Origin of the sequence: Neorhizobium vignae (assembly GCF_000732195.1) — a bacterium.
GTDB classification, from domain to species: Bacteria; Pseudomonadota; Alphaproteobacteria; order Rhizobiales; family Rhizobiaceae; genus Neorhizobium; species Neorhizobium vignae.
In genome coordinates, this window is the sequence record NZ_JNNU01000007.1 from 112,933 (window position 1) to 337,590 (window position 224,658).

220 protein-coding genes, 3 tRNA genes, 4 pseudogenes and 2 riboswitches (2 of these 229 cut by a window edge) are annotated in these 224,658 nt (G+C 62.1%); of the genes and pseudogenes, 122 read left to right on the forward strand and 105 right to left on the reverse strand.

The genetic code is table 11. The features are described from left to right. From GQ59_RS13570 to purC, 6 genes are all read right to left on the reverse strand, one after another. Window positions 1-97, reverse strand: partial view of an acyloxyacyl hydrolase gene (locus GQ59_RS13570; RefSeq protein ID WP_037082006.1) — the beginning only. Its footprint begins 458 nt before the window's first position; only the first 97 of its 555 coding nucleotides appear in the window; it begins with the start codon at window positions 95-97; its stop codon lies beyond the left edge, outside the window. Window positions 98-317: 220 nt separating this feature from the next. After that, window positions 318-716: a hypothetical protein gene (locus GQ59_RS13575; RefSeq protein ID WP_037082008.1), complete on the reverse strand. Its 399-nt coding sequence runs from the start codon at window positions 714-716 to the stop codon at window positions 318-320. A gap of 56 nt (window positions 717-772) precedes the next feature. Next, a complete protein-coding gene (gene purQ / locus GQ59_RS13580; protein WP_037082010.1) occupies window positions 773-1,453 on the reverse strand; it encodes a phosphoribosylformylglycinamidine synthase subunit PurQ in 681 nt (226 codons plus the stop codon). Further along, the gene (locus GQ59_RS13585; RefSeq protein ID WP_037082011.1) at window positions 1,450-1,707 is read right to left on the reverse strand and encodes a hypothetical protein; all 258 of its coding nucleotides are present in this window, start codon (window positions 1,705-1,707) and stop codon (window positions 1,450-1,452) included. The genes purQ and GQ59_RS13585 overlap by 4 nt, the downstream gene beginning before the upstream one ends. 17 nt (window positions 1,708-1,724) lie before the next feature. Then, window positions 1,725-1,967: a phosphoribosylformylglycinamidine synthase subunit PurS gene (gene purS, locus GQ59_RS13590; protein ID WP_037082013.1), complete on the reverse strand. Its 243-nt coding sequence runs from the start codon at window positions 1,965-1,967 to the stop codon at window positions 1,725-1,727. Window positions 1,968-1,983: 16 nt separating this feature from the next. Further along, window positions 1,984-2,748: a phosphoribosylaminoimidazolesuccinocarboxamide synthase gene (gene purC / locus GQ59_RS13595; RefSeq protein WP_007770061.1), complete on the reverse strand. Its 765-nt coding sequence runs from the start codon at window positions 2,746-2,748 to the stop codon at window positions 1,984-1,986. Window positions 2,749-3,454: 706 nt separating this feature from the next. Here purC and GQ59_RS13600 point away from each other — a divergent pair. Further along, window positions 3,455-3,769 carry a DUF1476 domain-containing protein gene (locus GQ59_RS13600; protein WP_037082016.1) on the forward strand — a complete coding sequence of 105 codons (315 nt, stop codon included), beginning with the start codon at window positions 3,455-3,457 and terminating at the stop codon, window positions 3,767-3,769. Window positions 3,770-3,844: 75 nt separating this feature from the next. Here GQ59_RS13600 and GQ59_RS13605 read toward each other — a convergent pair whose 3' ends face one another. The 6 genes from GQ59_RS13605 to GQ59_RS13630 all read right to left on the reverse strand — a co-directional run bounded on the left by GQ59_RS13605 (window position 3,845) and on the right by GQ59_RS13630 (window position 11,101). Then, window positions 3,845-6,436, reverse strand: coding sequence for a sensor domain-containing protein (locus GQ59_RS13605; protein WP_051903940.1), 2,592 nt, complete (start codon window positions 6,434-6,436; stop codon window positions 3,845-3,847). A gap of 126 nt (window positions 6,437-6,562) precedes the next feature. Then, a complete protein-coding gene (locus GQ59_RS13610) occupies window positions 6,563-7,117 on the reverse strand; it encodes an RBBP9/YdeN family alpha/beta hydrolase (RefSeq protein ID WP_037082018.1) in 555 nt (184 codons plus the stop codon). A 31-nt stretch (window positions 7,118-7,148) separates the two neighbouring features. Further along, on the reverse strand, window positions 7,149-8,456 hold the full coding sequence (gene purB, locus GQ59_RS13615; protein ID WP_037082020.1) for an adenylosuccinate lyase: 1,308 nt from the start codon (window positions 8,454-8,456) through the stop codon (window positions 7,149-7,151). 86 nt (window positions 8,457-8,542) lie between these two features. Continuing rightward, complete coding sequence (locus GQ59_RS13620; RefSeq protein ID WP_051903941.1) at window positions 8,543-9,280, reverse strand: DUF2259 domain-containing protein; 738 nt, start codon at window positions 9,278-9,280, stop codon at window positions 8,543-8,545. Beyond that, the gene (gene rpe / locus GQ59_RS13625; protein ID WP_037082022.1) at window positions 9,277-9,966 is read right to left on the reverse strand and encodes a ribulose-phosphate 3-epimerase; all 690 of its coding nucleotides are present in this window, start codon (window positions 9,964-9,966) and stop codon (window positions 9,277-9,279) included. Before rpe ends, GQ59_RS13620 begins: the two co-directional genes overlap by 4 nt. Window positions 9,967-10,027: 61 nt before the next feature. Continuing rightward, window positions 10,028-11,101 (reverse strand): ABC transporter substrate-binding protein, encoded by a 1,074-nt coding sequence (locus GQ59_RS13630; protein WP_037082025.1) that lies wholly within the window; start codon window positions 11,099-11,101, stop codon window positions 10,028-10,030. Between the two features lie 174 nt (window positions 11,102-11,275). Here GQ59_RS13630 and GQ59_RS13635 point away from each other — a divergent pair, with 174 nt between their 5' ends. Genes GQ59_RS13635 through GQ59_RS13665 form a run of 7 tightly spaced genes read left to right on the forward strand, consistent with a single transcriptional unit; the run spans window position 11,276 to window position 17,013 of the window. Beyond that, window positions 11,276-11,776, forward strand: a complete 501-nt coding sequence (locus tag GQ59_RS13635; RefSeq protein WP_037082027.1) for a flavin reductase — start codon at window positions 11,276-11,278, stop codon at window positions 11,774-11,776. A gap of 24 nt (window positions 11,777-11,800) precedes the next feature. After that, entirely contained in the window at window positions 11,801-12,730 is a 930-nt protein-coding gene (locus tag GQ59_RS13640) for an AAA family ATPase (RefSeq protein WP_037082427.1), read from the forward strand. Window positions 12,731-12,759: 29 nt separating this feature from the next. Next, complete coding sequence (locus GQ59_RS13645) at window positions 12,760-14,025, forward strand: vWA domain-containing protein (RefSeq protein WP_037082429.1); 1,266 nt, start codon at window positions 12,760-12,762, stop codon at window positions 14,023-14,025. Then, window positions 14,022-14,348 carry an XdhC family protein gene (locus GQ59_RS13650; RefSeq protein ID WP_037082029.1) on the forward strand — a complete coding sequence of 109 codons (327 nt, stop codon included), beginning with the start codon at window positions 14,022-14,024 and terminating at the stop codon, window positions 14,346-14,348. The genes GQ59_RS13645 and GQ59_RS13650 overlap by 4 nt, the downstream gene beginning before the upstream one ends. Continuing rightward, complete coding sequence (locus GQ59_RS13655; RefSeq protein ID WP_037082032.1) at window positions 14,348-15,043, forward strand: XdhC family protein; 696 nt, start codon at window positions 14,348-14,350, stop codon at window positions 15,041-15,043. Before GQ59_RS13650 ends, GQ59_RS13655 begins: the two co-directional genes overlap by 1 nt. Before the next feature lie 4 nt (window positions 15,044-15,047). Then, window positions 15,048-16,682: an NTP transferase domain-containing protein gene (locus tag GQ59_RS13660; RefSeq protein WP_037082034.1), complete on the forward strand. Its 1,635-nt coding sequence runs from the start codon at window positions 15,048-15,050 to the stop codon at window positions 16,680-16,682. A gap of 4 nt (window positions 16,683-16,686) precedes the next feature. Beyond that, on the forward strand, window positions 16,687-17,013 hold the full coding sequence (locus tag GQ59_RS13665) for a TfoX/Sxy family protein (RefSeq protein ID WP_037082037.1): 327 nt from the start codon (window positions 16,687-16,689) through the stop codon (window positions 17,011-17,013). A gap of 180 nt (window positions 17,014-17,193) precedes the next feature. Here GQ59_RS13665 and GQ59_RS13670 read toward each other — a convergent pair whose 3' ends face one another. From GQ59_RS13670 to GQ59_RS13690, 5 genes are all read right to left on the reverse strand, one after another. Continuing rightward, window positions 17,194-17,607, reverse strand: coding sequence for an NUDIX domain-containing protein (locus GQ59_RS13670; RefSeq protein ID WP_037082039.1), 414 nt, complete (start codon window positions 17,605-17,607; stop codon window positions 17,194-17,196). A 7-nt stretch (window positions 17,608-17,614) separates the two neighbouring features. Further along, window positions 17,615-19,168 (reverse strand): DEAD/DEAH box helicase, encoded by a 1,554-nt coding sequence (locus GQ59_RS13675; RefSeq protein WP_037082042.1) that lies wholly within the window; start codon window positions 19,166-19,168, stop codon window positions 17,615-17,617. 209 nt (window positions 19,169-19,377) lie between these two features. After that, complete coding sequence (locus tag GQ59_RS13680; protein ID WP_037082044.1) at window positions 19,378-20,688, reverse strand: M23 family metallopeptidase; 1,311 nt, start codon at window positions 20,686-20,688, stop codon at window positions 19,378-19,380. A gap of 92 nt (window positions 20,689-20,780) precedes the next feature. Next, entirely contained in the window at window positions 20,781-21,608 is an 828-nt protein-coding gene (locus GQ59_RS13685; protein WP_037082047.1) for a ferritin-like domain-containing protein, read from the reverse strand. A 13-nt stretch (window positions 21,609-21,621) separates the two neighbouring features. Then, complete coding sequence (locus GQ59_RS13690) at window positions 21,622-22,089, reverse strand: peroxiredoxin (protein ID WP_037082049.1); 468 nt, start codon at window positions 22,087-22,089, stop codon at window positions 21,622-21,624. A gap of 128 nt (window positions 22,090-22,217) precedes the next feature. Between GQ59_RS13690 and GQ59_RS13695 the strand changes: the two genes are divergently transcribed. Next, complete coding sequence (locus tag GQ59_RS13695) at window positions 22,218-25,619, forward strand: YhdP family protein (protein ID WP_037082052.1); 3,402 nt, start codon at window positions 22,218-22,220, stop codon at window positions 25,617-25,619. Between the two features lie 49 nt (window positions 25,620-25,668). Here the strand turns inward: GQ59_RS13695 and tyrS are convergent, their stop codons facing one another. Further along, window positions 25,669-26,922, reverse strand: coding sequence for a tyrosine--tRNA ligase (gene tyrS / locus GQ59_RS13700; RefSeq protein WP_037082055.1), 1,254 nt, complete (start codon window positions 26,920-26,922; stop codon window positions 25,669-25,671). 333 nt (window positions 26,923-27,255) lie between these two features. Here tyrS and GQ59_RS13705 point away from each other — a divergent pair, with 333 nt between their 5' ends. Beyond that, window positions 27,256-28,374: a GGDEF domain-containing protein gene (locus GQ59_RS13705; RefSeq protein ID WP_244447960.1), complete on the forward strand. Its 1,119-nt coding sequence runs from the start codon at window positions 27,256-27,258 to the stop codon at window positions 28,372-28,374. A 57-nt stretch (window positions 28,375-28,431) separates the two neighbouring features. Here the strand turns inward: GQ59_RS13705 and GQ59_RS13710 are convergent, their stop codons facing one another. Next, entirely contained in the window at window positions 28,432-29,109 is a 678-nt protein-coding gene (locus GQ59_RS13710; RefSeq protein WP_037082057.1) for an alpha/beta hydrolase, read from the reverse strand. 242 nt (window positions 29,110-29,351) lie between these two features. Between GQ59_RS13710 and GQ59_RS13715 the strand changes: the two genes are divergently transcribed. From GQ59_RS13715 to sufA, 7 genes are all read left to right on the forward strand, one after another. After that, window positions 29,352-30,518, forward strand: coding sequence for a cysteine desulfurase family protein (locus GQ59_RS13715; protein WP_037082059.1), 1,167 nt, complete (start codon window positions 29,352-29,354; stop codon window positions 30,516-30,518). Between the two features lie 148 nt (window positions 30,519-30,666). Then, on the forward strand, window positions 30,667-32,136 hold the full coding sequence (gene sufB, locus GQ59_RS13720; RefSeq protein WP_037082062.1) for a Fe-S cluster assembly protein SufB: 1,470 nt from the start codon (window positions 30,667-30,669) through the stop codon (window positions 32,134-32,136). Between the two features lie 64 nt (window positions 32,137-32,200). Beyond that, window positions 32,201-32,956 (forward strand): Fe-S cluster assembly ATPase SufC, encoded by a 756-nt coding sequence (sufC, locus tag GQ59_RS13725; protein ID WP_037082064.1) that lies wholly within the window; start codon window positions 32,201-32,203, stop codon window positions 32,954-32,956. 24 nt (window positions 32,957-32,980) lie between these two features. Further along, window positions 32,981-34,255 carry a Fe-S cluster assembly protein SufD gene (sufD, locus tag GQ59_RS13730; RefSeq protein WP_037082067.1) on the forward strand — a complete coding sequence of 425 codons (1,275 nt, stop codon included), beginning with the start codon at window positions 32,981-32,983 and terminating at the stop codon, window positions 34,253-34,255. Between the two features lie 13 nt (window positions 34,256-34,268). Then, window positions 34,269-35,510 carry a cysteine desulfurase gene (locus tag GQ59_RS13735; RefSeq protein ID WP_037082070.1) on the forward strand — a complete coding sequence of 414 codons (1,242 nt, stop codon included), beginning with the start codon at window positions 34,269-34,271 and terminating at the stop codon, window positions 35,508-35,510. A gap of 11 nt (window positions 35,511-35,521) precedes the next feature. Further along, window positions 35,522-35,902, forward strand: a complete 381-nt coding sequence (locus tag GQ59_RS13740) for an SUF system Fe-S cluster assembly protein (protein WP_037082072.1) — start codon at window positions 35,522-35,524, stop codon at window positions 35,900-35,902. 77 nt (window positions 35,903-35,979) lie between these two features. Continuing rightward, window positions 35,980-36,369: a Fe-S cluster assembly scaffold SufA gene (gene sufA, locus GQ59_RS13745; RefSeq protein ID WP_037082074.1), complete on the forward strand. Its 390-nt coding sequence runs from the start codon at window positions 35,980-35,982 to the stop codon at window positions 36,367-36,369. Between the two features lie 5 nt (window positions 36,370-36,374). Here sufA and GQ59_RS13750 read toward each other — a convergent pair whose 3' ends face one another. The 4 genes from GQ59_RS13750 to GQ59_RS13765 all read right to left on the reverse strand — a co-directional run bounded on the left by GQ59_RS13750 (window position 36,375) and on the right by GQ59_RS13765 (window position 40,330). Continuing rightward, a complete protein-coding gene (locus GQ59_RS13750) occupies window positions 36,375-36,998 on the reverse strand; it encodes a GntR family transcriptional regulator (RefSeq protein WP_037082077.1) in 624 nt (207 codons plus the stop codon). 125 nt (window positions 36,999-37,123) lie between these two features. Continuing rightward, window positions 37,124-38,329 (reverse strand): ABC transporter permease, encoded by a 1,206-nt coding sequence (locus tag GQ59_RS13755; RefSeq protein ID WP_037082080.1) that lies wholly within the window; start codon window positions 38,327-38,329, stop codon window positions 37,124-37,126. Next, a complete protein-coding gene (locus tag GQ59_RS13760) occupies window positions 38,319-39,035 on the reverse strand; it encodes an ABC transporter ATP-binding protein (protein WP_037082083.1) in 717 nt (238 codons plus the stop codon). The genes GQ59_RS13755 and GQ59_RS13760 overlap by 11 nt, the downstream gene beginning before the upstream one ends. Window positions 39,036-39,046: 11 nt before the next feature. Then, complete coding sequence (locus GQ59_RS13765) at window positions 39,047-40,330, reverse strand: efflux RND transporter periplasmic adaptor subunit (protein WP_037082085.1); 1,284 nt, start codon at window positions 40,328-40,330, stop codon at window positions 39,047-39,049. Between the two features lie 490 nt (window positions 40,331-40,820). On the opposite strand from GQ59_RS13765, the gene GQ59_RS13770 reads away from it, so the two are divergent. Further along, window positions 40,821-41,081 carry a DUF2171 domain-containing protein gene (locus GQ59_RS13770; protein ID WP_037082088.1) on the forward strand — a complete coding sequence of 87 codons (261 nt, stop codon included), beginning with the start codon at window positions 40,821-40,823 and terminating at the stop codon, window positions 41,079-41,081. Between the two features lie 86 nt (window positions 41,082-41,167). On the opposite strand, the gene GQ59_RS13775 is transcribed toward GQ59_RS13770, so the two are convergent. From GQ59_RS13775 to GQ59_RS13800, 5 genes are all read right to left on the reverse strand, one after another. Next, window positions 41,168-41,347 carry a hypothetical protein gene (locus GQ59_RS13775; RefSeq protein ID WP_037082091.1) on the reverse strand — a complete coding sequence of 60 codons (180 nt, stop codon included), beginning with the start codon at window positions 41,345-41,347 and terminating at the stop codon, window positions 41,168-41,170. 93 nt (window positions 41,348-41,440) lie between these two features. After that, window positions 41,441-42,019, reverse strand: coding sequence for an NADPH-dependent FMN reductase (locus GQ59_RS13780; RefSeq protein ID WP_037082093.1), 579 nt, complete (start codon window positions 42,017-42,019; stop codon window positions 41,441-41,443). A gap of 119 nt (window positions 42,020-42,138) precedes the next feature. Further along, window positions 42,139-42,264: a hypothetical protein gene (locus GQ59_RS33320; protein ID WP_280114044.1), complete on the reverse strand. Its 126-nt coding sequence runs from the start codon at window positions 42,262-42,264 to the stop codon at window positions 42,139-42,141. A 476-nt stretch (window positions 42,265-42,740) separates the two neighbouring features. Beyond that, the gene (locus GQ59_RS13790) at window positions 42,741-44,282 is read right to left on the reverse strand and encodes a DegQ family serine endoprotease (protein ID WP_037082095.1); all 1,542 of its coding nucleotides are present in this window, start codon (window positions 44,280-44,282) and stop codon (window positions 42,741-42,743) included. Between the two features lie 936 nt (window positions 44,283-45,218). Then, window positions 45,219-45,294 (reverse strand) — tRNA-Lys (locus GQ59_RS13800). Window positions 45,295-45,499: 205 nt separating this feature from the next. On the opposite strand from GQ59_RS13800, the gene GQ59_RS13805 reads away from it, so the two are divergent. Further along, complete coding sequence (locus tag GQ59_RS13805) at window positions 45,500-46,258, forward strand: cytochrome c biogenesis CcdA family protein (RefSeq protein ID WP_037082099.1); 759 nt, start codon at window positions 45,500-45,502, stop codon at window positions 46,256-46,258. Between the two features lie 46 nt (window positions 46,259-46,304). After that, window positions 46,305-47,267, forward strand: a complete 963-nt coding sequence (locus GQ59_RS13810) for an AEC family transporter (RefSeq protein WP_037082100.1) — start codon at window positions 46,305-46,307, stop codon at window positions 47,265-47,267. On the opposite strand, the gene GQ59_RS13815 is transcribed toward GQ59_RS13810, so the two are convergent. Then, window positions 47,244-48,446, reverse strand: coding sequence for a UbiH/UbiF family hydroxylase (locus GQ59_RS13815; protein ID WP_037082102.1), 1,203 nt, complete (start codon window positions 48,444-48,446; stop codon window positions 47,244-47,246). The genes GQ59_RS13810 and GQ59_RS13815 overlap by 24 nt on opposite strands. 187 nt (window positions 48,447-48,633) lie before the next feature. Between GQ59_RS13815 and pcsA the strand changes: the two genes are divergently transcribed. From pcsA to GQ59_RS13840, 5 genes are all read left to right on the forward strand, one after another. Continuing rightward, window positions 48,634-49,362 (forward strand): phosphatidylcholine synthase, encoded by a 729-nt coding sequence (gene pcsA / locus GQ59_RS13820; protein ID WP_084683147.1) that lies wholly within the window; start codon window positions 48,634-48,636, stop codon window positions 49,360-49,362. Between the two features lie 168 nt (window positions 49,363-49,530). After that, on the forward strand, window positions 49,531-51,105 hold the full coding sequence (locus GQ59_RS13825) for an ABC transporter ATP-binding protein (RefSeq protein WP_037082103.1): 1,575 nt from the start codon (window positions 49,531-49,533) through the stop codon (window positions 51,103-51,105). Beyond that, window positions 51,095-52,183 carry an ABC transporter permease gene (locus GQ59_RS13830; RefSeq protein ID WP_037082104.1) on the forward strand — a complete coding sequence of 363 codons (1,089 nt, stop codon included), beginning with the start codon at window positions 51,095-51,097 and terminating at the stop codon, window positions 52,181-52,183. The genes GQ59_RS13825 and GQ59_RS13830 overlap by 11 nt, the downstream gene beginning before the upstream one ends. Then, entirely contained in the window at window positions 52,183-53,109 is a 927-nt protein-coding gene (locus GQ59_RS13835; RefSeq protein WP_037082105.1) for an ABC transporter permease, read from the forward strand. Before GQ59_RS13830 ends, GQ59_RS13835 begins: the two co-directional genes overlap by 1 nt. A 46-nt stretch (window positions 53,110-53,155) precedes the next feature. Continuing rightward, window positions 53,156-54,229, forward strand: coding sequence for a BMP family ABC transporter substrate-binding protein (locus tag GQ59_RS13840; RefSeq protein ID WP_037082106.1), 1,074 nt, complete (start codon window positions 53,156-53,158; stop codon window positions 54,227-54,229). A 127-nt stretch (window positions 54,230-54,356) separates the two neighbouring features. Here GQ59_RS13840 and GQ59_RS13845 read toward each other — a convergent pair whose 3' ends face one another. Then, window positions 54,357-55,403 carry an NAD(P)-dependent alcohol dehydrogenase gene (locus GQ59_RS13845; RefSeq protein ID WP_037082107.1) on the reverse strand — a complete coding sequence of 349 codons (1,047 nt, stop codon included), beginning with the start codon at window positions 55,401-55,403 and terminating at the stop codon, window positions 54,357-54,359. Window positions 55,404-55,589: 186 nt separating this feature from the next. Between GQ59_RS13845 and GQ59_RS13850 the strand changes: the two genes are divergently transcribed. Then, window positions 55,590-56,492, forward strand: a complete 903-nt coding sequence (locus tag GQ59_RS13850) for an AraC family transcriptional regulator (protein WP_037082108.1) — start codon at window positions 55,590-55,592, stop codon at window positions 56,490-56,492. A 21-nt stretch (window positions 56,493-56,513) separates the two neighbouring features. Here GQ59_RS13850 and GQ59_RS13855 read toward each other — a convergent pair whose 3' ends face one another. Next, the gene (locus GQ59_RS13855; protein WP_037082109.1) at window positions 56,514-56,876 is read right to left on the reverse strand and encodes a DUF4087 domain-containing protein; all 363 of its coding nucleotides are present in this window, start codon (window positions 56,874-56,876) and stop codon (window positions 56,514-56,516) included. A 186-nt stretch (window positions 56,877-57,062) separates the two neighbouring features. Between GQ59_RS13855 and GQ59_RS13860 the strand changes: the two genes are divergently transcribed. Both GQ59_RS13860 and ilvC read left to right on the forward strand, forming a co-directional pair. Continuing rightward, on the forward strand, window positions 57,063-57,701 hold the full coding sequence (locus GQ59_RS13860) for a TetR/AcrR family transcriptional regulator (protein WP_037082436.1): 639 nt from the start codon (window positions 57,063-57,065) through the stop codon (window positions 57,699-57,701). 40 nt (window positions 57,702-57,741) lie between these two features. Continuing rightward, a complete protein-coding gene (gene ilvC / locus GQ59_RS13865) occupies window positions 57,742-58,761 on the forward strand; it encodes a ketol-acid reductoisomerase (RefSeq protein WP_037082110.1) in 1,020 nt (339 codons plus the stop codon). A 163-nt stretch (window positions 58,762-58,924) separates the two neighbouring features. Here ilvC and GQ59_RS13870 read toward each other — a convergent pair whose 3' ends face one another. Further along, a complete protein-coding gene (locus GQ59_RS13870) occupies window positions 58,925-59,386 on the reverse strand; it encodes an RbsD/FucU family protein (RefSeq protein WP_037082111.1) in 462 nt (153 codons plus the stop codon). A 185-nt stretch (window positions 59,387-59,571) separates the two neighbouring features. Here GQ59_RS13870 and GQ59_RS13875 point away from each other — a divergent pair, with 185 nt between their 5' ends. Next, the gene (locus tag GQ59_RS13875; RefSeq protein WP_037082112.1) at window positions 59,572-60,798 is read left to right on the forward strand and encodes an aminotransferase-like domain-containing protein; all 1,227 of its coding nucleotides are present in this window, start codon (window positions 59,572-59,574) and stop codon (window positions 60,796-60,798) included. An 83-nt stretch (window positions 60,799-60,881) separates the two neighbouring features. Here GQ59_RS13875 and GQ59_RS13880 read toward each other — a convergent pair whose 3' ends face one another. After that, a complete protein-coding gene (locus tag GQ59_RS13880; protein WP_037082113.1) occupies window positions 60,882-62,783 on the reverse strand; it encodes a CASTOR/POLLUX-related putative ion channel in 1,902 nt (633 codons plus the stop codon). Between the two features lie 243 nt (window positions 62,784-63,026). Here GQ59_RS13880 and GQ59_RS13885 point away from each other — a divergent pair, with 243 nt between their 5' ends. Genes GQ59_RS13885 through GQ59_RS13895 form a run of 3 tightly spaced genes read left to right on the forward strand, consistent with a single transcriptional unit; the run spans window position 63,027 to window position 66,733 of the window. Further along, window positions 63,027-64,010, forward strand: coding sequence for an ABC transporter substrate-binding protein (locus tag GQ59_RS13885; protein ID WP_037082114.1), 984 nt, complete (start codon window positions 63,027-63,029; stop codon window positions 64,008-64,010). A 12-nt stretch (window positions 64,011-64,022) separates the two neighbouring features. Next, the gene (locus GQ59_RS13890) at window positions 64,023-65,717 is read left to right on the forward strand and encodes an ABC transporter permease (protein WP_037082115.1); all 1,695 of its coding nucleotides are present in this window, start codon (window positions 64,023-64,025) and stop codon (window positions 65,715-65,717) included. Beyond that, window positions 65,705-66,733, forward strand: a complete 1,029-nt coding sequence (locus tag GQ59_RS13895) for an ABC transporter ATP-binding protein (RefSeq protein WP_037082116.1) — start codon at window positions 65,705-65,707, stop codon at window positions 66,731-66,733. Before GQ59_RS13890 ends, GQ59_RS13895 begins: the two co-directional genes overlap by 13 nt. 4 nt (window positions 66,734-66,737) lie before the next feature. Here GQ59_RS13895 and GQ59_RS13900 read toward each other — a convergent pair whose 3' ends face one another. Further along, window positions 66,738-67,100, reverse strand: coding sequence for a DUF4189 domain-containing protein (locus tag GQ59_RS13900; RefSeq protein WP_037082117.1), 363 nt, complete (start codon window positions 67,098-67,100; stop codon window positions 66,738-66,740). A 192-nt stretch (window positions 67,101-67,292) separates the two neighbouring features. Between GQ59_RS13900 and GQ59_RS13905 the strand changes: the two genes are divergently transcribed. The 5 genes from GQ59_RS13905 to GQ59_RS33020 all read left to right on the forward strand — a co-directional run bounded on the left by GQ59_RS13905 (window position 67,293) and on the right by GQ59_RS33020 (window position 71,345). Next, a complete protein-coding gene (locus tag GQ59_RS13905; protein ID WP_037082438.1) occupies window positions 67,293-68,402 on the forward strand; it encodes an endonuclease/exonuclease/phosphatase family protein in 1,110 nt (369 codons plus the stop codon). After that, window positions 68,399-69,133, forward strand: a complete 735-nt coding sequence (locus GQ59_RS13910) for a DNA mismatch repair protein MutT (RefSeq protein ID WP_037082119.1) — start codon at window positions 68,399-68,401, stop codon at window positions 69,131-69,133. The genes GQ59_RS13905 and GQ59_RS13910 overlap by 4 nt, the downstream gene beginning before the upstream one ends. Before the next feature lie 64 nt (window positions 69,134-69,197). Then, window positions 69,198-70,133 carry a PhzF family phenazine biosynthesis protein gene (locus tag GQ59_RS13915; RefSeq protein ID WP_037082121.1) on the forward strand — a complete coding sequence of 312 codons (936 nt, stop codon included), beginning with the start codon at window positions 69,198-69,200 and terminating at the stop codon, window positions 70,131-70,133. 234 nt (window positions 70,134-70,367) lie between these two features. After that, window positions 70,368-70,443 (forward strand) — tRNA-Lys (locus GQ59_RS13920). 146 nt (window positions 70,444-70,589) lie between these two features. After that, the gene (locus GQ59_RS33020) at window positions 70,590-71,345 is read left to right on the forward strand and encodes a BA14K family protein (RefSeq protein ID WP_037082123.1); all 756 of its coding nucleotides are present in this window, start codon (window positions 70,590-70,592) and stop codon (window positions 71,343-71,345) included. Between the two features lie 8 nt (window positions 71,346-71,353). On the opposite strand, the gene GQ59_RS13930 is transcribed toward GQ59_RS33020, so the two are convergent. From GQ59_RS13930 to GQ59_RS13940, 3 genes are all read right to left on the reverse strand, one after another. Continuing rightward, on the reverse strand, window positions 71,354-72,295 hold the full coding sequence (locus GQ59_RS13930; RefSeq protein ID WP_037082126.1) for an acetamidase/formamidase family protein: 942 nt from the start codon (window positions 72,293-72,295) through the stop codon (window positions 71,354-71,356). A 139-nt stretch (window positions 72,296-72,434) separates the two neighbouring features. Further along, a complete protein-coding gene (locus GQ59_RS13935; RefSeq protein ID WP_152564324.1) occupies window positions 72,435-73,640 on the reverse strand; it encodes an MFS transporter in 1,206 nt (401 codons plus the stop codon). Between the two features lie 199 nt (window positions 73,641-73,839). After that, a complete protein-coding gene (locus tag GQ59_RS13940) occupies window positions 73,840-74,775 on the reverse strand; it encodes a LysR family transcriptional regulator (RefSeq protein ID WP_037082129.1) in 936 nt (311 codons plus the stop codon). A gap of 157 nt (window positions 74,776-74,932) precedes the next feature. On the opposite strand from GQ59_RS13940, the gene GQ59_RS13945 reads away from it, so the two are divergent. From GQ59_RS13945 to GQ59_RS13955, 3 genes are all read left to right on the forward strand, one after another. After that, window positions 74,933-75,727, forward strand: a complete 795-nt coding sequence (locus GQ59_RS13945; RefSeq protein WP_037082132.1) for an alpha/beta hydrolase fold domain-containing protein — start codon at window positions 74,933-74,935, stop codon at window positions 75,725-75,727. Between the two features lie 61 nt (window positions 75,728-75,788). Then, window positions 75,789-76,973, forward strand: coding sequence for an efflux RND transporter periplasmic adaptor subunit (locus GQ59_RS13950; RefSeq protein ID WP_037082133.1), 1,185 nt, complete (start codon window positions 75,789-75,791; stop codon window positions 76,971-76,973). A gap of 130 nt (window positions 76,974-77,103) precedes the next feature. Continuing rightward, on the forward strand, window positions 77,104-80,289 hold the full coding sequence (locus tag GQ59_RS13955; protein ID WP_037082134.1) for an efflux RND transporter permease subunit: 3,186 nt from the start codon (window positions 77,104-77,106) through the stop codon (window positions 80,287-80,289). A 60-nt stretch (window positions 80,290-80,349) separates the two neighbouring features. Here GQ59_RS13955 and GQ59_RS13960 read toward each other — a convergent pair whose 3' ends face one another. Continuing rightward, window positions 80,350-81,120, reverse strand: a complete 771-nt coding sequence (locus tag GQ59_RS13960) for an SDR family NAD(P)-dependent oxidoreductase (protein ID WP_037082444.1) — start codon at window positions 81,118-81,120, stop codon at window positions 80,350-80,352. 44 nt (window positions 81,121-81,164) lie between these two features. Here GQ59_RS13960 and GQ59_RS13965 point away from each other — a divergent pair, with 44 nt between their 5' ends. Beyond that, window positions 81,165-81,371, forward strand: coding sequence for a glycine zipper domain-containing protein (locus GQ59_RS13965; protein WP_037082135.1), 207 nt, complete (start codon window positions 81,165-81,167; stop codon window positions 81,369-81,371). 103 nt (window positions 81,372-81,474) lie between these two features. Further along, window positions 81,475-82,173 (forward strand): HAD family hydrolase, encoded by a 699-nt coding sequence (locus GQ59_RS13970; protein WP_037082138.1) that lies wholly within the window; start codon window positions 81,475-81,477, stop codon window positions 82,171-82,173. A gap of 3 nt (window positions 82,174-82,176) precedes the next feature. On the opposite strand, the gene GQ59_RS13975 is transcribed toward GQ59_RS13970, so the two are convergent. Then, window positions 82,177-83,538, reverse strand: coding sequence for an APC family permease (locus GQ59_RS13975; protein ID WP_037082140.1), 1,362 nt, complete (start codon window positions 83,536-83,538; stop codon window positions 82,177-82,179). Window positions 83,539-83,849: 311 nt separating this feature from the next. Between GQ59_RS13975 and GQ59_RS13980 the strand changes: the two genes are divergently transcribed. Then, entirely contained in the window at window positions 83,850-84,515 is a 666-nt protein-coding gene (locus GQ59_RS13980) for a class I SAM-dependent methyltransferase (protein ID WP_037082445.1), read from the forward strand. A gap of 15 nt (window positions 84,516-84,530) precedes the next feature. Then, window positions 84,531-85,157, forward strand: a complete 627-nt coding sequence (locus GQ59_RS13985) for a TetR family transcriptional regulator (protein WP_037082142.1) — start codon at window positions 84,531-84,533, stop codon at window positions 85,155-85,157. Here GQ59_RS13985 and GQ59_RS13990 read toward each other — a convergent pair whose 3' ends face one another. From GQ59_RS13990 to GQ59_RS14010, 5 genes are all read right to left on the reverse strand, one after another. Next, window positions 85,158-85,595, reverse strand: coding sequence for a YqaA family protein (locus tag GQ59_RS13990; protein WP_037082143.1), 438 nt, complete (start codon window positions 85,593-85,595; stop codon window positions 85,158-85,160). It lies immediately after the preceding gene. 72 nt (window positions 85,596-85,667) lie between these two features. Further along, entirely contained in the window at window positions 85,668-88,205 is a 2,538-nt protein-coding gene (gene secD / locus GQ59_RS13995; RefSeq protein ID WP_037082145.1) for a protein translocase subunit SecD, read from the reverse strand. A gap of 88 nt (window positions 88,206-88,293) precedes the next feature. Then, complete coding sequence (locus GQ59_RS14000; protein ID WP_037082146.1) at window positions 88,294-88,701, reverse strand: hypothetical protein; 408 nt, start codon at window positions 88,699-88,701, stop codon at window positions 88,294-88,296. A gap of 208 nt (window positions 88,702-88,909) precedes the next feature. Then, entirely contained in the window at window positions 88,910-89,419 is a 510-nt protein-coding gene (locus tag GQ59_RS14005; protein ID WP_244447961.1) for a cupin domain-containing protein, read from the reverse strand. A gap of 305 nt (window positions 89,420-89,724) precedes the next feature. Further along, window positions 89,725-90,345 (reverse strand): YjbE family putative metal transport protein, encoded by a 621-nt coding sequence (locus GQ59_RS14010; protein WP_037082149.1) that lies wholly within the window; start codon window positions 90,343-90,345, stop codon window positions 89,725-89,727. 341 nt (window positions 90,346-90,686) lie between these two features. On the opposite strand from GQ59_RS14010, the gene GQ59_RS14015 reads away from it, so the two are divergent. From GQ59_RS14015 to GQ59_RS14040, 6 genes and pseudogenes are all read left to right on the forward strand, one after another. Then, entirely contained in the window at window positions 90,687-91,052 is a 366-nt protein-coding gene (locus GQ59_RS14015; protein WP_037082151.1) for a response regulator, read from the forward strand. Window positions 91,053-91,139: 87 nt separating this feature from the next. Continuing rightward, the gene (locus GQ59_RS14020) at window positions 91,140-91,433 is read left to right on the forward strand and encodes a hypothetical protein (protein ID WP_037082152.1); all 294 of its coding nucleotides are present in this window, start codon (window positions 91,140-91,142) and stop codon (window positions 91,431-91,433) included. A 146-nt stretch (window positions 91,434-91,579) separates the two neighbouring features. Beyond that, window positions 91,580-92,965, forward strand: a complete 1,386-nt coding sequence (locus GQ59_RS14025; RefSeq protein ID WP_037082153.1) for an FAD/NAD(P)-binding protein — start codon at window positions 91,580-91,582, stop codon at window positions 92,963-92,965. Window positions 92,966-93,082: 117 nt separating this feature from the next. Next, a complete protein-coding gene (msuE, locus tag GQ59_RS14030; protein WP_037082155.1) occupies window positions 93,083-93,634 on the forward strand; it encodes an FMN reductase in 552 nt (183 codons plus the stop codon). 59 nt (window positions 93,635-93,693) lie between these two features. After that, window positions 93,694-94,185, forward strand: coding sequence for a heme-degrading domain-containing protein (locus tag GQ59_RS14035; RefSeq protein ID WP_037082157.1), 492 nt, complete (start codon window positions 93,694-93,696; stop codon window positions 94,183-94,185). 11 nt (window positions 94,186-94,196) lie between these two features. Further along, window positions 94,197-94,755: pseudogene (locus tag GQ59_RS14040) on the forward strand (DUF924 family protein). An 11-nt stretch (window positions 94,756-94,766) separates the two neighbouring features. Here the strand turns inward: GQ59_RS14040 and GQ59_RS14045 are convergent. Then, window positions 94,767-95,018 carry a GlsB/YeaQ/YmgE family stress response membrane protein gene (locus GQ59_RS14045; RefSeq protein WP_037082159.1) on the reverse strand — a complete coding sequence of 84 codons (252 nt, stop codon included), beginning with the start codon at window positions 95,016-95,018 and terminating at the stop codon, window positions 94,767-94,769. 215 nt (window positions 95,019-95,233) lie between these two features. Here GQ59_RS14045 and GQ59_RS14050 point away from each other — a divergent pair, with 215 nt between their 5' ends. The 4 genes from GQ59_RS14050 to GQ59_RS14065 all read left to right on the forward strand — a co-directional run bounded on the left by GQ59_RS14050 (window position 95,234) and on the right by GQ59_RS14065 (window position 101,961). Next, window positions 95,234-97,663, forward strand: coding sequence for a mechanosensitive ion channel family protein (locus GQ59_RS14050; RefSeq protein ID WP_244447962.1), 2,430 nt, complete (start codon window positions 95,234-95,236; stop codon window positions 97,661-97,663). Window positions 97,664-97,814: 151 nt separating this feature from the next. After that, window positions 97,815-100,328: a GcvT family protein gene (locus GQ59_RS14055; protein WP_037082161.1), complete on the forward strand. Its 2,514-nt coding sequence runs from the start codon at window positions 97,815-97,817 to the stop codon at window positions 100,326-100,328. 158 nt (window positions 100,329-100,486) lie between these two features. Next, a complete protein-coding gene (locus GQ59_RS14060) occupies window positions 100,487-101,335 on the forward strand; it encodes a response regulator (protein ID WP_037082162.1) in 849 nt (282 codons plus the stop codon). Window positions 101,336-101,352: 17 nt separating this feature from the next. Beyond that, window positions 101,353-101,961: a GGDEF domain-containing protein gene (locus GQ59_RS14065; protein WP_051903947.1), complete on the forward strand. Its 609-nt coding sequence runs from the start codon at window positions 101,353-101,355 to the stop codon at window positions 101,959-101,961. 19 nt (window positions 101,962-101,980) lie between these two features. Here GQ59_RS14065 and GQ59_RS14070 read toward each other — a convergent pair whose 3' ends face one another. Both GQ59_RS14070 and GQ59_RS14075 read right to left on the reverse strand, forming a co-directional pair. Continuing rightward, window positions 101,981-103,000, reverse strand: coding sequence for a GlxA family transcriptional regulator (locus tag GQ59_RS14070; protein ID WP_037082450.1), 1,020 nt, complete (start codon window positions 102,998-103,000; stop codon window positions 101,981-101,983). 236 nt (window positions 103,001-103,236) lie between these two features. Then, window positions 103,237-103,443 carry a hypothetical protein gene (locus GQ59_RS14075; RefSeq protein ID WP_084683148.1) on the reverse strand — a complete coding sequence of 69 codons (207 nt, stop codon included), beginning with the start codon at window positions 103,441-103,443 and terminating at the stop codon, window positions 103,237-103,239. Window positions 103,444-103,614: 171 nt separating this feature from the next. Between GQ59_RS14075 and GQ59_RS14080 the strand changes: the two genes are divergently transcribed. Beyond that, window positions 103,615-104,553, forward strand: coding sequence for a LysR family transcriptional regulator (locus GQ59_RS14080; protein ID WP_174459618.1), 939 nt, complete (start codon window positions 103,615-103,617; stop codon window positions 104,551-104,553). A 2-nt stretch (window positions 104,554-104,555) separates the two neighbouring features. Here GQ59_RS14080 and GQ59_RS14085 read toward each other — a convergent pair whose 3' ends face one another. The 7 genes from GQ59_RS14085 to GQ59_RS14115 form a co-directional block, all read right to left on the reverse strand. Next, the gene (locus GQ59_RS14085) at window positions 104,556-106,583 is read right to left on the reverse strand and encodes an ASKHA domain-containing protein (protein ID WP_037082166.1); all 2,028 of its coding nucleotides are present in this window, start codon (window positions 106,581-106,583) and stop codon (window positions 104,556-104,558) included. A gap of 34 nt (window positions 106,584-106,617) precedes the next feature. Further along, window positions 106,618-106,878: a CopG family antitoxin gene (locus tag GQ59_RS14090; RefSeq protein WP_037082168.1), complete on the reverse strand. Its 261-nt coding sequence runs from the start codon at window positions 106,876-106,878 to the stop codon at window positions 106,618-106,620. After that, complete coding sequence (locus tag GQ59_RS14095; protein WP_037082171.1) at window positions 106,865-107,149, reverse strand: BrnT family toxin; 285 nt, start codon at window positions 107,147-107,149, stop codon at window positions 106,865-106,867. The genes GQ59_RS14090 and GQ59_RS14095 overlap by 14 nt, the downstream gene beginning before the upstream one ends. Window positions 107,150-107,206: 57 nt before the next feature. Continuing rightward, complete coding sequence (locus tag GQ59_RS14100) at window positions 107,207-108,169, reverse strand: methyltetrahydrofolate cobalamin methyltransferase (protein WP_037082173.1); 963 nt, start codon at window positions 108,167-108,169, stop codon at window positions 107,207-107,209. A 55-nt stretch (window positions 108,170-108,224) separates the two neighbouring features. Then, on the reverse strand, window positions 108,225-108,527 hold the full coding sequence (locus GQ59_RS14105) for a virulence factor (RefSeq protein ID WP_037082451.1): 303 nt from the start codon (window positions 108,525-108,527) through the stop codon (window positions 108,225-108,227). A 119-nt stretch (window positions 108,528-108,646) separates the two neighbouring features. After that, entirely contained in the window at window positions 108,647-109,420 is a 774-nt protein-coding gene (locus GQ59_RS14110; RefSeq protein ID WP_037082176.1) for a formyl transferase, read from the reverse strand. Window positions 109,421-109,478: 58 nt separating this feature from the next. Further along, entirely contained in the window at window positions 109,479-110,120 is a 642-nt protein-coding gene (locus GQ59_RS14115; RefSeq protein ID WP_244447963.1) for a DUF1638 domain-containing protein, read from the reverse strand. Window positions 110,121-110,134: 14 nt separating this feature from the next. Here GQ59_RS14115 and GQ59_RS14120 point away from each other — a divergent pair, with 14 nt between their 5' ends. Next, complete coding sequence (locus tag GQ59_RS14120) at window positions 110,135-110,293, forward strand: entericidin domain-containing protein (protein ID WP_037082178.1); 159 nt, start codon at window positions 110,135-110,137, stop codon at window positions 110,291-110,293. Window positions 110,294-110,323: 30 nt separating this feature from the next. Here the strand turns inward: GQ59_RS14120 and GQ59_RS14125 are convergent, their stop codons facing one another. Further along, window positions 110,324-111,025 (reverse strand): corrinoid protein, encoded by a 702-nt coding sequence (locus GQ59_RS14125; protein ID WP_037082180.1) that lies wholly within the window; start codon window positions 111,023-111,025, stop codon window positions 110,324-110,326. Between the two features lie 263 nt (window positions 111,026-111,288). On the opposite strand from GQ59_RS14125, the gene GQ59_RS14130 reads away from it, so the two are divergent. The 4 genes from GQ59_RS14130 to GQ59_RS14145 all read left to right on the forward strand — a co-directional run bounded on the left by GQ59_RS14130 (window position 111,289) and on the right by GQ59_RS14145 (window position 116,332). Further along, window positions 111,289-112,863 (forward strand): trimethylamine methyltransferase family protein, encoded by a 1,575-nt coding sequence (locus GQ59_RS14130; protein ID WP_037082457.1) that lies wholly within the window; start codon window positions 111,289-111,291, stop codon window positions 112,861-112,863. 101 nt (window positions 112,864-112,964) lie between these two features. Beyond that, window positions 112,965-113,642, forward strand: a complete 678-nt coding sequence (locus GQ59_RS14135; RefSeq protein ID WP_037082182.1) for a ferredoxin — start codon at window positions 112,965-112,967, stop codon at window positions 113,640-113,642. 84 nt (window positions 113,643-113,726) lie between these two features. Next, window positions 113,727-114,254, forward strand: a complete 528-nt coding sequence (locus GQ59_RS14140; RefSeq protein WP_037082184.1) for an RNA polymerase sigma factor — start codon at window positions 113,727-113,729, stop codon at window positions 114,252-114,254. After that, window positions 114,251-116,332 carry a vWA domain-containing protein gene (locus tag GQ59_RS14145; protein ID WP_037082186.1) on the forward strand — a complete coding sequence of 694 codons (2,082 nt, stop codon included), beginning with the start codon at window positions 114,251-114,253 and terminating at the stop codon, window positions 116,330-116,332. The genes GQ59_RS14140 and GQ59_RS14145 overlap by 4 nt, the downstream gene beginning before the upstream one ends. 1 nt (window position 116,333) lies before the next feature. Here GQ59_RS14145 and GQ59_RS14150 read toward each other — a convergent pair whose 3' ends face one another. From GQ59_RS14150 to GQ59_RS14160, 3 genes are all read right to left on the reverse strand, one after another. Next, window positions 116,334-116,678, reverse strand: a complete 345-nt coding sequence (locus GQ59_RS14150; RefSeq protein ID WP_037082188.1) for a hypothetical protein — start codon at window positions 116,676-116,678, stop codon at window positions 116,334-116,336. A 24-nt stretch (window positions 116,679-116,702) separates the two neighbouring features. Then, window positions 116,703-117,716: a betaine--homocysteine S-methyltransferase gene (gene bmt / locus GQ59_RS14155; RefSeq protein WP_037082189.1), complete on the reverse strand. Its 1,014-nt coding sequence runs from the start codon at window positions 117,714-117,716 to the stop codon at window positions 116,703-116,705. Window positions 117,717-117,834: 118 nt separating this feature from the next. Continuing rightward, complete coding sequence (locus tag GQ59_RS14160) at window positions 117,835-118,830, reverse strand: ABC transporter substrate-binding protein (protein WP_037082191.1); 996 nt, start codon at window positions 118,828-118,830, stop codon at window positions 117,835-117,837. An 802-nt stretch (window positions 118,831-119,632) separates the two neighbouring features. Here GQ59_RS14160 and cobU point away from each other — a divergent pair. Beyond that, a complete protein-coding gene (gene cobU / locus GQ59_RS14165) occupies window positions 119,633-120,154 on the forward strand; it encodes a bifunctional adenosylcobinamide kinase/adenosylcobinamide-phosphate guanylyltransferase (RefSeq protein WP_037082194.1) in 522 nt (173 codons plus the stop codon). On the opposite strand, the gene GQ59_RS14170 is transcribed toward cobU, so the two are convergent. After that, on the reverse strand, window positions 120,151-120,936 hold the full coding sequence (locus GQ59_RS14170) for a TSUP family transporter (protein ID WP_167336299.1): 786 nt from the start codon (window positions 120,934-120,936) through the stop codon (window positions 120,151-120,153). The two genes, cobU and GQ59_RS14170, sit on opposite strands and share 4 nt — an antisense overlap. A 178-nt stretch (window positions 120,937-121,114) precedes the next feature. Here GQ59_RS14170 and GQ59_RS14175 point away from each other — a divergent pair, with 178 nt between their 5' ends. The 8 genes from GQ59_RS14175 (at window position 121,115) to GQ59_RS14210 (ending at window position 128,434) form a co-directional block, all read left to right on the forward strand. Next, entirely contained in the window at window positions 121,115-122,086 is a 972-nt protein-coding gene (locus tag GQ59_RS14175; protein WP_037082197.1) for a nucleoside hydrolase, read from the forward strand. Window positions 122,087-122,203: 117 nt separating this feature from the next. After that, on the forward strand, window positions 122,204-122,488 hold the full coding sequence (locus GQ59_RS14180) for an acyl carrier protein (RefSeq protein WP_092662234.1): 285 nt from the start codon (window positions 122,204-122,206) through the stop codon (window positions 122,486-122,488). A 29-nt stretch (window positions 122,489-122,517) separates the two neighbouring features. Next, on the forward strand, window positions 122,518-122,991 hold the full coding sequence (locus tag GQ59_RS14185) for a 3-hydroxyacyl-ACP dehydratase FabZ family protein (protein ID WP_037082199.1): 474 nt from the start codon (window positions 122,518-122,520) through the stop codon (window positions 122,989-122,991). Window positions 122,992-123,030: 39 nt separating this feature from the next. Then, window positions 123,031-124,230 (forward strand): beta-ketoacyl-ACP synthase, encoded by a 1,200-nt coding sequence (locus GQ59_RS14190; protein WP_037082202.1) that lies wholly within the window; start codon window positions 123,031-123,033, stop codon window positions 124,228-124,230. 10 nt (window positions 124,231-124,240) lie between these two features. Further along, a complete protein-coding gene (locus tag GQ59_RS14195; protein WP_037082205.1) occupies window positions 124,241-125,527 on the forward strand; it encodes a beta-ketoacyl-ACP synthase in 1,287 nt (428 codons plus the stop codon). Between the two features lie 59 nt (window positions 125,528-125,586). Next, window positions 125,587-126,615 (forward strand): zinc-binding dehydrogenase, encoded by a 1,029-nt coding sequence (locus GQ59_RS14200; protein ID WP_037082207.1) that lies wholly within the window; start codon window positions 125,587-125,589, stop codon window positions 126,613-126,615. Between the two features lie 10 nt (window positions 126,616-126,625). Beyond that, complete coding sequence (locus GQ59_RS14205; RefSeq protein WP_037082209.1) at window positions 126,626-127,555, forward strand: lipid A biosynthesis lauroyl acyltransferase; 930 nt, start codon at window positions 126,626-126,628, stop codon at window positions 127,553-127,555. 165 nt (window positions 127,556-127,720) lie between these two features. Then, window positions 127,721-128,434, forward strand: a complete 714-nt coding sequence (locus tag GQ59_RS14210) for a PAS domain-containing protein (protein ID WP_037082212.1) — start codon at window positions 127,721-127,723, stop codon at window positions 128,432-128,434. 4 nt (window positions 128,435-128,438) lie between these two features. Here the strand turns inward: GQ59_RS14210 and GQ59_RS14215 are convergent, their stop codons facing one another. From GQ59_RS14215 to GQ59_RS14225, 3 genes are all read right to left on the reverse strand, one after another. Further along, window positions 128,439-128,795: a VOC family protein gene (locus GQ59_RS14215; RefSeq protein WP_037082214.1), complete on the reverse strand. Its 357-nt coding sequence runs from the start codon at window positions 128,793-128,795 to the stop codon at window positions 128,439-128,441. A gap of 9 nt (window positions 128,796-128,804) precedes the next feature. After that, the gene (locus GQ59_RS14220; protein ID WP_037082465.1) at window positions 128,805-129,212 is read right to left on the reverse strand and encodes a polyketide cyclase; all 408 of its coding nucleotides are present in this window, start codon (window positions 129,210-129,212) and stop codon (window positions 128,805-128,807) included. 67 nt (window positions 129,213-129,279) lie between these two features. Then, window positions 129,280-130,050 (reverse strand): helix-turn-helix domain-containing protein, encoded by a 771-nt coding sequence (locus GQ59_RS14225; protein ID WP_051903949.1) that lies wholly within the window; start codon window positions 130,048-130,050, stop codon window positions 129,280-129,282. A 185-nt stretch (window positions 130,051-130,235) separates the two neighbouring features. On the opposite strand from GQ59_RS14225, the gene gnd reads away from it, so the two are divergent. Then, window positions 130,236-131,669, forward strand: a complete 1,434-nt coding sequence (gnd, locus tag GQ59_RS14230; protein ID WP_037082216.1) for an NADP-dependent phosphogluconate dehydrogenase — start codon at window positions 130,236-130,238, stop codon at window positions 131,667-131,669. Window positions 131,670-131,721: 52 nt separating this feature from the next. Here the strand turns inward: gnd and GQ59_RS14235 are convergent, their stop codons facing one another. Continuing rightward, on the reverse strand, window positions 131,722-132,774 hold the full coding sequence (locus tag GQ59_RS14235) for a LacI family transcriptional regulator (protein WP_037082218.1): 1,053 nt from the start codon (window positions 132,772-132,774) through the stop codon (window positions 131,722-131,724). Window positions 132,775-133,189: 415 nt separating this feature from the next. Between GQ59_RS14235 and GQ59_RS14240 the strand changes: the two genes are divergently transcribed. The 10 genes from GQ59_RS14240 to GQ59_RS14285 all read left to right on the forward strand — a co-directional run bounded on the left by GQ59_RS14240 (window position 133,190) and on the right by GQ59_RS14285 (window position 145,519). Beyond that, window positions 133,190-134,425 carry an ABC transporter substrate-binding protein gene (locus GQ59_RS14240; RefSeq protein ID WP_037082220.1) on the forward strand — a complete coding sequence of 412 codons (1,236 nt, stop codon included), beginning with the start codon at window positions 133,190-133,192 and terminating at the stop codon, window positions 134,423-134,425. Window positions 134,426-134,524: 99 nt separating this feature from the next. Then, window positions 134,525-135,427, forward strand: coding sequence for a carbohydrate ABC transporter permease (locus tag GQ59_RS14245; RefSeq protein ID WP_037082222.1), 903 nt, complete (start codon window positions 134,525-134,527; stop codon window positions 135,425-135,427). A gap of 10 nt (window positions 135,428-135,437) precedes the next feature. Next, complete coding sequence (locus GQ59_RS14250; protein WP_037082469.1) at window positions 135,438-136,367, forward strand: carbohydrate ABC transporter permease; 930 nt, start codon at window positions 135,438-135,440, stop codon at window positions 136,365-136,367. Between the two features lie 5 nt (window positions 136,368-136,372). Continuing rightward, window positions 136,373-137,485, forward strand: coding sequence for an ABC transporter ATP-binding protein (locus GQ59_RS14255; RefSeq protein WP_037082224.1), 1,113 nt, complete (start codon window positions 136,373-136,375; stop codon window positions 137,483-137,485). A 277-nt stretch (window positions 137,486-137,762) separates the two neighbouring features. Beyond that, window positions 137,763-140,195, forward strand: a complete 2,433-nt coding sequence (locus GQ59_RS14260; RefSeq protein WP_051903950.1) for a beta-mannosidase — start codon at window positions 137,763-137,765, stop codon at window positions 140,193-140,195. Between the two features lie 24 nt (window positions 140,196-140,219). Further along, window positions 140,220-140,981 (forward strand): sugar phosphate isomerase/epimerase family protein, encoded by a 762-nt coding sequence (locus tag GQ59_RS14265; RefSeq protein WP_037082228.1) that lies wholly within the window; start codon window positions 140,220-140,222, stop codon window positions 140,979-140,981. Window positions 140,982-141,004: 23 nt separating this feature from the next. Further along, the gene (locus tag GQ59_RS14270; RefSeq protein WP_037082230.1) at window positions 141,005-142,138 is read left to right on the forward strand and encodes a Gfo/Idh/MocA family protein; all 1,134 of its coding nucleotides are present in this window, start codon (window positions 141,005-141,007) and stop codon (window positions 142,136-142,138) included. A gap of 66 nt (window positions 142,139-142,204) precedes the next feature. After that, window positions 142,205-143,248: an L-glyceraldehyde 3-phosphate reductase gene (gene mgrA, locus GQ59_RS14275; protein ID WP_037082231.1), complete on the forward strand. Its 1,044-nt coding sequence runs from the start codon at window positions 142,205-142,207 to the stop codon at window positions 143,246-143,248. Window positions 143,249-143,448: 200 nt separating this feature from the next. Then, the gene (locus tag GQ59_RS14280) at window positions 143,449-145,062 is read left to right on the forward strand and encodes a glycoside hydrolase family 43 protein (protein WP_037082233.1); all 1,614 of its coding nucleotides are present in this window, start codon (window positions 143,449-143,451) and stop codon (window positions 145,060-145,062) included. Between the two features lie 124 nt (window positions 145,063-145,186). Then, window positions 145,187-145,519, forward strand: a complete 333-nt coding sequence (locus GQ59_RS14285) for an RcnB family protein (RefSeq protein ID WP_037082235.1) — start codon at window positions 145,187-145,189, stop codon at window positions 145,517-145,519. A 96-nt stretch (window positions 145,520-145,615) separates the two neighbouring features. Here GQ59_RS14285 and GQ59_RS14290 read toward each other — a convergent pair whose 3' ends face one another. Next, complete coding sequence (locus GQ59_RS14290) at window positions 145,616-146,623, reverse strand: zinc ABC transporter substrate-binding protein (protein WP_037082236.1); 1,008 nt, start codon at window positions 146,621-146,623, stop codon at window positions 145,616-145,618. A gap of 95 nt (window positions 146,624-146,718) precedes the next feature. Here GQ59_RS14290 and GQ59_RS14295 point away from each other — a divergent pair, with 95 nt between their 5' ends. From GQ59_RS14295 to GQ59_RS14305, 3 genes are read left to right on the forward strand one after another with little or no spacing between them, the layout of a single operon-like run. Continuing rightward, the gene (locus GQ59_RS14295; protein WP_084683150.1) at window positions 146,719-147,627 is read left to right on the forward strand and encodes an ATP-binding cassette domain-containing protein; all 909 of its coding nucleotides are present in this window, start codon (window positions 146,719-146,721) and stop codon (window positions 147,625-147,627) included. Beyond that, window positions 147,620-148,444 (forward strand): zinc ABC transporter permease subunit ZnuB, encoded by an 825-nt coding sequence (znuB, locus tag GQ59_RS14300; protein ID WP_037082238.1) that lies wholly within the window; start codon window positions 147,620-147,622, stop codon window positions 148,442-148,444. Before GQ59_RS14295 ends, znuB begins: the two co-directional genes overlap by 8 nt. Beyond that, the gene (locus GQ59_RS14305; protein WP_201772424.1) at window positions 148,444-148,884 is read left to right on the forward strand and encodes a Fur family transcriptional regulator; all 441 of its coding nucleotides are present in this window, start codon (window positions 148,444-148,446) and stop codon (window positions 148,882-148,884) included. The genes znuB and GQ59_RS14305 overlap by 1 nt, the downstream gene beginning before the upstream one ends. Here the strand turns inward: GQ59_RS14305 and GQ59_RS14310 are convergent. Then, entirely contained in the window at window positions 148,881-149,408 is a 528-nt protein-coding gene (locus GQ59_RS14310; protein ID WP_037082240.1) for a gamma carbonic anhydrase family protein, read from the reverse strand. The two genes, GQ59_RS14305 and GQ59_RS14310, sit on opposite strands and share 4 nt — an antisense overlap. A 24-nt stretch (window positions 149,409-149,432) precedes the next feature. After that, window positions 149,433-150,119, reverse strand: a complete 687-nt coding sequence (locus GQ59_RS14315; protein ID WP_037082241.1) for a fumarylacetoacetate hydrolase family protein — start codon at window positions 150,117-150,119, stop codon at window positions 149,433-149,435. A 1,465-nt stretch (window positions 150,120-151,584) separates the two neighbouring features. On the opposite strand from GQ59_RS14315, the gene GQ59_RS14320 reads away from it, so the two are divergent. After that, window positions 151,585-154,380 (forward strand): ATP-binding protein, encoded by a 2,796-nt coding sequence (locus GQ59_RS14320; protein WP_432762587.1) that lies wholly within the window; start codon window positions 151,585-151,587, stop codon window positions 154,378-154,380. Beyond that, window positions 154,374-154,817 (forward strand): annotated as a pseudogene (locus GQ59_RS14325) (SDR family NAD(P)-dependent oxidoreductase); the annotation flags it as partial. The gene GQ59_RS14320 and the pseudogene GQ59_RS14325, both read left to right, overlap by 7 nt. 85 nt (window positions 154,818-154,902) lie before the next feature. Here GQ59_RS14325 and GQ59_RS14330 read toward each other — a convergent pair. Beyond that, window positions 154,903-155,907, reverse strand: coding sequence for an inorganic phosphate transporter (locus GQ59_RS14330; RefSeq protein WP_037082243.1), 1,005 nt, complete (start codon window positions 155,905-155,907; stop codon window positions 154,903-154,905). Further along, entirely contained in the window at window positions 155,907-156,551 is a 645-nt protein-coding gene (locus GQ59_RS14335) for a DUF47 domain-containing protein (protein WP_037082244.1), read from the reverse strand. The genes GQ59_RS14330 and GQ59_RS14335 overlap by 1 nt, the downstream gene beginning before the upstream one ends. 94 nt (window positions 156,552-156,645) lie before the next feature. On the opposite strand from GQ59_RS14335, the gene GQ59_RS14340 reads away from it, so the two are divergent. Continuing rightward, window positions 156,646-157,179, forward strand: a complete 534-nt coding sequence (locus tag GQ59_RS14340) for an NUDIX hydrolase (RefSeq protein WP_037082245.1) — start codon at window positions 156,646-156,648, stop codon at window positions 157,177-157,179. Here GQ59_RS14340 and GQ59_RS14345 read toward each other — a convergent pair. Next, the gene (locus GQ59_RS14345; RefSeq protein WP_037082246.1) at window positions 157,176-158,855 is read right to left on the reverse strand and encodes a Na/Pi cotransporter family protein; all 1,680 of its coding nucleotides are present in this window, start codon (window positions 158,853-158,855) and stop codon (window positions 157,176-157,178) included. The two genes, GQ59_RS14340 and GQ59_RS14345, sit on opposite strands and share 4 nt — an antisense overlap. A 250-nt stretch (window positions 158,856-159,105) precedes the next feature. Between GQ59_RS14345 and GQ59_RS14350 the strand changes: the two genes are divergently transcribed. The 3 genes from GQ59_RS14350 to GQ59_RS14365 all read left to right on the forward strand — a co-directional run bounded on the left by GQ59_RS14350 (window position 159,106) and on the right by GQ59_RS14365 (window position 163,217). After that, window positions 159,106-159,549, forward strand: a complete 444-nt coding sequence (locus GQ59_RS14350) for an SRPBCC family protein (protein WP_037082247.1) — start codon at window positions 159,106-159,108, stop codon at window positions 159,547-159,549. A gap of 475 nt (window positions 159,550-160,024) precedes the next feature. Next, on the forward strand, window positions 160,025-161,089 hold the full coding sequence (dusA, locus tag GQ59_RS14355; protein WP_084683152.1) for a tRNA dihydrouridine(20/20a) synthase DusA: 1,065 nt from the start codon (window positions 160,025-160,027) through the stop codon (window positions 161,087-161,089). A gap of 838 nt (window positions 161,090-161,927) precedes the next feature. After that, entirely contained in the window at window positions 161,928-163,217 is a 1,290-nt protein-coding gene (locus GQ59_RS14365) for an MFS transporter (RefSeq protein WP_037082249.1), read from the forward strand. Between the two features lie 102 nt (window positions 163,218-163,319). Here the strand turns inward: GQ59_RS14365 and GQ59_RS14370 are convergent, their stop codons facing one another. From GQ59_RS14370 to gcvT, 4 genes are all read right to left on the reverse strand, one after another. Then, window positions 163,320-163,649, reverse strand: coding sequence for a flagellar basal body protein (locus tag GQ59_RS14370; protein WP_037082251.1), 330 nt, complete (start codon window positions 163,647-163,649; stop codon window positions 163,320-163,322). Window positions 163,650-164,000: 351 nt separating this feature from the next. Next, window positions 164,001-166,868 (reverse strand): aminomethyl-transferring glycine dehydrogenase, encoded by a 2,868-nt coding sequence (gcvP, locus tag GQ59_RS14375; protein WP_037082252.1) that lies wholly within the window; start codon window positions 166,866-166,868, stop codon window positions 164,001-164,003. Continuing rightward, complete coding sequence (gene gcvH / locus GQ59_RS14380) at window positions 166,865-167,227, reverse strand: glycine cleavage system protein GcvH (RefSeq protein WP_037082253.1); 363 nt, start codon at window positions 167,225-167,227, stop codon at window positions 166,865-166,867. The genes gcvP and gcvH overlap by 4 nt, the downstream gene beginning before the upstream one ends. 16 nt (window positions 167,228-167,243) lie before the next feature. Next, a complete protein-coding gene (gcvT, locus tag GQ59_RS14385) occupies window positions 167,244-168,380 on the reverse strand; it encodes a glycine cleavage system aminomethyltransferase GcvT (protein WP_037082255.1) in 1,137 nt (378 codons plus the stop codon). A 67-nt stretch (window positions 168,381-168,447) separates the two neighbouring features. Beyond that, window positions 168,448-168,527, reverse strand: a riboswitch (glycine riboswitch). Then, window positions 168,528-168,615, reverse strand: a riboswitch (glycine riboswitch). A gap of 195 nt (window positions 168,616-168,810) precedes the next feature. On the opposite strand from gcvT, the gene GQ59_RS14390 reads away from it, so the two are divergent. Both GQ59_RS14390 and GQ59_RS14395 read left to right on the forward strand, forming a co-directional pair. After that, window positions 168,811-169,188, forward strand: coding sequence for a hypothetical protein (locus GQ59_RS14390; protein WP_037082256.1), 378 nt, complete (start codon window positions 168,811-168,813; stop codon window positions 169,186-169,188). 67 nt (window positions 169,189-169,255) lie between these two features. Beyond that, entirely contained in the window at window positions 169,256-169,744 is a 489-nt protein-coding gene (locus tag GQ59_RS14395) for a copper chaperone PCu(A)C (protein ID WP_037082258.1), read from the forward strand. 40 nt (window positions 169,745-169,784) lie between these two features. On the opposite strand, the pseudogene GQ59_RS14400 reads toward GQ59_RS14395, so the two are convergent. Then, a pseudogene (locus GQ59_RS14400) lies at window positions 169,785-170,069 on the reverse strand (DUF2000 family protein); the annotation flags it as partial. Here GQ59_RS14400 and GQ59_RS14405 point away from each other — a divergent pair. Beyond that, window positions 170,061-170,282 (forward strand): annotated as a pseudogene (locus GQ59_RS14405) (Lrp/AsnC ligand binding domain-containing protein); the annotation flags it as partial. The pseudogenes GQ59_RS14400 and GQ59_RS14405 sit on opposite strands and share 9 nt — an antisense overlap. Window positions 170,283-170,425: 143 nt before the next feature. Beyond that, complete coding sequence (locus tag GQ59_RS14410) at window positions 170,426-172,021, forward strand: EAL domain-containing protein (RefSeq protein WP_037082261.1); 1,596 nt, start codon at window positions 170,426-170,428, stop codon at window positions 172,019-172,021. A gap of 17 nt (window positions 172,022-172,038) precedes the next feature. Here GQ59_RS14410 and GQ59_RS14415 read toward each other — a convergent pair whose 3' ends face one another. Continuing rightward, window positions 172,039-172,317 (reverse strand): hypothetical protein, encoded by a 279-nt coding sequence (locus GQ59_RS14415; RefSeq protein WP_051903951.1) that lies wholly within the window; start codon window positions 172,315-172,317, stop codon window positions 172,039-172,041. Between the two features lie 124 nt (window positions 172,318-172,441). Between GQ59_RS14415 and crcB the strand changes: the two genes are divergently transcribed. Genes crcB through GQ59_RS14440 form a run of 5 tightly spaced genes read left to right on the forward strand, consistent with a single transcriptional unit; the run spans window position 172,442 to window position 175,861 of the window. Next, window positions 172,442-172,819: a fluoride efflux transporter CrcB gene (crcB, locus tag GQ59_RS14420; protein ID WP_037082263.1), complete on the forward strand. Its 378-nt coding sequence runs from the start codon at window positions 172,442-172,444 to the stop codon at window positions 172,817-172,819. Window positions 172,820-172,868: 49 nt separating this feature from the next. After that, complete coding sequence (locus tag GQ59_RS14425) at window positions 172,869-173,861, forward strand: RluA family pseudouridine synthase (RefSeq protein WP_037082266.1); 993 nt, start codon at window positions 172,869-172,871, stop codon at window positions 173,859-173,861. Continuing rightward, window positions 173,858-174,511, forward strand: a complete 654-nt coding sequence (locus GQ59_RS14430) for an HAD family hydrolase (protein WP_037082269.1) — start codon at window positions 173,858-173,860, stop codon at window positions 174,509-174,511. The genes GQ59_RS14425 and GQ59_RS14430 overlap by 4 nt, the downstream gene beginning before the upstream one ends. 12 nt (window positions 174,512-174,523) lie before the next feature. Next, the gene (locus GQ59_RS14435) at window positions 174,524-175,315 is read left to right on the forward strand and encodes an ATP12 family chaperone protein (protein ID WP_037082272.1); all 792 of its coding nucleotides are present in this window, start codon (window positions 174,524-174,526) and stop codon (window positions 175,313-175,315) included. Window positions 175,316-175,372: 57 nt separating this feature from the next. After that, a complete protein-coding gene (locus GQ59_RS14440) occupies window positions 175,373-175,861 on the forward strand; it encodes a hypothetical protein (protein ID WP_037082274.1) in 489 nt (162 codons plus the stop codon). A gap of 3 nt (window positions 175,862-175,864) precedes the next feature. On the opposite strand, the gene fghA is transcribed toward GQ59_RS14440, so the two are convergent. The 10 genes from fghA to lipB form a co-directional block, all read right to left on the reverse strand. Beyond that, a complete protein-coding gene (gene fghA, locus GQ59_RS14445; RefSeq protein ID WP_037082277.1) occupies window positions 175,865-176,698 on the reverse strand; it encodes an S-formylglutathione hydrolase in 834 nt (277 codons plus the stop codon). 18 nt (window positions 176,699-176,716) lie between these two features. After that, complete coding sequence (locus tag GQ59_RS14450) at window positions 176,717-177,379, reverse strand: DUF1345 domain-containing protein (protein ID WP_037082279.1); 663 nt, start codon at window positions 177,377-177,379, stop codon at window positions 176,717-176,719. Between the two features lie 17 nt (window positions 177,380-177,396). Next, a complete protein-coding gene (locus tag GQ59_RS14455) occupies window positions 177,397-177,843 on the reverse strand; it encodes a YaiI/YqxD family protein (protein ID WP_037082281.1) in 447 nt (148 codons plus the stop codon). Between the two features lie 87 nt (window positions 177,844-177,930). After that, window positions 177,931-178,119 carry a YegP family protein gene (locus GQ59_RS14460; RefSeq protein WP_037082283.1) on the reverse strand — a complete coding sequence of 63 codons (189 nt, stop codon included), beginning with the start codon at window positions 178,117-178,119 and terminating at the stop codon, window positions 177,931-177,933. A gap of 86 nt (window positions 178,120-178,205) precedes the next feature. Beyond that, on the reverse strand, window positions 178,206-179,333 hold the full coding sequence (locus GQ59_RS14465) for an S-(hydroxymethyl)glutathione dehydrogenase/class III alcohol dehydrogenase (RefSeq protein ID WP_037082284.1): 1,128 nt from the start codon (window positions 179,331-179,333) through the stop codon (window positions 178,206-178,208). A 104-nt stretch (window positions 179,334-179,437) separates the two neighbouring features. Then, window positions 179,438-180,052, reverse strand: coding sequence for a GNAT family N-acetyltransferase (locus tag GQ59_RS14470; RefSeq protein WP_037082286.1), 615 nt, complete (start codon window positions 180,050-180,052; stop codon window positions 179,438-179,440). Between the two features lie 77 nt (window positions 180,053-180,129). Then, window positions 180,130-181,398, reverse strand: a complete 1,269-nt coding sequence (locus GQ59_RS14475) for a zinc metalloprotease (RefSeq protein WP_037082287.1) — start codon at window positions 181,396-181,398, stop codon at window positions 180,130-180,132. A gap of 136 nt (window positions 181,399-181,534) precedes the next feature. Beyond that, window positions 181,535-182,170 carry a hypothetical protein gene (locus GQ59_RS14480; protein ID WP_152564326.1) on the reverse strand — a complete coding sequence of 212 codons (636 nt, stop codon included), beginning with the start codon at window positions 182,168-182,170 and terminating at the stop codon, window positions 181,535-181,537. 175 nt (window positions 182,171-182,345) lie between these two features. Further along, a complete protein-coding gene (locus tag GQ59_RS14485; protein WP_037082290.1) occupies window positions 182,346-183,266 on the reverse strand; it encodes a DMT family transporter in 921 nt (306 codons plus the stop codon). A gap of 62 nt (window positions 183,267-183,328) precedes the next feature. Next, window positions 183,329-184,057: a lipoyl(octanoyl) transferase LipB gene (gene lipB, locus GQ59_RS14490; protein ID WP_037082291.1), complete on the reverse strand. Its 729-nt coding sequence runs from the start codon at window positions 184,055-184,057 to the stop codon at window positions 183,329-183,331. Between the two features lie 177 nt (window positions 184,058-184,234). Between lipB and GQ59_RS14495 the strand changes: the two genes are divergently transcribed. The 3 genes from GQ59_RS14495 to GQ59_RS14505 all read left to right on the forward strand — a co-directional run bounded on the left by GQ59_RS14495 (window position 184,235) and on the right by GQ59_RS14505 (window position 185,842). Continuing rightward, a tRNA-Leu gene (locus tag GQ59_RS14495) sits at window positions 184,235-184,319 on the forward strand. A gap of 141 nt (window positions 184,320-184,460) precedes the next feature. Further along, window positions 184,461-185,384, forward strand: a complete 924-nt coding sequence (locus GQ59_RS14500; RefSeq protein WP_037082293.1) for a hypothetical protein — start codon at window positions 184,461-184,463, stop codon at window positions 185,382-185,384. Between the two features lie 35 nt (window positions 185,385-185,419). Next, on the forward strand, window positions 185,420-185,842 hold the full coding sequence (locus tag GQ59_RS14505; RefSeq protein ID WP_037082296.1) for an OsmC family protein: 423 nt from the start codon (window positions 185,420-185,422) through the stop codon (window positions 185,840-185,842). 9 nt (window positions 185,843-185,851) lie between these two features. Here GQ59_RS14505 and GQ59_RS14510 read toward each other — a convergent pair whose 3' ends face one another. From GQ59_RS14510 to GQ59_RS14520, 3 genes are all read right to left on the reverse strand, one after another. Continuing rightward, window positions 185,852-186,343, reverse strand: coding sequence for a BON domain-containing protein (locus tag GQ59_RS14510; RefSeq protein WP_051903953.1), 492 nt, complete (start codon window positions 186,341-186,343; stop codon window positions 185,852-185,854). 76 nt (window positions 186,344-186,419) lie between these two features. Continuing rightward, a complete protein-coding gene (locus GQ59_RS14515; protein ID WP_051903954.1) occupies window positions 186,420-186,677 on the reverse strand; it encodes a BON domain-containing protein in 258 nt (85 codons plus the stop codon). A 69-nt stretch (window positions 186,678-186,746) separates the two neighbouring features. Next, window positions 186,747-187,238 carry a peptide deformylase gene (locus GQ59_RS14520; protein ID WP_037082301.1) on the reverse strand — a complete coding sequence of 164 codons (492 nt, stop codon included), beginning with the start codon at window positions 187,236-187,238 and terminating at the stop codon, window positions 186,747-186,749. Window positions 187,239-187,433: 195 nt separating this feature from the next. On the opposite strand from GQ59_RS14520, the gene mgtE reads away from it, so the two are divergent. Together mgtE and GQ59_RS14530 are read left to right on the forward strand one after the other, a co-directional pair. Next, on the forward strand, window positions 187,434-188,852 hold the full coding sequence (gene mgtE, locus GQ59_RS14525; protein WP_037082303.1) for a magnesium transporter: 1,419 nt from the start codon (window positions 187,434-187,436) through the stop codon (window positions 188,850-188,852). A gap of 57 nt (window positions 188,853-188,909) precedes the next feature. After that, complete coding sequence (locus tag GQ59_RS14530; RefSeq protein WP_037082306.1) at window positions 188,910-189,302, forward strand: MerR family transcriptional regulator; 393 nt, start codon at window positions 188,910-188,912, stop codon at window positions 189,300-189,302. 16 nt (window positions 189,303-189,318) lie between these two features. Here the strand turns inward: GQ59_RS14530 and GQ59_RS14535 are convergent, their stop codons facing one another. Both GQ59_RS14535 and GQ59_RS14540 read right to left on the reverse strand, forming a co-directional pair. After that, window positions 189,319-190,305: a heparan-alpha-glucosaminide N-acetyltransferase gene (locus tag GQ59_RS14535; protein WP_037082308.1), complete on the reverse strand. Its 987-nt coding sequence runs from the start codon at window positions 190,303-190,305 to the stop codon at window positions 189,319-189,321. Window positions 190,306-190,328: 23 nt separating this feature from the next. Beyond that, on the reverse strand, window positions 190,329-191,027 hold the full coding sequence (locus GQ59_RS14540) for a DUF599 domain-containing protein (protein ID WP_037082310.1): 699 nt from the start codon (window positions 191,025-191,027) through the stop codon (window positions 190,329-190,331). A 512-nt stretch (window positions 191,028-191,539) separates the two neighbouring features. Between GQ59_RS14540 and GQ59_RS14545 the strand changes: the two genes are divergently transcribed. Both GQ59_RS14545 and GQ59_RS14550 read left to right on the forward strand, forming a co-directional pair. After that, entirely contained in the window at window positions 191,540-192,940 is a 1,401-nt protein-coding gene (locus GQ59_RS14545) for an L-serine ammonia-lyase (protein ID WP_037082312.1), read from the forward strand. A 69-nt stretch (window positions 192,941-193,009) separates the two neighbouring features. Then, a complete protein-coding gene (locus GQ59_RS14550; RefSeq protein WP_037082314.1) occupies window positions 193,010-193,447 on the forward strand; it encodes a DUF1489 family protein in 438 nt (145 codons plus the stop codon). A 37-nt stretch (window positions 193,448-193,484) separates the two neighbouring features. On the opposite strand, the gene GQ59_RS14555 is transcribed toward GQ59_RS14550, so the two are convergent. The 6 genes from GQ59_RS14555 to GQ59_RS14580 all read right to left on the reverse strand — a co-directional run bounded on the left by GQ59_RS14555 (window position 193,485) and on the right by GQ59_RS14580 (window position 198,953). After that, window positions 193,485-193,754: a hypothetical protein gene (locus tag GQ59_RS14555; RefSeq protein WP_037082317.1), complete on the reverse strand. Its 270-nt coding sequence runs from the start codon at window positions 193,752-193,754 to the stop codon at window positions 193,485-193,487. 86 nt (window positions 193,755-193,840) lie between these two features. Beyond that, window positions 193,841-195,349, reverse strand: a complete 1,509-nt coding sequence (locus GQ59_RS14560) for an SPOR domain-containing protein (RefSeq protein ID WP_432762585.1) — start codon at window positions 195,347-195,349, stop codon at window positions 193,841-193,843. 188 nt (window positions 195,350-195,537) lie between these two features. Beyond that, a complete protein-coding gene (locus tag GQ59_RS14565) occupies window positions 195,538-196,272 on the reverse strand; it encodes a hypothetical protein (protein WP_037082322.1) in 735 nt (244 codons plus the stop codon). Between the two features lie 224 nt (window positions 196,273-196,496). After that, entirely contained in the window at window positions 196,497-197,108 is a 612-nt protein-coding gene (locus GQ59_RS14570; RefSeq protein WP_037082325.1) for a transglutaminase-like cysteine peptidase, read from the reverse strand. Window positions 197,109-197,651: 543 nt separating this feature from the next. Further along, window positions 197,652-198,263 carry a PilZ domain-containing protein gene (locus GQ59_RS14575; protein ID WP_037082326.1) on the reverse strand — a complete coding sequence of 204 codons (612 nt, stop codon included), beginning with the start codon at window positions 198,261-198,263 and terminating at the stop codon, window positions 197,652-197,654. Between the two features lie 108 nt (window positions 198,264-198,371). Then, complete coding sequence (locus tag GQ59_RS14580; RefSeq protein ID WP_037082329.1) at window positions 198,372-198,953, reverse strand: PAS domain-containing protein; 582 nt, start codon at window positions 198,951-198,953, stop codon at window positions 198,372-198,374. 219 nt (window positions 198,954-199,172) lie between these two features. On the opposite strand from GQ59_RS14580, the gene GQ59_RS14585 reads away from it, so the two are divergent. Continuing rightward, the gene (locus GQ59_RS14585) at window positions 199,173-199,931 is read left to right on the forward strand and encodes a rhomboid family intramembrane serine protease (RefSeq protein WP_037082330.1); all 759 of its coding nucleotides are present in this window, start codon (window positions 199,173-199,175) and stop codon (window positions 199,929-199,931) included. Window positions 199,932-200,049: 118 nt separating this feature from the next. Beyond that, window positions 200,050-200,484 carry a CBS domain-containing protein gene (locus GQ59_RS14590; protein ID WP_037082333.1) on the forward strand — a complete coding sequence of 145 codons (435 nt, stop codon included), beginning with the start codon at window positions 200,050-200,052 and terminating at the stop codon, window positions 200,482-200,484. Between the two features lie 59 nt (window positions 200,485-200,543). On the opposite strand, the gene GQ59_RS14595 is transcribed toward GQ59_RS14590, so the two are convergent. The 3 genes from GQ59_RS14595 to folE all read right to left on the reverse strand — a co-directional run bounded on the left by GQ59_RS14595 (window position 200,544) and on the right by folE (window position 202,715). Continuing rightward, window positions 200,544-201,503, reverse strand: coding sequence for a patatin-like phospholipase family protein (locus GQ59_RS14595; RefSeq protein WP_037082336.1), 960 nt, complete (start codon window positions 201,501-201,503; stop codon window positions 200,544-200,546). 108 nt (window positions 201,504-201,611) lie between these two features. Next, a complete protein-coding gene (gene hisI, locus GQ59_RS14600; protein WP_037082339.1) occupies window positions 201,612-202,073 on the reverse strand; it encodes a phosphoribosyl-AMP cyclohydrolase in 462 nt (153 codons plus the stop codon). A 27-nt stretch (window positions 202,074-202,100) separates the two neighbouring features. Then, the gene (folE, locus tag GQ59_RS14605) at window positions 202,101-202,715 is read right to left on the reverse strand and encodes a GTP cyclohydrolase I FolE (protein WP_007760073.1); all 615 of its coding nucleotides are present in this window, start codon (window positions 202,713-202,715) and stop codon (window positions 202,101-202,103) included. A gap of 284 nt (window positions 202,716-202,999) precedes the next feature. Between folE and GQ59_RS14610 the strand changes: the two genes are divergently transcribed. The 4 genes from GQ59_RS14610 to thrS all read left to right on the forward strand — a co-directional run bounded on the left by GQ59_RS14610 (window position 203,000) and on the right by thrS (window position 206,502). Further along, window positions 203,000-203,449 carry an iron-sulfur cluster assembly scaffold protein gene (locus tag GQ59_RS14610; RefSeq protein ID WP_037082343.1) on the forward strand — a complete coding sequence of 150 codons (450 nt, stop codon included), beginning with the start codon at window positions 203,000-203,002 and terminating at the stop codon, window positions 203,447-203,449. 4 nt (window positions 203,450-203,453) lie between these two features. Further along, window positions 203,454-203,831, forward strand: coding sequence for a membrane protein insertion efficiency factor YidD (gene yidD, locus GQ59_RS14615; protein WP_037082345.1), 378 nt, complete (start codon window positions 203,454-203,456; stop codon window positions 203,829-203,831). A gap of 7 nt (window positions 203,832-203,838) precedes the next feature. After that, window positions 203,839-204,363, forward strand: a complete 525-nt coding sequence (locus GQ59_RS14620) for a DUF1697 domain-containing protein (protein ID WP_037082494.1) — start codon at window positions 203,839-203,841, stop codon at window positions 204,361-204,363. Between the two features lie 126 nt (window positions 204,364-204,489). After that, the gene (gene thrS, locus GQ59_RS14625) at window positions 204,490-206,502 is read left to right on the forward strand and encodes a threonine--tRNA ligase (protein WP_037082347.1); all 2,013 of its coding nucleotides are present in this window, start codon (window positions 204,490-204,492) and stop codon (window positions 206,500-206,502) included. A 100-nt stretch (window positions 206,503-206,602) separates the two neighbouring features. Here thrS and GQ59_RS14630 read toward each other — a convergent pair whose 3' ends face one another. Next, complete coding sequence (locus GQ59_RS14630; RefSeq protein ID WP_037082349.1) at window positions 206,603-207,589, reverse strand: RgsD C-terminal domain-containing protein; 987 nt, start codon at window positions 207,587-207,589, stop codon at window positions 206,603-206,605. A 105-nt stretch (window positions 207,590-207,694) separates the two neighbouring features. On the opposite strand from GQ59_RS14630, the gene GQ59_RS14635 reads away from it, so the two are divergent. Together GQ59_RS14635 and GQ59_RS14640 are read left to right on the forward strand one after the other, a co-directional pair. Then, window positions 207,695-208,273: a nitroreductase family protein gene (locus GQ59_RS14635; RefSeq protein ID WP_037082351.1), complete on the forward strand. Its 579-nt coding sequence runs from the start codon at window positions 207,695-207,697 to the stop codon at window positions 208,271-208,273. A gap of 8 nt (window positions 208,274-208,281) precedes the next feature. Then, window positions 208,282-208,902 (forward strand): flavin reductase family protein, encoded by a 621-nt coding sequence (locus GQ59_RS14640; RefSeq protein WP_037082352.1) that lies wholly within the window; start codon window positions 208,282-208,284, stop codon window positions 208,900-208,902. Here the strand turns inward: GQ59_RS14640 and GQ59_RS14645 are convergent. Then, window positions 208,892-209,617 carry a hypothetical protein gene (locus tag GQ59_RS14645; RefSeq protein WP_152564328.1) on the reverse strand — a complete coding sequence of 242 codons (726 nt, stop codon included), beginning with the start codon at window positions 209,615-209,617 and terminating at the stop codon, window positions 208,892-208,894. The two genes, GQ59_RS14640 and GQ59_RS14645, sit on opposite strands and share 11 nt — an antisense overlap. A 41-nt stretch (window positions 209,618-209,658) precedes the next feature. Here GQ59_RS14645 and GQ59_RS14650 point away from each other — a divergent pair, with 41 nt between their 5' ends. Then, the gene (locus tag GQ59_RS14650) at window positions 209,659-210,786 is read left to right on the forward strand and encodes a DUF2336 domain-containing protein (RefSeq protein ID WP_037082356.1); all 1,128 of its coding nucleotides are present in this window, start codon (window positions 209,659-209,661) and stop codon (window positions 210,784-210,786) included. An 8-nt stretch (window positions 210,787-210,794) separates the two neighbouring features. Here the strand turns inward: GQ59_RS14650 and GQ59_RS14655 are convergent, their stop codons facing one another. Beyond that, window positions 210,795-211,235 carry a hypothetical protein gene (locus GQ59_RS14655; RefSeq protein WP_037082358.1) on the reverse strand — a complete coding sequence of 147 codons (441 nt, stop codon included), beginning with the start codon at window positions 211,233-211,235 and terminating at the stop codon, window positions 210,795-210,797. A gap of 122 nt (window positions 211,236-211,357) precedes the next feature. Here GQ59_RS14655 and GQ59_RS14660 point away from each other — a divergent pair, with 122 nt between their 5' ends. After that, a complete protein-coding gene (locus GQ59_RS14660) occupies window positions 211,358-211,816 on the forward strand; it encodes a GNAT family N-acetyltransferase (protein ID WP_037082361.1) in 459 nt (152 codons plus the stop codon). Here the strand turns inward: GQ59_RS14660 and GQ59_RS14665 are convergent. Continuing rightward, window positions 211,794-213,002, reverse strand: coding sequence for an AI-2E family transporter (locus GQ59_RS14665; protein ID WP_037082496.1), 1,209 nt, complete (start codon window positions 213,000-213,002; stop codon window positions 211,794-211,796). The genes GQ59_RS14660 and GQ59_RS14665 overlap by 23 nt on opposite strands. Before the next feature lie 251 nt (window positions 213,003-213,253). Here GQ59_RS14665 and GQ59_RS14670 point away from each other — a divergent pair, with 251 nt between their 5' ends. Next, on the forward strand, window positions 213,254-215,803 hold the full coding sequence (locus tag GQ59_RS14670; RefSeq protein ID WP_037082364.1) for an HWE histidine kinase domain-containing protein: 2,550 nt from the start codon (window positions 213,254-213,256) through the stop codon (window positions 215,801-215,803). 42 nt (window positions 215,804-215,845) lie between these two features. Here GQ59_RS14670 and parE read toward each other — a convergent pair whose 3' ends face one another. After that, a complete protein-coding gene (gene parE, locus GQ59_RS14675) occupies window positions 215,846-217,897 on the reverse strand; it encodes a DNA topoisomerase IV subunit B (RefSeq protein WP_037082366.1) in 2,052 nt (683 codons plus the stop codon). Between the two features lie 195 nt (window positions 217,898-218,092). On the opposite strand from parE, the gene GQ59_RS14680 reads away from it, so the two are divergent. The 5 genes from GQ59_RS14680 to GQ59_RS14700 all read left to right on the forward strand — a co-directional run bounded on the left by GQ59_RS14680 (window position 218,093) and on the right by GQ59_RS14700 (window position 223,126). Continuing rightward, complete coding sequence (locus GQ59_RS14680; RefSeq protein WP_037082369.1) at window positions 218,093-218,977, forward strand: alpha/beta hydrolase; 885 nt, start codon at window positions 218,093-218,095, stop codon at window positions 218,975-218,977. 143 nt (window positions 218,978-219,120) lie between these two features. Next, entirely contained in the window at window positions 219,121-219,891 is a 771-nt protein-coding gene (gene tpiA / locus GQ59_RS14685) for a triose-phosphate isomerase (protein ID WP_037082371.1), read from the forward strand. Window positions 219,892-219,986: 95 nt separating this feature from the next. Beyond that, window positions 219,987-220,454, forward strand: coding sequence for a preprotein translocase subunit SecG (gene secG, locus GQ59_RS14690; protein WP_037082372.1), 468 nt, complete (start codon window positions 219,987-219,989; stop codon window positions 220,452-220,454). A gap of 136 nt (window positions 220,455-220,590) precedes the next feature. Continuing rightward, window positions 220,591-222,219, forward strand: a complete 1,629-nt coding sequence (gene pyrG / locus GQ59_RS14695) for a CTP synthase (RefSeq protein WP_037082498.1) — start codon at window positions 220,591-220,593, stop codon at window positions 222,217-222,219. Between the two features lie 136 nt (window positions 222,220-222,355). Next, complete coding sequence (locus tag GQ59_RS14700; RefSeq protein ID WP_037082374.1) at window positions 222,356-223,126, forward strand: SDR family oxidoreductase; 771 nt, start codon at window positions 222,356-222,358, stop codon at window positions 223,124-223,126. A 6-nt stretch (window positions 223,127-223,132) separates the two neighbouring features. Here GQ59_RS14700 and GQ59_RS14705 read toward each other — a convergent pair whose 3' ends face one another. Then, window positions 223,133-224,224 carry a citrate synthase/methylcitrate synthase gene (locus GQ59_RS14705; RefSeq protein WP_037082377.1) on the reverse strand — a complete coding sequence of 364 codons (1,092 nt, stop codon included), beginning with the start codon at window positions 224,222-224,224 and terminating at the stop codon, window positions 223,133-223,135. Window positions 224,225-224,282: 58 nt separating this feature from the next. Between GQ59_RS14705 and GQ59_RS14710 the strand changes: the two genes are divergently transcribed. Next, a protein-coding gene (locus GQ59_RS14710; protein WP_244447964.1) for a citrate synthase crosses the window boundary here: on the forward strand, window positions 224,283-224,658 show its 5' portion. Its footprint extends 788 nt past the window's final position; 376 of the gene's 1,164 nt are visible here — the first part of the coding sequence; its start codon is at window positions 224,283-224,285; the stop codon falls past the right edge of the window.

Consider the following 224,658-nt stretch of genomic DNA (forward strand, 5'->3'; position numbering starts at 1 on the left):
CTTCGTCGAACAGCCGCTCCTGCGCAACGGCGGTAGAGGACAGCGCCGACGCCGCCAGGACTGCACCGACCACGGTTCCGAAAAATGCCTTGTTCATTCCATCGCCCTCATACGCACCGCGATTTTGCGGCTGGCGCGATCCCGCGATACGGGTCGCCCGCTTCTCGATGACGAAAGTGGTACAATGACGGGTAGCGCCCGTCCAGCGCCGGTTCACGGACCGTTATGACTTGTGGCGAAAAAACGCAAAGATTCGGGCGAGCCGGTGCAGAGCTGCAACAGATTGTTTACAGAGATGTAAATTCAAATGGTTAATATCAGCAGCCGCTCGCACCGCCGGCCCAGCGGAGCACGTCGCGCTTGATTCTCTCGCCTTCCGGGCCGCCCATCATCGGACCGAATGCGTCGAGACGGGCGGGGTTGCCCTCCGCCTGCACCACCAGCATCGGGCGCGACTCGGGACTGTTGCGCGGCACGGCGAGAATGCGCGGCCGGCCGGAGAATGAGTTGAGTTCCGGTGCGAGTCGATAGGGCTTGAAGGCCGCGTCGCCCGACTTGAACCAGCAGCTATTGGCGGCGAGCGCCACGCGCTCCATCGTCGGCAGCGCCGCACGGTTCGCCGTCACCGCCGCCGGGCGTTCCGATTGGCAGGCGGAAAGCGCGATGCCAAGGGCGGCGAGAGGAAATGCACAGAGCAGGCGATAAGTGAACGGCATCAAGCGTCCTGACGTGGTTTCGATCGTTCTGGGATCGATCCGGATAAGATGAAGGTTCAGGCGGTCGCGGCGATCACATCGAGCGCCGAGGCGAAAATCCCGCGCCCGTCATTGCCGCCATGGGCGGCTTCGATCAGGTTTTCCGGATGCGGCATCATGCCGAGCACGTTGCCGCGGCTGTTCATGACGCCGGCGATATCGTTCAGCGAGCCGTTCGGGTTGGTGCCTTCGGCATAACGGAAGACGATCTCGCCGCGATCTTCCATGCCGGACAAGGTCTCCGCATCGACGAAATAGTTGCCGTCGTGATGGGCGACCGGGCAGCGAAGCACCTGGCCCTTTTCATAGGCCCGGGTGAAATCCGTGTCGGCGTTGACCACTTCGAGCTTCACTTCCTTGCAGACGAATTTCAGCGAGGAATTGCGCATCAATGCGCCAGGCAGCATGCCCGCTTCGACGAGGATCTGGAAACCGTTGCAGACGCCGAGCACCTTGACGCCCTTGTCGGCCTTGTCCCGGATCGCCTGCATGACCGGCATACGGGCTGCAATCGCTCCGCAGCGCAGGTAATCACCATAGGAGAACCCGCCCGGAATGACGATGAGGTCGACATCATCCGGAATGTCGGTCTCGGTCTGCCAGATGGTGATTGGCGCCTTGCCGGAGATCTTGGTGAGGGCGGCGATCATGTCGCGATCGCGATTGAGACCGGGAAGCTGAACGACGGCGGATTTCATGGGTGCGGTTCAAACCTTGCCTGGGCCTCGGCGAGCTCGCGCAGTTCGAGGCGGTTTTCGATACGGTCGAGTCGATTTTCAATATGCCCAATCGTGACGCGAAGATTGTTCATATCCCCTTGGAGAACGTGAAGTTGTCCTCTTAAGGTCATGTGGTCGGCTCGCAACTCACCAATTGATAGTTCGACTTTATCAAATCGCTGATGAATCTTCTTGAGAAGCTCATACATCAATTCACTTGTGATCTCGGCCATCACATACTCCGCAACCTTCAGTCGAGTGCGATAGTATAATTCTCAATCACAGTGTTTGCCAACAGCTTCTCGCACATGGCTTTCAGGTCCGCCTCCGCCTTGGCCTTGTCCGCGCCCTCGAGTTCGAGGTCGAAGACCTTGCCCTGGCGCACATGGCCGACGCCGGAAAAACCGAGACTGCCGAGCGCGCCTTCGATGGCCTTGCCCTGCGGATCGAGAACGCCGTTCTTGAGCGTGACTGTCACGTGTGCCTTGATCACTGATCCAACCCCCAGATTACTTGACGAGAACCGGCCCGGTCCCGCGGATCGGTTCGTTTTCATTGATGATTCCGAGACGCCGAGCGACTTCCGAATAGGCTTCAACGAGCCCGCCGAGATCGCGCCGGAAGCGGTCCTTGTCCATCTTTTCGCGGGTCTCGATATCCCAGAGCCGGCAGCTGTCCGGCGAGATTTCGTCGGCAAGGATGATGCGCATCATGTCGCCTTCGAACAGGCGGCCGCATTCGATCTTGAAATCGACGAGTTGGATGCCGACGCCGAGGAAAAGCCCGGAGAGGAAGTCGTTGACGCGGATGGCGAGCGCCATGATGTCGTCGAGTTCGGCAGGGTTCGCCCAGCCGAAAGCGGTGATGTGCTCCTCGGAGACCATCGGATCGGCGAGCGCGTCGGACTTGTAATAGAACTCGATGATCGAGCGCGGCAGGACCATGCCTTCTTCGATGCCGAGGCGGGTCGAAAGCGATCCGGCGGCAACGTTGCGCACCACGATCTCGAGCGGAATCATCTCCACTTCCTTGATCAACTGCTCGCGCATGTTCAGCCGGCGGATGAAATGCGTCGGGATGCCGATCTTGTTCAGATGGGTGAAGAGGTATTCCGAGATGCGGTTGTTGAGTACTCCCTTGCCGTCGATGACGTCATGTTTCTTCTTGTTGAAGGCAGTGGCGTCGTCCTTGAAAAACTGGATCAACGTGCCGGGCTCGGGGCCTTCATAAAGGATTTTGGCCTTGCCTTCGTAGATACGGCGGCGACGGTTCATGATTCTTGTCTCATTGTTGGCGCCCCTAACGGACGCAATGGATGATGTTGAGCGGTCCCTTATCGGAAAAGAACGGGTTTCACAATGCGGGCCTCCAAACCTTTGTGGGCGAGGGGTGGGCGAAGCCCAACCAGGAATCAGTGAGCTTCAGATTACACGGGTTCTCGAAGGTTTTGCTCTAGCAACTGAGGTGTCCGGGCCGAAAGGGCGGTAATAAACAGGAAAAGGAGGGACCCATGACATATATGCTCTTTGTGAACGGGCCAAAGCCGTTAACGACCAATTTACCTGTGACCAAAGCGTGCGGTTTCGCGCGGGAAGTCGTCGCAAGGGCTGATGGGCCTCCGGGTCGCATGGCTGCTCCCTCTGCCGATGCAGGCGCCTGTGCCGTGATCTGGGATTTCAATCCTCGACGGCAAGGCTCCGCAGGACTTAGCCACCAAATTGCGTCATGATTTCGACGCGGCCGGTATCTCAATTCCAGGCGAGGAGCTGTGATTGGCGATGCCAGCCCTGTCACCAGACCCGGCAAAAAGGCTGTGGGCAAAGACAGCGGGGCGCGGGTTTCCCCGCGGCGGAATTCGCATTCGTCAACTGCCGGCCACGATTCCGCTTCCGTCAGTGTCGGAATCGACGTCCCGCCGATTGCGCTCGCCTCGTCTTTTGATTATGGGGTCCCATATAAGTTCACTTTGGGAGACCCGAGATGAGTGGCCTCAGCGATCGCGAAAAAGCCTTTGAAAACAAGTTTGCCCTGGACCAGGAGTTGAAGTTCAAGGCGCTCGCCCGCCGCAACAAGCTCGCCGGCCTCTGGGCAGCGGGCCTGCTCGGCAAGGCGGATGCCGACGCTTACGCAAAGGAAGTCGTTGTTGCCGACTTCGAGGAAGCGGGCGACGAGGATGTGTTCCGCAAACTGCGCAGCGATCTCGATGCCGCCGGGGTATCCATCTCCGACCAGGATATCCGCACCAAGATGGTGGAGCTTCTGGCTCAGGCAATCGATCAGATCGAGAACCAATAAGCCGTATTCAGGCGGTCTGATGTGAAAGCTGCGTCCGGCCGGGCGCGGCTTTTCTTTCTTGCATAAATCGGGATCTCAGTCGCCGGTGGGGTGCCGCTTGCGATTGTCGGGCTGCGGATTTTCGCTTGGACGCCACCGGGCGGAAAGTATGAAATCCGGAATGCTGCCGCGCGGCATCGGTCTTGCGAGCGCATAACCCTGCAGCACGTCGCAGCCGAGATCACGCAGGATGCGGATCTGTTCCGTGGTCTCGACGCCTTCCGCGACAACCTCGATATTCAGCGATTTGCCGATCTCGATGATCGATCCGACCATCTTCCGTTGCTTTTGCGACTGCGAGACCAGGCGGACGAGTTCGCGATCGATTTTCAGCGCGCGCGGATTGAGCCGCAGGAGACTGATGATCGAGGCATGACCGGTGCCGAAATCGTCGATCTCGATCTCGATGCCGAGCTTCCTGATCCGCGCCAGGTTCTTCAGCACATCGTCGTCGCAATTGTCCAGGAAGATCGATTCCAGCAGTTCGAAGGACACCGTGCCCGGCTCGATCTTGAGCTTCTTGAGTTTGCGCGACAGCGAGGCGTCGTGCAGCCGCCGGTAGGAAACGTTGACCGAAAGTTTTGGAATCGAAAGGCCACGCGCGCGCCAGTCCCGGAAATCGGCAAGCGCCTTGTCGAGGATGGTGCCGTCGATCACCGAGACGACATCGAGTTCCTCGGCCATATCGAGGAATTTGTCGGGAGACAGCATGCCGCGTTCCGGGTGCATCCACCGCGCCAGCGTTTCCACGCCGGCGATCTCCAGCGTCCGCGCATCGAACTGCAGCTGATAATACGGAATGAACTCGTCGCGCTCGAGAGCAAGAAGGATCTCGTCGGAAATACGCTTGGTGCTGATGATCTCGTTCTGGGTCTCGGCAGAGAAGAATTCATGCCGGTTGCGGCCGCGGTTCTTGGCCCGGTAGAGCGCGATATCGGCGTTCAGGAGAAGCTGTCTCGCGTCCACATCCGCTCCCGTGTGGCAGGCGATGCCGATGCTGGCGCCGAAACGGCAGTCGTGGCCCTCATAGGATACCGGCTTGCGCAACTCTTTGATGATGCGGTCGGCCAGATGCGAGAGCTTGCGCGGCGATCCTTCGAATTTCGACAGGATGACGAACTCATCGCCGCCGATACGGGCGACGAAATCGCCCTTGCGGATCGTGCCCTTGAGGACTTTCGCCGCATGCTTCAGCATCATGTCGCCGGCACTGTGGCCGAGCGTGTCGTTGATCTGCTTGAAGCGGTCGAGGTCGATATGGAGGATTGCGATGCCGTGTCGGTCGCGGGCGCATTCCGCCGCCATGCGATCCAGCATCTCGTCGAGATAACGCCGATTGGGGAGATCGGTCAGGTAGTCGTGCATCGCGTTGTGCTCGATGCTGCTGCGGGCGGCTTCGAGTTCGCGGTTGCGCGCCTCGGCAAGGGTCTTTGCCCGTTCCAGTTCCCGGTGAAGCGTCACATCGGCCGTGACGTCCCAGTTGGCGCCGACCATCTTCTGGTGACCGTTACCGTCGATGAAAGACATGGTGCGGGTGCGCACGACGCGTTCGGAGCCGTCCCGCAGTATCACGCGGTATTGGTCCGAGAAACGTTTGCCCTCTTCGATATGGGCAGAGACGTTTGCCTGGACGCGTGCCGCATCGTCCGGGTGCAGGAAGCTCTCCCAGAGCCCGCCGATCTTCACTTCCTCGGTCTTTTCCAGTCCGTAGATCCGGAACATCCGTTCGTCCCATTCAACCTGGCCGGTGGAGAAGTCGGATTCGTAGACGCCAATGCCGGATATTTCGAGCGCCATGTCGAGCCGCCTCGACATCTGCGCCGTCCTCTCTTCAGCGGCTTTGCGGGCGCTGATGTCCGTGTCCGTGCCGACCACGCGGGTCGCCTTGCCGCTCGCGTCCCATTCGACACAGGCGCCCCGGCATTCGATCCAGACCCAATGCCCCTGCTTGTGGCGTTCGCGATAGTCGAAGACGGCGTAGGCGGGATCCCCGGCGATCTGTCGCTCCATGGCGTGGATGACGCGCGCATGGTCGTCCGGATGGACAAGCTCGAGCCATTCCTCCGTGCTGGCGGCCAGCGGATCCTCCGCCGACATTCCCCGGATCTGCCGCCACACCGGCGAATAGTACTTCTGGCCTGTCGCGTAGTTATGATCCCAGACGCCTGAGACCGAGCTGACCAGCGCGTTGTCCCAGCGGCTTTCGCGTTCGGCAAGTTCTTCGAACTGCCCTCTTTGATCCGTGATGTCGCTCAGATGGACGGCAAACAGAAACTGCCCTTTGAGGTTTTTGCCGAGCGGCGCGAACGTGGCCAGCGCCCATCGCTGCGAACCGGTTGGGTGCATGACGCGCAGCTCCAGGCGTTTTGCCGGGGAAACGATGTTCAGGCCCTGGATCGCCTGATGGAAGTCGGCTTCGTCATCGGAATGCAGGAGGGTCGAAAAGACCGCCGGCTTCTGGCTCTCGCCAATCCACTCGCGTTTGAATGCGCCATTTGCGAACAAGAGCGCCGCGGCATGGTCGATAATGGCAATCGGGAAGGGGGCGGCTTCGAATACCGTCTCAAGAACGCCGATTTCGTCTCCTGGGTCGGAGACCAAAGGGCGTGGGAGAACATTTGACGGCATCGGCACAGCCTGGCTCGCAACAAAACGAGCGGGCACTTTAGCAAGTGTCAATTAAATCCAGCTTAAAATTGCTGTTCGAATTGATGCACGCGGAAATTAGTGGCAAACGCCAATTCCCCCGTGTTTTCAAGGCTTCAGGCGGCTGATGAACTGGGCAAAAACCATCGTGCCTTCCGGCCACGGTCCATGGCCGGAATCCTGGTTGATGTGGCCGGCTTCCCCTGCATCGACCAGCATCGAACCCCAGGCGGAAGCGATGTCGTCTGCATGTTCGTAGGAGCCGAACGGATCATTGCGGCTTGCAACCGTTAGCGACGGGAAGGGAAGCGGATCCCGCGGGTAGGGGCCGAAGGTCTGCAGGTGCTTGGGCCGGATGGACGGATTGTCCACTTCCGGCGGGGCCACGAAAAAGGCGCCGGCCACCGGTTTCGTGAACAGCGGAACGGCATGAATGACGGTCGGGATGCCGAGCGAATGGGCGACGAGGACGACCGGCCGCGTCGCACGGTTCACTTCTTCGGCGACACGTGCGACCCAGTCCTCGCGCACGGGCTTCGACCATTCCTCCTGCTCGACCCGCCGGGCCGTCGTCAGCTTCTGCTCCCAACGGGTCTGCCAGTGATGCGGCCCGGAATTGGTGTAGCCGGGGACGATCAATATATCTGCTTCGGATGCCTTCATGGCGCCTATCTGTGTTCGCAGAGGGTCAAGATCAAGCCTCGCCGAAGACCCGGCGGAAGATCGTGTCCACGTGTTTGGTGTGATAGCCGAGGTCGAATTTTTCGCGTAGGTCCTCTTCGGAGAGAGCGGCGCGGACTTCCTGGTCCGCCAGCAGTTCCTCGAGGAAATCCTTGCCTTCTTCCCAGACCCTCATCGCGTTGCGCTGCACGAGGCGATAGGCGTCCTCGCGGGAGACCCCGGCTTGCGTAAGGGCAAGCAGAACCCGCTGCGAGTGAACAAGCCCACGGAACTTGTTCATGTTCTTCATCATGTTGTCGGGGTAGACGAGCAGCTTGTCGATCACGCTGGTCATCCGCGCCAGGGCGAAATCGAGCGTTACCGTCGCGTCCGGGCCGATCATGCGCTCGACCGAGGAATGGGAAATGTCCCGCTCGTGCCAGAGCGCCACATTCTCCATGGCCGGCAACGCATAGGAGCGCACCATGCGGGCGAGGCCCGTCAGGTTTTCGGTCAGCACCGGATTGCGCTTGTGCGGCATGGCCGACGAGCCCTTCTGGCCCGGCGAGAAAAACTCTTCCGCTTCGAGGACTTCGGTGCGCTGCAGGTGGCGGACCTCGATCGACAGCCGCTCGATCGACGAGGCGATGACGCCGAGGATCGCGAAATACATGGCGTGACGGTCGCGCGGGATGACCTGGGTCGAGACCGGCTCCGGCTTCAGGCCAAGCGCTGCGGCGACATGTTCTTCGACGCGCGGATCGATATTGGCAAAGGTGCCGACCGCGCCGGAAATTGCGCAGGTGGCGATCTCTTCACGGGCTTCGAGCAGGCGGGTCTTGTTGCGGTCGAATTCCGCATAGGCCTGGGCGAGCTTGACGCCGAACGTTGTCGGCTCTGCGTGGATGCCGTGGCTGCGGCCGATCGTAACCGTGTCCTTGTGCTCGAAGGCGCGGCGCTTCAGCGCTTCGAGCAGCTTGTCGATATCGGCCAGCAGGAGGTCGGTGGCGCGCACCAGCTGGACGCTGAAGCATGTGTCGAGCACGTCGGAGGACGTCATGCCCTGATGGATGAAGCGGCTGTCCGGCCCGACGAATTCTGCAAGATGGGTGAGGAACGCGATGACGTCATGCTTGGTGACGGCTTCGATCTCGTCGATGCGGGCAACGTCGAACGTGGCCGACCCACCCTTTGCCCAGATCGTCTCCGCTGCCGACTTCGGGATCACGCCGATTGCCGCAAGCGCATCGCAGGCATGAGCCTCGATCTCGAACCAGATGCGGAACTTGGTTTCGGGCGACCAGATGGCGACCATTTCGGGCCGCGAGTAACGGGGGATCATGGGCTTGTCGTTTCCTTCACGAGTGTCGGCTGCGCTGTAGCAAGAAGCGCGGCGAAGCTCAAGTTTTTGAGGCGATCAAACAGGAGTTAGGGCGCTGTCTTGACCGGAACGGCGATCCAGCGGCCGTTCTGGCCCTCGAAACCGGCGCTGAGGACCATGATCAGCGCGACTTCGACCGCAGCGCCTTCGAGCGACGAGCCGGCGACGACACCAGCGAGCCGGTAGCCGGTGACGCAGCCGCGTGACGCTGGGATGCGCTGGTCTTCGTGGACCACGTCGTTGACAGGTTTCCCGTTCCGTTCAGTAAAGCGAAGGCGCAACGAGACCGTCTTTTCGACTATGCCTTCACATTGCGGGCCGAGCGGCTGCGGGACCTCGTCGAGGACGAGCGTATTGGCTTCTCCGACCGGCGGTACGGCCGCAACGCTGAGATATCGCAGCTGATGGGGATCGTTGCCGATCTCGGTGATCGGATTGAAAGCGACGACCTCGCCTGGATGATTGGCGAGCTCGTGGGTCTCGATCATTCCATCCGCGTCATTGTGCACCTGCCAGCGGGCCTTGGCGATCGTCGCTCCATCCTGTTCCAGCCGGACCCGGTACGGCGTCCCGGGCAGGTAGGTATCCTTGTTGAGGTCGAGCGCGTAGATATTGGCATAGGGAAAACCGGATCCGTCCTGGATGCCGTATTCCTCGAAGGCGAAAACGGCGCCGTCGGAGGAAAAGCCGATCGGGCGGACGCTTGCGATATCGGCAGCGGCCGTGGCACCGGCGAACAACATCGCCGCAAATGCCGGAACCGAAGATCGCAAGGCTGATATCATCTGCGTCCGTCCTCCGCCGCAGCTTTCAGCCGCGCGATGTTCTCACGATAGGCCGCGATTCCTTCGCCTTTGTAAACCGCAGATCCGGCAACAAAGACATTGGCGCCCGCAGCGGTTGCCGCGCCGATCGTCTCGGCGGTGATGCCGCCATCGACTTCCAGCTCGATCGGCCGGCTGCCGATCATGGCCTTGGCAGCGCGGATCTTGTCGGTCATCGCGGGAATGAACTTCTGACCGCCGAAGCCGGGATTGACGCTCATGATCAGGATCAGGTCGATATCGTCCAGCACGTTTTCGATCGCCGAGAGCGGCGTCGCCGGGTTGAGCGTGACGCCGACCTTCTTGCCGAGCGAGCGGATCGTCTGAAGCGAGCGGTGCAGGTGCGGCCCGGCCTCGACATGCACGGTAATGCCGTCGCATCCGGCCTTGGCGAAGGCTTCGAGGTAAGGATCGGCAGGCGAGATCATCAGGTGGCAGTCGAAAAAGGCGGTGGTGTAGGGTCGCAGCGACTTGATGACGTCAGGACCGAACGAGATGTTTGGCACGAAATGCCCGTCCATCACGTCGAGATGGACCCACTCGGCTCCCGCTTCGACGGCGTCGCGCACTTCCTGGCCGAGTTTTGAAAAGTCGGCCGCGAGAATGGACGGGGCGATGCGGATCGGCAGGGCAGTGGCGAGCGTCATGGGTCGAAAGTCTCCGGTTGTCGACGGTCCCTCTAACATCGCGCTGCGGGCGGAACAATCGTTAGTCCGTCGCCGGACGCGAGAGGACGAACGTGGATCCCCGCCATTCGAGCAGGCGGAACGGATTGTCCTTCAGCTCATGACTGCGATCGAAGGCGATCGGGCCGATGACGGTACTGAAGGAGCGGCTGCCGATCGTCTGTGCCAGGGGCTGGCCTGCGGCTGCGGTCACCGCCTGGTGAACAAGTTCGGTCGCGGCATAGGCAGGCAGCAGATAACCGTCCGCGTCGATATTTTTCGCGCGCAGGGCCGCGACGGCCGCCGCCGCGGAGGGCAGGGTGGCATATTCCGGGAGGGCGACGGCCAGGACGCCCTCGCGCAGCGGCACCGGACGGTTGGCCGCACGCAAGTTGTCGCCGCCGAGCAAGGTGAGGGGAAAGTTTTCGGAAGCGCCGTCGCGGGCGATGATCGCCATGTCGTTGCGGTCGCCGCCGACGAACACATGGCTTGCCCCCGCCTTGGCGAGACGACGCACCAGTGCCACCTGCTGTTCCTGGCCAGGTCGGAACGTGTCGGTGAAGATCGGCGTGATGCCCATCGGTTCGAGGCGCTGACGGATGGCGCTGGCGAGCTCGCGGCCGTAGATCGTGCCGTCCTCGACCAGCGCGATCGGCTCCGCCTTCCAGATGCTGAGGATGGTTTCGGACAGTTTCTCCGCCTCGTCGCCTTCGGCTGGCGCCATGCGGAAGAAGGGCCAGCCGTTCCGCAGCGTGTCCTCCATCAGGATTTTCGAGCGCACCGAGACGGTAATGGCCGGAATCTGTGCGGCCTTCAGCAGCGGCAATGCGGTGGAGAGCGTCTCGACGCAGAGGAAACCGACGGCGGCGGACACTTTCGCGTTGGCGAGGCTTCTGGCGGCGGCAGCGCCACCGTTTTCATCGCAGCTTTCGTCGATCTCGACGACGGTGTCGCCGCCCGCGTCCGCTGCTGCGCGTGCGCCCTGAAAGACCTGATTGCCGAGCGGTGCGTATGGGCCGGAGCGCGGCGCGACCACCCCGATCACTGCCGCCGGTGCCGATCCGCATCCGAGAAACGAAGCCAGCAGTCCGGCGATGATGAAACGTCGTGCTGTCATGTTTTTCCTGGGATTCTTTCTCGAAGCGACATTTAGCTTTCTCATCGCAGCCGTCAAAGAGAATCGGCTTGTCGAAGTAAAAAGCCGCAACTCCGGTAGACATCAAGGGTTTTTGCCACCATATCTCGAAGAGTAATGCGGGACTGACGGCGGTCCCCCGATGCCTTTCAAGAGATGCCTTTGACGGACCAGCCTCTCCTCGACCCCGTCCACTACCGCAACGGCATGGCACGATACGCGGGCCACGTCCAGGTTGTGACGACAGAATTCGAAGGCGTGCGGCGCGGCGTGACGGTGACGGCAGCCTGCTCAGTCTCGGACAACCCGCCGACCGTGCTCGTCTGCCTGAACGGCAGCAATGCAAGCAATGCCATCTTCGAGAGGAGCGGCGTCTTTGCTTTGAATTCGCTGGCGGCGCATCATCAGGCGCTGGCGACGGGGTTTGCGGGCCTGAGCGGCATTCCCGCCGGGGAGCGGTTTGCGCTCGGAGTTTGGAAGACGCTGGTGACCGGCGCTCCGGTGCTGGCCGATGCCGTCGTCAGCTTCGATTGCCGGCTGACCGACATAAAACGGGTTTCGACCCATTTCGTCATGTTCGGCGAGGTGAGGGCCATGCATTTCGGCGAGGCGAACCCCTCGCTCATCTATCTGGATCGCGGCTTTCGTAGCTTATAGGATGCCGTTTGAAAGGGTGTGATCATGCCTGAAGGAAAAACGAGCTCTCTACCGACCTCGATCGACGAGACGATCGCGCTTTTGGGCGCCGAGGATTATCTTGCCGGACGCTCGCTCGGCACGGTGATCTTCCTGGCGCTGAAGATGAAACGCCCGCTCTTCCTCGAAGGCGAAGCCGGCGTCGGCAAGACCGAGATCGCCAAGACGCTGGCCAAGGCCTTGAACCGGCCGCTGATCCGGCTGCAGTGTTACGAAGGCCTCGATATCTCCTCGGCAGTCTACGAATGGAATTATCCGGCCCAGATGCTGGACATCCGGCTTTCGGAGGCGTCGGGCGTCAAGGATCGCTCGCGCATCGAGGCGGACCTCTTTTCCGAGCGTCACCTGATCCGCCGGCCGGTGCTGCAGGCGCTCGGCCAGCCGGGTGGTCCGGCGCCGGTCTTCCTGATCGACGAGCTCGACCGCACGGACGAGGCCTTCGAAGCCTTCCTGCTGGAGGTCCTTTCGGACTTCCAGGTGACCATCCCGGAACTTGGGACGATCAAGGCCGCAGAGCCGCCGATCGTCATCATCACCACCAACCGCACCCGCGAAATCCACGATGCGCTGAAGCGGCGCTGCCTGTATCATTGGGTCGATTATCCGGATGCGGCACAGGAACTGGAGATCATCCGCCGCAAAGTGCCGCAATGCTCCGAAACCCTGTCGCGGCAGGTGGTCGCCTATGTGCAGAGGCTGCGGACAGTCGACCTCTTCAAGAACCCGGGCGTGGCCGAAACCATCGACTGGGCGACGGCGCTGACCGAGCTCGACCGGATCGCCCTCGATCCGGAAACGATCGCCGACACGCTCGGCACGCTCTTGAAATATCAGGACGATATCGCCCGCATCAAAGGCGGAGAAGGCGAACGGGTGCTTTCCGAAGTGAAGGCCGAATTGCTGGCAGCGGGATAGGGGCCATGGCAGGCTTGAGCGACGACGGAATGATCGTGCCCCCGGTTTCGGCCGGCGTTACAGGGTTCGGTCCGGGGAGGTCTGGCGATGATGGCCGGCTCGCCGACAACCTCGTCTATTTCTCCCGCGTATTGCGCCGTGCCGGGCTGAAGACCGGGCCGGCCGCTGCTGCCGACGCGATTGCCGCGGTCGATGCGATCGGCATCGGTTCGCGCGAGGAGTTCCACGCGGCGCTGTCTGCCGTCTTCGTCAGGCGCCACGAGGACCAGCCTGTCTTCGACGAGGCCTTTCGCCTGTTCTGGCGTTCCCGCGATCTGGTCGGCAAGATGATCGCGATGATGTCGCCGAAGGCAGCCGACAATCGCGAAAGGGAAAAGCAGAAGGCCGGCGCCACCCGCGTCAGCGAGGCGCTGACGGCGGACCAGCCGGAGACCCCAAACCGCAAGAAACCGCCGGAGATCGAAGTGGACTCCCGCTTCACGACCTCTGCCGGCGAGATCCTCAAGCGCATGGATTTCGCCCAGATGAGCGCGGCCGAGCTGGTTGAGGCCCGGCGCGAACTGGTCAAGCTCGCTCTGCCGCTGGACAAGGTGGCAACGCGGCGGTTCCGGCCGTCCGGCCGCCCGCCGAGGATCGACCCGCGCGCCACCATGCGCCAGGCGATGAAGAGCGGCGGCGATCTCATTTTGCCGCGGTTCCGCGAACGCAAGACCGCGCCGCCGCCGCTGGTCGTGCTTGCCGATATTTCCGGCTCAATGAGCCAGTACACCCGCATCTTCCTGCATTTCCTGCACGCGCTGACCGAAAAGCGCACCCGGGTGCATACCTTCCTTTTCGGCACTCGGCTGACCAACGTCACCCGTCAGATGCGCCGCCGCGATCCGGACGAAGCGCTGGCCGGCTGCACCGATGCGGTGCGCGACTGGTCCGGTGGAACGAGGATCGGCGCGACGCTTGCCGAATTCAACCGGCTCTGGTCCCGCCGCGTGCTGGGGCAGGGCGCCGTCGTGCTGTTGATCACCGACGGTCTTGAGCGCGAGGGCGTCGAGGAGCTGGCACGGGAAATGGACAGGCTGCACCGGTCCTGCCGCCGTCTGATCTGGTTGAACCCGCTGTTGCGCTTCGATGGTTTCGAGGCGCGGGCGCGTGGCGTGCGGGCCATGCTGCCGCATGTGGACGAGTTTCGTGCCGTCCATAACCTGCGCTCGCTTGCCGATTTGGCGATTGCATTGTCGGATGATCGGACAAAGGCCGCGGACCCGCGGCGTTATTTGGATGTGAGGAGGGTCGCATGACTGTTTCCGAAATTCTGGACCCGTTGCAGACCGCCGAGAGCTGGAAGCAGGCCGGCCGCAACGTGGCGATTGCAACCGTGATCGAGACCTGGGGCTCGGCTCCCAGGCCGACCGGCAGCCATCTCGTCATCGATAGCGAAGGCAATTTCGAAGGCTCCGTCTCCGGCGGCTGCGTCGAGGGTGCTGTGATCACGGAGGCGCTCGACGTCATCGAGAGCGGCGCTCCGAAGATGCTCGAATTCGGGGTTGCCGACGAGACCGCCTGGCGGGTCGGTCTGTCCTGCGGCGGCCGGATTCGGGTTTATGTGGAAAGGCTCGGCTGATGGAGCTCGACGCACTGACGAAGCTCAACGCCGCCCGGCGTTCCCGCAGGGCTGCCGTTGTTGTAACCGATCTCGCCAACGATCAGGTGGAGGTCATCCTGGAGGGCGAACCCGTATCGGGTTTGCTTGGGGAGGAAACCGCAAAAGCGTTTCGCAGCGGCAAGGCGGGAACGGTGGAACTCGAAGGACAGTCGCTGTTCCTCAATGTTCATCTGCCGCCGCCGCGCATCGTGGTGATCGGTGCCGTCCATATCAGCCAGGCGCTGGCCCGGCTGGCCCCGGTCGCCGGATATGACCTGACGATCATCGATCCGCGCACGGCTTTTGCGACCGAAGAACGTTTCGAGGGCGTCGAGCTGATCGCCGACTGGCCAGAAGACGTGTTGAAGGATCACCCGCTCGACGCCTATACGGCACTGGCGGCCGTCACCCACGATCCGAAGATCGACGATTTCCCGCTCTCGGAAGCGCTGCGGGTCGGGTGCTTCTACGTCGGAGCGCTTGGCAGCCGGAAGACCCATGCGAAGCGTGTGGAGCGGCTGAAGGAATTGGGCCGCACCGACAACGAGATCGGCCGCATCGCCGCGCCGATCGGCCTCGACATAGGCGCCGCGAGCCCCGCCGAGATCGCGCTCGCCACGCTTGCCCAGATCGTCCAGGCTTTTCGCCGGCGCGATCTCGTCACCGTAGGGTGACCCTATGAGATACGGGACGTTCGTGCTCGGTGAAGCGGAAGGCGTAGTGCTGGCGCATAGCATCAGACTGCCCGCCGGCCGCATGTCGAAGGGGCAGATACTGTCGCGGGAGGATATCGCCCGGCTTTCGGAAGAAGGCGTCGCATCGGTCGTCGCGGTCCGGCTCGATCCCGGCGACATGCTGGAGGATGATGCGGCCCAGGCGATTGCCGATGCGATCACGCCGGACAATCTGCGGTTCTCGGAGGCGACGACTGGCCGCGTCAACATCTATGCCAGGGTGGATGGTCTTTTTGTCGCCGACAAGAGGGTGGTCGACGCGCTGAACCGCATCGATCCGGCGATCACGCTTGCCTGTCTTGCCGACCATGTGGCGGTGCGCGCCGGCGACATGGTGGCGACGGTCAAGATCATCCCGCTTGCCGTCGGCGGCGTGAAGGTCGCTGAAGCCGTCGCACTGCTGGCAGAATCGGTCGCCTTCGAGGTAAAAGCCTTCAGTCCCCGTGCGGTGACGCTGGTCGCAACCGAGCTTCCTTCGCTGAAAGTGTCGGTCATGGATCGGACCGCGAAGCTGCTGGAGCAGAGGCTCGCACCATCCGGTAGCCGGCTAATAAAAGAAATCCGCATTCCCCATTCCACCGAACGCCTTGCCGAGGTTCTTCAACAGCTTCGACCCGAGGAAATTAATGAGCCGGCTATGATTATCGTCTTCGGCGCTTCGGCGGTGGCCGATCCGGACGATGTCATTCCCGCGGCCATCCGACGCGCGGGCGGTAAGGTGGACCAGGTCGGCATGCCCGTCGACCCCGGAAATCTTCTGGTTCTCGGGCGGATCGGCAAGGTCCCGGTGCTGGGTGCCCCGGGCTGTGCCCGTTCGCCGAAGGAAAACGGTTTCGACTGGGTGCTGAACCGGCTGATGGCCGGCGAGACGCCGACCTCCTTCGATATCACCGGCATGGGCGTAGGCGGACTGCTGATGGAAATCCCGACCCGCCCGCGCCCGCGCGATGCCACGGCCGAAAAGGCGGCGACATTGTCGGTCGGTGCCCTGATTCTTGCCGCCGGCCAGGCGCGGCGCATGGGCAAGGACGGGCCGCACAAGCTGCTCGCCGAGTTCGACGGCATCCCACTTGTCCGCCGCACCGCCGGGATACTGCTGGCGTCGCAGGCTTCGCCTGTCATCGCCGTAACCGGTCATCGGCGCGACGAGATCGAGATGGCGCTGGCCGGCCTCGATATCGGTTCTCACTTCAATCCGGACTACGCCTCCGGCATGGCAAGTTCGCTGGTTGCCGGTTTCTCCAGTCCGGAACTGGTCCAGAAGGACGGCATCCTCGTCATGTTGGCCGACATGCCGGGCGTCACCACGGAGCATCTGAACCTGCTGATCGCCGCCTTCCGGCAGGCCGGCGGCGGGGTCGTGGTCCGTTCGGTCTCGGACGGAAAACGCGGCAACCCGATCATTCTTCCGCGGATAGCCTATGATGCCGTATTGCGGTTGGAAGGCGATGTCGGAGCCCGCGCGATCATCGAAAACTCCGGGCTTTCGGTGATCGACGTGGATATAGGCGCCGCCGCGCATCTGGACGTGGATACGCCGGAAGCGGTGACCGCCGCCGGCGGGATTTTGAGAAGGTAAGGAAATGGACAATTCCGATATCGAGGACATGTTCGAGGGGCTCGGTCCGGTTTCCATCCGCCGCATGTTCGGCGGCAAGGGCATCTATCACGACGGTTTGATCGTCGCGATCGATCTGCGCGGCGAGATCATGCTGAAGGTGGATGCTGTCAGCGCACCGGAATTCGAAGCGGCCGGCGCCAGGCAATGGTTCTATGAAGGAAAGAAGGGAAAACCGGTGCTGATGCCCTATTGGTCGGTGCCGGAAGACGCTTTTGACGATCCAGACGAGATGCGCAAATGGGTCCGGCTCGCATTCGACGCGGCCGTGCGTGCCAACGCGAAATCCTGAACCCGACCCCGAGTGCTAGATTTCGCATCTTGCTGGACAGAATGTGAAGCGCGTAGGTTCGTCTTGTACTGAGGGGCGTGGGCTGCCGAATCTCTCGACCAGGGTCGCGTCCGGAAATTCTGTCGAAATGATTTCATCAAGTCGGCCGCTTCGGTTTTCCGGAGCGGCTTTCGTTCGAGTTCATTCTGGAAGATGTGCGAACGCCTTGGCAGAAAACGGTGAAAGCGGGAGAGGCGGATCTTTCGGATCGAACCAGCCGATGTCAGACAGCTTGTCGGGCTCGGTGAGCGAAGGTTCGCCGGTGAAATCCCTGGTGACGTAGATCAGCGAGACCCAGTGCTGCCGGTCGGCCTCGATGATCTCTTCGGCGACGCAGAGAAAATCGACCTTGCCGATGGTGAGGCCGGTCTCTTCTTCCGCCTCGCGGCGGGCGGCTTCCGAGGAGGGCTCCATCGGATCGACCTTGCCGCCGACGATGTTCCAGAAGCCCGCTTCCGGCGCCTTCAGGCGACGGCAAAGCAGAACCTTGCCGTCGTCGCGCAGAATCACCAGCCCGGCACCGACGCCAGGGAAATCAACGCCGGGCGTGAACACGGAAGTGTTAGGCCTTGCCGCCGTTTGCGACGATCAGCATGAAAGCCGGAATGTCGTCGCCGAAGCCGATCGGTGTCGGGCCGTCGTCGTGGTCGCGGTGGTAACGCTGGCGACGCTCGCGATTGTCGTCGTTCGCGGGTGCCGGGGCAGGCGTCGGCCGCGAATTGCGGTTGCCGCCGTTGTTCTGCGGCTTCCTGTCTGCCTTGCGTTCCGGTTTCACGGTTTCCACCCTAGCTTCCACAAATACCTCTTCGACTGCTTCAATCGGATTATCTTCGATCTTCGTGTCAACCTTGTGACTCGAAGCGCTGCGCCCGGTATCGACACGTCCCGAATCACTTCGTCTGCCGCGGCCGCGCTCCTTATCACGATCCCGGCCCTTGCGGCCACCACGTTCGCTCTCATGGCTTTCCATCGGCGCCGGAAGGGCGGAGATGTCGCCGTTCAGCCATTCGATCTTCTCGTTGATGAGCTTCTCGATGGCGTCGAGATATTTGGTGTCGGAGCGGGTGACGAGGGTAAAGGCGCGGCCCGAACGGCCGGCGCGGCCTGTCCGGCCGATGCGGTGGACATAGTCCTCCGCATGGATCGGTACGTCGAAGTTGAAGACGTGGCCGACATCGGGCAAGTCGAGGCCGCGTGCGGCAACGTCGGAGGCGACCAGCAGCTGGATATTGCCGTCGCGGAAATTCTGCAGCATCGTGGTGCGCGAACGCTGGTCCATGTCGCCATGCAGCGCGCCGACCGAGAAGCCATGCCGCTCGAGCGAACGGAAAAGATCGGCGACGTCGACCTTGCGATTGCAAAAGATGATCGCGTTCTTCAGATCGTCCTGGGCCTTGATGAGATCGCGCAGCACGGCGCGCTTCTCGTAGTCCTTGTTGTGCGACGCGACGAGGCGCTGCGTCACGGTCTTGGCGGTCGAAGAGGGCTTGGCGACTTCGATCCGTTCCGGGTTCTGCAGGAAGCGGTCGGCGAGCTTCTGGATCTCCGGCGGCATGGTGGCCGAGAAGAACAGCGTCTGCCGGGTAAAGGGGATCATCTTGGCGATCCGCTCGATATCCGGGATGAAGCCCATGTCGAGCATGCGGTCGGCCTCGTCGATGACCAGGATCTCGACGCCGGTCATCAAAAGCTTGCCGCGCTCGCAGTGGTCGAGCAGGCGGCCGGGGGTGCAGATCAGCACGTCGGCGCCACGTTCCAGCTTGCGGTCCTGATCGTCGAAGGACACGCCACCGATCAAAAGCGCGACGTTGAGCTTGTGGTTCTTGCCGTATTTTTCAAAATTTTCGGCGACCTGGGCTGCGAGTTCGCGGGTCGGCTCGAGGATCAGCGTACGCGGCATGCGTGCGCGGGCGCGGCCCTTTTCCAGAAGCGTCAGCATCGGCAGAACGAAGGATGCCGTCTTGCCCGTGCCTGTCTGCGCGATGCCGCAGATATCGCGGCGCTGCAGCGCATGCGGGATTGCCCCTTCCTGGATCGGCGTGGGGATCGTGTAACCCGCGTCTGTGACAGCGGAGAGGACTTTCTGGCTCAGGCCAAGATCAGCAAATGTGGTCAAAGGGAATTCTGTTTCCGTTCCGGTTCTGTACGAACACTATGGGAGTCGATGCATGGCTGCTCGACACTGGCCCGCGACATAGGACCAAAATGTCCAAAAGTCAAGGAAAGCAAGGCGATTGGCCGCCGGATTGGTGAATGAAGATGCTCACGGGGCAAGCCGGCTATCGTTCTGCCGGCAAAGGATTGCCTTTTGACCGACGGCTTACCTCAATTGAGGTAGGTGGTGAGCTTCATGCCGGCATTGAGGAAGTGGACGGGATCGACGGGATTGCCGTCGCGGCGGACCTCGTAGTGGACGTGCGGACCGGTGGAGCGGCCGGTCGAGCCCGCTTTGCCGATCACGTCCGCGGCAGCCACTTCGTCACCTTCCTTCACCAGTATCTTCGACATATGGCCGTAGCGTGTGGTGATGCCCTGGCCATGGTCGATCTCGACCATGTTGCCGTAACCGCTGGCGAAGCCCGCCGAAACCACCTTGCCGGCGCCGGTGCTTTTCACGTCGTCGCCGGTCGAGGCCTGAAAATCGATGCCCGCATGCAGCGCAAGCCGGCCGAGGAAGGGATCGATGCGGTTGCCGTAGCGGCTGGTGACCGGACGGCCGGGCGCGGGATTGCCGAAGGGCAGGTCGCGCGCCGTCTCGCGCACGGCTTCCAGTCGGCTGAGTGCGGCGTCGAGTTCGTCCAGCGAGGCGTCGAAGGCGCCGATATGGGTTTGTGGCGCGACATAGGGGCCGCCAACGCCGTTCGCGGTTTCGTCCGTCGCCTTATCCGCGGATGCCACCTCGACGCCGGTCCGTTTCAGGATCGCGGCGATCGCGTCCGCGGTCTCGGAAGCGCCGGTCGTCAGGTTCGCGATCCTGGCAAGCTGTTCCTTCTCGATGTTCTTCAGTGACAGCGTCACCTTGGAGAAGACCCGGTCGGCGCGGTCGGCAATGTTTTCGCGCAACGGCGCATAACCGAGTGCCGTCGGCGTCTGGAGGGGAGTCGCGGAGGTTTCGCCGGAGAGAAGCTTCTCGATCGCCTGGATGCCGCCGCCGCCGGAAAGCGCAGCCTGGCGTTCCTTGGCTGGCGGCTGAAGCAGGGTCGGTGCCGGTATTTCCGGCGTCGTAAGGCCGGACTCCTCGGCGCGGTTCAGAAGAGAACCAAGTTTGCCGTGGCGCGAAAAGAGGGCGTTCTGCTGTTCCAGCAGCTTCTCGACTTTCTGCTCGACCACCTGCTGGTCGAGAAGCTGGCGCGAGGTGATACGGTCGAGCTGCGCGCGCAGCGCGGCGATCCGATCCTCGTAATCGTGCTGCATGCGAGCTTGCCGCGCCATGGTCGCGCCGATCAGGTCGTCGCGGATCACGAGATAGGAGGTGGCTCCGAGATAGCCGATTGCGAAAACGCCGAGAAAACAGAAGGTCAACGCGGCCATCCAGGGCCGGATCGTCATGTGGCGGATCTTTTCACCGCTGGCGAAAATGAGAACGTGCTGGGGCGCCCGCTTCCCAAACACCCGGTTTTCGGTTCCCTTCGCCACGCGGATCTCCCGGAGATGCGACTCGTCCGGCCGCTGTTCCCATTGTCGGGATTACACATGGATATGGTTAACGAACGCTTTAATCGAGGCGTTCAGGCGTAGCTGGTGGAGGTCAGCGACCTGTAGAATGACGGCGTCAGGCCCGCCTCGGCACGGGCGATATCATTGAAGGGCGCCTTCAGCGAACCGCGGAAATTGGCGCGCACAAGTTGCTGGAACGTCGCTGCCGGATCCTTGCGTTCACGGGCGCACAGAAAGCGGAACCATTTCGCGCCGATCGCCACATGGCCTTTTTCGTCATTGTAGATCACGTCGAGAACGGCTGCACTTTCGAGATCGCCGGTCTCGCGCATCTTCGCCTGCAGCGATGGCGTTACGTCGAGCCCGCGGGCTTCGAGAATGAGCGGCACGACGGCGAGGCGGGCGGTAAGGTCGTTGCGAGTGGAGTGGGCCGCCTGCCAGAGGCCGTCATGTGCGGGCATGTCGCCATAGTCGGCGCCCATGTCGTTCAGCCGGGCCCGCACCATGCGGAAATGTTTAGCTTCCTCGAAGGCCACCTGCATCCATCCGTCGAAGAAGGAGTTCGGCACCGGCTCGGTCGCAAACCGGGCGACGATGTCGAGCGCAAGGTCCACCGCATTGAGCTCGATATGGGCGATCGCATGCAGCGTGGCGATGCGGCCGTTGACGGTGTGCAGCGAACGCTTGCCAACTGCCTTCGGCGGTACCAGTTCGGGCTTTGCCGGCCGGCCGGGCCGCTCGGGCAGGGGCGGATCGAGCGGCGAGCGCAGGGACAGCCGCCGCTCGAACCACCGGGTTGCAGTCTCCTGCGCCAGCCGCGTCTTGATATCGAGATCGGCCGACAGGATTGCCGCCGTTGCGCCGCCCCTCAGCGACGTAATCGAAAACTCGCCCGCCATCGATATCTCCTGCCTACAACGCCTTGAGGCTTTCAAGCACCTCCTCGGCATGCCCATTTACCTTCACCTTCGGCCAGATCCGGGCGATGCGCCCATCGGCGCCGATCAGGAAGGTCGTGCGTTCCACACCCATATAGGTGCGGCCATACATGCTCTTCTCCTTCCAGACGCCGTAGAGATTGGCAAGGGAGGTGTCCTCGTCAGCGGCGAGAATGACCGAAAGTGCGTGTTTCTTGACGAACTTGTCATGTTTCTTGACGTTGTCGGGCGATACGCCGATGACCGGCGCACCGGCCTTTTCGAATTCGCCCAAAAGGCCGGTAAACGAGATTGCTTCCTTGGTGCAGGCCTCAGTGTCGTCCTTGGGATAGAAGTAGAGGACGACGGGTTTTCCCGAAAACGCCTTGAGAGACACGGTGCCGCCGCCGTCGCGGGGAAGCTCGAAGTCCGGTGCGATGTCGCCAATGGTCAGGTCGGCCATGGATTTCCTTTCTTTCGCCGGTATCGTGAGTGATATTCGCCGCAATCGGTATATAGTAGCCCGCGCGACGTCCAGATCGGTCGCACCCGGATTTATTGCGAAAAGCAGAAAGATGAGTTCTCAACCTGATGTCGGAAATTCGCGGAGAAAGGGTCAGTTTCAGCCGGAAAGAACTCGTTCCGCTGCATGAATTGCCCTCCGCGCAGGTCGAGGATCCGCTTATCGTGCACTGCCCGCTGCCAAGCCGGCGGGGCAGGCGATTCGGCAAGACCGTGCTGGTTTTCCTTCTGTTGGTGTGTTTTGCGATCGGCAGCGCCGTCTTCGCGATCGAGGGCGGCATGGTGGACGGCGCGCTTTCATCGCGTGCCCAGAGCGCAATCAACGATGCGATCGGTCCGCGTTACGTCGCAACCGTCGGCTCGACGGCCATCCGTTTCGATTCCGGGTTGCGCCTTGCCCTGGAGGCGCGCGACGTCGATATCGTCGAACAGGCGACCGGCCAACATCTGAGCCGCGCCGGTGCCATGCGCATGGCGGTCGATCCGCTGGCGCTTCTCGGCGGCCGGGTGTCGATCAAGCATATGGAGGCGGAACATATCCGTCTCGACACCGCCCAATTGCCCTCCGGCGATCCGTTGCCGATCTCGGAAGTCCGCATCGACGCCATGCCGGCGCTGCTGGAAGAAATTTTCCAGCGCCTCGACGAAGCTCGCGCGCTCATCGAGCGAACCGGGACGGGCTCCGTCAGCATCGCCGGCATCGAAATCCTGCTGCCGGCGGCCCCTGGACGCAAGCCGATCGTGCTGGTCGTCGACGATCTCGAGCTGACGCGCAGCGCCGAAGGAGAGGTCGAGATCAACGGTGCGATCAGCCTCAACGGCCGCAAGGCTGTTCTCGTCGCAGCGTCGAAGACCGTCGAAGGGGTCACCTCGTCACTCTCGGCCAAGCTGACGGGCCTCGAGGTGACATCTTTCATGCTGCAGCGAACCGATGATGGTCAGCCGCGCGAGGGTATCGAAGGCTCTCTCGATCTCGATCTCTCGGCGGTTCGCTCCCGCGAGGCCGTAAAGCCGGCGATCACCGCGACGCTTCGCCAGTCACCCGGCCATTTCTATTTCGACGGCATCCAGCAGACCTTGAGCGGCGCCAATATCAACGTGGCCTACGACTTTTCGAAGAATTCGATCGAGCTGCTGAAATCCGAAGCCCGTTTCGGACCAACCGTCCTGCCGTTCACGGGCGCGGTGATCGATCTCGACAGGCTCAACCCGGACGACAAGCGCCCCGGCTTCGGCCTCGACGTTCTGATCAGCGGGGCGACGGCGGTCGGCGCCACGACAAGCGAGCAGCCGGCGCGCTTCGATCTCAAGGCAAACGGGCGTTACCTGTCGGCGGATCGCGAGCTTCAATTCGATGAAATGGGGGTTTCCAGCCCTCTCGGCCGCATGGCCGGTTCCCTGAAGGTACGGTTCGGCAACCAGTCTCCCGAGATCAGTTTCGGGGCGCAACTGCCGCATATGGAAGTGACCGGGGTCAAGCAGCTCTGGCCGTTCTGGATGGCGCGGAAACCGCGCGACTGGGTGATGGACAATATGTTCGGCGGCACCATTACCAACGGTTCGATCGCCGTCTTCATTCCGGCCGGCCGGATGAAGGGGCCCGGCATTCCGATGGAGCTCGACAAGAACGAGCTGCAGATCGGTTTCGATCTCGCCGATGCCCGGATCAACCTGCCCGGTGACGTGCCCCCGCTGCGCGATATCGACGGCCGATTCGACTTGAAGGGGGAGGTGATGCAGGTCGATGTCGCTCGCGCATCCTCCTTCTTCCCATCCGGTCGGTTCGTCGCCGTCGAAGGCGGCCGGTTCTCGATCCCGTCCACCTATGCCAAGCCTTTGATGGCGGACCTTTCGCTCAAGATTACGGGACCCGCAGACGCGCTGACCGAGCTTGCGAATTTCCGGCCGATCAATGCGTTGAAGGGGACCGAGTTCAAGCCGGAGGATTTTACCGGCCATGCGCGCGTCGATCTCAAGGCCCATATGGGATTGATTCTGGCGCACAACCCGCCGAAACCTACCTGGAGCGCCCATGTCGCTCTTGAAGACATCAATCTCGGCCCGCAGTTTTCCGGTCGCAAGATCGGCGATCTGGATGGCACGCTCGACATCGACAACCTCACGGCACGGCTCAGCGCCAAAGGGAAGATCGATGATGTGCCGGCCGATATCACGCTGGTCGAACCCGTCGGTCCGGCCTCTCCGACAAAGCGCGAGCGGATCATCAAGACCGTTCTCAACAACGATCAGCGAGAAAAACTCGCTCCCGGTCTCTCCGACGTCATCGATGGGACGGTGACGGCTCAGTTGACGCGGATCGACGAAACCCGTCAGACGGTCTCGCTCGATCTAAGCCGAGCGACGCTTTCCATCCCGTGGCTCGGCTGGACCAAGGGCGGCGGCATTCCGGCCAAGGCGCAATTCGAGCTGTCTGACACGGGAGAGCGTTCCGATATCCGCAATTTCGAACTCTCCGGCGACGGTTTTGGTGCGCGCGGCAGCTTCGTGCTCAATGGCGGGAGCCTGACGTCGGCGGACTTTTCGCACATGCAGCTCTCGCCGTCCGACAACTATGCGGTGAGCGTCAAGCGTGCCAAGGGTAACTTCGACGTCTCGATCAGCGGCTCCGTCGTCGATATGCGACCTGTCGTCACCAAGATACGCGGAGGCGGAAAGAGCGGCAGCGCCGCCAAGCGCGGTGACGACGATACGAGCAACGCCACCGTGCGCGGCAAGCTCGACCGCATGATCGGCTTCAACGACCAGACCCTCTCGAACGTGTCGTTCCTGTTTTCAAGCCGCGGCGGCAATATCTCGACGGCCGATTTTTCCGGCTCGACGGAAAGCGGGCAGGCGGTCGTCAGCGAGATGAATGCAGGCGACACGATCTCGATCACCAGCGGCGACGCGGGCGCCATCATCCGCTTCATGAACCTCTACGACAACATGCGCGGCGGGCTCCTGAACCTGCGCCTGAAGGCGCAGGGCGATGCCTGGACCGGTGCCATCGACCTGCGCAATTTCGCGCTGGTCAACGAAGCCAAGCTCCAGTCTCTCGTCGCGACGCCCGACCAGGAAGGCCGCACCCTGAGCACGGCCACGAAAAAGAACATCGACGTCAATTCGGCAAAATTCCAGCGCGGTTTTGCAAGCCTGCTTTATCGGAATGGCGGGTTCGCCATAGAAAACGGCGTGGTGCGCGGCGAACAGATCGGTGCGACCTTCCAGGGCATGGTGCGCGATTCCAAGGGCAATATGGACATGACCGGGACGTTCATGCCGGCTTACGGCCTGAACCGTCTTTTCGGCGAGCTGCCGCTGATCGGCGCCATTCTCGGCAATGGCCGCGATCGCGGCCTGCTCGGCATCACCTTCAAGCTCGAAGGCCCGTTCGAAAAACCGAGGCTGACCGTCAACCCGCTGTCGCTGATCGCGCCCGGCATTTTCCGCCAGATCTTCGAGTTCCAATAAAAAGGGCCGCGAAAGCGGCCCGTTTCAATTCATCGTCGACGAGAGCGGTTCAAGCCGGACGCACCAGGATGTGCTTCTTCTTGCCGAGCGAGAGCTTGATCACGCCGTCGCCGGTGATTTCGCCGGTGCCGATGGTCAGGCGTTCGTCGCTGACGGCCTGGTCGTTGATGCGCACCGCGCCGCCCTGGACGTGACGGCGCGCTTCACCGTTCGAACCGGCAAGGCCGGCGCGCACGATCAGCGACAGGAGGCCGATCCCGGCTTCGAGATCGGCGGTGGGAACCTCGACAGACGGCAGGTTATCGGAAAGACCGCCTTCCTCGAACGTCTTGCGGGCGGTCTCTGCCGCTTGTTCCGCCGCGGGGCGACCGTGCAGCATGGCCGTGACCTCGGTTGCGAGTATCTTCTTGACCTCGTTGATTTCCGAACCGCCGAGCGCCGAAAGCCTTGCGATCTCGTCCATCGGCAGGGTCGTGTAGAGCTTCAGGAAGCGCGGGACGTCGGCATCCTCGGTGTTGCGCCAGTACTGCCAGAAATCATAGGCCGACAGCATGTCCGGGTTGAGCCAGATGGCGCCCGTCGCCGACTTGCCCATCTTGGCGCCGGAGGACGTGGTCAGGAGCGGCGAAGTCAGCGCGAAAAGCTGCTGCGTCCCCATGCGGTGACCGAGGTCGATGCCGTTGACGATATTGCCCCACTGGTCCGAGCCGCCCATCTGCAGCCGGCAGCCGGTCCGCTTGGCCAGTTCCACGAAGTCATAGGCCTGGAGGATCATGTAGTTGAATTCCAGGAAGGACAGCGACTGCTCGCGATCGAGGCGCGTCTTGACGCTCTCGAACGACAGCATCCGGTTGACCGAGAAGTGCCGGCCGACGTCGCGCAGGAACTCGAGGTAGTTGAGGTTGCGCAGCCAGTCGGCGTTGTTGATCATCAGCGCTTGCCTCGGACCTTCGCCGTAGGCGAGGTAGTTCGAGAAGACGCGCTTGATCGAAGCGATATTGTCTTCGATCGTGTCGATGGTCATCAGCTGGCGGGCTTCGTCCTTGAACGAGGGGTCGCCGACCATGCCGGTGCCGCCGCCCATCAGCGAGATCGGCCGGTGGCCGGTCTTCTGCATCCAGTGCAGCATCATGATCTGGATCAGGCTGCCGGCGTGCAGGCTCGGCGCCGTTGGGTCGAAGCCGATATAGCCGGTGACGATTTCCTTCGAAAACAGTTCGTCGAGACCGGTCTCGTCGGAGACCTGGTGGATGAAACCGCGCTCGTCGAGCGTACGGAGGAAATCGGACTTGAACCTGGACATGATCTAACTCTGGCAGGGTGGGGTTTGGGATATGTGGCCGCGCCTCTAGCACTGTTTTTGCCGGTAATCACTTCAAAAGTGATGTTGGGTGCGATCAGTGCTCCGAATGGACGGCGGCCAGCAAGGGACCAAGCATTGCCCGGGACGCGATAATGCGTGCGAAAAGGCAGTTTATGCATTAACGGATTCTTGTTCCATGCGCTTTTAACATCCGGCCCGGACACGGTAACCGGGTGTGTGCAGATCTCCTGCATTGATGGGCTGATGAACGGGGCTGCCTTTTTCCTCGCGGTGAACTTTATCATCGCAATATGCTTCGGCGCGGTTTTCGTTGTGGTTTCCACGCGCAGCCGCTCGCGGACGGCTGCACTCTGGTTTGCCGCCGGTTTTACCGTCGCCTCGCTCTCGGCAGTCTGCGAACTGCTGGTCGCCTATGCGTATCTCACGAAATTCTGGGCAATCTGCGCCTTCGCGTCGGTGCTTAGCGGGATGACCCTGATCAGGGTCGGTGTCGGCGCTCTTTACGGTCGGAAGGTCGCGCCCGTCTGGGCAGGCTGTTTCCTGGTAGCGAGCATCGGCCTCGACCTGCTGATCTACGACCTGCCGCGCGGAACGGTCGCGCATGCCTTTTCCTACCAGGCACCGTTTGCACTGGTGCTCCTTTCGAGTGCGGCGGCCGTCCTTTCGTCGACCCGCCGGCTGACGATCGACCGGGCGCTTGGCTATCTGCTGCTGGCGACCGGCCTGCATTTCTTCGCCAAGGCGAGCCTTGCAGTGATTGCGGGGGCGGGCACGACCGCCAAGGATTATATCGGCACCAATTACGCGCTGATCTCGCAAAGCTCGACGGCCGTGCTCATGGTCGCGGTCGGATTGACGCTGCTCTCGGTTCTCGTCCTGGAGATCATGGCAGACGAGCGCAGCAATTCGGAAAAGGATGCGCTTTCCGGTCTCGCCAATCGCCGCGGTTTCGAGAATGGCGTCAAGGCTGCGATGGCGCTGGCGCCGAAGGCCGGGCACGCGGTTATCATCTGCGATCTCGATCACTTCAAGCGGATCAACGACACCTATGGCCACCACGTGGGCGACCTCGTGATCCAGGCCTTCGGCGATCTGTTGCAGACAAACGCTGCCAAGAATGCCGTGATCGGCCGTATCGGCGGTGAAGAATTCGCGATCTTCCTGCCGAGCACGACGCTCGACATGGCGACACTGTCTGCGCAGGCGCTCAGGGGCGGGACGATGGAGATAGCTGTCGGTGGGCTTGCGCCCTCCTTCGCGGTGACCGCGAGTTTCGGCGTGGCGGAGCTTGCGCCGGGCGGCGATCTTGCAGGGGCGATGCGGGACGCCGATGCCGCTCTCTACGAAGCCAAGCGCTCCGGCCGCAACCGCGTCAGGCAGGCGCGGCATATCGGCTCTCCCCAGCCGAAATCGATCAAAGCCGTCAAATGAAAATGGCCGCCGAAGCGGCCATTCCTGAAGTTTTTTGGCGACAGTCCTGGAAACCGATCAGCGAATGCGCTTGGCCGCCGGTTCCGGCACCAGTTCGCCGTTGAGGCGGCGATCGAGATAATCCTCGCATTCGGCCATCAGCGTATCCACCTGACCGTTGAAGAAGTGATTGGCGCCCTCGACTATCCGGTGCGTGATCAGGATGCCCTTCTGCGTCTTCAGTTTTTCCACGAGCCCGTTGACGTCCTTTTCGGGCGCGACCTTGTCGCTGTCGCCGTTGATGATCAGGCCGGACGACGGACATGGCGCGAGGAACGAGAAATCGTAGGTGTTCGGCTGCGGCGCGATCGACATGAACCCTTCGATTTCGGGCCGGCGCATCAGGAGCTGCATGCCGATCCAGGCGCCGAAGGAATAACCGGCGACCCAACAGCTCTTCGAATCGGGATGCAGGCTCTGCACCCAGTCGAGCGCGGAGGCCGCATCCGAAAGTTCGCCGGCGCCATGGTCGAATTCGCCCTGGCTGCGACCGATACCGCGGAAATTGAACCGCAGCGTCGTGAACCCGCGCTTCTGGAACATGTAAAAGAGCTGGTAGACGATCTGGTTGTTCATCGTGCCGCCGAACTGCGGATGCGGGTGCAGGATGATGGCGATCGGGGCGCTCTTTTCCTTGGATGGCTGGTAACGACCTTCAAGGCGGCCGGCTGGGCCGTTGAAAATGACTTCGGGCATCGGTACTCCGGTCAATATGTTCAGGTTCCAAACGAGGATCACGTCGAGTTGGACTTGACGAAGTCGCTCAGCTTTTCTAAAACTCAGTTTAGAACCATTCGAAACTTTGGGCGGCATGCTGGATGCGCGCCCGATGCGATGTCTCTTAAGGCAAGGCTGACGGAAATTTCAAGGAAAATGCGGGTCCCCCGTCCGCCCATCTATATTTCAACATCTATCTAGCAACGGAAGCCGATCAGGCAATGGCGCTGAACCGTACATATCTGGACTGGAACGCGACCGCGCCCTTAAGCGCGCCGGCCCGCGCCGCCATGCTGGATGCGCTGCAGCTGCCCGGCAATGCCTCGTCGGTTCACGGCGAGGGCAGGGCGGCCCGCGCCGCAATCGACAAGGCGCGCCGGCAGGTGGCGGCGCTGGTCGGTGCAGAGCCTGCGCATGTCACGTTCGTCAGCGGCGCGACGGAAGCTGCCAATCACGTGCTGACACCCGATTTCCGGATGGGCCGGGCGCCTTTGGGGATGAGCCGCGTCTATGTCTCTGCGATCGAGCATCCGGCGATCCGCGAGGGCGGCCGCTTTGATCCGGCTCGGGTGACCGAAGTGCCGGTGACACCGGCCGGCATCGTCGATCTTTCAGCACTCGAAGCGCTGCTGGCCGAACACGACCAAAGCGTCGGCATGCCGATGGTCGCCGTCATGCTGGTCAACAACGAGACCGGAATCGTTCAGCCGGTGGCGAAAGCGGCCGCCATCGCCCACGCCCATGGCGGGTTGATGGTGGTGGACGTCGTTCAGGCTGTCGGCCGTATTCCTGTGGACATCAATGCGCTGGATGCGGATTTCCTGATCCTGTCGTCGCACAAGATCGGTGGTCCGAAGGGCGTCGGCGCGCTCGTCTCGCGCGGCGAGGTGCTGATGCCGAAACCGCTGATCCGCGGCGGCGGCCAGGAAAAGGGCCATCGCTCCGGCACGGAGAATTTCCACGCCATCGTCGGGTTCGGCGCGGCGGCCCAGGCGATGCGCGAAAACCTTCATGAGCGCAATGGCGCGATCGAAGGCTTGCGCAACCGGCTGGAGGCGGGAATGCGCCAGGCTGCCCCGGATGCCATCATTCACGGCGAAACAGTTCTGCGCGTGGCGAATACCTGCTTTTTCACTTTGCCGGGGCTGAAGTCGGAAACGGGCCAGATCGCTTTCGATCTCGAAGGTATCGCACTGTCGGCGGGCTCTGCCTGCTCGGCGGGAAAAGTCGGCGAAAGCCATGTTTTGACGGCCATGGGACATGATCCGAAGCTCGGCGCACTCAGGATTTCGCTTGGGGTCGACACGACGGAAGACGATATCGCGCGGGCGCTTGCCGCCTTCGCCAAGATTGCCGGCCGGCGAAAACCGGCGGGCGAGGCGGCCTGACCGCGTCCAAAATTGCGCATGCGCAAATTTCCGCTTGCCAAAAGGTGTGAAAACCGCCTTCTGGCGCCTACATAAGGGAGGCAATTGTCCCCCCGGATTGATGACAAGAATTGCCGGAATTTGAACCGGCAAGATTTGGAGTACGAACATGGCAGCCGTGCAGGAAACAATCGATCAGGTTCGCCAGATCGATGTGGACCAGTACAAATACGGTTTCGAAACCGTCATCGAAGTGGACAAGGCGCCAAAGGGTCTTTCGGAAGATATCATCCGTTTCATCTCCGCCAAGAAGCAGGAGCCGGAATGGATGCTGGAATGGCGTCTCGACGCCTATCGTCGCTGGCTGACCATGGAGGAGCCCACCTGGGCGCGCGTCGAATATCCGAAGATCGATTTCAACGACCTCTATTATTACGCCGCGCCGAAAAGCACCGCCGGCCCGAAGTCGCTCGAAGAGGTCGACCCGGAACTGTTGAGGGTCTACGAGAAGCTCGGCATTCCGCTGCGCGAACAGGAGATTCTGGCTGGCGTCGAGACGCCCCGGGTTGCTGTCGACGCGGTCTTCGACTCCGTTTCGGTCGTCACCACCTTCAAGAAGGAACTGCAGAAGGCCGGCGTGATCTTCATGTCGATCTCCGAAGCGATCCGCGAACATCCTGATCTCATCAAGAAGTATCTGGGCTCGGTCGTTCCGACCTCGGACAATTTCTATGCGACCCTGAACGCCGCCGTGTTCACCGATGGTTCCTTCGTCTTCGTGCCGAAGGGCGTGCGGTGCCCGATGGAGTTGTCCACCTATTTCCGTATCAACGAAAAGAACACCGGCCAGTTCGAGCGCACGCTGATCATTGCCGAGGAAGGCGCTTATGTCTCCTACCTCGAAGGCTGCACGGCCCCGCAGCGCGACGAGAACCAGCTGCACGCCGCCGTGGTCGAACTGATCGCCCTCGACGACGCCGAGATCAAGTATTCGACGGTGCAGAACTGGTATCCGGGCGATGCGCAAGGCAAAGGCGGCATCTACAACTTCGTCACCAAGCGTGGCGATTGCCGCGGTGCCCGTTCGAAGATCTCCTGGACCCAGGTCGAGACCGGTTCGGCGATCACCTGGAAATATCCGAGCTGCATTCTTCGCGGCGACGACTCGCGCGGCGAATTTTATTCGATCGCCGTTTCCAACGGTTATCAGCAGATCGACAGCGGCACCAAGATGATCCATCTCGGCAAGAACACCTCGAGCCGCATCATCTCTAAGGGCATTTCCGCCGGCAATTCGAACAACACCTATCGCGGTCAGGTGTCGATCAACCGCCGGGCCTCGAATGCCCGCAACTTCACCAATTGCGACTCGCTCCTGATCGGCGACCAGTGCGGTGCCCATACCGTGCCCTATATCGACGTGAAGAACGCATCGGCACAGATCGAGCACGAGGCGACGACCTCGAAGATTTCCGAGGACCAGAAGTTCTACGTCATGCAGCGCGGCATTCCCGAAGAGGAAGCCATCGCCCTGATCGTCAACGGCTTCGTCAAGGACGTCATCCAGCAATTGCCGATGGAATTCGCCGTCGAGGCCCAGAAGCTGATCGGCATCTCGCTCGAAGGCTCCGTGGGCTGATGGCCTGCTGTCCGAATATCGCGCACTGACGCGTCACCGAATAAATCCGGAAGGATAAGAAAACATGCTTGAAATCAAGAACCTGCACGCCCGCATCGCCGAAGACGGCACCGAGATCATCCGCGGCCTGAACCTCACCGTGAAGGCCGGCGAAATCGCCGCCATCATGGGCCCGAACGGTTCCGGCAAGTCGACGCTCTCCTACATCCTGTCGGGCCGCCAGGATTACGAAGTCACCGAGGGCGATATCCTCTATAACGGCGAGAGCATTCTGGAACTCGACCCGGCCGAGCGTGCTTCCAAGGGAATCTTCCTCGCCTTCCAGTATCCGCTCGAAATTCCGGGCGTTGCGACCATGCAGTTCCTCAAGGTCGCGATGAACGAGCAGCGCAAGGCGCGCGGCGAAGCGGAACTGACGACGCCGGACTTCATCCGCCGCGTCAAGGAGGCCGCAGAAAAGCTGAAGATCGACCAGGCCATGCTGCGCCGTCCGCTCAACGTCGGTTTCTCCGGCGGCGAGAAGAAGCGCGCCGAAATTCTCCAGATGGCGCTGCTCGAGCCGAAGCTTTGCATCCTCGACGAAACCGACAGCGGCCTCGACATCGATGCGTTGAAGATCGTCGCCGACGGCGTCAACGCGCTGAAGTCGCCGGATCGCGCCACGATCGTCATCACCCACTACCAGCGCCTGCTCGACTACATCGTGCCGGACACGGTCCATGTCCTCTACAAGGGCCAGATCATCCGTTCCGGCGACAAGGCGCTTGCGCTTGAGCTGGAAGAGAACGGCTATGCCGATATCATCGGAGAAGCGGCTTAAGCGGCCCAAGGGAAGGATGTTGTCATGAACATGCAGACGACAAGCCGTCTCACGGCTGCCGAAACCGCGTTGGTCGAAGCCTTCGGCGCCCAGATCGGCGAACTGCCGGGCAATGGCGCCGTCATCGGCACGCGTGATCGGCTTCTGGACGAGCTCAAGAAGGCCGGCCTGCCGACCCGCCGCATCGAGGCCTGGCATTATACCGACCTCAAGAACCTGCTGCGCAGCGTCCCCGACGTGACGCTGGTGTCCGCCATCGATGCGATCGCGCCGCTGGTCGAGGGCTCGAAGGTCCTTTCGATCCTGCAGGGGACAGCCGACGCGAAGGCCGCCGTGGACGGCATCGATATCGCGCTCTTCAAGGACAGGCTCGCCGACGGTTCGGCCGCTGCCGGCCTGACGGCGCTCGACAAGGACGACGCGATCGGCCGCATCAACGGCAGCTTCGTGCGCGATGGTTATGCGATCACGGTTCCGGCCAATACCGAACTCGAAGCGCCGATCGAACTGCAGGCCCTGCATGCCGCGGGCCAGGTCCATACGCGCTTCCCGGTTTCGTTCGGTGCCGCATCCAAGGCGACGATCATTGAACGTCACCGGTCGGTGACGGAGGACGCCGCACTCGTGTCTTCGATCAGTGACATTACGCTGGAAGACGGCGCCGACATCACCTGGATCATCCTGCAGACACAGGGTGCGGCGGACACCCATCTTGGCCAGATCCGCGTCCAGCTCGGCACTGACGCCAAGCTGCGCCTGTTTGTCATCAATGCCGGTGGAAAGCTGGTGCGCCAGGAACTGCGGATCGACGTGGCAGGCGAGGGCGCCGAACTGACGCTGCGCGGCGTCAACCTGCTCGGTGCCGAAAGCCATACCGACGTCACGCTGGTTCTAGGCCACAACGTGCCGAACACCAATTCGACGGAAATCATCCGCAACGTCGTGTTCGACCGCGCCAACGGCGTCTTCCAGGGCATGATCCGGGTCGCTCCCGATGCCCAGAAGACCGATGCCAAGATGTCCTGCAACACGTTGCTTCTGACCGACGATGGCGGGTTCTCGGCCAAGCCCGAGCTCGAAATCTTCGCCGACGACGTGGTCTGCGGCCATGGCGCGACGGTTGCCGATATCGAGAGCAGCCATCTCTTCTACCTGATGGCGCGTGGTGTTCCGGAAAACAAGGCGCGGGCCATGCTGGTCAACGCTTTCGTCGCCGAAATCGTCGAGGAACTCGAGGAAGAAAAGCTGGTCGAGGCGCTGGAAGGCGTCATCTCGGCCTGGCTTGAAAAACACGCCTGAGAAGGGGCCTGATATGGACCAGAGTGCACCCTCGCCGATCTACGATGTGGAAGCGATGCGCCGGGATTTTCCGATCCTGTCGACGATGGTGCACGGCAAGCCGCTGGTCTATCTCGACAACGGCGCCTCTGCCCAGAAACCGCAGGTGGTGATCGATGCGATCAGCCACGCCTATTCCAGCGAATATGCGAACGTCCATCGCGGCCTGCATTTTCTCTCGAATGCGGCGACCGAAGCCTATGAGGCATCGCGCGAAAAGGTGCGCCGGTTCCTGAATGCCGGTTCGGTGGACGAGATCGTCTTCACCAAGAATTCGACCGAGGCGATCAACACGGTCGCCTACGGCTGGGGCATGCCGAATATCGGTGCCGACGACGAGATCGTCGTGACGATCATGGAGCACCATTCCAACATCGTGCCCTGGCATTTCATCCGCGAGCGGCAGGGCGCCAAGCTCGTCTGGGTGCCGGTCGACGACGAGGGTGCCTTCCATATCGAGGATTTCGAAAAGTCTCTCACCGAAAAGACCAAGCTCGTCGCCATCACCCATATGTCGAACGCGCTCGGCACGGTGGTTCCGGTCAAGGAAGTCTGCCGCATCGCCCATGAGCGCGGCATCCCGGTTCTGATCGACGGCAGCCAAGGCGCCGTTCACATGCCGGTCGATGTGCGCGACATCGACTGCGACTGGTACGTGATGACCGGCCACAAGCTCTATGGCCCGTCCGGCATCGGCGTGCTTTACGGCAAATCGGATCGCCTGAGGCAGATGCGGCCGTTCCAGGGCGGCGGCGAGATGATCGTCGACGTTACCGAGGACATCGTCACCTACAACGACCCGCCGCACCGTTTCGAAGCCGGCACACCGCCGATCGTCCAGGCGATCGGGCTCGGTTACGCGCTCGACTATATGGACAAGATCGGCCGCGCCGCGATCGCCCGCCACGAGGCGGATCTCGCCGCTTATGCCTCGGAACGCCTGCGCGCCATCAACTCGCTGCGGATCATCGGCAATGCGCCGGGCAAAGGCGGCATCTTCTCCTTCGAGCTTGCCGGCATCCATGCCCATGACGTGTCGATGGTGATCGACCGCAAGGGTGTGGCGGTCCGCGCCGGTACCCATTGTGCCATGCCGCTCTTGAAGCGGTTCGGCGTCACCTCCACATGCAGGGCATCGTTCGGCATGTATAATACCCGTGCCGAAGTGGATGCGCTGGCCGATGCGCTCGACTATGCGCGAAATTTCTTTGCTTGAGGACTATTGCCATGGCCGCCGATGACACGGAATTGAAGTGGGACGCCCGCGAAGGACTGATCCAATCCGCTATTCCGGCCGATGAGTTGGCGCGACTCAGCGACGACGTGATCGGAGCTCTGAAAACGGTCTATGATCCTGAAATCCCCGCCGACATCTTCGAACTCGGCCTGATCTACAAGATCGACATCGAGGACGATCGGATGGTGAAGATCATGATGACGCTGACTGCACCGGGCTGCCCGGTCGCCGGCGAAATGCCGGGCTGGGTGGAAAACGCCGTCGGCGCCGTCGAAGGCGTGTCCGGCGTCGAAGTCGAGATGACCTTCGATCCGCCGTGGACGCCGGAGCGCATGTCCGAAGAAGCCCAGGTGGCTGTCGGCTGGTATTGATCGATTAATCGGTCGGTACTACATTTGAATCGTGAAACACCGGACCTTGAATCCGTGTGCGGAAGGAGAATGAGCCCATGGGCTTCGCCATTATGACCATGACCGATACTGCCGCGAACCGCGTCAAGCAGCTCGTCGCCAATTCCGGACCGGAGGCCAAGGGCCTGCGTGTCGGGATCAAGAAGGGCGGCTGCGCCGGCATGGAATACACGGTCGATCTCGTCACCGAACCCAATGCCAAGGACGACATGATCGAACACGACGGCGCGAACGTCTGGATCGAACCTTCCGCCGTGCTTTATCTCCTCGGCACCCAGATGGATTTCGAAGTCACGCAGATGCGCTCAGGCTTCATCTTCGTCAATCCGAACCAGACGTCTGCCTGCGGTTGCGGCGAGTCGGTCGAGCTGAAGCCTGCGGATCTCGCTGCGCTCGCAAAGCAGCGCGAATCCGAAGTCCACGCCTGAATACCTCATGAATTGGTCAGATAGGCGAGGAGCGTCTCCATCGCTCTTCGCGCCGTGTCGACGTCGCCCGTCCGGATGGCGCGGATGACGGCCACATGCTGGGTCACCGCCTGATCCAGCCGTTCGATTGAGGCCGTCGAAAACCACCGCCGCCGCGTATGGGTCTGAAGCGGTGCCAGCGCCGAGGTGAGAAACCGGTTGGGGCAGGCCTCCTCGAGGACCTCGTCGAAACGCTTGTCGGCATCCAGGAAGCCTTGAATGTCGCCGGTGGCCGCTGCGACGCCCATCGCCTTGGCGCAGTCGAGCAGGGCGCTACGTTGCTCATCGCTGGCATGTTCCGCCACCAGGGCTGCTGCAACCGGTTCAAGCTGGCGCCGTACCTGCATAATGCTGTCGTGGTCGCTTTCGACGATCTCAGTGACCTGCAGCCCGACGCGCGGGCGCACCCGCATCAATCCCTGCCATTCGAGTTTCTGGATCGCTTCGCGCACTGGCGTGCGGCCTTGGCCCGCAAGGCCGATGAGCTGCTTTTCCGTAACCAGCGCGCCGGGCGGCAGCTTCATGGTGACGATCAGGGTTTCAAGCCGACGGTAGGCCTGTCGGCTGAGCGATTCCGCCTCGGTTGCCATGCGCCTCATCCTCCCTCTGATATATCACAGAGTGCCATGTCGCATTCGGAATAGCAAGGGTGACTGATATATCAGGCGGATGGATACAGTTGCCAGCGCCCGGTGGAAGCGCCGGACAGCGCCGCTTATTCGTGACGAAGCGCTTCGATCGGGTTGAGCTGAGCGGCACGCCGGGCCGGGAAATAGCCGAACACCATGCCGATCGCCGCCGAGAAGGCGAAGGCAAGCAGGATGATCGTCGGGCTTGCGACGAAGGGCACGCCGAGGAAGCTGACGACGCCATAGGCAAGCGCAAGGCCGGCAACAATGCCGCTGACGCCGCCGAAGATCGACAGCATCACGGCCTCGACGAGGAACTGGGTCAGCACCTGCCGCTCAAGGGCGCCGATCGCCAGCCGAATGCCGATCTCGCGGGTGCGCTCGGTGACCGAAACCAGCATGATGTTCATGATGCCGATGCCGCCGACCAGGAGGCTCACGGCCGCAACGGCGCCGAGCAGGCCGGTCAGCAGCACCGTCGTGCCGGTCATTGCCGCGGCGATCTGCGACATGTCGTTGACCGAGAAATCGTCCTCGCGGCCGATCGCGATCCTGCGCCGCTCGCGCAGCAGGCTTTCGACGTCCGACTGGACTTTTGTGGTCGCCACGCCGTCCTGGGCCGACAGGATGATGCTGCTGATCGTCGTCGTGCCGCCGATCCGCCGCTGGTGCAGTTTCAATGGCATGATAACCGTATCGTCCTGGTCGTCGCCCATGCCGGACTGGCCCTTGACGGCGAGCACGCCGACCACCGGGCAGGAAACATTGCTGACGCGGATATTCTGCCCGACCGGGTTGGTCGCGCCAAAGAGTTCCTTGCGCACGGTCTCGCCGATGATGCAGGCAGCCTGGCTGCCGCGGTCCTCGTTGGCGAGGAACTGCCGACCGAGCGAGAGATCCCAGTCCTGGGCGATCAGATAGTCGTTGTTGGTGCCGATCACGCTCGACGAATGGTTGGCGCCACCGGCAATCACGGTCGCCGTGCCGCGGTTCAGCGGCGCCACGGCACGAAGCCCGGTCACCTGTTCCTGGATCGCCAGGACATCCTTGTCGTTGAAGCGCTTGGCCTCGCTGCTGGCGCGTCCGGGCCCCCATTGGCCCGGGCGGACGAAGAGCGTGTTGGTGCCGAGGCGCGACAGCTCCGCCTGGACCTTGGCCGTCGTGCCGTTGCCGACCGTCACCATGGCGATCACGGCCGCGACGCCGATGACCACGCCGAGAACGGTCAGGAAGGAGCGCAGCATGTTGCGGCTGATCGCCCGCCAGGCCAGTTTCGCCGTCTCAAAGAACATGGTCGTGCTCCTTCACCTGCGCCTGATCGGAGGCGAGATGGCCGTCGACGAACCGCAGGAGCCGCTTGCCATAGGCGGCAATGTCCTCTTCGTGGGTGACCATGATCACGGTGATGCCGTTGTCGCGATTGAGCCCGGTGATCAGCTCCATGATCTCGGCGCTGGTTTTTGTGTCGAGATTGCCGGTCGGCTCGTCGGCGAGCAGCACGGCGGGATCGGTGACGATGGCGCGCGCGATCGCCACGCGCTGCTGCTGGCCGCCGGACAGTTCCTGGGTCGTATGGCCTTCACGGCCCTTGAGGCCCACCTGTTCCAGCGCGACGAGCGCGCGCTTGCGCCGCTCGCGGTGATCCATGCCGCGATAGACGAGCGGCAGCTCGACATTCTCGACCGCGGAGGTGCGGGCAAGCAGGTTGAACCCCTGGAAGACGAAGCCGAGCATGTGACGCCGCAGCAGCGTCCGTTGCGCGCGGTCGAAGCCGCTCGTCGGAATGCCCTGGAACAGATATTCGCCGGAGGAGGGCACGTCGAGCCCGCCGATGATGTTCATTGCGGTAGACTTGCCGGAACCGGACGGACCCATGATCGATACGAACTCGCCTGCCGTGATCGAGAGATCGATGTGATCGAGAGCACGGATCGTCGCTTCGCCGTGCCCGTAGAACTTCGAGACCTGTCTGAAGGTGATGATGGGAGGGAGCGTCATCAAAACCCTCCTCAGCTCGCGCGGGCGACGGCGTCCGTGATCAGCAGATCGCCTTGCTTGACCTCGCCGGATTTCAGCACGGTGAACTGTCCATCGGTCGGGCCGGTCTCGACCTGCACCCGTGTCGGCGCGCCGGCGCGCAGGACCCAGACGGCACGGCCTGCGCTCGAGGCATTGTCGCCACCGCGATTGCCGCGCGGACGGGGCGGTGCGAAGAGCCGGGTGAGGAAATTGCCGCGGCTGCGCGCCGTCGTGGGCGGGGAGTAGCGCAGTGCCGCGTTCGGCACGAGGAGCGCGTCGGTGACCGATTGCACGGTGATGTCCGCAGTTGCCGTCATGCCGGGACGCAGCAGCAGATCGGCATTGTCGACCGTCAGGATCGCCTTGTAGGTCACGACATTGGAGACGGTTTCGGAGGCGAAGCGCACCGCCTGGATGGTGGCCGGGAAGTTGCGATCGGGATAGGCGTCGACCGAGAATTTCGCCGACTGGCCCTCCTGGACGTGGCCGACATCCGCCTCGTCGACGGCGACCTGCAGTTCCATGCGCTTCAGGTCGCCAGCGATGGTGAAGAGCACCGGCGCATTCAGCGAGGATGCGACGGTCGCGCCCGGATCCACGTCCCGGGTCAGCACGATTCCATCGATCGGCGAAACGATCTTGAGTTTCCGAAGGTTGAGCTCCGAGAGCCGCAGATTGGCTTCGGCGGAAAGAACCGACGCCTCGTTGACGGCCTTGGTGGCGAGAGCCGAATCATAGGTGAATTTCGCCGCGTCGAGTTCCTGCTGGGTGGAAATGCGGTTGCTGACGAGGCCGGTCAGGCGGTCGAGCGAATTCTTCGCCGAGGCCGCTTCCGCTTCGGCCTTCAGCACGTTTGCCCTTGCCGAAGCGAGCTGAGCCCGGGCGCTCTGGACATCCGCTTCCTGCTTGTTGGTGTCGAGTTCGGCGAGCACGTCGCCCTGTTTCACCGCGCTGTTGTAGCTGACATTGACCTTGCGGACAGTGCCCGACAATTCGCTCGATATGTCCACCTGATCGGTCGGCTGGACCGAGCCGGTCGCCGTGACGATGACCGACAGCCCGCCGCGTTTTGCCGGTTGCGTGGTGTAGTCGTAGCGCGGGCCGCTGCTGCCGAAATAGCTGTAGGCGCCTGCCGCGGCGGCAACGAGAATAAGGACCGTCGGCCAGACCCAGCGGCGCTTCTTGCGCTGGTTTCCCGAAGTGGCCAGGATCGCGGCGAGATCGGGCGTGCCGCTGGTCTTTATTGCCGGGTCGGGTGTGTTCTGCACGTTCAACGGTCTGTCCTTTGCTGGGGTGCGATACAACCGGGGTTAAATCTCCCGCAGCGCCGTCCTGCGGCGCAAATCCGCCGGAAGCATGGTCGCCGGACGGATTTCTTCTGCTCTCTCAATGACATAAAACCGGATATGATAAAAATTAAATATCGGTAACCTGGGGAATGAGAGAGTAATTGCCGATTCATCCTGATTGAAATCTTGACAATAGTAATGCCGCTTAAAAATAAGGGTGTTCCGCTAGTATTAAAGGCAAAAAAATTCTCTGTCTTCGCTTGCGCTTTCGCAACTATTCTGACGAACCAGGTCGCTGATGGTCTTGTGTTCGCCCTGACCAATAAAACCAAAGGTACACTCGACCGGATGGCGTGGGTAGCAGTTCCGGAGGTCTTTCGCGAGTGGCCTGTTTTGGGAAAGCCTCGCACTTTCGAAGAGCATGCATCGATATCTCCGTTCATGCGTTGTCGAAACGCAGAAAAGGAGATTTCCCATGATCGATGCTGCAAAAATCAAGGAACACGCCGAAGTCATCGGCGCGGATGGCGCCCATGTTGGAACGGTCGACCGCGTGGAAGGTAGCCGTATCAAGCTGACCAGGAAGGACAGCGGGGAGGGCGGCCATCGAGGCCACCATCACTTCATTCCGCTGGAACTGGTCGCAGATATCGAAGGCGACAGAGTTCGTCTTTCGGCAGCCGGAGATGTCGCGGTGACATTCGAAGAAGAAGAGGGCGGCAAGGCCGTTCATTGATCGGTTGGATATAGATAAAAAGGCCGGCGCCTGAAAAGAGGCGTCGGCCTTTTCGTATTTTCGATCCCAGCCTTACCGCGTCGCGATCACTGTGTCGAACCTGGAACGCCGAAGCGTTCCGGCAGGAAGGCGGTCTCCGCCGGAGGGCCGCTCAGGCGATCCGACTTCGTGCTCGCGGTCGGTCCGGCCGGCTGCATCAGGAGGGCGACGACAAGCCCGCCCGCAATGGCGGATCCCAAGGCAATCAGGACATTCTGAGCGCTCATGACTATGGCTCCTCTATAACCTGACAACCCCCGGAAAACAGGAAGGTTCCGGCCGGGACCGGAACCTTGGGATCATTGTAGCGTGACAGGCGATCAGGCTTTTTCGCGGGCGGTCTTGAGGGCCGTGGCCCACCAGGAAAGATCGTCCAGCATGGTCTTCACGCCGGGTTCCAGATGGGCGAGTTCCGAGAGCGCCTTGCCCTGCTGCCAGACGGCGAAGAAATCGGCCCCCTGGATATGTACGCCCGGACGGGTCGGAACCATCTGGAGCTCGACTGCGATCGTGCGGAAGTGTTCGACCGCACGTGCGCCGCCTACGCTGCCGTAACCGACGGCTGCCGCCGGCTTGCGGTTCCATTCCGGATAGGAATAGTCGAGCGCGTTCTTCAGCGCGGCCGTGATCGAGCGGTTGTATTCGGCGATGACGAAGATATAGCCGTCGAATTCGGCGACCTTCTTCTGCCAGCGCTGGCCGACTTCGTTTTCGGTGGGGACCCAGGCGTTCGAAGCTTTTTCATTGAAGAACGGCAGCGGGAAATCGCGCAGGTCGACGATCTCGAATTCCATGTCGTCGCGCTTGGAGGCCGTGTCGTATATCCACTGTGCCGGCTTGTCGCCGAACCGGACGTCACGTGTGCTGCTGATGATGATCGCAATCTTTGGCTTGGCCATGAAAACCTCTCGCGTTGGGCAAATGGATTGGGGCGGACCACAGGAATATGGCGGTCAGGCCGGAACGGTCAAGCCAATCCGAGGGCTTGTCGAAAGATCGGCTGCCTCACCTGATGGTGTCAGTTCTGGGCCGAGAGTTCCGCAGGTGAAGCCATGATGTCGCCACCGCCGAGCGACTGGTCGGCATATTTGAATGCCAGGATGCTGAGCACCGAAACGATCATGACCACGAATATTATGCGCATAAAGATGCTCCTTCGGCCGGGCAAACGTCCTTTGTCCACGAAGGTTCCGGCGCTGGTTTCATCAGCAAGTGGTAATTCACGCTTAAGTTTTGGTTAAGGCGAGATTGACTCTACCATTACGGCGCACCTGACTTTCCGCAGGCGGCTCCCATCTAAGCCCGCATGACTGAGTTCCATAGGACGTGGATGAGGGCGGCCGCCGAAGCAAGGAGCTATCGGCGAATGTATATCCTGGCAGGCGAGATCGTGAGCAGCCAAGCCGCCCCCGGCGAATTGAAGAGAGCGGCCCGTCGGGTGTCTCGGGCTCTGGAGGACGTTGTCGACAAACCGATCGCCGATGCGCTGGTGCTTGCTCGGGCGAGGGCGAGGTTTGGAGAACTCGTCGCCACGTTGGAGAGGAGTGCGAGCGGAACCAAACGACCGCCGCCCGGTCGCGACAACCGGGCGGCGGCGAGATGATCGGGCGAGGCCGATGTTCAGCCGATGGAGAAGGGGACCGCGACGAAGGTCTGGTTCTCGCCGCGCTGAATGAGGAGCAGGACGGACTTGCGCCCGGATTTGCCGGCTTCCGCGACCGCCGCCTTGGCTTCCTTCGCCGACTTCACGGGCTGCTGGTTGATCGAGACGATGATATCTCCGGGCTGCAGGCCGGCGTCGGCAGCCGGCTTGTCGGGGGCGACGCTTTCGACCACCGCTCCGTTTTCCCGACGCGGCAGGTTGAGCGCCTCGCGGATATCCGGCGTAAGGTCGGCAAGACCGATGCCGATGGTCGGAACACGCTGGGCATCCTGCGTGGCCCTGTCTCCATTTTCGGCGGAAGCCTGCTGCTGGTCGGGCTCGTTGCCTCCAACCGTGATGCCGAGATTGCGGCTTTGACCCTGGCGCCAGACGGTCAGGCCCTCCTTGGTGCCGGGCGTCAGGTCGGCGACCATGCGCGAGAGATCCCGCGGTGACTTGATCTGCTGGCCGCCGAGTGCGGTGATGACGTCGCCGGTGCGGATCCCGGCCTTGGCTGCCGGCGTGTCGTCGTTGACATTGGCGACCAGCGCGCCTTCCGGCTTGTCGAGGCCTATGGCGCTCGCCACATCCGCCGTCACCGGCTGGATCTGCACACCGATGAAGCCATGCTCGATCGAACCGTCCTTCATCAGCTTGGCAACGACCTTTTGAGCCTGGTCGGACGGGATGGCAAAGCCGACGCCGACGCTGCCGCCGTTGGGGGAATAGATCGCCGTGTTGATACCGACGACCTTGCCTTCCAGATCGACGAGCGGGCCGCCGGAATTGCCATGGTTGATCGGTGCGTCGATCTGGATGAAATCGTCATAGGGGCCGCTGTGGAGATCGCGGCCGCGGGCCGAAACGATACCGGCGGTGACGGTCGTGCCGATGCCGAACGGATTGCCGATCGCGAGAATCTGGTCGCCGGCATTGAGCTTGTCCGAATCGCCCCAGGCGATCGTCGCCAGCGACCTCGGTGCGTTGATCTTGATGACGGCGAGGTCGGATTTCGCGTCGGCGCCGATCAGCTTGGCCGGGACGTCGGTGCCGTCGTCGAGGGTCACCTTGATATCGATCGCGTTGTCGATCACGTGATTGTTGGTGACGATGTAACCGTCTGCCGTGACGACAAAGCCGGAGCCGAGGGCTTCGGTCCGGGGGGCCTGACGCTGCTGCGGCATATGGCGCGGCATGGGAATGCCCTGCTGGCCGAAGAACTGCCGGAACTGCTGGTCGAACGGCGAACTGTCGTCGAAGGGCGAACTGTCGTCCGAAGCGACGTTCTGCGCCTTCATCGTGGTGGTGATGGTGACGACGGCCGGTTTGTCGGCGGAAACGATCGGTGCGAACGAACCACCCGGAGCAACGATGCCGGGGACGGAGCCGGCAGCAGTTGTCGCCATGGTCGCAGCATGCGCCGCATTGATGCCGAGAACCACCGGCACGGAGAGCGGAACCGCAACGATGGCGGCGCCAAGAAGTGCCGCGATGCGATGTCTGCGAAGGATATTTGACATGGAGGTCTTCCTTTCAATCTGCAGCCCTTGCGCCGGGAGGCGGCGCATTGGGGCGAAGAGGATCGAAGCCGCGATGAGCGCGGCCGATCGGTTGGGGTTCGGGAGATTTGCGAAGCTGAAAAGCCGGCTTTGCGGGCAAGCCGTTGCATCGGAAAACCGCTTCACGGGAAGGGGGAAAGCGGCTTCGAGGGCCGGCTATCGAAGTCGATCGCAGGGCGGTCCGGTAAGGTGCATGACCGGGCAAGGCGCCGGCGACACGAGGGAAGGCGGGTGTATTGGGACGAGCGAGCGCATGTCTGAGCTCCATCTTCGGCAAACGGTTGTGAGACTGGCTCTGCCGTCACGGCCTCTCCGGCCGTCGGCGTCATTCAGTCCTGCAGACAGAATTACGCCCCAAAGCGTCGAAGGTCAGCTTAATAATAAATAAGGTTTGAAAGCCTTCATCTGCCGAATTTTAGGCCAAATATTCCGCTTGAGAGACGTCCCTGATCTCACGAAATAAGATATTTCAAGGGCTTGGCGCCGCACCCGGAGTTTTCGCCCGTCCGCAGTTTGCCGCCGCAAACGTGACTTGGCTGTAATGAATGGCGTTCGCTCTGAAGATGAGCAAATTGTAATGGGTGAGGCCGGCTTTTTGCGACGCGATTTGAGCGTCCCGGATACAGGACCGGATCTGAGAATGGACGGCCGACGTGATCTCGTGGCAGCGACGTGACGTCAATCGGTCGCCCGACTCCGTTCTAAAGTTAACGGCAGTCGCGTCCTGATCGGCTTGTGACAGACCGGCTGGACTTCGTCCACCCACATTTAGACGAAGCAGGAACGGCGATTCTATCTGCCCGGCGAACAAGACCGCGCGTGGAGCCATTGGCCCCTGGGTGCCGAGCCACTGCATTCGCATGGGCGTCTGTCTAAGTGTATGTTTTAATTGCAATGTGGTGAGAGCGCAGGGATTCGAACCCTGGACCTACTGATTAAAAGTCAGTTGCTCTACCGACTGAGCTACGCTCTCCCGCGGCCGCGGGTAAGCGCGTCCTTGAAAGTGCGCGGAACATAGGCAGGTGCCCCCTTGCGGTCAACCCGCAAAAACAGCAAAAATGCGGCTATCTGACGCTTTTCCGCCGCTGTGCGAAAAGGTGATTGGCATTCGCCGCGTTCGGCCATTACCTCAAGCGCAAGACGCGGGCTCCCGGAAAGTCCGCCATCCGGAGCCACACGTGTCGATTGCCGAAATATCCCTGCTGAGCGCGCTTCTTGCCGGCGCATTGTCGTTTCTCTCTCCTTGCGTGCTGCCGCTCGTGCCGCCTTATCTCTGCTATATGGCGGGCATTTCGGTCGAGCAGTTCCGGGGCGGCGGAGGGACGGCGGTCATCGATTCGAGGGCCGGGACACGGCGGGCGGTGCTCAAGTCGGCGCTGTTCTTCACGCTCGGTTTTGCGACCGTCTTCGTGGCGCTCGGGGCCGGCGCGTCGACGATCGGCGTGCTCCTGCGTCAGCATCTCGATCTCCTGTCGAAGCTCGGCGGCCTGATCATCATCGTCATGGGGCTGAATTTTCTGGGTGTTTTCCGGATAGGCCTTCTCGCCCGCGAGGCACGCTTCCAGGGCGGTGGCCAACCGGCGACGCTCTCCGGCGCCTATGTCATGGGACTTGCCTTCGCTTTCGGCTGGACCCCCTGTATCGGCCCGGTGCTCGGCGCGATCCTCGGCGTCGCCGCATCCCGTGATACGGTCGGCGAGGGGGCGGCTTTGCTCGCCATCTATTCGCTCGGCCTCGCCGTGCCGTTCTGGATCGCCGCCGGCTTCTCCGGTGCCTTCATGCGGTTCCTCACCCGCTTCCGCCGCCATCTCGGCATGGTCGAGAAGATCATGGGGGTCTTCCTGATTCTGACCGGGCTTGCTTTCATCTTCGGTTTCGTCACTTCGGCCGCAATCTGGTTCCAGCAGACCTTTCCAATCCTGATGCAAATCGGCTAACGGAAAGCGTCTTCCAATACGGCCCGGTCGTTCGGGCAAGGAACCGATGGCCGATATCATTGCATTGCTGCTGCCCTTCTTCGGCCTGATCTTCATCGGCTATCTGGCCGCGAGAGTGACGAAACAGCCTGCCGAAGCGCTCGGTTGGATGAATACGTTCATCATCTACGCGGCCTTGCCGGCGCTGTTCTTCAAGCTCGTTTCGCGCACCCCGGTCGAGCAACTGACCCGCGCCGACTTCATCTTCGGCGAGATCGGCGCGACTTACCTGGTCTTCTTCGTTCTCTTCCTGATCGGCTTCTTTTTGCGTCGCAATTCGTTTGCCGATTGCACCATCCAGTCGTTTGCCGGCGCCTACGGCAATGTTGGCTATATGGGGCCGGGTCTGGCGCTGCTCGCTTTCGGTGAGGCGGCAGCGGTGCCGGTAGCGCTGATCGTCTGCTTCGAGAACGCCGCGCATTTCATCGTAGCGCCTGCGATGATGGCGGTAGCCGGCGGCGACAAGCGCCCAGCCGGCCAGGTCGTCGGCGATATCGTCCGGAAAGTCGTACTGCACCCGTTCATCATCTCGACGGCGCTCGGATTCTGCTTCGCGGCATTTGCCGTGCAGCCGCCCGTAGCCTTTCAGCGGCTCGTCGACTATCTCGCCCAGGCAGCAGCCCCGTGCGCGCTGTTTGCCATGGGAGTGACGCTGGCGCTGAGGCCTATCAAGCGCGTGCCGGTGGAGATCAGCTATATCGCGGTCTTCAAGCTGATCCTGCTGCCGATGACGACCTATACGGTCCTGTCGCTGATCGGCAATTTCGATCCCGTGTGGATTTATTCCGCGACCTTGCTATCGGCACTGCCGACGGCGACCAACGTTTTCGTCATCAGCCAGCAATACGGCGTCTGGCAGGAGAGGGCGTCGGCAAGCATCCTGATCAACACTGTCGCATCGGTGGCAACGCTGCCGGTGCTGCTTTACCTCATCAATTCCGGCGCGTTACCGCCGGATCTCTTTCCGTAGGGCATCGACGACGGCCCGCAGGCCACGACCCGGTTCGATACCTTCCCGCATCAGCAGATTGCGCAGCGGCGGCGCGTAGGTGAGGATGTGCAGGCCGGCAGCCCGCAGCATCTGCACCGGCAGGAAATCCGACAGCAGCGAACGGTTGAGAAGATCGACGCCGACGGTGCGGCTGACGATGTCCGGCCCGCGACGCCGGTTGAAGCGATCTCCGGCATCGGCTGCAATCGGGCGGTCGCTGGTGGCGACGAGCAGATCCGAAAGCGCCATGATGTCGCGCAGCGACAGGTTGAGACCCTGTGCTCCGATCGGCGGAAAGGCATGTGCGGCCTCGCCGATCAGCGCCAGCCGACCTTTGCCGAACCGCTCCGCCATCAGGCTGGAAAGCGGCCATGCCTGTACCTTGCCCTCGACCTTCACCTTGCCGAGCATCGACTGCATGCGGCCTTCGACCAGCCGCGACAGTTCCTCGATTGGAAGTTCGACGAGACGGCGGGCTTCATCCGGCTTCACGACCCAGACGAGGCTGGAACGCAGGCCGGGCAGGGGAACCTGGGTGAACGGTCCGCTTTCCGTATGGATCTCGGTCGAAACATTGCCGTGCGGCAGGGTGTGGGCGAAGTTCAATACCACGGCCGACTGGGGATAGGACCAACGGCGCACGCCGATGCCGGCCGTTTCCCGCGCCTTCGACTGGCGGCCGTCCGCCCCCACGACGAAATCGGCGCTGGCAATCGTGCCGTCCGACAGTGTCAGCATCACTCTCTCGGCCGAGAAATCGAAGGTCTCGACGGTTTGGGCGACGTTGGTGACATTGGGTTCTGCTGCCACCGCCGCATCCAGCGTTTCCGACAGCGCCCGGTTCGGTATGTTGTAGCCGAAGGCGTAGAGGCCCACATCCTGCGCCCGGAACTGCGCCGTGGGCGCGCGCAGCAGCCGCTTGGTGCCGTCGACGATCTGCATGACCGAAAGCGGCGCGGCGGAAGGCGCTATGTCCTCCCAGACGCCCAGTCGTTCAAGAAAGCGAATGGACTGGTCCATCAGCGCGGTCGTACGCTCGTCGGTTTTCTCGGAGGAGGGTGCGATGATCGCCACCTTGCGGCCGGCACGCGCGAGCGCCAGTGCGGCAACCGATCCGGCCAGTCCCCCGCCCACCACGGCGATCTCGAAATGCTGCATGTCCGTCGTCCTGCTCTGCAAAATGTACTCTCGAATATCTAGAGCTTCGCGGCGGGCATATCCATGGGGCACGGCAGCGCAGCATGGAAAAAGCAATGTTCTATGTCTTGCGGCAAGGCCAAGCCGGTTGCAATGCGCGGTGATTGGCCGCATACCTCGCCGGATGAGGGAAAGGCGGGACTGACGCGTGATTAGACGAATCTTCAATTACAAAAAAGTTCCCTATGCCGAAATCCGCGCCTTCTCGGTTCACCTCCTGACGGCATCCGGGTCGTTTCTCGCCTTCCTCGGCGTTGTCGCTGCGGCCGAGCATCGCTTTGTCGACATGTTCTGGTGGCTGGGGCTGGCGCTCCTCGTCGACGGCATCGACGGGCCGATCGCCCGCAAGGTGCGGGTCAAGGAAGTCCTGCCCAACTGGTCCGGCGATACGCTCGACAACATCATCGACTACGTGACCTACGTGCTGTTGCCGGCGTTTGCGCTTTACCAGAGCGGCATGATCGGGGAGCCGTGGTCCTTCGTCGCCGCAGGCGCGATCGTCGTCTCGAGCGCGGTTTATTATGCCGACATGGGCATGAAGACGGACGAGTACTTTTTTTCCGGCTTTCCTGTCGTCTGGAACATGGTCGTGTTTACGTTATTCGTCATCGATGCAAGCGCCACGGCAGCGCTGGTCCTAGTCTCCGTATCGGTTGTCCTCACTTTTCTGCCGATCAATTTTCTGCATCCGGTTCGCGTCAAGCGGCTCCGCCCGCTCAATCTGGCCGTCTGCCTCATCTGGTGCGCGCTCGGCGGCTATTCGCTGCTCCTGCATTTCGATACACCCGACTGGGTCGTCTACGGCGTCGTATTGAGCGGCATCTACCTCTATTGCATCGGCGGCATTCTGCAGCTTTTCCCCAGTCTCGGAAAATAGTTGGGCGTTCCGGAAACGCCCTTTTCTTTAGTGTTGTGCGAAGCAACAAAAACGGTATCAATATCAGTGGAATGTCCGGAGTGATCGCCGGATGTCGTCAAAGTCAATACGCCGCGTTGCCCTGAAAAACCTCGAAGAAGGTAGGTACGCGGTGAACGAGGGGGTTCAGTGACGTTATCCGAGGGTCCGGCGACCGTTCCGCTTCTGTCGGTTCGAGGTTTGACCAAGCTTTTCGGCAGCTTCGCGGCTTGCAACGCGATCGATTTGGATATCGCGCCCGGTGAAATTCACGCATTGCTCGGAGAAAACGGCGCCGGCAAGTCGACGCTGGTAAAAATGCTCTTCGGCGTGCTGCAACCGAGCGCCGGCCAGATCCTCTGGCAAGGCGCACCGGTGACGATCGCCTCGCCGGGCGAGGCACGCCGGCTGGGCGTCGGCATGGTCTTCCAGCATTTCTCGCTGTTCGAGGCACTGACGGTGGCGGAAAACATTGCGCTGTCGCTCGACCCGAAGATTTCTCTTGCCAGGATCTCGGACGAAGCGGCGTCGCTTTCCAAGGCATACGGCCTGCCGCTCGATCCCCAGGCGCATGTGGCGGACCTCTCCGTCGGCGAACGCCAGCGCATCGAGATCGTCCGGGCGCTGCTTCAGAATCCCAAGCTGATCATCCTCGACGAGCCGACGTCTGTCTTGACACCCCAGGAAGCAGACCGGCTGTTCGAGACGCTGTTCAAGCTGAAGGCCGAGGGGCGGTCGGTTCTCTATATCAGCCACAGGCTGGAGGAAGTGCGCCGCATCTGTGACCGCGCAACGGTTCTGCGCCACGGCAAGGTCACCGGCGCCTGCGACCCCAAACAGGAAACACCGGCTTCGCTCGCGCGCATGATGGTCGGCTCCGACGTTGCGGAAGTCCACCGGGACAAAGCAGCGGCACTCGGCGATATCCGCATCGAGGTCAGCAATCTGTCGGTGCCGGCACGCACGCCTTTTGCGGTTTCGCTGAAGAACGTCGCCATGAAGGTCCGCGCCGGCGAAGTGTTGGCAATCGCCGGTGTTGCGGGCAATGGCCAGGGCGAACTCTTCGATGCGCTCTCGGGCGAATATCCCGTCGCCGAGGACGAGGCGATCCGCATCCGCGGCAAGGCGGTCGGCCGCACCGGGATCAACGGCCGCCGGCTGCTCGGCGCCGGCTTCGTGCCGGAAGAGCGCCACGGCCATGCCGCAGTTTCCGCCATGGCGCTTTCGGACAATCTTCTGCTCGCCCGCAGCCAGTCGGACAAGAAGGCTTTTCTTTCGGGCGGCGCTTTCTCCGTCATCCGATTCGACGCGATCCGCTCCGCCACCCGCCGCATCTGCGAAGCGATGGATGTCCGCAAGAGCGGCGAGGACCCGCAGGCCGGCTCGCTCTCCGGCGGAAATCTCCAGAAATTCATCGTCGGGCGCGAGCTCGACCGGCAGCCCTCCGTGCTCGTCGTCAACCAGCCGACCTGGGGCGTCGATGCCGGTGCCGCAAGTCGCATCCGCCAGGCGCTGATCGATCTCGCCAGGTCCGGCTCGGCGGTCGTGGTGATCAGCCAGGATCTCGACGAGATTTTCGAAGTGGCGACGAATATCGCGGTCATCTGCGAAGGCCGTCTCTCCGAGGCCTATCCGGCCGGCGCGCTGACGCTGGAACGCATCGGCCTGCTGATGGGCGGTATCCACGAAGGCCATTCCATTCCGGAGACGGCGCATGCGCATTGAGCTCCAGAAGCGTGCCCGCGTCTCGACGCTGTTCTCGGTTCTCTCGCCGCTGCTGGCGCTCGCGCTGACGCTGCTTTTCGGCGCCATCATGTTCTGGCTGCTCGGCAAGAACCCGGTCAGTGCGCTCTACAGCTTCTTCATCGAGCCGCTGCTCGAAGTCTGGTCGCTGCACGAACTTGCGATCAAGGCGGCGCCGTTGATCCTGATCGCGGTCGGTCTCTCCGTCTGCTACCGCTCCAACAACTGGAATATCGGCGCCGAAGGCCAGTTCACCATAGGTGCCATCACCGGCTCGATCCTGCCGGTTCTCTATCCCACTTGGCATTCGCCGCTGATCCTGCCGCTGATGCTGATTCTCGGCATGATCGGCGGCGCGCTTTATGCCGGCATCCCGGCGCTGCTGAAAACCCGGTTCAACACCAACGAGATCCTGACGAGCCTGATGCTGGTCTATATCGCCCAGCTCTATCTCGACTGGCTGGTGCGGGGGCCCTGGCGCGATCCTCAGGGCTACAATTTTCCGCAGACCAAGGGCTTTCAGATCGAGGCGGTACTGCCGGAGATCCTGTCGTCCGGCCGCGCCCACTGGGCCTTCATCTTCGCGATCGCCGCCGCCGTGGCGCTCTGGTTCATGATGCGCTTCATGCTGAAGGGCTTCGAGGTCTCGGTGCTCGGCCAATCGGAGCGGGCAGGGCGCTTTGCCGGCTTTTCCGCCCGCCGCATGGTGTGGTTCTCGATGCTGCTGTCGGGTGCGCTCGCCGGCCTTGCCGGCATTTCGGAGGTTTCCGGCTCGATCGGTCATGTCCAGCCGGTCATCTCGCCTGGCTACGGTTTCACGGCGATCATCGTCGCCTTCCTTGGGCGGCTCAACCCCCTTGGGATCATCGCCTCAGGGCTCGTGCTGGCGCTGACCTATCTCGGCGGCGAGGCGGCGCAGCTGTCGATCGGCATTTCGGACAAGGTCAGCCGTGTCTTTCAAGGGTTGCTGCTCTTCTTCGTGCTCTCCTGCGATACGCTGATCCACTACAGGGTCCGGCTGATCTTTGCGGGCACAAAAACGGCGGAGGTGAAGGGCTGATGTTCGAGGCGATCCTTCTCACCGTCATCACCGCATCGACCCCGCTGGTTCTCGCAGCCCTCGGCGAACTGGTGACCGAGCGCTCCGGCGTGCTGAATCTCGGCGTCGAGGGCATGATGATCATGGGGGCGGCCTGCGCCTTCGTGGCCGCGCAACTGACGGGCTCCCCCTATATCGGCATCCTCGCCGGCATTTTGGGCGGCGGGATCTTCTCGCTGCTCTTCGGTTTCCTGACGCTGACGCTGGTGGCCAACCAGGTCGCCACCGGCCTTGCGCTCACCATCCTCGGTCTCGGGCTTTCCGGCCAGATCGGCGAGGCCTTCGTCGGCCAGCCGGGCATCAAGCTGCAGCCGATCGTCTTTCCGTTCCTTTCGGACATCCCGTTTTTCGGTCGCATCCTCTTTCGCCAGGACCTGATCTTCTACGTCTCGATCGCGCTTGTCGTCGGCATCAACTGGTTCCTGTTCAGGAGCCGGACCGGATTGAAGCTGCGGGCGATCGGCGACAGCCATGCCTCCGCCCATGCGCTCGGCATCAACGTCATCCGCACGCGCTATCTGGCGGTCATGTTCGGGGGTGCCTGTGCCGGACTTGCCGGCGCTCAGCTTTCGCTCGTCTACACGCCGCAATGGGTGGAGAACATGTCGGCCGGCCGTGGCTGGATCGCGCTCGCGCTCGTCGTCTTCGCCTCCTGGCGGCCATGGCGGATTTTGGCCGGCGGGTATCTGTTCGGCGCCGTCGGGATCGGCCAGCTGCACGCTCAGATCGTGGCGCAGAACCTCGGCATCGTCATCCCGTCGCAGTTCCTGTCCGCACTTCCTTATGCGGCGACTATTGTCGTGCTGATCATCATTTCGCATAATCGTCGCACGACGCTCATCAATACGCCGGCCTCGCTCGGGAAACCCTTTGTCCCCGACCGTTGACCGCGGAATCAAAACAAAACGTCTTCAAGCCAATAGAGGTTAGGAAATGAAGAAACTGATTATCGCCCTTGCCGCATCGGCCGCCCTGATGGGCGGTTTTTCGACCGGCGCCGTGGCTCAGGAGAAGAAGAAGGTCTGTTTCATCTACGTCGGTTCGAAGACGGATGGTGGCTGGACCCAGGCCCATGATCTCGGTCGCCAGCAGCTCGACAAGGCACTCGGCGCAAAGGTCGAAACGCCCTTCCTCGAAAACGTGCCGGAAGGTCCGGATGCGGAACGCGCCATCGAGCGCATGGCCCGCTCCGGCTGCTCGCTGGTCTTCACGACGTCCTTCGGCTTCATGGATGCCACCGTCAAGGTCGCGGCCAAATTCCCGGATATCAAGTTCGAGCACGCGACCGGCTTCAAGGCTGGGCCGAACCTCGCAACCTACAATTCGCGCTTCTACGAAGGCCGCTATATCCAGGGCCAGATCGCCGCGAAGATGTCGAAGAAGGGCGTCGCCGGTTACATCGCCTCCTTCCCGATTCCGGAAGTGGTGATGGGCATCAACGCCTTCGAACTGGGCGCCAAGTCGATCAACCCGAACTTCAAGCTGAAGGTCGTCTGGGCCAATACCTGGTTCGACCCGGGCAAGGAAGCCGACGCCGCCAAGGCGCTGATCGACCAGGGCGTCGACATCCTGACCCAGCACACCGATACGACCGCTCCGATGCAGGTCGCCTCCGAGCGGGGCATCCTCGCCTTCGGCCAGGCTTCCGACATGATCGCTGCGGGTCCGAAGACGCAGTTGACCGCGATCGTCGATACCTGGGGCAGCTATTACATCAAACGCACCCAGGCTCTTCTTGACGGCACCTGGAAGTCCGAGCAGATCTGGGATGGCCTGAAGGACGGCATCCTGACCATGGCGCCCTATACCAACATGCCGGACGACGTGAAGGCGATGGCGGAAGAGACGGAAGCCAAGATCAAGTCGGGCGAACTGCATCCGTTCACCGGCCCGATCAACAAGCAGGACGGCACTGCTTGGCTTGCAGCCGGCGAAAAGGCGCAGGACGGCGTCCTGCTCGGCATGAATTTCTACGTCGAAGGCGTTGACGACAAGCTGCCGAAATAAGGGAAGGCGGCCGCAAACGATTACAATATCGTTTCGAACGGCGCGCGTTCTCTGTGGCCGGCAATGGTCGGCGTACTAAAAAAGGGCGGTCCGTGGACCGCCCTTTCTGTTTCGGCCTTCCTGGCTGTCACGCAGCCAGCGAGGCGATGTCGATGACGAAGCGGTAGCGCACGTCGCTCTTGATGACGCGTTCGTAGGCTTCGTTGATATCCTGGATGTTGATCTTCTCGATTTCGGACGTGATGCCGTGCTCGCCGCAGAAATCCAGCATTTCCTGGGTTTCCTTGATGGAGCCGATCATCGAGCCCGAAAGGCTCTTGCGGCCGCCGATGACCGAGAAGGCATGGACCGGGACCGCGTGTTCCGGAACGCCGACCAGCACCATCGAGCCGTCGAACTTCAAAAGGCCGAGATAGGCATTCCAGTCGATCGACGTGCCGACCGTGCAGATGATCAGGTCGAACGTGCCGGCGAGCTTGGTGAAGGTCTCGGCGTCGCTGGTGGCGTAATAGTCCTTGGCGCCGAGTCTCAGGCCGTCTTCCCTTTTCGACAGCGTCTGGCTGAGCACGGTGATGTCGGCCCCCATGGCCGCACCGAGCTTGACGCCCATGTGGCCGAGGCCGCCCATGCCGACGATCGCGACCTTCATGCCGGGGCCGGCCTTCCAGTGGCGCAGCGGCGAGTAGAGCGTGATACCGGCGCAAAGCAGCGGGGCGCCCGCGTCGAGCGGAATATTGTCCGGGAAGGAGAGGACATAGCCTTCCTTGACGACGATCGAATCCGAATAACCGCCATAGGTCGGCGTCGTGCCATCGGCCTCGACGTCGTTATAGGTCTGGATGAGGCCCGGCAGGAAATGTTCGTAGTCGAGATCGCGGGTGGCGCAGCCGACGCAGGAATTCACGAAGCAGCCGACGCCGACACGGTCGCCGACCTTGAACTTGGTGACGCCAGAGCCGACGGCCGAAACGACGCCAGCCACTTCATGGCCCGGCACCATCGGAAAGCGGGAATTGCCCCACTCGTTGCGGGCCTGGTGGATGTCCGAGTGGCAGACGCCACAATACTGCACGGCGATGACGACGTCGTCGGCATTCGGTTCGCGGCGCTCGAAGGTAAAGGGCGTCAGAGGTTTCGACGCGTCGGTCGCGGCATAGCCTTTTGCAATAGCCATGGGAGCTCCATTCATCTGTTGGGTTGGGAGGGAATTGGACGGGCGGACTATGCCCCGGGCATGGCAACAGCGTTAGAGCGATCCTGCGAGCTTTTTGCACGATCCTGCAAATGTGATCGCCCGCCTGTTGGTTTCAGGCGCAAGTCGGCATAGGAAAAGCAGTCACCTGCTCATTCCGGAGGCTCCATGACACTGCCCTTCAATCCCTATCATGAGGCGGCCTCGATTGCCGCGCGGCACGTCCAAAAGGATGGGGAAGTGTTCACGCCTATCGGAAACCTCGTGCTCGGCCGGCGGTCGGTCCCGACCGCGCCGCTCTATATGGATTACCGGCCCTGCATCTGTCTGGTTCTGCAAGGCACCAAGAGCGTGAAGCTCGGGGACGAGACAATCGCATATGGCGTCGGCGATTGTCTTCTCACCTCGATCGAGCTGCCGGTGACATCGCGCGTCACGGTCGCAAGCCCGGAGGCGCCGCACTTATGTTTCGCCCTCGCAATCGATCCGGACGGGCTTTCCGCCCTGCTGGAGCGGATCGACGTTCCGCGGCCGAGCGCCGATACCGATTCGATGCGCGGCATCGTCTCCAATGTCGCGTCGCCAGAGTTGCTCGATGCCGCGACAAGGCTGCTTCGCCTGCTCGACCGGCCCGCTGATATTGCGGCGATGGCGCCGCTGATCGAGCAGGAAATCCTCTATCGCGTCCTCTCCGGGCCGGATGGCGCACGGCTCCTGCATATCGCGACGTCCGAAAGCCGCAGCAACCGTATCGCCCGCGCCGTCGCCTGGCTGCGCGCCAACTTCCATCGCACGCTGCGGATCGAGGACCTGGCGGACCATGTGGGCATGAGCCCGTCTTCGCTGCACCATCACTTCAAGTCGGTGACCGCGATGACGCCTGTGCAGTTCCAGAAGAAGCTGCGCCTGCACGAGGCGCGCCGGCTGATGCTGCTGGAGGGGCTCGATGTCGGCAGCGCCGGCCACCGGGTCGGCTACCAGAGCCCGTCGCAGTTCAGCCGCGAATACAGCCGGCTCTACGGCGAGTCACCGCTGCGTGACGTGGGTGCGATCCTGGCCGCCGCGGAATAGCGGGGCTCAAAACCGCGTGGATCAACCGGGGAATTTCAGCGCCTTGTCGTTACGGCACTGGGCAAGCTTGAGCTGCTTGAACGAATAGATCTTTGTGATCCGTCCGTCGCCGTCCGTATCGACCTTCATGCAGGCGCAGGCGTAGCCGTAGCTGCCATTGGTGCGGACATAGTCGCGTTCCGAAATGTCCGGGATGAGATCCATGCCTTCGGGCTCGTCGTCGCTTCCCTGGGTGCGGATCGTCCAAGTATCCTCGGCGTCGTCCAGCCACCAGTTGCCGGGTGTCGGATTCTGGATCCAGCCGCAACGGTTGTCGGCGGCATGGGCAACAGCCGGAAGGGCAAGAAAAGCGAAGGCGGCAATGGCGCCGTATACCCGGTTCATGAATGGTCCTCCTGATCGTTCGGGCGATTGTATCGGCTCCGGGAACATCTAGCTTAAAAACCTTGATCGTTGATGATCGGACCCCGAAGAACGGACTTGACGGCGGCGGCGGATGCTTTATACGAGCAGAACCGTACCGTACGGTACGCAAAAGGATTTAAAACCGTGAGAGCCGACGCCGCCGACATGCCCGAATTTTCGCCCCGCCAGAACGCCGTTCTGGAACAGGCGCTTCGGCTGCTCGTGCAAGGCGGCGAGAAGGCGCTGACGACGTCCGGTCTTGCCCGCGCCGCCAATTGCTCCAAGGAAAGCCTCTACAAGTGGTTCGGCGATCGCGAAGGTCTGCTGGCGGCGATGATTGCCCATCAGGCGAGCAAGGTGCGCACCTTCGAACGTTCGGGCGAACGGCTGACCGCCGATCTCCTGCGTGACCACCTCGAACTTTTTGCCCGCGATCTGCTGGAAGTTCTGGCCGGCGACGTTTCGCTGGCGCTGAACCGGCTGGCGATCGGCCAGGCGACCCGGGAAGGGTCGAAGCTCGGGAAGCTTCTGCTCGAACATGGCCGCCGGCAGATCGATCGCCGTGCCATGGCGCTGATCGACCAGGGGAAAAGGGCAGGGTTGCTGCGCTTCGACAATGCGGACGCCGCCTATCACACGCTTTACGGCCTGATCGTTTCCGACCTGCATGTGCGCATGCTGCTCGGCGAGCCCGGCCTCAAGGATAATGCGCGCCAGGCGGAGAGGGCGGTCGGCGCCTTTCTCTCGCTGCACGGCACGCAGAAGCAATCGGCGGACGCGCTCGGCGTCTCCGCTGGACGATGACAAACACCAACAGACCTCACGCATAGGGAAGGAAAAAACGATGCGCGTTTATTATGATCGGGATGCCGATATCAACCTCATCAAGTCCAAGAACGTTGCCATCATCGGCTACGGTAGCCAGGGTCGTGCGCATGCGCTGAACCTCAAGGACTCGGGTGCCAAGAACGTCGTGATCGCACTCAAGGCCGGTTCCGGGACCATCAAGAAGGCGGAAGCCGACGGCTTCAAGGTGATGACCGTTGCCGAAGCCGCCAAGTGGGCCGACCTCATGATGATGGCGACCCCGGACGAGCTCCAGGCCGACATCTACAAGGCCGAAATCGCCGGCAACATCCGCGACGGCGCCGCAATCGCCTTTGCGCACGGCCTCAACATCCATTTCGGCCTGATCGAGCCGAAGACCTCGGTCGACGTCGTGATGATCGCGCCGAAGGGTCCGGGCCACACGGTTCGCGGCGAATACCAGAAGGGCGGCGGCGTTCCTTGCCTTGTTGCCGTTCACCAGAACGCTTCGGGCAACGCGCTTGAACTGGCTCTCTCCTACGCTTGCGGCGTCGGCGGCGGCCGTTCGGGCATCATCGAAACCAACTTCCGCGAAGAATGCGAAACCGATCTCTTCGGCGAACAGGTCGTTCTCTGCGGCGGTCTCGTGGAACTGATCCGCGCCGGTTTCGAAACCCTGACCGAAGCCGGTTACGCGCCGGAAATGGCCTATTTCGAATGCCTGCACGAAGTGAAGCTGATCGTCGACCTGATCTATGAAGGCGGCATCGCCAACATGAACTACTCGATCTCGAACACAGCCGAGTGGGGTGAATACGTCACCGGTCCGCGCATCATCACCGAAGAAACCAAGGCCGAGATGAAGCGTGTCCTCAAGGACATTCAGACCGGCAAGTTCACTTCGGACTGGATGCAGGAATACCGCGCCGGCGGCTCGCGCTTCAAGGGCATCCGCCGCATGAACGACAGCCACCAGATCGAGGAAGTCGGCGCCAAGCTGCGCGGCATGATGCCCTGGATCGGCAAGAACAAGCTGGTCGACAAGAGCGTCAACTAAGCCTCAAATATACAGCGAAATGAAACAAGGCTCGGGCGAATTCCCGAGCCTTTTTTACGTATCCCAAGTCGAGCCGACATAAATTCCGTTGTCAGACAGGACCTCGTTCGCTTCCTCGACATAAGAATTAATTTTAACCCGGAAGTCTGACATTTTTAGGTTCTTATAACCGTACTTGTTCCGGGGGAATGACGCCCTTGGTGAGGAGGAAGCAGCCGTAGAAGCGGGTTTCCCCGGTTGCGATGACGCAATAGGCCTTCTTCGCCTCTTCGTAGAAGGCAAAACGCTCGATGCCGTACATCGGCGCCGATTTTCCCTCGACGGCATCGATCTCAGCCTGAACGTCCTGTTGAACGAGGGGTATTTCCTCGGGCTTCCCTATGACTTCCATCCGGCCGACGGAGGGTTGAAGAGGCGTGTCGAGAGGCAGTACGGACAGGATTGCGCGCATCGCCCGTGCCGCGGAGATGTTGTCCGTCCTCAGCAGCTTGCCGAGCACCGTCTGTCGGGCCACCGCATCGGCTGGAAAATTGGTGTCGACGAGCGCCAACGTATCGCCGTGGCCCATGGAGTGCAGGGCATGAAGGACGTCGGCGTTCAATGTCGGATCGATATTCTTGAGCATATTTCCTCCTCAGGTGCTCTGCGTCGCTTCGTGCCGAACCTGTCTTTTCTTCAGTCTTCTGGCAAGCCCGTCCGGGTGGTGCTAAATAAATCGAAATCGGAAAAGACCGATAGGTCAGTCTTGCTGACCTATCGGTCTTTGTGTAAAGATTGGGCATAGAAAATTGAAACAAGAGGAAACATCCCGTGCTTGATTGGGAACATATTTTCGCGACGCGCTCCAGCCGCATGCGCGCGTCTGAAATCCGTGAACTGCTGAAGCTGCTCGACCAGCCGGATATCATCTCCTTCGCCGGCGGCATTCCGGATCCGGCGCTGTTTCCGGATGTGGCGTTCAAGGAAGCTTATTCGGATATTTTTTCCGGCGCACAGGTGAACGCGGCGCTGCAGTATTCCGTCAGCGAGGGTTACAAGCCGCTGCGCGAGTGGATCGCCCGCGACGTCGCCAAGATCGGTATCGACTGCACGCCCGACAACGTTTTCATCACGTCGGGTTCGCAGCAGGCGCTGGACTATCTCGGTAAGCTGTTCCTGTCGCCGAAGGATACGGCGCTGGTTACCTGGCCGACCTATCTCGGCGCGCTTTCGGCCTTCAATGCCTATGAACCGAATTACGACCAGCTGTCGCTGAACGGCAATCGCACCCCGGAGGCTTACCGCGACACTGCGGCCAAGACCGGCGGCAGCGTCAAGTTCGCCTACCTGTCTGCGGATTTCTCCAATCCGACCGGCGAGACGGTTGATCTGGCCGGCCGCGAAAAGCTGCTGGCACTTGCCGACGAGCTCGATATCGCGATCCTCGAAGATGCCGCCTATCAGCATCTTCGGTATGACGGTGAGGCCATTCCGCCGATCATGGCGCTCGACATCGCCCGCAAGGGCGGCATCGAGAACACCCGCACGATCTACAGCGGCAGCTTCTCGAAGACTCTGGCGCCCGGCCTGCGTGTCGGTTTCGTGGTCGCGGCGATGCCGGTCATCCGCAAGCTGGTGCTGATGAAGCAGGCCGCCGACCTGCATTCCTCGACGATCAACCAGATCGCCATCGAACATGTCGCCTCGCGCGGTTTCGACGCCCAGGTCGCCAAGATCAGGGCAGTCTACAGCAAGCGCCGCGATGCGATGCTGGCGGCACTCGACAAGTATATGCCGAAGAACGCCACCTGGACGCGCCCGGAAGGCGGCATGTTCGTGTGGGTGACCTTGCCGGAAGGCATGGACGGCGCCGAGTTGCTTGCAAAATCGATCGCCACGGAAAAGGTCGCCTTCGTTCCGGGCAAGGCGTTTTATGCGGACGGCAGCAATGCCAATACGCTGCGCATGAGCTTCTCCTGCGCCGACGAGACGATGATCGACGAGGGCATCAAGCGGCTCGGCCGCCTGATCTCCAACGCGATCCGCGCGGCTGCCTGATCGGTCGAAACATTCGAGCGTAAAAAAGCCTGCCGCAGAACGGCAGGCTTTTTGTTTACCGGACCTGCTTGTTCGGCAGTCCGTCAGTCGGCGGCCAGGACGATAAGCATGTCGCTGTCGGTATAGGTGGTCATTTCGGTGCGGGGCGGATTGACGACGACGCCGCCGAGGTTTCTGGCATCGGCATCGCCCGGGCGCTGGCGGCGATGGCCGATGGCGATTTCGCCGCGGCGAAGGGCCGCGAGCGCCACGGTGAAGAAGTTCACCGGCTTCGAGATATCGACATAGTCGCCCATCGGCCGCATGTAGATTTCGGAACCGGCCTCATCCAAAAGCTCGTCGAAGATCGCCGCCATGGATTCGTTTTCGGAGGCCTGGGCAAGCATAAGGCTGACGAGCTTGTTGCTGACGACGAAATCCTCGGCGCGGGTGACTTCCGCAAGCTCGCGGTTACGCACGTCGATCATCTCGCTGACGACGCTGATATGCTTTCCGGCCGTCTCGCCGATCTTGCGAAGTTGCAGCAGGGTGATCAGCGTGCGGGTGTCGGCCGATTGCGCCATCATGCTGTCGCTATAGCCGAGCACCAGGACGTGGTCGTAGGAGGGGATATCGAGTGCGTCGAGCGCCGAACGGCTGCTGGTGTCGATCACCCGGTGTTCGACGGCGAGCAGGGCCTTGTCGAGGTCGAGCGATGCGATTTCGCCTTCGAATTCCGGTGTGTCGGCCGCAATCGTCAGCCGCGAGCCGGGTGCCACGTACCGGGCAAGCTCGGTGGCGATGATCGGGCCGCGGCGGTTCCAGCCGAGTATCAGCGTGCGCTCCGCGGTCTTGGTTCGCTTGACGATCGCCTTGATGGCGTTCTTGTCGATGCCCATGTCGCCGGACCAGGTTTTGATCGCGCCATCGTCTTCGGCGATGATGACCGCGCGGTCGCTGGCGACGATCACCTGATTCGGGTTGGGGTTGAGATGAATGGCGCCGTCCTTGTCGCAGAGGCCGATCAGAGTGCTGTTCTCGTAGGCGAGGACGGCATTGCCGAAGGATTTTCCGACGAGATCGGGCTGTTCGAGCGTGTAGATCTCGCAGCCGTCGAAATCGAGCAGCTCGGAATAGACCGCACTCAGGCCCGCCTGGCGGCTGGTATGAACGACGATGCGGGCGATCAGGTCGTCGGCAAGCACGAGCTGCATCTCGCCGCCGCCGACGATCCTTGCCACTTCGGCATTGTCGGCGTTGCGGATTTCCGCAGCGATCATGTATTTCTCCGCCCGGCGGTTCGGATCGTTGACCAGTGCCAGCACGGTCTTGATCACTTGCGGGTCCGCGTCTTCACCTTCCGGTGACAGCACGATGATCGACCGCGACGTCTGCGGGTTGACGATCCCGAGGTCGTAGAGATCGGTCGGGTCGCCGCTGCGGCAGATGATCTTGGTGTTCTTGCGGTCGGCGACCTTGGTGGCGATCTCGTCTTCCATCTCCACCTTGTCCTTGTTCGCCATGATGACGATGCGGGGATTGCGGCGGCTCTGGTTGGCGATGACGAGCTCCGAGATAACGTCGAAGATCGAGGGCGACCAGTTGAGGATGATCGTGTGCTCGGTTTCAAGCACCCGCGAGCGGCCCTTGCGAAGCTCGTCGAGCTTTTCCTCGAGGCCGGACGAGATGACGCCGATCAATGCGGAGAAGACGAAGATGCCGGCGAGCGTCACCAGCAGCATGATGATGCGGAAGCTCCAGCCCTGGTCTGCGCCCATGGTGCCGGCATCGAAGGTGCGCATCAGCGATTCCCACGTGCCTTCGATGAAGCCAAGCGGCTCGCCGCCTTCCGGCGCGATCCCGGTGGCCGCGAGGATCGCACCCGCGATCATGATCACGACCAGCGATATCAACGCCAGCCAGCCGATCAGCGCGATCGCGCCCCCCGCCATGCTCTTGTCGAACCCATAGCGCAGTCGCGCACCCAAGTTTTCCCGGCTTTTCATCTTCCATCCCCGAACTATACCCTGGTGCAGGGGATGGCAGGATTTGGTTGCGAAACAATTGAAGGGGCGGGTTTTGTGCCGTCGCTGTGCCGGAATGATCTGAGCACAGTAAATTTAGTCTTCGAATTTTGTTTGCGGCTGTTAAAACACGCCCCAAGATCGGCGTTGCCCCCCAGCCTGTCACATGGCTGTCAAGCAGGGATGCTTATCGTCCGCAGCTTATGTTCGAACAGGGATGCTCCGATGAAGAACCTTCTTTCCGCTTTCACCGCCCTCGTGGCCTTTGGCATGATTGCCGGCGCCGCTGAGGCCGCCGACCTCGTGCTCTATACCAGCCAGCCGAACGAGGACGCACAGGCGACCGTCGATGGCTTCAAGGCAGCCAATCCGGGCCTGGACGTACAGTGGGTGCGCGACGGGACGCCGCAGATCATGGCGAAGCTCAATGCCGAGATCCAGGCCGGCAATCCGGCAGCCGACGTTCTCCTGATCGCCGACACGGTGACGCTCGAGCGCATGAAGCAGGCAGGCCAGCTGATGGCCTACAAGTCGCCGGAAGCCGCCAATTACGACAAGGCCCTCTATGACGCCGACGGCTTCTACCATTCGACCAAGCTGATCACCACCGGCATCATCTACAACACCCAGGCCGCCATGAAGCCGACCAGCTGGGCAGATCTTGCCAAGCCGGAAGCCAAGGGCCTCGTCACCATGCCGAGCCCGCTCGCTTCGGGTGCGGCGCTCATCCACGCGCAGACGCTCGCCGGCGTTCCAGGCCTTGGCTGGGACTACTACAAGAACCTCAAGGCAAACGGCGCGATTGCCGCCGGCGGCAACGGCGCGATCCTGAAGTCCGTCGCTTCCGGCGAGAAGGCTTACGGCTTCGTCGTCGATTACCTGCCGATCCGCGAAAAGGCGAAGGGTGCTCCCGTCGAGTTCGTCTTCCCGAAGGAAGGCGTGTCCGCGGTCACCGAGCCGGCAGCGATCCTTGCCTCCACCAAGCATGCGGACAATGCCAAGAAGTTCATCGACTACGTCCTCTCGCAGAAGGGCCAGGAAGGCTTCCTGAAGCTCGGCTACATCCCGGCCCGCAACGGCATGGCCGTGCCGGCAGGCTTCCCGGCGCGCGAGACGATCAAGGTCCTGCCGATCAATGCTCCCGAGGCGCTCAAGAACTCCGAGAAGGACGTCAAGGGCTTCGCGGATATCTTTGGCATCAAGGGCTGATATAAGCGCCATATGACGCGACCTCAAAAACAGGGAAACAGCCAGCCACGCTGGCTGTTTCCTTTTGTCGTAACCGTGATCTTCTGCCTGAGCGTGCTGCCGCTCGGCCGGCTCGCCGCGACCGGAATCATGTCCGCAGTTCGGGGCGGGGCGAGCGAACTTCTGTCCGACCCGGGCCTGTGGCGGTCGGTCTATGACACGCTGTCCACCTCCTTCTTCGGCATGATTGCGGCCGTCGTTCTGGGCGGCGGCTTCGCGCTGCTGCTGACGTTGTTCGACATCCGCGGCAAGGCTTTCCTCGGTTTCCTGTTCATGCTGCCGACGATGATCCCACCGCAGGTGACGGCGCTCGCCTGGATCGGAATGACCGGGCCTTCCAGCGCGCTCCTGAAGGCGCTGGGACTCGCGCCGCCGCTCGGTTCACCGCAGCCGCTCTATTCGATCGGAGGCATCGCGTTGCTCTACGGCGTGCAGAATGCGGCCCTCGTCTACCTGTCGCTGCGGGCCGGGCTCTTGGCGCTGCCGCGCGATGCGGTGGAGGCGGCGAGGCTCTCCGGCGCATCGTCCTTTCAGGTGCTGAAAGATGTCATTCTGCCTTTGTCGCTGCCGGGTCTTGCGGCCGGCGCGGCGATCGCCTTCGTGTCCTGCGTCGGCAATTTCGGCATTCCGGCAATTCTGGGCATTCCCGCCGGGATCTATACGCTGCCGACCCTCATCTATTCGAAATTCGCGGCTTTCGGTCCCCGCACGTTCGCGGACATCTCGGTCCTGTCCGGCCTGATTGCGATCCTGTCGGTCATCGGGCTGATGGTCGAGGCACGGGTACTGCGCGGCCGCGACTATCGCGTCATCGGCCTGTCGGGACAGGTGGCGGTGTTCCGGCTCGGCGCCTGGCCCTGGCTTGCCGAACTGCTTTTGTGGCTGACGATCTTCCTGATCCTCGCCATGCCGCTGATCGCGCTCGTCGCAAGCTCGCTGGCGCCGGCTTACGGCGTGCCGCTCAGCCCCGCGACCGTCACCATCAAGGCCTATGAGGAAATCCTCCTGCGCCAGGCGGCGACGCGCATCGCGTTCACCAATTCCCTGTCGCTGTCGCTTGCCACCGCCTTCGGTCTCCTGGTGGTGACAGTGCTGACCGGCTATTTCCTGGTGCGCAGCAAGAGCCGCTTCGTGGGCGTCATCTCGGCGCTGGCGGAAATCCCCTATGCGCTGCCGGGGATCGTGCTGGCAGTCGCCTTCATCCTGCTGTTCGCCGCGCCCATTCCGGTGATCGGCATCTCGATCTACGGAACGATCTGGATCATTCTGATCGCCTATTTCTCGAGCTTCTTCGCCGTCAGCCTGAAACCGGTGGTCAGCGCCTTCCGCCAGCTCGATCCTTCGCTCGAGGAGGCGGCGCGGCTTTCCGGAGCAGGGTTCGCGCGCCGGCTCGTCGATATTCTTGTGCCCCTGGTGGCACCGGCCGCGGGCGCCTCGGTAATCCTCGTCTTCCTGATCGCCTGCAACGAGCTGACGGTCTCCGCGCTCCTCTGGTCGGCGGGCACCCAGACGCTCGGCGTGCTGATCTACAATCTCGATGACAGTGGCAGCTTCAACATCGCGGCGGCACTCTCCGTCCTTGTCGTCATCATGGTGATCGCAATGATGGTCGTGCTGGAACTAATGGCGAAACGACTGCCGAAAGGTGTGGTACCGTGGCGAAGCTGATCCTCAACCGCCTCTCCAAGACGTTTGATACCGGCGGCCGTGCGGCGGTCAACGATGTGTCCCTGACCGTACGCGAAGGTGGTTTCCTGGCGTTGCTTGGGCCTTCCGGCTGCGGCAAGACGACGGTGCTGCGGATGATCGCCGGCTTCGAACAGCCGAGCGACGGCTCGATCCTGCTCGGCGAGCGGGTTCTTGCGGATGCCGGCGAGATGGTGGCCCCGGAACATCGCAACATGGCGATGGTCTTCCAGTCCTATGCGCTCTGGCCGCATATGAGCGTCGCGGAAAATGTCGGCTATCCGCTGAAGGTGCGCGGCATTTCCGGCGAGAAACGGGGGCGCAAGGTCAGGGAGGCGCTCGCCGCCGTTCATCTCGAAACCTATGCGGACCGCCGCCCGGCGGATCTTTCCGGCGGCCAGAGGCAGCGCGTCGCGCTCGCCCGCTGCCTCGTCACCGAGCCGGACGTCGTGCTGCTCGACGAGCCGCTCGCCAATCTCGACCGGCACCTGCGCCAGGAGATGGAAGAGACGTTCCGGGAGTTTCACGCCCGGTCGGGCGCGACGATGATCTATGTCACCCACGACCAGTCGGAGGCGATGGCGCTTGCGACCGACGTTGCCGTGATGTCCGAGGGCCGGCTGCTGCAGGTGGCGACACCGGAGGAAATCTATGCGCGCCCGGAGGGCCGGTTGGTCGGTGGCCTCGTGGGGCAGGGGGCGATCCTGTTGCTTCCGTCACCGATTGGTGACAAGCGGCTTCTCGACTGGCCGGTCGTGCAAGGGATTCTGGGCAGCCGCGAAGAGGGACCGCGCACCGATATTCTCGTGCGCCCGCAGGATGTCGAGATCGCTGCCGAAGGAGCCGCTGTGACCGTCCTTTCGGTCCTGTTCGAAGGTGAGCGCTATGCGCTGCGCCTTGCCCTGCCGGATGGGCAAACACTGCGCGCGTTCAGCCGCCATCCGGTCAAGGTCGGGGATCGGCTCGCGATTGTCATCCGTTCGGCGTGGCGTCTTTGAGTGGTTACCGGGCGCCAGAACATTGCCAGCGGATGACCTGGCAGCCGTGGCTGTTCTGGCGGCAGGAGCCGATCGCCTGGTTTTCCGCTTCGCGGCGGCTGTAACCCCAGCCGGAACCCCAGCCATCGGGACCCTTGGCGACAGCGCCGCAGGCCTGGTCGAACCAGATTGCGACCCGGCAGTCGCTGGCGTCGCAATTGGACTGCGCGGCTCGCTCGGCGTTCCGGCGGCTCGTGTGATCGTAGGACCAGCCGAGCGCGCCGGTGCGCGGCGAATAGGCGATGGCCCCAAAACTGTCCGCCATCGACTGGCCCGCACCGGCGAGCAGGATGCAGAAGGAGAGAGATGCCAGAATTGTGCGTTTCATCTACCGAGCCCCCGGGCGGCAGACCGTATCCCCCGGTCAAAAGAACGCCGCTGGCCCGAAGGTCGCACCGGTTCCGCCTTTCTGCAACCGACTTTGCGGGTTGCCGACAACAGGGACTTAAATTTCTCGATTCATTCGTTTTTATTAAGAGCCTCGCCGGCTAAGGTGGCCGCGGCAAGCAGGATGGATTTGATGTCTCTACGTCTCGGCACCTTCAACATTGAAAACCTGATGACGCGCTTCGATTTCTCCGGTTGGCGCAATCAGCTCCGGCAGGACCGGGTGCTTCGGCTCTACGACGTGCAGGACAAGGCGGTCTACCAGCAGCTCGAGCAGGCCCGGATGATCGCCGAGACCGACGACACGCGACAGCTTTCGGCGCTGGCGATCGCCGACGCGGACGCCGACATCCTCTGCCTGCAGGAGGTCGACAGCATGCCGGCCCTGCAGGCCTTCGAATACGGGTATCTCTACCGCATGGTCGGCAACGGCTACCGCCAGAAATATCTGGTCGAGGGCAATGATTCGCGCGGCATCGATGTCGCCGTGCTGATGCGCGAGGAGACCCGCAGCGGCGAGAAGATCGAGGTGCAGGACGTGCGCAGCCACGCCATGCTGACCTATCAGGATCTCGGCCTCTTCAACGACGAACTGGCGCTCAGCAACCAGGCGCATGACAAGATCTTCAAGCGCGATTGCCTCGAACTGGAGCTGACGATCGGGGCCAAGCCCTTCACGCTGTTCGTCGTGCATTTCAAATCCATGGGCAATGCCCGCGATGGTCAGGACGGCCGCACCGGCACGATGGCGATCCGCATGGCGGAGGCGAAAGCGGTGCGCCAGATCGTTGAACGCCGTTTTGGCGAGGGTCGAACTGCGGAGAAGAACTTCGCCATCTGCGGCGACATGAACGATTATCAGGAAAAGGTGCAGGTAATCGGCAACCGCCGGGAAGGCTACCGATTCGAGCCGCGGCGCGAGGAGGTGAGTGCGCTGAATGTCTTTACTGATGACAGCTTCGTGGTGAACCCGGTTACGCGCCGCGAGGTGATGGATCGCTGGACGCTCTATCATGCGCGCGGGCCGGAGGAGCAGCATCTCTGCCAGCTCGACTATATCTGGCTGTCGCCAGCGCTCGCCGCGCACAACCCCGAGAGCGTGCCGGAGATCATCCGCGGCGGCCAACCTTATCGCACCGTCTTTCCCCCGGGACAGGAAGTGGAACGGTTTCCGCGCATCGGCTGGGATCGGCCGAAGGCATCGGACCACTGCCCCGTCGTGATGTCGCTGGAGCTTCGATGACCATCCAGACGATCAGCGGCTGGCCCGCCGAAAATACCGTCTTCGAGGTCGAGGCTTTCGATCTTTCGGTCCTGCCCGGAGCGCATCCCATCTATGTCGCGCACCGGGACGAGATAGAGGAGAACTGGGCGCGCGAAGTGGCGGCCAATCCGCATCTCTTCAACGGTCAGATGGTGCTGCAGAACAGGCTTTCGTTCCGGGACGGCGTGATCACTGGCGAGGCGCATGTCATCCCTTATTCGACGCTTTTATGGTGGCGGAGACAGCCTGATCCGGCCGGCGCCTTCCATCTCTTCGGCTTCGCCGTGCCCGTTTCCTCCGATGGGGCGATCATCGCCGTCCGGATGAGCGAAAGGACCGCCAATCCGGGTCAGGTCTATTGCGCCGCCGGCTCGCTCGATCTTCTGGACATCGTCGACGGCAAGCTCGATCTCGAGGCCAACATGCATCGTGAAGTTCGGGAGGAAACCGGCCTCGACCTCGCCGAAGCGAAGGCGGACCGGCAACTCTTCGCCAGCTACGGCGGGCACCGGGTCGTCGGCTTTCGCTTCTATCGCTTCGACCTTACGGCGCAGGAGATGCTGGCGCGCATTGCCGACCATATGGTGCATGACGAGGAAAAGGAGATTGCCGGAGCCGTGGCGATCCGTTCGGCCGATCGCGGCGCGTATCCCTACAGCCCGTTGATGTTCCCGATTCTCGACCTGTTTTTCGGTCCTTCGATGCGCTGAACAGGGGTTGCTTTGAGCCGACCGGTCGGGCAGTTTGGCGCCATCGAAATAAGGGGAGGTGTGGTTGGCCCGTCGCTACAGCATCTATGACGTCTTCACCGACAGACGCCTTGCCGGCAATCCGCTGGCGGTGATTCTTGACGGAGACGACCTTGCCGACGAGACAATGCAGGCGATCGCCAGGGAGATGAATCTCTCCGAGACGGTGTTCGTCCAATCTTCCGCGAATGCAGCCTATGCAGCCCGCCTGCGCATCTTCACGCCGGGCAAGGAATTGCCTTTCGCCGGGCATCCGACCGTCGGAACAGCGGTGGCGCTCGCCGAACTCAATCATAGGTCCGGGGTCGGGGTCGAGGCCGGGCAGCCCGACATTGATCTTGTCTGCGTGCTGGAAGAAAATGTCGGCCCTGTGCGCTGCGCCGTACGGCTTCGGGCCGGCGAGGCCGGGTTCGCCGAATTCGACCTGCCGAGAAAGCCGGTGCAGATCGAGCTTCCGCTCGACCGGCAGGGGCTCGCCGATGCGCTGAGCGTCAAATCGACGGATATCGGTTTCGAGAATCACGTCGCCTCCATCTGGAGCGCAGGCGTGCCTTTCCTGATGATCCCGCTGCATAATCTGGCGACGGTGCAGAACCTCGAATTCGACACGGCATTGTGGGAAAAGGCAGCGCCTTTCGTCGAGGGATCGCTTGCCTCGGCATACGTCTATTGCCGCAGCGGCGTGAATCATCAGGCGAAGTTCCATGCCCGGATGTTCTCGCCGGACATGGGGATTTCCGAGGATCCGGCCACGGGCGCTGCGGTTGCCGCACTCTCCGGCGCGATCCGGCATTTCGATGCGCTCCCGGACGGCCATCACCCGGTGCTGGTGGAGCAGGGGGTGGAGATGGGGCGTCCGTCCTTGATCCATCTGCATATAGACGTGAAGGAGGGAGAGATCTCCAGGGCCCGCATCGGCGGCCAGGCAATCAAGGTCGCGGAAGGCACGCTCTATCTTTGAATTTCGCCGTCCTGTCGAAGATTGCGATATTGTGACGCACTAAGACTTTGAAACTTTTCGTTTTTGCGTTGCTTGTTGAGCTGCGGAGGGGTTTCCGTGAGGCGCAAAATCCGACCTGATGGATTTTTTGCCTGGTCGGGCGAATAATTTTAGCCGACCCGCTGGACAAGCCCAACGATCCCCTTTATACGCCCCTCACACCGCTGGCGAGCACGCCTCGCACAGATGGTTCTTGGGTGATTAGCTCAGTTGGTAGAGCAGCTGACTCTTAATCAGCGGGTCGTAGGTTCGAGCCCTACATCACCCACCATCTCCTCTCTCGAAGAGTTGGACGAAGACAGGCGTCTATCGCCCTGTCATCATCCGTGATCTCCAATCCTGCTTCTTTTGCTCCCTCGACGGGAACTCCGGCGCCTGATCGGCATTTGGTCTGCAAAACGAAATGGGAGCGCGGTCATGAAGCCAATCCTCTTGCTTTTGGGCAGCCTTGTCCTGCTCGTTATGGTGTTCCTGAGCGGCGTGATCATCACCGCGAATGTGATCGCCGAACCTGAACCCCATAAGTTCGCCCATGTGGATACGCCGGATCTGTGGACCTCCAAACCGAAGGCCGTGGACACCGCCGGCCAGGATTATCAGCGCCTGCCCGCCGCGGCGCCTCCGGCTTCCATTGCAGCCGATACGCGGGAAACGGCTGCTGTTCAGCAGACCGCTTCGGGGGGAGCCGTCGACACTACGGTGACCGGGTCTCTCAATCCGCAGCAGCCGCCCATATTGCCGCAGCCGCAGGAAGAGCGGAGAGCGATGGTCGATCCCGCACAGGCGGACTGGTGCTTTGCGCGCTACAGATCCTATCGCATCGAAGACAACAGCTACCAGCCGCTGAGCGGCGGCCCCCGTCGCCAGTGCCAGGCGCCGGGCGCGCCCGCGACCGGGATTGTTGCCGCCGCACCGGCGCGTGGCCAGTCGCAAGCCTCGCAGATTCAGGACGAATTGCAGCCGCTTCCGCAGATGCCGGCTACCCGCGCCAACCAGCGAGCCGACGACGGTGCCGCTGGTTATGCGCAGTCGCAGGCGATCGATGCAGATGTTCCGGCCGGATTCCATGAGGAATGGTGTTTTGCCCGTTATCGGTCCTATCAGGCCGAAGACAACAGCTATCAGCCCTTCGCCGGCGGCCCGCGCCGCCAGTGCCAATCGCCTTTCGGCTGACCGAGAGCTCAGGCGGGGCGGTCGACGAGGGTCTTCGCCATCATCATATGCACGCCCTTGCAGCCGTTGACCGTCTGGGTGATGCGAAGATCGCCGGCGAGGCTGCAGAGCGTATAGGCGTCTTCCCGCGACAGGCCGCCTTTTTCGCCAAGCAGCACGATCATGTCGCGCAGCGCCATGACGGTGCATTGGTCGAGATCCGGATCCATGCCCATGGTGATGTAGTGCGTCGGCGTTTCAGCTCGTGGATAGACGAAATCGAGATCGTCGCGCACGGTCAGCTGGAAGGTGCCGCGCAGCGCCGTCTCGATCGCGGTGATGCAGACCTCGCCGTCGCCCTGCGCACCATGGCCGTCCCCACAGGAAAACAGTGCGCCTTCGTTGAAGATCGGCAGATAGAGCGTGGTGCCGGCGACCAGTTCCTTGTTGTCGATATTGCCGGCGTGCGAGCGCGGCATGATCGAGGTGATGCGGCCCCAGTTCGGCGGCGGAGCGACGCCCATGACCCCGAAGAAGGGCGCCAGCGGCAGATCGAGACCCCAGGGAAGGCGGCCGACATTCCTCTGCTTGTCGAGCGGGATGGTGATCATCCGGGCCGTCTCGAAATCATAAGGGAGCGTGCCGGCAAGCGGACGGATGACGTTATAGCCCCAGTCCTGGCGCAGCTCGACTTCGAGGATCTTCACCTCCAGCACCTGGCCCGGCTTGGCGCCGCGCACGGCGATCGGGCCGGTCAGGATGTGGCCCTGCATGATCGGCCGGCAGTTTTCGTGGATTTCGAGATGCTCGGGAAGGATGGTGAACCCTTCCTTGGGCAGAACTTCCGCAGGGCCGGAGACCGTGTCGATCACCACCGTATCGCCGCTGTCGATCGTCAGCACCGGCTCGCGGGTGGCGTCGAAATAACCCCAGGCACAGGTTTTGGAAGAGGCGGAGACGTGATGTTTCATGGCCGGGCTCGCTTGTCTGATCCGGGGAGAGACTAGCCGATTTTACTTTGCACGCCAGTCCGCAAATCGAGCCCGGCTTTCTCGCCGCGCTTTGGTGCATGAGCCATTCTCACACCCTTCTGGCTTGAACCACTCTGGCTCACATTGTGCTGGCGGTTTCCGGTCTCGTCGCTGCGATGCGGCGTTCGGTCTGGCGCAGGCAGAGTGCCAGGATTAGGCCCAGTCCGGTTGCCGCGGCGATGTAGAACGGCGCGCCCTGCCAGCCGGATGCCGCAACGATCGAGGCGAGCAGCATGGGTCCGAAGACCTGGCCGATATTGGACCCCTGCATAACGAAGCCGCTGAACGTTCCAACGAGGTCGCGGCGCGGCGCATAGACGGGCAGCGACCCCATGATCGTGGCCGGCAGGACGCCGCCCGACACCGCGTAGAGCACCGAGGCTCCATAGCGCGTCCAGAGCGGAAAGCCATGGCCGAAGACGACGAAGGCGGTCAGCGTCAGCATCACGCAGGGGCCGGCGATCAGCACCCAGCGCGGGGCGCCCCAACGCGCGAATACGCCGCCGACCAGGTTGCCGACGCCGTTCGCGAGCACCGCGAGCGCGGTCATGATGGACGCACCCGTCAGGCCCGTTCCCATTTCCTCGATCAGCAGTGTCGGCAGGAAACCGAAGACGGACATGAAGCTGGCGCTGTAAGCGGCAAAGATACCCGACAGTATCCAGGACATCGGTCGGGAGGCTGTGAGGCTGACGGCTGTCAGCAGCGAGGTTGTCGGATGTCCCGTAGCCTGCGGCTTCGGCAGCTTCATCGTCAGCAGCGCGACCATCGGGATGACGCTGAGCACGGCGGCGAAAATCCAGGAGCCCTGCCAGCCGAAGCTCGGCAGCAGGAAGGGCGAGATCATCATCATCACCGCGACGCCGACCGGCATCCAGATACCCCAGAGAGCAAAGGCAAGGCCGGTGTCGCGCAACTCGACTGAAGCAGCGATCAGGCCGGGGGCGGCGACCGAGACCATGATGAGACCGACGCTTTCGAGCACGCGGCTGGCGAAGATCACGGTTTCCGAATGGGTGAGGGCGCCGATCAGGCTGCCAGCGATCAGCAGGGCAAGGCCGAGGATCATCGCACGGCGATGGGTCAGGTAATCGGTGAACCGGCCGATCAGGATGCCGCAGGCGGCGCCGAGAGCGCTTGAAAGCCCCATCAGCCAGCCGGCGGCCACGAGGTCCATCCCGAGCTCGGAGCGCAGCAGGGGGATGGCGGGCGGCACCTTGCCCACATGCAGGGCCGCGGCGATACCGCCCAGAACAGCGATTGTGACGTGTCCCCAACGAGTCATGTTGTCGGTATTCCATTCATCGAACAAACGTCCGACCGCTTTATCATCCACGTCCGGGCTCAGGCATAAATTCCTTTGCGGCGCGCATGATTTCTTGGCTGTCGAAGCGCCGAACGACGCCGTGCCGGGACGACGGCGTCCAATCCGGGAAGGCACCGCACGACATCAGGGCGGGCATCGCCTTGTCGGCAAGCCAGGGCTAGCTCGCCTTGCGCATCTGCTCGCGGCTTTCCTCGACCTTGAGGTTCTGAACCAGCTTGGCGAGCCAATCGACGAAGACTCGCACCTTGTTGGAGAGGTGGCGGGTCTGTGGATAGACGATGTAGAGGGGCAGGGATCCGCAGCGCCAGTCGGGGAGCACTTCGACAAGTTCGCCCTTTTCTACCGCCTCCCTGACCATGAAGCGCGGCGATTGCACGATGCCCATGCCGGATATGGCCGCGTTCACATAGGTCCGGGCATCGTTGACGGAGACTACGTAACGGGGTGTGATCTCCACGTTTTCGTCGTCGCGATGGAATTCCAGGGACCTCACCCGGCCAGACTGGGCACTCAGGTAACCAACGGCCAAATGGTCTTCCCGCAGGTCCTGCGGGCGTTCGGGCGCCCCGAATTTGCGGATGTAGAGTGGTGCCGCATAGGCGGACATGCTCATCTCGCCGACCTTGCGGGCAATCAGCGACTGGTCGGTCGGGGTGCCGGCGCGCAGCGCGCAATCGACGTTTTCGGCAATATAATCGACCAGCCGGTCGCCGACGCCGATATCGAGCCTGATCTGAGGAAAGCGCGTATGGAAATCGCATAAATTCGGAATGACCAGCAAATCGGCAAAAGCCCCGGCCATTTCCACCCGCAGTCGCCCGGACGGCTGCCGCTGCGAATTCGAGATGCTGCCGTCGAGTTCGTCGAGCTCGGAGATGATCTGCATCGCCCGCTCGTAATAGAGCGCGCCGTCGGTCGTCACCATCACCTTGCGGGTCGTCCGGTTGAGCAGCGTCGTGCGCAGATGGCTCTCAAGGCTCTGGACGAGATTGGTCACGGTCGTTTTCGGCATGTTGAGGGTCGCTGCAGCCCGGGTAAAATTGCCGGTTTCCACGACGCGGACGAATACGCGCATTGCCGAAAGCTGATCCATTGTCCTGATTCCTGCTGCGTCGCAACATTGTTCCGAAATATGGAATAGTGTTGTCGAATGCCGTGAGCTTGTGTGTTTTCACCCGAATAATAATATCAGGTTCAGGATTGACGGCAAGTACCCCGCTTCTACTAGGGGTTTGTCCGAGGATTTTTCAATGACCGCGCAGTGGGAAAACATCGCATTTGACAAGTCGGCCATGCCGGCTGTGCCGATGCGTGTCTATGAAGGAGCAGCCAAGGCTAAGGCTCCGCCGCTGGTGCTTTATCTGCGAGGCGGGGCGTTTCTCAATGAGCAGCGCGGCGAAAACGAACGGCCAGTGGCAAAAGCACTGGCCGAGTCCGGGGCCGTGGTACTCGAAGCTGACTACAGCAGCGTCTCGCAAAACATGTTTCCGCAGGCGATGGAATGCGCTTTTGCGGCGCTCCAGTGCCTGGCCGGCCGGCGCAAGCAGTTCGGCAGCGCGAAGTCCCTGCTTTTCGTGGCGGGCGACGAGGCAGGCGGCAATGTCGCGGCCGGCGTGGCGCTGAAGGCGCGTGATCTGATGCCGGGCGAACTGAGCGGCCAGATCCTCCTGTCGCCGATGATCGACCCGATGATGACGACGCAGTCCTTCCGTAAGGCGGACGAGATCGGGATGGGCGAACGCTGGGCCGAGGGCTGGAGCCATTATCTCGGCTCCCATTGCGGGTTCCAGCATCCTTATGCGGCACCCTGCCTCTGTTCGCGGCTTTCGGGTGTCGCGCCGGCTCTCATCGTGACATCGGAAGACGATCCGTTGCGCGACGAAACGCTCGGTTATGCGGCGCGTCTGAGTGAGGCCGGCGTTTCGGTCAGGCGGAAGATTTTCCCGGCCAGTTGTGGCTGGACGGGCATTTACAGAGAAGGCGACGGCGAGTGGATGACAGCACTTTGTGCCGAATTCAATAGCTTTGCCAAACAGTTAAGTTAGTAGCATGATTTATTTTGAAGGCAAATAACGGCCCCTTCCCAAGGCCGTAAGGAGACTATCAATGACCTCGAAGATCAAAAGCTGGGCCCTGTGGGGCACTGGACTGAGCACGGCTGCACTGATTGCCGGTGCCTCGGTTTATCTCGATCTGCCGCAGGGCGCAAATGCCGCGCCTGCGACGGCTGCTGCTGCCGCTCCGGCCGTCCCCGTGACGGTCGCCACCGTGGAGCCGCGCAACGTTTCCACCTGGCAGGAATTTTCCGGACGGTTGGAAGCCGTCGACCGCGTCCAGATCCGGCCGCGCATCACCGGCGCCATCCAGTCGGTGCATTTCCGCGAAGGTGGACTGGTGAAGCAGGGCGACCTGCTCGTCAGCATTGACCCGGAGCCCTACCAGGCGGCGGTCGCTCAGGCCGAAGGCCAGGTGGCTTCGGCGCAGGCGAGGGTGGAGCTTGCCAACACAGAACTCGAGCGCGGCAAGAACCTCGTCTCCAGGAACACCATCTCTCAGAGCGATCTCGCCCAGCGCCAGAGCGCCCAGAGTGAGGCGCTGGCCAATCTCCAGTCCGCCAAGGCGGCATTAAAGACGGCGCAGCTCAATCTCGACTATACCGAGATCCGGGCACCGATCGCAGGCCGGGCCGGCAAGTTGGAAATCACGGTCGGCAATCTGGTGGCGGCGGGTTCCGCCTCCGCCCCGCTGACGACGCTGGTTTCCTCCGATCCGATCTATGCGAGCTTCGATGCCGGTGAAGAACTGGTGTCCAGCACGCTCGCCGACCTTCCGCTTGTCGACGGCGTGCCGGCGATCGAACAGGTGCCGGTCGAGGTGAGCACGCTCGCCGCCAACGGCACGCCGATCCGCGGCAAGCTGCAGCTGATCGACAACGAAGTGAACGCCTCGAGCGGCACGATCCGCGTGCGCGCGGTCTTCGACAATCCGGGCGGCAAACTGATCCCGGGCCAGTTCGTGCGGGTCCGCATGGGCCAGCCGAAGGCGCAGGATCACCTGATGGTCAGCGAAAAGGCCGTCGGCACCGATCAGGACAAGAAGTTCGTCTTCGTGGTCGATGCGGCCAATACCGTTGCGTACCGGCAGGTGGAGCTGGGCACGGCGGTCGATGGCATGCGGATCGTCGAGAAGGGCCTCAATCCGGGCGACCGGATCGTCGTCAACGGTCTGCAGCGCATCCGTCCGGGCGCGGTTGTCCAGCCCCAGGAAGAGGCGAAAGTCGCCAACAAGTAACGTTTTGAGCGGCGGTTAGTCCGCCGCTTTTCAACACTCATCCAGTTCCGGTTCGTGGAGCTTGCGGCCTTGTCGGCCGCGAGCCGGGGCCGTTTCGCCTCTTGTTCAACCCCGGAGAGAGGGCTTTGACATGAATATTTCCAGGTTTTTCATCGACAGACCGGTCTTTGCGGCCGTGCTGTCGATCCTCATCGTGGTCGCAGGCCTGATCGGCATGCGGTCGCTGCCGATTTCCGAATATCCCAATGTGGTCCCGCCTTCGATCGTCGTGCGTGCCGTCTATCCTGGCGCCAACCCGACGGTCATCGCCGAAACGGTCGCGACGCCGCTCGAAGAGCAGGTGAACGGCGTCGAGGACATGCTCTACATGTCGAGCCAGGCGACGTCCGACGGCGTGCTGACCCTGACTGTGACGTTCAAGCTGGGCACCGACCCGGACAAGGCGCAGCAGCTGGTGCAGAACCGCGTCAGCCAGGCGGAACCGCGCCTGCCGGCGGAAGTGCGTGCCCTCGGTGTCACGACCGTCAAGAGCTCGCCCGACTTCATCATGGTCGTCAATCTCGTCTCCGACACCGATCGCTACGACATTACCTACCTGCGCAACTATGCGACGCTGAACGTCAAGGACCGGCTCACCCGCATCCAGGGCGTCGGACAGGTTCAGGTCTTCGGCGCCGGCGACTATTCCATGCGGGTCTGGATCGATCCGCAGAAGGCGGCCGAACACTCGCTCGCCGCAAGCGACATCTCGAATGCGATCCGTGGCCAGAACGTCCAGGCGGCCGCCGGTATTATCGGCGCATCGCCCAGCCGGCCGGGTGTCGACCTGCAGCTCAACGTGAATGCCCAGGGGCGCCTGCGCACCCCGGAGGAGTTCGGCAACATCATCGTCAAGAGCGGCGAAAACGGCGAGATCACGCGGTTGCGCGACGTCGCCCGTATCGAGCTCGGCGCGGCGGACTATACCCTGCGCTCGCTGCTTGATGGCCAACCGGCCGTTGCCGTTGCCGTCCTTCAAGCACCCGGTTCCAACGCGATCGAAATCGCCGATAACGTCCGTGCAACGATGGACGAACTTCAGAAAGTGATGCCGCAAGGTGTCAAATACGAGATCGTCTACGATACGACCAAGTTCGTGCGCGCCTCGATCGAGAAGGTCATCGAGACCCTGCTCGAAGCGATCGCGCTCGTCGTGCTCGTGGTCATCCTGTTCCTGCAGACCTGGCGGGCGTCTATCATTCCGCTGATTGCCGTTCCCGTCTCGATCATCGGCACGTTTGCGGTCATGTACGCCTTCGGCTTCTCGATCAACGCGCTGACGCTTTTCGGGTTGGTGCTGGCGATCGGCATCGTCGTCGACGACGCGATCGTCGTGGTGGAAAACGTCGAGCGCAATATCGAGAATGGCCTCAGTCCGCGTGATGCGACCTACAAGGCCATGAAGGAAGTCTCCGGCCCGATCATTGCGATCGCGCTGGTGCTGGTGGCCGTCTTCGTGCCGCTTGCCTTCATCAGCGGCCTGTCCGGCCAGTTCTACCGGCAGTTTGCGCTGACGATCGCCATTTCGACCGTCATCTCGGCGATCAACTCGCTCACCCTGTCGCCGGCGCTGGCAGCCCTTCTGCTGAAGGACCATCACGCCAAGAAGGACTGGCTGACGCGGTTCATGGATGCGATCCTGGGCTGGTTCTTCCGCGGCTTCAACCGTGCCTTCGGGGCCGCCTCGAACGGCTACGGACGCACGGTCGGCGGGCTGCTTTCCCGCAAGAGCCTGGTGATGATCATCTACTTCGCGCTTGTGGCGATGACCTACAGCATGTTCAACGCGGTGCCGGGCGGTTTCGTGCCGGCGCAGGACAAGCAGTACCTGATCGGTTTCGCTCAGCTTCCGGACGGCGCAACCCTCGACCGCACGGAAGAGGTGATCAAGCGGATGAGCGACATCGCCCTGGAACAGCCCGGTGTCGAGCACGCCATCGCGTTCCCGGGCCTGTCGATCAACGGCTTCACGATCGGCTCGAACGCCGGCATCGTCTTCGCGGTGCTCGACGATTTCGACAAGCGCGAGACGCCGGAGCTTTCGGGCGGGGCCATCGCCATGGCGCTGAACCAGAAATATGCCGGCATCCAGGACGCGTTTATCGCCATGTTCCCGCCGCCGCCGGTCAACGGCCTCGGAACGACGGGCGGGTTCAAGCTGCAGATCGAGGATCGTGCCGGCCTGGGCAACCAGGCACTGGACGAGGCGGCCAAGGCAGTCATCGCCAAGGCCTACCAGACGCCGGAACTCGCGGGCATCTTCTCGAGCTTCCAGATCAACGTGCCGCAGCTCTACGCCGATCTCGACCGCGCCAAGGCCGAACAGCTCGGAGTGTCGGTGACCGACGTCTTCGAAACGCTGCAGGTCTATCTGGGCTCGCTCTATGTCAACGACTTCAACGCCTTTGGCCGCACCTACAGCGTCCGGGTCCAGGCGGATGCGCAGTTCCGCGCCAAGCCGGAGGATATCGGCCAGTTGAAGGTCCGTTCGCAATCCGGCCAGATGATCCCGCTTTCGGCCCTCCTGAAGGTGGACGCGCAGACCGGTCCGGAACGCACGACGCGCTACAACGGCTTCCTCTCCGCCGATGTCAACGGCGGTCCGGCACCGGGCTTCTCGTCAGGCCAGGCCCAGGCCGCGATCGAAAAGATCATGGCGGAGACGTTGCCTTCGGGGGTCGACTACGAATGGACGGACCTGACCTACCAGCAGATCCTCGCCGGCAATTCCAGCATCGTGGTCTTTCCGCTGGCGCTGCTGCTCGTCTATCTCGTGCTCGCCGCCCAGTATGAAAGCCTGACGCTGCCGATCGCGATCATCATGATCGTGCCGATGGGTGTGCTTGCCGCCTTGACCGGCGTCTGGCTCACCGGTGGAGACAACAACATCTTCACCCAGATCGGGCTCGTGGTCCTTGTGGGTCTCTCGGCGAAGAACGCGATCCTGATCGTGGAATTCGCCCGGGAACTGGAGTTCCAGGGTAGGACGCCGTTCGAGGCGGCGGTCGAGGCAAGCCGGCTGCGCCTGCGTCCGATCCTGATGACGTCGATGGCCTTCATCATGGGTGTCGTGCCGCTGGTCGTGTCGACCGGTGCGGGTGCGGAAATGCGCTCCGCCATGGGTGTCGCGGTGTTCTCCGGCATGATCGGAGTGACGTTCTTCGGCATCTTCATGACGCCGGTCTTCTACATGCTGGCACGTTTGCTCACCGGCAGCCGCCCTCTGCGGCAGCACGGTACGGAGGAGGCGGCTCCCGCTCTCTCTCCAGCGGAGTAAGGTCTACCTCCGGCGCCGCGCGGGTTCTTTCCACCGGGAACCCGCGCGGTATTTTTGTGTCTAAAGTGCACCGCCGTCGACAATGATTGTCTGGGCCGTCATGGCGGCGGAGGCATTCGAGGCAAGGAACAGGCTGGGGCCAACCAGGTCCTCAGCCACCAGCACCCGCTTCAGCGACTGGCGCGCGACCATCGCCGTGATGCTGTCGTCACTCAGCCAGAGTTTCTTCTGCCGTTCCGTGACGATCATGCCCGGCAGAATGGCGTTGACGCGGATGTTTTCCGGCCCGAGCTTTCCAGCGAGGCTCTTGGTCAGGCCGATGATCCCGGCCTTGGCTGTCGCATAGGCGGGCAGCCCGCCCATGTTGAGCAGATAGGCAATCGAAGAGAAATTGACGATCGCGCCGCCGCCGGCCTTGCGCAGGTGCGGGACCGCCGCCTGCGAGACGAAGAACATCTGCTTGATGTTGATCGCCTGGGCGTTGTCCCAATATTCCTCGGTGACCGTCTCGAATTCGTGGCGGTCGTCCCAGCCGGCATTGTTGACCAGCACCGACAGCGACCCGAGTTCCTGCGCGGCCCTGTCGACGGCGGCTTTCGTCTCCGCGACGTTGCGCAGATCGGCTTTCAGGTAGAGTACCGGATGCCGAGCGGTTTCGGAGAGGCGTTCCGCCAGTTCGCGGCTGGGCTCGTCGGCAATGTCGATGAATGCGACCCTGGCACCCTGTACCGCAAAACCTTCCACCAGGGCGGCGCCGATGCCGGACCCGCCACCGGTGATCAGCACGCCGCGATCCGCCAGGTCCGCATGCCGTACAGAAATATCGGCCAAAACATCCTCCTTGTCCGGCTTGGTCGCCAAGTTCTATCGCTTCGATGCGGGAAGACAAGGATGCGCGACAAACTCTCGCCATCTCGGCGCGCAATGGTCCCGCGATGACCATTGCGACAGGAGTAGCCGTCGGCGTCGGGCTGGGCACCGTGCTCGGGACAGCCGTTTTTGATAATATCGGCATCGGTGTTGCCGTGGGCATCGCGATCGGCGTTGCCCTGTCCCAGTTCCTGCGTTCACGATCGAAATAGCCACGGCGGGCTCCGTTCACCGGCGGAGAATTGCCTTCCTGCCTCAGAGCCATTACTCGGAAAGGCAACGTTTCCGGCCATATCCCTTCTGAGTCGGAGCCTGATGACAAAGGAACTCTCCGTGGCCCTTTCCAATGCCGACCTCTCGCTTCCCGAAAAGACCTATGCCGCCTTCCTCTTCGATATGGACGGCACGATCCTGAATTCGATCGCATCCGCCGAACGCGTCTGGGGACGCTGGGCGGCCAAGATGGGTTTCGACGTGGAAGCATTCCTGCCGACCATGCATGGCAAGCGCGGGATCGACACGATCAGCGCACTGAACCTGCCGGGCGTCGATCCGGCCGCCGAAGCCGAGGGTATCCTGCGCGGCGAGATCGAGGATGTCGAAGGGGTCGTGCCTATCCCCGGCGCAGTGGAATTCCTCTCCGCGCTGCCGCCTGAACGCTGGGCGATCGTCACGTCGTCGCCGATCGAACTCGCCAAGGTCCGGCTTGCCGCGGCCGGCATTCCGCAGCCGCGCTACATGGTGACCGCTGAAGACGTCACCGTCGGCAAGCCCGATCCGCAAGGTTATATCCTCGGCGCGGAACGGCTCGGCGTCAGCCCCTCGGACGTGCTGGTATTCGAGGACGTGCCTGCCGGCATCCAGGCGGGTGAGGCGGCAGGGGCCGACGTCATGGTCATCACCGCCACCCATTCCCATCCGATAGAAACCGGGCATTCGAAAATACCCGGTTATCTTGATGTGGTGCCGCATATCGGCGAGGACGGACGGCTTTCGATTCGCCGCAGGGACTGAGCCTCAGGCAGACTGGGTCGACGCCCGCATGATGCTGATGGTTGCGAGCCAAAGCACGACGCCGAGGCCGAGCAGGGAGGCGGCGATCAGATACTGAACCGGATCGCGGCCCGTCCAGGGACCGGCGAGGAAGGCACAGGAGATCGCACCGAGTACCGGCAGGATGGTCGGGGTGCGGAAATGCTTGTGCTCGACCGTGTCCTTGCGCAGCACCAGCACCGCGACGTTGACGATCGCAAAGACGCAGAGCAGCAGCAGCGCCGTGGTGCCGCCCAGCGCCGGAACGCCGCCGGCAAACAGGATCAGCGCGACCGCCAGCAGCGACGTGAAACCGATCGCGATATAGGGCGTGCGACGGCCCGGATGGACCTTGCCGAGCACCGGCGGCAGAACTCCTTCGCGGCTCATGCCGTAGATCAGGCGGCTCGCCATCATCATGTTGATGAGCGCGGAATTGGCCACCGCGAACATGGTGATGACCGCGAAGATGCCGATCGGAAAGCCCGGTGCGCCGGCCTGCACGACCTTCAGCAGCGGGGTTTCTCCCTCACCAAGTTCATTGGCCGGTACCAGCGTGATCGCCGAGATCGCCACCAGGACATAGATCAGGCCCGTTACCGCCAGGCCGGTCAGCAGCACCTTGGGGAACATCCGGCTCGGCTCCTTGCATTCCTCGGCCATGTTGACCGAGTCCTCGAAGCCGACCATGGCGAAAAAGGCGAGGGTGGTGGCCGCAATGACCGGCCAGAAGACACCACCGTTGTTGGGTGCCGCAAACGTCCAGGCGCGGGAAACGTCGCCCTGGCCACCGGCGATCGCCCAGAAGCCGATGCCGATGATAATCAGCAGGCCGGTCAGTTCGACCACGGTCAGCAGCACGTTCATTTTGACGCTTTCCCCGACGCCCCGAAAATTGATGGCGGCAACCAGAGCGATGAAACCGACCGCGATCAGCGGTACGCCCCAGGCGCCGAGATCGAGGCTGAGCGAGGTCGCGAAGTTGGAGGCGAAGGCGCGCGATGCGGTCGCCGCCGAGGTAATGCCCGACGACATCACCGCAAAGGCGACGAGAAACGTGACGAAGTGGATACCGAAGGCCTTGTGGGTATAAAGGGCGGCACCGGCAGCGCGCGGATATTTGGTGACCAGTTCGAGATAGCTGAAGGCGGTGAGGAGGGCGACGACGAAGGCGATCAGAAAGGGCAGCCAGACCACCCCTCCGACCTGCTTGGCCACCTGGCCGGTCAGGGCATAGACGCCCGTCCCGAGAATATCCCCGACGATGAACAGCAGCAGCAATCCGGGCCCCATGACCCGGTGGAGTTCAGTCTTCTGTTCGCCCAATTCGGTGACCGGCTTTTTCATAAACTCCTCCTGATGTTATCGATTTTCTCCGGGAAATCGTTTAATGGGAACAAGCGTCGGTTGTTCCCCAAAAATAGGGAGGTTTCAAATCGTTCCGTCCCAACCGAGGGCGTAACGGAAAATTCTCGCTAAAATCTTGCACTCGGTGCAAATATCTCTTAGATATAACGGCGTAGGCGCTGCACTGCATAATTCTGCGGCCGATACGCGTATTTTCTCGAGCGGAGGTTCCAATGCCTTGGAATTGCCATGCGGGCTGTGAAGGTCGGCGGAATACTCGATTGCATTTTCAAACCGGTGAGTCTCTGACCATGACAGCAGATGCCGCATTCTCCGATTTCTTGCATTTCTTCCGTTCGTGGATCAGCAATCCGTTGCGGGTTGCGGCGGTGGCGCCTTCGGGGGATTCGCTCGCGCGCCTGATGACCCAAGAGATCGCTCCCCTCGACGGTCCGGTCATCGAACTCGGTCCGGGCACCGGCGTGTTCACCCGTGCGCTTTTGGCGCGCGGCGTTGCCCAATCCGATCTTACCCTGATCGAATACGGTCCGGAATTCGTACCCGGCCTGCAGCGGCGGTTTCCGGAAGCGCGGGTTCTGCAGATGGACGCGGCAAAGCTCGCCCATGAAGATATTTTCGAAGGCGAACCGGTCGGCGCGGTCATCAGCGGCCTGCCGCTGCTCTCCATGTCCCCGCGCAAGATCACCGCGATCCTCGGCGGAGCGTTTACCTATATCCGTCCGGGCGGCTCCTTCTATCAGTTCACCTACGGCCCGCGCTGCCCCGTGCCGCGGCCGATCCTCGACCGGCTGGGTCTGAAGGCCATCCATATCGGCCACACCGTGCGCAACCTGCCGCCGGCTGCCGTCTACCGGATTTCCCGCCGCAAGCCGCTCGACCTGACGCGGGATCGTTCCAGATATCGTGCCGAGGCAGAGGCCGGTGCGGTCCACAATGCCGACGAAACGGGCGGCTGAACAAAATCGGATGCAATGACCTGGACGACTGACGGCGCCAAGGAAGGCCGGCGGGAAATCAAGCGCCGGCAGACCCGCGAACGCATCGAGGAAGCGGCGATGAGCCTGTTCCTCGAGCGCGGCTTCGACGCCACGACGATCGAGGACATTGCCGAACGCGCCGAGGTTTCGAAACGCAGTTTCTTCGACTATTTCCCGTCCAAGGAAGAGGTCGTGTTCGCCTGGCAGGACGGCTTTGCCGACCATCTGATGGCGGCGATCGCATCCAGGCCGGCGGACGAGCCGGCGGTCAAGGCCGTGCAACACGGCCTCGTCGGCGCCATCGTCTCGGCAGCCGACGAAAGAGCGATGGCGCTCGGAGAACTGATCCGTCGCACGCCGACGCTGAAGGCCCGCGACCAGCTCAAATATGCCAAACTCGAGCTGAAACTCACGGAAGCGCTGAAGGCAAGAAGCAGAAGCGACGAGGAGCGGCTGCGCGTGCGCCTGCTCGCGGCTGTCGTGATAGGCGCCTTGCGGGCCGGCGGAGAACTCTGGAACGAACAGCCGCCAGGCACCTCGCTCGAAACCTTCGCGCATCAGTTCTTCGGCGATTTCTGGAAGACGCTTGCTGATTTCGGCAACGAAGGGCAGGGGCGCTGATCAGATCACGCTGAGTGTCGCCGCAGCGAGCACCACGTAGCGCAGCGCCTTGCCGATGAACACCAGGATCAGGAAGGTCGGCAACGGTTCCTTGAGCACTCCGGCCGCGACCGTGATGGCGTCACCGCCGATCGGCAGCCAGCTTAGCAACAGCGACCATTTTCCGTATTTTCGATACCAGGCCTGTGCCTTTTCCAGCTTGTCCTCGCTGACCGGAAACCAGCGGCTGTCGCGAAACCGCTCGACACCGCGCCCGAGCAGCCAGTTGACCGCAGCGCCCGCCGTGTTGCCGACCGAAGCAACCATCAGCAGGGCGATGAGCGAATACCGGTCGACCAGGATAAGCCCGACCAGGATCGCTTCCGACTGCATCGGAAAGATCGTGGCGGCGATGAAGGCGGCGGAGAACAGCCCTGCATAGGCAGCGAAATCGAACATGATGAAGCTATAGCCGAGCCAAATGAAAAAGGGCGGATGAAAATCCGCCCTTTCTGTTTCATGTCAGCAGGCTCAGGCCTGGCTTGAACGCTCGCCGTCGCCGACGGCCTTTTCGCCGGCTGCTTCGGCCTGCGCCTTGTGGCGGGTGCGCCAGTCGCCAAGGAAGAGCAGGATCGGCGCCGCGATGAAGACCGACGAAAGTGCTGCGACTGCGATACCGAAGACCATCGGCACCGCGAAGCTTTCCACAGCACTGCCACCCCAGATCGCCATCGGCAGCAGGGCCAGGAAGGCGGTTGCCGAGGTATAGAGGCTTCGGGCAAGCGTTTCGTTGATCGACAGGTCGATCACGTCGCGCAACGACATCTTCTTGTAGAGCCGCATGTTTTCACGCATGCGGTCGTAGACCACGACCTTGTCGTTGACGGAATAACCGACCAGCGTCAGCAACGCCGCGATAGCCGTCAGGTTGAAGTCGAGACCGGTCAGCGCGAAGAAGCCGATCGTCTTCGTCACGTCGAGGACGAGCGTCGCGATCGCGCCGACGGCGAATGGCCACTCGAACCGCGCCCAGATGTAGATCATCATGGCGAGGGAGGCGAGACCGACCGACAGGAAGCCGGCGGTGGCGAGCTCGCCGCTGACCTTCGGGCCGACGACTTCGGTGCGTTCCACCTTGGCGGTCTGGTCGATCTTGGTGATCTCCGCCTTCAGCTTCTCGACGGCTTCCGTCTGGGCCTGCTCGCCGCCGGGCTGGCGCTCGACGCGGACAAGCACGCGGTTGTTGCCGCCGAATTCCTGGAGCGCCACTTCGCCCAGGCCGAGCTCTCCGAGGCCGGAGCGGAAGGCTGCAAGGTCGGTCGGTTGCGTGGTGGTGACTTCCATCTGGATGCCGCCGCGGAAGTCGACGCCGTAATTGAGGCCCGGCGTGAAGAACAGCACGACAGAGGCGATCGACAGGATGACCGAGACGCCGATGCCGAGGAAGCGGCCCTTCATGAAGTGGATATGGGTGCCGTCCGGAACGAGCTTGATCGGCAGCAGCGGCCTGATGTCGATCTTCTTCAGCTTCCTGCGGGCGGTGATGAAGACCATTGCGACGCGAACGACGGAGACGGCCGTGAACATCGAGATCATGATGCCGAGGCCCATGGTGACGGCGAAACCGCGCACCGGACCGGAGCCGAACCAGAAGAGCAGGACCGTGGCGATCAAGCTGGTGACGTTACTGTCGACGATGGTCGAATAGGCGCGCTTGAAGCCCGCGTCGATCGCCGCAAAGGCGCTGCGGCCCTTGCGGGTCTCTTCCTTGATGCGCTCGTTGATGAGGACGTTGGCGTCCACCGCAAGGCCGATGCCGAGCACGACGCCGGCGATGCCGGGCAAGGTCAGCGTCGAGCCGATCAGCGTCAGGCCGGCGAAGGTCAGGATGACGTTGATGAACAGCGCGACGTTCGCGAGGATGCCCCAGGTGCCGTAGAGAAACAGCATGAAGGCGACGACCAGGCCGAAACCGATAATGCCGGTGAAAATGCCCATTTCGATGGCATCGGCGCCGAGGTCGGCGCCGACGGTGCGTTCCTCGATGACGGTCAGCTTGGCGGGCAGGGCACCGGCGCGCAGCAGCGCAGACAGCGTGTTGGCTTCCGAAACCGAGAAGCCGCCGGAGATCTGGCCCGAACCACCGGTGATCGGCGTGCGGATAACCGGAGCGCTGAGAACCTTGTTGTCGAGCACGATCGCGAAGGGACGGCCGACATTCTGCTGGGTGATCTGCGCAAAACGGTTGGCGCCGGCGCTGTCGAAGCGGAAGTTGACGACGGGTTCGTTGGTCTGCTGGTCGAAGGCGGCGCGGGCGTCCGTCAGACGATCGCCGGAAAGCTCGACGCGGTCGAGGACCGGATACTGGTTGCCGCGCTCGTCGGCGAGCATGGTGACGCCGGCCTCGCCCTGCTGGCCGAGCAGATGGAAACTCATCTTGGCGGTCGAGCCGAGGAGCTGGCGAAGACGGGACGGATCCTGCTCGCCCGGAAGCTGCACGAGGACGCGGTCCGAACCGACCCGCTGGATGGTCGGCTCGGCGACGCCGACCTGGTCGACGCGCTGGCGGATGATTTCAAGGCTCTGCTCGACAGCCGCGGTGATGTGCGAGTTGATGCCGGCTTCCGTCTGGGCGATCGAGATCGTGTTGTCGGTCGGCGTGGTGATCGCAAGATCGCTGCCACCGACGCTCGTGCCGAGGCCGATCGGGTTGGCGAGCGTCTGGAGTTCCGTCACGGCAGCATCGCGCTGGGCCGCATCGCGCACCGCAACGGTGATCGTATCGCCGGACCGGCGGATCGCCGAAGTGTTGATGTTCTTGTCGCGCAGCACGCGGCGGGCGTCCTGCAGCAGGCTCTGGACACGTTCGTTGATCAGGTCGGGACGGTCCACTTCAAGCACGAGATGCGAGCCGCCGCGCAGGTCGAGGCCGAGTGCCACGCGGCTATGCGGAAGCCACGACGGCATGCGGTCGAGCGCCGACTGTGGAATCACGTTCGGTAGCGCGACCAGAATACCGAGAATGATGATGACGGCATAACTCGCCACCAACCATGGGGAATTTCTCATATGTTTAATCCTGCTGAGCCCGAGCCACGCTCTGTCGAGCGGTTAGGGCAGAATGCTGATGTCGTTCAAACGCTTGGCGCGCGATATCTCAGGCACCGGCCGGCGGCGCGCGCGGCAGCGAACCATGCCAGAACGGGGAGGCTGCCGGATGGGAAGACGGCTTCGAGGCGAAGGCCGGGACGAAAATCGGGAAACTGAGCTCGATGGCGCGTGCTTCCAGCGCACCGCCGCCTGTGTGCCAATGGGCGCCCGTTCCGTCCTTGCGGTCCATGGCGGCCAGTGCGCGCAAGGGTTCGCGCTTGGTCAGGTGTGGAGTGTCGCTGGTCCTGTCGGCCGAAAGAATGCCGCGGGGGAATTGGACGTCCTTGACGACACTCGACAGCAGGCCGAACAAGGCGGCGATCAGCAGGGCGGCGGCAAAGACCGGCCAGCGCGACAGGTGGCTTTCCTGTTCACGTCCGTTTCTCGTCCGCTTGTCCTGCGGAAACAGCGCCATCCGCATCAGCTCCGGAGCGTTAAAAATCCCGAAGTCTTTGCTTCGGAACGGAATGCCGCCTTCTAAAGGAGAGGTTCGAGGCGGTCAATCTCCAGTAGGCCGGGAGCGTAAAGGCAGATTGCGGCGGCATTTGCGCCGGTCACGGCATTGGGGGCCGAAATCGGCGCTTTTGCCGATCTGCCTGCATGAGACCATGAAGACGCCGACTCTATTTGTGGATCGGGTCCTTCCACAGGACTTCTTCCGGCTTCTCGACGGGTTCGATGTCGAGATTGACGACGACCGGGTCCTGGCCGGAGCGACAAAGCACGCATTCCAGCGTTTCGTCCGGACTGGCATTGATCTCCTGGTGCGGCACATAGGGCGGCACGTAGATGAAATCGCCGGGGCCGGCCTCCGCGACGAATTCCAGATTGTCGCCCCAGCGCATCCGCGCTTTTCCCTTCAGCACGTAGATGATGCTTTCGAGATCGCCGTGGTGATGCGCGCCGGTCTTGGCGTTGGCATGGATCGTCACCGTGCCGGCCCAGATCTTCTCGGCGCCCGCGCGCGCGTTGTTGATCGCGGTCGCGCGGTTCATGCCGGGGGTTTGGGCGGTGTTGGGATCGAGCGAATTGCCGGGAATGACTTTCACGCCGTGCTCGCGCCAATCGACGTTGGAATGACCGTCATGGTCATCGTCATGAGTGTGGTGATGATCGTCGTGGCTATGGCTCAAGATCGTTCTCATTGACTAGGACGGGGCTCACCAACTCTTGCGAGTAGGGGGTCCGCGAGCCCCTGACCGGCGTCATGCCGGCTGAAGGCCACGTAGCTTTGCTCGAGGAACATGATCAATGGGAACATCCCAAATGTCAAAGACTTGGTGAGGAAAGGATAACTTTCCTGTTTCAAATCAACGCACTGTCACGCGCCGACGGCCTCTTTGGCCTCTCCCGCGCGAGCCGCGGATCGAGCCGCCGCTTGCCGGTTGCATTGCGGATCGCGCCGCGAACACCGCCAGGGTTCGTGCGTGAAGGAGCCTCAAACGCCCTGGATGAGCGGCAGGACTTCAATCGAGCCCTGGTAGACCATGTCGAGGGCCACATAGACGATGACGGCCAGGCCGACATAGGCGATCCAGCGGAAGCGGGACAGGAGCTTGGCGACGAAGTTGGCCGCGACGCCCATCAGTGCGATCGAGATGATCAGGCCGAGAATCAGTACTATGGAATGTTCCTTGGCGGCACCGGCGACGGCGAGCACATTGTCGAGCGACATGGAGACGTCGGCGATGACGATCTGGGTGGCGGCCTGGAAAAAGGTCTTGTTGGCGGCCCTTTCCTTCGCTTCTGCGGCGGCATGTGCGTCGTCGCTATGGCCTTCGCGCAGTTCGCTCCACATCTTCCAGCAGACCCAGCCGAGCAGCAGGCCGCCCGCAAGCTGGAGCCCCTTGATCGCCAGAAGATAGGTGGCGACGACCGCAAACGCGAGGCGCAGCACGGTGGCGGCGGAAATGCCGAAGATGATCGCTTTTTTGCGGAGTGCGGCTGGAAGACCGGCGGCAGCAAGGCCGATGACAATGGCATTGTCGCCGGAAAGAACGAGGTTGATGGCAATGACCTCGAGAAGCGCCGCAAAGCCGCCTGCGGTGAAGAGTTCCATCATGAAGCGTGAACCTGAAACGGGGGGAGATTGAGGGTATGAGGGTATGCTGATCTTCTAGTCATCTTTTTATGCGGTCTGGTACAGGATATTTCCAGGCGCTTGGCAAGCGCATTTTGCGTTTTGTCAAACGGCATCGTCCGCTATCGAAGCGGATTTCGCCCGGGGAGAAGGCACAGGATCCGAGCAGCAGCTTTTCACTGGCTCTACCTCCACTTGCCGCGACTCACCTGCCTCCTATATGGCCTCACGGCGGAGCGGGTCCCCAACCTGCCACGGCGCGAAGATCTTTCGCCTGGGAAGCTGTGGGGGCAAGCGTCCAAAGGATGAAGGAGACGTTGATGGCGCAGAAGGCCGTTGTGCTTGTCGTCGAGGATGAACCGCTGATCCGCTTTACCACGCTCGATGCGCTGGAAGAGGTCGGACATCACGTATTGGAAGCCGGCAATGCCGACGAGGCGATGGTGCTGTTCCGCAACCGTGAGGATATCGACATTGTCTTCACCGACGTCAACATGGCCGGCTCCATGGACGGCATCCAGCTTGCTCAGCGTATCCGGGCCATCCGCCCGAGCATCGGCATCATCATCACGTCGGGCGTTGTCAGCCTCGATCCGATGCTTCTACCGGCCAACACGGTGTTCCTGCCGAAACCCTATCAGCACGACCTGCTGCTGTCCTCGATCCACGAGATGTTGCCGGGCTGACTGAACGTGCCGGGCCGAAGACGGCCCGCCGGAACCAAGTGCCATGGCTCCCGGTTATCTCCTCCGATCAACCGGAGGAATTTTCAGATGCTGAAGAGGCTCATCGCGTTTTCCGCGCTCTCGCTGTCGCTTGCCGCACCGGTCCTGGCCCAGACATCCGGCCCTCCCGCCTTGCCCCGCACGGCAACCACCACACCCGATGCCAATTCCGGCGCCTCGACGGTCACGACGCTTCCCGGCGTTACCGATCCAACGACGACCAACAGCACAACCGGTACCGTCGATCAGGAAGATCACTGCCAGCCGCCGGGGACGCCGAGCAATACCAATCCAAGCGCTCAAACCCCGACATTGCCGCGGCCTGAACAGGCGTGCAACTGATCGAGAGCAAAAGCGCCTTTACTCTTCGTCAATCTCTATTAAGTTGGTAGACATTGAAGCGGCCACGGAAGCGGATCCAAAACCGCCTCCTGCGGCACCCAAGACAGCCTTTCGCCCAACGCAACCAAGGACGAGGAGTGTGCTTGATGACTTATGATGTCGCCGTCGTCGGTTCCGGTTTTTCCGCAATCGCGCTTACCATCAACCTCCTGCGCTTCCTGCCGGCCTCCGCGTCGATCGCCGTGGTCGGTGATGATCCCGGCTTCGGGCGGGGCACCGCCTACCGTACCGAATTTTACCTGCACCGCCTCAATGTGCCGGCGGCGCGGATGAGCGTATTTCCGGATCGCCCGGACGATTTCGTCGAATGGCTGCGCCGCCAGGGCAAGGCGGCCTTTCCCGAGGATTTCGCCTCTCGCGGCGACTACGGCCTTTACCTGCGCGACACGCTGGCCTCGTTGCTGAGGCCCCGCGAGCGGCGGGCGCATGTGGATTTCATCCGGGCCAAAGCAACCGCCTGCGTCCACTGCGAACAGGACGGGCTCGTCTTCCATCTCGACAATGGGGGAGAACTGCGCGCCCGTACCGTTATCCTTGCGCTCGGCGTCGGCAACGCCGATCTGCCTCTGCCGAAGGATCGCATCGATTCGGCCGTCGGTGCGCGAACCATCGACAATCCCTGGCGGCTTGGCTGGCTGTCGCGCGTCGGCCGCACCGATGAACTTTGTATCTTCGGCTCAGGCCTGACGATGATCGACCAGGTTCTGTCGCTTCGCGCACAGGGCCATCGCGGCCGCATCCGTGTCCTGTCGCGGCGCGGCCTGGTGCCGCATCCGCATCCGACACGGCGCGCCGCCCCGGTCACGCCGGACCTGCCCGATACTCGGGAGATCAGCGCGCTGCTTCACGCTTTGCGCCGGCAGGTGGAGAACGGCGCCGACTGGCGGGGCGTCGTCGATGGCCTGAGGCCGCAGACCCAGGCTTTGTGGCAGAGCCTCAGTGCCGATCAGCGTTCCCGTTTCCTTCGGCACGCGCTCGCCTGGTGGAATGTCCACCGCCATCGTATCGCGCCGGAGGTGTTCGCACGCTTCGACGCGCTTCTGAAGGATGGCACGGTGACCGTGCATGCAGGCTTCCTCCGCTCGATCGACAGGGATGGCGAGGGTGCGCGTGTCCAGTTCAGGCAACGCGGCACGCCGGACATTGTCTCCTTCCATGCGGACTGGATCGTCAACTGCACGGGGATGGAGCGTGCCGGCATCGGCCATTCGCCGCTGTTGACCGAGATGCGCAATCGGCAGATGATCTCCATGGACGGACTCGGACTTGGCATTTCCGTCGATGGGCAGTCTCGCGTTCTCGATCCCGATGGCCGGCCGCAGCCGGGCTTGTTTGCAGCCGGAGCGCTGACCGCCGGCCAGTTCTGGGAGATCACGGCGGTGCCGGATATCCGTGTCCAGGCGAAGGCGCTTGCCGAAGAGATCACATCCCGGATCGCCCGCACTGCGCCGCCGACGGCCCGCATCGCGTGATCGGGCATTCCTTGAGCATGATTTTTTCCTGACGGGGTATCTGCAGCAGGTTCCTTGCTTTCATGCTGCGGTACCCACGCTAATCTGGAGAAAGTCATTGCGCAGAGAGGAATTTCCATGGCCCTGAAACTCGTCGGTCTTGCGGGTAGCTATAACCGCCCATCCAAGACTTTTGCGCTGGTCGAGCACATCGCCTCCGTCGCGGCCGAACGTTATGGATTCGATATCCGGCTTCACGACCTCACCGATGTCGGGCCGTCTCTCGGTCAGGCTCAACGCCAGGGCGATCTCGACGAAGCAGCCGCCAAGGTGCTCGCCGATGTGGTGGAGGCCGATTTCCTGATCGTCGGTTCGCCGACCTACAAGGGCAGCTATCCCGGCCTGTTCAAACATTTCATCGATCTGATCGATCCGGAACAACTGCGTGCCAAGCCGATCCTGATCACCGCAACCGGCGGCGGCGACCGGCACGCGCTGATGGTCGAACATCAGCTCCGACCGCTCTTCGGCTTCTTCATGGCCCATACATTGCCGACGGCCGTCTACGCGTCTGATCGCGATTTCACCGACTATCGGATCGTCTCGGAGTCCCTGCAGCAACGGATAGGCTTTGCCGTCGGCGAGCTTGCCGCCTTCTTCCCCGTCCGGGAACTCGTTGCCGCCGAGTAACTTTACTTTCGCCGGATTTGTCGTCATCAATCCCGCCATCGCAATCCGGAGGGGAACGCATGACGATCGAAGAAGACATGGCGAAGATCGCGGAACAGGAGAAGGCGCTGGTCTTCGACCGGTTCGACCTGACCACTGCCTGGGACCTCGGATCGCTGCTTCGCCATATGGCCGTCGAGCGGGGCCTGAGCGTCGTCATCGACGTGCAGCTGCATTCGATGCCGGCCTTCTATACGGCATTGCCGGGCACGACCGCAGACAACGAAAACTGGGTACGCCGCAAGCGCAATCTGGTGTTGCGCTTTTTCCAGTCGAGCTACGCCATCGGGCGGAAGCTCGAGCTCCAGGGCGATACGGTGGAAAGCCGATATGGTATTTCCTTAGCGGACCACGCGCCGCATGGCGGCAGTTTTCCGATCAAGGTCGCCGGTGTCGGCTGCATTGGCGCGGTGACGGTGTCGGGCCTGCCGCAGCGCGAGGATCATAACATGGTCGTCGAAGCCCTTGCCCGGATGACCGGCAAGGATATCTCCGCACTCCGTCTCGACTAGGGAGATATGCCATGGCGCAGGCTGACATAAAAAGCCCCGAGGAAGTTTTTACCTTCTGGTTCAAGGAGCTGACCCGCAAGGATTGGTTCGAGAAGAACGAGGCGCTCGACGAGGCGATGCGCCGTCATTTCGCGGCTACTCATCTTTCGCTTGCGCGCGGCGAGATCGACGCGTGGCGGACCTCGCCTGAAAGTCGGCTCGCGGCGGTGATCGTGCTCGACCAGCTTTCCCGCAACCTCTATCGCGGCACTCCGCTTGCCTTTGCAACGGATTGGCTGGCTTTGCGCGAGGCCAGGCTGGCGATCGAAGCTGGTGCGGATATGGCTGTCCTGCCCGAGCAGCGCGGCTTCTTCTATCTTCCCTTCGAACATTCGGAGACTCTTGCCGATCAGGATCGGTCTGTTGAACTCTTCGCGTTGCTGGGGTGATGCGGATTATCTGGATTATGCGGAACGTCACCGTGCGGTGATTCGCGAATTTGGCCGCTTCCCGCATCGCAATGTACTGCTCGGCCGGGAATCGACCGCCGCCGAACTCGAATATCTTTCCAAGCCCGGCGCCGGTTTCTGATCTTGAGGTAATTATCTGCGGAACATGCGTGCGACGGCGATCAGGATGCATGCACCGATGAAACCGGCGATCAGGTAGCCGATCCAGCCGCCGAGCGCGACGCCGAAGACGCCGAGAATGGCATTGGCGATGATGGCGCCGACAATGCCCAGAATGATGTTCATGATCAAGCCCATATCGCTTTTCATGAACTTTTCGGCGAGCCAGCCGGCAATGCCGCCGATGATGATGGCTGCGATCCAGCCGATACCTGCCTGTTCCATGACTTACCCTCAATGATTGTTGGGACGGGGAAACGCGAAGAAATGGTCCAGGTTCCAGCAATTGGAACAATTCCCGGAACCTGGAGTCCAGCATTCCTTTTCTTCGCCCAGAAGTCACTCTATTTTCGCCGACGAATCCGATCGAAAGACAAAAGAGCAGACATTTGACAGAACTTTCCACGACCGGCCCTTCAACCATTCGGCGGATAACCCGCGTGCTCTTAGCAGCACTCATGATCGCCGCCGTCCAACTGGGCTCGCCGTCGCCTGTGTTCGCCCAGACGCAACAGCAGGCGCAGGGGCAGCGCCAGGAGCAGGTGCCACCCGACGTCACCCTCGATTCGATCAATTCGGACATGAAGGGTAAGATCGACACGATCCGTCAGCAGCTCGACAGCTTCCGCAACCGGATCCAAAGCGACGCCGATGACGATGCGCGTCTTGCGGAACTGAGGGTGCAGGCGGAAACGATCGTCGGCGAAATGCGCTCCGCCTCGGATTCCATGCGCACCCGAGTCGAGCAGATTCAGGCCCGGCTCAAGAGCCTCGGCGAACCGCCGGCAGCCGGCCAGCCTCCGGAAGCGCCCGCAGTCGTCGAAGAGCGCAACCGGCTGCTGAACGAGCGCTCCGAGCTCAATCTGATCGTCGACGACGCCGGCCAGCTTTCCAACAGCGCGAACCAGGTCGCCAACACGATCACCAATCTCCGCCGCACGCTGTTTACCCAGACGCTGTTCCGCCACACCGAGCTGTCGGGCGAATTGTTCGCCGATGCCGGCAAGGCGTTCGTCGCCGAAGTCAGGAATTTCGGCTCCACCTTCAGCGGCTGGATCAGTTTCGTCTGGAAATTCAAGAAGCTGCAGCTGCTGGGCGCTCTGGCGCTGTCATTCGGCGCGGCCATGCTCTTCCTGTCCGGAGGGTACCGGCTGTTCGGGCGCTTCATCCGGCGGACCGACCGTGAGCATCCTTCCTACATCCGGCGTCTGTCGGTAGCGTTCTGGTCGACGGTCATCCAGACCGTGTCGCTGGCGGCCTTCCTGGTTGCTTCCTTCCTGTTCCTCGACGGCTTCAACGTGCTGCGGACGGATATCACGCCGATCGTGGTGACCTTCTTCGGCTTCGTCTGGTTCGTCAATTTCGTCTGGAAGCTCACCTATGGCGTATTGGCGCCGGGCGAACCGGAGTGGCGGCTCGTGCGCATCACCAATCGCGGTGCCCGCCTGCTGACGCTTGCCGTGCTTGCCATGGCGATCGTCAACGGGCTCGACTATCTGCTCGGTGCGATCAGCGAGGCGCTCAATTCGCCGCTGGTCCTGACCATCGTCAAGAGCCTGCTCGCCTCCGTCATCATCGGCCTGATCCTGATCGCCATCTCCTTCGTTCAGCCGCGGCTTATCGAGGGCGAGGATCCCGATGGGCCGGGACATCGGTGGCCGCGCTTCTTTCCGCTGTTCCTTCGTATCACGGGCCTGCTCCTGATCCTGTCTGTGCTGACGGGATATGTTGGGCTTGCCCGTTTTGCTTCGACCCAGATCGTGCTGACCGGTGCGGTGATCGTGCTGATCTATATCGGGCTCCTGTCGGGCAGGGCGGTTTCGAAACAGGGGTCGTTCACGGATACGGCGGTGGGCCGCCGGCTCGCCGAGCGCTTCAATTTCGGCGAGGTGTCCCTCGACCAGGCAGGACTCGTGGCGGGACTGGGCATCTATGCCTTTGCGCTGATCCTCGGCATCCCCCTCATTCTGCTGACCTGGGGCTTCCAGATCGCCGATATCGAAGCCTGGATCTACAGTTTCTTCACGCAGATCCGGATCGGCAACATCTCGATCTCGATCGTCGGCATTCTCGGCGGCATTCTGCTCTTCGGCCTCGGTTTCGTCGTCACGCGCTGGGTGCAGAAGTGGATCGACGGCAATGTGCTGGCGCGCAGCCAGGTGGATCTCGGCGTCCGCAACTCGGTCAAGACCGGTATCGGCTACCTCGGCATCGGGCTTGCGGTGATCGTCGGCGTCTCGGCCGCGGGGATCGATCTCTCGAGCTTCGCGCTTGTTGCGTCCGCCCTGTCGGTCGGTATCGGTTTCGGTCTTCAGAATATCGTCTCGAACTTCGTGTCCGGTCTGATCCTGCTCGTCGAACGGCCGTTCAAGGTGGGCGACCATGTGGTGACCGGGGCGACGGAAGGTATCGTCAAGCGCATTTCGGTGCGCGCCACAGAGATCGAGACGTTCCGCAAGCAGTCGATCATCGTCCCGAATTCCGACCTCATCAATTCGCCGGTCGGCAACTGGACACATCGCAACAAGATCGGGCGTTCCGAAGTGCCGGTCGCGGTGAGCCACCACACCGATCCGCAGAAGGTGATGGATATCCTTCTGGAACTGGTCGATCAGGTGCCGGAAGTGCTGCGCAATCCGGAACCGCACGTGGAGTTCCTGAGCTTCGGTCCATCCTCGCTCAATTTCGAACTGAGGTTCCATCTGGCCGACATGGGCGAGGGCTTGAGAATCCGAAACAATCTGAGGATCGCCATCCTCCGGCGGTTCAAGGAGGAGGGCATCGACATCCCGTTCCCGCAGCAGGAAATCATCTTTCATCGGGGCAGGCCAATCCCGCAGGAGGAGAACGATGCGAGAGGGGGCGCATGACCGTCCCTCCGCTCGAGCCCCCGGCCATTCTGATGGTCGTCGCGGGCTGGCTCTTGGCATGTCGTAATCAGGCGTTTGGCCCGCCTGTCGGAATTGCATAGTCCCTGCAGTTTGCGAAAAGGCCACACGAGGCCGAAGAGGGGTTCTTTCCATGAAGACACATGCACGGGCGGTAGTGATCGGCGGCGGCGTGGTCGGTGTTTCGACGCTTTATCATCTGGCGAAAAAGGGCTGGAGTGACGCCGTCCTGATCGAACGCAAGGAATTGACCTCCGGTTCGACCTGGCATGCGGCGGGTCTTCTGCCGCTTTTCAACCTGTCCTATTCGGTCGGCCAGCTGCATAAATATTCGGTGCGTTTCTATCAGGAACTGCAGGAAGAAACCGGCATGAATGTCGGTTTCTCGAAAGTCTCGAACATCCGTCTCGCCCGCACCAAGGACCGCTGGGAAGAGTACATGTATTATGCCGGGATCGCCGAGACGATCGGCGTCAAGGTCAATATCCTGACGGCGGAACAGGTGAAGGAGATCTGGCCGCTCTGCGAGACGGATGGCATTCTCGGCGCCATCCAGCACCCGGACGACGGCTATATTCAGCCGGCCGACCTCACCCAGGCGCTTGCCAAGGGTGCGCGCGACCTCGGCGCCACGATCTATCGCAACACGACCGTCACCGCCATCGAACAACAGCCGGACGGGCTCTGGAAGGTGACGACCGACAAGGGCGAGATCACCGCCGAGCACATCATTTCCTGTACCGGCAATTTCGCCCGCAAGACCGGAGAGATGGTCGGCATCAACATTCCGGTCATCCCGGTCGAGCACCAGTACATCGTCACCGAGCCGCATCCGGCGATCCAGGAACGCAAGGCCAAGGGCCTGCCGGAAATGGGGGTCCTGCGCGAATCGGACTCCTCCTGGTACATGCGCGAGGAGAATGGCGGCCTGCTGCTCGGGCCCTACGAAGTCGGAGCACCCGTCTGTTACGTCGACGGTCCGTCCGACGAGAGCGAATACGAGCTCTTCAACGAGGAACTCGACCGGCTGATGCCCTATATCGAGACCGCGATCGTGCGTGTCCCGGCCTTCGGCGAAGTCGGCATCAAGAAGGTCTATAACGGCGCGATCGCCTATACGCCGGACGGCTCGCCGATCGTCGGTCCCGCGCCGGGCCTCAAGAATTTCTGGCTGAACGAAGGCCATTCCTTCGGCATCACCGCCGCTGGCGGTGCCGGCTGGCAGTTGGCGGAATGGATCGTCGACGGCGAGCCGACCGTCGACATGATGGGCGTCGATCCGCGCCGCTTCGGTCCTTACGCAACGGAAGGCTATCTCATTGAGAAGAACGAAGAGGCCTATGCCAATGTTTTTACGATGCATTATCCTGACGAAGAGCGTTCCGCCGCGCGTCCCTTGAAGACGACGCCGGTCTATGACCGGCTGAAGAAGATGGGTGCCGTGTTCGGCTCCGTCTACGGTTGGGAACGCGCCAACTGGTTCGCACCGGAAGGTTACGAAGTACCCGCGGAAGAACTCGGTGTCGGCGTCGACGTGCTGACCGCCCACAATCATGCGCCGGCGCTGGAAGATGGCCGGATCGTCGAAAAATGGTCCTTCCGCCGCTCGAACTATTTCGACCACGTGGGCAACGAGGTCAAAAATGTCCACGAGAATGTCGGCGTGCTCGACATGTCGGCCTTCGCCAAGATGGAAGTGTCCGGCCCGGGAGCGCGCGCTTTCCTCGACTCGATCTTTGCCAATGCGATCCCGAAGAAGCGCGGCCGCATCGCGCTCTGCCACCTTCTGACAAAACAGGGTGGCGTGCGCTCCGAATTCACCGTCTACGAATGGGCGCCGGATCGTTTCTATCTCGTGTCGGCGGGCGCCTATGAGGCGCATGACCAGGACTACTTGCGTAAGCTCGCGCCGACAGATGGCTCGGTCAAACTGACCCAGATCACCCAGAAGCTCGGCGTGCTGGTTCTGGCCGGCCCGAAGTCCCGCCAGGTCCTGAAGAAGCTCACCCGCACCAGCCTCGACAACAAGGATTTCCCCTGGCTTTCCGGCAAGGAGATTTCCGTCGGCATGGCCTCCGCCCATGCGCTTCGCGTCAATTTCGTCGGCGAACTTGGCTGGGAACTGCATCATCCGATCGAGATGCAGAACTACATCTTCGACAAGCTGATGGAAGCCGGTGCCGAATTCGGCATCAAGCCTTTCGGCATCCGAGCCATGCTCTCGATGTCGGTAGAGAAATCCTACCGGCTCATCCCGCGTGAAATGTCGATCGAGTACAACGCCTACGAATCCGGCCTCGACCGGTTCATCAAGACCGACAAGGAGTTTCTCGGCAAGCAGGGCCTGCTTTCCTACAAGGAAAAGGGACTGAAGTGGAATTTCTGCACGCTGGTCATCGAAGGCGCCAATGATGTCGACGCCCGCGGGTCGGAGGCGATCTACAACGAAGATGGCGAGTTGATCGGCCGCGCCACCAACGGCGCCTACGGCTGGCGTATCGGCAAGTCGCTGGCGCTTGCGATGGTCAAGCCGGGTTATGCGGAGACCGGCACCAGGCTCAAGATCAAGATTCTCGGCAGCCTCTACAATGCCAGCGTCGTGCCGGAAAGCCCGTTCGACACCGACAACACCGCGCTGCGGGCCTGAAAACCGGCTAAAAGTAAGAAGTCATTGACGTTAGCGGGCGGTCTTCGGGCCGCCCGTACCGTTTTGATACCGTAGTGCTGCTCCGATTAACGGTTCTGCAAACCGTTTCCACTAGGGATGTTATCAGAGGGGATAATATCTTATTCGATAGGGGCACCATGACATTCCTCGGCATCTCCGGGATGCAGTATTCCGGCCAATCACTGGCAAACTCCCGCATCCTGCTTGCGGAGGATTCAAACGTCTTCACATCGATGATCGGGACCCGGCTCAAGGAGCTGTTCGGCATCGAAGTCGAGATTTGCCGCAACTTCGAGGAATTGCAGTACGCCTATGACCGCTCCGCCGAGCCGGTGATGCTGGCGATTTCCAATATCAATCTGCCAGGCGCGGAAAACGGGGAAGCGCTGGAGTATCTCGTCGATCTGTCGATCCCGACCATCGTCTTTACCGGGACCTTCCATGAAGAAACCCGCGACAAGCTGCTGACCAAGGACATCGTCGACTATATCCTCAAGGACAATGTCTTTGCGGTCGAGATGCTGGCCGAATCGGTCTGCCGGTTCCTGACCAATCATCGCCATCATGTGCTGATCGTCGATGACAGCCCGACCGCCCGGGCGCTGCTCTCGAGCCGCCTGAAGCGCTACAATTTCCGGGTCAGCGTCGCGGAGAACGGTGCCAAGGCGCTGGAAATCCTCAAGAAGAACCCGGATATCGGCCTCGTCGTCACCGACTACAACATGCCCGATATCGACGGTTTCGAACTCACCCGCCGCATTCGCTCGGTGCGCGGCTCGCACGAGCTCCGGATCATCGGCGTTTCGTCCTCTTCGAACCGGCTGCTTTCGGCCCGCTTCCTGAAGGCCGGCGGCAACGACTTCATGCTGCGCCCCTTCATCGACGAGGAGTTTTACTGCCGCGTCAACCAGAACCTGGATACGCTCATCCAGATTCGATCGATGCAGGCAAGACGTCAGGAAACGGCGGTGAAGAACGTCGCCTGATCCCCGAGGAATTCCGCATGCCATACCTTCTAAGCCAGCATTTCCGGGAGACGGAGCGCTTGACCTACGGTTTGGCGGCGCCGTCGCGCATCCAGATGGAGACGGCCAATACGGTTGCCGATCCGTTGACCGGTTTTGCCAACCTGAAGGAATTTTATCGGATTGGCGAACCGTTGGTGCGGGAAGCTCTTGCCGAGGGAACAGCCTGCGCCGTCGCGATCGTGGACATCGACCATTTCCGGCGATTGAACGATATTCATTGCAAGGAAACCATCGTTCAGGTCCTGAAGGCCGCCGCCGCCAGGCTCGGTTCCGCTTGCACCGGCAGCCGGCATCTTCTTGCCCGGTTGGGTGACGAAGAGTTCGGCATGCTGCTGGTCGGTCTCGACCCAGCCGCCGCGACGGAGTTGTGCGAGAAGCTGAGGCTTGAGATCGCCGGCATCAGGATTATCTCCGGCGACATCGATTTTTCGATTACCGTTTCGATCGGGCTGGCGGAGGTCTGCGGCCCGGAAACGTTCGACAATTATCTCAACGCTGCAGAACAATTCCTGTTCATGGCGAAAAGCCATGGCCGGAATCGGGTATTTTCGGATTACACGATCGTGCTGCAGGCGACGGGCTGACCCGTCGCGTTCCCACGGCTCAGGCCACGACGCCGGTGCGCGACGTGTTCATATTGAGCTTGCGCTCGGCGCGTTCCTGTTGCGGCGAACGGTTATAGACCTCCCGATAGCATTTCGAGAAATGCGACGCGGACACGAATCCGCAGGCAACAGCCACCTCGACCACGGGCATCGAGGACTGTACGAGCAGGTGCCTTGCCCGGTCGAGCCGGATTTCCAGGTAGTAGCGCGCCGGCGAGCGGCCCATTTCCTGGCGGAACAGGCGTTCGATCTGGCGCCTTGAGAGGCCGGCGTCGTCGGCGATCTCGACCAGCGACAGCGGTTCGGAGAGATTGTTCTCCATGACCTCGATGATCGACAGGACCTTGGCGTTCTGGACGCCGAGGCGGGCCCGCAGCGGCAGGCGCTGGCGGTCGTGCGGGTTGCGGACGCGGTCCGTCAACTGCTGCTCGCAGACGCGGTTGACGAGATTCTCGCCGAAATCCTGGCTGATCAGGTTCAGCATCATGTCGAGCGAGGCGGTGCCGCCGGCGCAGGTATAGAGGTTCGAATCGACCTCGTAGAGATCCGCATAGACTTCCGCCTGCGGGAATGCCTCGGCAAAGCCTGGCAGGTTCTCCCAGTGGATCGCACAGCGCTTGCCGTTTAGCAGCCCGGCCTGGGCCAGAACGTGCGCTCCGGTGCAGAGGCTTCCAACGGCAATGCCGCGGTTATAGGTTTCGCGCAGCCAGGCGTTGACCGACTTGTTGTTGAACTCTTCCACGTAGACGCCCGAGCACACGAGGACCATGTTCGGACGGTTTTCACCGGAGAGGTTGCGACGTTCGTCGGCGAGAGAGGAGTTTACCTCGATGCCGATGCCGCTCGAGGAATAGACCTTTTCGCCATCGGCGGAACAGAGCCGCCAAGTATAGGCCGAGTATCCGAGCATGCGATTGGCGATTCGCAGCGTCTCCACGGCTGCAGCAAAAGGCAGCATGGTGAAATGGGGAACAAGAAAAAAGACGAGGGAGCGCTTGGCTGCCGGATTTTTGGTCATCACATTCATGCCGTCATTCCCCTTGTTCGTGGCCGTGCATTGCGGCCCGCTTTTCTTCAAAAGCGACATTGGCACGGGGAAAGACGGCGGAGAAGGGCTTCTGACGACAGGGTGATAACATTTTTGCGACATAGGCGGGTCGCACGCGTAATTGCCAAAGACAGCAGGCTCAATGCGTGTCTCAGACGACATGGCCCGCTTCGCTGTTCGCGTCGGCGGGCCATGGGGTGGGAGGGTTATCGGCGATGCGGTGCATTGGTCGTCGGCCATCCGATGTCCTTGCGGATTTCTGCCGGCAGACCTTCCAGCATTCTTTCGGTCTGGCGACGACGCCATTGATCGCGAAGGCTGATAACCGCGTCCAGGGCAGGGCGGATGAGCGAGGCGAACGATGACGGCCGGGGCCGGGAGCGATCGCTCTCCTGATAGGTGATCATAGTCATGTCAGTTCTCCTTGAGTGTCTCATGGGACAACGCTCAATCGGGACAATGAACGCCATCAATCCATCAATCAATCGGATGCAAGTTATGCGTCTCATGAAATTCTGTTGGGTATTGACGCTCGCTTCCGATGTTTTTGAGTATGCCGCCCGTTTGACATTCAATCAAACGAAATGATATGGTGTTTAAGTTCAGAATTATTGATAGAGGCTGACATGACTGTTCCATTCCGCCCGCCGCTTCCGCTGCTCGATAATGATGTATTGCGCACGTTCGTGGCGATTGCCGAGACCGGCAATTTCTCGACCGCCGCCGATGCGGTTCTGCGTACGCCATCGGCCGTCTCGATGCAGATCAAGAAACTGGAAGAGCAGCTGAAGACGACGCTCTTCCTGCGCGATGCCCGCTCGGTGTCGCTGACGCAGCATGGCGAGATGCTGCTTTCCTATGCGCGGCGCATGCTGGCGCTGTCGAATGAAGCCGTGTCACGTTTCGTCATGCCGGAGCTCTCCGGCGTGGTACGTCTCGGTGCGCCGGACGACATTGCCGAGCGTCTGCTGCCCAAGGTGCTCAAGGATTTCGGTGAGAGCTTTCCGGGCATCATGGTCGATGTTACCGTCGACATGAGTTTGGCACTCAGGAAGCGCATGGACGAGCAGCGGCTGGATCTCGCGTTGATCAACTGCGCCACGCGTCCTTTCGCGACGGCCGGCGAGATGATCCATACGGAACGACTGGTCTGGGCCGGTGCCAAATGCGGCACGGCCTATCTGCGCGATCCGCTGCCGATTTCGGTCTGGGAGGACGGCTGCGTCTGGCGCCAGGATGCGATCGCCCAGCTCGAGAAGCACAAGCGGACCTATCGCATCGCCTATGCGAGCGCCCATACGATGGCGCAGCGCGCCGCCGTGCTGTCCGACCTTGCGATTGCGCCGTTCCCGCGTTCCTACGTGACCGAGGACATGCAGATACTCGGCCCGAAGGAAGGACTGCCTGAGCTGATCAACTTCGATATCCGGCTGTTGACGGCACCGCAGCTTTCCGTACCCGGCAAGGCCGTCGCAGAGAGCATCCGCGAGGCGTTCGGCTCCCTGGTCGCCGCAGCGGCCTGATGTTATTCGCGGCCGCGGCGACGTCTGCGGCCGCCACCGTCTCCCGAGGCATCCGCGAGCGCCTTGCGCTCCGGCAAGGTTACGACCGTGCTGAGGTTCGGGAAGGTATCGACCTTGTTCGGTAGCGCCATGGCATAGACGAAATGCTCCTGGAATTTTGGTTCCAGAGCCGTCTCTATCTTCTCGATCCTGCGGACGGTTTCCTCGATCTCGCGGCGGTAGCCGCGGTTCAGGAGGCACATGCGCGCGCCTGTGCCGGCGGCATTGCCGACCGATTTGACTCGGGAAAGGTCGCAATCGGGGATGAGACCCAGCACCATCGCATATTTCGGATCGATGAACGTGCCGAAGGCGCCGGCGAGCCCGATCCGATCGACATGGTCGACCCCTTGCTTGTCCATCAACAGCTTGACGCCGGCATAAAGCGCCGCCTTGGCGAGCTGGATGGCGCGCACGTCGTTCTGGGTCACGGTGATGCGCTGCTCGCCGTCATGAACGAGATAGGAGAAGGTCCGGCCGTTCTGCAGGATGCGGGGTGAGCGCTCAACCATAGCGCCATCCACGACGCCGTCCTCCGAAATCAGTCCGGCGAGATACATTTCGGCAATCACCTCGATGATCGCCGAACCGCAGATGCCGGTAATGCCGGTTGCAGCGGCTGCGTCGGCGAAACCCGGCTCGTCCGACCAGGGCTCGATGCCGATCACCCGGAAGCGCGGCTCGAGGGTTTCGGCGTCGATACGGATACGCTCGATGGCGCCTGGTGCTGCCCGCTGGCCCGACGAGATTTCGGCACCTTCGAAGGCCGGACCGGTCGGCGAGGAGGCCGCGACGACCCGGGTCGAATTTCCGAGCACGATTTCCGCATTTGTGCCGATATCGACCAGCAGCATCATCTCCTCCTGCCGGTGCGGGCCTTCCGACAGGGTGGCCGCCGCGGCATCGGCACCGACATGGCCGGCGATGCAGGGCAGGAGATAGGTCCGGGTGCCCTCGTTCATCGGCAAGCCGATCTCGGAGGATCTGACCTGAACCGCTCCGGAAACGGCAAGCGCGAAGGGGGCGCCGCCAAGTTCGGTCGGATCGATGCCGAGGAAGAGGTGGTGCATGATCGGATTGCCGACGAAGACGCTGTCGAGAATGTCGCTCCTCGAAACGCCGCCTTCAGCGCAGACCTTGTCGATCAATCCGTTCAGCGCCTCGCGCACGGCTAACGTCATCGCCTCGCGGCCATCGGGGTTCATCATCACATAGGAGACGCGGCTCATCAGATCCTCGCCGAAGCGGATCTGCGGGTTCGACGTGCCGGCCGACGCCACGGTACGGCCCGACAGCAGCGACGACAGGTGCATGGCGATCGTCGTCGAGCCGATATCGCAGGCAATCCCGTAGGCCTCGTTCTTCAGGCCGGGGTAGAGCGCGACGAGGCGGGCGCGGTCGTCGTCGCGATCCTTGTGGATCGCCGCGGTGACCTTCCATTCGCCCTTGCGCAGGATCTGCTGCACTTTCGGAATCAGGTGGAAATCGACATCCAGATCGTCGAAATGCCACTCGGCGGCAAGTGCTGCCTTCAGCCGGTCGAGATCGCCGAGCGGTTTTTCCATGTCGGGCTCTTCCACCTCGACATAACACATGCGGATCGCCGGATTGCGGTCGAAGACACGTTCGTCGGCCGCCTTGCGGACCACCTGCGCGTTGATCACCGTATCCTGCGGCACGTCGACGACGAGATCGCCGAGTATCTGGGTCGAGCAGGAGAGGCGGCGTCCCTCGGGAAGCCCCCGCACGCGGTCGTAGCGCTCCTCCTTCGGGCCGAACGGCGACAGGTGGTCGTTCGCCGAGGTAATGCCGTGCTTGGCGAAATGTCCCTCCTGGACCGAGACCTGGCATCGCCCGCAGGTCGCCCGCCCGCCGCAGACGCTCTCCACATAGACGCCGAGCTGGCGCGCGGCATCGAGCACCGGCGTGCCGACCGGAAACCGGCCGCGCTTGCCGGATGGCATGAAAAGGACGAGGGGATCAGCGGTCATTAGGACTACAATTCAAAATTCAAGGAGTACGGGTTCATTTGCGGACGGTCTGTTCGAGCGCTTCGCGAATCAGTCGCGTATAGGGAATGCCCCGTTCCTTCGCCTTGGCCTTCACGGCGCGCAGAAGAGGCTCCGGCAGCCGCATATTGAGCTGGGCGGACTTCTTCTCGAACTCGAAATGCGTCGGCTTGAAGCCGGAGAGATCGTATTCGGACAGATCAGCCGTCTCGACGAAGGCCTCGGCTTCCGCGTCGGAATGGAAGACGGGCATCTTCTTCAGGTCATTCTTGCTCATATCGTCTTATCTCCCGTTCGTGCATGTATCGGGCGCTGATCGGTCGTATGTAAGCTCTCCCGTCAACTTCCCGGAGTGCAAACACGACGAATACGTAGCGGCCGCTTTCCGCGATGCCGATGGCGCGCATCCGTTGTTCGCTCTCTTCTGGATCCCGAAGAACGGCCGGAGCATTTTCGAAGAGACTCTCGATTTCATCCTTGCTGAGACCGTGCTTGGCACATTTCGGCCAATTGCCGTCATCCCAATCGAAGCCAGAAATCCCGAGCATGCGCTATACTTTCATATATGCTTTTGTATATACAAATGTAAAGAGATCCAGTTCTGCTCACTCCGTCCGCGCTCCGGCGCCGGCCCGTGCGGCGCGGCCGCCGCGTCGGCCGCTGGCGGCCGACGGTGCGGCCGTTGCCGCGGCTCCACCGCCTTCCACCGGCTTATAGTCCCGATAGGTCATGATCCAGTTACCGCAGTTCTGGTCGGTGCCGTTCAGCACGTTGGCGGCGCGGACCGCTTCCATTTCCTGCGGCCGGCAGGGATTCATGATCGCGGATGTCATGCCCGCACCGATCACCATCGGAATGAAGCCGGCATTGATGCCGTGGCGGTGCGGCAGGCCGAAGGAAATGTTGGAAAGCCCGCAGGTGGTGTTGACCTTCAGTTCCTCGCGCAGCCGTCGCAGCAGCGCGAAGACCTGCAGGCCCGCGGTTCCGAGCGCGCCGATCGGCATGACCAGCGGATCGACGACGATGTCATGGGGCTTGATGCCGTAGTCGGCGGCGCGTTCGACGATCTTCTTGGCGACCGCGAAACGGACGTCCGGATCCATCGAAATGCCGGTCTCGTCGTTGGAGATCGCCACGACCGGTACGTCGTATTTCTTGCAGAGCGGCAGGATCGCCTCGAGTTTTTCCTCCTCGCCGGTCACCGAATTGACCAGCGGCCGGCCCTTGGCGACTTTCAGCGTTGCCTCGATTGCGGCTGTCACCGAACTGTCGATCGACAGCGGCACGTCGACGAGGCCCTGGACGATCTCCAGGGTCTGGACGAGCAGGCCCGGTTCAGTCTCGTTGGGATTGACCGAGGTGACCCCGGCGTTGACGTCGAGCATGGTGGCACCCGCCGCCACCTGTTCCAGCGCATCTCTGATGACGGTGTCGAAATTGCCCTCGATCATCTCGGCCGCGAGCTTCTTGCGGCCCGTCGGGTTGATGCGTTCGCCGATCACGCAAAAGGGCTGGTCAAAGCCGATCACGATCTCCCGGGTTGCGGATGCGACGATGGTGCGGGTCATTTCTTCCTCCAGGCGGCGCGCGATGCGGCGCAGAAACGATGTGATTGTCTGAACGTCAGGCGGTTTCGCGGCCGCCGGTCTTCACCAGCGCGACGAGTTTTTCCCTGTCATAGGCTGCTTCGAGCTCGGCTGCCGCCCTGTCGGCTTCGGCTTCAAGATCGTCGGAAACGGCGGTCGGCTCGGCCTTGCGCCATTCTGCGAGATAATCGTCGGTGCCGGCGGCGCCGCTGCGCATGGCGCACATGTCGATCGCCTCGGTGAAGCGCAGCGACAGTTCCCGCTTGGCGGTCTGGCGGCCCTTCTTGATGATCACCTGCGCCGGAATATCCCGCCAGAAGACGACGATGCGGTCGGCCATGAATTCCTCCGTGTTGAGGCGCAGCATGCACGGGTGCGGGCGGCAAGACTGCGCTTGCGACGACGTCGCACACGGCAAAATACGACGCGGCGATGTGGATTGCCTAGCCGGATTGCCGGCTACCAGATCTTCCGGGTCAGCCCGTGGTATAGCCAGGTCCAGATCGGCGGCGGGAAACGCAGTGCGGACGGGCCTTGCGGCTGGTACGGCCTCAGCGTGCCGTCGATGGCATCCTGAAGCGCGCGGACGCTGATATCGACGCAGGAGGCGGTCATCAGCAGCGGATAGGTGGCGAGCGAATCCGATCGCGCCGGCTCCATCCGCTTTTCGTAGAGCGTCCCGCCGGTATCGATGCCGTTGTCGACCAGATGCACGGTCGCGCCAAAGTTTTTCTCGTCGCCTTCGACCCGCGACCAGTAGCCGCCCATCTGGCCGCGATACATCGGATTGATGCCGGCATGGAAGTTGATGACGGGGCAGGGGATGGCGGCAAGCGTCGCTGGCGACAGGATGCGGCAGGATATGGTGAAGATCGCAGCGGGCCTCAAGGCTGTCACCGCTGCGTGACAGGCCTGATCGTTGAGGGAAGCCACGTGGGTCACGGGGATCGCCGGGTTAGGCTCGGCGGAATGGCCGTAGTCGCGGATGATATCGGCGGAGCGCCTTGCCGCGACGCTCTTGGTGAGCCGCGATGCGATCATCGTCGCCAGCTGACCGAGCGCTGTAAACCAGCCGAACCGCCGGGCGCGGCGTTTCAGCAGCGTGCCCTTCGATTCCGGCTGTTCCTCGACGACATGCAGGTCGGGAAAATGTTTTGCCAATGCGTTGATCATCAGCTGCGGGTTCGCCCCGCCCGACGTCATCACCACGATCCGAGAATTCCGGTCCTGCATCGATCCCCCCGCAAAAAGCGCAGGGCGGCACTCTTCCGCCGAAGGCCCGAACAAACGGTTAAACCGAGCGTAACGCCTGCGTGAGGTCGCCGTAGCCGGTGAAGCGGTATTCGTATTCCAGGCCGAGGTACTCGGCGGCCCCACGCGCCTTTTCCTGAAGGACCTTGTCTTCCTCCTGGCTGAGATAGACGAGTTTTCGGTAATTGCCGAAATACATGTCCTTCAGCTGCGGATGACGGTCGAGGCCGAGCGGTTCGATGACGAAGGCCTCGAACTGGCGGGCAAGGAAGTCGGTCAGGAAAAATGAAAAAAGGTCTTCGTCCGCTTTTGCGGCAAAAGCGTCGTTTCCGGCAAAGAAGGAATAACAGTGCGGGCCCTCAATGCGGGCAATGCCCTCGCGCTCGCAGAGCCGGTCGATGTCGCCGCCCGTTCCGCAATCGGCGTAGGCGAAGAAGATTTTTTCGAAGCCTGCGTCACGCGCCTCGGCGACAGCTTTTTCCAGCCCCGGAACGATCTTCTGCGGATAGGCGTGCCAGATTGCCGGCAAACAGTTGAGATCGATATGGCCAAGGCCTTGCTGCCTGGAAACAGCGAGGATTTCCCTGGCGATCGCTCCGCACGCGATCACGTGAACTTTTTCGCGAGTTGAACGTTCCTCTGCCGGAAAATTCATTTCCGCCACGATTTCATCTCTCTCCATTGGAGTATTCTAACATGACGGCCAAGACAGTCACGATAATCGCCGCTCTTCTTGCGACGATGGTTTCTCTCACCTCCTGCGGCAATACCATTCGTGGCATGGGCCAGGATACGGCCAATACCGTCAATGCCACTCAGGACGCGGGGCGCCGGGTCGATCGCGCTGCGCGCTAAGGCGTCTCAGTCAGCAGGCCGTTCGGCGCCTCAGGCGCCGGCGGCAAGGCTGTTGTGCTTGCGACGGATATATTCCTTCGCCGTTTCGACAGCGACCGCCGCATCGCGGCAATAGGCATCGGCGCCGACGGCCCTGCCGAATTCCTCGTTGAGCGGCGCGCCGCCGACAAGCACGATGTAGTCGTCGCGCATGCCCTTTTCCTTCAGGGTGTCGATGACGACCTTCATATAGGGCATGGTCGTGGTCAAAAGCGCCGACATTCCGAGAATATCGGGCTGCTCCCGCTCGATCGCATCGAGATAATTCTCGACGGGGTTGTTGATGCCAAGATCGACCACGTCGAAGCCCGCTCCCTCCATCATCATGCCGACGAGGTTCTTGCCGATGTCGTGGATGTCGCCCTTGACGGTGCCGATCACCATCTTGCCGAGCTTCGGAGCGCCGGTTTCGACCAGAAGCGGGCGCAGGATGAACATGCCCGCCTTCATGGCATTCGCCGAGAGCAGCACTTCCGGCACGAAAAGAATGCCATCGCGGAAGTCGATGCCGACGATGCGCATGCCCTCGACCAGTGCCTTCGTAAGGACGTCATAGGGCGTCCAGCCGCGCGCGAGCAGGATGTTGGTCGCCTCCTCGATCTCCTCCTTCAAGCCGTCGTAAAGATCGTCGTGCATCTGCTGCACGAGTTCCTCGTCGGAAAGTTCCGCCAGGATGATTTCGTCGTCGGACATGCAATGCTTCCCTTCGTTCGAGGGGCCGGTTCGAAGGCCGGCAAATCAGACGTTTACCGTCCCGACTATCTGTACCTTTAATTTGCTTGGCAATTTCTTTCGTATGCGACAGCGGCGCGTCGGAAAAACGACGGAAGATCGCGGCGTGATGTCTGTCCTGTACAAACCCGTGACGCAGAAAGGCGGGGCTCCGCTTGCGCTTGAGCCTAGCATGGCGCATCAAAAAGCTTGAGGCGCTTTTCAAAGCGGAGGCGAGGAACATCATGGACGATTTGACCCCAGAGACGGAACCGGCAGGCAGCGGGGCCAGGCGTGGCCGCGGCGAGCGCGGAGCGGCAGGCCGCCGCGCGGCCCGCGCAGGCAACGGTCCCGGCCTCTCCTTGCCCTATATCACCCGCAAAATAGGCGTCTACGAGGTGCTGGACGAGGAGGGCCTTGCTCTCATCGAGCGCAATGCGGATCTCATCCTCGAAGAAATAGGCATCGAATTCCGCGAGGACGAGGAAGCGCTGGATCTCTGGGCGAAGGCTGGTGCCGATGTCCAGGGCCATCGGGTGCATTTCCCCAAGGGCCTCTGCCGGGAACTCCTGAAGACCGCACCGAGCGAATTCACCTGGCATGCGCGCAATCCGGAACGCAACGTCCAGATCGGCGGCAAGGCGACCGTGTTCGCGCCGGTCTACGGACCTCCCTTCGTGCGCGATCTCGACGGCAAGCGCCGTTACGCGACGATCGAGGATTTCCGCAACTTCGTGAAGCTCGCCTATATGGCGCCGTCGATGCATTCGTCGGGCGGCACGGTTTGCGAACCGGTCGACGTGCCGGTCAACAAGCGGCATCTCGACATGGTCTACAGCCATATCAAGTATTCCGACAAGCCGTTCATGGGATCGGTCACCGCGCCGGAACGCGCCGAGGACACCGTCGCCATGGCGAAGCTGGTGTTCGGCGACGAATTCGTCGAAAACAATTGCGTCACCCTGAACCTCATCAACGCCAATTCTCCGATGGTATTCGACGGGACCATGCTCGGCGCGCTGAAGGTCTATGCGCGGCATAACCAGGCATCGGTCGTGTCGCCGTTCATTCTCTCCGGCGCCATGAGCCCGGTGACCGTGACCGGCACGCTGACGCAGATTCTTGCCGAGGTGCTGGCGGGTGCTGCGCTGACGCAGCTGATCCGCAAAGGCTCGCCGGTGCTGTTCGGCACGTTCGCGGCGTCGATCTCGATGCAGTCGGGCGCTCCGACCTTCGGCACGCCGGAGCCGTCCCTGGTTTCTTACGGCGCGGCCCAGCTTGCCCGTCGCCTCGGCCTGCCGTTCCGCACCGGCGGTTCGCTCTGCGGCTCGAAAGTGCCCGATGCCCAGGCGGCGCACGAATCGGCCAATACGCTCAACACGACCCTGCTCGCCGGCACCAATTTCGTGCTGCATGCGGCGGGCTGGCTGGAAGGTGGTCTGGTGTCGTCCTATGAAAAATTCATGATCGACCAGGACCAGCTCGGCATGATGCAGAAGATGGCGCAGGGCGTCGATTTGTCCGAGGAGGGCCAGGCCCTCGACGCGATCCGCGAAGTCGGCCCCGGCAGCCACTATCTCGGCTGCGCCCATACCCAGGCGCATTTCCAGACGGCCTTCTATCGCTCGGCGCTGATGGACAACAATTCCTTCGAACAGTGGGAGATCGAGGGCGAGAAGCGCATCGAGCAGCGCGCCAACGCGCTCTGCCGCTCCTGGCTCGACAGTTACGAAGCACCGCCGCTCGATCCTGCGATCGACGAGGCGCTGCTCGCCTTCATCAAGGACCGCAAGGATTCGATGCCCGACGCCTTCACCTGAAGAGAGCCCGATGCCGCCAGGGAGCAAGGCGGTGCCAGACTGGTAGCGGATTTTGTCCAGGAAGGGGTTTGGCGCCCTCACTACAAATACCAGGGGCCTCGGTGAGGCCGCCTTCACCACTTCTCGATGAGATTGCCGCGAGGCTCGAACCGCACGGCATTCTGATCCGCGGCGTGGTGAATTTTGGATCGGGGGAGCGGCCGTTGCTCGGCGATGGCATGCTTGCCAGGTCCGTCGTCTTGCTCGGCAATGTCGACGGTTCGATCTGGCCGTCGTTTACGGAATGGCGAAACGGCCGTGACGGCCCCGATCCCCTCGACACGTGGTCGAAGACGCTGATCCGGCCTCTTGCCGAGCAGCTCGGAGCGGCTGCCTATTTCCCGTCCGATCCGCCCTGGCAGCCGTTCCAGCAATGGGCGATGAAGGCCGAAGGCCTGAAGTCGTCGCCGCTCGGCATCCTCATCCATCCGCAGTTCGGCCTCTGGCACGGGTATCGCGGCGCTCTCGGTTTTCCGTTTGCGATAGAGAGTTCGCCCGATGAGGCCGAGCATCCTTGCGAGAGCTGCGCGGATAAGCCCTGCCTGTCAGCCTGTCCCGTCAATGCAGTCGGCCTGTCGGGCTTCGATGTTGCCCGATGCGCTGCCTATCTCGCAAGCGATGCGGGCAAAGCGACCTGCATGATTTCCGGCTGTGCGGCCCGCAATTCCTGTCCGGTCGGCGCGCAGCATCGCTACCCGCCGGGGCAGCTCCGGTTCCATATGGAAGCGCTGGTGCGGTGAACGAAAAAAGTTTTTCCCGGGTACCCAAGGAATTTCCGCAGCGAAACGTCTAAACTCTTGAGCGACGGAAAAGCGGGCGGATAAGTGAGCGCGGAAATCCTCGATAAGGCATGCCAGGGCGACCGCAATGCGTTTTCAGCGCTCGTCGAGGCGCACTACGATTTCATTCATGCCGTCGCCTGGCGCTGGTGCGGCTCGCAAAGCGATGCGGAAGACATCGCCCAGGACGTCTGTATCCGGCTGGGCAAGGCGATCCGCAGCTTCAAGGGGCAGTCGGCGTTCCGCACCTGGCTCTACACCCTGACACTGAATGCCGTGCGCGACCATCAGCGCAAGTCCTCCCGCCGGCGACGGGACCACGACCGGCTAGCAAATGACCCGATCTTCTTTTCGCATCCGGAGCCGGAGGAGGACGGTCGCGGTGACTGGCTGTGGGCGGCGGTGCGCCGCCTGCCGGAAAAACAGCGGGATGCGGTCCTGCTGGTTCACGGCGAAGGGCTCTCCCATGCGGCTGCGGCGGGCATTCTCGAATGCAGCGAAAACACGGTCTCCTGGCATCTGCACGAGGCGCGTAAACGATTGAAGGACCTTCTGAAGAAGGAGGCGGTTTGACCATGACGGACGAATTCGACCAACTCGGCAATCTAGCCCCGGCGCCCCGCGCTTCCGATGCGGCACGCGCCCGTGCGCTTGCCGCCGCCATGCAGGCCTTCGACGAGACGGAAAAAAATGCCGCACGCAGCAAAGGAAGTTCCTGGTGGCGGCGTCAAAGCTCCGTTCTCAACCGGATCTGGAGCATCCGCATGGTCACCCAACACCGTTATCTCGCAGGCTCTGCGCTTGCGACGATGCTGATCATTCCCACGGCCGCACTGCTGACATTCGAACTGACGCGCGGCAACCTGCCGGGCTCGGGGCAGGTCGCCCTGCCGCAAGTCATGGACGCGCCGAAGCCCGCGGCGGAAAGAGTTCCGGCGCCGCCGGTCGCGAAGCCGGCTGAACCGCAGCAGGAAGCGGTACCGGGGGGGGACGCTGCACCATCGGCTCGATCCTCCAGACAAGGCGATTTTGCTGCGCCGGATGTTGCCCGGCTCCTGAACAAGCAGGAGGCCAGCGGTGGTGCTGCCAAACGAAGCGTGGCGCCCCCTCAAGCGGTTATGCCCGCTCCCATGGCGCCGCCGCCGGTCATGGCTGAGCGCGCGGTACCACTGGCCGCCGTTCCCCGTCATGCGCCAACCGAGCGCGAAATCCTGCCGCCACTCGAAGAAAGCCGCGACCGTTTCGCCAATGCGGACACCAATCCGGTAAAGAGCGTCGCAACCGATCCGGTCTCGACCTTCTCCGTCGACGTCGATACCGCGTCCTATGCCTTCGTCCGACGCTCGCTGCTGGAAGGACATCTGCCCGATCCGGACAGCGTGCGCGTTGAGGAGATGATCAACTACTTCCCCTATGACTGGCCGCGGCCGCAGACGGTCGACGAACCGTTCCGGACCACCGTCACCGTCACGCCGACGCCGTGGAATAGCGGCACTCGGCTGATGCATGTGGCGATCAAGGGGTACGAGGCCACGCCGGCCGCGCAGCCTGCGGCCAATCTGGTTTTCCTGATCGACGTCTCGGGCTCGATGAACGCACCGGACAGGCTGCCTTTGCTGAAAAGCGCTTTCCGACTGCTGGTCGGCAAGCTGAAACCGGAGGACAAGGTCTCGATCGTCACCTATGCAGGCAATGCCGGGACGGTGCTGGAGCCGACCTCCGCCCGTGAGCGCGACAGGATTCTCGCTGCAATCGACAATCTTCGGCCCGGCGGCTCGACGGCCGGCGCCGAAGGCATTGATGCGGCCTATCGGCTGGCCCGCCAGGCCTTCATCCAGGGCGGCGTCAACCGGGTGATGCTGGCGACCGACGGCGATTTCAACGTGGGCGCTTCCAGCGACGAAGATTTGAAGCGGATCATCGAGCAGCGCCGCAAGGACGGCATCTTCCTGTCGGTTCTTGGTTTCGGAAAGGGCAATCTCAACGACAGCCTGATGCAGACGCTCGCCCAGAACGGCAACGGCACGGCCGCCTATATCGATACGCTTGCCGAGGCGCAGAAGGCGCTTGTCGACGAGGCCGGCTCGACGCTTTTCCCGATCGCCAAGGACGTGAAGATCCAGGTGGAGTTCAATCCGCAGCAGATCTCCGAATATCGACTGGTCGGCTATGAGACCCGGGCGCTAAAGCGCGAGGATTTCAACAATGACCGGGTGGATGCCGGCGATATCGGCTCCGGCCATGCGGTGACGGCGATTTACGAGGTGACGCCGAAAGGCAGCGCCTCGGCGCTCAACGACCCGCTCCGTTACGGCCCGGCCGCGGCGTCGGCACCGATCCCGGTCTCCGATGAAATGGCCTTCGTCAAAATCCGCTACAAGCAGCCGGATGGTGATGTCAGCAAGCTGATCACCACGCCGGTCTCGGAAATGAACGCGGTGCGGGATTTCTCGGCGGCACCTCAGGATGTCCGCTTCGCCACGGCCGTCGCCGCCTTCGGTCAGAAACTGCGCGGCACCGATGCGCTTGACGCCTATCCCTACCGCTTGATCCTCGACATGGCGCGCAACGCCCGCGGCGAGGATGCGTTCGGATATCGGGGCGGGTTCCTCGATCTGGTGCGGCTCGCGGAGACCCTGGACCTCCGGTAAGTCAGGCCTTCGGGTAGGCCCGCTCCAGTCCGCCGGAGCGGGTCAGTCCGTCGCGAAACGCGACATAGGCCGGATGCTGGCTGGACTTCGCGGCTTCCATCAGCCGGATCTGCAGGCGGGCAGGGGCGGCGTTGCCGATCCACTCGCCACATTTCTGAAGCTTCAGCGAATTCAGGAACTTCGCTTCCGAGGCGTTGTGCATGTAGAGGTGCAAACCATCGAGCAGCAGGTCGTCTGACGTCGGGTTGTCCATCAGCAGAATAAGCCAGGACTGATTTTCGGCGGAGAAAGTGGAAAGGCTCTCCGCCACTGTTTCCCGGCTGCCGATCGGCGATATGTTTGCCATGTCTCTGTCCTTCAGCCCAACGGGTCAGCCGCGGCGGCGGCGTCTTTCCCGGCCGGAATCGCCGCCCGATTCACTGGCGGTCTTATTGCGCAGCGGGCCGATCTTGTCGACGATTTCCTCGATCGTCGGACGCGGCCGAGGGGTATAATCGTCGAGTGCTGCGCGCATGGCGGCCAGATGTTCGCAGGAGGTGCCGCAGCATCCGCCGATGATTCTTGCGCCGGCATCGCGGGCAAGCCGTGCATATTCGGCCATCAGCGGCGGCGTACCCGAATAGAAGATTTCGGAGCCGCGAAATTCCGGAATGCCGCAATTGCCCTTGACGATGGTCACCGCATGGGGATCGGCCGCCGTCATGTCCAGCAGGCTCGACAGGATGTCGGAGGCGCCGACGCCGCAATTGGCGCCGGCCGCCACCGGGCCTTCGCCGACATCCTTCGCCACGTCGTGGATCTGCTTGGGATCGAGCCCCATCATCGTCCTGCCGGCGGTGTCGAAAGAGCCGGTGTAGGTATAGGGCAACCCGGCCTTGACGGCAGCTTCGGCCGCCGCGCGGATTTCTTCCGGCGCGGACATGGTTTCGATCCAGGCGATGTCGGCGCCGCCGGCCTTCAGGCCCTCGATCTGTTCCGCAAAGGCGGCGACCGCATCCTCGTAGGTCATCGCGCCGAGCGGAACGAACAGTTCGCCGGTCGGGCCGACCGAGCCGGCGACGATTACCTTTCGGCCTGCTCTGTCTGCCACCTTGCGGGCAATCTCGGCGGCAAGCCGGTTGAGTTCGTGCACCCGGCCTTCCGCCTTGTGCAACTTCAGCCGTTGGCGCGTGCCCCCGAAGGAATTGGTCAGGATGATGTCGGCGCCCGCATCGACGAAATCCTGATGCAGCTTCTCGATCTTTTCAGGCGCGGCCTCGTTCCACAGTTCCGGCGCTTCGCCGGCCTCGAGGCCCATGGCGAAGAGATTGGTGCCGGTGGCACCGTCGGCCAGCAGCACGCCCTTTTCGGCCAGAAGTTCGGTCAATGCGTTGGCGGTGGGCATGGCGGCGCTCCTTGCAATGGAAATGTCATATAAAGAAACCTTTATATGATTGCAACTCGCAGCCGCGTGCCTCTTCGCGACGCTGGCGGCTTTAACAGCGCCGGTTCAAGCAATCGCGTCAGAGCGATGCCTTGATCTTGTCGGCCACATCAGGAGCGACCCACTTGGTCCAGATATTCGGATTGCTTTCGAGAAAGTGTTTGGCGGCAGCTTCGTTGGTGCTCTTGTTCGCTTCCTGCCAGGCGAGCAGGCTGTTGACCGCCGTATTGGTCCACTTGCGTCTCTTGATGTAGTCCATCGCCACTTCCGCCTTCTGGGCGAATTGTCTGGTGACCAGAGTGAAGGCCTGGGACGTCGGATAGGAGTTGACCTTCGGGTTCGGGCAATTGGGCACGGCGGTGCAGGCGTCCCAATCGGCCTTGTCGTGCGGGACATTGAAGGAGAGCTTCACCATCTCGTATTTGCCGAGAAAAGCCGTCGGAGCCCAGTAGTAGCCGAGCCAGCCGGTCTTTTTCTCGAAGGCGTTGGTGATCGAACCGTCAAGGCCGGCGGCCGTGCCGGTGTCGATCAGATCGAATTTCTTTTCCTCGGCGTCAAGTGCCCGGAACAGGTTGGCGGTCGAAACCTGGCAGCTCCAGCCGGACGGGCAGTTATAGACGGCACCCCTTCCGGATTTCTGCGGTGACGGGAAAAGATCCGGATGGGCCAACGCCTGCTGCACGGTCTTGATATCGGGATGGGCATCGGCAAGGAATTTCGGGATCCACCAGCCTTCGACGGCGCCGTCGGAAAGGATCTCCGCGCCGACGATCATACGGCCCTCGGCAACGGCCTTGTCGAGTGTGGTGCGCACCGAGTTGATCCAGAACTCCGGCGCCAGATCCGGCTGGCTTCTTTCGTTCATGGACGTGAAGGTCGGAAGCGTGTCACCCGGGACGAGCTGGACCGTGCAACCGAAGCCTTGTTCGAGGATGATCTTGTCGAGATTGGCCGCAATGCCGGCTGAAGCCCAGTTCATTTCGGCGATCGAGACCGTACCGCAATCCGCCGAGGCTGACCCTGAAAAAGCAAAAAGACCGGCAGCAAGGACCGTGGAAGCGAGGATTTTTTTCATTCTGGGACCTCCCGGTCTTTCCTTTCACTGTTTACTCAATCGAGCGCGAGGTGGTGCACACTGTTGGAACCAGTCTGAGCAGGCCGCCCAGAGTATAGGTCTCGTTCGCATCTGCGACAGCTTTCCACGGATACTGTGCATTTATTATGTCAGTGCAAAACACGGTACGTCTTCCTCCTCAGAAATCAACACGCACACGCCGCGCTATCGCGCCGGTCGTCGACTCCAGCCCTTGAGATCGTCACCTGCGACGAGGAAAACATTCACTGAGCGCGAAACAGTGTCGTGTCGGGCTGGGCCTTTTCCGCCAGCCGCCGCTATTCACCTGCCAATCCATCGGAAAAAACAGAAAAAATGAGAAAAGCGTGCAGCTTACGGAGTTCACTAACCATCCGGTAAGAATGTGGCGTTATTGCTTTTCATGCGGGCGGTTAGCTCGCGCTTGGCGCCGGATCAGGTAGTGCGTACCGGTCGCCCTTGCCGTCCGATGGCAGGCCTCGTTCTGTTGGCCCGCGGACACTTCATCTTCCGATCGTTGTCAGATTCGCGACTATCAATATGGGGCCACGGCCTCCTTTGCCAAATGCGCGGATTTGTGGCCGAAATCGGCTGGCCGGACCCGGCCAGCCGTGGCAGCCTGCTTCGATGAAGCCAACGACGGCAAGCGGGTGTTGGTTGACACTTCGCGGATATAGCTGCACCATTTGCCGGCAATGCGAATCCAGAGACATCATCACCAACAGGGCCGGACGCCTCCTTTCTACGAATCGTCCGGTCCCCTCTGGTCCAGGCCATTTTCTCCATGACATGCAACGGTCACGTCACCCTTGTCCTCGGGGGCGCCCGCTCGGGCAAATCCGGTTTCTCGGAAAGGCTTGCCAAGGAGAGCGGCCTGGAACGGCACTACGTCGCCACCGGTCGTGCCTATGACGACGAGATGCGCTCGCGCATCGCCCGGCATCGTGTCGACCGCGGAGACGGCTGGACCACGCACGAAGTGCCGCTCGACCTGGTGGAGCGACTGACCGAAATCGATGCGCCGGGAAGAGTCGTCCTTGTCGATTGCCTGACGCTCTGGCTCACCAACCTGATGATGGACGAGCGCGATATCGACACTGCCGCCGCCACACTTGTGGGCCGGTTCGGAAGCCTTTCGGCGAAACTGATTCTCGTCTCCAACGAGGTCGGTCTCGGAATCGTGCCTGACAACAAGATGGCGCGGGAGTTCAGAGACCATGCCGGAAGGCTGCATCAGCGGATAGCGGCATCTGCCGACGAGGTCTTCTTCATCGCCGCCGGTCTGCCGCTCAGGATGAAGGGCTAGAAGCCGAACCAGACGCGGACGGGATGGGTCGGATCGGCGAGCAGCTTAAGGGCGAGCGCCAGGCAGGAGATGACGAGCAGCGGCTTGATCAGCTTCGCGCCGTTCTTCATGGCCATTCGTGAGCCGACCTGGGCGCCGAGGAACTGGCCGACGCCCATGATCAGGCCGATCTTCCAAAGGACGGACCCGGTCGCCGCAAAGACCAGGAACGAGCCGAAATTCGAGCCGAGATTTATGAGTTTTGTATGGGCGGTCGCCTTCAGCATGCCAAAGCCCGCGAGCAGCACGAAACCCAGCATGTAGAACGAGCCGGCGCCAGGTCCGAATATGCCGTCATACAGGCCGACCAACGGGACGATCGTCACCCCGAACACCAAGGGCGTCACCCGGCGGTGACTGTCGATGTCGTTGAGATTGGGCTTGACGGCGAAGAACAGCGCGATGGCGATCAGCAGGAAGGGGATTGCCGCGGCAAGCCAGCCTGCGGGCACCAGCGACGCGAGCGTGGCGCCGACGGCCCCACCGATCAGCGACATCCCAGCCATCGGCAACTGGCTTTTCAAGTTCACATGACCACGGCGCGCATAGGCGATCGTCGCGGATGCCGACCCGAACTGTGACTGCAGCTTGTTGGTCGCGAGCGATTCGAGCGGCGGAATGCCGGCGATCAGCATGACCGGAATGGTGATGAGCCCGCCGCCGCCAGCGATCGAATCGACAAAACCGGCAAAAATCGCGGCGAGAAACAGCAGGAAGAGGAATTGGAATGCGAGGTCGGTCAAGGGGGGGGGACTCTGTCGGCGGAAACGCATTCGGACGGATGCGGCGTGCTTCTCGCATCGAACAGTCACGACTGCAACCGCCTTTGACGGGACCCCAGCCATGTTGCTTCCGGGATTGCGCATCATCGGTTTGGCGTTATTGTGCGCGCCTTTCGAAGAGCCGAACAAGGAAAAGCTTATGCACAAGGTCATTTTCGATACGGACCCCGGCGTTGACGACGCGATGGCGCTGCTCTTTCTGCATAGGCACCCGGAAATCGATCTTCTCGGCGTGACGACCGTTTTCGGCAATGTTCCGCTCGATCTCACGACCCGCAATGCGCAGTTCCTGCATCAGGAGTGGGGGATTTCAGCCCCCATCGCCAAAGGCGCCGACAGCACGATCGATCCGTTGCGCAGCGACGATCGCGCCGCTTCCGTCGTGCACGGTCTAGACGGTCTCGGCAATATCGGCCTGCCTGAGACGATCGACTGGCCGCTCGATCCGCGTCCCGCCTACCAGTTCATCATCGATACCGTCCGCGACAATCCGGGCGAAGTGACGCTGATCGCCGTCGGCCGCATGACGAACCTGGCGCTGGCGCTGCAGGCTGATCCGGATTTCGCCGGCCTCGTCAAGGAAGTCGTCGTCATGGGCGGCGCCTTCGATGTGAACGGCAACGTCACGCCCGCAGCGGAAGCCAACATCCATGGCGACCCGGAAGCCGCCGACATCATCTTCACCACGCCGTGGAAGGTCACCATCGTCGGCCTGGACGTGACCATGAAGACGATCATGACCGGGGAATATCTTGCCGACATGGCCAGGTCGGGCGAAAAATCGGTGCAATTGCTCTCCGACTTGTCGCAGTATTACATCGAGTTCTACAAGAGCCGGGTCGGCATCGCCGGCATGGCGGTACATGACAGCACGGCCTGCGTCTATCTGGTACGGCCGGATCTTTTCATCCTCCGCGGTGGTCCCGTGCGAGTCGTCTGCGGCGGCATTGCCGACGGCGAAACGATCCAGGCTCCCGACAGCGGCCGCAAGTTCGTCGGCACGGCCTGGGACGGCCAGCCGAGCCAGTGGGTGTGCATCGACGTCCGATCGGACGAGGTTCTGGAGGTGATCCGGGCTGCGCTGGTCGAGAGCCGGGCCTCCGGCGCCTAGTCGATTGCTGTTTAGGCAACAGTTCCGGTGCAAATTTTCATGCGGGTAGACGAAGCCATTGGCATTTGTGATCGATTTCCCTATGTGGAACCTTGATTTTGATATTCTGCGAAGGACATGGGCGTGACAGCTACATTCGATAAAGTTGCCGACATCATTGCTGAGACCAGCGAAATCGATCGCGAGACCATCACGCCGGAAAGCCACACGATCGATGACCTGGGCATCGACAGCCTGGATTTCCTGGATATCGTGTTCGCCATCGACAAGGAATTCGGGATCAAGATTCCGCTTGAACAGTGGACCCAGGAAGTCAACGAGGGCAAGGTTTCGACCGAAGAGTACTTCGTCCTCAAGAACCTGTGTGCCAAGATCGACGAGCTGAAGGCGGCCAAGGGCTGATCGTCTGATCATCCCGGGCCGGCAAACTCATGCTGCTCGAATATTTCCAGATGATCGACCGCGTCGAAGCGGTCGATCTTGGGGCGAAAGTGTTGAAGGCGCGGTCTGTCGTGCCGTCCAAAAGCCCTGTCTTTGAAGGCCACTTTCCCGGAATGCCGCTGGTGCCGGGCGTGCTCCTGATCGAGACCATGGCGCAGGCCTCCGGTTTCCTGGTGCTCGCTGCCACCGATTTCGCCGCGATGCCGTTCCTGATGTCTGTCGACGGCGCCAAGATGCGCGCCTTTGTGGAGCCTGACGCGGTTCTCGACATCGAGGCGTTTCTGGAGCATGAGGGGTCCGGTTACGCGGTAACCAAGGCAAAGATCACGTGTAACGGCAAGAAGGTCTGCGACGCACAGCTCAAACTGCGCACCATGCCGTTCAGCGAAATCCCGCTGGCGCCGGTCATCCGCAAGCGTGCGGAAGAGGTCGGCCTGATGGATGCGATTGCCGCAAGCGCATAAAAGCCCGCCCGTTCAGTCCGGTGGGTCAAAGAGGACATTATGAAGTCTGACAATGATGTCGTGATCACTGGTATCGGGATCGTCACCAGCCAGGGCGTTGGCAAGGAGCCGCATATCGCGCTGCTGTCGTCGGCAGAAGCGGGCGCCCCGAAAGTCGAGACCGATCGTTTCGCGCCGTATCCGGTGCATCCGATGCCCGAGATCGACTGGTCGGCGCAGATCGCCAAACGTGGCGACCAGCGCCAGATGGAGAACTGGCAGCGGCTCGGCGTGTTTTCCGCAGGCCTCGCGCTCGACGACGCCGGCCTGAAGACGGATGCGGACGCCTGCGCTTCCATGGACATGATCGTGGCCGCTGGCGGCGGCGAACGCGACATCAAGGTCGATTCGCTGATCGTCGACGAAGCGCTGAAGCGCAACGACCGCGAAATGCTGCTCAACGAGAAGCTGACCACCGAGCTCCGCCCGACGCTGTTTCTGGCGCAGCTTTCCAATCTGGTCGCCGGCAATATCTCGATCGTCCACAAGGTCACCGGTTCGTCGCGCACGTTCATGGGCGAAGAGGCGGCCGGCATCTCTGCCGTCGAGACAGCCTTCCATCGCATCAAGGCTGGCCAATCGACCCATAGCTTGGTCGGCGGCGCATTCGTCGCCGAACGCGCCGACATCATCCTTCTTGTCGAGGGTATTCGTGCGCATGCGACCGGCGGCTGGCATCCGCTGTGGTCGCGTTCCACTGAGGATGGCGGCGGCATGATCATGGGTACGGTCGGCGCCTTCCTGGTGCTCGAATCGCGCGCCCATGCGCAAGCACGCGGCGCGCATGTCTACGCCGTCATAGATGCGATCGAAGGCGATCGTGGCAATCGCGACGAGGGCAGGCTCGAAAAGCGCCTCACCCGTCTCGCCGGCCATGCCTCTGGGATTTCCAAGGCCGATACGGTCGTCTTTTCGGGTGCCAGCGGCGTCGTGGATCTGGCGTCGCGCGAAAAGGCGCTGCTGGAGACGGAGTTTCCCGGTGCTGCCATCCGCGGTTTCGGCGGCGTCACCGGCCATGGCATGGAAGCGCAGTTCCCGCTTGGTCTGGCACTTGCCGCACTGACCTTGGATGGGGCCGCCAAGGTTCCCACATTCGATGCCCAGAACGAACGGCCGATGGCGGCGCCCGCAAAGCATGCGGTGGTGACGACCGTCGGTTATACGCGCGGCGAGGGCCTAGCAGTCCTCTCGGCCGCGTAAAGGAGCTATGATGAGCGACAACCGCTTTAAGGATCATCTCGGCCGCCCGATCATCGCGATCACCGGCATGGGCGTCATCACCTCGCTTGGCCAGGGCCTTGCCGACAACTGGGCGGCTCTGACCTCGGGCACGTCCGGCATCCACAAGGTGACCCGCTTTCCGACCGAAGGCCTGTCCACCCGGATCAGCGGCACGGTCGATTTCATCGCCGTTCCGGCCGAAAACTCCGTCGAACGCTCCTTTGCCTTCGCCCGCGAAACCACGACCGAGGCGCTCGCCCAGTCGGGCCTTTCCGGCGATTTCGACGGGCCGCTCTTTCTTGCTGCACCGCCGGTCGAGCCGGAATGGAGCGACCGTTTCGCGCTCGCCGATCGCGCTCCGCCGTCAAAGGCCGAGGGCGATGCCTATGACCGCTTCCTCGCCGCCATGCGCGAGCGTCCCGATCCGGTCTTCCTCGAAGCCGTGCAGTTCGGCTCGATCTCCGAACGCCTTGCCGACAAGTTCGGCACCCGCGGACTGCCCGTGACCCTCTCGACGGCCTGCGCCTCCGGCGTCACGGCCATCCAGCTTGGCGTCGAAGCGATCCGCCAGGGCCGTACCGACCGTTCGCTGGTGGTTGCGACCGATGGATCGGTCAGCGCCGAGGCGCTGATCCGCTTCTCGCTCCTTTCCGCACTCTCCACCCAGAACGACCCGCCGGAAAAGGCCTCCAAGCCGTTCAGCAAGGATCGCGACGGGTTCGTCATCGCCGAAGGCGCCGCGACGCTGGTGCTCGAATCGCTCGAATCGGCCATCGCCCGCGGTGCGAAGGTGCTCGGCATCATGAAGGGCTGCGGCGAAAAGGCCGACCATTTCCACCGCACCCGTTCCTCACCGGACGGTGGCCCTGCGATTGCTACGATCCGGGCTGCGCTTGCGGATGCCGGCATGGACGAAAGCGGCATCGGCTATATCAACGCGCACGGCACCTCGACGCCTGAAAACGACAAGATGGAATATGGCGCGATGCTGGCCGTCTTCGGCGATCGGTTGAAGGAAATCCCGGTTTCCTCCAACAAGTCGATGATCGGCCATACGCTCACCGCCGCAGGTGCCGTCGAAGCCGTGTTCTCGATCCAAACGATGCTGACCGGTACGCTGCCGCCGACCATCAACTACACCAATCCCGATCCGACGATCGTGCTCGATGTGGTGCCGAACAAGAAGCGGGATGGACAGCCGAAGGCGGTGCTTTCCAACTCATTCGGCTTCGGCGGACAGAACGCCAGCCTTGTCATGACGCTGGAACCAGCTTAGAGACCGTCGCCAATCACGTTTGACGAATTGGGACGCCTCCGGGCGAAGGAAGACCTAATATGCGCGCTTTGCAACTGATCGATGACCGGAAGCTCGAAGCGGTGGACATTCCCGAGCCGGAAGCACCCGGTCCGGGCGAAGTGACGCTGCGGGTCAAGGCTGTCGCGCTCAACCATATCGACGTCTGGGGCTGGCGCGGCATGGCATTCGCCAAGCGCAAGATGCCGCTGACGATCGGTGCTGAAGCTTCGGGCGTCGTCGAGGCGATTGGACCTGGCGTCTCGAGCGTCCTGCCGGGTCAGCTCGTGTCGATCTACGGCGCGCGCACCTGCGGTCTCTGCAAACCCTGCCGCGAGAAGCGCGACAATCTCTGCGAACACGTGTCCGGCGTGCACGGCTTCCACCTTGACGGTTTCGCGCAGGAAAAGGCCAACCTGCCGGCCCGCCTGCTGGTGCCGGCACCTCCGGGCGTCGATGCCGTTGCCGCAGCACTGGCGCCGGTCACCTTCGGGACCGTCGAGCACATGTTGTTCGACAATGCCAAGCTGCAACCGGGCGAAACCATTCTGGTCCATGCCGGCGGCTCGGGCATCGGCACGGCGGCGATCCAGCTCGCCAAGAAGATCGGTTGTACGGTGATCACCACGGTCGGATCGGACGACAAGATCGAACGGGCCAAGGCGCTCGGCGCCGATCACGTCATCAACTACCGCACCGACCGCTTCGAGGGCGTCGTGCGCAAGCTCACCAAGAAGAAGGGCGTCGACGTCGTCTTCGAACATGTCGGCAAGGATACCTGGGCCGGCTCGATGCTGTGCATGAAGCGCGGCGGCCGCCTCGTTACCTGCGGCTCCACGTCAGGCGTTTCGACCGACATGAACCTGATGATGCTCTTCCAGCAGCAGCTGAAGCTGTTCGGCTCGTTCGGCTGCCGCATGGAGAACATGGCGAATGCCATGCAGAAGATGGCCCAGGGCATCGTTCATCCCGTGATCGACACGGAAGTCACCTTCGCCGAGATCGACAAGGCGTTGGAGCGGATGGAAACCCGCCAGGTGTTTGGCAAGATCGTCCTCCGGATGGACTGAGGCGTCTCCCGTGAAGATGTTCATCACCCGGATCGCCCTGGCGCTCCTCCACTTCCAGCAATGGGTGGTGGCGCAGAGCGCGTTCGGGCTCCTCAACTTCCTGAAGATTTTTCCGGCGGATCCGGGCATTCGGTTCGCCGACCGTATGGCGCGGCGCATCGGGCCGAAGCTCGGCCGCCACAAGCTGATGCTCGTCAACCTGCGCAACGCCTATCCGGAAAAGACCGACGAGGAGCTTGAGGAGATCGCCATAGCGAGCTGGGGCCACATGGGCCGGCTCGCCGCCGAATACGTCTTCCTCGACCGGTTGTTCGATTTCGATCCCGAACAGGAGAAGCCGGGCAGGGTGGAGGTCTCCGGCGTTCCGATCTTCGCCGACCTGCGCGACAATCCGCGGCCGTTCATCGTTTTTACGGCCCATACGGGCAATTTCGAACTGCTGCCGGTCGCCGGCAATGCATTCGGCCTCGAAGTGACGGTTCTCTTCCGGCCGCCGAACAATCCTTATATCGCCGACAAGGTCTTCGCCTTCCGCAGCGCCCGCATGGGCCAGCTCGTGCCTTCGCATGCCGGCTCTTCCTTTGCTCTGGCGCGCAAACTCGAAACCGGCGGCGGTGTCGGCGTTCTGGTGGATCAGAAATTCCGCAAGGGCCTCAAGACCAGCTTCTTCGGCCAGCCCGTCCAGACGAGCCCATTGCTTGCAAAGCTGGTTCGGCAGTTCGACGCCGAAGTGTATCCGGCTCGCTGCATCCGGCTGCCGGGCAACCGCTTCCGGCTCGAGATCGAACCGAAGATAGAATTGCCGCGGGACGCCAACGGCAAACTCGATCTCCAGGCAACCGGCCAGCTGCTCAACGACAAGGTGGAAAGCTGGGTTCGCGAATATCCGGAACAGTGGCTCTGGTACCACGACCGGTGGCATATCAAGCGCTATCTGTAAGCAGATTTTGAGATTTTTCGGACCGCGTTACTGCAATTTCTACTTTATGTGACCAGCTAGAAATCAGGTCTGCTTTTGAGGGATAAATTAATCTGAATCGCGTTGAATATTGGTCGATCTTGGGGAAGGATCGGCGATAGTCTCCGGCACGAGGGAGAGGGCATCTTGGAAGCGTTGATCGATCTGTTCTGGTCAAAATACGCCGATCTGCGGCGGGCCGTCGAACGCAACGATGATGATGCAACCGCCTCGCTCGATCGTGAACTCGATCCGCTTCTGCTCGCTGTCTTTTCGAGCCAGAGCAAGGATCCGGCCAGCATCCAGGCACAATTCCGCTTCGCACTCGATCTCCTGAACGAAGAAGCCGACGACCGCGGCTGCGTCCGTCGCAACGGACATTTGCTGCAGATGCTCGTGGAACGCTACGTCGTTCCGGAGACCGGTCTGTCGGCCAATCGCCGTCCGGAACCGGAATCGCCCGATTATGGTGTGATCGCCGATGCAACGGCAGACGGTTTTCTTGACGACGCCCTGCTCAACCGGATTTCCGACCGCATCGTGGTGATCGCGCCGGGCTATAGGATATTCTACTCCAACGAGACCAATGCACGCCGTCTCGATCTGGCGCGCGATGCTCTGATCGGCCGGCATTTCGCGGAATTCGTCGGCCTTCATCGTTTCAAGAACGATTTCAAGCCAAACCTCGATCGCTGCTTTGCCGGTGAGAGCATATCATTGACCTACGCCGATCAGATCGACGGCCAGACGGTCGTCGTCCGCTGCCGCATGTCGCCCTGCGTTTCGGGATCTTCGCAGCTGATCGGCGCGCTTCTGGTGATGCAGGAAACTGCCGACCGACGCCGGCGTCCCGCGGCCTGAGACTCTACCTGTCGGACCAGACGGCCAGTTCGTAACCTTGCCGATCGGCGAAGTGGAACCGCCGGCCACCGGGGAACGAGAAGATCGGCTTGACGATCCTGCCGCCGGCTTTCTCGACCCGCCCGAGAGCGTCTTCCAGATCATCAGCGAAGAGAATGACGAGCGGGCCGCCTTTGGCTGCTACATCGGTCGATTTCGCAAAACCGCCCGTCAGCCTTCCGTCCTGGAATTCGCAATAGTCCGGTCCGTAGTTCGTGAAGGTCCAGCCGAAGGCCGAGCCATAGAACGCCTTGGCGCCTTCGATGTCCTCCACGTTGAACTCGACATAGTCGATCTTGCGATCCGCACCCCTGGTTCCCATCAGACCCGCCTATTGCTTTTCTTCCAGCAGGGTTTTCAGTGCCCTGAGATCCTTGCGCACATGAGCCGCATCCACTTCAAGGGCCGCGTCGTCAAGGTCGGGGCGCTGGAAAAGCGTGAACATGATTTCCGCACCGTCGCCGTTCGGCACGACGCGTAATGGATTCTCGACGACAAGTCCGTTTTCCATCGTCACCGTGTGGTCGAGAATGCCGAACGGGTTGTCTTCCGCGAATCGCACGCGCACCAGGCCGATCGGTCCGCCGTCGCCGATCCAGTCGTCGCCGTCTTGGGTCAGCCCGGCGGCGAGGCCGGATGCCCAGAGCGGCATGTTTTCCGGGCGGCTTGCGAAGGCGTAGACTTGCCGCCAAGGCCTCTCGATGCCGATATGGATGATGCGGGCGGGCAGGGTGGTCATCATAGCCTCCTCGATTTTCCTTCAGTCTATCCGAAGAGAAACGGCGGTTCTTGAACGAAACGGACAATCAGCCGCAAAACTGTCCGCGAATCTCCCTTGGCGTCAAAGTCGTCAATTCCTTCACGTCGCGCGTCATATGCGCCTGATCGGCATAACCGGCTTCAAGCGCGACGATCGCAAGGTCTCCGGGCTGGCGCACCAAGCGCAGAAGGCGCTGCAGGCGAAGGATCCGCTCGAGCGTCTTCGGCCCATAACCGAAATGATCGCGGCTGCGCCGGCGCAGCGTGCGTTCGCCGAAGGTTTTTCGCACGGACAGTTCTGGAGATGCGCCGACGCCGAGCGCCTCGAAGAGCGCCCCCATGTCCCCCTGCGGCTCCACGGCCGCCAAGGCCTCGTTTTCGGCCCACATCCGGAAAAGAGCTTGCGTCGCTGCTGAGCAGGTCTCTTCGGTAAGCCGCTCCTCGATCGTCCGGACATCATTCCGCAACTCCCGGAGCGGCACGGCCCGCCCGACCAGCTCGCTCAGCGGGACATCGAGCCAGCGCAGGGCGGCACCCGGCCTGAAACGCAGACCAAGAACGGTTTCTCCGGCGGGGAGGGCCGGGAAAGCAGCGGTGCGGTCGGGGCCGATCACCATCAGCCGGCCGCCGGCCCAGATCAGGTCGGAGCAACCGTCCGGCACGACCGCGATCTGCCCTTCGAACTCATGAGGCAGCCGATGTGACCAGAGACGACAAAACAGCTTCGACAGCGGCCCGATGGCCGACCGCTCCCGGTAAGCACCGGCGCGCATGGCCAGAAGGGGCTTGGCCACCCTCGTGTCTGCGATGTCTTTCATGTCCTCGTTTTGGCATCAGAAGAGGGCGTTCACAAGGCGTGTGAACGAGCGAAATCGAGGCGCTCTGGTCGCGGCAGGAAAGGGTCACGTGTCATGGAAATTTAATCGTTTAGCGTCGCCATCGCCTTGCCGTTTCCCTATATGAATGCGACAACACCCTCGAATCTCAATATGGAGGCACATCCGTGGAACAGGCAGAAATCGGCCTTATCGGGCTCGGCGTCATGGGCTCTAACCTCTCCCTCAACATAGCCGAAAAAGGCAACAAGATCGCCGTCTTCAACCGGTCTCCGGAAGCGACCCGCAAGTTCTACGCCGAGGCCGGCGAACTGCAGGGCCAGCTTGTCCCCTGCGAGACGCTTGAGGAATTCGTTGCCTCCATCCGCCCGCCGCGGCCGATCATCATCATGATCAAGGCCGGCGATCCCGTCGACCAGCAGATGGAGCTTCTGAAGCCCTACCTTTCGGCCGGCGACATCATGATCGATGCCGGCAATGCGAATTTCCGCGACACGATGCGCCGCTTCGACAATCTGAAGGACAGCGGCCTGACCTTCATCGGCATGGGCGTCTCCGGCGGTGAAGAAGGTGCGCGCCACGGCCCGTCGATCATGGTCGGCGGTACCGAGGAAAGCTGGAAGCGCGTCGAGAAGGTGCTGACCTCGATCTCGGCGAAATTCAACGACGAGCCCTGCGTCGCCTGGCTCGGCGAAAACGGCGCCGGTCATTTCGTCAAGACCATCCATAACGGCATCGAATATGCCGACATGCAGATGATCGCCGAAATCTACGGCATCCTGCGCGACGGCCTCGGCATGAGCGCGACTGAAATCGGCGGCGTATTCGGCAAGTGGAACCAGGGCCGCCTGAACTCCTATCTGATCGAGATCAGCCAGACGGTCCTGACTGCCACCGATCCGATTTCCGGCAAGCCGATGGTCGATGTCATCGTCGATGCCGCCGGCCAGAAGGGCACCGGCAAGTGGTCGGTCATCGAAGCCCAGAACATGGGCGTTGCTGCGACCGCCATCGAGGCTGCCGTCGCCGGCCGTGTCCTCTCGTCCCAGAGAACCGAACGCCTGGCTGCCGAAAAGATCTTCGGCCTTCCGAAGGTCGCGGAAGCGCCGAAGGACAGAGCTGCGTTCATCGCCGACCTCGAAAGCGCACTGCTCGCCGCCAAGATCGCCGCCTATGCGCAGGGCTTTGCCGTCATGTCGGCAGCGTCCGCCGAATATAACTGGAACCTGCCGATGCCGACCATCGCCAAGATCTGGCGCGCCGGCTGCATCATCCGCTCGGCCTTCCTCGACGAGATCACCTCGGCCTTCACCAAGGATCCGCATGTGCCGAACCTGATCGTCACGCCGGCCTTCGCGCAGATGGTCAAGGATACCGACGCCCCGCTGCGTCGCGTCGTATCCTACGCTGCTCTCTCCGGCCTGCCGGTTCCGGCGCTTTCCTCGGCGCTCTCCTATTTCGACGCCTATCGTCGCGGTCGCGGCACTGCGAACCTCATCCAGGCGCAGCGCGACTTCTTCGGCGCCCATGGCTTCGACCGCCTCGACGGCGTCGACAAGCATCACGGCCCGTGGGGCAGCGGCCTCAGCGAATTTGCTTGATCATTGATCCACGCAACGCAAAACGCCCGCCAATCCGGCGGGCGTTTTCGTTTCAGTCCTTTGGCGCCATCTTCGACCAGACGGGCTTTGCGACACTCTGCAGCAGCTCGGGCCCAACGCCGTCGATGCGCGCCATCAGGGCCTTGGCGAGCTCGCGCCCGGCCTGGCGGATATCCTCGCTGACCGTATAGATCTCCGGGCGGATCCAGTTGAGGAAGTCGGCCGACTGTTTCGATACCATGTCGACGTCGTGGCCCAGTTTCCTGCCCGCGGCCTCGAGGCCGGCCACCAGGGCGATCGTCGCCGATCCGCTGATCGAGATGATGCCATCCGGCGGTTCGGTCGCGCGCATCATCCGTTCCGCATAGGCGCGGATCTCTTCTAGCGGCGTCTCGCTGGTCACCCGGCCCATTGGCACTTCGGTGGCACCGAAATCGGCAAGACCGCGTTCGAAGCCGATGCGGCTGTGGACGTAGAACGAGAAGCGGCTTCCCGGCGACAGGAACGCGATCCTCCGGCGGCCTTTTTCGACCAGTTTCTGAACGGCCTTGTAGGCATAGGCCTCGTTGTCATAGTCGTGATAGGGATGGACTATCCCCATGTCGGTGCGGCCGTGGGTGACGAAGGGCAGGTTCCGCTCCGTCATCAGCCGTACCCGCGCGTCGTCGGGCTCGATCCGCGAGATGATCACCCCGTCCGCCGAGCCGGTGTCGAGAATGTAGCGCACCGGCACCATCGGGTCCTTCTGGAAGGAATGCGGCGTCACCACGAGGTGATATTGCGTGCCACCCAGCACTTCCGAAATGCCGTGCACCATCTGGCTGGTGAAGCCCATCAGCTCTTCGTCGATGCTGAGCACCAGTGCGATGACATTGGTCTTGCCGGTTCTGAGGCGCACGCCGGCGCGGTTCGGCTGATAACCGAGCTGGTTGGCGACAAGGCGAACGCGTTCCTTGGTGTCGGCGCCGATATCCGGCGCGTCCTTCAGCGCCCGCGAGACGGTGGTGATGCCGAGACCCGTCATATAGGCGATCGTTTTCAAGGTAGGACGTTCACGGACCGCCGTCTGCGTTCCTCCCGTCCTTGGTCTTCCGCTGTCATCCATGATTTGCCGTCGCTGCCCCGAGTCAGGTGGCCACTATAAAGGGCCGAAGCTTGCCCGGAAACGTCGCGACACCTCCTTGTCCTCCGATGCGAAATTAATAACTGAAACGATACAGGTAAAATGTCGAGAGGAATTTTGCCGATTGGAAAACTGCCATTCCTCTGAGTTGTACAACGCAGATGCGAAATGAAGTTTTGCGAATGCGAAAATCAGACTTCCTGATATTGACCAAAAATGGCTCAAATATTGGCCTACGGACTTTGTTTCGGGCAAATGAACGCACCGGAAAATTCTCCGAAACTCCTCTCCTGATTGCATTTTCTCTGTTGGCGAAATTTTTCGGACAAAACCGGTTGCGTCATATCAGCGATTGCCCTACGTTTTTACGGCAACGTTTCAGTGAGGGAGGAGACTCATGAATATTCGTTCTATGGCGGCTGTACTTGCCGCAACCGTGATGCTGCCGTTAGGTGCGGCTCATGCCACAGATCTCGAAGTCACCCATTGGTGGACATCCGGAGGCGAGGCTGCCGCAGTCGCGGAACTCGCCAAGGCTTTCAACGCAACCGGCAACAAGTGGGTTGACGGCGCGATTGCAGGTTCCGGCGGCACCGCCCGTCCGATCATGATCAGCCGTATCACCGGCGGCGATCCGATGGCGGCCACCCAGTTCAATCATGGCCGCCAGGCCGAGGAACTGGTCCAGGCAGGCCTGATGCGCGATTTCACCGATCTCGCCAAGAAGGAGGGCTGGGACAAGATCGTCCGCCCCGCGGGCCTGCTGAAATCCTGCACTTTCGAGGGCAAGATCTACTGCGTGCCGCTCAACATCCATTCCTGGCAATGGCTGTGGCTTTCGAACGACGCCTTCAAGAAGGCGGGCGTCGCAGTTCCGAAGAACTGGGACGAGTATGTCGCAGCCGCTCCGGCGCTTGAAAAGGCCGGCATCGTGCCGCTCGCAGTCGGCGGCCAGGCCTGGCAGTCGACCGGCTTGTTCGCCGTGCTGACGGTCGCGATCGGTGGCAAGGACATCTACCAGAAGGTCTATGGCGACAAGGACGCAAAGGTCGCGGCCGGTCCTGAAATGGCCAAGGTCTTCAAGGCAGCCGACGATGCCCGCAAGATGGCCAAGGGCACCAACGTCCAGGATTGGAACCAAGCCACCAACATGGTGATCACCGGCAAAGCCGGCGGCCAGATCATGGGTGACTGGGCGCAGGGCGAATTCCAGCTGGCCGGCAAGAAGGCCGGTGTCGACTATACCTGCCTGCCGGGCCTCGGCGTGAACGAGGTGATCTCGACGGCCGGCGACGCCTTCTACTTCCCGGTCCTCAAGGACGCGGCGAAGACGAAGGCACAGGAAGCGCTCGCCTCGTCGCTTCTCGACGCCAAGACGCAGGTTGCCTTCAACCTCAAGAAGGGCTCGCTGCCGGTGCGCGGCGACGTCGATCTTGCGGCCGCCAACGACTGCATGAAGAAGGGTCTCGAGATCCTCGCCAAGGGCAATGTCGTCACCAGCACCGACCAGCTCATCACGCAGGATACGCAGAAGCAGCTCGAAGACCTGATGTCGCAGTTCTTCGCCAATACGTCGATCACGGCCGAGGAAGCGCAGAAGCGCTTCGTCGCTATTTTCTCCAAGGCCGGTTGATCCGACAGACAGCGATCCAACAGCCGGCTCCGCATCCGAGAGGGGCGGGGCCGGAGGTGGCTTGCTTCCAGCAGCCTTTGCCATCCAGAGGAGTTGACCATGGCGGCGCACACTCAGCCCGGCCGACCCAACCAGTTATTCCGCAATCTCAATTCGAAGATTGCCTCGATCCCGATGATGCTGACGGCCGTGGTGATCTTCCTCGGCGGCACGATCTGGACCGTCGTTTATTCCTTCACCAATTCCAAGCTCCTGCCGCGTCTGTCCTTCGTCGGCCTGGAACAGTATGAGCGGCTCTGGGATACGCCGCGCTGGATCGTCTCGATCCAGAACCTGGCAACCTACGGATGCCTGTCGCTGATCTTCAGCCTGACGATCGGTTTCCTGCTGGCTGCGCTGATGGACCAGAAGATCCGTTTCGAAAACACGTTCCGGACCATCTTCCTCTATCCGTTCGCGCTGTCCTTCATCGTCACCGGCCTTGTCTGGCAATGGATCCTGAACCCCGAATTCGGCGTGCAGTCCGTCGTCCGTTCGCTCGGTTGGACGACCTTCACCTTCGATCCGCTCTACAATTCCGATATCGTCATCTACGGCATCCTGATTGCCGCGCTCTGGCAGGGGACGGGCCTCGTCATGTGCCTGATGCTCGCCGGGCTTCGCGGCATCGATGAGGACATCTGGAAGGCGGCGCGGGTCGACGGCATCCCGATGTGGAAGACCTATCTCTTCATCATCATCCCGATGATGCGGCCGGTCTTCGTCACCACGCTGGTCATCATCGCCAGCGGCATCGTCAGGATCTACGACCTCGTCGTGGCGCAGACGAGCGGCGGCCCCGGCATCGCCTCCGACGTGCCTGCCAAATACGTCTACGACTACATGTTCTTCGCCCAGAACCTCGGCCAGGGCTTTGCGGCATCCACCATGATGCTTCTCGCCGTCGCCATCATCATCGTTCCCTGGGCCTATCTCGAATTCGGAGGACGCAAGCGTGGATAAATCGCTCACGATGCCCATCTCTGGGCCTGCCATCTCCGGCTCCAACGGTTCCCGGCTGCAAGCCGGTCCGCAGGGAAAACGGCCCCGCAAGGTGCTCTCGCCGCGCAATATCATCGTCTACGGTGCGCTCGGCCTTGCGGCAATTTATTACCTTATTCCTCTCTATGTGATGGTCGTCACGTCGCTGAAGGGCATGCCGGAAATCCGCCTCGGCAACATCTTTTCGCCGCCGATGGAGATCACCTTCGAACCCTGGGTGAAGGCTTGGGCGCAGGCCTGCACGGGCTTGAACTGCGATGGTCTTTCGCGCGGCTTCTGGAATTCGGTTCGCATCACGGTGCCATCGGTGATCGTGTCTATCGCGATTGCCTCGGTGAACGGTTATGCGCTCGCCAACTGGCGGTTCAAAGGCTCGGAGATCTTCTTCACGATCCTGATCGTCGGCGCCTTCATCCCCTATCAGGTGATGATCTATCCGATCGTCATCGTGCTGCGCGAAATGGGCCTCTACGGCTCGCTCTACGGCCTCATCCTGGTGCATTCGATTTTCGGCATGCCGATCCAGACGCTGCTGTTCCGCAACTATTTCGTCTCGCTGCCGGAAGAGCTGTTCAAGGCTGCCCGCATCGACGGGGCAGGGTTCTGGCAGATCTATTTCCGGATCATGCTGCCCATGTCGCTGCCGATTTTCGTCGTCTCGATGATCCTGCAGACCACCGGCATCTGGAACGACTTCCTGTTCGGCGTGGTGTTCACCCGACCGGATACCTATCCGATGACCGTTCAGCTCAACAACATCGTCAATTCCGTCCAGGGCGTGAAGGAATACAACGTCAACATGGCGGCGACGCTGTTGACGGGTGCGGTTCCGCTGATCGTCTATTTCGTTTCCGGCCGGCTTTTCGTCCGCGGTATCGCGGCCGGCGCAGTCAAAGGGTAAGCCTGATGCTCAACAATGTTTCCGCGCGCACTCAGAGCAGCGTTTCCATCCGCGACCTGTCGTTGTCCTTCGGCTCCGTGAAGGTGCTCGAAAACCTCAACCTCGACATCCATGATGGCGAGTTCCTGGTCCTGCTCGGCTCGTCCGGCTGCGGCAAGTCTACGCTCTTGAACTGCATTGCCGGGCTTCTCGAGCCGACCGAAGGCCAGATCTTCATCAAGGACAAGAACGTCACCTGGGAAGAGCCGAAGGACCGCGGTATCGGCATGGTGTTCCAGTCCTACGCGCTCTATCCGCAGATGACGGTGGAAAAAAACCTGTCCTTCGGCCTGCGCGTCGCCAAAATCCCGAAGGCCGAGATCGATCGCCGCGTGGCGCGCGCCTCCGGCATCCTGCAGATCGAACCGCTTCTCAAGCGCAAACCCTCGGAACTCTCCGGCGGCCAGCGCCAGCGCGTTGCGATCGGCCGAGCGCTGGTGCGTGATGTCGACGTCTTCCTGTTCGACGAGCCGTTGTCGAACCTCGACGCAAAACTGCGCTCCGAACTGCGCGTCGAGATCAAGCGGCTGCATCAGGCGCTCAAGAACACGATGATCTACGTCACCCACGACCAGATCGAAGCGCTGACGCTGGCCGACCGCATCGCCATCATGAAGAGCGGCGTCATCCAGCAGCTCGACGACCCGGTGACGATCTACAACAAGCCGAAGAACCGTTTCGTGGCGGCCTTCATTGGTTCGCCGGCGATGAATTTTCTCACCGGAGAGCTGGCGGAGGAGGGCGGTCGCGCCGTCTTCAGGACCAATGGGGTCAGCTTCTCTCTCGCCGGTTATGATGCTTCCGAGCCGCTGAAGGCTGGACGCAAGGTGACCCTCGGCGTCCGTCCGGAGCATATCAAGGTGGACGGCGATATCGCCGGCGGCGAAGTGCACGAGGCGGTGGTCGATATCGAGGAGCCCATGGGCGCCGACAACCTGCTCTGGCTGAAACATGCGGGCCACGTGATGTCGGTTCGCATCGGCGGCGCACGGCGTTATGCCGTCGGCGCCAAGGTGCGCCTCGCCTTCGACATGACCATGGCCTCGCTGTTCGACGCCGAGACGGAAGAGCGGATCTGATGTTTTCGCCGAGCCACTTGCAGGTGGACCGATCGCCTTTAGGGCAATTGTCGTCGTGGCAGACAGTACCCCCCTCTGTCCTGCCGGACATCTCCCCCTCAAGGGGGGAGATCACAAGTGGCCTGACCATCGCCCTACAGCCACCCACACTGCTTTCTGGGCATTCGATGAAAAAAGGTGCGCGTGCGCCCAGCCAATCTCCCCCCTTGGGGGGGAGATGTCCGGCAGGACAGAGGGGGTCGGGTCTGGCACAGCATAGAATTTCAGGATCAGTGCAATGACTTCCATCGACCTGTCCGGCCCCTGGCGGCTCGCCTCTGCCGACGGAACGCATCGCACCGAGATGCCGATCCCCGGCGATGTGCACACCGCACTGAAAACGGCGGGCATCATCCCCGACCCGTATTTCGGCCGCAACGAGAACGACGTGCAATGGGTCGCAAATGCAGACTGGACGATCGAGCGGCGTTTTACGCTCGATGATCTCGCAGGCTCGTGGTATCTCGACATTACCTATCTCGACACGGTCGCGACCGTCTTCGTCAACGATGTCCCGGTGCTGCAGGCGGACAACTGCTTCCGCCGCTACCGCCCGGACGTATCGAAGGCGCTGAAGGCCGGCGAGAATACGATCCGCATCCTTTTCCATTCCAGCATCGCTGAAGGAGCGGAGCGGCAGGCACGGCAGCCGTTCTACATTCCCTATTCCACGAACAATTCGCCCATCCCGAACGGCAACATGCTGCGCAAGCCGCAATGCCATTTCGGCTGGGACTGGAATATCGCACTCGCGCCGCTTGGCCTTTACGGCGAAATCGCGCTGAAGAGGCTCGAAACTGCCCGCGTCGAACACATCGTCACCAGCCAGAGACATGAGGCCGGCGCGGTCGATCTCATTGTAACGGTGACGCTTTACGCTGAAGGACCGGGTGTCCTGCCGGTCTTCTTTTCGTTCGGCGGTGAACGGGTCCGGCTCGATTGCGGCGTGCGCGCCGGCGAAATCACGGTGACGCACGTTTTTCATATCGAAAAGCCGGAATTCTGGTGGCCCTCCGGCAGCGGCAAACAGGCTCTTTACCAGCTGACAGTGGAACATCCGGCCGAGACCATTACTCGCAAGATCGGTATCAGGACGGTCGAACTGCTGACTGATCCGGACGAAGCCGGCAGCCGTTTCGCCTTCCGCATCAACGGCCGCGAAATCTTTTGCCGCGGCGCCAACTGGATTCCCGCCGACGCGCTGTTTTCTCTCTCGAGCCGGGAGAAAACCGAGGACCTGCTGCGCTCGGCCGTCGATGCCAACATGAACATGATCCGGGTCTGGGGCGGCGGTTTTTATGAGCCGGACTGGTTCTACGATCTCTGCGACCAACTCGGCCTGATGGTCTGGCAGGACTTTCAGTTCGCCTGCAATCTCTATCCCTCGACGACCGATTTCCTCGAGAACGTTGCGGCGGAAGTCGAGTACCAGGCCCGCAGGCTGATCTCGCATCCCTCCATCGTGCTCTGGTGCGGCGATAACGAGCTGGTCGGCGCGCTGACATGGTTTCCGGAATCCCGTGAGAACCGCGACCGTTACCTGGTCTCCTACGACCGGTTGAACCGCGTCATCGAACAGTCGCTCGAAAAGGCCGCGCCCGACGCCATCTGGTGGCCGTCCAGCCCCGCATCCGGCTATCTCGACTACGGCGACGCCTGGCATGCGGACGGTTCGGGCGACATGCATTACTGGTCCGTCTGGCACGAGAACAAACCGTTCGCCGACTACCGCACTGTCCGCCCGCGCTTCTGCTCGGAATTCGGCTTCCAGTCCTATACGTCGCTGCCGGTCATCGAGACCTATGCCGCACTAAAGGACATGAACATCGCCTCGCCGGTGATGGAGCATCACCAGAAGAATGCCGGCGGCAACGAGCGCATTGCTGGCACGATGTTCCGCAACTTCCGCTTTCCGACCGATTTCGCCAATTTTGTCTATCTGAGCCAGGTACAGCAGGGACTGGCGATCAAGACAGCCGTGGATTTCTGGCGATCGCTGAAGCCGCATACGATGGGTGCGCTCTACTGGCAGCTCAACGACACGTGGCCAGTCGCCTCCTGGTCGAGCCTCGATTATGGCGGCAGCTGGAAGGTGCTGCATTACATGGCGAAGCGCTTCTTCCAGCCGGTTACGGTTGCGGCGATCCCGTCCGATGACGCCCGGGAAATCCGCTTCTCGCTCGTCAACGATACGGCGGAGGACGTGACGGCGACCCTCAATCTGTGGCTCGTGACACTCCAGGGCGAGCGCAGCTCGCTTCGGAGCATCGATGCCGTCTGCACACCCGATGCAGCCATCACCGTGCTTATCCTGCCGAGCGCGGATATTCCCGACGGGTCGATCCTTGCCTGGAGCTTTACCGCGTCGAACGGCATGGCCGGCGAGGGGCATCATGTGCCGGGCAGTTACAAGGCGCTGGAGCTCGAACCGGCAGGGCTGGAGCTTTCCGTGTCTCCATCCGGTGATGGCGCCTTCGACCTCAAAGTCACCGCCCGGGGCCTCGCCCTTTTCGTGCTGATCGAAAGCGGCACCCCCGGCCGTTATTCCGACAACGCCTTCGACCTCGCCACCGGCGAAAGCCGCAGCATCCGCTTTACGCCCGCCGCGCCGACGGACGCGATCCCGCAATTCCGCATCTACGACCTCTATTCCTGCCAGGCAGCAGGCTGAGGTCCTTTATCAAGGAGGAACACCATGACGAAACTCGGTTTTCAGCTTTATTGCGCACGCAACTTTCCGCCGCTTTCCGATGTCCTGAAAAAGGTTGCCCAGGCGGGTTATACCGAGGTCGAAGGTTATGGCGGCATCTATGCGACGCTCGACGACGCGGGCCTGAAGACGCTCAAAGGTGATCTCGACGCCAACGGGCTGACCATGCCGACGGGCCATTTCGGCATCGACCTTCTTGAAAAGGAGCCCGAACAGGCGCTGCTGATTGCAAAAACGCTCGGTGTCCAGGCGATCTACTGCCCGCATCTGGTTGCCGACCAGCGCCCGACCGATGCCGCCGGCTGGTTCGCCTTCGGCCAGCGGCTGCAGGACGTCGGCAAACGTTATTGGGATGCCGGCTACACGTTCGGCTGGCACAACCACGACTTCGAGTTCAAGACGCTGCCGGACGGCTCGACGCCTCAGGAACAGATCCTCGCAGGCGGCCCCGATCTCGCCTGGGAAGCGGATATCGCCTGGGTCATCCGCGGCGGCGCCGATCCGTTCGCCTGGATCGAGAGCTATGCCAAGCGGATCACCGCCGTTCACGTCAAGGACATCGCACCGGCCGGCGAAAACGCGGACGAGGACGGCTGGGCCGATGTCGGCCACGGCACCGTTCCGTGGAAGGACCTGATGGCGGCGCTGAAGAAAACATCCGCAAAACATTACGTCCTCGAACACGACAACCCGAAGGATCTCGACCGGCTGCTGACGCGCTCGATCGCCTCCTTCAAGACCTATTGATCACAGAATTTTCGGAGTTTTCCATGCCCAAGGAACTTGGCGTCGGCATCATGGGATGCGGCAATATTTCCACCACCTACTTCAAGCTGTCGCCGCTCTTCAAAGGCCTGAAGGTTCTCGCCTGCGCGGATCTCAACGAGCAGGCAGCCGAAATGCGCGCCGAGGAATACGGCGTCAAGGCCCAGTCGATCGAGCAGCTGCTCGCCAATGACGAGCTCGACGTGATCGTCAACCTGACCATCCCGGCGGCGCATTTCGCGGTCTCGAAAGCAATTCTCGAAGCCGGCAAGCACGTCTACTCGGAAAAGCCGCTCGTGATCACGCTGGAGGAAGGCAAGGCGCTGCAGGCGCTCGCCCGGGAGAAGGGCCTGTCGGTCGGTTGCGCGCCGGACACCTTCCTCGGCGGCGCGCACCAGCTCGCCCGCAAATATATCGACGAGGGCGGGGTCGGGCGCATCACGTCAGGCACCTGCCATGTGATGAGCCCTGGCATGGAAATGTGGCATCCCAATCCCGGCTTCTTCTTCCTGGAAGGCGGCGGGCCGATCCTCGATCTGGGGCCCTATTACATTGCCAACCTGATCAACCTGATCGGGCCGGTAAAGCGTGTCGGCGCGCTCACCTCCATGGCGAACCCCACCCGCACCGTCACCAGCGAGCCGCTGAACGGCCAGATCATCCCGGTCGAAACGCCGACCAACATCCATGCGCTGCTCGAATTCGTCAGCGGCGCGACGATCACGCTGTCGGCCAGCTGGGATGTCTGGTCGCATCGCCACGCCAACATGGAACTCTACGGAACCGAGGGCTCGATCTTCGTGCCCGATCCGAACTTCTTCGGCGGCACGGTCGAGGCAAGCGGCCGCAACAAGGACATCCAGCCGCTGGAGCCCTGGGATCATCCGTTCAGCATCAACAACCAGGAACATCCGCAGGGGCCGCGGGCCAACTACCGCACCGCCGGTCTCGCCGACATGGCGACGGCGCTGATCGAGGGCCGCGATGCCCGCTGCTCGCTGGAGCGCGCGCTGCACGGCATCGACGTGATGACCTCGATCCTGAAATCCGGCGAGGAAGGGCGGTTCATCGAGCTTTCGACCACCTGCACCCAGCCGGCGGCGCTCGGCATCGACGAGGCGCTGGCGCTTCTGCGCTGATCGGCTATGAATGCGGCGCGCACCGCCTGAGACACCGGCGCGCCGCATTCATTCGGAGGAAACGACATGACCTGGCAACCAGCGTCCAACCGCTACGAAACCATGAAGTACAACCGCTGCGGCCGTTCAGGGCTGAAACTCCCGGCGATCTCGCTCGGCCTCTGGCACAATTTCGGCGACGACACGCCGCATGACCGCAAGGTGGCGATCGCCCGCAAGGCCTTCGACCTCGGCATCACCCATTTCGATCTCGCCAACAACTATGGCCCGCTGCCCGGCAGCGCCGAGACGGCTTTCGGCCAGATTCTCCGCGAGGATTTCAAGGGATATCGCGACGAACTCATCGTCTCGTCGAAGGCCGGCTACAACATGTGGCCGGGCCCCTATGGCGAATGGGGCAGCCGCAAATACCTGATCTCCTCCTGCGACCAGAGCCTGAAGCGCATGGGTCTCGACTATGTCGACATCTTCTATTCGCACCGCTTCGACCCGGACACGCCGCTCGAGGAGACCTGCGGCGCGCTCGACCATATCGTCCGTTCAGGCAGGGCGCTTTACGTCGGCATCTCGTCCTACAATTCGAAGCGCACCCAGGAAGCGACGGCGATCCTGAAGGAACTCGGTACGCCGGTCCTCATCCACCAGCCGAGCTATTCGATGATCAACCGCTGGGTCGAGGAAGATGGCCTGCTCGACACGCTCGAAAACCTCGGCATCGGTTCGATCGTCTTCTCGCCGCTGGCGCAAGGCATGCTGACCTCGAAATATCTCGGCGGCATTCCGGAAGGCAGCCGCGCCGCGCAGGGCAAGTCGCTGCGCCCGGCCTTCCTCAACGACCGGAACATCGCCAACCTCAAGGCGCTCAACGCAATCGCCGAAAAACGCGGCCAGACGCTGGCGCAGATGGCGCTCGCCTGGGTCCTGCGCGGCGGCCGCGTGACCACAGCTTTGATCGGCGCCAGCCGCCCGGAACAGGTGGAGGACTGCGTCAGGTCGCTCGACAATCTCGAGTTCACAGCAGCCGAACTCGCCGAGATCGACACCTACGCCAAGGATGCCGACATCAACCTCTGGGCCAAGTCGGCCGAGCGGGCAGTTCCATCGCGGTAGTGCGCTAGTAAGGAAGTCGGGGGGGACGGAACTTAGAGGAGGCCCCTCATCCCCCTGCCGGGACCTTCTCCCCCGCAGGCGGGAGAAGGATGCTGGAGCGCCGGCGGTGACAACAATTCCCTTCTCCCTGTTTCTGCGGGGGGAAGGTGGCGGTAGCCGGATGAGGGGCAAGGGCTCAGTTTCTATTTTGGGAGGAAAACATGATCCACAACCCCATCCTGCCGGGCTTCAATCCCGATCCGTCCATCTGCCGCGTCGGCGAGGACTATTATATCGCCACCTCGACCTTTGAATGGTACCCGGGTGTGCAGATCCATCATTCCCGCGACCTGGTGAACTGGACCTTGGTACGCCGGCCGCTGGAGCGCGCGAGCCAGCTCGACATGCGTGGCAATCCTGACAGCTGCGGCATCTGGGCGCCGTGCCTCTCCTATTCCGACGGGCTGTTTTTCCTGGTCTATACGGACGTCAAGCGCTTCGACGGCAACTTCAAGGATGCGCATAACTACATCGTGACGTCGCCTACCATCGAAGGCGAATGGTCCGATCCGATCTATGTGAATTCCTCCGGGTTCGATCCCTCGCTCTTCCATGACGACGACGGCCGAAAGTGGTTTCTCAACATGCAATGGAACCACCGCACCGAGAGTTACGGCGGCGCGCCGAAACATCCGGCCTTCGACGGCATCCTGCTGCAGGAATGGGATTTTAAGGCGAGGACGCTCAAGGGCCCGATCAAAAACATATTCGCCGGAAGCGCCCTCGGCTTGGTCGAAGGCCCGCATGTGTTCAAGCGCAACGGCTGGTATTACCTGACCACGGCCGAGGGCGGCACAGGGTACGACCATGCCGTCACCATGGCCCGCTCCCGATCGATCGACGGGCCGTATGAGATGCACCCGCAGACGCATCTCATCACTTCCAAGGACCATCCGAACGCGGTGCTACAGCGCGCCGGCCATGGCCAGTACGTCGAAACGCCTGAAGGCGAAGCGTACCACACCCATCTCTGCGGCCGGCCGCTCGCCCCGCAACGACGCTGCACGCTTGGTCGCGAAACGGCGCTGCAGCGCTGCATATGGGAAGACGACTGGCTCTATCTCGCCCAGGGCGGCGTCGTGCCGGATGTCGACGTGCCGGCCCCGGGCGATGTCAGGCGCATCGAACAGCCCTCCCGCATCGCGCGCTCATTCGACGAAAAGGTCCTGCCACCGGAATTCCAGTGGCTGCGCACGCCTCATCCGGAACGGCTGTTCACCCTGAACGAGCGTCCCGGTCACCTGCGCCTCTTCGGCCGCGAAAGCATCGGATCCTGGTTCGAACAATCGCTCTTCGCCCGCCGCCAGGAACATCATTCCTTCCGCGCCGAGACCGTGGTCGATTTCTCGCCAGAGACCTACCAGCAGGTCGCCGGCCTGACCCATTATTACAACCGCCACAAGTTCCACGCGCTCGTGGTGACCCTGCACGAAAAACTCGGCCGCGTGGTGACGATCTTCTCCTGCCCGGGTGATTTCCCGCATGGGCGCATGAGCTTTCCGGCAGGGAGCGGCGTTTCCGTGCCCGACGGGCCGGTGCATCTCGCCATGGAAATCCGCGACAACGACCTGCGATTCTTCTGGCGCGCCGGCGGTTCCAACGCGTGGCGGGAACTGGGCCCGGTGCTCGATGCCGGCGTCATCTCGGACGAGGGAGGCCGCGGCGAACACGGCTCTTTCACCGGCGCATTTGTTGGCCTCTTCGCCTTCGATACGTCGGGCAGCGCGAAGACTGCGGATTTCGACCATTTCTTTTATGAAGCGCTAATGCAGTAAATTACAACACCAGAAAACCAGCGGAAGGCATTAATTTCATTACGAAAATGTAATCTGTCGATTCAGATGCGGTTCATCATTCAGGGCCTAGTTTCCGAGCGTGCCCAACACGAGGAGACACCCGATGAAAAAGTTCTTTGCAATCCTTCTTTCCGCAACAGTGCTTGCCGCTCCGCTTGCCGCCCAGGCGCAGGATCGTCATTCCGGTCCCGATCGGACTAGGACGGTAACCCGCACGGTAACGGTTCAGAAGAAGGTCGTGGTCGTGAAGCCGCGCTGGTCGAAGGGGCATCGCATGACGGCCGCCGAACGCCGCCGCATGGCCGAAATCCGCGATTACCGCCGCTACCGCCTGTCGGCTCCGCCGCGCGGCTATCGCTGGGTCAAGGTCGACAACGACTTCCTGCTGGTCGGCATCGCGAGCGGCGTGATCTCGAGTTTCATCGTGGCTCGCTGAGAAGTTCGGCCTGCGGGGGGTATTTGCCTTCCCTCCCGCAGGCCTCGCGCGTTCGCCGCTATGCGTGTCGGCGGTCGCACTTTTCGGCGCCCGACCTTACGTCCCCTGCGACAGGCAATTCTTCATGGAGCGGGCAAGTCCGCGCATCAGCTCGAAATAAAGGCCGGAACCCGACTTCAGCGTCGCTGCTTCCGGATCGAGCGTGCCTGAGCGTGCAGGCGTGCCTTCGGTCACCACCGCCACCAGCTTCGGCTCGAACTGCGGTTCGGCGAAGACGCAGGTGGCGCCGAGTTCCTTCACCTTCTTCTGGATCTGGTCCACGCGTTCGGCGCCGGGCATGGTCTCCGGGCTGACGGTGATCGAACCTGCGACGCTCACCCCGTAACGATGCTCGAAATATTGATATGCGTCGTGAAACACGATGAAAGGCTTGCTCTTGACCGGCGCGACCGTCGCCTTGATCTCGGCATCGAGCGCGTCGATATCCTTCATCAGCGTGGCGCCGTTTGCCTGATAGGCGGCGGCGTTCGCCGGGTCGGCACTGACCAGCGTCTTTTCGATTTCAGCCGCCATCGCCTTGGCATTCATCGCATCGAGCCAGAGATGCGTGTCGAAGCCGCCATGGTCGTGATGGTCGTCGTCGTGGTCGGCATGGTCGTCGCCGGCCTTTGCATGATCGCCATGGTGATGGTCGTCATGCTCCGGTGCTTCTCCCGCTTCATGCCCGTCGTCATGGGCCTCGAAGGCGCCGCTTTCGCGGAAGGGGAGTTTTTGCAGTCCAGGTGCATCCTCCAGCTCGATCACCGTTGCCGAGGCGGCAAGCGCATCCAGCGGCTTTTCGAGGAAGGCTTCGATGCCGGGGCCGATCCAGAAGATCACGTCGGCGCCCTCGATGGCGGCTGCATTGGAGGGCTTCAGCGAGAACGTGTGCGGCGAGGCGGCGCCATCGACGATCAGTTTCGGCTCGCCGACGCCCTTCATGATCGAGGCGACGAGCGAATGGATCGGCTTGATTGAAACCACCACGTCCGGTGCCGCAACGCCGGGGCCGGCGCCGATGGAGAACACCGCGGCGGAGAGGAGGGAGATGGAAGCCGGCTTCATGCTGTGTCCTTGCATTGTATCGTAATGTTATTACATCAATTGCGTTATGCTATAACGTGTGTCATAGCCACTGACAACAGGGAATCCGGAAAAACATGCTGATGTCCAATCGGGCGCGTGCCCCCAAAACCGAAAGCCAATTGGTATCGCTTGCCAATGCGGGCATTCGCCGGGATGGCCGGTGGCTGGTGCGGGGCGTCGATTTCTCGATCCGCCGCGGCGAGGTCGTGACGCTGATAGGCCCGAACGGCGCAGGCAAGTCGACGACCGCAAAGCTTGCCATCGGTGTGCTGCGCCCGGACGAGGGATCCGTCGCAAGATTGTCCGGCTTGCGCGTGGGCTATGTCCCGCAGAAACTGTCGATCGACTGGACCATGCCCCTTTCCGTGCGCCGGCTGATGCGGTTGACCGGCCCGCTTGATGACGCCGATCTTCTGGCGGCGCTGGCCTCGACCGGCATTTCCCATCTCATCGATGCCGAGGTTCGATATCTGTCGGGCGGCGAGTTCCAGCGGGCACTGCTTGCCCGGGCGATCGCCCGCAAGCCGGATCTGATGGTGCTCGACGAGCCCGTGCAGGGCGTCGACTTTGCCGGTGAGAGTGCGCTTTACGACCTGATCCGCTCGATCCGCACGACGACCGGCTGCGGCATCCTCATGATCTCGCACGACCTGCATATGGTGATGGCCGGCACCGATACCGTCATCTGCCTCAACGGCCATGTCTGCTGCCGCGGCACGCCGGAAGTGGTGAGCCAGAGCGCCGATTACCTGAAACTCTTCGGCAATTCTCGGTCGCTGGCGGTCTACAATCATCATCACGATCACACCCATCTGCCGGACGGCCGGGTCATGCATGGCGACGGTTCGGTCACCGATCACTGCCATCCCGATGACGGGCACCATCATCACGATGCGCATGATCACGACCATTCGCACCATGACCATCATGGCGGCCACCATCACGGCGATCATGCCGAGGCGAAGGGAGAGGGCCGTGCTTGACGATTTCTTCACCCGCGCGCTCGTCGCCGGCATCGGCGTCGCATTGACGGCCGGTCCGCTCGGCTGTTTCGTCGTCTGGCGGCGGATGGCCTATTTCGGCGACACGATGGCGCATTCGGCGCTGCTCGGCGTGGCGCTGTCGCTGTTCTTCCAGATCAATCTGCTGATCGCCGTCTTCGGCGTCGCGGTCGTCGTGTCGCTGCTGCTTCTGGCGCTTCAGCGGCGGCAGTCGCTGTCGGCGGATGCCCTTCTCGGCGTTCTCTCCCATTCGGCACTGGCGATCGGCCTCGTGCTCGTTGCCTTCATGACCTGGGTCAGGATCGACCTCATCGCCTTCCTGTTCGGCGATATCCTGGCGGTAACGCGCACCGACATCGCGCTGATCTGGGGCGGCGGCGTGCTGGTGCTCGCAGCTCTCGTCTGGCTCTGGCGGCCGCTGATCGCGTCCACCGTCAGCGAGGATGTAGCCGAAGCCGAAGGCATGAAGCCGGCGCGGACGCGGCTGCTCTTCATGCTTCTGATGGCGCTCGTCATCGCCATCGCGATGAAGATCGTCGGCATCATGCTGATCACCGCGCTATTGATCATCCCGGCCGCGACGGCCCGGCGGTTTTCGGCAAGCCCGGAGCTGATGGCGGTGCTTGCCTCGGCGATCGGCGCGCTTGCGGTGATCGGCGGCCTGTTCGGCTCGTTGCACTATGACACGCCCTCCGGCCCTTCCATTGTGGTCGCGGCGCTCTTACTTTTCATTTTAAGCCTGCTTCCCGCAGCGGGTAAAAACACGGCCGAGAAGGCCGGCAACCAAGGAGTGCGATGATGAACGCACCAGTTTCGACACCGATATCCGCTCCGGCGCTGACCAAGAACCAGTCGCTCGTCTTCGACGTTCTCGACCGGTCCGATGCTCCCATGAGCGCCTATACGATCCTCGACCGCCTGCGGGATCACGGTTTTCGCGCGCCTCTGCAGGTCTACAGGGCGCTCGACAAGCTCCTCGAATTCGGCATGGTGCATCGGCTGGAAAGCCTCAACGCTTTCGTTGCCTGCGCCCATCCGGAAAGCGAATGCTGCGGCAAGGGACATGGCCACGGGCACGGCACGGTCGCCTTTGCGATCTGTGAAAGTTGCGGCCATGTGTCGGAATTCCACGACCACGAGGTCGATCACCGCCTGAGCGACTGGGCCAAGACCAAGAACTTCAAGCCCGCCAAGACGACGATCGAAATCCGTGGTCTGTGCGGCGCCTGCGCCGCCTAGAGAAGCCGCAGGTCGCGCGCAAAGCGCTTCCAGTTGGCGACATAACGGATCGCCGACTGTTTCAGCTTCTCGACCGCTTCGTCGTCGAGCACCCGCATCACCTTCGCCGGTGAGCCGACGATCAGGGAATTGTCGGGGAATTCCTTGCCCTCGGTGACCAGCGCATTGGCGCCGACCAGGCAGTTCTTGCCGATCTTCGCGCCGTTCAGGATCGTCGCACCCATGCCGACCAGCGAATTGTCGCCGATCAAGCAGCCATGGATGATCGCATGGTGGCCGATCGTGCAGTTTTCGCCGATCGTCACCGGATAACGCGGATCGGTGTGGATCATTACGCCTTCCTGGATGTTCGAACCCTTGCCGACGACGATCGGCTCGTTGTCGCCGCGCAGGACCGAGCCAAACCAGATGCCGACATCCTCGTCGAGTTCGACCTTGCCGATGATGGTCGCATCCGGCGCCAGCCAGAAACGGTCGGGGCCGGGCGTTTTCGGTTCGAATTCTCCGAGTGCATAGATCGGCATGGTTTCCTCCCTGTCGCGGTTTCGTCAGACGACCGTCAGCGACAGCGTTCCGACGCCGTCGATGCCGCAGGTGACCTTGTCGCCGCGCACCACAGCGCCGACGCCGGCCGGCGTGCCCGTCATGATCACGTCCCCGGGGGCGAGGACGAACAGTTTCGACAGTTCGGCGATGATCTCCGGCAGTTTCCAGATCAGCTGATTGAGATCGCCGGACTGTTTTCGCGCGCCGTTGACGTCGAGCCAGACGCCGCCTGCCGAGGGATGACCGATCTTTTCGGCCGGGACCAGGGCGGAGACAGGGGCCGATTTCTCGAATGCCTTGGCGGCTTCCCAAGGGCGGCTCATCTTCTTGGCGACATCCTGCAGGTCGCGGCGGGTAAAGTCGATGCCGACCGCGTAGCCATAGACCTTGGACAGGGCGTCCTCGACCGAAATATCGGCGCCGCCGCCGGACAGCGCCATGACCAGTTCCACTTCGTGGTGGACGCTGGAGGAGAGCGGCGGGTAGGGGAAGGTCTCGCCGTTATAGATGTTGTCGGCATTCTTCTGGAAAAAGAACGGCGGCTCACGGGTCGGATCGCCGCCCATTTCGATCGCGTGGTCGGCATAGTTGCGGCCGACGCAATAGACCCGGCGGACCGGAAAGCGCTCCGCCACTCCCTGGACCGGCAGAAGAACGGTTTCGGGCATGGGGATCACGGTCGCAAGCATGGAAGATATCCTGGAAAACTGTGGGCAAGGGGCAATAGGGACAGCGCCCTTTGTCTCGCAATTCGTGGGTTAATCCTAGTACTTTTTCAAGAGCGCAACAAAAGACCCGAGAGTGGCTTGCACGCTTTCACCACGGGCCTTCGCAGCCGATGCCGACCGTCGGTAGCGGTATTCCAGCCTTCAGCACGTACCGAGGATACGCATGGAGCGCAATTTCAACCCTTGATGGTTCATGCTAGGCTATTGGAGTGATTCGTTGAGTACTCCGTGCGGGCCGTTCTGCGACCTCTCTCGTCAGGAATAGTGCCCGGATCCGCGGCATCGAGGCGGCCTCACAAATACAGTTGGATGTTACAACGGCTGAGCTGCGGGGCTCATTGTATCGTGCGTTAGCTTCCCAAGCCGGTGCCAGAATGGGGCTACCTGGTTGTCGACACAGCAGACACTCACCGGCGATTTCCTGGCGGGCGGCGGCGAAATGGCCGAGCTTGTTCGCACGAAGGACTGGAGTAAGACGCCGCTCGGGCCGATCGATCAATGGCCCCAAAGCCTCAGGACGACCGTCAGCCTTTGTCTCGCCTCGAATTTCCCGATCAACGTGATCTGGGGCGACGAAAACACCCAGATTTACAACGACGGGTATCGCACGGCGTGCGGCGACGCCCACCCCCGGGCTCTCGGCGAGGACTATAGCGTCACGTGGGCAAGCGCCTGGCCGGCGATCGGCGAGCCATTTCGTCAGGCACGTCAGGGCAATACGTCATTCCTCGAAAACCAGCGGATGTTTCTGACCCGCAACGGTTATTGGGAGGAAACGTTCTTCACCTTCTCGCTTTCACCGATCCGGGACGAGACCGGTGAGATCGGCGGCCTGTTCCATCCGGTGACGGAGACAACGGCGACCATGCTGTCGGAACGCCGAACCAGGGCGCTCCGGGATTTGAACGCCAGCGTAGCTTTGGCAGAAGACATGGACGACCTGTTGCGGCGCATCGTTGAGGTGCTTGCCCAGTTCGAATTCGATCTGCCGGTTCTTCTTTTCTACCAGTTGTCTGCAGATGGAAGCACCTATGGGCTAGCGGCGCATCACGGCCTGCCGGTTGAGCGCCTGGCATCCATCGCCACTATCGACGCGCATTCCAATACGCCTTGGCTGATGGCGAAAGCGTTGACAACAGACAGTACTCTGGGGATCGCCGGGTTTTCCGATCTTTTCAAGGGTGCGGGGCCCTATGAGGAGCCTCCGGAGCGCGTGCTTCTTCTTCCTATCACTGTCCCCGGACTGGACCTGCCTCCGGTCTTCGTGGTGGCCGGGGCATCGCCACGCCTGCCGTTCAACGATGCCTATATGGGCTTCTACGAACTGCTTGCGACCGCGATCACCGCCGCCGTCAGCGCCGTGCGGGCGCGTGCGGACCAGCGGCGGCGCGCCGAGGCGCTGGCGGAAATCGACCGCAGCAAGACCATGTTCTTTTCGAACGTCAGCCATGAGTTCCGCACGCCGTTGACGCTGATGCTCGGGCCGCTCGCCGACGTGCTCCAGCAGCCCGAGGCGCTTTCACTCGACGACCGGCAGCGAATTCTCGTCGCCCAGCGCAACGGCCACCGGCTGTTGAAGCTGGTCAACACGCTCCTGGATTTTTCGAGGATCGAGGCGCAGCGCGTGCAGGCGTCCTTCGAGCCGATCGATATCGGCGGCCTGACCGCGGACCTGGCGTCGAATTTCAGGTCGGCGATCGAACAGGCCGGGCTGAGGCTGGTAATCGAAATCGCGGACTTGCCCCAGCCGGTCTATCTCGATCGGGATCTCTGGGAGAAGATCGTCCTGAACCTGCTCTCCAATGCGTTCAAATTCACGTTCGAAGGCGAGATACGCATAACCGTTCGGGCGTCGGACGACGGGACACGGGCCGAAATCACCATCCGCGACACCGGGACGGGGATCGCGGCCGAGGAACTGCCTCGACTGTTCGAGCGCTTTCACCGCATCGAGGGCGCGAAAGGAAGGTCGTTCGAGGGCTCCGGCATCGGGCTCGCCCTGGTGCAGGAACTGGTGCATCTTCAGGGCGGAGACATCCGCGCCGAAAGCCGGCTTGGCGAAGGCACGTCCTTCTCGATCGCGATACCCTTCGGAAAGGCGCATATCCCACCGGAACAGATGCGAAGCTCCCAGCCGGTCGAAAGCAATATCGGCAGACGCCAGGCTTTCGTCGATGAAGCGATGTCGTGGCTCTCGACAGACGCTGCCGCGCCCACTCCGTCAATATCGCCAGCCGAGGGCACGCCGACCGTCGGGCTGCTTGTTCCGACGGGACATGTCCTCCTGGCCGACGACAATGCAGATATGCGTGCCTATGTGGAGCGTCTGCTGTCGATATCGGGCTTTACGGTCGAGACCGCGGCTGACGGCGAGGCGGCGCTTGACGCCGCGCGCCTCAGGCGGCCGGACCTCATCGTGTCCGACGTGATGATGCCTCGTCTCGACGGGTTCGGTCTTCTGTCGAGGATACGGGCGGATGGCGAACTCAAGGACACGCCCTTCATCCTGCTGTCGGCCCGGGCCGGTGAAGAGGCGAGGCTGGAGGGTATCGGCGCCGGCGCGGACGATTACCTGGTGAAGCCCTTTTCGGCCCGGGAACTGGTGGCGCGCATTGCGGCCTTGATCAGGCAGTCCCGGGATCGGCGCGAGACGCTTTTGAGAGAAACCGCCGCCCGCCTTCGTGAGCTGAATGCGGATCTGGAGCGCCGCGTTCTGGAACATTCGCGCGAGCGCGGACGGACGTGGAAATATAGCCCGGACCTGCTCTCGGTGATCGATTTTGCGACCGGCGTGTTCGAAAAGACCAATCCCGCCTGGACGAGAACTCTCGGTTTGGACGAGGAGGAACTTGTGGGCACGCCTTTGCGGGCGCTCCTTCATCCGGACGACATCGTTGCGAGCGAAACTGCGTTCCAGGCTGCGCAAAGCGGCCTGCCCGTGCTTCACTTCGAAAACCGATGCCTGACCCGGGACGGCGACTATCGCTGGCTCTCCTGGGTGGCTGTCGTGGTCGATGACAAGCTCTATTCCAGCGCCCGCGACGTCACCGACCACAAGATGCGCGACGACCAGCTGAGGAAAACGCAGGAGACGCTGCGCCAGGCCCAGAAGATGGAGGTGATCGGTCAGCTGACAGGCGGGGTCGCCCATGACTTCAACAACCTCCTGATGGTCATCTCCGGTGGATTGGAGGTCCTCGACAAACGCGAGGATCCGGTGCGGCGGGAGCGTATCAAAAGCGGCATGCTGCAGGCGGTCAATCGCGGAGCATCGCTCACCAGGCAGTTGCTGACTTTTGCTAGGCGGCAGCCATTGAAGCCGCAGCCCGTCGATCTTCGCCACCAGATTTCCCAGATGCGCGAACTTCTCGACCGGACGCTCGGCGGAGACATTACCATAGAAGTCGATGTCGATACCGGAGTGTGGCCGGTACAGGCCGACCCGTCGGAACTCGAACTCGTGCTTTTGAACCTTTGCGTCAATGCCCGCGATGCAATGCCGGCAGGCGGTACGATCGTCATCAGGGCTTCCAATTCCGTCGTCGATGCGTCGGGCAAACGAGGCGACGTTGTGAAGATCACCGTCGCCGATGGCGGTACCGGAATACAGCCCGAGGTTCTCAAGCGGGTGTTCGAGCCGTTTTTCACGACGAAGGAAATCGGCAAAGGATCAGGATTGGGGCTCGCGCAGGTCTACGGTTTCGTCGAGGCCTCCGGCGGATCGGTCGAGATCCACAGCGAACCGGGGGTCGGAACGGCCGTAGACCTCTGGCTTCCCCGCTCGATGGAGACCTCATTGGAGGCGAGCGGCAACCATTCGTCCCACGCCCACGGGGAGGCGGACAGGAGCGTCGCCGGAAAAATCCTGGTCGTGGAAGACGACGACAGCGTCGCCATGCTGGTCAACGACATGCTCGACCAGCTTGGCTATTCCGTAACCCGCGTTGACGGGGCCGCGGCCGCGCTGAGCGTGCTCGCGTCCGATGCCGAGCCGGACTTGATGTTCTCCGACATCATGATGCCTGGCGGCATTAATGGGGTGGATCTCGCCAAGGAGGTCAAACAAAGGCATCCAGGATTGCCGATCCTGCTCACATCGGGCTATGCGGACGTGCTCAAGAGCGCCGCGACCGCGGAAGGCGTGGAGATCTTGCCAAAACCCTACAGTCTGCGGCAGCTTTCGGAGGCTCTTCGGGCGACCATCCCGGATGCCAGGGGATAATGGCCGACGACGCGATGGAAGTGCCGTTGTTCGGGCAACGGAGAACCGGCGTCGTGGTGAATGTGGCGTCGAGCGTGACGTTGAAGCCGCTTCCGCTGCTTTCGATCTATACGGCGAGCAAGGCTGCGGTAGGTGCTTTCAGCGAGGTGCTGGCGCTGGAACTCCAGGAGTTGGATGTGCGGGTGCGCCTGGTGCAGCCGGGAAGGGCGCCCGAGACCCGTTTCGGGGATAACACGCGGTCTCGCATGCAGGCTCAGGGTGGCTTTCCCGAGGCGTATGCCGGTCTGGTGCAGAGGGTGTCTACCGGTTGGGAGCAGGAGCAGTCGGCGGTCACCCGGCCACTCGACGTTGCCGAGGCGGTCTGGCTTGCGGCAACCGACCCGTTGTCGCCGGCTCGTATTCCTGCCTGCGCCGACGCGGTGGCACTGGCTGGCTGAAACTGCGCCAACTATCCTTCAGTCGCCACGAACCGACTTGCCGCGGAGGCTCTCCACGGCAAGTCGGCCCCTCGGCAGATCACATTTATTGCAGCAGATCCGCCACGCTGTAGAATGCCGCAGATATCGCCGCAGTTGCCGGCATGGTCACGATCCAGGCGATCACGATGTTGCCGGCGAGGCCCCAGCGTACCGCCGAAACCCGCCGGGCCGCCCCGACGCCGACGATCGCTCCCGTGATCGTGTGTGTCGTCGAGACGGGAATGCCGAGCCAGGTCGCTCCGAACAGTGTCAACGCTCCGCCCGTCTCGGCGCAGAAGCCTTGCATCGGGTTGAGCCTGGTGATCTTCGAGCCCATGGTATGGACGATCCGCCACCCACCGAAGAGCGTGCCGAGAGCCATGGCGGATTGGCAGGTGATCACCACCCAGAAAGGCACGTAGAAGGTCGAGCCGAGATATCCCTGGCTGAACAGAAGCACCGCGATGATGCCCATCGTTTTTTGCGCGTCGTTGCCGCCATGGCCGAGGGAATAAAGCGAGGCGGACATAAACTGCATCACGCGAAATGTCCGGTCGACCGCAAATGGCGTCTGCCGGACGAAAAGCCAGGAAACCAGGAGCACGAGCGCGAGGGCCAGCAGGAAGCCGATGGCCGGCGAGAGGAAAATCGCCCCTACCGTCTTGCCCAAACCGCTCCAGACGATCGAGCTGAAGCCGACCTTTGCCAGGCCGGCGCCCACAAGGCCGCCGACGAGTGCGTGCGAGGAACTGGACGGAATTCCGAAGATCCAGGTGAGGATATTCCAGATGATTGCCCCCATGAGGGCGGCAAAGATCACCTGGGGCGAAACGATCCCTGGATCGATGATGCCTGTGCCCAGCGTTTCAGCCACGTGCAGGCCGAAGAAAAGGAAGGCGATGAAATTGAAGAACGCCGCCCAGGCGACCGCATATTGCGGCCGCAGGACGCGGGTCGACACGATCGTCGCGATGGAATTGGCCGCATCATGAAGACCGTTGAGGAAATCGAAGAACAGGGCGATCGCGATCAGCCCGACGAGAAGCGGCAAGGCGAGAGACATATCCATCAAACGTTCTCGATAACGATGCCGCTGATCTCGTTGGCAACATCCTCGAAACGGTCGACAACCTTCTCCAGTTCGCCGTAGATCTCGCTGCCGATCATGTAGGCCATCGCATCGCCGCGCGCGCCGTGACGCCGGTACAGGTCTTTCAGACCCTGGTCATGAAGGTCGTCCGACCGGCCTTCCACGCGGGTGATCTCCTCGGCGATCGCCGCAAGGCGGTGCGCATTGGTGCCCACCTTGTTGAGGAGGGGAATTGCTTCCGAAATGAGGTTCGCCGCCTTGACGATTTCGCCACCCATCTGCTGCATGAGCGGATCGAAGCCGGATTGCTCGAACAGCCTGATCGTCTTGACTGTTTTATGCATCATGTCGATCGCGTCATCCATCGACTGGATGAGGTCCTTGATGTCGCCGCGGTCGAAGGGCGTGATGAAGCTCCGCCGGACGGCGAGTAGAACGTCCCGCGTGATGTCGTCGGCCTCATTCTCCAATGCGACGATCAGCTCGCAGTTCTTCTCGACCTCGTGGCCCTTGAGGAGCTGATCAAGCGCGTGGGCGGCCGCAACGACAGCTTTGGAGTGTTGGGAAAACATTTCGAAGAATTTGTCTTCGCGCGGCATCAGCTTCCGAAAAATACTCATCATACCGTGCGACCTTCCATGCGGCTGACTGTCATAAATGTGTCATAAACATGCTCGGGCAATTGAAGCAACACGCAAAATCGACAGTTTGATCCGCATGAAATCCACCAAAAAACGCAGCAAGCCACGACCGGACAGGTCCCAGACGCTGCTCAAGCAACTTGCGACAGTTCCGGGAAGGCTGTTCGCCGGAGCGTTTCGCCAACAATACGGCGCCTTGTGCTTTCGGTATCGGGGGGATGGCCCTCGCGTCGAAATCCTGGTGATCACCTCGCGCGAGGCCGGGCGGTGGGTCATCCCGAAAGGCTGGCCCATGAAGGGAAAAAAGCCGTTCGAGGCGGCGGCGACGGAAGCCTGGGAAGAAGCAGGCGTACGCGGGACGGTGAAGAAGAAGCCGGTCGGCCGCTATACCTACCTGAAAGAACTCGACGACGGCGATGTGGCCCCCTGTATCGTCGACGTGTTCCAGATTGAAGTCACGGAGGTCGCGGGTGGCTTCAAGGAACAGGGGCAGCGTATTCTCGAATGGGTCAGCCCTGATGAGGCGGCACGACGCGTTCGCGAGATCGAGCTCAAGTCGCTGCTCGTCGAATTTGAGCCGCGGGGTCGCAAGAGGCGCAATCGCGGCTAACTTTGAACCTGGTCGCCGACGCTTTGGTGGGTGGTCCTGCTTTGCAGCAGCTCGCCCTGCCGTTCCAGAACCGGATAGGCCGTGGCTGCGACGAGGTGAGAATTGATCTGCTTGAAATCCCGCAACAGGTCCAGGTGGAGAGAGCTGGTTTCCGCCGTATCGAAATCGCCTTCGCGCAGCCGCTGGAAATGAGCGTTGGTCCCGTCACGCTCCGCCCGCCGGAAGACGATTTTTTCGTCGGCGAGCATGCGTGCGACGCGCTCGTCCTGCGACATGAAAAGCGCAGCGGCGGTGCGCAGATTGGTGGAGAGGCGGTCCAGCAGGCCGCTGAGCTCATGCTGCCCTTCCTTCGAAAAGGTCATGCCTCGGCGCAGTCTTTTGACGAGATGGGGAAGCACGTTCTGGTCGATGACGTCGCCCGCGTGTTCCAGGCCGGTCGAGAACAGCAGAATCTCGTCGAGGCGTCTCCGGTCGATATCGCTGAGTTCTTCCGGGTCGATGGACGTGAGGTACCGTTTGACCGCCGTATTCAGGCGGTCGAGGACGTTGTCCTTCCGCCGCAATTCCGCCAGGGCGCGGCGATCGGTGCTCGTCAAGGCAGCCTTCGTTCCCGCCAGCATCTCCTCCAGCACGTCGACCAGCCGCAGGACTTCCCGCGCCGCTCCCTGCAGCGCGACGACCGGCGTTTCCTTGGCGGACGGATCGAGATATCGCGGATGGCCGGGATCGCTCTCGTCGATCCGCTGCGGCAGCAGCCTGACGAGAGCGTTTGCGAAGGGCGAGAGGAACGGCATGAAGACGACCGCGACCAAGAGGTTGAATGCCGTGTGGAAATTCGCGACCAACCGGGCTCCATCACCCTCGATCTGGATCATCAGTGCCGTAATCGGGGAGAGAAGCGCAAACGCTGCAAAAACGCCGAGAATCCTGGTGATCAGGTTGCCGATCGGAAGCCGTCTGGCCGCAAGATCCTTCCCGGTCTGCCCCTCGACAACCGGATTGATCGCCGTTCCCAGGTTGGCGCCGAGGGTCAGTGCGAAGGCCTGGTAGGGATCGATTAGCCCCTGGCTCGCAAGTGACATGACGAGCAGGACCACCGCGACGCTGGAATGGGCCGCCCAGGTCAGCGCGGCCGCAAGCAGAAGGCTGAGGAGCGGCGTGGTCGATATGGCTGAAAGAACCGCAGCGAAGGCCGGCGTATCGGCATATTGCGTCAGCACATCGATCAGTTGATGCAGGGCGAGCAGCATGAAGCCGAGCCCGATGAACACGCGACCGAGGTCATGGACCTGCGGATTTTGCGTGCGCCGGAACATCAGGACGCCCAGCAATACGAGAGCCGGTGACGCGGCGGCAACGTCGAAGGACAGGACCTGCACGATGAGCGTGCTGCCGACATTGGCGCCCAGCATGACAGCAAGGGCCGGGACAAGGTCCACCAGCCCGTCGGCCGCGAAGCCCGATGCCATCAGCCCGGTCGCCGTGCTGCTCTGGAGAATTGCCGTGACGCCCAGTCCGGAAAAGAACGCCTTTATCCGATTGTTCAGCGCGCTGCCGAGAAAGGACCTGAGATTGGGGCCGAAAGCACGCTGGATGCCCGTCTGCACCATCCGGGTCCCCCAGAGAAGGAGGGCTATGTGTCCGGCGATGGTGATGATTGCAATGATGAAGGGCATGGCATTTCCGTAAATAATCGGCCGGATGGAGAATCGAACTGCAGCGCAAGACGTTAGCCAGCTAACATAGTTGCCGTGATCTGTTGCTTTTTCAAGGCTGAGGTCTGGCCGGTCGGTATTGGGGGTCTACCGTCCGGCACTTGCCCGGAAGGCGGAACATTTTTTTGAAAGGAGACGGGAGGATGTCGGGTTGGCAAAGTCTGGTTCGTCCTTAGAGTCGTCCATTCCACGATTTAAGAGGATCACGACCATGCCGAACACCATACGCCTGCATCGCGTTCTGGCAACCAGCCCGGAAAAGGTCTATCGCGCCTTCATCGAGGCTGACGCGCTTACCAAATGGCTTCCGCCCAACGGCTTCTTGTGCACTGTGCATCACCTGGAACCGAAAGTCGGCGGCAAGTTCAGGATGTCCTTCCGGAACTTCACGACGGGCAATAGCCATGCCTTCGGCGGCGAATTTCTTGAGCTCGTCCCGGGCGAACTTGTCCGCTACACGGACAAATTTGACGATCCCAACCTGCCGGGCGAAATGGAGGTCACGGTGACGTTGAAGAAGGTTTCGGTCGGTACAGAGATGAATATAACGCAGGCAGGGGTGCCGGACGTCATCCCGCCCGAAGCCTGCTATCTCGGCTGGCAGGAGTCGCTGCGCAACCTGGCAAGGGTCGTCGAGCCCGAGATCAACGAATAGCCTTTCATGATGGCGCAAGCCGCGGGACCGGATCGCGTCGGTGACTTTCGCGATCCGTGACGCGAAGGAAGTCGTCCTGGCGCGTTCACGATCCTCGAACTCGCCCGCGTTCATCCCAACGGTCGGGAATGATGCGGAGAGGAAGCCGCAGCGCGGCACTGTCCGGACCCAGCCGGTATCTTCCGAAATGGGCATGAGGGTCTGACGATGGATCCAGGAGGAGGCGGCACGCGCGGGGAACTGCAACGGCGGATCGCCGCCGCGGATTTCTCCAGCAGATCCCGCATAGCTCCGAAATTGACCCCGATAGGGTCGATGGAGTAGGGAAAGCCGACGCGGCATCCCTGCACGTGCAGGCCGGCAATCGCGGTGATGGCCGTCTGCTCGTTTGGTATATCGCAATTCCATTTGCTAGATTGTACCCGGTGCAGGCCCGAAACGGCGGGTCGGTGCGAAGACGGATATAAAGAAGACGGTGAAGAAAGTGACGCAAGCAGCTCATAAGGCTGGATATTTCAAGGCTCCAGTTTTCGCCGTCGCGCCGATGATCGATTGGACCGACAGGCATTGCCGTTTCCTGCATCGGCAATTGTCGAAATCCGCGCTGCTTTATACCGAGATGGTGGTGGCGGATGCGATCATCCACGGGCCGCGCGAGAGGCTGCTGTCCTATTCGCCGCAAGAACATCCGGTCGCGCTGCAGCTCGGCGGCTCGGATCCGGCAAAGCTTGCCGAGGCGGTGCGGATCGCTGCCGATTACGGCTATGACGAGATCAACCTCAACGTCGGCTGCCCGTCCGACCGGGTTCAGTCGGGCACGTTCGGCGCCTGCCTGATGCGCGATCCGGCGCATGTGGCCGACCTCGTTTCGGCGATGAAGCGGGTGTCGCACATGCCGGTCACCGTCAAGTGCCGGATCGGCGTCGATGACCAGGAGCCCACCGAGGTTCTGCCGGATTTCCTCACGCGGGTGATCGGCGCCGGAGCGGATGCCGTCTGGATCCATGCCCGCAAGGCCTGGCTGCAGGGGCTGTCGCCGAAGGAAAACCGCGAAATCCCGCCGCTCGACTACGACCTCGTTTATGCCATGAAGCGGGAAAACCCGGACGTGTTCCTGGGCATCAACGGCGGCATCGCCGACCTGGAACAGGCGGCCAACCATCTCGCCCATATGGATGGGGTCATGCTCGGCCGCGCCGCCTATCACAATACCGGTATACTCGCCGGTGTCGACGCGTTTTTGGCGGGTGACAAGTCTGCGGGGGTCGCCACCGCCGAATTCGACTGGCTGGCCTTGCGCGACACGATGGCGGACTACGCGGCGGAACTGATCGGCCGGGGCGGGCGGCTGCATCACGTCACAAGGCACATGGTCGGGCTGTTCCAGGGGTTTGCCGGCGCAAGGCGGTTTCGCCAGATCCTTTCCACCGACGCCACCCGGCCGGGTGCCGGGCCGGAGGTCATTGCGGCCGCCTTTGCGGTGGTCGATATCGACGGCGGTCCTCGGGCTCAACCCGAGGAGAAGAAGCTGGCTGGGTGAGGGCGGAGATTTTCGAGCTTCCATCGGACACACTCCTCCCTTGGCGAGCTTGAGTTTCTTTTCGTCATCCTCGGGCGGGCAAGCGAGACCCGAGGATCGGACGGGGCGCTGAAAGCTGCCTCGTAAGTTTTTAGTTTAGGTGACACCTCTCAGCGCCCCGTTCGGCGGTTTATGCCCGCGACTCCGGTCCCTCTGCCGTGGCTCTTCCGGACGGTGTTCGTATGACCCGGGACGCCCCATCCGATTCGATCGGCAAGGCTTCCATGGATCTCCGCCGGTTTCTCCGATGGTATCGGTCGGACTTTGAAAAATCCGGCGACACCATCCGGTCAGCCACCATGTGTGCCGCACAGGCACGTCCGGCGCGCGCTTTCGGGCTTCAAGAGACGAAGGCTCGGTCCGTTGCCTTCATCTCTCCCCGTTGTCGCCGGAGGGAGACCATTTTCCGCGAACCCGAACGCCAAGGTTTTGCGTCTTGCCCTTGACGTCCGCGCCGGTCCCGCCTCGCCGGCACGCCTGCCGGTGTATCCGCGACGGAACGGCGGGATTGTAGGCACGGGTTGGAAGGGAGGGGATGAAAGAGGATGGAGATTTGGGGTAAGGTGTTGAAAGGGTTGGAGGACGTGTTCAGGAGTATCCCCGTTGAGGAGGGGCTACTAACCCCCCAAACTATAATCCACGCAAAAAGCCAATGCCAAATGCATAAGACCATGGCTGCTTTGCGGGACAAACCGGGCTTTCGCCGCACTTGTTCGAACGACCGCTTTAGTGTGCGCTAGATGAGGCCCGGGTCCACCGAGGTATTGCGCAAGTTGCCTGCAAAGCCGAAGGTGCGACCATGGCAATTGAATTAGATTTCTCCTTGGCTGCGCTGACCGTTCCGGCGAGACGGCACATCCGGGTATTTCAGGTCCACCAGTTTCTCGATCGTTTTGCGATGGGTTTGACGGTTGCCGTTGTTGCACTGGCCTTGACCGATCGAGGCATGGACCTCTTCCAGATCTCACTAGTTTTTGGGGTCTACTCATTCACGACCATGGCGATGGAACTCCCGTTCGGCGGGTTGGCCGACAACATTGGACGCAAGCCGGTCTTTCTGGCCGCGGTTGTCGTCAGCTTGATCTCCCTTGCACTCTTTCTCTCGACAAGCGATTTCTATGTTCTCGCGCTCTCATTTGCCTTCATCGGTCTTGGACGTGCACTACGGTCGGGCACGCTCGACGCTTGGTTCGTTGAAACCTTTAAAGCCGCTGCGCCGAATGTGGATGTTCAACCCGCTCTCGCAAAAGCGCATTGGGCCAATGCCATGGGCTTGGCGGTGGGGGCTGTTTTGGGGGGCCTTCTGCCCGATCTCTTTGGCTCAGTGGCAGAGAGACTGGGTTTCAGTGTCTATGATGTGTCTTACGCGGCGAGCTTGGCAGTGATGCTTGGGGTGTTCGTCTACACCCTGTTTTTCATTGTGGAAAAACCGCGCCCGCTGAACCCCCATGCTCTGAAACAGGGGTTCGCAACTGTACCATTGGTGGTCAAAGACGCAGGTCTTCTCGCACTGAGACATCCGGCGTTGTCGGTACTTTTGGCAGCTCTGGCGTTTTTCCTAATGGCGACCAACCCGGTAGAGGTGATCTGGCCGACCCATGCAAAGCCCATGTTGGAGGAAGGCTATGCAAATACAATTATCGGTGTCCTGACCGCTGCCTATTTCTTCTCAATCGCATTCGGCGCATGGTTGTCTCCACGGATCAGCCGGATTTTCAGACGGCGGCACGCGATTACACTTGCGGCGGTTTTTGCCTGCTTGGCGGGCGTTCAGATCGCATTGGCTTTACAAGGCAGCATCGTCGGCCTTGTGACGGTTTTCATCCTCTATTCTGTTCTCCTTGGTGTTTCTGAGACGCCGGCCAGCAGTATTCTGCATCGATGCGTAGAAGACCGCGAGCGATCCACAATGCTGTCTCTGAGGTCACTGATACAGCAACTCGGAGCAGCTTTGGGCCTGATTTTGGCGGGAGCCATCGCTGAGGTCTACTCCACACCTACGGCTTGGATTGTCGGCGCCGTGTTTCTTGTTATTGCCGTGATCCTGATCGGTATCCTAGCCAAACGGCTTGCCGCACAGAATGAATAGCGGCCATTCATGCGACCTGCAGCGTCAATCAGTCAGGGCCGACAGCAGTCATATCGTGCCAGACTCTCGCCTAACGCCGTCTGCGTGAGGCAGACGGCTCCTTCAATCCCGCTTGATGCTCATCAGCACCGCCCACATGTCCGCGCCCGTCTCGAACGCCGCAGCGTTGGCGGCAAAGCCCTGCGCCGAGGTGAAGGCGTCGAGCATCTCGCTGGCCATGTCGACATTCGAGCTTTCGGGGAAGGTGACCGAGGTGGAGGGGGTGACGGTGGTGGTGACGCCGCCGGAATTGGGGAGCGAGGAGACCTGCGTGTCGAGGCGGTTGTAGCCGGGGGTCTGGGCATTGGCGATGTTGTGCGCCGCGGTCGCGAGGCGTTTCGCCTGGGCCTGCATGCCCGAAACCGCAATGTTCATCACCGCCGACAGACCCATGGCAAGCATCCCCAAACCCGATGACAGATGTTTTAGGGCAAGAGCTTCAAGGAAGATTGAACGGGAAGGGTAAGGGAAGCGTATTACGGCGCGGCACAGATGTGCCGGAACGGAGCGAGGGGGCGTGCGTGGAGCGCCTCCCCCTTGTGGGGGGGCGAAGGACGGGGTGAGACGAGTGGTTCAACCCAGCCAGGGTGGGGAGGGGTTTCGCTCCATATGAAAACCCCTCCGGCCTGCCGGCCACCCTCCCCACAAGGGGGAGGGTTAAGACTGCCGCACCGCCTCGCGTTCCGTGGGCGCCCCCCTTGCCACGAGAGGGAGACCAGAGGGCGAGGTGCCGATGGACGGCGTTTACTCCGCCGCCTCCGCGTAGGCCTCCAGCGGCGGGCAGGTGCAGACGAGGTTGCGGTCGCCATAGACGTTGTCGACGCGGTTGACCGGGGACCAGTATTTGTCGACACGGAAGGCGCCCGGCGGGTAGCAGGCCTGTTCGCGGGAATAGGGGCGGTCCCATTCGCCGACCAGGTCTTCCACCGTGTGCGGGGCGTTCTTCAACGGGTTGTTGACCCGGTCCATGCGGCCTTCCTCGATGGCGCGGGCTTCCTCGCGGATCGCCAGCATTGCATCGCAGAACCGGTCGAGCTCGGCCTTGGTCTCCGATTCGGTCGGCTCGATCATCAGCGTGCCGGCGACCGGCCAGCTCATGGTCGGGGCGTGGAAACCGCAGTCGATCAGGCGTTTTGCCACATCGTCGACGGAAACGCCGGCGGATGCGTTGAGCGGGCGCGTGTCGATGATGCATTCATGGGCGACGCGGCCGGCTTCCGACTTGTAGAGCACGTCATAGGAACCCTTCAGGCGTGCCGCGATGTAGTTGGCGTTGAGGATCGCCACCTTGGTCGCCTGGGTGAGACCCTCGCCGCCCATCATCAGGCAGTAGGACCAGGAGATCGGCAGGATCGACGGCGAGCCGAAGGGGGCGGCCGAGACGGCACCTTCGCGTCCGTCCGTCGCCGGGTGGCCGGGGAGGTACGGGGCGAGATGCGCCTTGACGCCGATCGGGCCCATGCCGGGACCGCCGCCGCCATGCGGGATGCAGAAGGTCTTGTGGAGGTTGAGGTGGCTGACGTCCGAGCCGATGTCACCGGGGCGGGACAGTCCGACCATGGCGTTCATGTTGGCGCCGTCGAGATAGACCTGGCCGCCATGGGCGTGGGTGATCTCGCAGATCTCGCGCACCGTTTCCTCGAAGACGCCGTGGGTCGAGGGGTAGGTGATCATGCAGCAGGAAAGGTTCGCTGCATGTTGCTCGGCCTTGGCGCGGAAATCGTCGAGGTCGATATCGCCGTTGTCGCGGACCTTCACGACGACCACTTTCATGCCGACCATCTGGGCAGACGCCGGGTTGGTGCCATGAGCGGAGGTCGGGATGAGGCAGACGTCGCGGTGGGTGTCGCCCTTGGCGAGGTGGTAGTTGCGGATGGTGAGCAGGCCGGCATATTCGCCTTGCGCGCCGGAATTCGGCTGCATGGAAAAGGCGTCGTAACCGGTGATCTGGCAGAGTTTCTGCGACAGGTCGTCGATCATCTCCTTGTAGCCGAGCGCCTGGTCTGCGGGCACGAAGGGGTGGATGTCGGAAAATTCCGGCCAGGTGATCGGCAGCATTTCGGCTGTCGCATTGAGTTTCATGGTGCAGGAGCCGAGCGGGATCATCGCCCGGTCGAGCGCCAGGTCCCGGTCCGAGAGCCGGCGGATATAGCGGGTCATCTCGCTTTCGGCGCGGTTCATGTGGAAGATCGGGTGGGTCATGTAGTCGGATTTGCGTAAGAGCGCGGTCGGCAGGCGCCAGGTGGGCTCGAAATCCGAGACCTTGAAATTGCCGCCGAAGGCACGCCAGACGGCTTCGAGGGTGGCCGGCCGGGTGCGCTCGTCGAGCGAGATGCCGATGCGGGTTTCGCCGACCTTCCTGAGGTTGACGCCCTCGGCGACGGCAGCGCGCATGATCAGGCCCTGCATGTGGCCGACTTCGACGGTGATCGTATCGAAGAAGGTGTCGGGTTCGATGACATAGCCCAGCTTTTCAAGGCCCTTGGCCATCAGCACGGCCTTGCGGTGGACCTGCTGGGCGATGGCCTTCAAACCGTCCGGGCCGTGGAAGACACCGTACATGGAGGCCATGACGGCGAGCAGCACCTGGGCGGTGCAGATGTTCGAGGTCGCCTTCTCGCGACGGATATGCTGTTCGCGGGTCTGCAGCGACAGGCGGTAGGCGCGGTTGCCGCGGCTGTCGACCGAGACGCCGACCAGGCGGCCGGGCATGGCGCGCTTGTGGGCATCCCTGACCGCCATATAGGCCGCATGCGGGCCGCCGTAACCGACCGGCACGCCGAAACGCTGCGACGAACCGATGGCGATGTCGGCACCCATTTCGCCGGGGGATTTCAGAAGCGTCAGCGCCAGCGGGTCGGCGGCAACGGCAGCGACCGCGCCGGTCTGGTGCAGACGGGAGATCAGGCCGGTGAAATCGCGGACATGGCCATTGGTGCCCGGATACTGGAAGATCGCGCCGAACACGTCGACGGGATCGAGATCCGTCATCGGGTCGCCGATGATGACGCTCCAGCCGAGCGGGGCGGCACGGGTTTCGATGAGGGCAATCGTCTGCGGGTGGCAGGCGGCATCGACGAAGAAGGCCGTCGCCTTCGATTTCGCCTGGCGCTGGCAGAGCGCCATGGCTTCGGCGGCGGCGGTCGCCTCGTCGAGCAGCGAGGCGTTGGCGACGTCGAGGCCGGTCAGGTCGCAGATCATCGTCTGGAAATTGAGGAGCGCCTCGAGGCGGCCTTGAGAAATTTCCGGCTGGTAGGGCGTATAGGCGGTGTACCAGGCGGGGTTTTCAAGGATGTTGCGCTGGACGACCGGCGGGGTGATCGTGCCGTAATAGCCCTGGCCGATCAGCGAGACGAGCGCCTTGTTGCGGTTGGCCGTATCGCGCAGCTTGTCGAGCGCCTCGCGTTCGGTGAGCGCCGGACCCCAGGCAAGCGGTGCCGTCTGGCGGATCGAGGATGGCACGGTGGCGTCGATCAGGGCGTCGAGGCTCTTGTAGCCGACGACCTTCAGCATCTCGGCCATTTCGGCGGGCGAGGGGCCGATATGGCGGCGGTTGGCGAAATCGTAGGGCTGGTAGTCGGTGAAATGGAAATCGGTCGAGTCGGTGGTCATGCGATCAGGTCCTGGTAGGCGGCCTCGTCCATCAGTGCGTCGGCGTCGGCGGCGTTCTTCAGCTTCAGCTTGAAGAACCAGCCCTTGCCCTGGGGGTCGGAATTGACGATCGAGGGGTCGTCGACGATCGTCTGGTTGACCTCGATGACTTCGCCGTCCAGCGGACAATAGACGTCGGAGGCGGCCTTGACGCTCTCGACGGTCGCGGCATTGCCGTCCTTCGAAAGCTCGGCGCCGACTTCCGGCAGTTCCACGAAAACGAGATCGCCGAGCTGTTCGGCGGCGTGAGAGGTGATGCCGACGGTCGCGACACCGTCCTCGAGCTTCAGCCATTCGTGTTCGGCGGTGAATTTCAACATGGTTCTCTCCGGAGGATTATCGTTTGTAGGTGGGGGTGATGAAGGGAAGGGCCGCGACCGTGAGCGGAAGGTATTTTCCGCGCACTTCCGCGAAGATCTGGCAGCCGGGTTCGGCAAAGCGGGTCGGGACATAGCCCATGGCGACAGGCCCTTCGACCGAGGGGCCGAACGTGCCGGAGGTGACTTCGCCGAGTTCGGCCTTCCCCTCCGCATCCGCATAAAGCTTGGCGTGGGCGCGGACGGGCGCCTTGCCTTCCGGCTTCAGGCCGACGCGGCGGCGGGAGGTGCCGTTCGCGAGTTCACCGAGGATGCGGTCGGCGCCCGGAAAACCGCCGGCACGGGCACCGCCTGTGCGGCGGGGTTTCTGGATCGCCCATTCGAGCGCGGCCTCGATCGGCGAGGTGGTCGTGTCGATGTCGTTGCCATAGAGGCAGAGGCCGGCTTCGAGGCGCAGCGAATCGCGGGCGCCAAGCCCGATAGGCTGGCAGTGCAGGTCTTCGAGCAGCGCCTTGGCGATCTGCTCGGCCTGGTCTGCCGGAACCGAGATCTCGAACCCGTCCTCGCCGGAATAACCGGAACGGGAGATGATGCAGGGCACGTCGTGGAGAGATGCGTCGCGGACGTCCATGAACTTCATGTCGACCACATCAGGCCAGAGAGCCGCCAGCACCTCTTCCGCGCGCGGGCCTTGCAGGGCGAGAAGGGCGCGGTCTTCGAGGAGTTCCACATTACAACCGGTCAGATGCGCCTGCATGTGGGCGAGGTCGGCATCCTTGCACGACGCGTTGACGACGACGAACAGGTGGTCGCCGCGGTTGGTGATCATCAGGTCGTCGAGGATGCCGCCAGTGTCGTCGGTGAAGAAGCCGTAGCGCTGGCGGCCGGGTTTCAGGCCGAGGATATCGACGGGCACGAGGGTTTCGAGCGCAAGCGCTGCGTCTTCGTAGGTTCCGGATTTCGCACGGATGACGACCTGGCCCATATGGGAGACGTCGAACAGGCCGCTAGCGGTGCGGGTGTGCAGATGTTCCTTCAGCACGCCGGCCGGATATTGCACCGGCATGTCGTAGCCGGCAAAGGGCACCATCCTGGCGCCGAGCGACAGATGGAGGGCGTGAAGCGGGGTGGTCTTGAGAACGGTCTGATCGTCCAAGGACGCCTCCAGGGTTGGCGCATTTCAAGCGCCGGCTCAGATTCAGGCGCAGTGACGCACCGGTTTATGAGCCCCCTCTGTCCTTGTCGCCTGAGATTGTTATCCCTTCGGCGGGCCCTCTTCGGGCCTCTCTCCAGAGTTCCTGTCGGTCGACTGCTGGTCCTTTTGCCTGAGAGTTTCCGGGGCGGTTGCTCCTTCGGCACCGCATTGAAGCGGCTTCTCCCAGCGAGTCTGGACGGTATTATCGACCTCGCTCACCATTTGGCAAGCCCTGCATGTCGCATGGAACACTATTTTTGTCGCAGCGCAGCAAACGCGATTTGACCTAATGCAATGGCTGGCGAAATGAGCGAAAAATCCGCGGCAAAAAGGGCTTTTGCGCTTTGCCGCGATTTGGGTTATTCCGGCAGGCATTCGGACAGGCGAGACGATGACGGCACGGCTCAACACGGCGGCGAACTCAACGCGCATTCTCTGCGCGATGCTGCTGCTGTTGATGGGATTTGCCCATCAGCCGGTCCAGGCGGCAGCGCCGCTCGATTCCTACAGCGAGGCCTATCGCCTGCCGGACGGCACGTTTGCCGACATCTGCTCGGAAGGCGACCACGGTCACCGGACGCCGGCCGCAAAGCCGCTCTGCGAAGTCTGCCTGCTCTCCGCATCGGTCATCCTGCCCCCGCCGGGAGATGAAATCTGGCCTGGTCGCGAGCGCGCCTCGCTGGCCAACCCCCTGCGCCAATTTTCCCGACTGCTCGGCACGACCGCCGTCGCCCGTCCGAAATCCCGCGCGCCCCCGATTTCGATCTGATGCTCTAACGCTCTCGGATCAATCGCGGTAGACCGGCACGGATGCCGTCACCGCATGGGGATATTCCATGAAGACTTTCACCAAACTCGCATTCCTCGGCATTTTCGCCGCGACCGGCATTGTTATTGCGGGAGCTACGGCCGCTCAAGATGTGCCCGCCAAGGTTGCCGACCTGGAAATCACCAGCGCCTTCACCAAGGCGATGCTGCCCGGCCAGCCGGTTGGCGGCGGTTATCTCACCATCAAGAACACCGGCAAGTCCGACGACATGCTGGTTTCGGTCTCGTCGCCGGCCTCGGGCGCCGTGGAGTTGCACGAGATGGCGATGCAGGGCGAGGTGATGAAAATGCGCAAGCTCGATACCGGGATCGCCATCCCGGCGGGCAAGACCGTCGAACTGACGCCCGGCGGACTGCATCTGATGTTCATGAAGGTCAAGGAACCCTTCAAGCAGGGCGGCAAGGTCCCGGTGACCCTGACCTTCGAGAAGGCTGGCAAGATCGACATGACTCTGCCGGTCGAGGCGGCGGGGCCGGGCGGCCACGTACACAAGTGAAGATCGAAAGAGCCTGCTCCCCGGAGCGGGCTCTTCGTCTCTAGCGCAGCAGTTTGAGGCTGCCGGTCAGCGACTTTATCCATTTCGAAGGCCCGGCCAGGCCAAGGCCGTCAATTGCCTCTTCCGCGAGATCGCGATCGGGGAAGGCGGCCTCGTAGTCGCGGTAGTCGTGCAGGGATCTGGCGAAGGCCGGAAAGGGCACGACGGCGTGGTTCTGGGGCTGCTCCATGGCCTTCAGCATCAGAGATCTGATCGTATCCGCCGGCGCCTGCAGGATCGGCACCGGCAGGGAAGAACTGATATCGATCGTGCGGCCGAGGTGATCGGGCTCGACGAGGTGGTCGCCTGCTACAGCATTGCGGGTGACGCGGATTTCCTGCTGCAGGTCGTCTCACCGGATCTCGACGCCTATGCGGACTTCGCCATGTCGACGTTGCGGCGATTACCGCGCATAAAGGAAATGCAGACGACCTTCGTCCTCAAGGAAATCAAGGCCTTCGACGGACTTCCGCTGCGTTTTGCCGGCAAGCGGACCTAGCGAGCCGACGGGTTTCCGCCCAGGCGGCGCAACCGGCGGGGTTTTAGAAATTGCTTCGATACAACCTGATCGAGTTGCATCAAGGAATCTTAACAGAAGTCCGCGATGAATATCGCCAACACCTCTCATCAAAGGTTTCGGCAATGGAACTGCGGCGTTCTCGGGTGATTGCGGCGGCCGTTTTCCTCGGCCTGCTCGGGGCAATCGTTCCGATTGTCGCGATGGTCTACATTTCGTGGGTCATCACGGTCGAGAAACAGCAGAACAATCTCGAACGGCTCGCCGAGCAGACGATCAGGCGTGCGAGCAGGACGTTCGAGGACGCGCGGGCGGCGCTCGATTCGCTCGCCTATCCGCGCCTGGTGCCCTGTTCGGAGCAGCATATCGCCCGGATGCGGGTGATCGCCTTCAATACGCCCTCGGTCAAGGAAGTCGGTTATTTCGAGAACGGCCTGCTGAAATGCACCTCCTGGGGGATCGAGGAACGCAACGTCGACCGTCCGTGGATCGATTACATGACGCCGGACGGCGTGGAAGTCGCCACCCGCGTGCAGCCGGCGGTCAGCATGGGCAATCCGATGATGGGGCTGCATTACGGCCCCTATAACGTGCTGGTCGATCCGGCCCGGTTCGTCGACATCCTGGTGGACGCCGACATTTCCCTGGCGCTCGCCAACCGGCAGGGCATGCTGATCAACGAACTCAACTCTCCCGAAGCGGACCTGGTCAACGCCCTGATCGATGAGCCGAAGAACGGCATGACCTCCTCTGTTCTCTACGCGATCGCACGCGACAAGGGGTTGATCGCAATCGCCATGGAACCGCGCTCCAACCTGACCGGCAGGTTGAGGGAGGAACAGCTCCTGCTGCTGCCGGTCGGTGCCTTCGTCGCCATCTTCATTGTCGGCGTGGTGGTCTGGCTGTCCAAGAAAAGACTGTCACCGCTCGGCGAGCTGGCAATCGCGGTGCGCAAGCGCGAATTCATCGTCCATTACCAGCCGATCATCGAGCTCAAGACCAGCATCTGCGTCGGCGCCGAGGCGCTGGTGCGCTGGCGGAGGCCGGATGGATCGCTGGTGCGCCCGGACCTGTTCATTCCACTCGCCGAGGAGAGCGGGCTCATTCTGCCGATTACGGACCAGGTCATCGAAGCGATCATTGCCGATCTCGGGGGACTGCTCAGGGCGGAGAGTGCGCTGCATATCGCCGTCAACCTTTCCGCCGCCGACGTCACCACCGGGCGCATACTCGACGTTCTCGACAGGAAACTCGCGAAGACTGGGATAGCGGCGGGGCAGATCTGGCTGGAAGCCACCGAACGCGGCTTCATCGACATCGAGGCGGCGCGCACGACATTGACGGCGGCTCGGCAAAGAGGCCATTCGGTTGCGATCGACGACTTCGGCACGGGATATTCCAGCCTGCAATACCTGCAGGGGCTGCCGATGGATGCGCTGAAGATCGACAAGTCCTTCGTCGACACGATCGGCCGCAACAGCGCCACCAGCTCGGTCACCGGCCACATCATCGAGATGGCGAAGACGCTCGACCTGCAGATCGTCGCCGAAGGCGTGGAGACGGAGGAGCAGGCGGACTATCTGAAGGCTCACGACGTGCATCTCGGCCAGGGCTGGCTGTTCTCCAAACCGCTGCCGGCCGCCGATTTCATCGACTATCACCGGAACGCAAAAGCCCGCTCGGGGAGCGGGCGGCAGAATATCCGGTGCGTGGCGGCATGAGGGCCCGCCGGACGATATCAATCGTCGAGATCGCGATAGGCCGACTCGACCTGGCTGAACGTGACCTGCTGGCGCGGTTTCTGGTCGGCCGTGAGCATGTCGAGCGAAACGGTGGTGGCGGGGATCATGAATTCGGTATCGGTGGGGTCGCTGGCGTTTTCGGCTCGGCGCTGGTTGCGGTCCGAATCGGCCTTGATGTCCTTGACCTGATCCTTGGCCGAGATGCGCCGTCCCGGCTTCAGAGCCTCGATGGCGAGTGCGGCGGTGCTCGCCGATATGCTGACCAGTAATGTCATCTCGCCTATCACTCTCTTTTCTCAGAATATGATAATTACGGCGGCCCTGATTTGTTCCCCTTTAAACAAAACGTCGGCATTTTATCGATTTGACGATTCTCGTTTCTGTCCTAGAGAAAGTTCCATGATCAACATGCTTCTCGTCGCCATCGGCGGAGCGATCGGCTCCGTCTGCCGCTATCTCGTCGGGCTCTGGGCGCTGCGCCTGGGGGGGCCGGCCTTTCCGTGGGGGACGCTTGCCGTCAATATCGCCGGCTCGTTCGCGATCGGGTTCCTTGCGGAGCTGATCGTCCGGCGCTTCGATGCGTCGCCCGAAATGCGGTTGCTGATCATTACCGGCTTTCTCGGCGGCTTCACGACGTTCTCTGCCTTTTCGCTGGATGTCGTGTCGCTCCTGGAGCGGGGCGCGACCATGGTGGGCGTCACCTATATCGTCGCGAGCGTTGCAATCTCGCTCGGTGCGGTTTTCGCCGGACTGGCGCTCGGGCGGGCAATGCTCTAAAGACCGGGCAAAGGGCCGCCGGCCCACACCCAGATATGAAAGAGCTTTGATGGCAGGCATCGAGCATATCCGCGTCGAAGCGGACGAAGCGGGAATGCGTCTCGACCGCTGGTTCAAGATCCACTACCCGGGCCTCGGCTTCGGACCGCTCCAGAAACTGCTGCGCTCCGGACAGGTGCGCGTCGATGGCGGACGGGTGAAATCCGACGCCCGCGTGCAGCCGGGACAGACGGTGCGTATTCCGCCGATGGAGGTCGATGCCAAGAAGGCGGGTCCGATCGCCGGCAAGGATCTCAAGCATTCCAGCGATTTCGAACTATTGTCGCGCATGGTCCTGCATGAGGACGAGAAGGTGATCGTGCTCAACAAGCCGGCGGGCTTGGCCGTCCAGGGCGGATCGGGCGTCGCGCGCCATATCGACCAGATGCTCGACAGCTGGATCAGCCCCAAGGGCGAAAAACCGCGGCTCGTCCACCGTCTCGACCGCGACACATCAGGCGTGCTGGTTATCGCCCGCACCCGAGGTGCCGCGCAGAAGCTGACCGCGGCCTTCCGCGAACGCGACACCAAGAAGACCTATTGGGCCCTGGTCAAGGGCGTGCCGCGCAAGCACGAGGACAAGATTTCCACCTGGCTGGTGAAGGAACAGACGCCGGACGGCGACCGCATGCGGATCGCCAGGCATGGCGAGGACGGCGCCGACCACGCGGTGTCCTATTACCGCGTTTTGGAAATGGCGGCGCAGACGCTCTGCTGGCTGGAGATGGAGCCCTATACCGGCCGTACCCATCAGCTGCGCGTCCATGCGCTGCATATCGGCCATCCGATCATCGGCGACCCGAAATATTTCGACGACGACCACAACTGGGATTTCCCGGGCGGCATCCAGAAGAAGCTGCATCTCCACGCGCGCCATATCGACATTCCGCATCCGAACGGCGGACGGCTGAAGGTCACGGCACCTCTGCCGCCGCATATGGTGCAGAGCTGGAACCTTCTCGGCTTCGATATGGAAAACGGCCGCAGGGACGACGAAGAATGAAACTGGTCCTTTTCGATTGCGACGGCACGCTGGTCGACAGCGCGAACCTGATCCACGAAACCATGCGCCGCACCTTCGCCCATTTCGACAAACCGGAACCGAAGGTGGAGGACACCAAGGCGATCATCGGGCTGACGCTCGACATCGCGATCGCCCGCATGCAGGGCAAGCCACATGCGGATGAAGAAGCCGTCGAGATGATGGCCTATTACAAGACGCTGTTTTCCGTCGTGCGCCAGGATCTCGGTTTCAGGGAGCCGTTGTTCGAAGGGATTCGCGAGCTGATCGACGCGATCGGTCCGCGCAAGGACCTGCTGATCGGCGCGGTGACCGGCAAATCGCGGCGCGGCCTGAAGCTGGTCGTGGAGACGCACGGGTTCGACAAGTATTTTATGGTGTCGCGCACCGCCGACGACTGCCCCTCGAAACCGCATCCGGCGATGGTGACCGAATGCTGCGACGAGACCGGCATGAAACCTTCCGACACTCTTGTCATCGGCGATGCCATTTACGATATGCAGATGGCGAAGGCGGCCGGGGCCACGGCGATCGGCGTTGCCTGGGGTTACGCCTCGGTGGACGAGCTGAACAAGGCCGGAGCCGACGCCATCATCCATCATCCGAGCGAGTTGCTGAGCCATATCGGCTGAGGTTTTATTTCCATGCGTGACATGTTTCCCGATCCATCCGAAGCGCTGAGCCATCCGGACCCGACGCGGCGGGCGCAGATTCAGATGCACAAGCCGCTGCCGAAGCGCTTCTACAAGGAAGTGTCGGTCGCGGAAGGCGAGGGTGGCCATGCCATCCATCTCGACGGCCGACCGGTCAGGACGCCGGCCAAGAACGGGCTCGTCGCTCCGACGGCACGGCTTGCCGAACTGATCCGCGACGAATGGGCCAACCAGGTGGATGTCATCGATCCCGGCACCATGCCGGTGACGCGGCTCGTCAACACGGCGATCGACGGCATCGCGACCGACCGCCAAGCGGTGTTCGAGGATATCCTGCGGTTCTCGTCGAGCGATCTGCTCTGCTACCGCGCCGAAGCACCGGAAAATCTGGTCGCGCGTCAGAGCGAGCTGTGGGACCCGATCGTCGATTGGGCCGCAAACGAGCTCGGCGCCCGCTTCATCCTGATCGAAGGGGTAATGCCGCAGGAGCAGCCGAAGGAAGCGACCGCAGCCTTTGCGGTGACGCTGAAGAAATACGATACGCCGATCGAACTCGCCGTGCTGCACACGGTGACGACGCTGACCGGCTCGGCGATCCTGGCGCTCGCGTTTGCGGAAGGCCACCTGACCGTCGACGAGGCCTGGACGCTCGCCCACCTCGACGAGGACTGGACGAACGAACATTGGGGCGCGGACGCGGAGGCCGAGCATCGGCGCGCCAAGCGGTTCGAGGAAATGCGGGCGGCGACCGAAACTTTTCTTGCCTTGAAGCCCTCGGCTTAATCGTTCTCTAACCCTGTTCGTTGGAACATCTGAAGGTGCCGTCTTGCAGGTCCCTTCATGGTTCGTCGTCTGTCTCGTTTCTGTCTGATTGCTTTGACGGTCCTGCCGCTGATGTCGTTCCGTCTGGAACAGGCAAATACGGCGCAGGAAAAACTTCTCTATGACGTGCGCGGCGCCTTCGTGACCGCGCGGCCGGATGTGCCAAAGGGATTGGTGATCGCCACCGACATGCTGGTCGACGAGGCGATCCGCGCAACCGTCAGGTCGATCGCCCTGCCGCGGACGATCATCTCGGTGCGCATCGACGAGATGTCGCATGTGCCCATGCTGATCGGCAGCCGGCATGAGGCGAAGGTGACGGTGCAGGCGATATCGGTCAACACCGGCGAGCCGATCGCCAGGGGAACGTTCAAGACTTCGATCTACCTGCTGGACGGGGACACCGTGGACCGTGACCTCGCCGAAAAGATCGCCGATCGCATCTCCGGCGAATTCCGCCTCGACGGCCAGCGCCGCCCTACCATGGCGACCGCACTGTTTCCGTGAGGGTCAGCCCAGCCGTTCCGCGTGCCAGCGGAGGTGGTCGTCCATGAAGGTCGAGATGAAGTAATACGAGTGGTCGTAGCGTTCGTGCATCCGGAGCTTCACGTCGATATCTGTTCCCTTGGCCGCCTCCTCGAACAGCCAGGGGCGCAGGCCGTTTTCGAGGAAGCCATCGGCCTTGCCCTGGTCGATCAGGAATTCCGGAAAGCGGGCGCCGTCTTCGACCAGTGCGCAGGCGTCGTATTGCCGCCAGGCGGCGCGATCCGGACCCAGATATTTCTCGAGGGCGGGGGCCGACCAGTCGGCGGTGGAGGGTTGGACGATCGGCGCGAAGGCGGAGCAGCTTCTGAACCGCTCCGGGTTCTTCAGCGCAATCGTCATGGCGCCGTGGCCGCCCATCGAATGACCGAAAATGCCCTGGCGCTCCATGTCCATGCGAAAATGCTGGCTGACGAAGTTCGGCAGTTCCTCGGTGATGTAGGTGTACATCTGATAGTGCTCGGCCCACGGTTTTTCCGTTGCGTCGAGATAGAAGCCGGCGCCTTTGCCCATCTGCCAGTCGGTGATTTCGTCGGGCACGTCGTTGCCGCGCGGGCTGGTATCCGGGCAGATGACGATCAGCCCGAGTTCCGCGGCCATCCGCCTGTATTCGCCCTTTTCCATGACGTTCGCATGGGTGCAGGTAAGGCCCGAGAGATACCAGACAACCGGGCAGGGCTCCTTGATCGCCTGCGGCGGCACGAAGACGGCGAAGGTCATCTCGCACTTGCAGGCTTCGGATTCATGCATGAACACGCCCTGCATGCCGCCGAAGGCGGTGTTCTGGGAAAGGACCTTCATCGGTGCTCCTTAAGGATATCAATTGCCCATCGAAACGACGGCGTTGACGGCCGCGGCGACAAGGACGGTGTTGAAAAAGAAGGACACGACCGCATGCAGGAGGTTGATGCGGCGCATCTCGGTCGTGGTGATCTGGACGTCCGAAGTCTGGGCGGTCATGCCGATGACGAACGAGAAATAGAGGAAATCGTAGGCGCCGGGCTCGTCGGTTTCGGGAAAGTCCAGGCCGCCGCGTTTCGCCACGTTCTGCTCGGCCTGCTCGTCCGGCCTCCAGAAGCGGTGGGCGTAATGCATGGCGAACATCGTGTGGATGGTCAGCCAGCCGAGCACGACGGATGCGAAGGCAAGCGATACGGAGGCAAGGCCCGCAGGCTGCGAACGGTTTAGCGCTTCGAACAGCGAAACCACGGCGGCGGCAACGGCGAGCAAAGTTACCCCCAAGATGACCGGCGCAGGCTCGTCGTCGTTTTGGCCTTTCTTTCTGAACGTGGCGCCATCGAGCTTCGGAATGCGGGCGGCCATCATGACGAGGTAGATCAGGAAGAAGACGATGACTGCAATGCCGAGCGCGAGTTGCGGCACGTAAAGGAGCAGGAACGGCAAACAGACCAGCGAGGCGATGGTGCCGGCGAAGAACGGGCCATGCCGGTGATAGGTCACTCTGCGCCAGGGGCTCGGCATCCGGGTTTTCCGATCGCTCACGTGGCTGATTTGGCGCGGCGGCAGAGCCTGTCCAGCGTTTCCAGGAATTTCGAGCGGTCGCGCGGCGAAAAGGCGGCGTTATAGCCCTTGCTCTCTCCGGTCTCGCGCAGATGCGCTCCAAGGTCGCGCATGGCGCTCGCCATGCCGATATTGGTTTCGTCGAAGACCCGGCCGGTCGGGCCGGTCACCAGCGCGCCCGATGCAACACAGCGTACCGCCAGCGGCACGTCGGCGGTAACGACGATATCGGCGGGTCCGGCGCGCTCGGCGATCCAGTTGTCGGCGGCGTCGAAACCGGCCGAGACGATGACGTTGTGAACCATCGGATCACGAGACGGCCGCAGGCCCGAATTGGCGACGAACGTCACTTCGAGGTCATGGCGTTCCGCGACTTTCAGAATCTCCGGCTTGACCGGACAGGCATCGGCGTCGACATAGATCATGAATGGATAACTCCGGCCCAATCCGGCGACCTCCCGCAGGACGGGAGGCAGCGTAGCCCGCCCAGCGGGCTACGCGCAGGATATGGCTCAGGCGACGGAGGTCGTCTGGTCGTCGACTGCTGCGCCGGGTGCGTTTTTCTTGATCGATTCTATGGCCGAAACGGCGGAAGCCTTGGCCGAATACCCTTCCGAAGAGAACATCGACTGGCCGTTCGAAGCCTTGAAGCGAAAACGGTATTCGCCGGCCTTGTCCTGGTAGATTTCGAACTTGTACATCTTCTGCGTTCCTCACATTAAACGGAGTTAAATCCTAGGTCTATTCGCAGCATTGGAGCGTAGCCCGGAACGTGTCGGAACCGCGCTCAATAAATCACTACGCTGCGAATCGATTCGCCGCCATGCATCAGCTCGAAACCCTTGTTGATGTCCTCGAGCGGCATCGTGTGGGTGATCATCGGATCGATCTCGATCTTGCCCTCCATGTACCAGTCGACGATCTTCGGCACGTCGGTGCGGCCGCGGGCGCCGCCGAAGGCGGTGCCCATCCAGGTGCGGCCGGTGACGAGCTGGAAGGGCCGGGTGGAGATTTCCTGGCCGGCGCCGGCAACGCCGATCACCACCGACTTGCCCCAGCCGCGATGCGACGCTTCCAGCGCCTGGCGCATGACCTTGGTATTGCCGGTGCAGTCGAACGTGTAGTCCGCTCCACCGATCTGGTCGGCGCCGCGCTTCGTCAGATTGACGAGGTAAGGCACGATATCGCCGTCGACTTCCTTCGGGTTGACGAAATGGGTCATGCCGAAGCGTTCGCCCCAGGCCTTCTTGTCGTTGTTGAGGTCCACACCGATGATCATGTCGGCGCCGGCAAGCCGCAGGCCCTGGATGACGTTCAAGCCGATGCCGCCGAGCCCGAAGACGATGGCGGTGGCGCCGATCTCCACCTTGGCGGTGTTGATGACGGCGCCGATGCCGGTGGTGACGCCGCAGCCGATATAGCAGACCTTGTCGAAGGGGGCGCCCGGATTGATCTTGGCGACCGCGATCTCCGGCAGGACGGTGTAGTTGGCGAAGGTCGAGCAGCCCATATAGTGGTGGATCTTGTCCTTGCCGATCGAGAAGCGCGAGGTGCCGTCCGGCATCAGGCCCTGGCCCTGGGTGGAGCGGATCGCGGTGCAGAGATTGGTCTTGCGCGACAGGCAGGACGGGCATTCGCGGCATTCCGGCGTATAGAGCGGGATGACGTGATCGCCCTTCTTCACCGAGGTGACGCCGGGACCGACGTCGACGACGATGCCGGCGCCCTCATGGCCGAGGATCGCCGGGAAGAGGCCTTCCGGATCGGCCCCTGACAGGGTGAAATCGTCGGTATGGCAGATGCCGGTCGCCTTCACCTCGATCAGCACTTCGCCGGCGCGCGGGCCCTCGAGCTGTACGGTCATGACTTCGAGCGGTTTGCCAGCCTGAACGGCGACGGCGGCGCGGACATCCATGATGCTCTCCCTTGGCTTTTTAGATTCGGGCGCGACCTTTGCACAGGCGAGGGGGCCGGCTCAAGCCGGAACGAGCCGTTCGCAGTCGTATTTCGGTGAGCTGATCAAGGTCCGATGATGGGCACGTGCGGGGACGTCGTGCGGGGCATCAGGCCGGTCAGGCGCGGATCGTCGAGGACTTCGACCATCACGGCATAGGGCGTGAACCCGGACCGCTGATAGAACTGCATGGCGGCCGGGTGGTCGAAGTGGCAGGTATGCACCCAGAAACGGCGGATCGGATGCGCCCAGGCCCTCTCGATCGCCCAGTTCATCATGAAACGGCCGGCGCCCTTGCCGATCGCACCCGTGACGAGGCCGAAATAGACGAGCTCGCATTCGCCCTGCTCCCGGAAATCGAGTTCCAGGAGGCCGATCCGGCGGCCGCCGTCTAGAAGCGCGTAAATCTCGACCTTCGGATCGTTGAGCACCGAGGCAAGTTCGTCGTCGCTCATGACAAGCCGCGAGACCCACATCCAGTTCTCGCCGACCGCGCGAAACAGAGCGCGGTATGCGTCGGGAGCAGGAGACTGCCAGCGTTCCAAGGCCAGCGTGTCCGGCGCCGTCGCGGTCTTCCTGCGCGGCCTTTCGAACATTTCGAGGCAGGTTACGACAGTGGCAATCTTGCCCGGAGGTACGGCGGAATAGCCGGACGGTAATGTGGGGTTTTCGCTTTTCATGTAACCTTTGGAGCCGCTTGGCGGGTTGATGTCAATGGGCGGAGACGTCGATGCCAAGTGATATCGACGGCAGGTAATCAGCCGAAAAGGCGGTCGCAGGCGTATACGATACCGTAGGAATGGATGGCGACCGCGGCATAAAGACCGAGGCCTGCCATCAGCCGCTCGCCCGGATGCATGGGATCGAGACTTTCGCGCGGCTTGGCGGAGGAAATGCCCATCAGGCTCATCAGCGTGAAGACGGCCAGTGCCGCGATCAGGGCTGTCGACGAGAGCCCGATCCGGTAACCGACCCACAGCATCAAAAGCGTGATTCCGAAACTGCCGGTGACAAGCAGGCTGCGGGTCGGAAAGATCTGTCTCAGCACCCGGCCGCCGTCGAACTGGGTCATCGGCAGAAGATTGAGAAGGTTGAAGGCCCCGAGGATCAGCAGGAACACCAGAGCCGGTTCACGCAGGGACGAGGACAATAGGTGGGCCGTCGATAGGTCGTGGACTGAAATCACGACCGGTACCAGGAAGGCGGACATGCCTGCGCCCATGAGCGCGCAGGTGGCGACTTCGAAGCGGCTGTTGTAGGGCCGCCCGCCGATGGCGATACCTCCGAGAAACGGCACGAAGATCATCCTGACCCGTTCATGCCCGAAGGCGCGATAGGCCGCCATGTGCCCCAGTTCGTGCAGCACGATGACCAGGGTGAGGATTATGGAGATCGTCAGGCCTGCCGCCGTGAGCCCGAAAAAGGGCCAGAGCAGCAGCGTCGAGAGGAGCGCCAGGACTATCTGGACGACCGGGTGTTCGATTATGCCGCCTGTTTTCGGCCGGCCGTTTCTCAGCCAGGCAGTCAGCGACGAAAGCTCGCGGCGGATCATGAAATAGCGAAACAGGTAAACGGCGAGGCCGCGATAGTCGTCCGTCTGGGCGAGAGTGATCGTGGAACCGCCGGGCGCGGCCGACACGGCGCGGTATTCCTCGAAGTTGCGCCAGAAGGAAATGTCGAGCGCGGTGTCATCGACCACGCGTGCACGGCTCTCGTAGCTGCGCTGCGTACTATCGACATTTTCCTCCACCTTAAAGACCCGCCGGATCGGCGCGCCGTGGCGATCGGGATGGCTGTAGGCGATCTCGATCCCCCCGCGGTTCTTTACCGTCCCCGAGGATAGGATCGAAGGGTTCCAGCTCGCTTCCTCGCCGCCGGGATGAAACGCGTGCCACAGGCGTTCCGGAGCGATTTCAAGCGTCCGCTGCAGCGTGATGGTGCGGCGGCCGACGGGCGCGGCCATCAGCAGCCAGAGCAGACCGAGATTGATCGTCAGCAACAGGACGGCGGAAACGGTAGGCGTCATAGCGACCTCGGAGCCTGTCGGCTCGCCATTGGCCGATCATCACGGACACCATTAGGCCGATTGATTTTCCAGGCGGTTTAGCCAACCGCTAAAATGTGAACGAGCAGCCGTGCAACGGCGCGCGACCGGCGCTTCGTCAGGCCGCCACCTCCTGCGTCAGGCGATGCCCGGCATCGGTCACCAGCCAGGGACCCGACCGCAGCACTTCCTTCGGCCTTTCATATGTCGTCACCGCCGCGATGATCTCCCGCCAGGCGGGATGATGGGCCTCGGCATCGGCCAGTTCGTCGATCCCGCGCAGGACCAGCGCTTCGACCGGCGACAGCATCAGCCGGCCACGTTCCGTTGCTCCCCGCAGAATCCGCCAGATATAGGTGAGGTCAAAGGCGGTGATGCCGGCGGAGGCCGGGCGGATGCTACGGTAGGCGCCCCGCGCGCCGGGCTCGAGAGCAAGGCGGATCTGGTCGAGCGCGAAGGCCGAGAGACTTTCCGGCACATCGGACGCGACTTCCATGGCATGCAGCAGAAGTTCGAGTTCCAGGGCGGAACGGACGGCGCCGTCGGCGGCGATCGTGCGCATCAGCCAGCCGGCCTTCGCGTCGTCGATGCGTCCGATTGGCTCTGTGCCGCGCACGAGATACGCCGTGAGGCTTTCGACGAAATAGGTCGACCATTCGGCGCTTTGTCCGGGACAGGAATCATTCAGCGCAAGAAGAGCGAGCGCGTCTTCGGAGGAGCAAATGCCATCCGGGAACGCGTATTTGCGCAGCATCAAAATATCGTCGGCCACAATCCGACCCTTCCCGGCGATGACACATGCCGGAAAAGAAAAGCGGAACCCGCTCATCTTCATTTCTCCGTTTCATCATGAAACTGAATGTGGGTGATAATTGAGAGAAGTTGAGAGGCGGAAAAGAAGCGCGGTTAACCGGCGGGAAACAACGCCGTCAAACGGGCTCCACCTGCTTCGTTTTGGAACGCTCCCTCCAGATGATGAACAGGCCGGAGGCGACGATGATGGCAATGCCGAGCCATTTGGAGGCGGTCGGGAAATCGCCGAACAGGGCGTAACCGAGCACGGTCGCCGAGATGATCTCGAAATACTGGAAGGGTGCCAGCAGCGACAGCGGCGCCAGCCGGAAGGCGCGAACCACGAGCAGATGCATGTAGCCCGAGATCGAGCCGAGAAGCATCAGCAGAATGAGACCGAGCCAGGAGGCTGGGAGCGATGGGGTAAAATCCGCAGCCCCCGCGCTATCCCCGATAACCAGGGCCGCCGCCATGAACAGCGTTCCTCCGACGCCCGCCATGGTCTGCATGACGAGCGGCGAATCGGCTTCGCCGATCGCCCGGTTGAGGAAGAGGTAGAGCGTGAAGAGGAAGGCGCAGGCGACCGGCAGCAGCGCCGTCCAGCCGAAGATCGCATAGCTCGGCTGGATGACGATCATTGCGCCGCCGAAACCGACGACGATCGCCAGCCACCGCCGCCAGCCGACCTTTTCGCCCAGGAAGATAGCCGACATCATGGTGAGCATGAACGGCTCGACGAAATAGATGGCGAAGACATCGGCAAGCGGCATGTATTTGACCGCCGCGAAGAACATCAGGCTGGCTGCCGCATGCAGCACGCCGCGCAGCAGGTTCATCCAGGGGCGCTTCGGCCGGAAAATCGCGGCCCCGGTGAAGACGGCAAGCGGCAGGATGCAGACCAGCTGAAAGAAGAACCGGTAGAATGTCACCTGAGCGGGCGACATCGCCTCGAAGGTCGCCATGTATTTGGCGATGGCATCCATCAGCGGCAGGATGACCATGCAGGTGGCCATGATGGCCATGCCCTTCAGCGGATTTTCAGGTGTGGAAGAGGGCATGCCCGGCACTTTCGAGGAACCGGGTTCTTCAACCACAGCGGGCGGCAATGTTCAAGCCGAGATCAGGCGCCGGCGGGGTCGGAGGCCGTGGCGCCGAAGATTTCCTCGAAGGCTTCCCGCAGGCGCATATCCACATCGGCCATCATCACCGGAAGGCCGAGATCGACGAGGCTCGTCACGCCGTAGGCGCTGATGCCGCAGGGCACGATGCCGGTGAAATGCGAGAGGTCCGGATCGACGTTGAGGGAGAGGCCGTGGAAGCTCACCCAGCGGCGCAGGCGGATGCCGAGGGCGGCCACCTTGTCCTCCGCCATCGTACCATCCGGCAGAAGCGGCTTTTCCGGCCGGCGCACCCAGACGCCGACGCGGTCCTCGCGCCGTTCGCCGCGCACGTTCATCATGTCGAGGGTGCGGATCACCAGTTCCTCGAGCGCCGCCACATAGGCGCGAACGTCCTGGCGCCGGCGCTTGAGGTCGAGCATCACGTAAGCGACCCGCTGACCGGGGCCATGATAGGTGTATTCGCCGCCGCGGCCTGTGGAAAACACCGGGAAACGATCCGGCTCGATCAGGTCGGCGGCGTCGGCGCTGGTGCCGGCGGTGTAAAGCGGCGGGTGTTCGAGCAGCCAGACGAGCTCGTCGGCACGGCCGTCGGCGATCGCCGCCACCTCGCGCTCCATCTCGGCCACCGCCTCCTCGTAAGGGACCAGGCCATCGGAGATTCGCCAGCGCACCGGCGGCGAGCCTGTTTGGGGCAGCATGGACAGATTGAGGTCGGTGCGTGTGAGCATGGAAATTCTTCTGGCAAAAACAAAAGGGTGCGGCAAGAGGCCGATTTTCAGCCCGGTTTATATAGGCATTCGGGAGAAGAGTTTTTATCCTTCAAAAATCTGTCACGGCGCACTTGTGCACCCCAAATGCTTTTGCTACATGCAGCCCCGCCGGCGCAAGTCGGCATCTACCACGATGCGGTCGTGGCGGAATTGGTAGACGCGCAGCGTTGAGGTCGCTGTGTCGCAAGACGTGGAAGTTCGAGTCTTCTCGACCGCACCAAAATAAAAACCCGCTTCGGCGGGTTTTTTGTTGCCTGTATCGCGGCGGACAGAACCGGCCGCTAAAAATTTAGCGGCCAAGCTCCCGTTCCTTTTAGGTTTTTCCCTTAATCCCGTCGATTGGGACATCTGGGGAAAAGACATGAAGACGCTTATCTTTGCGCAGGTATTCGCCTGCCTTCTGGCAACCACCATCGCCGCCTCCGCCGAAACGATTTCCACAGACACTCATTCGCCGGAGCTTTCCGTCAAGGTGGCGGAGGGGATTGGCACGGCCAATGCCCATATCGTCGCAGAAATGACGCGACAGGATGCAGGCGACCACTGCTCGAACTGGTTTGCGGGCCGCGGCAAGACGGCGATCAACGACTGCATCAAAAGCAGCCTGGACGGTGCAAGCACCAAGGCGGAGATAAGCGCCGACTGCGATGCCGGCGCACTCATCGACCATCGCGGCCGGAAATTCACCTTCGCCGGCGTTTGGGAGAAGCATGACGATATCAGGGCACCCGGGCGGTTCCGCTTCAGGGACGAGACCGGCACGATCGTCGAGCCCAACAATGCAGCGGGCGGGCTTACCCTGGCGCATCTCTGGACGACGCTCTGCCCGCAGGGCTTTCCCACCCTGGACGCGGAATTCAATCCCTACGTCAAGAAGAGGGATTTCGCGCTTGCCTCCACCAGAGACACGGACCACCCGCTCAACGACAGCCTGAATATCGAACCGTTCATCCACAACGACTCGTTCATGCATGTCAGCTACAAGTATGGGCTCATCACCTATCATGATCCCAAGCCATCGATCGTCGGCACAATCCAGCCGAACACGCTGCTGTTCCAGGGCAGGATCGAGCATATGGGGGAGGCAGTCGGCGTCGCCTACACATTCAAGAAGGGTTGCGAACCGGCCCCTTATTTCGTGGTCGGCTATTACCACGCCAAAACATCTAGCTACTTCCTGCATGGCAAGGCGCCGCTACGCAGCAAGACGAATTGCGACGTTATCGGCTATAGCGAGAAAAGTCCGAATGCGACCTTGAAATTGCAGGCCTATCTGATGGATTGATCCCGGTACCTATGTTGCAAGGTAAGGAGAAGCCCATGGTCGAGCTGAAGATCAAGACACGGCCGATCGGTGCGACCGCCGTCCTCGGACGCGTGGGTCACCCGCAGGTGAAGAGCGAGACGGAGGGACATGTGGAAGTGGTCACCGGCGCTTCGGAGCCGGGGTTCAATCCGCTGGACCTGATGTTTTCGTCGCTGGCCGCCTGCCTCGTGCTCAGCGGCCGGATCGCCGCGAGCAAGCTCGGCTTTCTCGACAGGCTCTCTGAGGTGAGGGTGCATGTGACGGGCGAAAAGGCCCACGAGGGGCCCTCCAGAATCACCAGGTTCATCGTGGACTTCCGCGTCGAAGGGGATTTCGACGACGAGCAGCGGCTGCAGATCGCTCATTTGGCGGAGGAAATCTGCACCGTCAGCAACACGCTGAAAACTTCGCCGGAAATTTCGCTGACGATCGGTTAGCCGTACCCCTTAGTCGTCGTCTGGAATGTGGCTGTCGACACCTTCGAGCCGGAGATTGTTGACCAGTTCGCGGACGCCGGCGACGCGCTGGATTCGTCGGGCGATCTTGCGTGAGGTGGCCGCATCGTCGACGGCTCCTTCGAGCGTGACGGTGCCATCCTCCACATGCACGTCGATCGACGCCATGTCGATCATATCGAGCTCGTCGATCGCGTCGGTGACCCGCTCTTCGAGATCGTCGGCCTCCTCGATCCCCTTCGTGCCGGGGCGGATGGTGTCGACCAACCGCTCTTCCGATCCGTCGCGCTCGACGCTGTCCACCTGATAACCGCGATTGCGTTCCGCGTCGAAATTGGCCTTGGGATCACCATAGGCGGCATTGTCAACAGGGCGGGCGCCGGTTGCGTCGTCATAGGGCCAGCCTTCATCGATATTTCGGTCATCGTAATCGCGGAAATCTTCCTCGCGGGAAATATCGTCAGCTTTTTTCTTGCCCGGCACGAGCACCTCCTGTCAGTCCAAATGGACCCGGCGCACCCCCAATTCACAAAAGGGCTGGTGCGCCGGGCATCTCGCTTCAATGGCTCGTGGATGCGCCATCCTTGTTACCCGTCAGGGTCAGATGGCTTTCGACATCATGTACGCCATCCACGGTTTCCGCGCTCAATACGGCCTTCCTGGCCGAGAACACGGTATCGACTGAACCCTCGAGGACAACCTTGGCTCCCTCGGCATGGGGTTCGATCGTCGACGAATCGACGTCCGGCAACGCGGCCAGACGCTCGGATACTTGGCGTTCGAGTTCGGCTGCGGTCTTGTCTGCTGTCGCATTCATGGTCGTAGCTCCTCGCTGGGCTTGCGACCTCACAACGGGCGAACGCGGATTTGGTTCGGTCCGGGTTTATTATTTTCCCTTGCCCCATTTGCGCAGCAGCCGATCCCGCTTCAGGCGGGACAGCCGCTTCAGCCAGAAGATGCCGTCGAGCTGATCGATCTCGTGCTGCATGCAGATGGAATAGAAACCCTCGGCGTCCTCTTCATGGACGGCACCGTCGAGATCCTGGTAGCGGAACCGGATCCTTTTAGGCCGCTCCACTTCGTCGTTGGCGCCGGGCATGGAGACGCTGCCTTCCATGTGCCGAATGAGCTCGTTCGAGGAGACCAAAATCTCCGGATTGGCGTAGAAACGCGGGCCGGTTTCCCTTGACAGTTCCAGCACCACGAGCCGGGTGAAGACGCCGGCATGCGCGGCGGTGATGCCGACGCCGGGTGCCGCCCGCATCGTATCGAGAAGGTCATGGGCCAGCGCAGTCAGGCTCGCGTCGAAGATGGTGACCGGTTCGCAGGGCTTGGACAGGCCTGGATCGGGATATTTCAGGATGGTCCGGATGGCCACTTTTCGAACTCCTCTCGCTGCCCTTCGGGGTTTTTCCGCATCGTTTCGCCATGCGCTCTGGACCCGGAACGGCAATTGTTCTAGCAGGAAAACCAGTGGCATGAGCAATAGCGCCGGATGCGGCTATCCGGTTGTTGACAATATGTTTTTTGCCGCCATTCTCCTTTTGTCAAATACCACCAGCGAGGGCGGCAGATGAGCGATATCGGCGAGGATCACCGCCTGCGCACAAAGACCGACGATGCCGGTGACGACATCTATTCCGAGGACGGCTCGATCCGCGCCGACTTCCTGGCCATGGTCGGGGCGGCGATCGCCGATCGCGACACGCTTTTCCTGCGCAGCCACGTGGCGCGCCTGCACGAATCGGAACTCGGCGACCTGCTCGAAGCCATCCTGCCCGACCAGCGCCACGCGCTCGTGCGGCTGCTCGGCGACGACTTCGACCTGACCGCGCTGACCGAAGTCGACGAAAACATCCGCATGGAGATCGTCGACCAGATGTCGAACGCGCAGATCGCGGCGGCGATCGGCGAACTCGATTCGGACGACGCGGTCTACATTCTCGAAGACCTCGACCACGAGGACCGGGAAGAGATTCTCGCGCAACTGCCGTTCACCGAGCGGGTGAGGCTGCGCCGCGCGCTCGACTATCCCGAACAGTCGGCCGGCCGCCGCATGCAGACGGAATTCGTCGCGGTGCCGCCGTTCTGGACCGTCGGCCAGACGATCGACTACATGCGCGACGAGGAGGACCTGCCGGAGAGCTTTACCCAGATCTTCGTGATCGACCCGACCTTCAAGCTGCTCGGCGTGCTCGACCTCGACCGCATCCTGCGCGCCAAGCGGCAGGTGAAGATCGAGACGATCATGCGGGAGACGAACTACCCGATTCCGGCCGACATGGACCAGGAAGAGGCAGCCCGGCTCTTCGAGCAATACGACTTGCTCTCGGCCGCCGTCGTCGACGATAACGGCCGGCTGGTCGGCGTGCTGACCATCGACGACGTGGTCGACGTCATCCAGGAAGAGGCGGAGGAGGACATCATGCGCCTCTCCGGCGTCGGCGACGAAGAATTGTCCGACTCGGTCCGCGAAACCTCGCGGTCCCGCGTGCCGTGGCTGTTGGTCAATCTGTTCACCGCCTTCATTTCCGCGTCGGTGATCTCGCTGTTCGAAGCGACGATCGAGCAGGTGGTGGCGCTGGCCATCCTGATGCCGATCGTTGCCGGCATGGGCGGCAATGCCGGCTCGCAGACGATGACGGTGACGGTGAGGGCGCTTGCGACCCGCGATCTCGACATTCACAATGCCTGGCGCGTCGCGCGACGCGAGGCTGGCGTCGGCCTGATCAATGGCGTGGTGATCGGCTGTCTCGTCGGCATGGTGGCCGGCCTGTGGTTCAACGATGTCCATATCGGCGGGCTGATCGCCACCGCCATGCTGATCAATATGTTTGCGGCCGCCATGGCCGGCATCATGATCCCGCTGCTGCTGGACCGGGCCGGGGCCGATCCGGCGGTATCGTCGGCGGTGTTCGTCACGGCGATTACCGATACGACCGGTTTCTTCTCGTTTCTCGGTCTCGCGACCTGGTGGTTCATGGTCGGCTGACCTCAAAAATTGACTGTTACGTAAAAGTCAATTAGTTTGACTGACGAGTAGCAGGACATGATCGTGAACAAATATTATAGCATTACGGAGCTGACGCGTGAATTCGGGGTCTCGACCCGCACGCTGCGCTTCTATGAGGACGAGGGGCTGATCCACCCCGAACGCCGGGGTCGCACGCGGCTTTTCCGGGCAACGGATCGCCGGCTGATCCAGGAAATCCTGCGCGGCCGCCGGATCGGCTTCACGATCGCCGAGATCCGCGAAATCATTCAGGTCTACAAGGAACCGCCGGGAGAGCTGGGGCAGCTCAAACTCCTGATGACGCGCCTCGACGAGAAGCGCAACGACCTGCGGCAGAAACGCAAGGATATCGACGACACGCTGAGCGAACTCGACAATGTCGAGGAAGCCTGCCTGACCCGGCTTGCCGAAATCGGCGTCGGGACCTGATCTTCCACAAACCCGGCTATTGCGCCTCGATCGAGCATTGCTCGGCGAGCGACTGCACCCGCTCGTCCTGCGGCGCGATGGTGCCGGATTGCAGCTGCGTCATCAGCGACTGGGCGATGAGCTTGTCGGCCGTGCAGCCGCAGAATTTCTGGCAGAGACCGCGGTCGTTGCCCTGGCCGGTGCAGCCCGCTTCGCAGCTTCGGACATAGCCGATCCGCGGGTCGGGCGGGGGGGCGGGGTGCACGAGCGAGAAGAGATAGACGAGCGCGATCAGCACCGGTTGGTGGACGAGATAGACGATCAGGCTGTGGCGGCCGGCTGTCGAGAGCAGGTTCGGCTGCGTCTGGACGGCGGCGAGCCTCGGCAGCCAGTTCCGCGATAGCGCGACCCGCGCGACCGCCACGCCGGCCAGCAGGGCGGCGATCCAGGGAAACAGCGGCACATAGTCGTTCGAGCGGGGCGGGATTTCGGCAAAGCCGAGCCAGCTCAGGTAACGGGCGTCGAACAGGGCCGAATCTAGGGCGCCGGGCACAAGGCTGTAGTCGACGATCATTGCTACAATGACCAGAACGACAATCGCGCCGGTCAGAAGTGGGGGCAGGCGCAGGAAGGCGAGGCCGATCAGGCTCGACAGCGCGATATTGTGCAGGATGCCGAAATAGATCCATTCGCCCGGAAAGGCGATCAGCGTCGCGATGCTGATCGCGAGCGCGGCACCCGCGACCATGGCGAAACGCTTCCAGAAGGATTGCCAGCGGATCGCCGGGAAATGCGCGAGAACGAGGCTGACGCCCGCCAGGAACAGGAAGGAGCTGGCGATGGCGCGAGCATAGACCTTGAAGACGCCCTGGGTCGCCGTGCCGGGATCGACATAGCCGAAAAATTCGAGATCCCAGGTGAAGTGATAGGTCGCCATGGCGATGAGCGCGACGCCGCGCAGCGTATCGATCAGCGTGATGCGGGGTCTCCGCGGGGCGTGATTTTCGGTTTCGGCACCAGTCACTGCTTGTCTTTCCGGATTAAATGTCAGGGCGTCCCGCGGTCCATGATCGCCAGCCTGGCCTCGGAGAAATACTGGCGGCGGGTGAGCACGACGACCACGACAAGGGTCATCGCGATGAACATATAGGGCCCGATGAACCAACCGAGATAGCCGACCGATAAAAACAGTGCCCGCAGGCCGGAATTGAAATGACCGGCCGCGATCGTGTTCATCCGCACCACCTGATCGGCGGCACGTTCGGCAGCAGCGCGGTCGGCATGGGTGTCGTGCATCATCGGCAGGGCGCCGAAAAGAATGGTGCAGTAGTTGAACAGCCGGTAGGACCAGCCGAACTTGAAGAAGGAATACCCGAACAGGAAGGTGAGGCCGGCCACCTTGAGTTCGAAGGCCGTGCGGCCGCCGTAAGCGACGAAGGGCAGGTCGCGGAAGACCGCTTCCACCTGTTCGGTGGCGCCCAGCAGCGCGAAACAGCCGCCGATCGCGAAGATCGACGTCGAGGCGAAGAAGGCGGTGCCGTTCTGCAGACCCGCCAAAATCTGAGTATCGATCATCTTCAGGTCGCGGCGGAGCGAGTTGTAGATCCAGTCCTTCCGCCGTTCTGCCATCGCCCGGTTGAGGCTGGCGCGCGGAAACAGCCGTGAGCCGGCGCCGGCGGTGACCCAGGAATAAAGGGCCCAAAGCACGGCAAAGAGGGCAAGCGCAACATAATCAGCGTTCGTCATAGGCCTCACCGTCGGAATCGGTCTTGATCCGTCCCGTCATGCTTTGTTTCGGTTTCGGCGGCAAGCCTCCTGCATCCGGAAGGGAACTATTAGGGCTGGGCAGGCGTTGCGAGCATGACCAGCCTGGATCTCCGCCATGTTTCCGCCATTTTTGGATTGCGCAGGCGGCGGGATTTTAATAGATCATTAGCCATGACGACCCGGAGCGGACGTTAATCAATGCGGCAAGAACCTGGAGACGACATGGAAGATACCGTTCAGAAGTCCTGCTGGGGCGTGACCTTCAAGGCGCTGGTAGGATTTGCAGGTGCCTTGGCCCTCGCGTATCTTTTCGGCGCTATCTGACCGTCTCAGTGAAATTCCAGAATTTCGGTCCTCGGCGTGGTATTCGTACCGCGCCGTTTCTATTTAAGACCATGTCGCGGCCGGTTCACCGGATGTCGGGCAACCGCCGAGACACGGCGGCGGTCTGACATAGGCTTGCCCATCCTAGTATCACCGCACGGATTCCCATGTTCCTGTCCGTTTTCGACGTTTTCAAGATTGGTATCGGTCCGTCGAGCTCCCACACGATGGGACCGATGTCGGCCGCCAACCGCTTCCTGGATCTCATTCTGTCCAACGACTGGCCGCGGCCGACCGGCGCGCATGTCGCGGCCCTGAAGGTGAGCCTGCACGGTTCGCTAGCGTTCACCGGGATCGGTCACGGAACGGGCAGGGCGGTCATACTGGGCCTGGTCGGCGAGGAGCCGCACTCCGTCAATCCCGACAGGATGGACGAGATCATCAGCGAAGTGGAGCGCAGCGGCCGCGTCGCCCCGCCCGGCCATCCGGCTTACGAATTCCAGCCGCGGACCGACCTGATCTTCGACAAGAAGCAGCCCTTGCCGGGCCATGCCAACGGCATGAGTTTTTCCGCCCTGGACCGCGACGGCCGGCTTCTCCTGAAACGCATCTACTATTCGATCGGCGGCGGTTTCGTGGTGACCGATACCGAGCTGGAGGCCATGCGTACGCCTAGGAAATCGGCAGGCGATGCGCGTATTCCCTATCCCTTCGCCTCCGCCAGGCAGATGCTCGACATGGCACGCGGTTCGGGCCTGACGATCGCGCAGATGAAGCGCGCCAACGAGGAAACGAAGATGAGCTCCGCCGAACTCGATGCCGGTCTCGACCGCATCTGGGAAGCGATGTCGAGCTGTATCGACCGCGGCCTCAAGGTCGACGGGATCATGCCCGGCGGGCTGAAGGTGAAGCGCCGCGCGAAGTCGATCCACGACAAGCTGAACGAGGAATGGCGCAGCAACCGCTTGAACCCGTTGCTCGCCAACGACTGGCTGAGCGTCTATGCGATGGCGGTCAACGAGGAGAATGCCGGCGGCGGGCGGGTGGTGACGGCACCGACCAACGGCGCCGCGGGCGTCATCCCGGCGACGGTACGCTATTACCTGCATTTCCACGAGGACGCGACCCAGGCCGACGTCCACAACTTCCTGCTGACGGCCGCTGCCATCGGCGGCATCATCAAGCACAATGCCTCGATCTCGGGCGCCGAAGTCGGCTGTCAGGGCGAAGTGGGCTCGGCCGCCGCCATGGCTGCGGCAGGCCTTGCGGCTGTCATGGGCGGCTCGCCGGAGCAGATCGAGAACGCCGCCGAGATCGCGCTGGAACACCATCTCGGCATGACCTGCGATCCGATCGCGGGCCTCGTGCAGGTGCCCTGCATCGAGCGCAACGCGCTCGGGGCCGTCAAGGCGGTCACGGCCGCGTCGCTCGCCATCAAGGGCGACGGAACGCATTTCGTGCCGCTCGACGCCTGTATCGAGACCATGCGCCAGACCGGCAACGACATGAGCGAGAAATACAAGGAAACCTCGACCGGCGGCCTCGCCGTCAACGTCGTCGAGTGCTGAACCGTCCGCGCTGTGGAGTGAACCGAGCAAACGCTTGACCTCACGTGCGGATGGGTCTTCAACAAAACCATGGCTCTACATCTCATCAAACTCTGCGTCGGCGCCGATTCGATCCAGGATCTCCAGGACTGGGTCGCCGAGCGGTCGCTCAATGCGATGGCTGCCGGCCTCGAGCCGCACAGCATCCATACGACCCGCATGGTGCCGAAGCGCATGGAGGAACTGCTCGACGACGGATCGCTCTACTGGGTGATCAAGGGGCAGGTGATGGCGCGGCAGAAGCTGCTCGACATCCGCACCGTCACCGGCGGCGACGGCATCCAGCGCTGCCAGCTGGTGCTCGGGCCGGAGGTCATCGAGACTGCGCCGCAGCCGAAGCGACCCTTCCAGGGATGGCGGTATCTGAAAAACGAGGAAGCGCCGCGCGACCTCGGTAAACTGGGCGAGGACGTTGCGGCGCTTCCGGAAGATCTGCGGCGAGAACTCGCCGATCTTGGACTTCTATAACGGCAAGGCTTGGCTGATCCGCTCTGCTCGATCCTGATCAGCGAAGCTTGATGCGAACCGGCGCACGGCCGGCGCGGATGCCGATATGCAGGTGGACATTGGCTTCCGGCTGGGAGTGACGCCAGGCGCGGGCGCCATGGCTGAGCAGCATGGAAACCAGGTCGCGGGTCTTTTCCTTGGAGCGGTTCAAGCCGAGACCGGCAAGCCGCATGGCCGCCTCGTGAAGCGGGTTGAGGGCGACGCCCTTCGCTCTGGACTTCTGCGCCGGCCTGAAGGCCAGTTCTGCGCTGTTTTCATTCATTGCCATCGGAAACCCCGTCTACGCGTTACTTTCGAGATCCCTCCGCGCCGAAAACCCGGCGCGGGTATTTCCTTGATCGCCGCCGGCGACGCTCACTGAAGCGACGCCCAGCAGCTGATGCCCTTCTTCTTCAGCACGTTGCAGGCATCGATGGCCGTCTTCTGGTCGTCGAAGCCGCCGAAGCGGGCACGGTAGATCTGTTCGCCATTGTTGCTGAAGGCGACGGTGAAGGGTTTGGCGGAACGCAATACCTTGCCGCCTTTATCCTGCGCATTCTGCAGGAGATCCTGAGCTTGCTTCTGGTTCGGCGATGCGCCGATCTGAATGACCCAGCCGTTCGACGCCATCGACGCCTCGGACGAGGGCTTCGCGGATGTCGCGGAGACGGAGGCCTTAGTGGAAGCGGTCGTCACCTCATCGACGGAAGAACGGGCCGCCCGGTGCGCCACGGCCACCTCGGCCTTGGCCGGCATATATTCCGGAGCCGGCGTCGGGACGGCGGAGACGCCGGCCATTGCCGAGTTCATCGCCTGGGTGATGACCTTCTTCTGTTCCGGCTCCGCTGCATAGGCCGATGCGGCTGCAGCCTGCTGCTCGGCATAACGGGCGCCCGGCAGGGGACCGCTCGGCGGCAGGTCGAGGGCGGCCATCTGGCGCGCGTCGGACTGGGATGCTGTAACCGGCGCAACGGACCTGACCGGCACGGACGGCGCGGGCGCAGCCGGGGCCACCTGGGCGATCAGGTTGCTGCTGCCGCCACGAGACGCCTCCGGAAGATACTCCGCGACCAGCTTGCGCATCGTCGCGTCTCGGGCAGCGCTGGAGCGGCCGCCGAGCACGACGGCGACGATCGAACGTCCGTCGAGCTGGGCCGAGGTTGCAAGATTGCTGCCGGCGGCGCGGGTGTAACCGGTCTTGATGCCGTCGACGCCCTTGACGTTGCCGACGAGGCGATTGTGATTGCCGATCGTCTGCTTGCCAAAATTGAAGCTGCGGATCGCGAAGTAGCCGTAATACTGCGGGAAGTGCTGGCGCAGGGCCATGCCGAGACGGGCCTGATCGCGCGCCGTCGTCATCTGCGCCGTGTTCGGCAGGCCGTTGGCGTTGCGATAGGTGGTGCGGGTCATGCCGAGCGCACGCGCCTTGCCGGTCATCAACGATGCAAAGCGCTCTTCGGAGCCGCCGATGAATTCACCGAGAGCGGTGGCGATGTCGTTGGCGGAGCGTGTGACGAGTGCGCGGATGGCCTGATCGACCGAGACGGAGCCGCCGGCACGAACGCCGAGCTTGGAGGGCGGCTCGGATGCGGCATGAGCGGAGACCGGGACTTGCGTGTCGAGACTGATCCGGCCAGCTTCAAGCGCTTCGAAAGTCAGGTAGAGCGTCATCATCTTGGTAAGCGACGCGGGATAACGCAGGCCATCCGGATCCTCGGAATAGAGAACCTTGCCGGTCTTGGCGTCGACCACGATACCGGCGTATTTCGGACCGGCGGCAGCCGGCGTCGAGAATATCGAAATCGCCACAGCCAATGTGAAGAGAAATCCGAGGAAACGTCCCGGAACCGTCGCATCGCCCTTGGAAGGGAATGCAGAGAACATTTTTTTCGACACTGCCGCACTCATCGCTTGCATCAAGTTAGTCATATCCGGACGCGCCCCCGCCACGACCGTTACCCGTCAATCTAGGGGATTAGCGTTACCAAGAGGTTTATGATGAACAGCAGCTTGCTTAGATATGCTGCATTTTAGACATCAACTCAGGCTTGGATCCGACCGTCCGTGGCGGCTTATTTCGCCAACCGGTTTTGGACAAAGAGGCGAACTGCGGCATCAATATGTTGCCAATCCCTCAAAAGCGCGCTGGAGAAGCGATAAAGTATCGTCAGGTCCTGTCCGATGTGGATATCTCTCTGGCAGTCGCCGCCGGTCGCCTTTTCGCCGGTGGCCGGCAGCACGCAGCGCACGACGTAATCCGGCGCACCGGCGACCCGTCCCGTCAGGACGATTTCGCTGCCATAGCCCGAGTCCCCGCGCAGCCGGTGTAGCGTCAATCCGAAGGCCGCCTGCTGCGGCTCGCCGTCGAACAGTTTGGAGTATATCGGCTCCAGCCGGCCGGACATGTCGCGCGACATGGTGCTCTGGGATAGTTGCAGGAAAATCAATGAGGAAGACTGGGCGACATCATCGAATCGCGACCGCAGGCCGGCGCTGTAACCTTCGAACTCCGGCCATGTGAGATAGAGGTCGACGCGCTCGGCGATACCGGCCCGGCGCTGGTCGCGGAAGCGAATCGTGTTGGCCGGAAGCTTGATCTCGTCCTGGCCGATCCGGATCAGGAATTCCTCGGTGCTGTCGGTATGGCCGGCAAGCGCGATACGCTGGCCGAACCAATGCCCACTGATGCTGATCACCGCCGTCAACAGAGCAAGGACGGCGATGACGACAGTCAGCCGACAGACGAAGCGGTTGGACAGGAGAGGTGCTTCTTCTGCAGCCGAGAGGTTCCGGGTCGGACCTGCCATGACGTGCGCTCCATGTTCTCATCCGAGAGGGAATTCGCCAGCGCCGGAACGGAACAGGAATACGGGAAGAGGCCAAGCGATCGATCGCAGTCTGGATCGTTATGATTAACGCTTCGTAAAGCAAATCAAATTCGGGACAGTTCGGGCGCTCGCTCGCTGATGTGCGGTCGTGCCCTTGACCGCGGCCCGGATCGCCGCGGTCTCCTTGTCGATAGGCAGATTGATTACTGGCCGACCGAGCCGACGGCGGTGGCGCGACCGTCCTGCAGCTTGACCCAGCGGGCGGGATCGTCGTTCGCCTGGCGCTTCAGGAAGGTGTATTCGGTATCCGACCAGACCATGACCTTGTTGCGCATGTTGTCGAGCACAAAGTCGCCGCGATCGGTGCGGACTGTCAGCACCGCATGGCCTTCGCCATTCGGCTGCAGCACGACGGTGATCAACAGGTCGGAGGGCGAGAAGCCTTTCGCCATCAGCATCTTACGCTTCAGAAGCACGAAGTCTTCGCAGTCGCCGACGGTGCGGGGATAGGCCCAGCGCTCTTCGACACCGTAGATGTCCTGATCGGTCATCGGCGTGATCGAGGAATTGACCGTGTAGTTGACGTCGAGAAGCGTACGCCACTTGTCTTCGGTCAGCGCCAGCGGGCCGGCGTCCTTGTAGGTCGCGGCGCATTCGCTGACATAGGTCTTGCAGAATTCGTAATGGCCGAGCGGCGGATTGGCCTGGCCGAGAACACGCACTGAGCCGGCCGGCATGCCGAACGAACTTCCGGCGGTAAAGATTGCGACGACGGCGGTGATGGCGGCGAGGCCCAGTCCCTTGCTGTACTTCATTTTTATGTCTCCCCGTTGTGGGAAGAACACTGCCAGACAGGGCTTGATCGACTGAAAAATATCGCAGTAAAATCAATATCTTATTTGAATTCAATTCGCCTAAAACACAGATCAAATACATCTCGAACTTTCATAAAATTCGAGGCAAATTTGCCATTGGTTTTCATTAAATGCGCTCTATCGGCGACGGACGGCAACGCCGTTTTCCCGCTATCCAACTGTAACTCAAGCACTTCTTGCGAACGTCAGGAACAGCCGCCGAAGCGTCGGGAAGCCGGAAATGGCGGCGGTTGGTTGTGTTCGAGCACGAGGGGAAAGGGCAAAGTGAGGGTGCACCACAGTCAAATTGGGCCCACCTAGGTCGATTCTCGGCCCCAAAAAAAGTGCCGAAAGGAGACATTTTTTTGAATGTAAGCCCGTTTCGGCACAAGACGCGGCATTTTCCGGTCTGTCCAGCAACGAAATGGGACGGTTGGCGGAGGCCGACAACAAAAAAAGCGCCCCGAACGGGACGCTTCCGGATGGCGAAGGTAAAGAATGCTTTTAAAGGAATTCGGTCAGCGTTTCGCGCGACTGGATCGAATTGAACTCGATCGCCACACCTTCCATGAAGTGGCGAACGACGCGGCCGCGCATGTTGCCGAGCCGGACGGGTGTGCCAAGCGCCGGGCGGATATCGATATCGACGGCCGCACCGGACAGCGAAAGGTCGACGATGCGGCAGGCGTAACGCCGCCCGTCGTCGAGCGTGATCTCCGTGCGGGTAACACGCGGCGCCAGGCGGTCATGGCGGCGATCCTCCGGCAGGCCGAGTTCATGCTTGTTGGCGATCCAGGTCAGTTGGGCGGCCAGTTTCTCGCGCTTGCGGTCCGTCGCATTGATCGACATCACGAAACCGCTGTCCGACACGCTGACGACCATGCCTTCCAGCCGGCCGATATGATCGAGATAGGCAATCACGCGTTCGCCGACGAGAGGGCGACCGACGCAGGCAAAGCTGACGTCGCCCGGCGACATGTCGACGACGTTACAGGGAAATTCCTCATGCGTCGCCAGCATCAGCCGGCCCGGAATATTGACGGACACGCGCTGAAAGGAACGCTGTGCGGGAACACTGGGTGTCGATGAAGTATGAGCCGGCTGAAATGAATACATTTGAGAGAGCTTTTCTCTTCTAAGTCTATCGTTAAGAGTATTATCGCGCCGCGGTTAACAGAAGGTTTTGGAAGACAACGCTGCCATCTACCGCGACCTGCATTCGTCTCATGAGGGAGGGCGGTCGGACGGAGACCGACCTTGCGTGTTGTGGAAAATCCCGTGATCGCCTGTGACCGGTACGCCGAAATGCGAATCGCTGCCGGTCAGGAACGTCCAGTTCTCGAGCGTCAGGAAAGCGGCCGGCGTTGCCGTTACGGGATAGGGGGAGAGCCGGGGCAGCAGGGCACCGAAAATGCGGTCGCTCGCCGCCGTCTCCACCGATCGGATTGGCAGAAGCAACATCTCATAGGCATGGCGGATGTGGCCATTCGAGGCGAGAACGTCCAGAAGCGCCGGCTGTTGCGAGTGAATGACGTTGCGGGCGATTTCCACCGGCTGCCGGTGATCGGTCTCCGGCCAGATATTCGCAAAAGCCTGGCCCCGGAATTCACGGTCGAACAACTCGCACATGCGGGTACCGGCCAGGCGGAATGCCAGCGTGCCGGCAGGGTCAGTGGCAGCCATGAAAAGATGCGGGAGAAGATGACGCAAGGCGGCTGGATCGATCTCGGTCTTGAGGGGAACTGCCCCGTCGTGCTTGAGATTGATCCAGTAGTCGAAGATCGCCCGGCTGGCCTGGTTGCGCATTCATGTTACCTGTTGCATTTCGAGACAGATCGCGCCTCATGCGCGGCTGGTCCTTATCCAGGAGCGAAATCCATGCCACGGCAAGGGGATCATGGTTAACGATCCATGACCTGCCGATGCGCTGGCGTGACTGTGATCCCGGTGCGCTTTCCTTTGAACGACCGCTCCTATATGGCTGTCGGCCATTCGGCAGGGAATGAGAAGACAGAAGGGGCTGGCATGAACGACGGGCCGGATATGGCAAACGAGCAGCCCGAGGCGGACGACGGCGCCGGGCGCTCGCAGCCGATTTTCAATCTTCCGCGGAGCCTTGTCGTGACGCTGGCTTTGCTTGCGGTCATCTACATCGTGCAGGACTATGTGCTGGACGAGGATACGCGCGCCTATATGGTCGTCAATCTGGCGTTCACGCCGTTGCGTTACGTCTACCCGCTCGGCGAGCAGGGCTTCGAATGGGCGTGGACGCCCGTCACCTACTCGCTTCTGCATGGCGGCATCGAACACATTCTCTTCAACGCGCTTTGGCTGATGGCCTTCGGGGCGCCGGTCGTGCGACGGATCGGCACCCTGCGCTACGTGATCTTCTGGATCCTCTCGGCGGTGGCCGCCGCCTTCTTCCACGCCGCGCTCAACTGGGGCAACGAGACGTTGCTGATCGGCGCGTCGGGGGTCGTCTCGGCGCTGATGGGGGCCGCCTGCCGTTTCGCCTTCCCGGAACGTCGGGGCTATGACCGAACCCACGGCCATCTCTATCCGCGTCAGTCGATCCTCGGCTCCTTCTGCAACCGCACGGTGGTGATCTTCACGGCCATGTGGTTCGCCGGCAACCTGCTGATCGCCTTCGGGGTGACGCTGTTCGGCGCGGATATGGGACCGATCGCCTGGGACGCGCATATCGGCGGATTCCTGTTTGGCTTCCTGCTGTTCGGTTTCTTCGATCCTTTGCCGCGCCGCGTGATGCCGCTCGCGCGTCCTTGATCTCTTTCCCGCCTCGCTCTACACTTCCGCATACGTGCAGGGACGGTTCCTCCACCCGGGCGCTTTGCTTTTCGGGAACGGACAATGTCCAAGCCGAACTGGTTGCGAGGAGAGAGCCATGGCAATAGTCGTTAAGAACATGCTGGATGCAAAGGGGCGTGACGTGGTGACCGTCGGTCCCGACAAGACGCTGCTCGAAGTCGCCGGGATTCTCAACGACAAGAAGATCGGTGCTGTGGTAGTGACCGGCATGGAAGGTCGCATCGTCGGCATCTTCACGGAACGCGATCTGGTGCGCGCCGTTGCCAGCAAGGGCGCCGCCGTGCTCGATCAACCGGTCAAGTCGGCGATGACCACTGCGGTGCAGCGCTGCAAGGACGAAACAACCGTCGATGAACTGATGGGAATGATGAGCTCCGGCCGTTTCCGCCACGTGCCCGTCGAGCAGGACGGCAAGCTCGCCGGCATCATCTCGATCGGCGACGTGGTGAAGTCGCGCATCCGCGAGATCGAACTGGAGGCCGAACACATCAAGGCCTATATCGCCGGCTGATTTTGGCCAAGCCTCGTCGAAAGGCGAGGCTTTTTACATAACAGGCGAAGCCCGCCCGCTCAGCGAGCGAAAACTTCCTGCATGCGCTTCAGCGCCGAGATCTGAGCCATCGTCTCGGTATAGCCGCGGTCGATCGCTTCGCCGGCGCGGTGGAATTCGGACAGTCCGATATCGGCAAGCCGCGGATGCAGCGCCAGGTCCGGCGGATCGCCGGCAAGCCGCGCCCGCGAGATGCGTTCCTGGATGATGTTGAAAGCCTGCACCATGGTGCCGGTCAGGCCGACGCGGATGTCCTCGGGTTTCTTCCGGCCATCGTCGATCGGCTGGACGCTGGCATTGTGCTTGACGACAGCCGACCGGCCGAAAATCTCGTAGTTCAGGTTGACGGCGACCACCAGTGGCTGCTCATAGGCGCGGCATACGGAGGTCGGCACCGGATTGACGAGCGCGCCATCCACGAGCGTGCGGTTGTTGCATTTCACCGGCTCGAAAATACCCGGCAGGGCGTAGGAAGCGCGAAGCCCGGTGATCAGCGAGCCGCTGGAGATCCACACTTCATGGCCCGTGTGAAGTTCGGTCGCGACCGAAACGAAGGGTCGGTCGAGCTCCTCGATCGACAGGCCTTCCAGATGTTCCTGCATCCGCTTGGTCAACCGCATGCCACCGAGCAGGCCGCCGCCGCCGATCGTCAGATCCAGCAGGCCGGCGATGCGGCGCATCGTGAGCGAACGGGCAAAGGTTTCGAGTTCGTCGAGCTTGCCGGCAAGATAACACCCCCCGACCAGAGCGCCGATCGACGTGCCGGCAATCATGCCGACCTCGATCCCGGCTTCGTCAAGCGCCCTGAGCACGCCGATATGAGCCCAGCCGCGCGCGGCACCGCCGCCGAGGGCGAGGGCAAGCTTTGCTTTTTTGGGGGTTTCGATGATGGGAGGAGGGGTAGGTTCGAGGACTTTTGTCTCATCGCCGTCGGCAGGGGCCCCCTGCGGATCGTGACGGTTCCAACTCCAGTTCAGCATCGATAAACGCCCTCCATAGCTGAACAACCCCCGGTCCGTCGATTAACGCACCAACAGATTTCGAAATCGTTTATTCAGTCAAGACCTGCCGAAAAACGAGGCAAATCCCTAAATGGTTCCTTGATCCGAATAAACGACACCTGGGTCAAAATGACGCTGATCGTCGGTGATTTCAAGAACCGCCCTACCATCACTTTGGGTAACAGCCCGATAGAAACAGGAGCGGCGGCCGGTATGGCATGTGGCGTCGTGTCCGGCCACCGACACCTTGAGCCAGACGGCGTCCTGATCGCAATCGGTGCGCAGTTCATGAACGGTCTGGAGATTGCCGGAGGATTCGCCCTTTTTCCAGATCTTGGCACGAGAGCGGCTGTAGTAGTGGGCGATGCCGGTCTCGACCGTCAGCGCCAGCGCCTCGGCATCCATATGCGCGACCATCAGCAGCTCGCCGTCGCGGATATCGGTGACGACGGCAGTGACGAGACCGTTCTGATCGAAGCGGGGCGTGAAGGCGCCAGCGCCCTCAAGTTCCGTCTTGTCGGCGGAAGGTTGGTCGAAAGAAAGCGGCATGGGGGAACTCCGCCCGAAAACCGCGCCCTAGCGGTTGCGGGCCAGCGTGAAGAAACGGGCCTGTTCGGCGGCGTTCGCCTTGAACTCGCCGGTAAAGGTCGTCGTCATCGTATGCGAGCCCTGTTTCTGCACGCCGCGCATTTCCATGCACAGGTGCTCGGCCTCGATCATGATGGCGACGCCGCGCGGCTTCAAGGTTTCCTCGATCGCGTTGGCGATCTGCGCCGTCAGGTTTTCCTGGGTCTGCAGCCGGCGGCCGAAGATCTCGACGACGCGGGCGATCTTCGAGAGCCCGAGGACGCGGCCGTTCGGCAGGTAGGCGACATGTGCCTTGCCGATGATCGGCAGCATGTGGTGTTCGCAGTGGGAGAAGAACGGGATGTCGCGCACCAGCACGATATCGTCATAACCAGAGACTTCCTCGAAAGTGCGGCCGAGCACGTCTTCCGGCGACTGTTCGTAACCGGCGAACAGTTCGCGGTAGGCGGCGGCGACGCGCTTCGGGGTATCGAGCAGGCCTTCGCGGGCCGGATCGTCACCTGCCCAGCGCAGCAGAACACGCACCGCTTCTTCGGCTTCCTGCTGCGAGGGGCGGACCTGCTTCTCTTTCGAAGCCGGGAAATTCTTCACAATGGCATCCATCTATCGTCTCCTGATGCGGTTCAAGGCCGCATCCGACTGGCGTTACTCACGGACTGACCAGCCGCTGGGCACCTGCGGCTGATTTTTGGGCAATCCGGCGATATCTGACCTTCGACGAACATTTTTACAAGATATCCTGTTCCGTTTTCGGTAGGATTTCGTGAAAACATCCTTTCTTGATGATCTCGCCCGGACATCACATATAATGGCAGGAAGCCTTTTATGGTAGCCCGCCGGGCGTGCGCAGTGTTCAACGAGCGACGGCGGTTTCAAAGCGAGACTTGATGGACGACATCTATAACAGCAAGATCCTCGAATTCGCCGGCAATATCACCCATGCGGGCGTGTTGCCGGACGCTGATGCGAGTTCCGAGAAACATTCGAAACTGTGCGGCTCGAAGGTGCGCGTGCATTTGAAGATGGATGGCGACCGGGTCACGGACTTCGCTCATGAGGTCCGCGCCTGCGCGCTCGGCCAGGCCTCGTCCTCGATCATGGCGCGGCATGTGATCGGCGCAACGACCGCCGAGATCCGCAAGGCGCGCCAGGACATGCTCGCCATGCTGAAGGAGGGCGGCGAGGGACCCGACGGCCGGTTCGAGGAAATGCGTTACCTGAAGCCGGTCAAGGACTACCGGGCCCGCCATCCCTCCACCATGCTGACCTTCGAGGCGGTCGTCGATGCGATCGACCAGATCGAGGCGAAGGAGCGGTCCGAAGCGGCCACCGTCTGATCCGATGTGCGGCGCTCCCGACTGCCAGCATTCCAAATCCGCACCAAGCGCAGGCCGCTCGCGCAACTGGTCCGGCCGGTTCGCCAAGACGCCCGGCCGGCTGTTCGGCATGGGACTGATCCGCCTCTACCAGCTGACACTGTCCGGCTTCATCGGCAATTCCTGCCGGCATATTCCGACCTGTTCGGAATACGGTTACGAGGCGGTCGCACGGCATGGGTTGTGGCCGGGAGGATGGATGACGCTGTTTCGGGTGGCGCGCTGCGGGCCGGGCGGTACGAGCGGCCTCGACCCGGTGCCGGAAGCGCTCGATGGGCGGCAGCATTGGTGGACGCCGTGGAGATACTGGCGCCGTCATGCCAAGCCGGCATCGCCTCCATGAGGAACCGATGATCACCTATGTCGCACTGCTTCACAGCATCGTTCTCGGCGGCGGCAAGCGGGTCGTGATGGCCGATCTGCGCGCCATGGCTGAGGATCTCGGCTACCGGAACTGCCGGACCCTGGTTTCGACCGGCAATCTCGTCTTCGAGACCGGCAGGTTATCGATCGGCGATCTCGAGCAGAGACTGGAGACCACCTTCGAGAAGCGGTTTGGCAAACATATCGATATCATCGCAAGAACCGGTGCCGATTGGCTGAAGCTCGCGGCGGGCAATCCTTTTCCGTCGGGAGAAGGTTCCGAGGTCGGCGTGCGGGTGATGCGGCAACCGCTTGACGAAAGCGCCCTGGACCTGCTTGAGCGCCACCGAGGCGATGAGAGGATCTCCATCGTCGACGGCGATCTCTGGGTGGATTTCGGCGGCAAGGCGAGCGAGACGCGGCTGCTGTCGGCGATGACCACCAAGAAGCTCGGCATCGGCACGATCCGCAATGCCAACACGGTCGCCGGGCTTGCCGAAATGATCGGTTAAGCTGCCGCTCGCCTTTACTAAAACGCCAAAAGCATTTATCAGCCACGCCGGCTGCGCCCCAAGGGCGAACCGCCATTTATTCCAACACCACCCGCATTCGTTGGCGGGACTGGACAGGAGAAAGACATGTCCCAATCCGTTTCCCTTACATTTCCCGATGGCTCCGTCCGCGTTTTCGACGCCGGCACGACCGGCCGTGACGTTGCCGAGAGCATTTCCAAGTCGCTCGTCAAGAAGGCTGTCGCCGTCACCATCAATGGCACCGTGCAGGACCTTGCCGAGCCGGTGACCGACGGAAAGATCGAGATCGTCACCCGCACCGATGCCCGAGCGCTGGAACTGATCCGCCACGACGCCGCCCACGTGATGGCGGAGGCCGTGCAGGAGCTTTGGCCTGGCACCCAAGTCACCATCGGCCCGGTGATCGAGAACGGATTTTATTACGATTTCGCCCGCAACGCGCCTTTCACGCCCGACGATCTGCCGAAGATCGAGGCGAAGATGAAGGAAATCATCGGCCGCAACAAACCGTTCACCAAGCAGGTCTGGTCTCGCGAGAAGGCCCGCGAAGTCTTCGCAGCCAAGGGCGAAGGCTACAAGGTCGAGCTGATCGATGCGATCCCGGAAGACCAGGATCTCAAGATCTATTATCAAGGCGACTGGTTCGACCTCTGCCGCGGTCCGCATATGGCCTCGACCGGCCAGATCGGTACGGCCTTCAAGCTGATGAAGGTTGCCGGCGCCTATTGGCGCGGCGACTCCAACAACGCCATGCTGACCCGCATCTATGGCACCGCCTGGGCGACGCAGGAAGAGCTCGACCAGTACCTGCACGTGCTGGCGGAAGCCGAAAAGCGCGACCACCGCAAACTCGGCCGGGAAATGGACCTCTTCCATTTCCAGGAAGAAGGTCCGGGCGTCGTGTTCTGGCACGGCAAGGGCTGGCGCATGTTCCAGACGCTGACCGCCTATATGCGTCGCCGGCTTGCCGGCACCTATGAGGAAGTCAACGCACCGCAGGTTCTCGATGCCTCGCTCTGGGAGACGTCGGGCCACTGGGGCTGGTACCAGGAGAACATGTTCGCGGTGAAGTCTGCCTATGCATTCACGCATCCGGAAGACAAGGAAGCGGACAACCGCGTCTTTGCGCTGAAGCCGATGAACTGCCCGGGTCACGTGCAGATCTTCAAGCATGGCTTGAAGTCCTACCGCGAACTACCTATTCGGCTTGCCGAATTCGGTCTCGTGCATCGCTACGAGGCATCCGGCGCGCTGCACGGGCTGATGCGCGTGCGTGGTTTCACCCAGGACGACGCGCACGTCTTCTGCACCGACGAGCAGATGGCCGCCGAATGCCTGCGGATCAACGACCTGATCCTGTCGGTCTACGAGGATTTCGGCTTCAAGGAAGTCGTGGTCAAGCTGTCGACCCGGCCGGACAAGCGTGTCGGCACCGACGCGCTTTGGGATCGTGCCGAATCCGTCATGCTCGATGTGCTGAAGACGATCGAGGCGCAGTCGGAAGGCCGCATCAAGACCGGCATCCTGCCGGGCGAGGGCGCCTTCTACGGGCCGAAGTTCGAATATACGCTGAAGGACGCGATCGGCCGCGAATGGCAGTGCGGCACGACGCAGGTCGACTTTAACCTGCCGGAACGGTTCGGCGCCTTCTACATCGACCAAAACTCGGAAAAGACCCAGCCGGTGATGATCCATCGTGCCATCTGCGGCTCGATGGAACGTTTCCTCGGCATCCTGATCGAGAACTTTGCGGGCCACATGCCGCTTTGGTTCGCGCCGATGCAGGTGGTGGTGGCGACGATCACCTCGGATGCCGACGATTACGGCCGCGAGGTGGCGGAAGCCCTTCGCGATGCGGGCATGGTCGTCGAGACCGATTTCCGCAACGAGAAGATCAACTACAAGATCCGCGAGCACTCGGTCACCAAGGTGCCGGTCATCATCGTCTGCGGCAAGAAGGAAGCCGAGGAGCGTTCGGTCAACATCCGCCGCCTTGGCTCGCAGGCCCAGACCTCGATGACGCTGGACGAGGCGATCGCCTCGCTCAGCCTCGAGGCGACGCCGCCGGATGTGCTGCGCCGTCTCGAAGCCAAAAAGGCCGCAAAGGCCGCGGCATGATCCAATACCTGACAGCGCCCGTGAACGCGGGCGCTGTCAGAAGACGACAATGTCGGTGCAAAAGGCCGTTTTCCGGTCCGAAGCGACCCGCCGAATTCGGCTAGTTCCGGTCGTTGGCGACGGCGCCGGCGACCTGGGGCGTTTCGCGCATCAGCACTTCGACCTCGGTATTGCGGCCGGCTTTGACGGTGAACGAGCGCTGATAGATCCTGGTCTTGTTGCGGGCGACGGCAAGATATTCGCCCTCTGACAGCACCATGGTCGAGAAAGCGCTCACGCTTTCGTTGACGATGTCACCGGCGGCGGTCAGGACGGACCAGGCCGTATCGGCAATCGCTTCGCCGCCTGGCTGGGAGACCAGCTTGAGGGTGATCTGCGCCGCACGATGCTGCAGCACGGCCTGGGTGAGCTTGCCGGCCTCGACCTGGATATCGGCCCGCACCACCGCGTTGACGCCGCCATATTCCGAGACGACATGATAGGTGCCGGCATTCAGCCGCACGACCGTATTCGGCTTCACGTCCGACATCACCAGCGCCCGGTCGCCGTTGTCGCGCACATCGGCCGAATAGACGGAAAAGCTCAGTTCCTTGGGCGGAATGCGCTGGTCGGTGCCGGCGACCGCATTCAGCACGAAACCGCCGGCATCGAGCACCAGCGTCTGTTTCGGCACGTTTCCGTTTTCGGGAACTTTCAGTTTCTTGGTGACACCGGCGCGGCCGAAGGCGCAATTCACGAAATAGTCGCCGGGGGCGAGCTGGAACGACGCGGAGCCGCCTTCGGAACTGGCCACCAGCGGCAATTTTCCATCTTCACCAGCGATCGGGCTGAAGACGCGCCAGGTGAGGCCTTCCTGCATGGGCTGGCCGTCGGACGTCAGCTTGGCGTCGAACTGGACGTCCCTCGAGAGTGCGCCGGGCGGGCCGCCCGGCAGAGCCGAGAAGGCGTTGAGCTTGGGCATCTTCGCCGTGCTGTCCAGCGCGCGAAAATTCTTGAAGGCTTCTTCCTGGGCGAATGCGCTGAAAGCTGAGCCGAGAGCCATAGCTCCGGCGAGGAACCAGCGTGCCGCAAGGGAAGTGCCTGCCATCTGTTGTACCGGTTGACTCTTGTTTTCCGAGACGTCACTTGAAGACCAATGACAAGGCAATTTCAAGACCTTCCAGACCGCCAGCTCCAAATGAAAGCTTTGACCATGCAAAATGACGTTAAACTCATCGATTTTCTGCGCGACAGGCATTCCACGCCGGTAGCCCAGATGAAGGAGCCGGCTCCGTCGCAGGAAGAACTGGAGGCGATTCTCACCTTCGCAACCCGCATTCCGGATCATGGCAAGCTGGCTCCCTGGCGCGTCATCGTCTATCGCGGCGACGTGCGCAGAACGCTCGGCGAACAGTTTCTGGCCCTGTCGCTCCGGAAGACGCCCGACATGGCCGAGGCCGCCAGGCAGGCGGAACTGACGCGCTTCACCCGTGCGCCGCTGGTCGTCGCGGTCGTCAGCACCGCGGCCCCGCATCCGAAAATCCCCGAATGGGAACAGGTGCTTTCGGCCGGCGCCGTCTGCTTCAACATGCTGATGGCTGCCAGCGCGCATGGCTATGTCGCCAACTGGCGTACGGAATGGGTCGCCTATGACGACGAGGCACTGGCGCTTCTCGGTGTGAGGCCGGGTGAAAAGGTCGCCGGTTTCATCCATATTGGCTCGAGCGATTTCGCCACCCCGGACCGCCCGCGGCCGGAATTGTCGCAGATCGTCACCTACGCCGGCGAATAGGGTTTTCGATGTTCTACACGACCGACACCAACCAGCATGGACTGAAGCACGATCCCTTCAAGGCGATCGTCGCGCCGCGCCCGATCGGCTGGATCGGCACGAAGGGCAGGGACGGGTCGATGAACCTGTCGCCCTATTCCTTCTTCAACGCCATTTCCGACAGCCCAAAATTGGTGATGTTTTCGTCCAGCGGCCGCAAGCACAGCCTGAAGAATGCCGAGGAAACCGGCGTCTTCACCGCAAGCCTCGCAAGCCGTCACCTAGCGGAGCAGATGAACGCGTCGTCGGAGGCGGTACCCTATGGCGTCAGCGAATTCGAGGTGGCGGGGCTGACGGCCAAGATGGCGGAACTCATCGATGCGCCCTACGTCGCGGAAGCCTATACGGTACTGGAATGCCGCGTCACGCAGGTGATCCAGCCGGTCGGATTGGACGGCGAGCCGGCGGAAGCCTACATGGTTTTCGGCCAGGTGGTCGGCATCCATATCAGCGAGGAAATCCTGCGGGGCGGACGGATCGACATGGGGATCGCGCGGCCGATCGCGCGCATGGGTTATCGCGATTACGCCGACGGCGGCGCGGACGTGTTCGAAATGACCCGGCCGACCGGCGCCGAGCCTAAACGCTGAAAATCCGATTGACGATCGCAATTTGATCGGAGCTGCGGCAGAGCTTGCCGGAGAAGCCGTTCGCTCTTGCTCTTTCGCACTCAGACAAGAAGGCAGTCGCGTCCCCCGTGGGCGAGACGGCGTCGATGGCCGCAACTCCGGCGGCGGCGGCGGCAAGCGCGATGGTTCCAGCCGCAAGGCGCGCTGTATCGGAGGAGGGATCGTAGCCGCCTTCCCAGCCGAGGGCCGCCAGGCGATTGCTGCAGCGTTCGAAGCTGGAAGAGGCAAGAATGCCGGCCGCGTCGGCAAGCGCGGCGATCCGCGTCCTGCCCGGCGCCAGCCCCGCGCGGATTTCCGCCACGCGCAAAGCCATGTCGAGCCTCTGGACTTCGGCGCCGCTGCGGGCGCCCGAGAACACAACCGAGGCGGCTCCATGCCGGATGGCGAGATCGATGGCGGCCTCCGTTCCTGCCGAAGAGAATGCCGGAAGGAGGAACGAGAGGTCCGCGGCCGGCGCCGACTTGGCCCATGCCCGGCAGAAATCCCCAACCCCATTCCGCGACTCAGAGACGTCCGTGAGATCGAGCACGGTCACATCCGCGCCCGTCGAATGGACGATTGCGGCCTTCGCGGAGGGGTCGACGATATACCAGGACCGTATTTTCAAGGACTTCGCCATGGTTAAGGAACGTGGTGAACCAATCTTAAACTTTTTCACTCTAGCGTGACGGATCAAGCCAGCCGGATCCGAGCTGGCATGTGTAGTCGAGGCCGAGTGTGATCGTACAGGCATTTCTTCGTTGGGCAGAAACGGCAAGGACGGCTGAGAGGGCGAAGGCGGCCAATGCTCTCGGCCGCGCCTATCTCCATTCGCCGATGGGCGGTGAGCAGCATCGCGCCGCGGCGCTTGCCATGACCTATCTGCTCGATGATCCATCGCCGCACGTGCGCCTGTCGCTTGCGGAGGCTCTAGCGGCCTCTCCCGATGCGCCGCGAGCCGTTATCGTATGCCTTGCCGAAGACCAGCCGGAGATTGCCTGCACGGTCATCGCCTGTTCGCCCGTCCTTACCGAGAACGACCTCGTCGATCTTGCCGGGCGCAGCGACAGCCTCACCCGCGGAATGATCGCCGCAAGGCCGAGCCTCTCGCGCGGAGTTGCAGCCGCGATCGCCGAGATCGGCGACGAATGCGAAGTCACCATCCTGCTGGAAAACGACACCGCCTCGATCACCCGGGTTTCGCTCCGGCGGATCGCCGAGCGGTTCGGGCATTGCTGCGAAATCCGCAACCTGCTGCTGGAGCGCGACGCGCTGCCTGCGGACGCCCGCCACATGCTCGTCAACCACATTACCGCAGCACTTGCCGGCTCCGGACTGGTGCGGACCAGCATGGCGCCGGCGCGGATCGAGCACATGACCCGCGAGGCAGGCGAGGCTGCGGCCGTCGCTATTGCCGGCACCGTGCTGCAGGAGGAAATCCCGGGCCTGGTCGAACATTTACGCACGGCCGGACGGCTGACGCCCGCCTTTCTCATCCATGCGCTCTGCAGCGGCAAGGTCGATTTCTTCGCGTGCGCGATCGTGTCGCTTTCTGGTCTCGACGACCGCCGCGTGCGCGCGATCCTTGCGACGGGCCGCATGCATGCGGTGCGGGCGCTCTTCGAAGCCTCGGGCCTCGGGCGGGATATCGCAGCCGTCTTCGTCGAAGCGGTGTTCCTCTGGCGCAAGGCGGCGGCAAACGGCGCGCTCGACAATATCGCCGGCCTGCTGCTGGAAAAATTCAAGCGGTCGGACATGCAGCTTTCGCCGGTCTCCGACCTCCTCGACATGATCGAGAAGCTGCATCGGCTGGAAGTCCGGCTCAGCGCACGGTCCTACGCAAACGGAGTGTCGCTGGCGGCGTAACCGCCAGCTTACCGGAATTTCTTGGCAACCCAGGAATAGCCATTCTCGACCAGCCGTACCGGGCTGGTCATCAGCGTTTTCACTCCTTCGGTGGTCGGAAGCACGGTCTTGACCCGCTGGATGGCGCGGCCCGCAAGCGTTTCCTTCTCCTGCTGCGTCACCGGTTCCTGAGCAAGCGTCGCGGCCGGCTGTCCGGCCGGCATGGGCGGCGGCGTCTCGGGTCGAGCCCGCGGCACCGGCGCATTGGCGATCTCTGCGGCTTCCGGCTTCTGGCAAACGGCGATCAGCATCGGATAGGGCTGGTTGGCATAACCGGACAGCTGCTGCTCCGACACCGAGTTGCACAGTTCGATGCTCGGCCAGCGGCTTTCGGCAGTGGCGATATAGTGGCAATCCGTTCCGGCGTCGTTGCAGCCGAGAATGGTCATGACAATCAATGCGGAATTCATGTCGTCCCCTCAAATGTGGCAACCGGTTTAGAGCGGGTAATCTTGGCCCGACCAAGGCAGCTTTTACCGCCGCATCGCATCCGCTAAACATTGCCCATCCGCCAGGAGCATTGGAGACCGAGATGACCGTAGTGATTGCGATCGAACCGCCGCGTCAGGCCGAAGTGATGAGGCTTCTCGAGCTCTCCGACGCCTATGCGGCTTCGCTCTATCCTGCTGAGAGCAACCATATGGTGGATGTCGCGACGCTCGAAAAGCCTGGTGTTTCCTTTTTCGTGGCACGCAGGGAAGGAACGGTTCTCGGCTGCAGCGCGCTGGTCGCGGCGGAAGACGGAACCGGCGAGATCAAGCGGATGTTCGTCGCCGAGGCGGCGCGCGGCCTGAAACTCGGCAAGCGGCTGATCGAGGCGATCCTGGAGCGGGCCGGCGAACTCAGCCTGGCGGTTGTCCGGCTGGAGACAGGCATCCATCAACCGCAGGCGATCGGGCTTTATCGCGCCTATGGCTTTACGGAGATCGGGCCGTTCGCAGACTACAGGCCCGATCCGCTCAGCATCTTCATGGAGAAGAGACTTTCCTGACGATCGGAAGATCGGGCGGAAGGTCCGGCGCCTTGGCGATATCGGTGGACTCCGCTTCGGTCACGTCGGCCATCTTCACTTCCCGGATCCATTCGCGCCAGATCGAGACCAGCAGCGCCATCAGGACCGGGCCGATGAACAGGCCGAGGAAACCCATGGTGCTGACACCGCCGACGAGACCAAAGAATGTCGGCAGGAAGGGAAGCTTGATCGGGCCGCCGACAAGGCGCGGCCGCAGCGTCTTGTCGACGATGAAGAGTTCGACCGTGCCCCAGAGGAAAAGCGCACCGCCGGCGACATAGGCGCCGTTGGCGACCAGATAAAACGAGATCAGCGAGAAGGACAGCGGTGCGCCACCGGGGATGAGTGCCATCAGGCCGGTCAATACGCCGAGGGTGACGGGCGAGGGGACGCCGGCGATCCAGTAGGCTATGCCGAGCACGATGCCTTCGCCGATCGCAATCAGGGTCTGACCGGTCACGGTGGAGCTGATCGTCCTTGGAACGACACGCGAGATGCGCTCCCAGCGGGTCGGCAGGATGCGCTCGCCGAGAAGGTCGATCTGCTCGCTGAAGGAGCCGCCGTCGCGATAGACGAAGAACAGCGCGATCAGCATGAAGAGCAGCGTCAGAACCAGATGGAAGGCACCGTCGCCTGCCGCCACGATGGCACGGTAGATATTGCCGATATTGGCGCCCGAGACGATCTGGATCAGTTCGCCGACCGCACCGGGCGAGCCGACATGCTGGACCCACTGGATGCCCAGCCATTCGCCGACCCAGGGAAGGCCGGTGATCCAGGCGGGCGGCGGGGCGCCGAAACGGTTCACTTCCGCAGCCCACATGATCCACTGGCGCACTTCGCCGATCGTGTAGGAGATCGCGATGCCGATCGGCACGATCAGGAAGGTCAGGATGAAGATGATGGCGAGCGAGGCGCCGATGGTGGTGTTGCCGCCGATGCGGCGCAGCAGTTCCCGATAAAGCGGCCAGCTTGCAAAGCCGATCACGAGGGCGGCGAGAACCGGAACCAGGAATCCGTGGAAGAAGTAGATGCCGGCAGCGGCGACGAGCACGAGAAGCCAGCGAGCAGCGGAGATCGGCGGGATGAGCGCGACCCTGCTCGGTGCGACTGGCCCGAGCCAGCGCGGCTCTTTCGGGCCCTTGCGATCGTTATTTCCGCTCACCGAATTTCCTTTTTTCATTTTCACCATCATATGGCTTATGAGGTTCACTGGTACAAGACTAATGCGTCATCCATTAAAAGGAAGCTTACTCCTTGCCCTAGACGGCAGATGCGATAGAAATATGAAATCACCTTCCGGCAGAGCCGGAAGTACGATTCAAACCTTCTTTATGAAGTTTTCCTAACCTTAAGGATGCCGAAGCGTCTGCTGTCCCCATAGTATTGGCCGGACTGTCTTCAGGGACTTGTAACATGCCTCACAGGGATGCGGTCGACCTTAGCAATTGCGACCGAGAGCCGATCCATATCCCCGGCAGCATTCAACCGCATGGATGCCTTATCGCTTGCGACGCTGCTGGCGCGGAGATCGTGCAACACTCCGCCAATGTGGCGGACATGCTTTCGATCACCGGAGAGATCAACGGCCGGCGGCTGGAGGAGATCGTCGGCGGGGAGGCGGCGCACACATTGCGCAATGCGCTCGCCACCTCCGATAACCCGGCGAGGCCGGCGCTTCGGCATGGCCTCAGGTTTGCCTCGGGGGCCGCTTTCGACGTCGCGATCCATCGTTTCGAATCGAAGGTGATCCTGGAATTCGAGCCGGCATCGACCGATTCCGACCAGCCGCTCGAAGTGGCGCGCATGCTGATCAGCCGCATCCGCAACGTCGCCAGCCTCGACCGGCTGATCGAAAGCTCGGCGCGCCTGATCTATGCCATGCTCGGCTACGACCGGGTGATGATCTATCGTTTCGAGGAGGACGGTTCCGGAAAGGTCGTCAGCGAATACAAGAGGCGCGACCTCGAAAGCTTCAAGGGGCAGTATTTCCCGGCAGGCGACATCCCGAAACAGGCTCGCGCGCTTTACGTCAAGAACACCGTGCGGGTGATTTCCGACGCCAGCAACCCGCGCATCCCGATCGTGCCGGAAACCGACGAGGCAGGCGAGGCGCTCGATCTGTCCTTCGCGCATCTGCGCAGCGTTTCGCCCATCCATTGCGAATATCTGCGCAACATGGGTGTCGCGGCTTCGATGTCGATCTCGGTCGTGGTGGACAACGAGCTCTGGGGCCTGATCGCCTGCCACCATTATTCTCCGAAAATACTCTCGATGCCGCAGCGGGTGGCGGCGGAAACCTTCGGCGAGTTCTTCTCGCTGCATCTGAGCGCATTGAAACAGCGGCAGCTCATGGAGACCGCGGGTCAGGCGAGGCGGTCGCTCGACCGTTTCCTGCAGGCGGCCTCCCACCATGCGGACATCACCGGACTGTTGCGCAGTTCGCTTGGAGAATTCAGCCGGATGCTGACCTGCGACGGCGTCGGCCTGTTGCTTGACGGCGTATGGACCGGCGAAGGGGTCGTGCCGTCGCAGAGCCTGATAGCTGAGCTCGCCGAACTTGTCGGCGGCGCCGCGGGCGGCAGGATCTGGTCCAGTTTTCAGCTCTCGTTGGATCTGCCGGGGCTGCCCGTTTCTCCGGACACGATCTGCGGCCTGCTGGCCATTCCGCTCTCGCAGAGACCGCGTGACTACCTGTTCTTCTTCCGCCGAGAAATGGTGCAGACGCTCGACTGGGCGGGCAATCCTGAAAAATCCTACGAGACGGGGCCGCTCGGCGACCGACTGACGCCCCGCAAGAGTTTCGCCATATGGAAGGAGATGGTGCATCAACAGGCCCAGCCCTGGAGCGATGCCGACCGCGAGATCGCCGACGCGATCCGCGCCGTGCTTGTCGAGGTGGTCCTGCATCACAACGAGTTGCTGGCCGACGAACGCGGCAAGGCTGACGTGCGCCAGCGGATGCTGAACGAGGAGCTCAACCACCGGGTCAAGAACATCCTTGCGGTGATCAAGGCGCTGGTCGGGCACTCGGTCGATGCCGAGGTCAGTCTCAAGGATTATGTCGGCTCGCTCAAGGGCCGCATCCAGGCGCTTGCCTTCGCCCATGACCAGGTCGTGCGCGGTGGCGACGGCGGCGTGCTGTCCGATCTTCTGGAAGCGGAGCTGAAGCCCTACAGGGAGGGAACGAGGAACGTCACACTCAAGGGTCCGCGCATATGGCTCGACAGCCGCGCCTTTTCGGTGATGGCGCTGGTCTTGCACGAGATGTCGACCAATGCTGCAAAATACGGTTCGCTCTCCGTCAATGGCGGACGGCTGGATGTCGAGTGGCGACGGCTTGCCAACCACGATTGCGAACTCGTCTGGACCGAAAATGGCGGCCCGCCGGTAAGCATCCCGTCGCGAGCCGGTTTTGGCAGCGTCCTGATCACCCGCAGCGTGCCCTACGAACTGGAGGGCGAGGCGAAGATCGAATATCCGCCCGAAGGGGTGAGGGCGCGCTTCGTGATCCCGTCGAAACACATCCATGGCGATGAGGAACTGGCGGAACTCGAATCCGAGGAGAGCAGCAGCACTGTCAGCGATGACGCGGCTCCGCCGCGGCTTCAGGATCTCGAATTCCTGCTGGTGGAGGACCAGATGCTGATCGCCGCCGACGTGGAAGCGATGCTTGCCGACAATGGCATCGACAAGGTGACGACGACGCCATCTGTTGCCGACGCGTTCCGCAAGCTCAAGGAGCTCAGGTTCGACGTCGCGATCCTCGACGTCAATCTCGGATCAGGCACATCGCTGCCGATCGCCGAGGAACTGATCCGCCGGGACATTCCGTTCATTTTCGCGACCGGCTACAGCGACAAGTCGAACATCCCGGCAAGCTTTTCGGCGCCTGTTGTCCTCAAGCCCTATGAGGCGTCCGCGTTGATCGGCGCCGTTACCAAGGTACTCGTCGAGCGGAGCTGACTTTCATGACCATGCCGGAGGTATCCGAGCCGGAAATCCGGCTCAGATATCGAGGTTTTCCGCAAACGCGGCACGCTCCTGGATGAAGCGGAAGCGGGCATCCGCCTTGGTGCCCATCAGGTTGTCGACGGCTTCGCGGGTGCCTTCGAAATCCACGTCGTCGATCGAGATGCGCAGCAGGGTGCGATGGGCGGGATCCATCGTCGTTTCCTTGAGCTGCGCCGCCATCATCTCGCCGAGGCCTTTGAAGCGGCCGATCTCGACCTTCTTGCCCTTGAACACCGTCTCCATCAGCTCGGCCCGATGGGCGTCGTCGCGGGCATAAACGGTCTTGCCGCCCTGGCGCAGCACGTACAGCGGCGGCACCGCCAGATAGAGGTGGTTGCCGCGGATCAGCTCGGGCATTTCCTGGTAGAAGAAGGTGATCAGCAGCGAGGCGATATGGGCGCCGTCGACGTCCGCATCGGTCATGATGATGATGCGCTCGTAGCGCAGGTCTTCCTCGCGGTATTTGGTGCGCGTGCCGCAGCCGAGCGCCTGGATGAGGTCGGCGATCTGCTGGTTGGCGGACAGCTTTTCACGGCTGGCGCTGCCGACGTTGAGGATTTTTCCGCGCAGGGGCAAAATGGCCTGGTTGGCACGATTGCGGCCCTGCTTGGCGGAGCCACCGGCCGAGTCACCTTCGACGATGAAGAGTTCTGCACCCTCGGCGGTGTTCTGCGAGCAGTCGGCAAGCTTGCCGGGCAGGCGCAGCTTGCGCACCGCGGTCTTGCGGTTGACTTCCTTTTCCTTGCGGCGGCGCATGCGCTCTTCGGCGCGTTCGATCACCCATTCGAGGAGTTTCGCGGCCTCGGCCGGGTTGCCGGCAAGATAGTGATCGAAGGGATCGCGCAGGATGTTTTCGACGATGCGCTGGGCTTCGACAGTTGCAAGCTTGTCCTTGGTCTGGCCGACGAATTCCGGCTCGCGGATGAAGACCGAAAGCATGCCTACCGCCGAGATCATCACGTCATCGGTGGTGATGTCCTTCGCACGCTTGTTCTGGGTCAGGTCCGCATAGTTCTTGAGGCCCTTGGTGAGCGCGATGCGCAGACCCGCCTCATGCGTGCCGCCCTCGGGCGTCGGGATGGTGTTGCAATAGGAATGCAGTTCGGGATCGCCGCCATACCAGGTGATCGCCCATTCCATCGCCCCGTGGCCGCCGGTCTTTTCGGTGCGGCCGGCAAAGATTTCGCGGGTGACGGTGAAGTCCTTGCCGAGGGTGGCGGAAAGATAGTCCTTCAGGCCGCCGGGAAAGTGGAAGACCGCCTTTTCCGGGATGTCGCCGCCGGCGGGAACCATGCCCGGATCGCAGCTCCAGCGGATTTCGACGCCGCCGAACAGATAGGCTTTCGAGCGCGCCATGCGGAAGATGCGGCCGGCATCGAATTTCGCGTGGTCGCCGAAAATCTGCGGGTCTGGATGGAAGCGAACCTTGGTGCCGCGGCGGTTATGAACGTCGCCGAGTTCCTCCAGGCCGCCCTGCGGCACGCCGCGCGAAAAACGCTGGCGGTAGAGTTTCCGATTGCGGGCGACTTCCACTTCGAGAAGATCGGAGAGCGCATTGACGACGGAGACGCCGACGCCGTGCAGACCGCCCGATGTCTCGTAGGCCTTGCCGTCGAACTTGCCGCCCGCATGCAGCTTGGTCATGATCACTTCGAGCGTCGATTTGCCGGGCACCTGGGGGTGATTCTCGACCGGGATGCCGCGGCCGTTGTCGGTGACGGTCAGGAAACCCTCGGCGTCGAGATGGACGTCGATGAAGTCCGCATGGCCGGCAACCGCTTCGTCCATCGAATTGTCGATGACTTCGGCGAAGAGGTGGTGCATCGCCTTTTCGTCGGTGCCGCCGATATACATGCCGGGACGCATGCGCACCGGTTCCAGGCCTTCGAGCACGCGGATCGAGGAGGCGCCGTAGTCGTCGCCGGACAATGTCGTCGGAGCGGCGCGCGGTGTCGAAGGCTCCGCCTTTAGGGCGGGCGCGGGTTCGACGGCAACCGGCTTTGCTGTCACAGGCAAATCGGCAAAGAGGTCGTTGTTGTCATCCATTGGCTGCGTCGGTACTACCTGTCGGGGTGCGGAAGAGGAAGCCATACCCATCTCGTGCTGTTTCGAATCACTCGCGATTCTGCCAGAAACCCGGCTTTTTCGCGATGCCGCATGGAAACGGTCGTTTTTCACCAATGCTGCGCCGATCGGGCCATGGCAAGCTTGCGAGGCTGAGGGAACCTGATGAAACCAAGCATGTCCACAGTTCATTTCGTTTTCGGCACGGTTCTTGCCCTTCTCGTCACTCTTGCCGCCCTGCCGGCAGACGCACAGGAAGGGCCGATCAAACCCTTCAGGGACGAGCTTTTCTCCCGGATGACGGTGCTGCAATCCTCGGACGGCGGCGCCTACGAGGTGATCGACTACCAGGAAATGCGCGACATCAACGGCCGCGATCGCGAGCCGGAACGGCGCGTCAAGGACGAGTATGTTTCCCTGGGCGTCAGGCGTTACCAGCAGAACGAGACGCTGGACCTTGCCGGGCGCCGGCTCGATGTCACCAGGGTGGGACAGGCGGCGGGCGCCGCCTTCACGGTGATCTTCATCCACGGCCGCGGCGGCGACCGCCGGCTCGGCGTCAACGACTATACGTTCGGCGGCAATTTCAACCGGCTGAAGAACCTCGCCACCGGCAATGGCGGCACCTATTATTCACCGAGCGTCACCTCGTTCGACGACAAGGGCGTGGCCGATATCGCGGCCCTGATCCGCTACGCGTCCGACCAGTCCTCCGGGCGGCCTGTCATCCTCGCCTGCGCCTCGATGGGCGGGTTCATCTGCCAGGGCATCAGCCGCGACGCACAGGCCGTGCGGTATCTGAAGGGCATGGCACTGCTCGGCGGCCCGCCGGACCCGGATTTGCCGAAATCGGCCCTGGCAAAGCGCAAGCTGCCCATTTATTTCGCGCATGGCGGCAGCGACAGCGTCTACAAGTCCGAGGATCAGGAAGCGGTCTATCGCAAGTTGAAGGCGGCGCGCTACCCGACCCGGTTCACGCTGTTTGCGACGGGCAGCCACGGCACGCCAATCCGGATGGTCGATTGGAAGAAGGTCCTGAATTTCCTGCTGACCGGCCACTGAAAGGCGGCTCGTTAACCAAGGTCCTGAACCAAAACCTGTCTTTTGCATACCAATTCACACAGGATATGTCTAAAACCAGTTTCCGAATAGACGGAGGCCTCGGTTTTGCTGGTCGGAACCGAACGGAGAGGAAATGTTTGCTTATGACGCCTGATGTGCGCCCGCTCGTTGCCGGAAACTGGAAGATGAACGGCACCCGCGAGTTCCTGACCGAAATCAAGACGATTGCCGATGGCGTGATGGGACCGTTGTCGGAAAAGGTCGATACGCTGATCTGCCCGCCGGCGACGCTGCTCTATGTCGCAACCGCCCTGGCGACCGACAGCCCGCTCGAAATCGGCGGCCAGGATTGCCACCAGAACCTCAGCGGCGCCCATACGGGCGATATTTCCGCGGAGATGATCGCCGACTGCTTCGGCACCTATGTGATCGTCGGCCATTCCGAACGCCGAGCCGACCACGCGGAGACCGATCATCTGGTCCGCGCCAAGGCGGAGGCGGCCTATGCCGCCGGCCTCACCGCGATCATCTGCATCGGCGAAACCGGCGACGAACGCGATGCCTATCAGACCCTCGACATCCTGAAGCGCCAGATTTTCGGCTCGCTGCCCCAGTCGGCAAATGCTGACAACACTGTCGTCGCCTATGAACCGATCTGGGCGATCGGTACCGGACTGACGCCGACCGCCAAGGATATCGAGATCGCCCATGCCTTCATGCGGGCAGAACTTATTCAGCGGTTCGGCGACGAAGGCAGACAGATGCGCATTCTCTATGGCGGTTCGGTCAAGCCGGGCAATGCCCGCGAGTTGATGGGCGTCGAGAATGTCGATGGCGCATTGATTGGCGGCGCGAGCTTGAAAGCCGCGGACTTTCTCGCCATCTATCGGGTCTATGAGGAACTGACGGCCTAAAGCTTTTGATAAGGGCTTGGAATGCGCGCGGGCCTCATGTAAAGAGCCGCCAATCTTCTTCTATTGCCTCGTCGAGGGGCAGGGATCTTTAATTCATGCAGACCGTTCTGATTGTCATTCATCTCATGATCGTGCTGGCGCTTGTCGGCGTCGTGCTGATCCAGCGCTCCGAAGGCGGCGGGCTCGGCATCGGCGGCGGCTCCGGCTTCATGTCGGCACGCGGCACCGCCAATGCGCTGACCCGCACGACCGCCATCCTCGCGACGCTGTTCTTCATCACCTCGCTGGCGCTCGGCATCCTGGCCCGGTACGAATCCCGCCCGAGCGACATCCTGAACCGCATCCCGCAGAGCCAGCAGGGCACGGGCGGCGGCATTCTCGACCAGCTCGGCCCGGCACCGGCGCCCGCTCCGGCAGGCAACGGCGTTCCGTCCGGCTCCGGCGCATCCGCTCCGACACCAGCAGCCCCGGCAACCGGTGCTGCGCCCGCACCCGCGGCTCCCGCGACCGGTTCGGCGCCCGCCGCTCCGGCTGCCCCGACGGGTGTTCCGACCGGCCAGTAAGGCGCGGTCGACGTTTCAAGCTCCGGCAGGCCAAAAGCCTGCCGGTTTTATTTTGTGAAGATTCCACAGCCGTTTTTAACAAAGCGGACGATTTAGGCTGGCGGAATCACCAATGAAAAGGTATCCGGTGAATCCCATGGCGCGATATGTATTCATAACTGGCGGCGTGGTTTCTTCCCTCGGAAAAGGAATTGCGGCCGCGGCACTCGGAGCTTTGTTACAAGCACGAGGTTACCGGGTTCGGCTGAGAAAGCTCGATCCTTATCTCAACGTCGATCCGGGCACGATGAGCCCGACGCAGCACGGCGAGGTGTTCGTCACCGACGACGGGGCGGAAACCGACCTCGATCTCGGTCATTACGAGCGCTTCACGGGGCGTTCGGCGACCAAGACCGACAACATCACCACGGGCCGCATCTACAAGAACATCATCGACAAGGAACGCCGCGGCGACTATCTCGGCGCGACCGTTCAGGTGATCCCGCACGTCACCAACGAGATCAAGGATTTCGTTACCGAAGGCAATGATGACTACGATTTCGTCATCTGCGAGATCGGCGGCACGGTGGGCGACATCGAGGCGATGCCGTTCATGGAAGCGATCCGCCAGCTTGGCAACGACCTGCCGCGCGGCACTGCGATCTATGTCCACCTGACGCTGATGCCGTTCATTCCGGCAGCCGGCGAACTCAAGACCAAGCCGACCCAGCATTCCGTCAAGGAACTGCAGGCGATGGGGATCGCACCGGATATCCTTCTGGTGCGCGCCGACCGCGAAATTCCGGAGGCCGAACGCCGCAAGCTTTCGCTGTTCTGCAACGTGCGGGCCTCCGCCGTGATCCAGGCGCTTGACGTCGCCAATATCTACGACGTGCCGATGGCCTATCACAAGGAAGGCCTCGACAACGAGGTTCTGGCCGCCTTCGGCATCGAACCGGCTCCGAAGCCGCGTCTGGAAGCCTGGGAAGAGGTCTGCAACCGCATCCGCACGCCGGAAGGCGAAGTGACGATCGCGATCGTCGGCAAATATACGGGCCTCAAGGACGCCTACAAGTCGCTGATCGAGGCGCTGCATCACGGCGGTATCGCCAATCACGTCAAGGTCAATCTCGAGTGGATCGAATCGGAAATCTTCGAGAAGGAGGACCCGGCCCCGTGGCTTGAGAAGGTTCACGGTATCCTGGTACCCGGCGGGTTCGGCGAGCGCGGTTCGCAGGGCAAGATCAATGCGGCCCGCTTCGCGCGCGAACGCAAGGTGCCGTATTTCGGCATCTGCTTCGGCATGCAGATGGCCGTCATCGAGGCCGCCCGCAATCTCGCCGGCATCGAAAAGGCGTCGTCGACGGAATTCGGCCCCTCCAGGGAACCGGTGGTCGGCCTGATGACCGAATGGGTGAAGGGCAACGAGCTCGAAATCCGCTCGGCGGCCGGCGACCTCGGCGGCACGATGCGCCTCGGCGCCTACAAGGCGGCTCTCAAGAAGGACACCAAGATCGCCGAGATCTACGGCTCGACCGATATTTCGGAGCGGCACCGTCACCGCTACGAGGTGAATATCGACTACAAGGACCGGCTGGAAAATTGCGGCCTGGTCTTCTCGGGCATGTCGCCGGACGGCGTATTGCCGGAGACGATCGAATATCCGGACCACCCGTGGTTCATCGGTGTCCAGTACCATCCGGAACTGAAGAGCCGGCCGCTCGATCCGCATCCGCTATTTGCGAGCTTCGTCGAAGCGGCTCTGGAACAAAGCCGTCTCGTTTGAGGAAATGCAAAAAGGCAGGATCCCGCATCCTGCCTTTTTGCTATCAGGCGGAGACGTTCCGTTTTTCGCACTGGCGGCACCGCTGCGACATCCCCTATGTTTACCGGAATTGTTCTTTTCATTTCAGCGGTGCGATATGGGTATTTTCGACAAATTTTCCCTCATTGGGCGCGTGGCGCTGGTGACCGGCAGCGGCCGAGGGCTCGGCCTGCAGATGGCGAAGGCTCTGGCGGAGGCCGGCGCGCATGTCGTGCTCAGCGGCCGTTCGAGCGACATGCTCGAACGGGGCGTTGCTTCCATCGCCGGTGCGGGCGGAAAGGCAAGCGCTGCCGCCTTCGACGTCGCAGATCTCGATGCCGGACGCGAGGCGATCACAAAGCTCCACGCAGATCACGGCCGGCTGGATATCCTGATCAACAATGTCGGTGCCCGCGACCGGCGCCCGTTTGCAGCGTTCAGCGATGTCGAAATCCTCGACCTGATCCAGACCGACCTGCTCTCGGCAATCGCCCTGTCTCGCAGCGCCGCTGAGATCATGAAGGCGCAAGGCCATGGCCGTCTCATCTCGGTCACGTCGATCATCGGCAGCATGGCCCGTTCGGGCGATGCCATCTATCCCATCGCCAAACAGGGCCTGACCGGTCTGGTGCGAAGCCTTGCGGCCGAATACGGCCCGTTCGGCATCACCAGCAACGCGATTGCGCCTGGCATGTTCGCCACCGAGACCAATGCGGGAATTTCCGCAAATCCCGACATGATCGCATTCATGCGTCAGCGCGTGCCGCTGCAGCGCTGGGGCCAGCCCGAAGAGATCGCCGGCGCCGCCTTGTTCCTGGCAAGCGACGCCGGCTCCTTCGTCAACGGACATGTGCTGACCGTCGACGGCGGCATGTCCATCCAGATGTGATCGCCGTCACGCCGCCTGGGGCAGGGGGCCGACATAGACCGAGCGGGGCCGGATCAGCCGGCCCTCCAGCGCCTGCTCCCGGGCATGGGCGATCCAGCCGACCGTGCGGCCGATGGCAAACACGCCGGTGAAGGCGGCCCGTGGAAATTTCAGCGCATCGAGCAGCAGGGCCGTGTAGAACTCGACATTGACGTCGAGCGGCCGGTCCGGCTTACGTTCCTTGAGAATGGCAAGCGCCGCCTGCTCGACGGCTTCGGCGAGCCGGATGCGGTCCGGGTCCACCTGTCCTGTCACGACCAAGGGACGCAATGCACCTTGCAGCGCATCGGCGCGGGGATCGCGGACGCGGTAGATACGGTGGCCGAACCCCATCAGCCGCTCACCGCGATCGAGCGCCTGGCCGAGCCAGGTCCTGGCACTGTCCTCGCTGCCGATCGCATCCAGCATGTCGAGCACGGGTCCCGGCGCACCGCCATGCAACGGTCCCTTGAGCGCGCTGATGGCAGCCAGTACGGATGACGTGAGACCTGCCCCGGTCGAGGCGACGACGCGCGAGGCGAAGGTCGAGGCATTCAGTCCGTGATCCGCAATCGTCACCAGATAGGCGTCCAGCGCTGCGACCTGCTCACGCGTCGGCAGGCCGGCGTTCAGCATGGCGAGGATATCGGCGGACTGGGAAAGCGACGGGCTGGGCGCCACCGGCCTCTCTCCCTTCTGGAGCCTCAGCACAGCCGGCAGGAAGACGGCGGGAGCAGCCAGCAGTCGAAGCGTCGTTTCGAAATCCTCGCCGTCCGGCAACCGCGCGATCATGGCGCGCATGGCATCGACTGGCGGCAGGTTCAGAAGCGCGGCATCTGCCGCGGACACATGCGCAAAAACTTCGGCGCGGGCCTGACCGAGGCGGGCCTTGAGATCGGCCGCGGTGACGGAACGCTCCAGGAAACCATCGAGAAGCAGCGCCGCAGCGTCTTCATAGGTCGCGCGCTCGACGAGCAGGTCGAGAGATACGCCGCGAATGACAAGGCGTCCCGCTTCTCCGTCCACGTCCGAAAGCCGGGTCTCGGCGGCGATGACATCTTCAAGTCCGTTGTTTTTCATGGGTGTTTCTCCTTTACGAGCTTGATGATCCGACCTAGTCTTATTGACGTCAATCTTGATGCAAACGATCAATATGAACACGCTCTGGATCACAGCCGAAGAGGCGCTTTCTCTCCTCGGCACCAAACCGCAGACGCTTTATGCCAATGTCAGCCGCGGCCGCATTCGGGCGAAGGCGGATCCAGCCGATCCGCGCCGCAGCCTCTATCAGGCCGACGACGTCAAGCGCCTTTCGGAACGGCATGCGGGGCGGCGGCAATCGGCGGCAGTGGCAGCGGACGCGATCCGCTGGGGCGATCCTGTCCTGCCGACGACAATCTCGACGATTTCCAACGAGCGGCTTTTCTATCGCGGCCGCGATGCCGTCGAACTGTGCGAACATGCCACGCTGGAGCAGGTCGCCGCGCTTCTCTGGGATACTGAAAGCGTGCGAG

Coding starts and splice junctions, on each gene's coding strand:
- GQ59_RS13575 (WP_037082008.1), bottom strand. CDS start 716: ATGCCGTTCACTTATCGCCTGCTCTGTGCATTTCCTCTCGCCGCCCTT.
- purQ (WP_037082010.1), bottom strand. CDS start 1,453: ATGAAATCCGCCGTCGTTCAGCTTCCCGGTCTCAATCGCGATCGCGAC.
- GQ59_RS13585 (WP_037082011.1), bottom strand. CDS start 1,707: ATGGCCGAGATCACAAGTGAATTGATGTATGAGCTTCTCAAGAAGATT.
- purC (WP_007770061.1), bottom strand. CDS start 2,748: ATGAACCGTCGCCGCCGTATCTACGAAGGCAAGGCCAAAATCCTTTAT.
- GQ59_RS13600 (WP_037082016.1), top strand. CDS start 3,455: ATGAGTGGCCTCAGCGATCGCGAAAAAGCCTTTGAAAACAAGTTTGCC.
- GQ59_RS13605 (WP_051903940.1), bottom strand. CDS start 6,436: ATGCCGTCAAATGTTCTCCCACGCCCTTTGGTCTCCGACCCAGGAGAC.
- GQ59_RS13610 (WP_037082018.1), bottom strand. CDS start 7,117: ATGAAGGCATCCGAAGCAGATATATTGATCGTCCCCGGCTACACCAAT.
- purB (WP_037082020.1), bottom strand. CDS start 8,456: ATGATCCCCCGTTACTCGCGGCCCGAAATGGTCGCCATCTGGTCGCCC.
- GQ59_RS13620 (WP_051903941.1), bottom strand. CDS start 9,280: ATGATATCAGCCTTGCGATCTTCGGTTCCGGCATTTGCGGCGATGTTG.
- rpe (WP_037082022.1), bottom strand. CDS start 9,966: ATGACGCTCGCCACTGCCCTGCCGATCCGCATCGCCCCGTCCATTCTC.
- GQ59_RS13630 (WP_037082025.1), bottom strand. CDS start 11,101: ATGACAGCACGACGTTTCATCATCGCCGGACTGCTGGCTTCGTTTCTC.
- GQ59_RS13635 (WP_037082027.1), top strand. CDS start 11,276: ATGCCTTTGACGGACCAGCCTCTCCTCGACCCCGTCCACTACCGCAAC.
- GQ59_RS13640 (WP_037082427.1), top strand. CDS start 11,801: ATGCCTGAAGGAAAAACGAGCTCTCTACCGACCTCGATCGACGAGACG.
- GQ59_RS13645 (WP_037082429.1), top strand. CDS start 12,760: ATGATCGTGCCCCCGGTTTCGGCCGGCGTTACAGGGTTCGGTCCGGGG.
- GQ59_RS13650 (WP_037082029.1), top strand. CDS start 14,022: ATGACTGTTTCCGAAATTCTGGACCCGTTGCAGACCGCCGAGAGCTGG.
- GQ59_RS13655 (WP_037082032.1), top strand. CDS start 14,348: ATGGAGCTCGACGCACTGACGAAGCTCAACGCCGCCCGGCGTTCCCGC.
- GQ59_RS13660 (WP_037082034.1), top strand. CDS start 15,048: ATGAGATACGGGACGTTCGTGCTCGGTGAAGCGGAAGGCGTAGTGCTG.
- GQ59_RS13665 (WP_037082037.1), top strand. CDS start 16,687: ATGGACAATTCCGATATCGAGGACATGTTCGAGGGGCTCGGTCCGGTT.
- GQ59_RS13685 (WP_037082047.1), bottom strand. CDS start 21,608: ATGGCGGGCGAGTTTTCGATTACGTCGCTGAGGGGCGGCGCAACGGCG.
- GQ59_RS13690 (WP_037082049.1), bottom strand. CDS start 22,089: ATGGCCGACCTGACCATTGGCGACATCGCACCGGACTTCGAGCTTCCC.
- GQ59_RS13695 (WP_037082052.1), top strand. CDS start 22,218: ATGTCGGAAATTCGCGGAGAAAGGGTCAGTTTCAGCCGGAAAGAACTC.
- tyrS (WP_037082055.1), bottom strand. CDS start 26,922: ATGTCCAGGTTCAAGTCCGATTTCCTCCGTACGCTCGACGAGCGCGGT.
- GQ59_RS13710 (WP_037082057.1), bottom strand. CDS start 29,109: ATGCCCGAAGTCATTTTCAACGGCCCAGCCGGCCGCCTTGAAGGTCGT.
- GQ59_RS13715 (WP_037082059.1), top strand. CDS start 29,352: ATGGCGCTGAACCGTACATATCTGGACTGGAACGCGACCGCGCCCTTA.
- sufB (WP_037082062.1), top strand. CDS start 30,667: ATGGCAGCCGTGCAGGAAACAATCGATCAGGTTCGCCAGATCGATGTG.
- sufC (WP_037082064.1), top strand. CDS start 32,201: ATGCTTGAAATCAAGAACCTGCACGCCCGCATCGCCGAAGACGGCACC.
- sufD (WP_037082067.1), top strand. CDS start 32,981: ATGAACATGCAGACGACAAGCCGTCTCACGGCTGCCGAAACCGCGTTG.
- GQ59_RS13735 (WP_037082070.1), top strand. CDS start 34,269: ATGGACCAGAGTGCACCCTCGCCGATCTACGATGTGGAAGCGATGCGC.
- GQ59_RS13740 (WP_037082072.1), top strand. CDS start 35,522: ATGGCCGCCGATGACACGGAATTGAAGTGGGACGCCCGCGAAGGACTG.
- sufA (WP_037082074.1), top strand. CDS start 35,980: ATGGGCTTCGCCATTATGACCATGACCGATACTGCCGCGAACCGCGTC.
- GQ59_RS13750 (WP_037082077.1), bottom strand. CDS start 36,998: ATGGCAACCGAGGCGGAATCGCTCAGCCGACAGGCCTACCGTCGGCTT.
- GQ59_RS13755 (WP_037082080.1), bottom strand. CDS start 38,329: ATGTTCTTTGAGACGGCGAAACTGGCCTGGCGGGCGATCAGCCGCAAC.
- GQ59_RS13760 (WP_037082083.1), bottom strand. CDS start 39,035: ATGACGCTCCCTCCCATCATCACCTTCAGACAGGTCTCGAAGTTCTAC.
- GQ59_RS13770 (WP_037082088.1), top strand. CDS start 40,821: ATGATCGATGCTGCAAAAATCAAGGAACACGCCGAAGTCATCGGCGCG.
- GQ59_RS13775 (WP_037082091.1), bottom strand. CDS start 41,347: ATGAGCGCTCAGAATGTCCTGATTGCCTTGGGATCCGCCATTGCGGGC.
- GQ59_RS13780 (WP_037082093.1), bottom strand. CDS start 42,019: ATGGCCAAGCCAAAGATTGCGATCATCATCAGCAGCACACGTGACGTC.
- GQ59_RS33320 (WP_280114044.1), bottom strand. CDS start 42,264: ATGCGCATAATATTCGTGGTCATGATCGTTTCGGTGCTCAGCATCCTG.
- GQ59_RS13790 (WP_037082095.1), bottom strand. CDS start 44,282: ATGTCAAATATCCTTCGCAGACATCGCATCGCGGCACTTCTTGGCGCC.
- GQ59_RS13810 (WP_037082100.1), top strand. CDS start 46,305: ATGGCCGATATCATTGCATTGCTGCTGCCCTTCTTCGGCCTGATCTTC.
- GQ59_RS13815 (WP_037082102.1), bottom strand. CDS start 48,446: ATGCAGCATTTCGAGATCGCCGTGGTGGGCGGGGGACTGGCCGGATCG.
- GQ59_RS13830 (WP_037082104.1), top strand. CDS start 51,095: ATGCGCATTGAGCTCCAGAAGCGTGCCCGCGTCTCGACGCTGTTCTCG.
- GQ59_RS13835 (WP_037082105.1), top strand. CDS start 52,183: ATGTTCGAGGCGATCCTTCTCACCGTCATCACCGCATCGACCCCGCTG.
- GQ59_RS13840 (WP_037082106.1), top strand. CDS start 53,156: ATGAAGAAACTGATTATCGCCCTTGCCGCATCGGCCGCCCTGATGGGC.
- GQ59_RS13845 (WP_037082107.1), bottom strand. CDS start 55,403: ATGGCTATTGCAAAAGGCTATGCCGCGACCGACGCGTCGAAACCTCTG.
- GQ59_RS13850 (WP_037082108.1), top strand. CDS start 55,590: ATGACACTGCCCTTCAATCCCTATCATGAGGCGGCCTCGATTGCCGCG.
- GQ59_RS13855 (WP_037082109.1), bottom strand. CDS start 56,876: ATGAACCGGGTATACGGCGCCATTGCCGCCTTCGCTTTTCTTGCCCTT.
- GQ59_RS13860 (WP_037082436.1), top strand. CDS start 57,063: ATGCCCGAATTTTCGCCCCGCCAGAACGCCGTTCTGGAACAGGCGCTT.
- ilvC (WP_037082110.1), top strand. CDS start 57,742: ATGCGCGTTTATTATGATCGGGATGCCGATATCAACCTCATCAAGTCC.
- GQ59_RS13870 (WP_037082111.1), bottom strand. CDS start 59,386: ATGCTCAAGAATATCGATCCGACATTGAACGCCGACGTCCTTCATGCC.
- GQ59_RS13880 (WP_037082113.1), bottom strand. CDS start 62,783: ATGAAAAGCCGGGAAAACTTGGGTGCGCGACTGCGCTATGGGTTCGAC.
- GQ59_RS13885 (WP_037082114.1), top strand. CDS start 63,027: ATGAAGAACCTTCTTTCCGCTTTCACCGCCCTCGTGGCCTTTGGCATG.
- GQ59_RS13890 (WP_037082115.1), top strand. CDS start 64,023: ATGACGCGACCTCAAAAACAGGGAAACAGCCAGCCACGCTGGCTGTTT.
- GQ59_RS13900 (WP_037082117.1), bottom strand. CDS start 67,100: ATGAAACGCACAATTCTGGCATCTCTCTCCTTCTGCATCCTGCTCGCC.
- GQ59_RS13905 (WP_037082438.1), top strand. CDS start 67,293: ATGTCTCTACGTCTCGGCACCTTCAACATTGAAAACCTGATGACGCGC.
- GQ59_RS13910 (WP_037082119.1), top strand. CDS start 68,399: ATGACCATCCAGACGATCAGCGGCTGGCCCGCCGAAAATACCGTCTTC.
- GQ59_RS33020 (WP_037082123.1), top strand. CDS start 70,590: ATGAAGCCAATCCTCTTGCTTTTGGGCAGCCTTGTCCTGCTCGTTATG.
- GQ59_RS13930 (WP_037082126.1), bottom strand. CDS start 72,295: ATGAAACATCACGTCTCCGCCTCTTCCAAAACCTGTGCCTGGGGTTAT.
- GQ59_RS13935 (WP_152564324.1), bottom strand. CDS start 73,640: ATGACTCGTTGGGGACACGTCACAATCGCTGTTCTGGGCGGTATCGCC.
- GQ59_RS13940 (WP_037082129.1), bottom strand. CDS start 74,775: ATGGATCAGCTTTCGGCAATGCGCGTATTCGTCCGCGTCGTGGAAACC.
- GQ59_RS13945 (WP_037082132.1), top strand. CDS start 74,933: ATGACCGCGCAGTGGGAAAACATCGCATTTGACAAGTCGGCCATGCCG.
- GQ59_RS13950 (WP_037082133.1), top strand. CDS start 75,789: ATGACCTCGAAGATCAAAAGCTGGGCCCTGTGGGGCACTGGACTGAGC.
- GQ59_RS13955 (WP_037082134.1), top strand. CDS start 77,104: ATGAATATTTCCAGGTTTTTCATCGACAGACCGGTCTTTGCGGCCGTG.
- GQ59_RS13965 (WP_037082135.1), top strand. CDS start 81,165: ATGCGGGAAGACAAGGATGCGCGACAAACTCTCGCCATCTCGGCGCGC.
- GQ59_RS13970 (WP_037082138.1), top strand. CDS start 81,475: ATGACAAAGGAACTCTCCGTGGCCCTTTCCAATGCCGACCTCTCGCTT.
- GQ59_RS13975 (WP_037082140.1), bottom strand. CDS start 83,538: ATGAAAAAGCCGGTCACCGAATTGGGCGAACAGAAGACTGAACTCCAC.
- GQ59_RS13980 (WP_037082445.1), top strand. CDS start 83,850: ATGACAGCAGATGCCGCATTCTCCGATTTCTTGCATTTCTTCCGTTCG.
- GQ59_RS13985 (WP_037082142.1), top strand. CDS start 84,531: ATGACCTGGACGACTGACGGCGCCAAGGAAGGCCGGCGGGAAATCAAG.
- GQ59_RS13990 (WP_037082143.1), bottom strand. CDS start 85,595: ATGTTCGATTTCGCTGCCTATGCAGGGCTGTTCTCCGCCGCCTTCATC.
- secD (WP_037082145.1), bottom strand. CDS start 88,205: ATGAGAAATTCCCCATGGTTGGTGGCGAGTTATGCCGTCATCATCATT.
- GQ59_RS14000 (WP_037082146.1), bottom strand. CDS start 88,701: ATGGCGCTGTTTCCGCAGGACAAGCGGACGAGAAACGGACGTGAACAG.
- GQ59_RS14010 (WP_037082149.1), bottom strand. CDS start 90,345: ATGGAACTCTTCACCGCAGGCGGCTTTGCGGCGCTTCTCGAGGTCATT.
- GQ59_RS14015 (WP_037082151.1), top strand. CDS start 90,687: ATGGCGCAGAAGGCCGTTGTGCTTGTCGTCGAGGATGAACCGCTGATC.
- GQ59_RS14020 (WP_037082152.1), top strand. CDS start 91,140: ATGCTGAAGAGGCTCATCGCGTTTTCCGCGCTCTCGCTGTCGCTTGCC.
- GQ59_RS14025 (WP_037082153.1), top strand. CDS start 91,580: ATGACTTATGATGTCGCCGTCGTCGGTTCCGGTTTTTCCGCAATCGCG.
- msuE (WP_037082155.1), top strand. CDS start 93,083: ATGGCCCTGAAACTCGTCGGTCTTGCGGGTAGCTATAACCGCCCATCC.
- GQ59_RS14035 (WP_037082157.1), top strand. CDS start 93,694: ATGACGATCGAAGAAGACATGGCGAAGATCGCGGAACAGGAGAAGGCG.
- GQ59_RS14045 (WP_037082159.1), bottom strand. CDS start 95,018: ATGGAACAGGCAGGTATCGGCTGGATCGCAGCCATCATCATCGGCGGC.
- GQ59_RS14055 (WP_037082161.1), top strand. CDS start 97,815: ATGAAGACACATGCACGGGCGGTAGTGATCGGCGGCGGCGTGGTCGGT.
- GQ59_RS14060 (WP_037082162.1), top strand. CDS start 100,487: ATGACATTCCTCGGCATCTCCGGGATGCAGTATTCCGGCCAATCACTG.
- GQ59_RS14065 (WP_051903947.1), top strand. CDS start 101,353: ATGCCATACCTTCTAAGCCAGCATTTCCGGGAGACGGAGCGCTTGACC.
- GQ59_RS14070 (WP_037082450.1), bottom strand. CDS start 103,000: ATGACCAAAAATCCGGCAGCCAAGCGCTCCCTCGTCTTTTTTCTTGTT.
- GQ59_RS14075 (WP_084683148.1), bottom strand. CDS start 103,443: ATGACTATGATCACCTATCAGGAGAGCGATCGCTCCCGGCCCCGGCCG.
- GQ59_RS14080 (WP_174459618.1), top strand. CDS start 103,615: ATGATATGGTGTTTAAGTTCAGAATTATTGATAGAGGCTGACATGACT.
- GQ59_RS14085 (WP_037082166.1), bottom strand. CDS start 106,583: ATGACCGCTGATCCCCTCGTCCTTTTCATGCCATCCGGCAAGCGCGGC.
- GQ59_RS14090 (WP_037082168.1), bottom strand. CDS start 106,878: ATGAGCAAGAATGACCTGAAGAAGATGCCCGTCTTCCATTCCGACGCG.
- GQ59_RS14095 (WP_037082171.1), bottom strand. CDS start 107,149: ATGCTCGGGATTTCTGGCTTCGATTGGGATGACGGCAATTGGCCGAAA.
- GQ59_RS14100 (WP_037082173.1), bottom strand. CDS start 108,169: ATGACCCGCACCATCGTCGCATCCGCAACCCGGGAGATCGTGATCGGC.
- GQ59_RS14105 (WP_037082451.1), bottom strand. CDS start 108,527: ATGGCCGACCGCATCGTCGTCTTCTGGCGGGATATTCCGGCGCAGGTG.
- GQ59_RS14110 (WP_037082176.1), bottom strand. CDS start 109,420: ATGCAGGACCGGAATTCTCGGATCGTGGTGATGACGTCGGGCGGGGCG.
- GQ59_RS14115 (WP_244447963.1), bottom strand. CDS start 110,120: ATGGAGAGAGATGAAATCGTGGCGGAAATGAATTTTCCGGCAGAGGAA.
- GQ59_RS14120 (WP_037082178.1), top strand. CDS start 110,135: ATGACGGCCAAGACAGTCACGATAATCGCCGCTCTTCTTGCGACGATG.
- GQ59_RS14125 (WP_037082180.1), bottom strand. CDS start 111,025: ATGTCCGACGACGAAATCATCCTGGCGGAACTTTCCGACGAGGAACTC.
- GQ59_RS14130 (WP_037082457.1), top strand. CDS start 111,289: ATGGACGATTTGACCCCAGAGACGGAACCGGCAGGCAGCGGGGCCAGG.
- GQ59_RS14150 (WP_037082188.1), bottom strand. CDS start 116,678: ATGGCAAACATATCGCCGATCGGCAGCCGGGAAACAGTGGCGGAGAGC.
- bmt (WP_037082189.1), bottom strand. CDS start 117,716: ATGCCCACCGCCAACGCATTGACCGAACTTCTGGCCGAAAAGGGCGTG.
- GQ59_RS14160 (WP_037082191.1), bottom strand. CDS start 118,830: ATGAAAAAAATCCTCGCTTCCACGGTCCTTGCTGCCGGTCTTTTTGCT.
- cobU (WP_037082194.1), top strand. CDS start 119,633: ATGACATGCAACGGTCACGTCACCCTTGTCCTCGGGGGCGCCCGCTCG.
- GQ59_RS14175 (WP_037082197.1), top strand. CDS start 121,115: ATGCACAAGGTCATTTTCGATACGGACCCCGGCGTTGACGACGCGATG.
- GQ59_RS14180 (WP_092662234.1), top strand. CDS start 122,204: ATGGGCGTGACAGCTACATTCGATAAAGTTGCCGACATCATTGCTGAG.
- GQ59_RS14185 (WP_037082199.1), top strand. CDS start 122,518: ATGCTGCTCGAATATTTCCAGATGATCGACCGCGTCGAAGCGGTCGAT.
- GQ59_RS14190 (WP_037082202.1), top strand. CDS start 123,031: ATGAAGTCTGACAATGATGTCGTGATCACTGGTATCGGGATCGTCACC.
- GQ59_RS14195 (WP_037082205.1), top strand. CDS start 124,241: ATGAGCGACAACCGCTTTAAGGATCATCTCGGCCGCCCGATCATCGCG.
- GQ59_RS14200 (WP_037082207.1), top strand. CDS start 125,587: ATGCGCGCTTTGCAACTGATCGATGACCGGAAGCTCGAAGCGGTGGAC.
- GQ59_RS14215 (WP_037082214.1), bottom strand. CDS start 128,795: ATGGGAACCAGGGGTGCGGATCGCAAGATCGACTATGTCGAGTTCAAC.
- GQ59_RS14220 (WP_037082465.1), bottom strand. CDS start 129,212: ATGACCACCCTGCCCGCCCGCATCATCCATATCGGCATCGAGAGGCCT.
- GQ59_RS14225 (WP_051903949.1), bottom strand. CDS start 130,050: ATGAAAGACATCGCAGACACGAGGGTGGCCAAGCCCCTTCTGGCCATG.
- GQ59_RS14235 (WP_037082218.1), bottom strand. CDS start 132,774: ATGGATGACAGCGGAAGACCAAGGACGGGAGGAACGCAGACGGCGGTC.
- GQ59_RS14240 (WP_037082220.1), top strand. CDS start 133,190: ATGAATATTCGTTCTATGGCGGCTGTACTTGCCGCAACCGTGATGCTG.
- GQ59_RS14245 (WP_037082222.1), top strand. CDS start 134,525: ATGGCGGCGCACACTCAGCCCGGCCGACCCAACCAGTTATTCCGCAAT.
- GQ59_RS14250 (WP_037082469.1), top strand. CDS start 135,438: ATGCCCATCTCTGGGCCTGCCATCTCCGGCTCCAACGGTTCCCGGCTG.
- GQ59_RS14255 (WP_037082224.1), top strand. CDS start 136,373: ATGCTCAACAATGTTTCCGCGCGCACTCAGAGCAGCGTTTCCATCCGC.
- GQ59_RS14260 (WP_051903950.1), top strand. CDS start 137,763: ATGACTTCCATCGACCTGTCCGGCCCCTGGCGGCTCGCCTCTGCCGAC.
- GQ59_RS14265 (WP_037082228.1), top strand. CDS start 140,220: ATGACGAAACTCGGTTTTCAGCTTTATTGCGCACGCAACTTTCCGCCG.
- GQ59_RS14270 (WP_037082230.1), top strand. CDS start 141,005: ATGCCCAAGGAACTTGGCGTCGGCATCATGGGATGCGGCAATATTTCC.
- mgrA (WP_037082231.1), top strand. CDS start 142,205: ATGACCTGGCAACCAGCGTCCAACCGCTACGAAACCATGAAGTACAAC.
- GQ59_RS14280 (WP_037082233.1), top strand. CDS start 143,449: ATGATCCACAACCCCATCCTGCCGGGCTTCAATCCCGATCCGTCCATC.
- GQ59_RS14285 (WP_037082235.1), top strand. CDS start 145,187: ATGAAAAAGTTCTTTGCAATCCTTCTTTCCGCAACAGTGCTTGCCGCT.
- GQ59_RS14290 (WP_037082236.1), bottom strand. CDS start 146,623: ATGAAGCCGGCTTCCATCTCCCTCCTCTCCGCCGCGGTGTTCTCCATC.
- GQ59_RS14295 (WP_084683150.1), top strand. CDS start 146,719: ATGCTGATGTCCAATCGGGCGCGTGCCCCCAAAACCGAAAGCCAATTG.
- GQ59_RS14305 (WP_201772424.1), top strand. CDS start 148,444: ATGAACGCACCAGTTTCGACACCGATATCCGCTCCGGCGCTGACCAAG.
- GQ59_RS14310 (WP_037082240.1), bottom strand. CDS start 149,408: ATGCCGATCTATGCACTCGGAGAATTCGAACCGAAAACGCCCGGCCCC.
- GQ59_RS14315 (WP_037082241.1), bottom strand. CDS start 150,119: ATGCTTGCGACCGTGATCCCCATGCCCGAAACCGTTCTTCTGCCGGTC.
- GQ59_RS14320 (WP_432762587.1), top strand. CDS start 151,585: ATGTTCTTTTCGAACGTCAGCCATGAGTTCCGCACGCCGTTGACGCTG.
- GQ59_RS14330 (WP_037082243.1), bottom strand. CDS start 155,907: ATGGATATGTCTCTCGCCTTGCCGCTTCTCGTCGGGCTGATCGCGATC.
- GQ59_RS14335 (WP_037082244.1), bottom strand. CDS start 156,551: ATGATGAGTATTTTTCGGAAGCTGATGCCGCGCGAAGACAAATTCTTC.
- GQ59_RS14340 (WP_037082245.1), top strand. CDS start 156,646: ATGAAATCCACCAAAAAACGCAGCAAGCCACGACCGGACAGGTCCCAG.
- GQ59_RS14345 (WP_037082246.1), bottom strand. CDS start 158,855: ATGCCCTTCATCATTGCAATCATCACCATCGCCGGACACATAGCCCTC.
- GQ59_RS14350 (WP_037082247.1), top strand. CDS start 159,106: ATGCCGAACACCATACGCCTGCATCGCGTTCTGGCAACCAGCCCGGAA.
- GQ59_RS14365 (WP_037082249.1), top strand. CDS start 161,928: ATGGCAATTGAATTAGATTTCTCCTTGGCTGCGCTGACCGTTCCGGCG.
- GQ59_RS14370 (WP_037082251.1), bottom strand. CDS start 163,649: ATGGGTCTGTCGGCGGTGATGAACATTGCGGTTTCGGGCATGCAGGCC.
- gcvP (WP_037082252.1), bottom strand. CDS start 166,868: ATGACCACCGACTCGACCGATTTCCATTTCACCGACTACCAGCCCTAC.
- gcvH (WP_037082253.1), bottom strand. CDS start 167,227: ATGTTGAAATTCACCGCCGAACACGAATGGCTGAAGCTCGAGGACGGT.
- GQ59_RS14390 (WP_037082256.1), top strand. CDS start 168,811: ATGACGGCACGGCTCAACACGGCGGCGAACTCAACGCGCATTCTCTGC.
- GQ59_RS14395 (WP_037082258.1), top strand. CDS start 169,256: ATGAAGACTTTCACCAAACTCGCATTCCTCGGCATTTTCGCCGCGACC.
- GQ59_RS14410 (WP_037082261.1), top strand. CDS start 170,426: ATGGAACTGCGGCGTTCTCGGGTGATTGCGGCGGCCGTTTTCCTCGGC.
- GQ59_RS14415 (WP_051903951.1), bottom strand. CDS start 172,317: ATGACATTACTGGTCAGCATATCGGCGAGCACCGCCGCACTCGCCATC.
- crcB (WP_037082263.1), top strand. CDS start 172,442: ATGATCAACATGCTTCTCGTCGCCATCGGCGGAGCGATCGGCTCCGTC.
- GQ59_RS14425 (WP_037082266.1), top strand. CDS start 172,869: ATGGCAGGCATCGAGCATATCCGCGTCGAAGCGGACGAAGCGGGAATG.
- GQ59_RS14430 (WP_037082269.1), top strand. CDS start 173,858: ATGAAACTGGTCCTTTTCGATTGCGACGGCACGCTGGTCGACAGCGCG.
- GQ59_RS14435 (WP_037082272.1), top strand. CDS start 174,524: ATGCGTGACATGTTTCCCGATCCATCCGAAGCGCTGAGCCATCCGGAC.
- GQ59_RS14440 (WP_037082274.1), top strand. CDS start 175,373: ATGGTTCGTCGTCTGTCTCGTTTCTGTCTGATTGCTTTGACGGTCCTG.
- fghA (WP_037082277.1), bottom strand. CDS start 176,698: ATGAAGGTCCTTTCCCAGAACACCGCCTTCGGCGGCATGCAGGGCGTG.
- GQ59_RS14450 (WP_037082279.1), bottom strand. CDS start 177,379: ATGCCGAGCCCCTGGCGCAGAGTGACCTATCACCGGCATGGCCCGTTC.
- GQ59_RS14455 (WP_037082281.1), bottom strand. CDS start 177,843: ATGATCTATGTCGACGCCGATGCCTGTCCGGTCAAGCCGGAGATTCTG.
- GQ59_RS14460 (WP_037082283.1), bottom strand. CDS start 178,119: ATGTACAAGTTCGAAATCTACCAGGACAAGGCCGGCGAATACCGTTTT.
- GQ59_RS14465 (WP_037082284.1), bottom strand. CDS start 179,333: ATGGATGTCCGCGCCGCCGTCGCCGTTCAGGCTGGCAAACCGCTCGAA.
- GQ59_RS14470 (WP_037082286.1), bottom strand. CDS start 180,052: ATGAAAAGCGAAAACCCCACATTACCGTCCGGCTATTCCGCCGTACCT.
- GQ59_RS14475 (WP_037082287.1), bottom strand. CDS start 181,398: ATGACGCCTACCGTTTCCGCCGTCCTGTTGCTGACGATCAATCTCGGT.
- GQ59_RS14480 (WP_152564326.1), bottom strand. CDS start 182,170: ATGCTGCGCAAATACGCGTTCCCGGATGGCATTTGCTCCTCCGAAGAC.
- GQ59_RS14485 (WP_037082290.1), bottom strand. CDS start 183,266: ATGCCCTCTTCCACACCTGAAAATCCGCTGAAGGGCATGGCCATCATG.
- lipB (WP_037082291.1), bottom strand. CDS start 184,057: ATGCTCACACGCACCGACCTCAATCTGTCCATGCTGCCCCAAACAGGC.
- GQ59_RS14500 (WP_037082293.1), top strand. CDS start 184,461: ATGAAGACGCTTATCTTTGCGCAGGTATTCGCCTGCCTTCTGGCAACC.
- GQ59_RS14505 (WP_037082296.1), top strand. CDS start 185,420: ATGGTCGAGCTGAAGATCAAGACACGGCCGATCGGTGCGACCGCCGTC.
- GQ59_RS14515 (WP_051903954.1), bottom strand. CDS start 186,677: ATGAATGCGACAGCAGACAAGACCGCAGCCGAACTCGAACGCCAAGTA.
- mgtE (WP_037082303.1), top strand. CDS start 187,434: ATGAGCGATATCGGCGAGGATCACCGCCTGCGCACAAAGACCGACGAT.
- GQ59_RS14530 (WP_037082306.1), top strand. CDS start 188,910: ATGATCGTGAACAAATATTATAGCATTACGGAGCTGACGCGTGAATTC.
- GQ59_RS14540 (WP_037082310.1), bottom strand. CDS start 191,027: ATGACGAACGCTGATTATGTTGCGCTTGCCCTCTTTGCCGTGCTTTGG.
- GQ59_RS14545 (WP_037082312.1), top strand. CDS start 191,540: ATGTTCCTGTCCGTTTTCGACGTTTTCAAGATTGGTATCGGTCCGTCG.
- GQ59_RS14550 (WP_037082314.1), top strand. CDS start 193,010: ATGGCTCTACATCTCATCAAACTCTGCGTCGGCGCCGATTCGATCCAG.
- GQ59_RS14555 (WP_037082317.1), bottom strand. CDS start 193,754: ATGGCAATGAATGAAAACAGCGCAGAACTGGCCTTCAGGCCGGCGCAG.
- GQ59_RS14560 (WP_432762585.1), bottom strand. CDS start 195,349: ATGTTCTCTGCATTCCCTTCCAAGGGCGATGCGACGGTTCCGGGACGT.
- GQ59_RS14565 (WP_037082322.1), bottom strand. CDS start 196,272: ATGGCAGGTCCGACCCGGAACCTCTCGGCTGCAGAAGAAGCACCTCTC.
- GQ59_RS14570 (WP_037082325.1), bottom strand. CDS start 197,108: ATGAAGTACAGCAAGGGACTGGGCCTCGCCGCCATCACCGCCGTCGTC.
- GQ59_RS14575 (WP_037082326.1), bottom strand. CDS start 198,263: ATGTATTCATTTCAGCCGGCTCATACTTCATCGACACCCAGTGTTCCC.
- GQ59_RS14580 (WP_037082329.1), bottom strand. CDS start 198,953: ATGCGCAACCAGGCCAGCCGGGCGATCTTCGACTACTGGATCAATCTC.
- GQ59_RS14585 (WP_037082330.1), top strand. CDS start 199,173: ATGAACGACGGGCCGGATATGGCAAACGAGCAGCCCGAGGCGGACGAC.
- GQ59_RS14590 (WP_037082333.1), top strand. CDS start 200,050: ATGGCAATAGTCGTTAAGAACATGCTGGATGCAAAGGGGCGTGACGTG.
- GQ59_RS14595 (WP_037082336.1), bottom strand. CDS start 201,503: ATGCTGAACTGGAGTTGGAACCGTCACGATCCGCAGGGGGCCCCTGCC.
- hisI (WP_037082339.1), bottom strand. CDS start 202,073: ATGCCGCTTTCTTTCGACCAACCTTCCGCCGACAAGACGGAACTTGAG.
- folE (WP_007760073.1), bottom strand. CDS start 202,715: ATGGATGCCATTGTGAAGAATTTCCCGGCTTCGAAAGAGAAGCAGGTC.
- GQ59_RS14610 (WP_037082343.1), top strand. CDS start 203,000: ATGGACGACATCTATAACAGCAAGATCCTCGAATTCGCCGGCAATATC.
- yidD (WP_037082345.1), top strand. CDS start 203,454: ATGTGCGGCGCTCCCGACTGCCAGCATTCCAAATCCGCACCAAGCGCA.
- GQ59_RS14620 (WP_037082494.1), top strand. CDS start 203,839: ATGATCACCTATGTCGCACTGCTTCACAGCATCGTTCTCGGCGGCGGC.
- thrS (WP_037082347.1), top strand. CDS start 204,490: ATGTCCCAATCCGTTTCCCTTACATTTCCCGATGGCTCCGTCCGCGTT.
- GQ59_RS14630 (WP_037082349.1), bottom strand. CDS start 207,589: ATGGCAGGCACTTCCCTTGCGGCACGCTGGTTCCTCGCCGGAGCTATG.
- GQ59_RS14635 (WP_037082351.1), top strand. CDS start 207,695: ATGCAAAATGACGTTAAACTCATCGATTTTCTGCGCGACAGGCATTCC.
- GQ59_RS14640 (WP_037082352.1), top strand. CDS start 208,282: ATGTTCTACACGACCGACACCAACCAGCATGGACTGAAGCACGATCCC.
- GQ59_RS14655 (WP_037082358.1), bottom strand. CDS start 211,235: ATGAATTCCGCATTGATTGTCATGACCATTCTCGGCTGCAACGACGCC.
- GQ59_RS14660 (WP_037082361.1), top strand. CDS start 211,358: ATGACCGTAGTGATTGCGATCGAACCGCCGCGTCAGGCCGAAGTGATG.
- GQ59_RS14670 (WP_037082364.1), top strand. CDS start 213,254: ATGCCTCACAGGGATGCGGTCGACCTTAGCAATTGCGACCGAGAGCCG.
- parE (WP_037082366.1), bottom strand. CDS start 217,897: ATGGATGACAACAACGACCTCTTTGCCGATTTGCCTGTGACAGCAAAG.
- GQ59_RS14680 (WP_037082369.1), top strand. CDS start 218,093: ATGTCCACAGTTCATTTCGTTTTCGGCACGGTTCTTGCCCTTCTCGTC.
- tpiA (WP_037082371.1), top strand. CDS start 219,121: ATGACGCCTGATGTGCGCCCGCTCGTTGCCGGAAACTGGAAGATGAAC.
- secG (WP_037082372.1), top strand. CDS start 219,987: ATGCAGACCGTTCTGATTGTCATTCATCTCATGATCGTGCTGGCGCTT.
- pyrG (WP_037082498.1), top strand. CDS start 220,591: ATGGCGCGATATGTATTCATAACTGGCGGCGTGGTTTCTTCCCTCGGA.
- GQ59_RS14700 (WP_037082374.1), top strand. CDS start 222,356: ATGGGTATTTTCGACAAATTTTCCCTCATTGGGCGCGTGGCGCTGGTG.
- GQ59_RS14705 (WP_037082377.1), bottom strand. CDS start 224,224: ATGAAAAACAACGGACTTGAAGATGTCATCGCCGCCGAGACCCGGCTT.